Annotated in this window: 169 protein-coding genes and 8 pseudogenes (1 of these 177 cut by a window edge); 61 read left to right on the top strand and 116 right to left on the bottom strand. The window is 62.2% G+C overall.

Annotated features, from left to right (window positions below; genetic code table 11):
- The first annotated feature begins 215 nt into the window (after positions 1–215).
- Positions 216–1,112 (top strand): hypothetical protein, encoded by an 897-nt coding sequence (locus tag PSH81_RS11055; protein WP_305392524.1) that lies wholly within the window; start codon positions 216–218, stop codon positions 1,110–1,112.
- Between the two features lie 330 nt (positions 1,113–1,442).
- On the opposite strand, the pseudogene PSH81_RS11050 reads toward PSH81_RS11055, so the two are convergent.
- The 3 genes and pseudogenes from PSH81_RS11050 to PSH81_RS11040 all read right to left on the bottom strand — a co-directional run.
- Positions 1,443–1,541, bottom strand: a pseudogene (locus tag PSH81_RS11050) (MurR/RpiR family transcriptional regulator); the annotation flags it as partial.
- 84 nt (positions 1,542–1,625) lie between these two features.
- On the bottom strand, positions 1,626–2,525 hold the full coding sequence (locus PSH81_RS11045; RefSeq protein WP_305392523.1) for a hypothetical protein: 900 nt from the start codon (positions 2,523–2,525) through the stop codon (positions 1,626–1,628).
- A 282-nt stretch (positions 2,526–2,807) separates the two neighbouring features.
- Positions 2,808–4,259, bottom strand: a complete 1,452-nt coding sequence (locus tag PSH81_RS11040; RefSeq protein WP_305392522.1) for a PLP-dependent aminotransferase family protein — start codon at positions 4,257–4,259, stop codon at positions 2,808–2,810.
- Between the two features lie 92 nt (positions 4,260–4,351).
- On the opposite strand from PSH81_RS11040, the gene PSH81_RS11035 reads away from it, so the two are divergent.
- The gene (locus PSH81_RS11035; protein ID WP_305392521.1) at positions 4,352–5,575 is read left to right on the top strand and encodes a multidrug effflux MFS transporter; all 1,224 of its coding nucleotides are present in this window, start codon (positions 4,352–4,354) and stop codon (positions 5,573–5,575) included.
- A gap of 99 nt (positions 5,576–5,674) precedes the next feature.
- Here the strand turns inward: PSH81_RS11035 and PSH81_RS11030 are convergent, their stop codons facing one another.
- Positions 5,675–6,559, bottom strand: coding sequence for a hypothetical protein (locus PSH81_RS11030; protein ID WP_226457180.1), 885 nt, complete (start codon positions 6,557–6,559; stop codon positions 5,675–5,677).
- A 412-nt stretch (positions 6,560–6,971) separates the two neighbouring features.
- Here PSH81_RS11030 and PSH81_RS11025 point away from each other — a divergent pair, with 412 nt between their 5' ends.
- Both PSH81_RS11025 and PSH81_RS11020 read left to right on the top strand, forming a co-directional pair.
- Entirely contained in the window at positions 6,972–7,655 is a 684-nt protein-coding gene (locus PSH81_RS11025; RefSeq protein WP_010564812.1) for a response regulator transcription factor, read from the top strand.
- Positions 7,633–9,024, top strand: a complete 1,392-nt coding sequence (locus PSH81_RS11020) for a HAMP domain-containing sensor histidine kinase (protein WP_226457179.1) — start codon at positions 7,633–7,635, stop codon at positions 9,022–9,024. The genes PSH81_RS11025 and PSH81_RS11020 overlap by 23 nt, the downstream gene beginning before the upstream one ends.
- Positions 9,025–9,099: 75 nt before the next feature.
- Here PSH81_RS11020 and PSH81_RS11015 read toward each other — a convergent pair whose 3' ends face one another.
- The gene (locus PSH81_RS11015; RefSeq protein WP_305392520.1) at positions 9,100–9,510 is read right to left on the bottom strand and encodes an SRPBCC family protein; all 411 of its coding nucleotides are present in this window, start codon (positions 9,508–9,510) and stop codon (positions 9,100–9,102) included.
- A 365-nt stretch (positions 9,511–9,875) separates the two neighbouring features.
- Here PSH81_RS11015 and PSH81_RS11010 point away from each other — a divergent pair, with 365 nt between their 5' ends.
- Positions 9,876–11,132 (top strand): hypothetical protein, encoded by a 1,257-nt coding sequence (locus PSH81_RS11010; protein ID WP_226457177.1) that lies wholly within the window; start codon positions 9,876–9,878, stop codon positions 11,130–11,132.
- A 432-nt stretch (positions 11,133–11,564) separates the two neighbouring features.
- Here the strand turns inward: PSH81_RS11010 and PSH81_RS11005 are convergent, their stop codons facing one another.
- From PSH81_RS11005 to PSH81_RS10995, 3 genes are read right to left on the bottom strand one after another with little or no spacing between them, the layout of a single operon-like run.
- Complete coding sequence (locus PSH81_RS11005; protein ID WP_305392519.1) at positions 11,565–12,668, bottom strand: acetoin dehydrogenase dihydrolipoyllysine-residue acetyltransferase subunit; 1,104 nt, start codon at positions 12,666–12,668, stop codon at positions 11,565–11,567.
- Positions 12,665–13,684, bottom strand: a complete 1,020-nt coding sequence (locus PSH81_RS11000) for an alpha-ketoacid dehydrogenase subunit beta (RefSeq protein ID WP_226457175.1) — start codon at positions 13,682–13,684, stop codon at positions 12,665–12,667. The genes PSH81_RS11005 and PSH81_RS11000 overlap by 4 nt, the downstream gene beginning before the upstream one ends.
- 26 nt (positions 13,685–13,710) lie before the next feature.
- Positions 13,711–14,688, bottom strand: a complete 978-nt coding sequence (locus PSH81_RS10995; RefSeq protein ID WP_305392518.1) for a thiamine pyrophosphate-dependent dehydrogenase E1 component subunit alpha — start codon at positions 14,686–14,688, stop codon at positions 13,711–13,713.
- Between the two features lie 299 nt (positions 14,689–14,987).
- On the opposite strand from PSH81_RS10995, the gene PSH81_RS10990 reads away from it, so the two are divergent.
- The gene (locus tag PSH81_RS10990) at positions 14,988–16,838 is read left to right on the top strand and encodes a sigma-54-dependent Fis family transcriptional regulator (RefSeq protein WP_305392517.1); all 1,851 of its coding nucleotides are present in this window, start codon (positions 14,988–14,990) and stop codon (positions 16,836–16,838) included.
- A gap of 67 nt (positions 16,839–16,905) precedes the next feature.
- On the opposite strand, the gene PSH81_RS10985 is transcribed toward PSH81_RS10990, so the two are convergent.
- On the bottom strand, positions 16,906–17,685 hold the full coding sequence (locus PSH81_RS10985; protein WP_192299759.1) for an acetoin reductase: 780 nt from the start codon (positions 17,683–17,685) through the stop codon (positions 16,906–16,908).
- A 193-nt stretch (positions 17,686–17,878) separates the two neighbouring features.
- Here PSH81_RS10985 and PSH81_RS10980 point away from each other — a divergent pair, with 193 nt between their 5' ends.
- The gene (locus tag PSH81_RS10980) at positions 17,879–20,029 is read left to right on the top strand and encodes a TonB-dependent siderophore receptor (RefSeq protein ID WP_305392516.1); all 2,151 of its coding nucleotides are present in this window, start codon (positions 17,879–17,881) and stop codon (positions 20,027–20,029) included.
- A gap of 18 nt (positions 20,030–20,047) precedes the next feature.
- Here PSH81_RS10980 and PSH81_RS10975 read toward each other — a convergent pair whose 3' ends face one another.
- Complete coding sequence (locus tag PSH81_RS10975; protein ID WP_192299761.1) at positions 20,048–21,493, bottom strand: mechanosensitive ion channel family protein; 1,446 nt, start codon at positions 21,491–21,493, stop codon at positions 20,048–20,050.
- A gap of 283 nt (positions 21,494–21,776) precedes the next feature.
- On the opposite strand from PSH81_RS10975, the gene PSH81_RS10970 reads away from it, so the two are divergent.
- From PSH81_RS10970 to solA, 4 genes are read left to right on the top strand one after another with little or no spacing between them, the layout of a single operon-like run.
- Positions 21,777–22,694: a pyrroline-5-carboxylate reductase gene (locus tag PSH81_RS10970; RefSeq protein WP_305392515.1), complete on the top strand. Its 918-nt coding sequence runs from the start codon at positions 21,777–21,779 to the stop codon at positions 22,692–22,694.
- A 2-nt stretch (positions 22,695–22,696) separates the two neighbouring features.
- Positions 22,697–23,560 carry a methyltransferase gene (locus PSH81_RS10965; protein ID WP_305392514.1) on the top strand — a complete coding sequence of 288 codons (864 nt, stop codon included), beginning with the start codon at positions 22,697–22,699 and terminating at the stop codon, positions 23,558–23,560.
- The gene (locus PSH81_RS10960) at positions 23,557–24,468 is read left to right on the top strand and encodes an EamA family transporter (RefSeq protein WP_305392513.1); all 912 of its coding nucleotides are present in this window, start codon (positions 23,557–23,559) and stop codon (positions 24,466–24,468) included. Before PSH81_RS10965 ends, PSH81_RS10960 begins: the two co-directional genes overlap by 4 nt.
- A 5-nt stretch (positions 24,469–24,473) precedes the next feature.
- Entirely contained in the window at positions 24,474–25,622 is a 1,149-nt protein-coding gene (gene solA, locus PSH81_RS10955; RefSeq protein ID WP_305392767.1) for an N-methyl-L-tryptophan oxidase, read from the top strand.
- A 75-nt stretch (positions 25,623–25,697) separates the two neighbouring features.
- Here solA and PSH81_RS10950 read toward each other — a convergent pair whose 3' ends face one another.
- Positions 25,698–26,558: a pirin family protein gene (locus tag PSH81_RS10950; protein WP_305392512.1), complete on the bottom strand. Its 861-nt coding sequence runs from the start codon at positions 26,556–26,558 to the stop codon at positions 25,698–25,700.
- A gap of 194 nt (positions 26,559–26,752) precedes the next feature.
- On the opposite strand from PSH81_RS10950, the gene PSH81_RS10945 reads away from it, so the two are divergent.
- The 6 genes from PSH81_RS10945 (at position 26,753) to PSH81_RS10920 (ending at position 38,008) form a co-directional block, all read left to right on the top strand.
- The gene (locus PSH81_RS10945; RefSeq protein WP_226457169.1) at positions 26,753–27,859 is read left to right on the top strand and encodes an efflux RND transporter periplasmic adaptor subunit; all 1,107 of its coding nucleotides are present in this window, start codon (positions 26,753–26,755) and stop codon (positions 27,857–27,859) included.
- Between the two features lie 2 nt (positions 27,860–27,861).
- Complete coding sequence (locus tag PSH81_RS10940; RefSeq protein WP_305392511.1) at positions 27,862–30,945, top strand: efflux RND transporter permease subunit; 3,084 nt, start codon at positions 27,862–27,864, stop codon at positions 30,943–30,945.
- Between the two features lie 134 nt (positions 30,946–31,079).
- The gene (locus PSH81_RS10935) at positions 31,080–35,750 is read left to right on the top strand and encodes an RHS repeat-associated core domain-containing protein (RefSeq protein WP_305392766.1); all 4,671 of its coding nucleotides are present in this window, start codon (positions 31,080–31,082) and stop codon (positions 35,748–35,750) included.
- A 1-nt stretch (position 35,751) separates the two neighbouring features.
- Positions 35,752–36,066, top strand: a complete 315-nt coding sequence (locus PSH81_RS10930) for a hypothetical protein (protein WP_305392510.1) — start codon at positions 35,752–35,754, stop codon at positions 36,064–36,066.
- Between the two features lie 183 nt (positions 36,067–36,249).
- On the top strand, positions 36,250–36,672 hold the full coding sequence (locus tag PSH81_RS10925) for a hypothetical protein (RefSeq protein ID WP_305392509.1): 423 nt from the start codon (positions 36,250–36,252) through the stop codon (positions 36,670–36,672).
- Positions 36,673–37,624: 952 nt separating this feature from the next.
- Positions 37,625–38,008 (top strand): hypothetical protein, encoded by a 384-nt coding sequence (locus tag PSH81_RS10920; RefSeq protein ID WP_226457844.1) that lies wholly within the window; start codon positions 37,625–37,627, stop codon positions 38,006–38,008.
- A gap of 110 nt (positions 38,009–38,118) precedes the next feature.
- Here PSH81_RS10920 and PSH81_RS10915 read toward each other — a convergent pair.
- Positions 38,119–38,517 (bottom strand): annotated as a pseudogene (locus PSH81_RS10915) (GDP-mannose pyrophosphatase); the annotation flags it as partial.
- On the opposite strand from PSH81_RS10915, the pseudogene PSH81_RS10910 reads away from it, so the two are divergent.
- The 3 genes and pseudogenes from PSH81_RS10910 to PSH81_RS10900 all read left to right on the top strand — a co-directional run.
- Positions 38,509–39,460: pseudogene (locus PSH81_RS10910) on the top strand (RHS repeat domain-containing protein); the annotation flags it as partial. The pseudogenes PSH81_RS10915 and PSH81_RS10910 sit on opposite strands and share 9 nt — an antisense overlap.
- A 142-nt stretch (positions 39,461–39,602) precedes the next feature.
- On the top strand, positions 39,603–39,974 hold the full coding sequence (locus PSH81_RS10905) for a hypothetical protein (protein ID WP_305392508.1): 372 nt from the start codon (positions 39,603–39,605) through the stop codon (positions 39,972–39,974).
- Positions 39,975–39,999: 25 nt separating this feature from the next.
- Complete coding sequence (locus tag PSH81_RS10900) at positions 40,000–40,398, top strand: hypothetical protein (RefSeq protein WP_305392507.1); 399 nt, start codon at positions 40,000–40,002, stop codon at positions 40,396–40,398.
- A 139-nt stretch (positions 40,399–40,537) separates the two neighbouring features.
- Here the strand turns inward: PSH81_RS10900 and PSH81_RS10895 are convergent, their stop codons facing one another.
- Together PSH81_RS10895 and PSH81_RS10890 are read right to left on the bottom strand one after the other, a co-directional pair.
- Positions 40,538–41,596 carry a diguanylate cyclase gene (locus PSH81_RS10895; RefSeq protein WP_305392506.1) on the bottom strand — a complete coding sequence of 353 codons (1,059 nt, stop codon included), beginning with the start codon at positions 41,594–41,596 and terminating at the stop codon, positions 40,538–40,540.
- Positions 41,597–41,678: 82 nt separating this feature from the next.
- Positions 41,679–42,311 (bottom strand): LysE family translocator, encoded by a 633-nt coding sequence (locus PSH81_RS10890; protein WP_192301151.1) that lies wholly within the window; start codon positions 42,309–42,311, stop codon positions 41,679–41,681.
- Between the two features lie 124 nt (positions 42,312–42,435).
- Between PSH81_RS10890 and PSH81_RS10885 the strand changes: the two genes are divergently transcribed.
- Positions 42,436–43,851: a PLP-dependent aminotransferase family protein gene (locus tag PSH81_RS10885; protein ID WP_305392505.1), complete on the top strand. Its 1,416-nt coding sequence runs from the start codon at positions 42,436–42,438 to the stop codon at positions 43,849–43,851.
- A 4-nt stretch (positions 43,852–43,855) separates the two neighbouring features.
- Here PSH81_RS10885 and PSH81_RS10880 read toward each other — a convergent pair whose 3' ends face one another.
- The 5 genes from PSH81_RS10880 to PSH81_RS10860 form a co-directional block, all read right to left on the bottom strand.
- Positions 43,856–44,521 carry a methionine ABC transporter permease gene (locus PSH81_RS10880; RefSeq protein WP_226457822.1) on the bottom strand — a complete coding sequence of 222 codons (666 nt, stop codon included), beginning with the start codon at positions 44,519–44,521 and terminating at the stop codon, positions 43,856–43,858.
- Entirely contained in the window at positions 44,518–45,264 is a 747-nt protein-coding gene (locus PSH81_RS10875) for a methionine ABC transporter ATP-binding protein (RefSeq protein WP_226457823.1), read from the bottom strand. Before PSH81_RS10875 ends, PSH81_RS10880 begins: the two co-directional genes overlap by 4 nt.
- A complete protein-coding gene (locus tag PSH81_RS10870; protein ID WP_192301147.1) occupies positions 45,261–46,055 on the bottom strand; it encodes a MetQ/NlpA family ABC transporter substrate-binding protein in 795 nt (264 codons plus the stop codon). The genes PSH81_RS10875 and PSH81_RS10870 overlap by 4 nt, the downstream gene beginning before the upstream one ends.
- Positions 46,056–46,070: 15 nt before the next feature.
- Entirely contained in the window at positions 46,071–47,108 is a 1,038-nt protein-coding gene (locus tag PSH81_RS10865; protein ID WP_192301146.1) for an isopenicillin N synthase family oxygenase, read from the bottom strand.
- 134 nt (positions 47,109–47,242) lie between these two features.
- Positions 47,243–47,713: an Lrp/AsnC family transcriptional regulator gene (locus PSH81_RS10860; protein WP_192301145.1), complete on the bottom strand. Its 471-nt coding sequence runs from the start codon at positions 47,711–47,713 to the stop codon at positions 47,243–47,245.
- 124 nt (positions 47,714–47,837) lie between these two features.
- Between PSH81_RS10860 and PSH81_RS10855 the strand changes: the two genes are divergently transcribed.
- Together PSH81_RS10855 and PSH81_RS10850 are read left to right on the top strand one after the other, a co-directional pair.
- Positions 47,838–49,082 (top strand): methionine gamma-lyase, encoded by a 1,245-nt coding sequence (locus tag PSH81_RS10855; RefSeq protein ID WP_192301144.1) that lies wholly within the window; start codon positions 47,838–47,840, stop codon positions 49,080–49,082.
- 219 nt (positions 49,083–49,301) lie between these two features.
- Positions 49,302–49,973 carry a helix-turn-helix transcriptional regulator gene (locus tag PSH81_RS10850; RefSeq protein ID WP_305392504.1) on the top strand — a complete coding sequence of 224 codons (672 nt, stop codon included), beginning with the start codon at positions 49,302–49,304 and terminating at the stop codon, positions 49,971–49,973.
- A gap of 148 nt (positions 49,974–50,121) precedes the next feature.
- On the opposite strand, the gene PSH81_RS10845 is transcribed toward PSH81_RS10850, so the two are convergent.
- The 8 genes from PSH81_RS10845 to PSH81_RS10810 all read right to left on the bottom strand — a co-directional run bounded on the left by PSH81_RS10845 (position 50,122) and on the right by PSH81_RS10810 (position 59,322).
- Positions 50,122–50,433 carry a hypothetical protein gene (locus PSH81_RS10845; RefSeq protein WP_305392814.1) on the bottom strand — a complete coding sequence of 104 codons (312 nt, stop codon included), beginning with the start codon at positions 50,431–50,433 and terminating at the stop codon, positions 50,122–50,124.
- A 204-nt stretch (positions 50,434–50,637) separates the two neighbouring features.
- Positions 50,638–51,717, bottom strand: coding sequence for an OmpA family protein (locus PSH81_RS10840; RefSeq protein ID WP_305392503.1), 1,080 nt, complete (start codon positions 51,715–51,717; stop codon positions 50,638–50,640).
- Positions 51,718–51,727: 10 nt separating this feature from the next.
- Positions 51,728–52,165 (bottom strand): type VI secretion system baseplate subunit TssE, encoded by a 438-nt coding sequence (gene tssE, locus PSH81_RS10835; RefSeq protein WP_226457793.1) that lies wholly within the window; start codon positions 52,163–52,165, stop codon positions 51,728–51,730.
- Positions 52,166–52,168: 3 nt separating this feature from the next.
- The gene (gene tssJ / locus PSH81_RS10830) at positions 52,169–52,696 is read right to left on the bottom strand and encodes a type VI secretion system lipoprotein TssJ (RefSeq protein ID WP_305392502.1); all 528 of its coding nucleotides are present in this window, start codon (positions 52,694–52,696) and stop codon (positions 52,169–52,171) included.
- Positions 52,677–53,765 carry a type VI secretion system baseplate subunit TssG gene (tssG, locus tag PSH81_RS10825; RefSeq protein ID WP_305392501.1) on the bottom strand — a complete coding sequence of 363 codons (1,089 nt, stop codon included), beginning with the start codon at positions 53,763–53,765 and terminating at the stop codon, positions 52,677–52,679. Before tssG ends, tssJ begins: the two co-directional genes overlap by 20 nt.
- Positions 53,729–55,498, bottom strand: a complete 1,770-nt coding sequence (gene tssF, locus PSH81_RS10820) for a type VI secretion system baseplate subunit TssF (protein WP_305392500.1) — start codon at positions 55,496–55,498, stop codon at positions 53,729–53,731. Before tssF ends, tssG begins: the two co-directional genes overlap by 37 nt.
- Positions 55,499–55,522: 24 nt before the next feature.
- Positions 55,523–57,097: a type VI secretion system protein TssA gene (gene tssA, locus PSH81_RS10815; RefSeq protein ID WP_305392499.1), complete on the bottom strand. Its 1,575-nt coding sequence runs from the start codon at positions 57,095–57,097 to the stop codon at positions 55,523–55,525.
- Positions 57,094–59,322, bottom strand: coding sequence for an ImcF-related family protein (locus tag PSH81_RS10810; protein ID WP_305392498.1), 2,229 nt, complete (start codon positions 59,320–59,322; stop codon positions 57,094–57,096). Before PSH81_RS10810 ends, tssA begins: the two co-directional genes overlap by 4 nt.
- Before the next feature lie 696 nt (positions 59,323–60,018).
- On the opposite strand from PSH81_RS10810, the gene PSH81_RS10805 reads away from it, so the two are divergent.
- Positions 60,019–60,249 (top strand): hypothetical protein, encoded by a 231-nt coding sequence (locus PSH81_RS10805; RefSeq protein WP_305392497.1) that lies wholly within the window; start codon positions 60,019–60,021, stop codon positions 60,247–60,249.
- 171 nt (positions 60,250–60,420) lie between these two features.
- Here PSH81_RS10805 and PSH81_RS10800 read toward each other — a convergent pair whose 3' ends face one another.
- From PSH81_RS10800 to PSH81_RS10735, 14 genes are all read right to left on the bottom strand, one after another.
- Positions 60,421–61,518 carry a hypothetical protein gene (locus tag PSH81_RS10800; protein ID WP_305392496.1) on the bottom strand — a complete coding sequence of 366 codons (1,098 nt, stop codon included), beginning with the start codon at positions 61,516–61,518 and terminating at the stop codon, positions 60,421–60,423.
- 23 nt (positions 61,519–61,541) lie between these two features.
- Positions 61,542–61,805 carry a PAAR domain-containing protein gene (locus PSH81_RS10795; RefSeq protein ID WP_305392495.1) on the bottom strand — a complete coding sequence of 88 codons (264 nt, stop codon included), beginning with the start codon at positions 61,803–61,805 and terminating at the stop codon, positions 61,542–61,544.
- Positions 61,806–61,877: 72 nt separating this feature from the next.
- On the bottom strand, positions 61,878–62,657 hold the full coding sequence (locus PSH81_RS10790; RefSeq protein WP_305392494.1) for a hypothetical protein: 780 nt from the start codon (positions 62,655–62,657) through the stop codon (positions 61,878–61,880).
- Between the two features lie 51 nt (positions 62,658–62,708).
- Positions 62,709–63,500, bottom strand: a complete 792-nt coding sequence (locus tag PSH81_RS10785; protein WP_305392493.1) for a hypothetical protein — start codon at positions 63,498–63,500, stop codon at positions 62,709–62,711.
- A complete protein-coding gene (locus PSH81_RS10780; RefSeq protein WP_305392492.1) occupies positions 63,497–66,139 on the bottom strand; it encodes a hypothetical protein in 2,643 nt (880 codons plus the stop codon). The genes PSH81_RS10785 and PSH81_RS10780 overlap by 4 nt, the downstream gene beginning before the upstream one ends.
- 31 nt (positions 66,140–66,170) lie before the next feature.
- Entirely contained in the window at positions 66,171–68,528 is a 2,358-nt protein-coding gene (locus PSH81_RS10775) for a type VI secretion system Vgr family protein (protein ID WP_305392491.1), read from the bottom strand.
- Position 68,529: 1 nt separating this feature from the next.
- The gene (gene tssH / locus PSH81_RS10770; protein ID WP_305392490.1) at positions 68,530–71,160 is read right to left on the bottom strand and encodes a type VI secretion system ATPase TssH; all 2,631 of its coding nucleotides are present in this window, start codon (positions 71,158–71,160) and stop codon (positions 68,530–68,532) included.
- A 122-nt stretch (positions 71,161–71,282) separates the two neighbouring features.
- Positions 71,283–71,774 carry an Hcp family type VI secretion system effector gene (locus PSH81_RS10765; RefSeq protein ID WP_192301128.1) on the bottom strand — a complete coding sequence of 164 codons (492 nt, stop codon included), beginning with the start codon at positions 71,772–71,774 and terminating at the stop codon, positions 71,283–71,285.
- A gap of 22 nt (positions 71,775–71,796) precedes the next feature.
- Positions 71,797–73,512: an OmpA family protein gene (locus tag PSH81_RS10760; RefSeq protein ID WP_305392489.1), complete on the bottom strand. Its 1,716-nt coding sequence runs from the start codon at positions 73,510–73,512 to the stop codon at positions 71,797–71,799.
- 7 nt (positions 73,513–73,519) lie between these two features.
- Positions 73,520–74,197: a type VI secretion system protein TssL, short form gene (gene tssL, locus PSH81_RS10755; protein ID WP_305392488.1), complete on the bottom strand. Its 678-nt coding sequence runs from the start codon at positions 74,195–74,197 to the stop codon at positions 73,520–73,522.
- Positions 74,194–75,537: a type VI secretion system baseplate subunit TssK gene (gene tssK, locus PSH81_RS10750; protein ID WP_305392487.1), complete on the bottom strand. Its 1,344-nt coding sequence runs from the start codon at positions 75,535–75,537 to the stop codon at positions 74,194–74,196. Before tssK ends, tssL begins: the two co-directional genes overlap by 4 nt.
- A 23-nt stretch (positions 75,538–75,560) precedes the next feature.
- The gene (tssC, locus tag PSH81_RS10745) at positions 75,561–77,099 is read right to left on the bottom strand and encodes a type VI secretion system contractile sheath large subunit (protein ID WP_305392486.1); all 1,539 of its coding nucleotides are present in this window, start codon (positions 77,097–77,099) and stop codon (positions 75,561–75,563) included.
- Positions 77,100–77,130: 31 nt separating this feature from the next.
- Positions 77,131–77,631 (bottom strand): type VI secretion system contractile sheath small subunit, encoded by a 501-nt coding sequence (gene tssB, locus PSH81_RS10740; protein ID WP_192301156.1) that lies wholly within the window; start codon positions 77,629–77,631, stop codon positions 77,131–77,133.
- Between the two features lie 451 nt (positions 77,632–78,082).
- Entirely contained in the window at positions 78,083–79,714 is a 1,632-nt protein-coding gene (locus tag PSH81_RS10735; RefSeq protein ID WP_305392485.1) for a PvdJ/PvdD/PvdP-like protein, read from the bottom strand.
- Positions 79,715–79,856: 142 nt separating this feature from the next.
- Here PSH81_RS10735 and pvdM point away from each other — a divergent pair, with 142 nt between their 5' ends.
- From pvdM to PSH81_RS10720, 3 genes are read left to right on the top strand one after another with little or no spacing between them, the layout of a single operon-like run.
- Positions 79,857–81,206 (top strand): pyoverdine-tailoring dipeptidase-like protein PvdM, encoded by a 1,350-nt coding sequence (gene pvdM / locus PSH81_RS10730; protein ID WP_226457789.1) that lies wholly within the window; start codon positions 79,857–79,859, stop codon positions 81,204–81,206.
- An 18-nt stretch (positions 81,207–81,224) separates the two neighbouring features.
- Positions 81,225–82,493 carry an aminotransferase class V-fold PLP-dependent enzyme gene (locus PSH81_RS10725; RefSeq protein WP_305392484.1) on the top strand — a complete coding sequence of 423 codons (1,269 nt, stop codon included), beginning with the start codon at positions 81,225–81,227 and terminating at the stop codon, positions 82,491–82,493.
- Positions 82,494–82,524: 31 nt separating this feature from the next.
- Positions 82,525–83,397 (top strand): formylglycine-generating enzyme family protein, encoded by an 873-nt coding sequence (locus PSH81_RS10720; RefSeq protein ID WP_192301120.1) that lies wholly within the window; start codon positions 82,525–82,527, stop codon positions 83,395–83,397.
- A gap of 139 nt (positions 83,398–83,536) precedes the next feature.
- Here PSH81_RS10720 and PSH81_RS10715 read toward each other — a convergent pair whose 3' ends face one another.
- A complete protein-coding gene (locus tag PSH81_RS10715) occupies positions 83,537–84,361 on the bottom strand; it encodes a N(5)-hydroxyornithine transformylase PvdF (RefSeq protein ID WP_226457787.1) in 825 nt (274 codons plus the stop codon).
- A 199-nt stretch (positions 84,362–84,560) separates the two neighbouring features.
- Here PSH81_RS10715 and PSH81_RS10710 point away from each other — a divergent pair, with 199 nt between their 5' ends.
- Entirely contained in the window at positions 84,561–86,213 is a 1,653-nt protein-coding gene (locus PSH81_RS10710; protein WP_305392483.1) for a cyclic peptide export ABC transporter, read from the top strand.
- Positions 86,214–86,322: 109 nt separating this feature from the next.
- The gene (locus tag PSH81_RS10705; RefSeq protein ID WP_226457786.1) at positions 86,323–88,734 is read left to right on the top strand and encodes a TonB-dependent siderophore receptor; all 2,412 of its coding nucleotides are present in this window, start codon (positions 86,323–86,325) and stop codon (positions 88,732–88,734) included.
- Between the two features lie 431 nt (positions 88,735–89,165).
- Here the strand turns inward: PSH81_RS10705 and PSH81_RS10700 are convergent, their stop codons facing one another.
- The 3 genes from PSH81_RS10700 to PSH81_RS10690 all read right to left on the bottom strand — a co-directional run bounded on the left by PSH81_RS10700 (position 89,166) and on the right by PSH81_RS10690 (position 115,124).
- Positions 89,166–102,725, bottom strand: a complete 13,560-nt coding sequence (locus PSH81_RS10700) for a non-ribosomal peptide synthase/polyketide synthase (protein WP_305392482.1) — start codon at positions 102,723–102,725, stop codon at positions 89,166–89,168.
- A gap of 3 nt (positions 102,726–102,728) precedes the next feature.
- Positions 102,729–113,654 carry a non-ribosomal peptide synthase/polyketide synthase gene (locus tag PSH81_RS10695; RefSeq protein WP_305392481.1) on the bottom strand — a complete coding sequence of 3,642 codons (10,926 nt, stop codon included), beginning with the start codon at positions 113,652–113,654 and terminating at the stop codon, positions 102,729–102,731.
- Positions 113,655–113,951: 297 nt separating this feature from the next.
- Positions 113,952–115,124 (bottom strand): MFS transporter, encoded by a 1,173-nt coding sequence (locus PSH81_RS10690; protein WP_305392480.1) that lies wholly within the window; start codon positions 115,122–115,124, stop codon positions 113,952–113,954.
- Between the two features lie 141 nt (positions 115,125–115,265).
- Between PSH81_RS10690 and PSH81_RS10685 the strand changes: the two genes are divergently transcribed.
- Complete coding sequence (locus PSH81_RS10685) at positions 115,266–115,853, top strand: TetR/AcrR family transcriptional regulator (RefSeq protein ID WP_192301076.1); 588 nt, start codon at positions 115,266–115,268, stop codon at positions 115,851–115,853.
- Here the strand turns inward: PSH81_RS10685 and PSH81_RS10680 are convergent.
- The 5 genes from PSH81_RS10680 to PSH81_RS10660 form a co-directional block, all read right to left on the bottom strand.
- Positions 115,837–117,192, bottom strand: a complete 1,356-nt coding sequence (locus PSH81_RS10680; protein ID WP_305392479.1) for an MATE family efflux transporter — start codon at positions 117,190–117,192, stop codon at positions 115,837–115,839. The two genes, PSH81_RS10685 and PSH81_RS10680, sit on opposite strands and share 17 nt — an antisense overlap.
- A gap of 425 nt (positions 117,193–117,617) precedes the next feature.
- Positions 117,618–118,718 (bottom strand): hypothetical protein, encoded by a 1,101-nt coding sequence (locus PSH81_RS10675; protein WP_305392478.1) that lies wholly within the window; start codon positions 118,716–118,718, stop codon positions 117,618–117,620.
- A 213-nt stretch (positions 118,719–118,931) separates the two neighbouring features.
- Positions 118,932–119,741, bottom strand: coding sequence for an ammonia-dependent NAD(+) synthetase (gene nadE, locus PSH81_RS10670; protein ID WP_305392477.1), 810 nt, complete (start codon positions 119,739–119,741; stop codon positions 118,932–118,934).
- A gap of 1 nt (position 119,742) precedes the next feature.
- Positions 119,743–120,960 carry a nicotinate phosphoribosyltransferase gene (gene pncB / locus PSH81_RS10665; protein ID WP_305392476.1) on the bottom strand — a complete coding sequence of 406 codons (1,218 nt, stop codon included), beginning with the start codon at positions 120,958–120,960 and terminating at the stop codon, positions 119,743–119,745.
- An 11-nt stretch (positions 120,961–120,971) separates the two neighbouring features.
- Complete coding sequence (locus PSH81_RS10660) at positions 120,972–121,619, bottom strand: nicotinamidase (protein ID WP_305392475.1); 648 nt, start codon at positions 121,617–121,619, stop codon at positions 120,972–120,974.
- Between the two features lie 146 nt (positions 121,620–121,765).
- On the opposite strand from PSH81_RS10660, the gene PSH81_RS10655 reads away from it, so the two are divergent.
- Positions 121,766–122,458 carry an NUDIX hydrolase gene (locus PSH81_RS10655; RefSeq protein ID WP_305392474.1) on the top strand — a complete coding sequence of 231 codons (693 nt, stop codon included), beginning with the start codon at positions 121,766–121,768 and terminating at the stop codon, positions 122,456–122,458.
- Between the two features lie 146 nt (positions 122,459–122,604).
- Here the strand turns inward: PSH81_RS10655 and PSH81_RS10650 are convergent, their stop codons facing one another.
- Together PSH81_RS10650 and PSH81_RS10645 are read right to left on the bottom strand one after the other, a co-directional pair.
- The gene (locus PSH81_RS10650) at positions 122,605–123,378 is read right to left on the bottom strand and encodes an L-iditol 2-dehydrogenase (RefSeq protein ID WP_226457409.1); all 774 of its coding nucleotides are present in this window, start codon (positions 123,376–123,378) and stop codon (positions 122,605–122,607) included.
- A 17-nt stretch (positions 123,379–123,395) separates the two neighbouring features.
- Positions 123,396–124,655: a sugar ABC transporter substrate-binding protein gene (locus tag PSH81_RS10645; RefSeq protein WP_305392764.1), complete on the bottom strand. Its 1,260-nt coding sequence runs from the start codon at positions 124,653–124,655 to the stop codon at positions 123,396–123,398.
- Positions 124,656–124,917: 262 nt separating this feature from the next.
- Between PSH81_RS10645 and PSH81_RS10640 the strand changes: the two genes are divergently transcribed.
- The 3 genes from PSH81_RS10640 to PSH81_RS10630 all read left to right on the top strand — a co-directional run bounded on the left by PSH81_RS10640 (position 124,918) and on the right by PSH81_RS10630 (position 127,996).
- A complete protein-coding gene (locus tag PSH81_RS10640) occupies positions 124,918–125,856 on the top strand; it encodes an AraC family transcriptional regulator (protein ID WP_305392473.1) in 939 nt (312 codons plus the stop codon).
- Between the two features lie 155 nt (positions 125,857–126,011).
- Positions 126,012–126,959 (top strand): nucleoside-specific channel-forming protein Tsx, encoded by a 948-nt coding sequence (locus PSH81_RS10635; RefSeq protein WP_305392472.1) that lies wholly within the window; start codon positions 126,012–126,014, stop codon positions 126,957–126,959.
- Between the two features lie 14 nt (positions 126,960–126,973).
- Entirely contained in the window at positions 126,974–127,996 is a 1,023-nt protein-coding gene (locus PSH81_RS10630) for a purine nucleoside permease (RefSeq protein ID WP_226457406.1), read from the top strand.
- Between the two features lie 50 nt (positions 127,997–128,046).
- Here PSH81_RS10630 and PSH81_RS10625 read toward each other — a convergent pair whose 3' ends face one another.
- The 5 genes from PSH81_RS10625 to PSH81_RS10605 form a co-directional block, all read right to left on the bottom strand.
- A complete protein-coding gene (locus PSH81_RS10625; protein ID WP_226457405.1) occupies positions 128,047–129,006 on the bottom strand; it encodes a zinc-binding alcohol dehydrogenase family protein in 960 nt (319 codons plus the stop codon).
- Positions 129,007–129,036: 30 nt separating this feature from the next.
- Entirely contained in the window at positions 129,037–129,210 is a 174-nt protein-coding gene (locus PSH81_RS10620; protein WP_192301089.1) for a DUF1427 family protein, read from the bottom strand.
- Between the two features lie 88 nt (positions 129,211–129,298).
- The gene (locus PSH81_RS10615; protein WP_370694892.1) at positions 129,299–130,063 is read right to left on the bottom strand and encodes a helix-turn-helix transcriptional regulator; all 765 of its coding nucleotides are present in this window, start codon (positions 130,061–130,063) and stop codon (positions 129,299–129,301) included.
- A 360-nt stretch (positions 130,064–130,423) separates the two neighbouring features.
- On the bottom strand, positions 130,424–130,879 hold the full coding sequence (locus PSH81_RS10610; protein ID WP_305392471.1) for a DMT family transporter: 456 nt from the start codon (positions 130,877–130,879) through the stop codon (positions 130,424–130,426).
- Between the two features lie 4 nt (positions 130,880–130,883).
- Entirely contained in the window at positions 130,884–131,372 is a 489-nt protein-coding gene (locus tag PSH81_RS10605) for a DMT family transporter (protein WP_192301092.1), read from the bottom strand.
- A 121-nt stretch (positions 131,373–131,493) separates the two neighbouring features.
- On the opposite strand from PSH81_RS10605, the gene PSH81_RS10600 reads away from it, so the two are divergent.
- Positions 131,494–132,423 carry a LysR family transcriptional regulator gene (locus PSH81_RS10600; RefSeq protein WP_305392470.1) on the top strand — a complete coding sequence of 310 codons (930 nt, stop codon included), beginning with the start codon at positions 131,494–131,496 and terminating at the stop codon, positions 132,421–132,423.
- Position 132,424: 1 nt separating this feature from the next.
- Here the strand turns inward: PSH81_RS10600 and PSH81_RS10595 are convergent, their stop codons facing one another.
- The 3 genes from PSH81_RS10595 to PSH81_RS10585 all read right to left on the bottom strand — a co-directional run bounded on the left by PSH81_RS10595 (position 132,425) and on the right by PSH81_RS10585 (position 136,204).
- The gene (locus tag PSH81_RS10595; protein ID WP_192301094.1) at positions 132,425–133,744 is read right to left on the bottom strand and encodes an Nramp family divalent metal transporter; all 1,320 of its coding nucleotides are present in this window, start codon (positions 133,742–133,744) and stop codon (positions 132,425–132,427) included.
- Between the two features lie 38 nt (positions 133,745–133,782).
- Positions 133,783–135,339 carry a DUF726 domain-containing protein gene (locus PSH81_RS10590; protein WP_305392469.1) on the bottom strand — a complete coding sequence of 519 codons (1,557 nt, stop codon included), beginning with the start codon at positions 135,337–135,339 and terminating at the stop codon, positions 133,783–133,785.
- 82 nt (positions 135,340–135,421) lie between these two features.
- Positions 135,422–136,204: a helix-turn-helix transcriptional regulator gene (locus PSH81_RS10585; RefSeq protein WP_226457402.1), complete on the bottom strand. Its 783-nt coding sequence runs from the start codon at positions 136,202–136,204 to the stop codon at positions 135,422–135,424.
- 103 nt (positions 136,205–136,307) lie between these two features.
- Here PSH81_RS10585 and PSH81_RS10580 point away from each other — a divergent pair, with 103 nt between their 5' ends.
- Entirely contained in the window at positions 136,308–137,201 is an 894-nt protein-coding gene (locus PSH81_RS10580) for an EamA family transporter (RefSeq protein ID WP_226457401.1), read from the top strand.
- Here PSH81_RS10580 and PSH81_RS10575 read toward each other — a convergent pair.
- A pseudogene (locus tag PSH81_RS10575) lies at positions 137,195–137,377 on the bottom strand (XRE family transcriptional regulator); the annotation flags it as partial. The gene PSH81_RS10580 and the pseudogene PSH81_RS10575 overlap by 7 nt on opposite strands.
- Before the next feature lie 104 nt (positions 137,378–137,481).
- Here PSH81_RS10575 and PSH81_RS10570 point away from each other — a divergent pair.
- Together PSH81_RS10570 and PSH81_RS10565 are read left to right on the top strand one after the other, a co-directional pair.
- Positions 137,482–139,290, top strand: a complete 1,809-nt coding sequence (locus PSH81_RS10570) for a monovalent cation:proton antiporter-2 (CPA2) family protein (protein WP_226457400.1) — start codon at positions 137,482–137,484, stop codon at positions 139,288–139,290.
- A 72-nt stretch (positions 139,291–139,362) separates the two neighbouring features.
- Positions 139,363–139,917, top strand: coding sequence for a hypothetical protein (locus PSH81_RS10565; RefSeq protein ID WP_305392468.1), 555 nt, complete (start codon positions 139,363–139,365; stop codon positions 139,915–139,917).
- A gap of 62 nt (positions 139,918–139,979) precedes the next feature.
- On the opposite strand, the gene PSH81_RS10560 is transcribed toward PSH81_RS10565, so the two are convergent.
- From PSH81_RS10560 to gspG, 22 genes and pseudogenes are all read right to left on the bottom strand, one after another.
- A complete protein-coding gene (locus PSH81_RS10560) occupies positions 139,980–140,699 on the bottom strand; it encodes an alpha/beta hydrolase (RefSeq protein ID WP_305392467.1) in 720 nt (239 codons plus the stop codon).
- An 11-nt stretch (positions 140,700–140,710) separates the two neighbouring features.
- Positions 140,711–141,466, bottom strand: a complete 756-nt coding sequence (gene cobF, locus PSH81_RS10555; protein WP_305392466.1) for a precorrin-6A synthase (deacetylating) — start codon at positions 141,464–141,466, stop codon at positions 140,711–140,713.
- Positions 141,467–141,511: 45 nt separating this feature from the next.
- Positions 141,512–142,066 carry a histidine phosphatase family protein gene (locus PSH81_RS10550; protein ID WP_226457397.1) on the bottom strand — a complete coding sequence of 185 codons (555 nt, stop codon included), beginning with the start codon at positions 142,064–142,066 and terminating at the stop codon, positions 141,512–141,514.
- Positions 142,067–142,159: 93 nt separating this feature from the next.
- Positions 142,160–143,149 carry a LysR family transcriptional regulator gene (locus PSH81_RS10545; RefSeq protein WP_305392465.1) on the bottom strand — a complete coding sequence of 330 codons (990 nt, stop codon included), beginning with the start codon at positions 143,147–143,149 and terminating at the stop codon, positions 142,160–142,162.
- Positions 143,150–143,200: 51 nt separating this feature from the next.
- Positions 143,201–144,142, bottom strand: coding sequence for a peptidylprolyl isomerase (locus tag PSH81_RS10540; RefSeq protein ID WP_305392464.1), 942 nt, complete (start codon positions 144,140–144,142; stop codon positions 143,201–143,203).
- Positions 144,139–144,606 (bottom strand): YbjN domain-containing protein, encoded by a 468-nt coding sequence (locus PSH81_RS10535; RefSeq protein WP_305392463.1) that lies wholly within the window; start codon positions 144,604–144,606, stop codon positions 144,139–144,141. Before PSH81_RS10535 ends, PSH81_RS10540 begins: the two co-directional genes overlap by 4 nt.
- A 20-nt stretch (positions 144,607–144,626) precedes the next feature.
- Positions 144,627–145,253, bottom strand: coding sequence for a DNA repair protein (locus PSH81_RS10530; protein WP_226457394.1), 627 nt, complete (start codon positions 145,251–145,253; stop codon positions 144,627–144,629).
- A gap of 19 nt (positions 145,254–145,272) precedes the next feature.
- A complete protein-coding gene (locus tag PSH81_RS10525) occupies positions 145,273–146,973 on the bottom strand; it encodes a putative porin (RefSeq protein WP_226457393.1) in 1,701 nt (566 codons plus the stop codon).
- Between the two features lie 42 nt (positions 146,974–147,015).
- Entirely contained in the window at positions 147,016–147,720 is a 705-nt protein-coding gene (locus tag PSH81_RS10520) for an energy transducer TonB (protein ID WP_192301108.1), read from the bottom strand.
- 3 nt (positions 147,721–147,723) lie between these two features.
- On the bottom strand, positions 147,724–148,149 hold the full coding sequence (locus PSH81_RS10515) for a biopolymer transporter ExbD (protein ID WP_065905942.1): 426 nt from the start codon (positions 148,147–148,149) through the stop codon (positions 147,724–147,726).
- A gap of 11 nt (positions 148,150–148,160) precedes the next feature.
- A complete protein-coding gene (locus tag PSH81_RS10510) occupies positions 148,161–149,960 on the bottom strand; it encodes a DUF2341 domain-containing protein (protein WP_305392462.1) in 1,800 nt (599 codons plus the stop codon).
- A 24-nt stretch (positions 149,961–149,984) separates the two neighbouring features.
- Positions 149,985–151,568 carry a ShlB/FhaC/HecB family hemolysin secretion/activation protein gene (locus tag PSH81_RS10505; RefSeq protein ID WP_305392461.1) on the bottom strand — a complete coding sequence of 528 codons (1,584 nt, stop codon included), beginning with the start codon at positions 151,566–151,568 and terminating at the stop codon, positions 149,985–149,987.
- 265 nt (positions 151,569–151,833) lie between these two features.
- Positions 151,834–151,930, bottom strand: a pseudogene (locus PSH81_RS27525) (transposase); the annotation flags it as partial.
- A gap of 686 nt (positions 151,931–152,616) precedes the next feature.
- Complete coding sequence (locus PSH81_RS10495) at positions 152,617–165,186, bottom strand: filamentous haemagglutinin family protein (RefSeq protein WP_305392460.1); 12,570 nt, start codon at positions 165,184–165,186, stop codon at positions 152,617–152,619.
- A gap of 182 nt (positions 165,187–165,368) precedes the next feature.
- The gene (locus PSH81_RS10490) at positions 165,369–166,544 is read right to left on the bottom strand and encodes a substrate-binding domain-containing protein (protein WP_226457388.1); all 1,176 of its coding nucleotides are present in this window, start codon (positions 166,542–166,544) and stop codon (positions 165,369–165,371) included.
- A 473-nt stretch (positions 166,545–167,017) separates the two neighbouring features.
- Positions 167,018–168,226 (bottom strand): type II secretion system inner membrane protein GspF, encoded by a 1,209-nt coding sequence (gspF, locus tag PSH81_RS10485; RefSeq protein ID WP_192301113.1) that lies wholly within the window; start codon positions 168,224–168,226, stop codon positions 167,018–167,020.
- Positions 168,226–169,644: a type II secretion system ATPase GspE gene (gene gspE, locus PSH81_RS10480; protein ID WP_192301114.1), complete on the bottom strand. Its 1,419-nt coding sequence runs from the start codon at positions 169,642–169,644 to the stop codon at positions 168,226–168,228. The genes gspF and gspE overlap by 1 nt, the downstream gene beginning before the upstream one ends.
- 442 nt (positions 169,645–170,086) lie before the next feature.
- Positions 170,087–172,378: a type II secretion system secretin GspD gene (gspD, locus tag PSH81_RS10475; protein ID WP_305392459.1), complete on the bottom strand. Its 2,292-nt coding sequence runs from the start codon at positions 172,376–172,378 to the stop codon at positions 170,087–170,089.
- A complete protein-coding gene (gene gspM / locus PSH81_RS10470; RefSeq protein ID WP_305392458.1) occupies positions 172,375–172,878 on the bottom strand; it encodes a type II secretion system protein GspM in 504 nt (167 codons plus the stop codon). Before gspM ends, gspD begins: the two co-directional genes overlap by 4 nt.
- Positions 172,871–173,917: a type II secretion system protein GspL gene (gspL, locus tag PSH81_RS10465; protein ID WP_305392457.1), complete on the bottom strand. Its 1,047-nt coding sequence runs from the start codon at positions 173,915–173,917 to the stop codon at positions 172,871–172,873. The genes gspM and gspL overlap by 8 nt, the downstream gene beginning before the upstream one ends.
- Positions 173,914–174,783, bottom strand: a complete 870-nt coding sequence (gene gspK, locus PSH81_RS10460) for a type II secretion system minor pseudopilin GspK (RefSeq protein WP_305392456.1) — start codon at positions 174,781–174,783, stop codon at positions 173,914–173,916. Before gspK ends, gspL begins: the two co-directional genes overlap by 4 nt.
- 8 nt (positions 174,784–174,791) lie before the next feature.
- A complete protein-coding gene (gene gspG, locus PSH81_RS10455; RefSeq protein ID WP_226457383.1) occupies positions 174,792–175,241 on the bottom strand; it encodes a type II secretion system major pseudopilin GspG in 450 nt (149 codons plus the stop codon).
- 149 nt (positions 175,242–175,390) lie between these two features.
- Between gspG and gspI the strand changes: the two genes are divergently transcribed.
- On the top strand, positions 175,391–175,756 hold the full coding sequence (gene gspI, locus PSH81_RS10450; protein WP_192300938.1) for a type II secretion system minor pseudopilin GspI: 366 nt from the start codon (positions 175,391–175,393) through the stop codon (positions 175,754–175,756).
- On the opposite strand, the gene PSH81_RS10445 is transcribed toward gspI, so the two are convergent.
- Complete coding sequence (locus PSH81_RS10445; RefSeq protein ID WP_226457382.1) at positions 175,743–176,174, bottom strand: type II secretion system protein N; 432 nt, start codon at positions 176,172–176,174, stop codon at positions 175,743–175,745. The two genes, gspI and PSH81_RS10445, sit on opposite strands and share 14 nt — an antisense overlap.
- A gap of 91 nt (positions 176,175–176,265) precedes the next feature.
- Between PSH81_RS10445 and gspH the strand changes: the two genes are divergently transcribed.
- A complete protein-coding gene (gene gspH, locus PSH81_RS10440; protein WP_305392455.1) occupies positions 176,266–176,718 on the top strand; it encodes a type II secretion system minor pseudopilin GspH in 453 nt (150 codons plus the stop codon).
- On the top strand, positions 176,715–177,347 hold the full coding sequence (locus tag PSH81_RS10435; RefSeq protein ID WP_305392454.1) for a type II secretion system protein GspJ: 633 nt from the start codon (positions 176,715–176,717) through the stop codon (positions 177,345–177,347). The genes gspH and PSH81_RS10435 overlap by 4 nt, the downstream gene beginning before the upstream one ends.
- A gap of 6 nt (positions 177,348–177,353) precedes the next feature.
- Here PSH81_RS10435 and PSH81_RS10430 read toward each other — a convergent pair whose 3' ends face one another.
- From PSH81_RS10430 to PSH81_RS10420, 3 genes are read right to left on the bottom strand one after another with little or no spacing between them, the layout of a single operon-like run.
- The gene (locus PSH81_RS10430) at positions 177,354–178,280 is read right to left on the bottom strand and encodes a FecR family protein (RefSeq protein WP_305392453.1); all 927 of its coding nucleotides are present in this window, start codon (positions 178,278–178,280) and stop codon (positions 177,354–177,356) included.
- A gap of 37 nt (positions 178,281–178,317) precedes the next feature.
- Positions 178,318–178,863, bottom strand: a complete 546-nt coding sequence (locus PSH81_RS10425; protein WP_192300946.1) for an RNA polymerase sigma factor — start codon at positions 178,861–178,863, stop codon at positions 178,318–178,320.
- The gene (locus tag PSH81_RS10420) at positions 178,860–179,486 is read right to left on the bottom strand and encodes a secretin and TonB N-terminal domain-containing protein (RefSeq protein WP_305392763.1); all 627 of its coding nucleotides are present in this window, start codon (positions 179,484–179,486) and stop codon (positions 178,860–178,862) included. The genes PSH81_RS10425 and PSH81_RS10420 overlap by 4 nt, the downstream gene beginning before the upstream one ends.
- Positions 179,487–179,702: 216 nt before the next feature.
- Here PSH81_RS10420 and PSH81_RS10415 point away from each other — a divergent pair, with 216 nt between their 5' ends.
- Positions 179,703–180,014 carry a hypothetical protein gene (locus tag PSH81_RS10415; RefSeq protein WP_305392452.1) on the top strand — a complete coding sequence of 104 codons (312 nt, stop codon included), beginning with the start codon at positions 179,703–179,705 and terminating at the stop codon, positions 180,012–180,014.
- Between the two features lie 156 nt (positions 180,015–180,170).
- Positions 180,171–180,280, top strand: a pseudogene (locus PSH81_RS27520) (manganese efflux pump); the annotation flags it as partial.
- 74 nt (positions 180,281–180,354) lie between these two features.
- On the opposite strand, the gene PSH81_RS10405 reads toward PSH81_RS27520, so the two are convergent.
- Positions 180,355–181,422 carry an NAD(P)-dependent alcohol dehydrogenase gene (locus tag PSH81_RS10405; RefSeq protein WP_226457379.1) on the bottom strand — a complete coding sequence of 356 codons (1,068 nt, stop codon included), beginning with the start codon at positions 181,420–181,422 and terminating at the stop codon, positions 180,355–180,357.
- A 147-nt stretch (positions 181,423–181,569) separates the two neighbouring features.
- On the opposite strand from PSH81_RS10405, the gene PSH81_RS10400 reads away from it, so the two are divergent.
- Complete coding sequence (locus PSH81_RS10400; protein ID WP_192300930.1) at positions 181,570–182,388, top strand: alpha/beta fold hydrolase; 819 nt, start codon at positions 181,570–181,572, stop codon at positions 182,386–182,388.
- 59 nt (positions 182,389–182,447) lie between these two features.
- Here the strand turns inward: PSH81_RS10400 and PSH81_RS10395 are convergent, their stop codons facing one another.
- Both PSH81_RS10395 and PSH81_RS10390 read right to left on the bottom strand, forming a co-directional pair.
- Positions 182,448–182,843 (bottom strand): DoxX family protein, encoded by a 396-nt coding sequence (locus PSH81_RS10395; RefSeq protein ID WP_305392451.1) that lies wholly within the window; start codon positions 182,841–182,843, stop codon positions 182,448–182,450.
- Between the two features lie 83 nt (positions 182,844–182,926).
- On the bottom strand, positions 182,927–183,802 hold the full coding sequence (locus PSH81_RS10390; RefSeq protein WP_192300928.1) for a LysR family transcriptional regulator: 876 nt from the start codon (positions 183,800–183,802) through the stop codon (positions 182,927–182,929).
- Between the two features lie 112 nt (positions 183,803–183,914).
- On the opposite strand from PSH81_RS10390, the gene PSH81_RS10385 reads away from it, so the two are divergent.
- Together PSH81_RS10385 and PSH81_RS10380 are read left to right on the top strand one after the other, a co-directional pair.
- Entirely contained in the window at positions 183,915–185,147 is a 1,233-nt protein-coding gene (locus PSH81_RS10385) for a YbfB/YjiJ family MFS transporter (RefSeq protein WP_305392450.1), read from the top strand.
- Complete coding sequence (locus tag PSH81_RS10380; protein ID WP_305392449.1) at positions 185,144–186,130, top strand: NAD(P)H-quinone oxidoreductase; 987 nt, start codon at positions 185,144–185,146, stop codon at positions 186,128–186,130. The genes PSH81_RS10385 and PSH81_RS10380 overlap by 4 nt, the downstream gene beginning before the upstream one ends.
- Positions 186,131–186,299: 169 nt before the next feature.
- Here the strand turns inward: PSH81_RS10380 and PSH81_RS10375 are convergent, their stop codons facing one another.
- Together PSH81_RS10375 and PSH81_RS10370 are read right to left on the bottom strand one after the other, a co-directional pair.
- A complete protein-coding gene (locus PSH81_RS10375) occupies positions 186,300–187,421 on the bottom strand; it encodes an alkene reductase (protein WP_226457375.1) in 1,122 nt (373 codons plus the stop codon).
- 79 nt (positions 187,422–187,500) lie between these two features.
- Positions 187,501–188,178 (bottom strand): type 1 glutamine amidotransferase domain-containing protein, encoded by a 678-nt coding sequence (locus PSH81_RS10370; protein WP_192300924.1) that lies wholly within the window; start codon positions 188,176–188,178, stop codon positions 187,501–187,503.
- Positions 188,179–188,335: 157 nt separating this feature from the next.
- Here PSH81_RS10370 and PSH81_RS10365 point away from each other — a divergent pair, with 157 nt between their 5' ends.
- On the top strand, positions 188,336–189,280 hold the full coding sequence (locus tag PSH81_RS10365; RefSeq protein ID WP_226457373.1) for a GlxA family transcriptional regulator: 945 nt from the start codon (positions 188,336–188,338) through the stop codon (positions 189,278–189,280).
- Here PSH81_RS10365 and PSH81_RS10360 read toward each other — a convergent pair.
- Positions 189,258–189,764 (bottom strand): GNAT family N-acetyltransferase, encoded by a 507-nt coding sequence (locus PSH81_RS10360; RefSeq protein ID WP_192300922.1) that lies wholly within the window; start codon positions 189,762–189,764, stop codon positions 189,258–189,260. The genes PSH81_RS10365 and PSH81_RS10360 overlap by 23 nt on opposite strands.
- Before the next feature lie 178 nt (positions 189,765–189,942).
- On the opposite strand from PSH81_RS10360, the gene PSH81_RS10355 reads away from it, so the two are divergent.
- Positions 189,943–190,815, top strand: a complete 873-nt coding sequence (locus PSH81_RS10355; protein ID WP_226457372.1) for an undecaprenyl-diphosphate phosphatase — start codon at positions 189,943–189,945, stop codon at positions 190,813–190,815.
- Between the two features lie 150 nt (positions 190,816–190,965).
- Here PSH81_RS10355 and PSH81_RS10350 read toward each other — a convergent pair whose 3' ends face one another.
- The 5 genes from PSH81_RS10350 to PSH81_RS10330 all read right to left on the bottom strand — a co-directional run bounded on the left by PSH81_RS10350 (position 190,966) and on the right by PSH81_RS10330 (position 195,530).
- Positions 190,966–191,928 carry a Dyp-type peroxidase gene (locus PSH81_RS10350; protein ID WP_226457371.1) on the bottom strand — a complete coding sequence of 321 codons (963 nt, stop codon included), beginning with the start codon at positions 191,926–191,928 and terminating at the stop codon, positions 190,966–190,968.
- Between the two features lie 50 nt (positions 191,929–191,978).
- Positions 191,979–192,797 (bottom strand): sugar phosphate isomerase/epimerase, encoded by an 819-nt coding sequence (locus PSH81_RS10345; RefSeq protein ID WP_226457370.1) that lies wholly within the window; start codon positions 192,795–192,797, stop codon positions 191,979–191,981.
- A 1-nt stretch (position 192,798) separates the two neighbouring features.
- Entirely contained in the window at positions 192,799–193,998 is a 1,200-nt protein-coding gene (locus tag PSH81_RS10340; protein ID WP_305392448.1) for an NAD(P)/FAD-dependent oxidoreductase, read from the bottom strand.
- A gap of 2 nt (positions 193,999–194,000) precedes the next feature.
- Positions 194,001–194,321 (bottom strand): MocE family 2Fe-2S type ferredoxin, encoded by a 321-nt coding sequence (locus PSH81_RS10335; protein WP_017735293.1) that lies wholly within the window; start codon positions 194,319–194,321, stop codon positions 194,001–194,003.
- Positions 194,322–194,396: 75 nt separating this feature from the next.
- Positions 194,397–195,530, bottom strand: coding sequence for a fatty acid desaturase family protein (locus tag PSH81_RS10330; RefSeq protein ID WP_225595723.1), 1,134 nt, complete (start codon positions 195,528–195,530; stop codon positions 194,397–194,399).
- A 161-nt stretch (positions 195,531–195,691) separates the two neighbouring features.
- Here PSH81_RS10330 and PSH81_RS10325 point away from each other — a divergent pair, with 161 nt between their 5' ends.
- Entirely contained in the window at positions 195,692–196,741 is a 1,050-nt protein-coding gene (locus tag PSH81_RS10325; protein WP_226457367.1) for a LacI family DNA-binding transcriptional regulator, read from the top strand.
- 24 nt (positions 196,742–196,765) lie between these two features.
- On the opposite strand, the gene PSH81_RS10320 is transcribed toward PSH81_RS10325, so the two are convergent.
- On the bottom strand, positions 196,766–198,727 hold the full coding sequence (locus PSH81_RS10320) for a sigma-54-dependent Fis family transcriptional regulator (protein ID WP_305392447.1): 1,962 nt from the start codon (positions 198,725–198,727) through the stop codon (positions 196,766–196,768).
- A gap of 186 nt (positions 198,728–198,913) precedes the next feature.
- Between PSH81_RS10320 and PSH81_RS10315 the strand changes: the two genes are divergently transcribed.
- The 3 genes from PSH81_RS10315 to PSH81_RS10305 are packed head-to-tail and all read left to right on the top strand — an operon-like array spanning position 198,914 to position 201,640.
- Positions 198,914–199,918: a Gfo/Idh/MocA family oxidoreductase gene (locus PSH81_RS10315; protein WP_305392446.1), complete on the top strand. Its 1,005-nt coding sequence runs from the start codon at positions 198,914–198,916 to the stop codon at positions 199,916–199,918.
- Complete coding sequence (locus tag PSH81_RS10310; RefSeq protein ID WP_192300914.1) at positions 199,915–200,694, top strand: TIM barrel protein; 780 nt, start codon at positions 199,915–199,917, stop codon at positions 200,692–200,694. The genes PSH81_RS10315 and PSH81_RS10310 overlap by 4 nt, the downstream gene beginning before the upstream one ends.
- Before the next feature lie 19 nt (positions 200,695–200,713).
- Complete coding sequence (locus tag PSH81_RS10305; RefSeq protein ID WP_192300913.1) at positions 200,714–201,640, top strand: sugar ABC transporter substrate-binding protein; 927 nt, start codon at positions 200,714–200,716, stop codon at positions 201,638–201,640.
- A gap of 142 nt (positions 201,641–201,782) precedes the next feature.
- Here PSH81_RS10305 and yghU read toward each other — a convergent pair whose 3' ends face one another.
- Positions 201,783–202,616, bottom strand: coding sequence for a glutathione-dependent disulfide-bond oxidoreductase (yghU, locus tag PSH81_RS10300; protein WP_305392445.1), 834 nt, complete (start codon positions 202,614–202,616; stop codon positions 201,783–201,785).
- Positions 202,617–202,748: 132 nt separating this feature from the next.
- Between yghU and PSH81_RS10295 the strand changes: the two genes are divergently transcribed.
- On the top strand, positions 202,749–203,345 hold the full coding sequence (locus PSH81_RS10295) for a glutathione S-transferase family protein (protein ID WP_226457364.1): 597 nt from the start codon (positions 202,749–202,751) through the stop codon (positions 203,343–203,345).
- A gap of 152 nt (positions 203,346–203,497) precedes the next feature.
- Here PSH81_RS10295 and PSH81_RS10290 read toward each other — a convergent pair whose 3' ends face one another.
- Positions 203,498–204,265 (bottom strand): SDR family NAD(P)-dependent oxidoreductase, encoded by a 768-nt coding sequence (locus PSH81_RS10290; RefSeq protein WP_226457363.1) that lies wholly within the window; start codon positions 204,263–204,265, stop codon positions 203,498–203,500.
- Positions 204,266–204,402: 137 nt separating this feature from the next.
- Here PSH81_RS10290 and PSH81_RS10285 point away from each other — a divergent pair, with 137 nt between their 5' ends.
- Positions 204,403–205,551 carry an aldose epimerase family protein gene (locus tag PSH81_RS10285; RefSeq protein ID WP_305392444.1) on the top strand — a complete coding sequence of 383 codons (1,149 nt, stop codon included), beginning with the start codon at positions 204,403–204,405 and terminating at the stop codon, positions 205,549–205,551.
- A gap of 116 nt (positions 205,552–205,667) precedes the next feature.
- Here PSH81_RS10285 and araH read toward each other — a convergent pair whose 3' ends face one another.
- From araH to PSH81_RS10250, 7 genes are all read right to left on the bottom strand, one after another.
- Complete coding sequence (gene araH / locus PSH81_RS10280; protein ID WP_305392443.1) at positions 205,668–206,636, bottom strand: L-arabinose ABC transporter permease AraH; 969 nt, start codon at positions 206,634–206,636, stop codon at positions 205,668–205,670.
- A gap of 9 nt (positions 206,637–206,645) precedes the next feature.
- On the bottom strand, positions 206,646–208,148 hold the full coding sequence (gene araG / locus PSH81_RS10275) for an L-arabinose ABC transporter ATP-binding protein AraG (protein WP_305392442.1): 1,503 nt from the start codon (positions 208,146–208,148) through the stop codon (positions 206,646–206,648).
- Positions 208,145–209,149, bottom strand: a complete 1,005-nt coding sequence (locus tag PSH81_RS10270) for a substrate-binding domain-containing protein (protein ID WP_305392441.1) — start codon at positions 209,147–209,149, stop codon at positions 208,145–208,147. The genes araG and PSH81_RS10270 overlap by 4 nt, the downstream gene beginning before the upstream one ends.
- Positions 209,150–209,233: 84 nt before the next feature.
- Entirely contained in the window at positions 209,234–210,097 is an 864-nt protein-coding gene (locus PSH81_RS10265) for an SMP-30/gluconolactonase/LRE family protein (protein WP_192300905.1), read from the bottom strand.
- Between the two features lie 38 nt (positions 210,098–210,135).
- Positions 210,136–211,716: an aldehyde dehydrogenase (NADP(+)) gene (locus tag PSH81_RS10260; protein WP_305392440.1), complete on the bottom strand. Its 1,581-nt coding sequence runs from the start codon at positions 211,714–211,716 to the stop codon at positions 210,136–210,138.
- Positions 211,717–211,726: 10 nt separating this feature from the next.
- Complete coding sequence (gene araD1, locus PSH81_RS10255; RefSeq protein ID WP_305392439.1) at positions 211,727–212,716, bottom strand: AraD1 family protein; 990 nt, start codon at positions 212,714–212,716, stop codon at positions 211,727–211,729.
- Positions 212,717–212,732: 16 nt separating this feature from the next.
- Positions 212,733–214,055 (bottom strand): MFS transporter, encoded by a 1,323-nt coding sequence (locus PSH81_RS10250; protein ID WP_192300902.1) that lies wholly within the window; start codon positions 214,053–214,055, stop codon positions 212,733–212,735.
- A 192-nt stretch (positions 214,056–214,247) separates the two neighbouring features.
- Between PSH81_RS10250 and PSH81_RS10245 the strand changes: the two genes are divergently transcribed.
- The gene (locus PSH81_RS10245) at positions 214,248–215,984 is read left to right on the top strand and encodes an IlvD/Edd family dehydratase (protein ID WP_192300901.1); all 1,737 of its coding nucleotides are present in this window, start codon (positions 214,248–214,250) and stop codon (positions 215,982–215,984) included.
- 48 nt (positions 215,985–216,032) lie between these two features.
- Complete coding sequence (locus PSH81_RS10240; RefSeq protein ID WP_017739605.1) at positions 216,033–216,755, top strand: FadR/GntR family transcriptional regulator; 723 nt, start codon at positions 216,033–216,035, stop codon at positions 216,753–216,755.
- 130 nt (positions 216,756–216,885) lie between these two features.
- Here PSH81_RS10240 and PSH81_RS10235 read toward each other — a convergent pair whose 3' ends face one another.
- The 3 genes from PSH81_RS10235 to PSH81_RS10225 all read right to left on the bottom strand — a co-directional run bounded on the left by PSH81_RS10235 (position 216,886) and on the right by PSH81_RS10225 (position 221,813).
- On the bottom strand, positions 216,886–218,247 hold the full coding sequence (locus PSH81_RS10235; RefSeq protein WP_305392438.1) for a hypothetical protein: 1,362 nt from the start codon (positions 218,245–218,247) through the stop codon (positions 216,886–216,888).
- Between the two features lie 127 nt (positions 218,248–218,374).
- Entirely contained in the window at positions 218,375–220,510 is a 2,136-nt protein-coding gene (locus PSH81_RS10230; RefSeq protein ID WP_305392437.1) for a TonB-dependent siderophore receptor, read from the bottom strand.
- A gap of 211 nt (positions 220,511–220,721) precedes the next feature.
- Positions 220,722–221,813 carry an NADH:flavin oxidoreductase/NADH oxidase gene (locus tag PSH81_RS10225; protein WP_192300898.1) on the bottom strand — a complete coding sequence of 364 codons (1,092 nt, stop codon included), beginning with the start codon at positions 221,811–221,813 and terminating at the stop codon, positions 220,722–220,724.
- An 80-nt stretch (positions 221,814–221,893) separates the two neighbouring features.
- Here PSH81_RS10225 and PSH81_RS10220 point away from each other — a divergent pair, with 80 nt between their 5' ends.
- The 5 genes and pseudogenes from PSH81_RS10220 to PSH81_RS10205 all read left to right on the top strand — a co-directional run bounded on the left by PSH81_RS10220 (position 221,894) and on the right by PSH81_RS10205 (position 226,182).
- Entirely contained in the window at positions 221,894–222,205 is a 312-nt protein-coding gene (locus tag PSH81_RS10220; RefSeq protein ID WP_305392436.1) for a helix-turn-helix transcriptional regulator, read from the top strand.
- An 85-nt stretch (positions 222,206–222,290) separates the two neighbouring features.
- Positions 222,291–223,181, top strand: coding sequence for a bestrophin family protein (locus PSH81_RS10215; protein ID WP_226457796.1), 891 nt, complete (start codon positions 222,291–222,293; stop codon positions 223,179–223,181).
- 42 nt (positions 223,182–223,223) lie between these two features.
- Positions 223,224–224,363: pseudogene (locus tag PSH81_RS27515) on the top strand (cache domain-containing protein); the annotation flags it as partial.
- Between the two features lie 372 nt (positions 224,364–224,735).
- Positions 224,736–225,272: pseudogene (locus PSH81_RS27510) on the top strand (methyl-accepting chemotaxis protein); the annotation flags it as partial.
- 94 nt (positions 225,273–225,366) lie between these two features.
- Entirely contained in the window at positions 225,367–226,182 is an 816-nt protein-coding gene (locus PSH81_RS10205) for a DeoR/GlpR family DNA-binding transcription regulator (RefSeq protein ID WP_192300894.1), read from the top strand.
- A gap of 39 nt (positions 226,183–226,221) precedes the next feature.
- Here the strand turns inward: PSH81_RS10205 and otnI are convergent, their stop codons facing one another.
- The 5 genes from otnI to ltnD all read right to left on the bottom strand — a co-directional run.
- A complete protein-coding gene (gene otnI, locus PSH81_RS10200) occupies positions 226,222–226,995 on the bottom strand; it encodes a 2-oxo-tetronate isomerase (RefSeq protein ID WP_226455991.1) in 774 nt (257 codons plus the stop codon).
- Positions 226,996–227,010: 15 nt separating this feature from the next.
- A complete protein-coding gene (locus tag PSH81_RS10195) occupies positions 227,011–228,471 on the bottom strand; it encodes an SLC13 family permease (RefSeq protein WP_226455992.1) in 1,461 nt (486 codons plus the stop codon).
- A gap of 91 nt (positions 228,472–228,562) precedes the next feature.
- Entirely contained in the window at positions 228,563–229,207 is a 645-nt protein-coding gene (locus tag PSH81_RS10190; protein WP_226455993.1) for an aldolase, read from the bottom strand.
- On the bottom strand, positions 229,204–230,496 hold the full coding sequence (gene otnK / locus PSH81_RS10185) for a 3-oxo-tetronate kinase (RefSeq protein WP_192300890.1): 1,293 nt from the start codon (positions 230,494–230,496) through the stop codon (positions 229,204–229,206). The genes PSH81_RS10190 and otnK overlap by 4 nt, the downstream gene beginning before the upstream one ends.
- Positions 230,497–230,506: 10 nt before the next feature.
- On the bottom strand, positions 230,507–230,686 hold the end of the coding sequence (gene ltnD / locus PSH81_RS10180; RefSeq protein WP_305392435.1) for an L-threonate dehydrogenase. The gene runs 726 nt beyond the window's last position; 180 of the gene's 906 nt are visible here — the last part of the coding sequence; its start codon lies beyond the right edge, outside the window — the gene reads right to left on this strand; it ends in the stop codon at positions 230,507–230,509.

Raw genomic sequence — 230,686 nt, 5'->3', positions numbered from 1 at the left:
GGCGGCGCTCGGCGTGATCATACGGTTCTACCCAAAAAAACCGGGCTGAATGATACGCGAACTTGCATGCAGGGTGGCTTATAACTGGCGCTCGAGATAACCGATAGGTTTATACCTGTCAATGTTGACAGTGTCTTTTGGTTTTCTTTGTGGGGTATCGTTGATCTGACGTGTGGACGACACATCATTGTTTAACCTGATAGAGGACGTATGAGATGACGCAGTCAACGAACCAAAAGGGAGGACAGACAATAGGTCTAGTCACCGCGGACGTTCACAGCCCCAATAGTATTCCGCCTTATTTCAAGTTTAAATCGGGTGCGGAAGTGAGCATGTATCGTGACAATGGAAATATAAACATATTTGTTATTGAGCGCTTTTCAAGCGGTCACTTGGAGTCCCATAGTATTTACATTGAGGTTCCCGATATGCTGCCCGGCGGACAGGCCACTTATGACCTTTCAAACTCCACCGACGTCAGGGCGCGTTACGCTGCTAATCGGGGTGGGGTGTATAAAACATTTAGGTTCGAAGAGGGCACGTTGAGCGTTGCACTTGATCCAAGCGACACTTTAAACGGTAATTTTCAGGGTGTGGCTCGTTGGAATGAGGAACACGCTGTTTTTACCTTTGGCCAGATAAGTCTAAAGGGTTTTATCACGCCTGATTCAGCGTTCGGTTATCAAGGCGCCGCTCTTCTTGGTACAGGCACTATGCACGGCAGCGTGGGAGGTGGCCCCTTCCCTCATCCCACCTTTACGGCCACTGACGTTGAACTGAAGTACTGGCCGGAAACTTCTTTGCCTGAAAACAAGGCGCGGTGGACCATAACCGGGCAATGGAAAAATGCCTCCTTTCCCCACGCAGTGAATTCTATCGCTATTAAACTCGACGCTGATCAAACTGGCAGTTCGTTTGATTTATCTCCCAATGACAAGGTATATGTTTCTTACCTTAACTGGAGCAATTCATACTATGGCCAAAGTTCCAGTGGAATGCTCAATTTTGTCACGCGCCCCGAAACCGGCACAGCGGAAGGCACGGTTGACTGCACATTAAGCGGGGCTGGCTATCCGGATTTTTCGGTAAAATTCACGTTTAAAATTTCATAAGGCCAGTTTGATACTTTTACCGATCACCCCGAGTTATCCTTCATGGCAGTAAGTCTGCAATGGGGTGGGCTCCTCGGTCCTATAATAGTTGATGATCATGGCCGTTTTTCAATGGGGCTGCGTCGGATTGTTGTGCGCTAGCAATTGCGGGGGACGCGGCCGTTTGACTTTTCGGAACCTGCTCAGATGGTTGGTCATTACTACGTTAAGCGCGATGTTTAAGGATGGCCCAGGTTGGGGTCAGGTTTCAATGCGACCCAGGTATACCGGATTTATGAGCCTGGCTTTCCTACGAAAATTCAAAGCCAGACGTTTATTGATTGAGGACGATCAATTCTCGAATCCCACCTGCTCGTGAATCTCATCCACCTTCAATTCCAAGCGGTACGCCACCGCCATAAACAACGCCTGGCACAAACACAACGTCGCATGAACAAGTTGGGTTTGATGATTAATTCAACGGGAGACGACCTCCCGGCATCCTTAAGCACCGCTGCCATAAAAACCAAATGACTACCGGACTAAGAATTCTGCAATCACTTGATAATCAGTGGCGGCATTCCCACGCATGCGGCAATCGAAGGAACCTCGAGCTTCCCCCGTTCCAGGGAGAGCACTGAATCTCAAAACACCCGTGTACGCCGAACCAATAAGGGGCTGGCTGTGAATGGTATAACTGACACTCGCTTTGTCATCACTGGATAAATCGTATTCGGGATCGTCCTGACCCTCAACGAGTGTGATAACGATGACGCGCGTGACAGCGGGTTGCCCGGCAACCCAAAACCCGCGAACTAGCCAGTAGGCCGGCTGAGAACCCCACTGGGGCACGTAAATCCGCTCCACATCAGTGGCTATAAAATCAGAGACACTATCCGGGCCTCCATCGATAAAACCCGCTATGTACCCTTCTCTGACGACTGATCCAGACGGAGTCATTCTACTCGACGGCACTGCTTCAAAACCTTTCAGATCCAAGTCGCCAGCTGTGATCGTTACCTCATTGCCCAATCCTGAGTAGGCCTTGCCGGAAAACGTCGCCGTCAAATGATCACCGCTACTGGCAAGCGAAACCGTCATCGTTCCGGAGGCGAACGTGTGGGGTTTACTGGATTGATGGTTATTGACTGTGTAGGTGGAAAAAATCTCAGACGGGTTTGAAAAATCAAACGTTACATTAGTTTCCCCGGGATTTAAGTCGCGAAACCTAAACGTCAAAAAATGACCCGTCATACCAATATGCGAAAGGCTTTGCCGAACACTTATATAAATTCTTCCATCACGCCTCCACATCCGTGTATTAGTACCATCATCTTTAAACTTATAGGTGGGAGGCAAAATTTCAATATTGTGTATATCCGCCTCTGCCGTTCCGATGGTTTGATTATTCGTCACACTCGCTGAATGAGTCATCTGCGCCTCCGTTACCGCCAGTAAGTTACCTTTGTGTAGGGGACATCACCCTACGGCTCATGCTAGTAGCCCCCCGTAAAACGTGTCTACTGTGAAACCTGACAGGTATTACAGCGGCACATCAGGTGTACGCTGCTGGAATGAAAAATTGCGCAGCTGATCGAGAATCCGTGCGCGAACCCAGTAGATCACCGGTACCGGGATCAAGCTCAGCGATGCGCCATGGCGTAGGGCCAGGGCCTGATAGGTATGACAATTTGAATGTCGTTAACATCCCGCCAATCACGGCGCGCAAGCTGGTCCAAGTGAATCTTGACCCCCTCTTAACAGTTGAGCTAACGCATCGCCGTGAAAACGGATCTGCGCCAGCGTCAACGCGGTGTAGCCGATGATCACCGCTGGTGGCAATGCCGCTTCATGACAGAACTTGCCCAGCGGTTGCAGTGTTAAACCCGCCTCGGCGGCACGTGTGCAAAACACGCCCTCCTGCACACCCGTGGGCAACCACAACACAAAGTGCAACCCTGCCTGCTGGCCGCTGACCGTACAATGCTCCACCAGGCACGCGAGCAGCGCATCGCGCCGCGCCTGATACGCCTGGCGTGAAGCACGCAAATGCCGCACAAAGGCGCCGCTGCGCAGAAACTCCACCAACCCTAACTGATCCGTGGCCCCCACCGAATGCCCGGTGAGTTGCAACGTGCGCAGCAGCGAGCGGCGCAGTCGCTTGGGCACCACCATGAAGCCGACCCGCAACCCAGGGAACAGGTTCTTGTTGAAGCTGCCGCAGTAGATCACCCGGTCGCCACTGTCCAGGGACTTGAGTGCCGCCAGCGGCGCGGCGTTGTAGTTGTATTCGCTGTCGTAGTCATCTTCGACCACCCAGGCATCGGCGCGGGCGGCCCAGTCCAGCAGGGCCAGGCGCCGCGAGACTGACAGGGTCATGCCCAGCGGCGCCTGATGGGCAGGCGTGACGTAGGCCAGGCGTGCCGTATCAGGGAGTTGGTCGGTGTCGAGACCGTCGTTGGTAACGGGAATGCCGTGGACATACGCGCCCGCCAGACCGAACAAGCGTCGCGCCGGCGGATAACCGGGGTCTTCCACACACGCGGTGTCACCCGGTTTGAGCACGGTGCGGGCAATCAGGTCGAGGGCATGGCGAATACCGCTGGTGACAACCACTTCATCCGCCTCGCACTGCATGCCGCGATAGCTGCGCAGGTAGGCGGCGATCTGTGCGCGCAATTCAGGCAGGCCAGCGGGATGGGCCGCTTCGAGCACGCCCGGGCCCGCCGTCAGCACGCCACGGGAAATGCAGCGGGCCCAGGCCTTCAAGTCAAACAGGCTGGCATCCGGGCGCCGGGCAACGAAGGGCACATGGCTTTGCACGCCGGCGTCCGGTTGATCGGGCACCGCCTCGCGGCGCGGCGCGGCACTCGTCACGGGGGCTGCAATAAATTGCTCCGGGATCACCGCACACACCCGCGTGCCAGAGCCGGCCAGCCGCTGCACATAGCCTTCGCTGTGCAGCCGATCAAATGCCGCTTCCAATGTGCCACGGGACACCAGCCAACGCTGCGCCAGGCTGCGGGTGGACGGCAAGCGGCTGCCGGCCGGCAACTGCCGATTGAGGATCGCCGCGCGCAGGGCGTCGTAGGCGCCCTGCTGTTTCCCGGTGTCCAGGCTGTCGGGGCGCGGCAGGTCCAGGGCAGGTGCAGCTTTTCCGCGGCTCATAGTGGTCCAGTCAGTTCAGCCGTAAGTGGCTCTCAGGATTAAACCACAATGCCGCTAGAGTTTTAGTCCTCCCCCTTGCGAAGAAACCTCCCATGACCCAACGCGCCCTTTCCACCAGCTTCTGGCTGGTGCTGCTGACGGTACTGATCGCCCTGCCGCGCATAACTCTGGACATGCACCTGCCTGCCCTGCCGGCCATGGCCGACTACTTCCACAGCAGCGACAGCCAACTGCAACTGACCTTGACCCTGTACACCCTCGGTTCGGCGATTTCCCTGCTGGTGGCCGGCCCGCTCACCGACCACTTCGGCCGCCGCCCGGTGCTGCTGGCGGGGCTGCTGCTGTATGTCGTCGCGACCGTGGCCTGTGCCCTGGCCGACAGCCTCACGGTGCTGATCATCGCCCGGCTGTTCCAGGCCCTCGGCGGTTGCTGCACCACGGTGATCGGCCGCGTGATCGTGCGTGACTACTTCGACCGCCACGAGCAGGCGCGTTTACTGGGGTTGATCTCCATGGCCATGGCCGTCTCGCCGATGGCCGCCCCGGTGCTGGGCAGCCTGATGCTGCCCTTCATCGATTGGCGCGGCTTGTTTGTGCTGCTGGCCGTGATTGGCGCCGTGCTGTGCCTGGTGGTGTATCGCCGCCTGCCCGAGACCCGTCCGCCAGCCGTCGCCGCCGCGCCGCCGAGCAATCTGTTGCGCATTTACAGCCAACTCCTGCGCGACCGATATTTCCTGCGCTATTCCCTGGCCATCGGCTGCGTGTACAGCACATATTTCCCGTTCATTGCAGAGTCATCGGCGTTGTTGCAGCGGGGCTACGGCCTGTCTGCCACGGCCTATGCCCTGGTGTTTGCGGCGACCATCAGCGGCTACATGCTCGGCGCGAACCTGTTTCGCCGGCTGGTGCTACGGTTCGAACCAGACCGGTTGATCGCAGGCGCCATCGCGTTGAATGTGCTGGGCAGCATGATGCTCGCGGCGGCGACCACCGTGTTGCCGGGCGAATGGCTGGCGATCGTGTCGCCGATGGTGGTGATAATGGTGTCGGTGGGGATGGTGATTCCAGCCTGTCAGCTGGCGGTGTTGCAGCCTTACGGCGCGATTGCCGGGACGGCGTCGGGATTGTTCTTTTTTACCCAGATGTTGTTGACGGCGGTGAGCAGTTGGGCGACGGGGATGTTGTCCGATGGTACATCCAAGCCCTTGGTGATCATGACCGCTTTGGCGAGTGCACTACTGGTGGTCAGTTGGCTGACCCTGCGCAAAACCCAATGTGGGAGCGGGCAAGCCCGCTCCCACATTTTGAGCGAGTAAGGCTCAGGATTAGTGCATGAAAATCGCAATCAGGATGATGACCGGGATAGGCACCCCGAGGAACCACAGCAGTAATGAGCGCATGATGTTCTCCTTGAATTAACGGACAAAGTGTTCGGTTTCGACGTACACCACGGCATCGCGACGGCGACCGCCGTAGGTGGCAGCGAAGCTGGCAAAGAACGCGCCGATCAGCAGGGCAATGAAGGTCCACAGCGACGTGTAGGCAGCGACTTTGGCGGCAGTATCAGCGGCCTGCTTGGCTTTGAGCTTGGCGTCCTCGACGGCTTTACGGGCATCGCCATACACCTTGTCGATACGCGCCTCGGCGTCCGCCTGGCTGAGGTTGGTGCGCTGGCTGATCAACTGGGCCAGGTAGGCACGGTCTTCGGCGGCGAGCTGGCCGTCGTTGCTCAGGGTGCGGGCGAAGATGCGCGCTACCACGCCGTGGGCCGCGTCATCGCTGACGGCAACCGGGCGGTTGTCGCGGAACAGGCTGTCGACGTAATAGCCGAAGTCGTCGCCCTTCACCGCCGTACCGACCGCCTGGGTCATGCCCGAGGCCACGCTGGCACCGGCTTTCACGCCACCGCCGACCACACTGCTGACGGAGCCGACGATCAAGGTTGCCGCCACCAGCGTGGCGACGGCCCAGGACAGGAAGCCATGGGCGGTATCGCGAAAGTACACCTCATCGCCATGCATATTGGCCCACTTCACCCGCAACCGGCCGGCGATGTAACCGCCCAGGCCCGACGCGACGATCTGGGTAAAGGCCAGCCAGATAATCGTGGAAATGCCCAGTCCCTTGGCACTGATACCGCTGTCGGCCCACGGCGATACCGCCGAAAAGCCCAGGCCGAAGCCCAGCAGTACGAGGATCAGGGACAAGGCCGCCGCAGCAGCGGCCCCGGCAAAGATCGCGCCCCAGGAAACCCCGGAGCGCGTGCTCGATTCTTGCAACGTGGATGAGGATGTGATCATTGTTGTTTTGCTCCCGGCAGGAAAAATGGTGTTACATGTCTCGGGAGGAACAGTGCAGGCGCCATGCCAGCCGCCTGAAAATCAAATACCTAATATATTCAACAAGTTAAATAACTTGAACTTCCTAGGACCATGCAACTTGCAAGAACAGCCTCCTCCGGGCAGGCGTTATGCAACCTCCAGCCGAACTCGGTCAGTGTGGGAGCGGGCTTGCTCGCGAATGCGGTCTTTCGGAAACAAGTGTGTTGGCTGGCAGACCGCTTTCGCGAGCAAGCCAGCTCCCACATTGACCAGCGCCAGCCAGTAAAAAACCTGTTGGTTGCGCCAACATGAAGTTTAATTTAGGAAGCGTTCAGGCATTTCTTGGCAAAATGTCCGCACTTCTAGTGTGAATCGCTCACCAGGTAATCCTATGACCCGCATTTTGACCATCGAGGATGACGCCGTAACAGCCCGCGAGATCGTTGCCGAGCTGAGTAGCCATGGACTGGACGTAGATTGGGTAGATAACGGCCGCGAAGGCCTGGTCCGCGCCGTGAGCGGCGATTACGACCTGATCACCCTCGACCGTATGCTCCCGGAGCTCGATGGCCTGGCCATCGTCACCACCCTGCGCACCATCGGGGTGTCGACGCCGATCCTGATGATCAGCGCCCTCTCCGACGTCGACGAGCGTGTGCGCGGCTTGCGCGCCGGCGGTGATGACTACCTGACCAAACCTTTCGCCTCCGATGAAATGGCCGCCCGCGTCGAGGTGCTGCTGCGACGCAAGAGCACGGTCAAGGAATTCGAAACCGCACTGCGCGTGGCCGACCTGGAACTGAACCTGATCAGCCGCGAAGCCAGCCGCGCCGACCAGCCGTTGAGCCTGCTGCCCACCGAATACAAGTTGCTCGAATTCCTGATGCGCAATACCGGGCAGATCCTCTCGCGGATGATGATTTTCGAGGAAGTCTGGGGCTATCACTTCGACCCCGGCACCAACCTGATCGACGTGCACATCGGCCGTCTGCGCAAGAAAATCGATCCACCGGGCCTCACGCCGCTGATCCGCACGGTACGAGGTTCCGGTTATGTCATTGCTGAACCCCTCTAAGGGCTGGCGCTCGTCCAGCAGCCGCTTGCTGGCGCTGTACAGCTCGCTGTTCGTGGCCTGGAGTTGCATCCTCATGGGGGTGCTGTATTACGAAGTGTCCGGTTACCTGAGCGACTTGTCGCGCCACTCGCTGATGCAACGCCAGCACCTGTTCCAGCGCTTCGACGGTGAGGAACTGGTGGAAGCGCTGACCACCAGCATGACCTTCGACATGAAGGGCGTGGACGCCTACGGCCTGTTCGACGAGCAATTCAACCCGCTCAGCGGCCCGATACGCGCCGTGCCGCCCGACCTGCCGCTGGACGGCAAGATCCACACCCTGGCCAACTGCGTCGACTCCAACGACCCCAAGTTGCCCAAGGACAGCTGCGACGCCGTCGCCACCCACACCGACGACGGCCGCTGGCTGGTGCTGGTGCGCGCCAATGGTTCGCTGTTTGGCGTGACCCGGATCATCTGGCATGCGCTGCTATGGGCGCTGTCGTTGACCATCATCCCCGGTGCCGCTGGCTGGCACCTGCTGCGCCGCCGCCCGTTGCGGCGCATTCGCGGCATTCAGGCCAGCGCCGAGGCCATCGTCGCCGGCGACCTGACCCACCGCCTGCCGCTGTCGAATCGGCGTGACGAACTGGACATGCTTGCCGCCATTGTCAACGCCATGCTCGATCGCATCGAAAAGCTGATGAACGAGGTCAAGGGCGTGTGCGACAACATCGCCCACGACCTGCGCACCCCGCTGACCCGCCTGCGTGCGCAGCTTTATCGCATCCGCCAAGAGGCCGAACAGGACTCCAACTACGCGGTAAAACTGGACGATGCGATCACGGAAACCGACACCCTGATGGCGCGCTTTCGCGGCTTGCTGCGCATCTCGGAGCTGGAAGACCACCAGCGCCGCTCGGGCTTCCTGGTGATGGACCCGCTGCCGCTGCTGCGCGAACTGCATGACTTCTACCTGCCGCTGGCCGAAGAAGGCGAGCTGCAACTGGTGCTCGATACGCCGGAGTCGCTGCCGTGGATCACCGGCGACCGTGCCCTGTTGTTCGAGGCCCTGGCCAACCTGCTGAGCAACTCGATCAAGTTCTCCCCGCCAGGCGGCGAAGTGATCTTGCGTGCGCTGAACGACGCCGGCAGCACCCGCATCGAAGTGCACGACTCCGGGCCCGGCATCCCGATTGCCGAACGCAACGCGGTGTTCCAGCGCTTCTATCGCGTGGATGAAAATGACCAGCAAGGCGGGTTTGGCTTGGGCTTGTCGATTGTCGCGGCGATCATCAACTTGCACGGGTTCAAGTTGGAAGTGGGCAGCAGTGAAAGCGGCGGTGCGCGGTTGGTGCTGGAGTGCCGGCAGCAGCTCATGCCCGAGTAACCCAGGCACCACAAAACCATGTGGGAGCGGGCTTGCCCGCTCCCACATTGGACTTGCAGCGCCAGCTAGATCAGGTCAGAAGTTCGCCCGCAGCGCCTCAACCCCACCCTTGTAGACACCGGCAAACAGCTCTTCCACCGCGGCATCCGTCACACCGTCCACCGGCGTGAACACACCCGACCAGGTGACTTTGGCCGACGCGTCAGTCAAGGCTTCAACCTGCAACGTCGCCAGGTAAGCACTGACCGGGAACGGCGATTGTTCGATGGTGTAGCTGTAGGTACGCCCGACGTTATCAAACGTCTGCATACGCTCCACGATCACGCCACCGTCGGCGGTCGTCAGGTGACGCAGACGCCCGCCTTCACTCGGCTCACTCTTGACGATCAACGGCAACCAGTCCGGCAGGCTGTTGAAGCCGCCGACCAATTGCCAGACCTGATCGGCCGATACAGGGATTTCAATCACAGAAGACGCTGTTGCCACGATAAATACTCCAGAAAATGGAAAACAATTCAGATCGCCATGCTGACGCCCCCACCGCCGTCGCCCCGCAACGCGGCACCGGTTGTCGCAAAAAAAGCCGTGAAGCAATGTACGCCACACGATCGGCGACTTCACCCACATTCGTCGCCCGCAGGATTGCAGGGCTGGCTCGCGGGTTTTCGAAGCGAACCTGTGGCGGTGGGTGGAGAGGTTCCGCCAGGCACTCACCGAGCCTTGTGGCAACTCGTCCTGTACCTGTCAGAAGTGACAGTTGTGCCGCCTTCGATCCGGGCGTTTACTGGCGTCGAAGGGACTGCGGGGTTTCCCCTCAGTAGATGATTCTTTCAGCCAGGGAAGGACGGATTATGCAACGCTCGTTCAGACAACGGATTCTACCGATGGTGTTGAGTGTTGGCGTAGTGATGTGCGGACACGGAGTGATCGCCAATGCAGCGACCTACGTCAGTTCAGGTCATGCCGCCGGAGTGCAATGCGAGACGGTTGGAGTCAACGACAGTGGGCAGATCGTGGGTGGCTGCAGTTCGACCACGCCCAGTGCCAACACCGGACCATGGTACTCGACAACACTGGGAGGCCCCCAGCAACAACTGGCACCATTGGCCACAGGAAAACCCTGCCAAGTATCCGCTATCGCTAACAATGGTTCGATAGTGGGCACCTGCGCGAGCAACGCCGGTATCTTCTACGCCGTTTTTTGGAACGCGGCTACGCCAGCCGCGCCCCCAATAGCTATGAACCCGCTGCCAGGAACCTTGCTGTTCCCGCTGTTGCGCCCGGCTGACAAACAAACGATGCCCACCGCACAAAATCAGAACGGCGTGGTTGTGGCGCGAAGCCTGAGCGCAAACGGAGCCCCAACGGTGGTGACCTACACCGCTGGCAGCGCAACACCAGAACGGGTGTCAGGCTGGGGCGACAATTGCGCGGGAGTTGATTTGACCGACACCTTATTCGATGGTCGCCCGCTTATTCTGTTGAATTGCCCAGGACCAGACGGGCCGCCCGTTATCAAGGTTGCTAAGTGGAGCGGTGGAGGATACAGCCTTCTTGTACCGGCATTACCGGCAGGAGCCACTTACTGCTTTGCCGTAGACATGAATAATCAGGGCCAATTCGTCGGTACCTGCGTGTTTCCGGGAACGGCCTCGAACACAGGGCAAACCGCATTCTGGAACACGCCAAGCAGCCCCCCTTCGCTCCTGACGATGCCGTTGAATGCACTGAACAACGCCGTGGCAATCAATGATCTTGGGCATGTATTGGCGTATGGCAAGGACCCGACTGGATTCGAGAAGCCTCTTTACTGGCCAGACCCTACGAACTCCTTCACCGTCCAGTCCATCCAACCGCTGCAAGGTAACAATCTGATCAGTGCCGCGGGTTTTGCCAACAACAACACCGTAGCCTTGAACTGCGTGAACGCCAGCCAATACGAGACCGGGTGCTTTTGGACTCCCTCGGGAGGAACCGTTGCTATACCGCCGGTGACGCCTGGGCTGACCAGCTATTTGAATAGCATTTCACCTTCGGGCACCTATGTAGTGGGATACGCGACCGATGCCGCGCTCAATTTCGATTCGGTAGGAGCTACGTTGCCATGAAGAGATTTATTCGCAGACGCAATTTGCGTGAGCTGTGCCTTGCAGCATCAATCTGCTTTGGAGGAGTAGCGTTATCGGTGCAGGGTGTGCCGCTTCACCCGGGATATTTCTGCGAATCGGCGTTCGAGAGAGATAACAGTCCTTTGCAAAGTGCGTTCAGATACATAGACCCCACCCCCTATCTGGACTGGTGCATAGCCGCAACCAATCCCTGTATGATTGCAGCCGCCTACGTCCAAGCAGCAAGACGAATCGAGGTTCATCTCACGCTGCCATCGTCCTGTATGCCATAAGGCTGACCAAGTGTCCTGATGCGCCCTCCACAATGTGGCATCTCAGCGCACCATCCCAGTGAACCCCTAAGGCGCCAAGGTTAAAACACGGTCAAAAACTGTGGGAGCTGGCTTGCCTGCTCCCACATTTAGAGTGTTGTCAGGCTTGGGATTTGAGGAAGGTCGCCATAAGCTGGTTCACCTGTTCAGCCGCCTCCAACTGCACCATATGCCCCTGCCCCGGCAGCACTTCCACCTGCGCCTCCAGCCCCTGTGCATGGCGCACCGGGATGATTGCATCATCACTGCCCCAGATCACCAGGCTCGATTGGCGACCGACCACATGGCGCAGGTCCAGCCGTTGCTGTCCCCCTTCAAACAGCGCCCCATTGAGCTGGCGCAACGCCTGATCCACCCCTTCCAAACGCTTGAACTTGAGCATGTCCTCCAGCATCTGCCGCGTCACCAGTGCGGGATCGCTGAACAGTTGAGTCAGTTGCGGCTTGAGGGCATTGCGATTGTTCGCCTCGGCAAAGCCTTGCAGATACTCACCATTGATGTCCGTGCCCAACCCAGCGCTGGCGATCAGCGCCAGCGAGGCAATGCGTGCGGGCGCGCGGTCGGCAACCGTCAGCGACACCAACCCGCCCATGGAATGCCCGGCCAGGTGCACGCGGTCCAACCGCAGATGATCGAGCAGGTCGAGCACGGCCTGGCTCAACTCCTCGGCGTCCCCTGTGTGCAACTGCTTGCCCGACTCTCCGTGCCCCGGTAAGTCCAGGGCGATCACCCGGCGCTCGGCGGCCAACGCCGGTTGGTTGAACAGCCAGTTGTTCAGGTCGCCGCCAAAACCGTGCACCAGCACCAGCGGCGTGCCGCCCTCGCCCAGGTCGAGATAACGCAGCAGGCGCCCGCCGATCTCGACCTTCTGCGCACTCGGCCCCGACGCTTCGGCCTCGGCCGCATTGGACACAAACCCGGCATTGAAGCTGTCGATCACCGCGTCGATCTCCGCTTCGCTGGCGTCACCGTCCACCACAATCCCCAGCAACGCGCCCACCGGCAAGGTCTCGTCGCTCAGCGCCAGGACCCGGCGCAACACGCCACTGAACGGCGCCTCGACGCTGCTGGAAATCTTGTCGGTCTCCACATCGAGCACTTCCTCGCCCTTCTCTACCCGGTCGCCGGGTTGCTTGAGCCAGACGTCGATACGCCCCTCGGTCATCGACAGCCCCCACTTGGGCATGGTCAAGGTATGGATCATGCGGCATTCCTCTTGTCGGCGATCTTCAGCACGGCGGCTTCGATCTTCGCGGCGTTGGGGATGTACAGGTCTTCCAGCGCATCGGAGAACGGCACCGGCGTGTGCGGCGCGGTGACCATTTCAATCGGCGCACGCAGGCAAGAAAACGCGCGCTGCGCCACCAACGCGCTGATATCGGTAGCGATGGAACAGCGTGGGTTGGACTCATCGATCACCACCAGTCGCCCGGTTTTTTCCACGCTTTCGAGGATGCTGTCTTCGTCCAACGGGCTGGTGGTGCGCAGGTCCAGCACTTCGCAGTCGATGCCCTGGCGCGCCAGGTTGGTCGCGGCTTCCAGGGCGACATGCAGCATGCGCCCGTAGGTCACCAGGGTGACATCCTTGCCTTCGCGTACAAAGTTGGCTTCGCCGAAGGGCACGGTGTAGAGCTCTTCCGGGACTTCACCTTGCAGGCTGTAGAGCATCTTGTGCTCAAGGAAGATCACCGGGTCGTTGTCGCGGATTGCCTGGATCAACATGCCCTTGGCGTCATACGGCGTGGCCGGGCACACCACCTTCAGGCCAGGGATGTGCGTCCACATCGAGGTGAGCATCTGCGAATGCTGGGCCGCCGCGCGCAGGCCGGCGCCGTACATGGCGCGGATCACCAGCGGCGTGGTGGTCTTGCCGCCGAACATGTAGCGGAATTTGGCCGCCTGGTTGAGCAGTTGGTCGAGGCAGCAACCGATAAAGTCAACGAACATCAATTCGCACACCGGACGCATGCCTCGGGTGGCGGCGCCGACCGCCATGCCAACGTAGCCGACCTCGGACAGCGGCGCGTCCAGCACGCGCTCGGGAAATTCCGGGTACAGGCCCTTGGTCACGCCGAGCACACCGCCCCAGGCGTCTTGTTCGCCGGGCGATCCGGTGCCACCGGAAACGTCCTGGCCGATGATGAACACGCTCTTGTCACGGCGCATTTCCTGGGCCAGGGCTTCGTTGATTGCCTGCTGATAGCTGATTTTGCGAGCCATAAGATTCTCTCCACGGATTATTGTTATTAGCGGTAGGCGACGTAGACATCACTGAGCAGGTCGGCGGCCTGGGGCTTGGGGTCGGACTTGGCGCGACGCACGGCGTCTTCGATCAGTTGCGCGACTTCGCCGTCGATGCGCTCCAATTGCGCTGCTTCCAGCCAGCCCTCGGCGGTGCAGCGTTGGCGGAACAGCGCCAGGCAGTCGGCGGTGTCGCGCAGGTTCTTCACTTCATCGGGGCCGCGATAGGTTTGCGCATCGCCTTCGAAGTGGCCGTAGAAGCGGCTCAGTTTCACTTCCACCAACGTTGGCCCCTCGCCCTTGCGCGCACGTTCGACGGCAACGCCGAGGGCGGCGTGCACGGCGAAAAAATCATTGCCATCGACAATCACCCCCGGCATGCCAAAGCCCACGGCACGCTCGGCGATGTCCTTGCACGCCACCGACCAACCAGAGCCGGTGGCCTCGGCATAACCGTTGTTTTCGGCAACGAACAGGCATGGCAACTTCATGATCGCGGCCAGGTTCATCGCTTCGAACACCGCGCCCTCGTTGGAGCCGCCGTCGCCAAAAAAGGCCACCGCCACGCCCTGGCTACCCTTGAGCTTGGACGCCAGCGCGGCACCGGCCGCCAGCGGCGCACCCGCGCCGACGATGCCGTTGGCGCCGAGCATGCCCTTCTCCTGGTCGGCAATGTGCATGGAGCCGCCCTTGCCGCCGCACACGCCGGTTTTCTTGCCGTAGATCTCGGCCATCATGCCGAACACGTCCACGCCCTTGGCGATGCAGTGACCGTGACCACGGTGGTTGGAGGCGATGCAATCTTCATCGTTGAGGTGGGCCATGACCCCGGCGGCACTGGCCTCCTGGCCGGCGTACAGGTGCACGAAACCGGGGATCTCGCCGGTGGCGAATTCCACGTGCAAGCGCTCTTCGAAATCACGGATGGTGCGCATCACGGTGTAGGCATGCAGCAATTGATCGGTGGACAGGTGAGTGGACATCTTGTTGTTCTCCAGGTTGTCTCGACACACAAAAGGCTGAGGGTATTCAGCTACAGGGCCTTCAGCACAGCCTGTGCCAAGGCGCGAAAAAACCTGGCAAAGCCTTGATCCAGAGCAGTTGTGGCGGTGCGGTAAGCCACCGCAGAATGAGACGGCAGATTGCACCGCGCAGCTCGCGTCTCAGGCTTGCTGAGACGCCGCGTCTCATCCCGGGCTGTTGGTCAGGCCGCGCTTGTCCGACCCGACGCATGCGCGCTTAATGGCGGGCATAACAACAAAGATCGAGAACCGGAGGCCTTATGCTCGCCGCGAACTCCAGGGAACACGTCGACTGCGTCAGTCGCGTGGTCCGCAATGCCGACCGCCTGCCCCAGGCGCCGGTGCCGTCGCTGATCTTCGATTCGTGGCGGCGCTCCATGGAACAACATCACCTCGACCCCGGTTCCTTGCAGGGGCCACGCATCCTCAGTGAACCCTTGCTCAAGGAATGCCGCGAGCGCGCCGAACTGTTCATGCGCATCGCCGCTGAAGCCGTCGGCCAACTGCACCACCGTGTGCGCCAGGCCGATTATTGCGTGATGCTCACCGACGCCCAGGGCCAGACCATCGACCACCGCGTGGACACTTCGATCCGCACCGACTGCCGCAAGGCCGGCCTGTACCTGGGCACCTGCTGGTCGGAAGCCGAAGAAGGCACCTGCGGCGTGGCCACGGTGCTGACCAGCAAGGCGGCGGTGACGGTGCACAAGCGCGATCACTTCCGCGCGGCCTTCATCGGCCTGACTTGCTCCGCCGCGCCGATCTTCGACCCCCAGGGCAACCTGCTCGGGGTCATGGACGCCTCGGCGCTGAAATCCCCGGATGACCGGCGCAGCCAGCACCTGGTGCGGCAGTTGGTGGCGCAAAGTGCCGAGGCCATCGAAAACGCCTTCTTCATGCACAGCGCCCGCGAGCATTGGGTGCTACAAGCCCACAGCACGCCGGGGTATGTGGACAGCCAGCCCGATCTGTTGCTGGCCTGGGACCGCGACGGGCGCCTGCACGCCTTGAACAGCAAGGCGCGCCAGGCGTTGCGGCGACGCTTTGGCCAAGTGCCGGAACATATCGGCGAGGTGTTTGACCTGGATGCATTGCGCGCCGTCAGCGAGCAATCAACCCAACAACTGCAGCTGCTGGGGGAACCGGGCGCGCTGCACGTTCGCATCAACGCGCCGCGGCGCAAACCGACACGGGCAGCGGTTGCCCCGCAGGTCGATGCGCGCGTGGAAGAACACCTGCGCCTGGCCGTACGGGTCAAGGACCGCAACCTGCCGGTGCTGGTGCAAGGCGAAACCGGCGCCGGCAAAGAGGTGTTCGCCCGCCAGTTGCATGAACGCAGCGCCCGGCGTCACGGGCCGTTCGTGGCGGTGAACTGCGCGGCGATTCCCGAGAACCTGATTGAAAGCGAGCTGTTTGGCTACGTCGCCGGGGCCTTCACCGGCGCATCCAGCAAGGGCATGCCGGGGCTGTTGGTGCAGGCCGACGGCGGCACCTTGTTCCTCGATGAAATCGGCGACATGCCCCTGGCGCTGCAAACGCGCCTGCTGCGGGTGATGGCCGAAGGCGAAGTGGCCCCACTGGGCGCGGCGAAAACCCGCGCGGTGGACATCCAGGTGATCTGCGCCAGCCACCGCGATCTGGCGGGGTTGGTGAGTGAGGGGCGCTTTCGTGAAGACCTGTACTTCCGCCTCGGCTGCGCGCGTTTCTGCCTGCCGCCCTTGCGTGAGCGTACCGACAAGCTGGCGTTGATCAATCGGTTGCTGGAGCAGCAAGCGCAGCCTGTGGGTATCGCCAGCACCGCGCTGGAGTTACTGCTGGGCTACGCCTGGCCGGGCAATGTGCGGCAACTGCGGCACGTGTTGGCGTATGCCTGCGCGGTGTGTGACGGCGACACGCTGCAAGTGACGGACCTGCCAGTGGAAGTGCGTGGGGAACAGGTGGCGGTGGGGGTTGAAGAAAGCGTCAGCCCGCAGCGCCAGTTGGTGCTCGATGCGTTGATCCGCCATCGCTGGAAGCCGCTGCCGACGGCGCAGGCGCTGGGGATCTCCAGGGCAACCCTGTATCGCCGAGTCAACCAGCTGGGTATCGACATGCCCAACAAAACCACCTGACACAATGGGATCAAAATGTGGGAGCTGGCTTGCCTGCTCCCACATTAGACCGAGCCCACCTAGAGGCTTAACGGTAGACCAGGCCGCCGTCGATCAATGGCGCCTGGCCGGTCATGTAATCCGCGTCCGGCCCAGCCAGGTAGGAGACCAACCCCGCGACATCCTCTGGCGTTTGCGCCCGGCCCAATGCAATGCCATCCACATACTTCTTGTACGTCGCCCCGACTTCGGCGCCAGTGATCTGCGCCATGCGCTTGTCGATCTCTACCCACATGTCCGTGCCCACTACGCCGGGGCAATACGCATTCACGGTAATCCCCGCGCTCGCCAGTTCCTTGGCCGCCGCCTGAGTCAGCGCACGCACCGCGAACTTGGTCGCCGAGTACACGCCCAGCAGCGCAAACCCTTCATGGCCTGCGATGGAACAGGCATTGATGATCTTGCCCTTTTGCTTGAGTGCCTTGAATTTCTTGCCGGCGGCCTGGATGCCCCACAGCACGCCCTGCACGTTGATGCCCAAGGTGCGCTCGACCTGCTCCGGGCTGACCTCCAGCAGCGAATCAATCTGCGCCACCCCAGCGTTGTTGACGATGATGTCAAAGCCTCCCAGGGTCTGGTGCGCGTGCTCCACCGCGGCCACCACTTGCTCAAGCTTGGACACGTCGGCGACGAATACCGACGCCTTGCGGCCCAGGCCCACGACTTCAGCGGCAACGGCTTCGAGCTTGGCGCCGTTGATGTCCACCAGGGCGATGTCGGCCCCGTCCTGTGCCAGGCGCAGGGCAATGGCCCGGCCGATGCCCTGCCCGGCGCCGGTGACCAGCGCAACTTTTCCAGCGATACCCATGACAATCTCCTGCAACAGTGAGAGAAGCCTTGTCTATCGCAGCTGTGCACGCCCGCTGTCGAGGTCCAGCTGGATCGGCGTGAGGGCTGAGACGGGTTGTCTCAAGCCGCGAATCATTCTCGAAGCCTTGTAAAAGTGTGCACTTATGCCTAGCTTATGCGCCCCCCGCCCCGCGCTTTAAGGCCCTGCCCCCATGGTTTTGCGTTTTCGTCCCGTCGTCACTTCACGTTTCGCCCTCGGCCTGCTGCTCAGTGGCGGCATCGGCAGCAGCCTCGCGGCCGAGCTGGAGCTGCCGGCGGTGAACGTTCTGGGCCAGGATGAAACCGGCTATCGCAGCGAAACCGCGTCGGTCAGCGGCTTCAGCGAAGCCGCTCTGCTCGATACGCCGGCGTCGATCGCGGTGATCAACGCGCAGTTGATCCAGGACCAGCAAGCACGCCTGCTCAGTGAGGTGTTGCGCAACGACGCGTCGGTGGGCGACAGCTACGCCCCCATCGGCTACTACGAAAACTTTGTGGTGCGCGGCTTCTCGCTGAACGCGGCGAGCAGCTACAAGATCAACGGGCGCACCATCACCGGCGAGCAGAACGTCGCCCTGGAAAACAAGCAGCAGGTCGAGGTGCTCAAGGGCCTGGCCGGTTTGCAGAGCGGCATTTCCGAGCCCAGCGGCGTGATCAACTACGTGACCAAGCGCCCGGAAGATGTGCGTTCGGTGACGGTGTCCACCGATGATCGCGGCAGCGGCTACATCGCCACCGACGTCGGCGGCTGGTTTGGCAGCGACAAGCAATTCGGCCTGCGTGCCAACGTCGCCCATGAAGACCTGCATTCCTATGTGGAACACGCCAATGGCCAGCGCGATTTCCTGTCCCTGGCCTTCGACTGGAACATCAGCCCCGACGCCGTGCTGCAACTGGACGCCGAATACCAGAACAAGCAACAGCGCTCGGTGCCGGGCTACCAGTTGCTCGGCGGCACTGAAGTGCCGAACGACGCCTCGCCGAAAAAACTGCTGGGGCACCAGAGCGGCTCGAAGCCGGTGGGGATCGATTCGCTGAACCTCAACGGCAAGTTCGAGTACCGCTTCAGTGATCAGTGGAAAGGCAACGTCAGCGCGGCGCGCAGCAAGGTGGTGATTGACGATTACAGCTCGTTTGCCTACGGCTGCTTCTACGTGACCGATTGCGGCACCGCAACCTTCGGCCCCACCGGCGACTACGACGTCTACGACTACCGCAGCCCCGACGACACCCGTCGTGACGACGAAGTGCAGGCGGCCATGACCGGGCTGTTCGACACCGCCAGCCTGGGCCATGAACTGACCTTCGGCACCAGCGCCTTTCGCCGGGTGATCGACAAGCGCAAGTCAGTGAACGAATACATCGGCAGCTCCAACATCAATGTGGATGCCCCGACCTTCACCCCCACCGACGTACCGCTGAACGACAAGCACCGGCGCCTCGACAGCCGCCAGTACGGCCTGTTCGTCACCGACCGCATTCGCCTGAACGAGCAATGGCAAACCATCCTCGGAGGCCGCGAAGTGCGCCTGGATGAAAAGGCGTTTGATGAGTTCGGCAACCAGCAACGCCACACCCAGACATACGAATTCCTGCCCCAGGCATCGTTGATCTACAAGCCGGTGGAAAACCTGTCGTTGTACACCAGCTACAGCAAGGGCCTGTCCCTGGGCGGTGAAGCGCCATGGACCACCATCAACGACGGCGAAACCCTGGCCCCCACCACCTCACGCCAGCTCGAAGCCGGGGTGAAATACGACTGGCGCCGCATCAGCTTCGCCGCCGCCGTGTTCCAGACCCGCCAGGCCTACCAGTACGCCAAGCCGGACGGCACGGGCGCGTTCAACTACGTGCAACAAGGCGAGCAGAAAAACACCGGGCTGGAGCTGTCGGCCAATGGCTGGGCCACCGAACGCCTGCAGATTTCCAGTAGCGTGGCGGCGATCCGTGCACGGGTCACCGGCAGCGGCACCCCGGCATACGAAGGCCATCAGGCGCTCAACGTGCCCAAGCTGCGCGCCAGCCTGTACGCCGACTACGCGCTGCCGTGGGTCAACGGCCTGGCGGTGCTCGGCGGCGTGCAGTACAGCGCGAAGAAGGCCGCCAACCGCGACGGCACGGTGGAAGTCGGCGATTACGCAGTGGTCAATGTGGGCAGCCGCTACACCACCAAGGTAGACGGCTATGAGACGGTGCTGCGCCTGAGCGTCGACAACCTGTTCGACAAGCGCTACTGGCGCGACGCAGGCGAGTACCTGGGCGATGACTACCTGTTCCAGGGTGCGCCACTGACCGCGCGCCTGAGTGCCACGGTGAACTTCTGATCGAACGCGAGCGCGGGCCTAGAGCCCGCGCTTTTTCAGCCACTGCAAGAAGCCCTTCTTCACCGGCACCACGGGTGTTTCCTGGGTCAGGGCCTGCGCCGCGTGCAGGCGGAAATCCAACAGCGCTTTCATCGCCTCGCTGATGTCATGCCGCGCATCCAGGCACGGCTTGAGGTATTCCTTCTCGATGCGGTACAGGGTGCAGAAGGTCTTCGCCGAAAAGTCCGCCAGCGCCGCCTGATCCGACAGGATTCCCGCCTCGCCAATCGCCTCGCCCGGCCCCATGCGCCCGGCTTCGAACTTGTGGCCGCCCTTGGTCAACATCACCGAGACCACGCCGGACTCGATGATGAACAGATGATCACTGACCTCCCCTGCCGCCAGAATCATCTCGCCGGTGCGATAGGTGTGCAGGGTCATGTTCTGACTGAAGGTGTCTTTTTCTTCCTGGCGCAGGGTCGAGAAAATCGACGAACGCTCCAACAGCGCCCGCGCCGCCGATGCAGTGGCTGGCGTGCTGCTTTCGGTGGCGGACAACAGGCTCACACCCGCCGATTGCAGGTGACGGAAAGCCAGGTCGTAAAGCTGGTTGCGTACCTCGCGCTTGAGGCTCATGGCCGGCACAAAGCCGCTGATTTCATACTCCACGCCCGCGCTGCCGCTGGTTTTGAACGCCACGCTGGGCGCCGGATTCGCCAGCAACGGTCGGCAGCCTTGCATCGCCCGCTCCAGGGCCTCAATCACCGTTTGCGGGCGTGCATGGGGGCTGACTTGCAGGCTGACCGCCAGGCCGAACATATCCGCCGGGCGCGAAAAGTTGATGATCTTGGCCTTGGCCGCCAGGGAATTGGGGATCACCGCCAGGCTGCCCTGGGAGGTTTGCAGGCGCGTGGCACGCCAATCGATGTCGGTGACACGGCCCTCGGTGCCGTCGATGGAGATCCAGTCATCCAGCTGGTAGGGCTTGGTGGTATTGAGCACGATCCCGGAAAACACGTCGCTCAAAGTACTTTGCAGCGCCAGGCCGACAATGATCGCCACCGCACCGGAGGTGGCCAGCACGCCCTTGACCGGCAGGTCGAGCACGTAGGCCAGAGCGGCGATGATCGCAATCAGGAAAATCACCGCGCCGAGCAGATCCTGCAACAACCGCCCGGTGTGACCGACCCGCTGCATCATCAACGCGCCAAGCAGCACCGTGAGCGTACGCGCCGCGAACAGCCACCAGCCGATCTGCAAGGCCGTCGCGGCCATGTGCAGTGCGGTGTTGTCGGCGTAGGGCGCAACCAGCATGGGGTTCATGCCATCGTTGAACAGCACGGCGCTGAACACCGCAAAAATCACCAGCCGCGCGGCGAGCTTCCAGTTGGCGAGGTCGGCGGAGATAAGACGCCAGACGGCGATGTCGATAAAGATCAGCCCCAGGGCACAGAGCATGGGGTGATCGGAGATAAATGAGGGCATCCAGGCGACTCCAGGGCGAATGGCGAGAAGATCGCATGAAATCGAGATGTGGGGTATAGCGCGGGGAAAAATGTGGGGCTAGGGTGCGACGTACCGACTTAGCCGTCCGATCATTGGACACTCAAGACTGCAAGCACATGATCGACTTATAAAAGGTCTCAGATTAGATACAGGAGCGATCTTTCGGAAAGTTCTGAAACTTGCTTCACTCTCGCAAACCTACCCAAACCGTCCAGCAAATAGTCATAGCCGTATCCGTTGCCAAAACTTAATTACACCAGAAATGGACTACACACCTTTAGGAAGCTCAAGGTTTGATGCCAGTCAAACTTTGGATGAATCTGAAAACATACAGGAGAGCAATACCCATCAGACAAACAGAGAACTCATGATGACCAAGACAACAATTGAGGTCACAATTATAGGCGCGGGCCATATGGGAAGCGCCATTGCACTTGGTTTGAAACGTTCAAGCCTTGACATATCGATAACGACTATTGACCCTGATGCTGCACGCAGGGATGAAATGACTAAAATGGGTGTCAATACAGTCGAAGGCCTGCCAAAACTTCTAAAGTCAGATTGTATAATCCTCGCAATTCCGCCTCAATCGTTCAAAGCGCTTTCAAAAAAAATATCGAAGCTTGAGAAAATTGACGGTGCAATAATATCAGTCATGGCCGGCATATCTACGCCCGAGCTCGCGGCCCAGCTCAATACAGTACAAGTCTGCAGAGCCATTCCGAACCTCGCATGCGCCATCAACCAAGGCTTGACCGCACTGACGTTCGCCCCTGAAGCAACAGAGAAAACCATCCGGCTGGCCGAGGTGATTTTTTCAAGCCTAGGGAAAGTCATGATGATAAAGGACGAAGCACTCATTGACTCCGCGACGGCTTTGATTGGCGGAGGCCCTGCATATATTTCCTATTTTGCGGCGGCCCTTATTGAGTATGCTGTTTTTGCCGGATTCAATAAAGAACAAGGTACCTCCATGACAATTCAGTCACTGCGGGGAACTACATCTCTTCTTGAAGCCAATCAATCACCACCAATGACACTTTGTGAAAAAGTCACAACACCTGAAGGAACAACAATGCAGGCGATAAATTTCTTTAACCATCAGAAACTTCGAGAAATTATTGTCTGCGGGTTAAAACAGGCTAGAGAGCGCTCAACAGCACTAGGCCAAGGAGACTGAAAATGCAAGGATTGATTGATCACGGAATAGCGAGCTACCACCTAACCCACGAACCCCCGAGCACATTGAAAAGCACATATAAATTATACTTCGGCCTAGGTCAATGTTTGATACTAACTGATACCCCCGACGTTTTCAAAGTAAGTTTGGCAGGTGTCAGACTGGGCCATTACCTGGTGCAGTCATTGAGCTCTGGAGCACTCAATAGCAGTTTTTTGGATATGGGTACGGGGAGTGGTGTTCATGCGTTATTGGTACGCCAACTTGGCAATAAAGACATCACGGCCAGCGACATTTCCGCGAGATCAATTGAACAGGCAAAAATCAACGAACACTTAAACTTCAAGGACAGTAAAATATCTTTTTTTGCAAGCGACCTTTTCGCCAACCTCCCTGAAAGAAAATACCAAACGATCGTATTCAACCCCCCCGGCTGGCGAACGCCCTCTCGCTCACTCGTTCAACGGTTGGAAACAAAAAATCAGACCGCACAATTGCCGATCCACGCGATGTTCTACGGTGACGCGGTCATCATGCGTTTCCTTGAAGATCTCCCGAGACATCTAGAGCCTACGGGAACAGCGATCGTCGGTCTCAACTCGCTGATAGGGATACGTGATGTATTAGAACGATACAACCGCAGACATAACAACAACCCGCCTCTACTGCACAAACTTGTTGAGCGCCACACACTCCCACTTAACCACTACTCGAATCAGTGGCAAACACTAAGTGAACACTTGAAAAAAGAATTCGAAAACTGGGAAAGGCAAAACAAGGCCGCGTACTCCATTGACAACAACGGAAATATCTTTTGGTCATATGAAATCATTCAATTTACTCATAACCCGAAACACCCATCATGAACTCGCCACAAGAAAACATTAATCGTCAAGTACTACCGATCACTCTATCGGTGCTCGCAAACCTCATCCTAGGATCATCATCACTTTACTGGCGAGCGCTTGGCGACGTAACCCCCACAACCTTAGTCGTTTACAGAATAATACTCTCCGCACTTGTCCTCAGTATTTGTATTTTAGTTTTTCGCCCCCCTCACCCGCTAAACATCTTGAGGCCAAGAACAGTTCTTCGACATTTCTTTGCGTCACTCTTCATTGCCGCAAACTGGGCCACATTTATCTGGTCATCTATCAATGGATATATTCTGGAAACGGGGCTTGGCTATTTACTGGCTCCTTTCATTTCAATCGCACTAGGCATCGTAATTTATCAAGAGCCGATCAGCACACAAAAAACAGCATCCCTCCTGACCACACTTGGCTGCATCGCACTATTTATTTCACTAACGGAAAATATAAACCACTCGACCTACCTATTGATAGCCATAACATGGGGACTTTATACATACATAAAAAAATCCACCCCACTAACCGCTGCAAATGGATTATTTATTGAAACCGTGCTTTTAACACTCTGCTTACCGCCAGCTTTTTTACTTTTCAATCTCACTATTCCATACCCCCACGAACTACCCCCACAGTCATCAAATATAATCTGGCTGGCTGGCGCTGTTTCCACAGTTCCCCTATTCATGTTTTCTTACGCGACTGGAAAAATACCACTTTCACTCACTGGCGCCCTGCAACTCACACTACCACTTACACTCATAACGATATCACTCACTTCCGAAAAACAAAACATGCCGACAACCTCCCTGATTACTCTAATCACGACAATAATTATTCTGGGGGCACTTATCACATACGACACAATAGCCTCCCGACAACCAAAAAAGAGGAGCCGCACGTGAAACACATGCTTGATTTAATCGTTGTGGGACTTGGAATAATGGGCGCAGCCACTCTGTGGAGAGCCGCGCCAAAATGCACTAGCGCTCTAGGCATTGACGCTTCTGGCCCCACACATCGTTACGGTTCCTCACAAGGGGGGTCAAGAATCTTCCGACGCGCTTACTGGGAGGGCGAAAAATACCTCCCGCTACTTAATCATGCCAACTTGCTTTGGCACGAACTAGAAAAGCAGATAGGGCACCAAATTCTATTTGATACAGGAGGAGTTTTCATTGGCCCGACCTCTAGCAGCGTCGTGGCCGGAAGTATAAAAACTGCAATTCAAGGAAATATTGAGCACGAGATCTGGACATCATCAACAGCTAGGGCGCGCTTACCTGCATTTGATTTTCGGAATAACATCCGTGTGGTATACGAGCCGGGTGCGTATGCGATTTCAGCTAGCGACGCTAGACTGGGAATGTTGAACGAAGCCGTAAGACAGGGCGCGATGATTGAATTTGGTGACAGCGTCGTAAAAATCGAAAATCATGATGCCGGCATACGAGTAACAACAAAAAACGGACGCACACATCATGCAAAATCGATAGTTTTAACTACGGGACCATGGATCACCAACAACTTTCTACCGGAGCTCAACAATCGCATTGAACCACGTCGAATTCCGGTTTATTGGTTCAAGCCAAACATGGGCTTTGAGAAGCTATTCTCTAAAGAACACTTCCCTGTCTTCCTCTATGAACGTAACGACGGAGCTATTCTCTACGGTGTCCCTTCTATCATCAGTAATGAGCCCGGTGTAAAAATCGGCTTTCACAATCGACAACAAGACCCAGCCATTCCTGACTGGAAGAATGTTCCAGTCCAGCAGCAGTATATAGCCGAGATCTCCGATATTGTTAAAACCCTATTCCCGAAACTTGAGCATTTGCCAGCACAAGCAAAGAACTGCTTCTATACAATGAGCCCGGATGAGTCTTTTCTGATCGAAAACTCTAAAACACTGACGGCAACTTATTTCGCATCTGCCTGCTCAGGACATGGATATAAATTCGCACCATCAATCGGCGATGCGTTGGCCAACATGGCTGTCGGCCAACAACCCTGTCTTTCTCTATCAGAGTTCTCATCCGATCGTTTCAACATCGCATAACTTTTGAACGCTGATTAAGGGGCTGCCCTTTTAGCATGGACTTGCCCACAACAGTTATGCGATAGGTTATCAGCCCTACATCCGCCCAAACCGACCCGAGTGGAAATCCTCAAACGCCTGATGAATTTCCTGCTCAGTATTCATCACAAACGGGCCATGCCCTACGATCGGTTCGTCAATCGGTTCTCCACTGAGCAACAACACCTTGGCATCGTCATTGGCCTCCAGGCTGATTTGGCGGCCATCGCGCTCAAACAATACCAACTGCCCCTGGCGTGCGACGTTTTCGCCGTTGACCAGCACCGTACCGCGCAGGATCACCAGCGCGCTGTTGCGCCCGACGTGCAGGTCCAGGGTCACTGGTTTACCTGCATTGAGGCGCAAGTCCCACACATCAATCGGCGTAAAGGTCCGCGCCGGGCCTTTGGCCCCGGCGAATTCCCCGGCGATCAAGCGCAGCTGCCCGGCGTCATCCGCCAATGGCAGCAGCGGAATATCCGTGTCGACGATGGTCTGGTAACCCGCGTCGGCCATTTTGTCCTTGGCGGGCAAGTTGACCCACAGTTGCACCATCTCCAGCGCGCCGCCTTTACGGGCGAAGGCTTCGGAGTGGAATTCTTCGTGGATGATGCCTTTGGCGGCCGTCATCCATTGCACATCGCCCGGGCCGATGATGCCGCCGGCGCCGGTGGAGTCGCGGTGTTCGACTTCGCCGTCGTAGACGATGGTCACGGTTTCGAAGCCGCGATGGGGGTGTTGGCCTACGCCGCGACGCTCAGTGGTCGGGGTGAAATCCACCGGGCCAGCGTGGTCCAGTAACAGGAATGGGCTGATGTGTTTGCCCAGGTTGTCGTAGGAAAACAGCGTGCGCACCGGAAAACCGTCGCCGACCCAATGGCCGCGTGGACTGGTGTAGATGCCGATGAGTTTTTTCATGGTGTTCCTCCAAAGTGGATACACCTTAAATCCGGTAGCAATTGAGCGCTAGACGGCAAAAACAACCTTTACTGTCCTACTGGCGGAACGATAACCCCACTTCCACAGAGGACTGGACCAATTAATATTTCGAGCATAATATTTGTCGAAATATTACGCCCGTAATTTACAGCGACAATCCCCCGGAGCCCGCCATGAACTCTCCTCCCCTGCGCCCTCTCACCGCCCTGGCCCTGCTGATCGTGCTCAGCGGCTGCAACAGCCAGGCCGACACTGCCGCCCAAGTTCCCCAGCCCCGTCCGGTGCTCGCGGCCAAAGTCGAAGCCGCCAGCACTCAGCAAAGCGCCTACACCGGCGTGGTTGCGGCGCGGACGGAAAGCGACCTGGGCTTCCGGGTCAGCGGCAAGGTCATCGAGCGCAAAGTCGATCCCGGCCAACACGTGTCCCGTGGCGACACCCTGCTGGTGCTGGACATCGGCGACTTCGATCTGGCCCTGCGCTCGGCCAGGAACCGCGTCAACGCCGCCCAGGCCCAACTGCGCCAACGCCGTGACGATGCCAACCGCTACCAGCGCCTGGCCACCACTGGCGCGGTGTCGCGGCAGATCTTCGACCAAGCGGCGACCAACCTGCGCGTCGCCGAAGCCGAGTTGGCGTCGGCCCAATCCGACGCCAGCCAGATCGAGAACCGCCGCACCTACTCCGTGCTCAAGGCCGATGGCGACGGCATCCTCACCGACGTGCGGGTCGACCGCGGCCAAGTGGTCGCCGAAGGTCAGATCGTCGCACGCCTGGCCCACGACGGCGCCCGTGAAGCCATCGTCAACCTGCCGGAAAACAGGCGTGACCAAGCCTCCCAGCGCGCCCTGGCGTTCCCCTTCGGCGCGCCAGACCAGGCGGTCACCGCCACCCTGCGCGAGCTGTCCGCGAGTGCCGACCCGGCCACCCGCACCTACCGCGCCCGCTACGTGCTGCATGGCACCGTCGATCGTTTCGCCCTCGGCTCGACGATCACCCTGCGCCTGCAAGGCAACGACCAGGCCGTGCAAACCCGCGTGCCCATCGGCGCCTTGCACGACGCCGGGCAAGGCACCGGCGTGTGGCTGATCGGCGCGGACGACAGCGTCAGCTTCGCCCCGGTCAACGTTGTCAGTCTCGGCCAGGAAGACGCCCTGCTCGACAGCGGCGTGGCCCCTGGCCAACTCATCGTCGCCCTCGGCGCCCACCTGCTGCACAGCGGTGATGCGGTGCGCCTGCTACCCGCCCAGGCACTGGCCCTCAACCACAAAAGGGACCACTGAGCATGCGCGGCATCAACCTCTCCGAACTGGCGGTCAAACACCGGGCCGTCACGCTGTTCCTGATCCTGGCGATTCTGGCCGCGGGGATCTTCTCGTTCGGCAAACTGGGTCGCGCCGAAGACCCGTCGTTTACCGTCAAGGTCATGACCATCACCGCCGCCTGGCCCGGCGCCACTGCCGCGGAAATGCAGGAACAAGTTGCCGACCGCCTGGAAAAACGCCTGCAGGAACTCGACTACTACGACCGCGTCGAGACCATCGCCCAGCCGGGCTTTGTGTCAATGCGCATGACCTTCAAAGAGTCCACCCGCCCCGGCGAGATCCAGGACCTCTTCTACCAAACCCGCAAAAAGCTCAGCGACGAAGCCGCGAAGCTGCCCAAGGGCGTGATCGGCCCGTTGTTCAACGACGAATATTCCGACGTGTACTTCGCCTTGTACGCACTGGAAGCCGAACACCTGCCCCACCGGCAACAGGTGCAAATGGCTGAAGAACTGCGCCAGGGTTTGCTCAATCTGCCGGGGGTGAAGAAGGTCAATATTCTCGGCGAACAAGCGCAGCGGGTATTTGTCGAGTTTTCCTACGAGCGCCTGGCAACCCTGGGCATCAAGCCGGATCAGATTTTTACCTCACTTGCCGCGCAAAACGCCGTGGCGCCGTCGGGGTTTGTCGAGACCGCCGGTGCGCGGGCCTACATCCGTATCGACGGCGCCTTCGACAGCCTGGCGCTGATCGAAAACGTGCCGCTGGAAGTCAACGGCCGCGTGCTGCGCATCGCCGATGTGGCCACCGTCAGCCGCGGCTACGAAGACCCGCCCAGCTACCGCATCCGCCACCAGGGTGACCCAGCGCTGATGCTCGGCGTGATCATGGAAAAACACTGGAACGGCCTGGAACTGGACAAGAGCCTCAAGGCCCAGGAAGCCAGAATCCAGGCAGACCTGCCCTTGGGCGTCAACTTCGCGAAAGTCTCCGACCAGGCAAAAAACATCAGCCTGGCGGTCAACGAATTCATGCTGAAATTCTTCGTCGCCCTGGCCGTGGTGATGCTGATCAGCCTGCTGGCGCTGGGCTTTCGCGTGGGTCTGGTGGTGGCCGCCGCGGTGCCGCTGACCCTGTCGGTGGTGTTTGTGATCATGCTGCTCACCGGCCGCGAATTTGATCGCATCACCCTTGGCGCGCTGATCATTTCCCTGGGCCTGCTGGTGGACGACGCGATCATCGCCATCGAAATGATGGTGGTGAAACTCGAAGAGGGCTTCGACCGGATCCACGCCGCAACCTTTGCCTGGAGCTCCACCGCCGCGCCGATGTTGACCGGTACATTGGTGACGATCATCGGCTTTCTGCCCGTGGGTTTTGCCCGCTCCGGCGCCGGGGAATACGCCGGCAACATCTTCTGGATCGTCGGTTTTGCATTGATTTCATCCTGGCTGGTGGCGGTGGTGTTCACCCCCTATCTGGGCGTGAAACTGCTGCCGAACATCACGCCGGTACCCGGCGGGCATGACGCCATTTATGCCGGACGTTATTACCAGCGGCTGCGCGATTTGGTCGAACGCTGCGTACGACATCGCTGGCTGGTCACTGGTCTGGTGGTGACGGCCTTTGTGTTGTGCGGGCTGGGCATGGGCGCGGTGAAAAAACAGTTCTTCCCCAACTCCGACCGCTCCGAACTGATCCTGGAGGTGTACATGCCCCCCGGCAGCGCATTCAAAAGCACTGAAGCGGTGGCCGCGCAGCTGGAAAAAGCCCTGTTGCAAGAACCGCAAACCCGCCTGGTCGACACTTACGTGGGCGGCGGTGCGCCAAGGTTCTTTCTGTCACTGAACCCGGAATTGCCTGACGCGGCATTTGCCAAGTTGATCGTACAGACGGCGGATTCCCACGCGCGCGATGCTTTGAAGCTACGCATGCGCGAGCGAATTGCGGCAGGCGAATTCCCTTCCGCCCGCGTTCGCGTGACGCAATTGCTGTTTGGCCCGCCGGTGCCGTTCCCGGTGGTGTTTCGTGTTTCCGGTCCCAACGTGGAGGTACTGCGCAGCGTGTCCGAAGACGTGCGCAAAGTCGTCGCGGCCAACAAGCTGACTAAAGACGCCTTCCTCGATTGGGGCGAGCGCAGCAGTGGCTACCGCCTGGTGCTCGATCAAGACCGTCTGCGCCTGCTGGGTTTCACCCCCAACGAGGTCAAGTCCCAGCTCAACGCCCTGCTCAGCGGCAACCCGATCACCGAAGTGCGCGAAGGAAACCGCACCGTGTCCGTGGTTGCCCGCGCCCAAGGCAGCCAGCGCGAAAACCTTGGCAACCTCAGCAACATGACGCTCACCAACAGCGCCGGCACCGCCGTGCCGCTGGCCCAGGTCGGGCATTTCCAGGCGGTGATGGAAGAGCCGATCCTCAAGCGCCGCAACCGCACCACCACTGTCGAAGTTCGCGCCGACATCATCGACGGCGTACAACCGCCCGACGTGGAAATGGCCGTTTACAAAGACCTGCAACCGTTGATCGCCCAACTGCCTGCCGGTTACCACATCGACATCGGTGGCCCGGTGGAAGAAAGCGCCAAGGCCAACGTCGCCCTGGCCGCACTGTTCCCGATCATGATCCTGCTGACCCTCACCGTGATCATGTTCCAGGTGCGCTCGTTCGGCGTGATGTTCATGGTCTTCGCCACCGCACCGCTGGGCTTGATTGGCGCGGTGCCGACCTTGTTGCTGTTCAACCAGCCGTTCGGGTTCAACGCGATTCTGGGGCTGATCGGGATTGGCGGGATCTTGATGCGTAACACGTTGATCTTCACCGACCAGATCCGCCAGAACCAGCAACACGGCATGGCGATCCGCGAGGCGATTGTCGAAGCCACGGTACGCCGTGCACGGCCAGTGATCCTCACCGCGCTGGCGGCGGCATTGGCGTTTATCCCACTGACGTTGTCGGTGTTCTGGTCGTCCCTGGCCTACGTGCTGATCGGCGGGGTGCTGGTGGGTACCCTGTTGACGCTGTTGTTCCTGCCAGCGCTGTGCAGCCTGGTGCTGGGGCGACAGAAGACGCCAGTTGTCGAAACGTCCCACGCTAGCGCCGGATAAGCTCTACTCCCCTGCCCTGAAATCCTCTGCAAAGTCCCTCGCCTGATTTCACAGTGCGAGGGATTGCAGATGGAGTTTCATGTTGTAAGGGCCGTTTCGTGAACCCGGCCATTGGCAGGCTGGCCCTGACCCCAATGGATGCGAAGACGGTCGATGTCGAGGCCGTCCTACACGATTTTCGCAAATGCCTGAACACCTTTGACGACTGGGCTGAAAGCTTCTGGAGCTTTTCGGCGCTGGAGGTCGAGCAGGTGTTCAAGGTCGGTGATGAAGTGGCGCTGGTTGCGCCAGTCAACCGCTCCATCATTCCCAGCAGCACCCTCGCCACATGCCAGGCCAACGGCACGTTGACCCTGGTGCACCTGTTCCAGAGCACACGGTTCGTACCCATCGGCAACACGCCGGTGATGCTGCAACGCGTTGATCCCAACGGCGGCCCACTGGGCGAGCCGATTCACAAGACCATCGGCCCCAGCGGCATCCTCGAAATCACCGAGTGTGAGCGCAACCAGCAGTATCGGCTCAGTTTCTACCCCAATATTTCCAAGGATCACCTCAAGGTGCTGTATGCGTCCTACCAGGACGTGATCCTCGACCTGGAAGCGCGCCTGCGCGAAGCGTGGGCCAACACATTCGAAGCCCAGTGGAAGGACTACACGGATGCCAGCCCGCTTGCACGCCGCCGGCTGGAAGAAACGGCGTTTCTGACTGGCATGGGCAAGGCGCTTTACAACCTGTGGGACAACATCCCACAGCTGTATGAGCTATTGGCCGACCTCAAGCCCAACAGCGAAAAACTGCTGCACTACCTCTCCCAAACCGAACTCGACGACCTGCTGGCACTGGGCCAAGACCGCATTGCCAAGGGTTTGCTGGTGCTCAGCGATGAACCGCTGCTGTTCATCTACCTGTCGGCGATGGTCAGTTGGATGCGCCTGCTGCCGCCGCAAGAGATGAGCGAACTGATGGGCGAAATCACCAGCGAGGTGCTCATCGCCCTGCTGCTGATCCGGGTCGCCGGTGTGATGGGCGTTGTGGTGCGCCTGGGTGTTCAGGTACTCGGGCACGTCAAGTCTGGCCGGGCGCGCCAGTGGCTGGAGTTTTTGGCCAAGCAGTTGGCAGGATCGAAGCTGGAGGCGCATGTCGAAGCAGCCAAACCGGTGTTGCTGGGCAGTCCCGCGACGCCGATTTCGGGGGTGCCGAGTGCGCAGTTGAAGGCCGGGACCGAGCTGGTTTCCAACCCGGTGACGGCGGTGCGGAGCAAGTCCAGGCAGCACACGACGTTGGTGCGGCAAGAACCTGTCGATGATGTGCCCGCCACGGGCAAGAACCCCAACGGCGATGCCGCTGCGGCTGCGGATAAAACCGCGACCCATGGCTGCCCGGTGTCGATGGTCACCGGCGAAGAGTTGCTGACCCTCACCGACGGTGTGCTGGACGGGGTGTTGTCGTTCGAATGGACGCGGCTGTATCGCACCAGTGCCGTGGAAATGGACTGCGGGCTGGGGTTTGGCTGGAGTCATGCGCTGGCCCACCGGCTGGTGGTTTCCGGTGATTCGGTGGTGTGGACCGATCATGAAAACCGCTCGACGCTGTTGCCCTTGCCGACGGCCTCTCGGCCCGCGATCACCAATAGCCTGGCCGAAGCGGCCATTTATTTGGGTCATTTACCTGGTGAATTGGTACTGGCCCAGGCCTCACGTTTCTACCACTTTCAAGACGGCTTGCTGACAGCCATCAGCGATGCGTATGACAACCGGCTGCGCATTTGCCGGGATGTGCTGGGGCGCATCGAGCGGCTGGACAACGGTGTCGGGCGTTCGCTGCTTTTGCGCTACGCCTCGCACCGCATTGTTGCGGTGGACTACCAGATTCAGCGCGCCGAGGGCGCTGGCCCCTACGTTTGGGCGACAGAGTACAGCGTCGTCTCCTACACCTATGACGACATCGGTCGGTTGGTTTCGGCGACCAACGCCGTAGGCGAAAGCGAGGTGTATCGCTACGACGACAACCACGTGATTGTTGAACGTGGCCTGGCCGGTGGGGCGAGTTTCTTCTGGGCGTGGGAACGTTCCGGCAAGGCGGCGCGCTGTGTCCGGCATTGGGCGAGCTTTTCCCAGATGGACACGCGCTATGCCTGGGACGACGACGGCCGCGTCACGCTGTTCAACGCCGATGGCAGCCAGGAGGTTTACGTCCACGACGGGCGTGCACGGCTGGTGCAGCGGGTCGATCCGGAGGGTGCAACTCACTACAAATCCTACGACGACAAAGGACGCCTGACAGTCGAGCAAGACCCGCTCGGCGCGGTGACGGCCTATCAATATGACGACGCCGGACGCCTGGTCGCGGTGTTTCCCGGGGATGATCAACCGACGTCCTACGAGCATGACAACGGCTTCGTACGGGTAGTCCGGCGTGGCGACGCGGTCTGGAAATACGAGCGTAACGATCAGGGCGATGTCACCCGCCGGACTGATCCTGACGGCCATGTCACGGACTACTGCTACAACCAACATGGGCAGCTGACGGGGGTTTGGTATCCCGATAACAGTTGCCATCGGCTGGTGTGGAACGAGCGTGGGCAGCGGGTTGAGGAACAGTTGCCGAATGACGGCATCAAGCGCTATCGCTATGACGACGTAGGCCGCCTGGTCTCCCGCGAGGATGAACATGGCGCGCTGACCGGGTATCAGTGGGACAGCGTGGGTCGGATGATTCGCGTGGTACTGCCGGACGGCGCCACCCGCGAATACAGCTACAACGCCTACGGAAAAGTCACCGCCGAGTGCGATGAACTGGGGCACGTCACCCGCTATGAATATGCGGATGGCCTGCACCTGATCAGCCGGCGGATCAACGCCGATGGCAGCCAGGTCAAGTACCGCTACGACAACACCCGGTTGCTGCTGACCTCGATTGAAAACGAAGCCGGTGAAACCTATGGGTTGCAGTACTACCCCAACGGCCTGATCCAGCAGGAAATCGGCTTTGACGGCCAGCGCACGACGTATGCCTACGACCTCAACGGCAACCTGCAAGAAAAGACCGAACACGGCGATGCCGGCAGCCAGCTAATCACCCGCTACGAGCGCGACTTCGCCGGGCGCCTCGTACGAAAAACCCTGCCCGACGGCAGTGTTGTGGATTACGCCTACGACCCCCAAGGCAACCTGCTTAGCGTCGACGACGGGCATTGGGCACTGGCCTACGAGTACGACGCACAAAACCGACTCACTGCCGAACACCAAGGCTGGGGCACCTTGCGCTATGCCTACGATGCCTGCGGCCACTTGCACCAACTGCGCCTGCCGGACAACAACCGGGTGGTGTTCAACCGTGCCAAGGGGGGACACCTCGCCACCGTCGAGTTGAATGGCGAAACCCTAACCTCACACCTGTTCAAATCCGGCCAGGAACGTCAACGCCAGCAAGGCCAACTGCTAAGTCACTACCACTACGACGACCAGCAACGGCTGCATGCCCACACCGTCACCCAACAGCAAAACCACCTCTACCGGCGGCAGTACGACTACGACAAATCCGGCAACCTGAACCGCGTCCTCGACACCCGCAAAGGCGAACACCACTACAGCTACGACCCACTCAATCGCCTCACCCGCGCCGACCATTCCCAGGACCACCAGGAACGTTTCGTACACGACCCGGCCGGCAACCTGCTCATGCAAAACCGCACCGGCCCGGACGTGGTGGCGGGCAATCGGTTGATGATCCAGGGGGATCGGCATTACGACTATGACGCGTTTGGCAACCTGATCCGTGAGCGTCGCGGCAAGGGGCAGCAGCTTGTCACCGAGTATCGCTACGACTGTCAGCATCGATTAATCAGCGTCACAGCCCCCAACGGGCAAAGCGCCAGCTACCGCTACGACCCCTTTGGCCGGCGCATCAGCAAAACCGTTGAAGGCGTCACGACGGAGTTCTTCTGGCAAGGCGACAAACTGATCGCCGAACACCATGCGGAGCGGCATCGCAGCTACCTCTACGAACCGGACAGCTTTCGCCCGCTGGCACTGCTGGAAGGTTTCGGCCCTAACGACACCAAACCCTACCATTACCAACTGGATCACCTTGGAACACCCCAGGAACTGACAAACCCCGACGGCGAAATCGTCTGGTCTGCGCACTACCGTGCCTACGGTGAAATAGCCCGTCTCGACGTGGGAACAATCGATAACCCGCTGCGTTTTCAAGGCCAATATTTCGATCGGGAAAGCGGGCTGCACTACAATCGGCATCGCTACTACAATCCGGATATTGGGCGTTATCTGACGCCGGACCCGGTGAAGTTGGCGGGTGGGATCAATGGGTATCGGTATGTGCCTAACCCTACGGGGTTGGTTGACCCACTGGGGTTGAGTACATGTCCGGGTGGAAAAAGGTGCACGCAATTACTCGGAGATGAAAATCCTGCACGACAACAAAAAGTCGATGAGGGTGCACCACCTCTACCGGCTGCACACCAACGGTTCCCAAGTGATCCGAATGATTTAACAACTGTCTTGGGCGTAGTCCCTAGAGTCTCCAAGACGAAGCACGATACTCAAAGAATGGAATGGAGACCCAACAGCGATACTCGAATAAGGTTTGAAAGCCATCCAGGAGATAAAGGCCCCTATGCGCCAAGACATCATGGAGAGCACTACCACATAGTACTCAAACCGAATAATTTGAGTTGGAAGCAGGCTGAAAAACAAAAACTGTTATTGAAGGTAAAACCCGAAAATTATGACCCCGAACACGGGACAGGCTTCTTGCCGGGCGAACGACACCCAGGAATCTGACATGACAAAATTCCCCGTCTCTGATGGAACAATTGAAAAAATAACCTGCAACCGAAATACCCTCTTGTTGGAGTTCACAGACTGGCAAGAAAAATCATGGCTGATAACTTTTGAAGGTCTCATCGCATTTCAAGGTGTGAGCGCTGTTGGCGCAGAAATATGCGATATGTACGAAGAGAAAACTTCGTTTCTTTCCAAAGAGGCAGAACGGCTGGAGCTAGGTGAGACAGGAATCAGCTACTGCTTCACATCAAGCAACGGTGGAGAGGTGATATTTATAGTGGTTGCTGGCGGCTACAGTGCTGTGGAGATTTAAACCTTCCTAGTCCCCAAAAACCTGTGGCGAGCGAGCTGGGTCGCGCAGCGGCCCCACCCCAGGCAACGCATTTTTTCAGTCAGGTCCGGGTCGTCCTTGTTGGGACCGCTTCGCAGCCCAGCGCGAGCAAGCTCGCTCACTACTACTATTGCCCGTCAGCCGATCACGAGTGGGTATTCCTCAATGAGCTATTTAGACGAAGAACTGATCGCAGACCTAAAAAAATCTAATATAAACTCCAGCACTCTCTCCAAAACTGAGCACTCTGCAATAATCAGGAAAATAAATGAACACATCCCTTTTACTGGAAGCCAAATTGCTTGGAGCTCCTTGGAAAACAGCATCAGTTTTGGATCAACCTCATCAAGCGCGGCGCTTTCTATGTTTGCCGACAAAATTAACGCAGTCGCCGACGGCGAACTTATATTTATCGGCGACTCAGTTTGTGACGATGCTTATTTAGTAAACGTTGAACACATAGACCAAACACTCAGGATTTTTTCTGAATCACCTCAACACACTTACATTTTGCAGAACTCATTAGCTTGGATTGCCTGCATCTCATTTGAAGGACACCTAGACTTCGCAAACACTATATGCCGCTGAAGAGCAGAACTCTCGCGGCTCGAGCAATGTAGTAGCCCTCCCTGGCTAGACGCCTGTACTTGGTGCACCCCATTGCCTGCCCGAGTCTACCGGGAGCTTATTGGTGATCAGAGCCGCCATATCACGGATCATATTCCATTACCGAAAATACAGCAGAATCAAGAACCCTTTGAAGACTATCAACGACTCACACACACTTCAAGAGATAGAAAATGAGCACCGTATATATAAACGAAATCGGAGTAAGACCTTGGGAAAGCATACAGCCAACCCAAGACACCCGTTTCACCACTACGACATTAATAGACCATGACTTTCAAAGCGTCTGGACGTCATGGTGCAACATAATGGAAAACCTTTCATCAGAATGGCCCTTCAAAAGAGAGTGGCGTTCATCAACGACTGCCACCTTCAACTCAAGAACCGAAGAATATCTATTCATAAAAAACGCAACAAAAACACTTTAAGCCGGAGACCTGTGCAAGAAAAACGAAAAAACCAACATCTATTCCACAATCAAAAACCGACCAAGCAACCCAAGAGAGATAGAAAACCTAGCATTTGAAGGTTCCCACGACGTACTTCTGCTAATTCAAAAAAACACTCATGAAATACATGAACTCTGGTCTCAAATGACAATATTTGAAAGTCAAATCACACCCGACAACATAAGCACATTCCTAGCGTCGTCGACTGACAACTTGCTATGTAGATTTTACGATTCAGAAACACATGCCGCCGCCCAGTTCATATACCAGGCAACGAAGAAAAATATAGTTATACTAGACACAATAGAAAGCTTATTTAAAAAAATAAACATCAAGGACGTTCACCACTACATAAACAGAACCCAAAAAATATAAATACTGCAAATACAATGCGGACCTTGCTATCCCAACCCAAAAAGCAACACTGCCAGCAAGACCGAAAAAATCCACTATCGAAAAACAAAATGAAAATACGTGTCACCGAAGTCCGCTCCATCAAGAACACTATCCATGTGAGCTTCCTCTCATCCGCTGGAAGTGGCACCGCCGCATGGATCGGCATTCAGCCCATAGCGGGCAAGGAATTGGATGTCGAGTTCGATCTGGATGAGCTTTTTTCCTGGGGGGAAAACCTCACAGCATCACCTCGCAAATCACCACATATCGCCATCATCAATGGCGCGACCCATATAACGGCTGAAATGGCCCAAAACACAGACGAAGAATGGGTGGCACTCAAACTAGAGGACTCATTAATCTTCATTGAACTAAGCGAACCAATCACTCAAAAATCGGGTTTTATTGAAATAAGAGTTACCCGTGCAAACCTATATCCAACAAATATCTGAGTACTATAACCTTCACCAACAAGCCCCCCCACAGCTTGAACTCACCAAAAAGCGCAATCCGTGGGGCAAGAAATCACCGATTCAAAGTCCGCCCATTCATCCGACTCCCCCCCCTCCTTCAACACCCGCAACTCCAGATGCTGCAACAACATAATCGTCTTCCCATCCACAATATCCCCACTCTGCACCATCCCCAGCGCCTGCTCAAACCCCAACTCCAGCACCTCAATATCCTCGCCCTCCGCCTCCAATCCACCGCCTGCCCCCACTTGATCGGCCGGTTGATACTCACCGAAAAAGAAGTGAATCCGCTCCGTCACCGACCCCGGGCTCATGAACGCCGCATAGATCTTCTCCACATGGCCGACGCGATACCCCGTCTCGTCCTCCGCCTCCAGGCGAATACGCTCTTCCGGGCTGGCGTTGTCCAGTAACCCGGCAGCGGCCTCGATCAGGTAGCCGTGGTAATCATTGACGTAGGTGGGCATGCGGTACTGGCGGATCAGCAACGGCTGCATGCCCACACTGTCACCCAACAGCAGAACCACCTCTACCGGCGGCAGTACGACTACGACAAATCCGGCAACCTGAACCGCGTCCTCGACACCCGCAAAGGCGAACACCACTACAGCTACGACCCACTCAATCGCCTCACCCGCGCCGACCATTCCCAGGACCACCAGGAACGTTTCGTACACGACCCGGCCGGCAACCTGCTCATGCAAAACCGCACCGGCCCGGACGTGGTGGCGGGCAATCGGTTGATGATCCAGGGGGATCGGCATTACGACTATGACGCGTTTGGCAACCTGATCCGTGAGCGTCGCGGCAAGGGGCAGCAGCTTGTCACCGAGTATCGCTACGACTGTCAGCATCGATTAATCAGCGTCACCACCGCCAACGGTCAAAGCGCCAGCTACCGCTACGACCCGTTTGGCCGACGCATCAGCAAAACCGTTGAAGGCGTGACGACGGAGTTCTTCTGGCAAGGCGACAAACTGATCGCCGAACACCACGCGGAACGGCATCGCAGCTACCTCTACGAACCGGACAGCTTTCGCCCGCTGGCACTGCTGGAAGGTTTCGGTCCCAACGACACCAAACCCTACCACTACCAACTGGACCACCTTGGAACACCCCAGGAACTGACAAACCCCGACGGCGAAATCGTCTGGTCTGCGCACTACCGCGCCTACGGTGAAATAGCCCGTCTCGACGTGGGAACAATCGATAACCCGCTGCGTTTTCAGGGCCAATATTTCGACGCAGAAAGCGGGCTGCACTACAACCGGCATCGCTACTACAATCCGGATATTGGGCGTTATCTGACGCCGGACCCGGTGAAGCTGGCGGGTGGGATTAATGGGTATCGGTATGTGCCCAATCCTACGGGGTGGGTGTATCCGTTAGGGCTAAGCAATTGCCCTGGTGACAATTGTAAGCCCAATGCTTCCGTTGCCGCTCCCAAGCCTAACGTTAATGAAGGTGAGCCCGCTTTACCTCAGCTGACGCGAACTGAGCGACGGGCGAAAATAGATGAACTAACAGAAAAAATGCAAAGAAAAAAGTTCTGGAATTTGAGACGAATTACAACATGCACACAGCAGAAAAACATAGTCCAGACATACCAAATCACACGTTGAGACAACGTTCTATCGACGGTACAAACCCAACAACTGGCGAACTCGAACGGATCAGCTCAAGCTCACAATTTAAAACTTGGAAAATGCAGCTTCACGCTATAAACAAGGCAATGGGAAGAATGAAGGATAGCTCAATATCACCAACAGGGTTTGATGCGCGCGGTAACCCCGTGGTAGTGGTCGAACTACCCGGTGCAGGAAGAGGCTACAAACCTAACAATAGAAATATAAACAACCCAACGTACGTGGAAAATATGGACAAAGCAGAGATCCGATTTGATAGAAACAACCAAACCCGACCATTTACAGCTTTTCCTAAGTGAGGATGCAATGCTGAAGTGCCCATTTATGGATGCGCCTTACATCCCAAATATCTCCCACGTTTTAGGAGCCTTATCGATATACGACCTTGAAAATACAATCGGCAGGGAGCTATGGAAGTACGACCAAAACAATGAAGAAGACAGAGAAAAAATAATAATTTCCTTTGTGCTTCGCGACCTTATGTACCTCTCTTACAGGCACCGATTTGTATTGATGTCCGCACTCAGGGATGCACTGAATGATCCAAATTTTGACTTCGCCAAAGAATTCGAAAGCGATCACGACAAGTACGAAACAATGGCCTGGGACGAAACCGAAATAGCCGACCCCCGAGGCTTCTTCGCCGACATCTACCGACTCGCCAACAAAGTCTGGAAAGATGACCTCCAAAAAGCCAGCCAAGAAGACCCATCAACCTGGTAAAACCACCAAACCCTGTAGTGAGCGAGCTTGCTCGCGCCGGGCCGCGCAGCGGCCCCACCCCAGGCAACGCGTTTTTCAATCAGGTCCGGGTCGTGCTTGTTGGGGCTGCTTCGCAGCCCGGCGCGAGCAAGCTCGCTCACTACAGGGACCGCAACCAACTTACTTGTACTGAGCTGACGCGATTACGCCCGCTGCTCTTGGCTTCGTACAACGCCAGGTCAGCATCACTCAGCCAACTGATTGAATCCGCGTGCGTCGATTGGTACGGCGCCAAGCCGATGCTCAAGCTGGCCCGCAATGTCGGGTCCTGCGCATAGGCCAGCGCGTTGAACCGATCACGCAAGGCGTCCATCACTTCCGTCGCAAGGTTGAGGGGCATGCCTGGCAGGATCACGCAGAATTCGTCGCCGCCGTAGCGCCCCGCCAGGTCAGTGGCGCGCAGGTTCTGGCGCAGGACTTTGCTCAGTTGGCGCAGGACGATGTCGCCGGTAACGTGGCCGTAGGTGTCGTTGATGGTCTTGAAGTGGTCGATGTCGATCAGCGCAATGGCGCCGCCGGTCTGGTTGCGGCGGCAGCGTTGGAATTCGATTTCCAGCTGGTCTTTCCAGGCGCCGTGGTTGAGCAGGCCGGACAGGCTGTCGGTACGGCTCAGGGCCAGCAGTTCGCGTTTGTGCCGGGCCAGGGTGGCGGCCTGGCGGTAGCAGATCCAGCCCAGTGCCATGGGGTAGAGCATCAGCAGCGGCAAGCAGGCGTAGAGTTGGGCCTGGGTCGTCACGCCGATGAACGCCGGGGTGAATAGCAGCAGCGCTGTGCCGATGCCGAGGCTTTGGGCGGCCCAACCAGCCAGCATGAAGCGTGCGCCGCCGATGGCGACATTGTTCATGGTCATCATTGACAGGCTGGTCACCGCTGGCAGCGGGTTGAAATGCATGGCACCGACCCAGAACCCGCCGCAAAAGGAGTCGATAAGCAAGTTGCGGCGTTCGCTGCCCAGGGCATGCTCGGCACGTCGCGAGAGCAGAAACGCCAGGTGCGGCCAGACGAAGGCGTTTACCAGCATCAGCGCCCATACCCACGGGTGCGGGTCCAGGGGGTACATCGCAAACGCCACGCACACAAAGCCGAGCGTCAGCCCCAGGGTGCGGGATTTATACAAGCGCGAAGCGAGCGGAAGTCCCTTTCCTCCGACGGCTGCCATGGTGAGGTGCAATCCTGAAGTATTGCTCGGAGTCTAACAGGGTAACGGCAAATCGCCACCACCCCTTATAAGCTCGCCGCAGTCAGTGGGAAAAGCCCCGCGCCAGCATCAATGCGACGCCCAGCAGCACCACGGCGGTGACCCGTTGCAGCAACACACGCCGCTTGGGGTTTTCGAGGACATGCTTGATGCGCTGCCCGAAGTAGCAATACAGGCAGCCACTGGCAAATTGCAGCAACAGGAAGGTCAGCCCGAGGATGGCGATGTCCGACGCCGAACTGTGCTCCCCTGCCCCGGCAAACTGTGGGAATACGGCGCTGAACATGATGATCGCCTTGGGGTTGGAAAACCCGGTCAGCAGGCCCTTGCCGAACAGACTGCGGGCACCTTCCACGGCGCCGGCCTTATCCAGCGACACGCCACTGCTGGTCCACTGTTTGTACGCCAGGTACAGGATATAGGCCACGCCGACCAACTGGATGCCCTGGGTAATCGCCACGTTGCCCTTGATCAGTTCCGAAAAGCCCACGGCAAAGATCAGGATCGAAATCAGGTACGACACGCTGGCGCCAAGCTGCGCCGGGAGTGATCGGCGCAGGCCGTCGCGCAGGCCCAGGCTCAACAGCAGCAGGGTCATGGGGCCGGGACTGAAGGTCAGGGTCGCGCAAAACAGCAGGAAATAGACAAACGAAGAAAGCGTCAATGCGCTGGTCATGGCGGTCAGCCCTGGAGGAGAAGGCTTGCAGTCTAGGCAAGCGGCGTTGCGCAGGGCAGGTAAAGTCAGGCCTAATCCGCCCGGACTTTACCGGTAAAATCACCAGCAAAGATAAGGAAGCTGCATGTTGGTATCCGCCATCGCTTTTGTGCCGGGCACGCCCAAAGTGCAACAGATCGTCGAGACGTTCAGCCAGGCTATCGCGAACGGTGAATGGGCACCGGGCAGCCCGTTGCCGTCGGTGCGCGAGCTGAGCCAGACCCTGGGCGTCAGCAAGTTCACCCTCAATGAAGCGCTCGATCGCCTGCGCGGACGCAACCTGCTGACCTCCCGTCAAGGCCGTGGCTATTTCGTCGCGGTGGACAGCACCCGCCCCGCCTCGTCGACCTGGGTCGAGTTGCTGCCCCAGGACCTGCTCAGCGTGCTGCGCCGTCCCCTGGCTACGGTCTATGGCGAACTGCGCCCCGGCGGCGGCCACTTGCCAGAAGCCTGGCTGGACACCGAGGCCATCCGCCAGACCCTGCGCAGCGTGGTGCGTGCACCGGCGTTGCGCATCGCCGGGATGGGCACCCCGGCCGGGCTGTTACCGTTGCGCCAGGCCTTGCAGCAAAAGCTCCACGGTGAAGGCGTGTCGGTGCCGGTGGAGCAAATCATCACCACGCCCAACACTGTGCAAGGCCTGGACATGCTCATGCGCCTGCTCGCACGCCCTGGCGACACGGTGCTGCTGGACGCGCCGTGCTACTTCAACTTCCACGCCAACCTGGCACTGCATGGGGTCAAGGTGCTGACAATCGAACGGCGCCCCGACGGCTTCGACTTCAGCGCCCTCGAACAGCTGCTGGCCGAACACCGCCCCAGCCTGTACCTGACCACCAGCGTGCTGCACAACCCCACCGGCCACTCCTTCAGCCCGAGCCAGGCGTTCCGGCTGTTGCAACTGACCCGGCAGTACCACTGCCATATCGTCGAGGATGATCTCTACGGCGACCTGCATCCCAACCCGCCACCGCACCTGGCCGCACTGGCCGGGCTGGAGCAGGTCACCTACCTGTCGGGGTTTTCCAAGATCCTCAGCGCCAACACGCGCGTCAGCTATGTGGTGGCGGCGCCGCAACTGGCGGCCAACCTGACCAATATGAAGTTGATGAGCGGCGGCGTAACGTCCGAACTGTTCGAGCAGGTGGTGTACCGCATGCTCAGCGAAGGCAGTTACGCCAAGCATCGCAAGCGCATGCAACAACGCTTGATCGAGGCCGGTGCGCGGGTCGAGCAATGGCTCAAGCGCTGCGGTTGCGAACTGCCGACGCCGTATGAAGGCGGGATGTTTATCTGGGCGCACCTGCCACCGGGCGTCAACGGCGAACTGCTGGCCCAGGACGCGTTGAAACAGGGCATGGTGCTGGCGCCAGGCACCTTGTTCGGTTACGACCCCACGCGCCGCGACTCGATGCGCTTCAACGTGGCCCACAGCGATGAACCCCAGGCGCAGCAGGTATTCGAGGCCTTGCTGCTCAAGGCTTCACCGGCGCATCAGTGACGGCTCAGCGACGATGGGCCAGTGAGCGCACGCAGCGGTCCCCCAGGCTTTGCACGCCCTGCACCAGCAGCACCAGCACAACCACCGTGACCACCATGATCTGGTTGTTGAAGCGCTGATAACCGTAGCGAATCGCCAAGTCCCCCAGCCCGCCGCCGCCGATCACCCCGGCCATCGACGAAAAACCGATCAGCATCACCAGGGTCAACGTCACGCCGGCCACCAGCGCCGGCAAGGCTTCGGGCAATAACACCTTGAAAATCACATGGCGGATGTCACCCCCCATGGCCACGATGGCTTCGATGCGGCCCTTGTCCACTTCGTCCAACGCGGTTTCGACGATGCGTGCAAAAAACGGAAAGGCCCCAATAGTGATAGGCACCACCGCCGCCGTGCTGCCCAAGGTCGTGCCGACGATCAGCCGTGTCAGCGGGATCAACGCAATCAGCATCACCACGAACGGCAACGAGCGCCCGAGGTTGATCACCGCGCCCAGCGCACGATTGAGGCGCGGCAACGGCAGCAGGCCATCGCGACGGCTGATAAACAGCAATACGCCCAGGGGCAGGCCGATCAACAAGGTAAACAACCCGGCCAATAGCACCATGTACAGGGTTTCGCCGGTGGCATTGAGCAGCAATTGCAGGATGTCATTCCAATCGGTCTTCATACCGCCCTCGCCACTTGCAGGCTCGGCGCCAGCGAACGACCAAGGCGCGACGCGGGGTCGGCCTGCAGTTGCAGCAGCGTGCCGCTTTCCACGACGCGGCCATCGGCCAGGGACACCGCGCTGTCGCAGATCGCCTTGACCACCTCCAGCTCATGGGTAATGAGCACGATGGTCACGCCAAGTTGCCGATTGATGTCACGCAGCAACTCAAGGATCGATGCGGTGGTTTCCGGGTCCAGGGCGCTGGTGGCCTCGTCCGACAACAGATACGCCGGGCGCGCCGCCAATGCACGGGCAATGCCGACGCGCTGTTTCTGCCCGCCGGAGAGCTGCGAAGGAAACGCCTGGGCCTTGTCGCTCAAACCCACCAACGCCAACAACTCGGCGACCCGCGCCGCGCGCTCGGGCTTGGGCACATTGCCGATCTCCAGCGGCACCGCGACGTTATCCGCGACGTTGCGCGAATGCAGCAGGTTGAAGCCCTGGAAGATCATGCCGATGCGCTGGCGTTGCGCACGCAGCGCCTTGCCCGTGAGTTGGGTGAGGTCTTGGCCATCCATCAGGATGCGCCCGGCGCTCGGCCGTTCCAACAGGTTCAGGCAACGCAGCAAGGTGCTCTTGCCCGCGCCGCTGCGCCCGACGATACCGAAGATCGAACCGTCGGCAATCTGCAACGACACGTTATCCAGCGCCGCCGGCTGGCCGTCGGCGTAGGTTTTGCTGACGCCGTCGACAACGATCATTCGGCCGCCACCGGGATCACCGAACCGGCGTATTTCTCGGTAATGAACTTGGCCACCTGGGGCGAACGCAAGTCCTTGGCCAACTGCTCGATGCGCGGGTCTTTGGCCAGTTTCGGCGTAGTCACCAGGATGTTGGCGTAGGGGTTGCCCTTGGCCGCTTCCAGGCCCAGCGCGTCCTTGGCCGGTTCCAGGCCGGCTTCAAGGGCGAAGTTGCCGTTGATCACCGCCAGGTCCACATCGTCCAGCGCACGGGGGATTTGCGGTGATTCGATCTCCAGGATCTTCAGGTGCTTGGGGTTCTCGGCGATGTCTTTCGGCGTGGCCTGGTCCTTGGCCGCATCGTTGAAACCCGGTTTGAGCTTGATCAGGCCATTGGCTTGCAGCAGGTACAGCGCGCGGCTGAGGTTGGTGACGTTGTTCGGCACGGCGACGGTGCCCTTGTCCGGCACTTGAGCGAAGCTGTTGTGACGCCGCGAATAAATGCCCAACGGCTCGATATGCACAGTGGCCGCGACGCTGAATTTCTGGCCGAGCGCCTGCTCCTGGGAATTGAGGTACGGCAAGTGCTGGAAGTAATTGGCGTCCACATCACCGTGGGCGAGCAGCTCGTTGGAGTTCACGCCGCTGGGAATCTCGATGATCTTGAGGTTCAGGCCCGGGTCGAGTTTCTGCACATATTCGAGGATCTGCGCATGGGGAATCGGGTCGGCGGCAACACGCAAGGCATCGGCGGCCGACACGCTGAATGAAGCGAGCAACACTGCCAGGGAAAGCGCGGTTTTTTTCAACATGGGGTGATCTCCTGATCAGGCGGACAGTGCTTGGGGCAGCGTGGCATCGGTATAAAAACGTTGGGCGACGTCGGGGTGCGAGCGCAGGCGGCCTTTGAGGTAGTTCCAACCGACGTCGCGCAGCAACGGGTTACGCGGGTCGCTTTCGGGGCCATGGGCGTCGCGCAGCAGTTCGGGCGCCAACTGGTACACCGGCACCACTGCGTCCAGTTGCGCGCCGAGGAAAAACGCCAGGGACAAACGCTCGCTGCCCAGCGGCGGCGAGACCACCCGGTGCACGGTGGCACGCAGGTAGCCGTTGCTTGCCAGTTCGAGCAATTCGCCGATGTTCACCACCAGGGTGTCGGGGCGCGGCGACGCGTCGATCCAACGGCCCTCTTCCACTTCCACCTGCAAGCCGGCTTGCTGGTCTTGCAGCAGGAAGCTGAGGAACCCCGAGTCTTTGTGCGCGCCGACGCCTTGGCGACTTTGCTGTGCATGGCGGCCGGGGTAGCGGATCAGCTTGATGTGTTCGTTGGGTTTGTCGCCGTACAGCGCGTCAAAGGCGTTTTCCGGCAGGGACAGGGCCTGGGCGAAGGCACGCAACAGGCGCAAGGCCATCTGGGTCATCGCCTGCTGCCAGCCGAGCACCAGTGGTTTGAGCTCAGGCAACGCCGCCGGCCATTGATTGGGGCCTTGCAGCCGGGCCCAAGCGGCCGGGTGTTGCGCCACGCTCAAGGGCTCGCGCTCGGCACCGACATCGAACTGTTCGCGCAGGTCCGGCTGGCCACGGGTGATCTCCGAGGCGGCACGGTTGTAGCCGCGAAAATGTGGCGAGTTGAGCATGCCGACGGCGAGTTTGTCGGCCTCGGGCAAGGCAAAAAATGCCCGCGCCTGCTGCTGCACCTCGGCCAGCAGCGCCGCGTCGATGCCATGGCCGGTGAGGTAGAAAAAACCGATATGCCGCGCGGCAAACCGCAGCTCATCGAGGAACTGCTGACGCTGCTGCGGGCCTGCGTCGAGCTGCGACAAGTCGAGCAACGGCAAGGTGGTGATTGACTGAAGCTGGGACATCGGCGGCTCACTCCATGAACGTCTATGGTGGGAGCAACCAATCTAAATGATCTTAAAAAACCTCAATAAATAACTTTTTAGAATTAGCTTAGGCTGCCCCGCCCTATCGCCTCGATACGGGGTTGGTATGTGCGTTATTGGGGCAAGGGAATCACCCGCAACGGCCGCACCGACTTGTAGGAAAAGCTCGAATAGATCTCTTTGACACACGGCAGCGTCTGCAACACTTCCCGTGCAAATTCGCCAAACGACTCAAGGTCCTTGGCCACCACTTCCAGCAAAAAGTCATAGCGCCCCGAGACGTTATGACACGCGACGATCTCCGGGATCGCCAGCAGCCGCTGCTCGAATGCACGGGCGATTTCCTGGGTATGGCTCTCCATCATGATGCTCACGAACGCCGTCACCCCATAGCCCAGCGCTTTGGGCGAGAGGATCGCCTGGTAGCCGCTGATCACCCCGCTCTCCTCCAGGTTGCGCACCCGCCGCCAGCACGGCGAAGTGGTCAGGGAAACACGCTCGGCCAACTCGGCCACGGTGAGGCGGGCGTTACCTTGCAGCGCGTTTAACAGGGCTTTGTCGGTGCGATCCAGACTCACAGGCATAATGTGCCCCTATTCCTTATTTTTATCGGTTTTTCATGCCTTGAGGCGGTGTTTTGGCAGCAAACTTTGCAACGTTCATCTGCGGTTATGAGCATAGCATTGTAGGAAATAAGGAGCGCCCGACATGAACAATAAACACAATGCATTCGGCTTTTCGACCCGCGCCATCCATCACGGTTATGACCCCAAGGACCACCACGGCGCGCTCGTGCCGCCGATCTATCTGTCCGCCACCTTCGCCTTTCCTACCGCCGAATACGGGGCTGCGTGTTTTGCCGGTGAAGCCAACGGCCACTTCTATACGCGCATTTCCAACCCCACACTGGCGTTGCTCGAAGCGCGCATGGCCACCCTGGAAAACGGCGAGGCCGCCGTGGCGTTCAGTTCCGGCATGGGCGCGATTGCCGCCACGTTCTGGACCCTACTGCGCCCCGGCGATGAAGTGCTCGTCAGCCAGACTCTGTACGGTTGCACCTTTGCGCTGTTGCACCACGGCATCGGCGAATTCGGCATCAAGGTGCGCCATGTCGACCTCACCGATCTCGCCGCCGTGCGCGCCGCAATCACCCCCGCCACGCGCATGATTTATTGCGAAACCCCGGCCAACCCCACCCTGCAACTGGTGGACATCGCCGCCGTGGCCGCCCTCGCCCATACGCAACCGAATATCACCGTGGTGGTCGATAACACCTACTGCACGCCCTATCTGCAAAGGCCGCTGGAACTGGGCGCGGATGTGGTGGTGCATTCGGCCACCAAGTACCTCAGCGGGCACGGCGACATCACCGCCGGTATCGCCGTAAGCAGCCTCGCCCTGGCGCAACGCATCCGCTTGCAAGGGCTCAAGGACCTGACCGGCGCAGTGATGTCACCGCAGGATGCGGCGCTGCTGATGCGCGGCCTCAAGACCCTGGCCCTGCGCATGGACCGTCATTGCGCCAACGCCCAGGCCGTCGCCGAAGCCCTGGACGCCCACCCGGCCGTGCAGTGGGTGACTTACCCAGGGTTGCGATCCTTCCCACAGTACGAGTTGGCGCAGCGCCAGATGAAACTGTCCGGCGGCATGATCGCCTTCGAACTCAAGGGCGGCATCGACAGCGGTCGGCGCTTCATGAATGCACTCAAGCTGTTCACCCGTGCGGTCAGCCTGGGCGACGCCGAATCACTGGCCCAACACCCGGCCAGCATGACCCATTCCACCTACACCCCGGAACAGCGTGCACACCACGGCATCAGCGAAGGTCTGGTGCGTTTATCGGTGGGCCTGGAAGACATCGCCGACCTACTGGCGGATGTGCAGCAGGCCCTGGCCAAATGCACGCGGGCTGCGCCGCGTCATACGGCAACGGTTGAGCATGCGCTGAAATAAACCGTAGCTCGTTTCCTTAACGGTGGTCGGAAGGGTCCGACTACCGTTATGCGGTTTTAATCTGGATTAATCCGGATTGGATCCCCTTCCCGGCGCCAGGCTGTACTAGCATACGTCTCGGCGGGAAACGCTCTCACTGTGGGGTATTCGCACTAGCATTCGTTGATTCCCGCCGCGTCATGGCTGAATACCTGCACTCGAAACTCATGGACGAAGCAGATGAACTCACACCTGTTCCCACATATAGGCAAGGTCATCGCCAGCACCGGCAGTCGCCATTTCCCACGCATGCTGCATGACCTGATCCTCACCCAACTGGCAGTGGACGCCACCCATATCAGCCAATTGCGAGCGAGCTCCGACGGCCACACCCGTCGCACCATCAGCCCGGTCTACACCGATTCGGTGGCGACCATGGGCGAAGAACAACCGGCCGCGCAAATGCACCTCACCCGTCACAAGGACGACGTGCGCTACGTGCTCTCGGTGTACCGCTCGCACCAGTCGGCCAACTTCTCCGCCCAGGAGCGCAGCATGCTGCAGGACTTTTCCACCCTGCTGCTGCCCATGGTGGAAAAGCACATCGCCGCGATCCAGCCGTGCCGCCTGGACAACGATGGGACGGCGCCGCAAAACCAAGGCCTCGAAACCCTGCGCCGACGCATCGAAGAGCGCCTGGTGCAATCGGGGCTGACCCTGTCCAAACGTGAACTGGAAGTGTGCGTTGGCCTGCTGGCCGGGCGTACCGCACCGGAGTTGGCCGAGCAGTTGGCGTTGAAGGTCAACACGATTGAGAGCTACCTCAAGCGCGCGTCGATCAAGCTGGGGATCAGTGGACGACATTCGTTGTTGCGGTGGATGTACTCAACAGAGCAAACCACGGATGTCTGAGCCAACACAGTTCTAAATATGAGAGCGGGCTTGTGTGGGAGCGGGCTTGCTCGCGAAAGCAGTGTGTCAGTCACTGAATATGCAGACTGATTCACCGCATTCGCGAGCAAGCCCGCTCCCACAGTTGATCTTTATCATCCAAAAGAGATCAGTCCCGCGCCAACGCCTCAATCGGGTCCAGCCGCGCCACATTCCTCGCCGGCACAAAGCCGAACACAATCCCGATCAACGTCGAACAGGCAAACGCTGTGACGATCGAGCCCAGGGCGTACGACAGCAGCGAAATCACCGCGATCAACGACAGCAGCAACGCCAGGGAGCGCGGTTCGTGCGCGATCAACTGATCCCACAACACGTCGTCCAGTGCCTCGTCATCGCCGAGGATAATCAGGTCGCCTTCTTCCAGTTGCAGACGGATCGCATGGGTGGAAATCGCTGCCAGTAATTCGCTGAACTGCATGGGAGGTAACCTGCCTGATACGTCACGGTTGAGGAGAAAGTCCGTTTTCAGCTGCCGCTTGGCTCGGGTGGTGCCGGTTAAAAAATGCGGACGCAGCCGCACGCCTGGAGGGGCGTCCGGTAGGGCTGGAAAATTAAGGGATTTGACCGATGGGGGGGGTGACATGGGAAGCGCGGACAAGTCGCATTCAGGCTGCGGCGCGGGTTATTCCTGCGCCCGTGCGGGCTCCTCACACGCGCCCACCTGCGGCACCAGTTGAATGTCCACGCGCCGATTGGCGCTGCGCCCGGCCTCGGTTTGGTTGCTGGCAATCGGTTGGCTGGCGGCCAGCCCCTGCACGGCAAAGCAGCTGTCGGCGAGGTCGCCCATGCGTTGCATCCAATCGCGCACGGCGCTGGCGCGGGCGTGGGACAGAGCCAGGTTGTGCTCGACGGTGCCACTCGCATCGGTGTGCCCGGCGATGACGATCAGCCAGCCCGGCTGGGCCTTGATGCCCACCAAGGCGTTGATCAGGACTTTGGTCGAACCGGGCTTGAGGGTTGAACTGCCGGGGTCGAACAGCGCCAGGCTGTCCAGCCGGATCGGCTCGGGCAGGGACGGCTTGTCACTGTCTGCCCCGCTGAGCCACAGCCCGGTGACCATGGCCGTCGCCAGCACCCCGGCGCCCAGCCACAACCCCCGGCGCGGCTTGCGCATTGGCAGGGCTGGCGGCGGCAGGATCACCACGGGGGCTGGCCACGCCGGGGCCATTGCGCTTGGCAGCCGTTGCGGCTCCAAGCGCTGGCTCAACTGGCCGACCTGCTGGCGTAGCGACTCCAACGTCAATAACGGCCCGCCAAGCAGCGGCAGCAGACGTGCCTGCAAACGCGCCAATTCAACGTCCAACTGCAGCAGCACGCTCACGCTTGGCGACACCCCCGCGAGGCTGCGCACCAACCGTTGCAGTTGCTCGCACAACCACTCCAGCAAGGTCTGGCGCACCATCACCATCGGCGGCCACAAGCGCGACCACTCGCCCACCAACGCCGTGAGCAGCACCACGCCCTGGACGATGCCCTCCAGCCCGTGGCGCTGGCCGCGAGCCAAGGTGTAGAAACACGCACTGTTGAGCTCCACGCCATTGCTCTGGAACAGCGCCAGACAGCCCTGCTCCACCCTCGCCCAGTCCACATCCGGGCGGGCAGGATGGCCGAGCTTGGCCATCTCGGCGTGCACGGCGGTGAATTCGGCCAGGTGCCGCGGGTCGCCACCGACCTGGATATGCGTTTCAAACACTGCGCTCATGGGGTGCTCCTTATCGCTCTGGGGCGGCGCCCGGTTTCAACGCCCGCAGCGTGACGTCGCCCGTGGGTGCCAGGGTGGTGCCTACGCTCACGCGCTGCCCATCCTTCAATTGCAGCTCCAGGGCGTACTCAAGGTGCCCGGGCAGCGCCTGGGGCAACAGCTCGATGGCGATTGCCGCCAGGCGCGGTTCATAAGTGAGCAAGGTGTCGCCCATGATCCCGATCAGGCTGTGGGCTGTGGCGGGCAGGCCTTGCAGGATCAGGCCCATGTCCGGCAGGCCGTAGTCGGGCAAATGGCTGAGGGCACCGGCGCGACTGTTGAGGATGCGCTGCAGGTTGTCCAGGACTGACAGGGTGTGCTGGTGTGCTTCGCTGACCTGATGCAGCGGCAACTCACCGGCAAAGTTCTGCAGCAGCAATTCGTACAACGACGGGTTGGATTCGCCCATGGTTCAGTCCTTTGCCAACGGACGCAGGCGCAAGCGGTTGTCTCCCAACTCGATGACCCGCACCCGCTCGGGGTCCAGTTCATCGCGAGCCAAGGTCAGGCGCCAGCTGTTGGCGCGGGTATCCGGGCTGCGGAACAAGGCCGCCACGCTGACGAACCGCGCGTCCTTGTGCAGGGGCACACTGAGCGGTGCGCCCTCCTCGGGTTTCACCACCAGGGTGTGTTTGTCCAGCAATGCGCCGGCCAGCAGTTGCTCGTCATCGCCCAGCAAGCCTTCGTAGGTCGCCCGCGCTACAGCGGTGTCGTCACGCAACTGGTACACGCGCACCAGGGTCGGCAGCGACAGCGCATTCATGTCGGCGGTGTCGGTATTCAGGGCTGCGCGCGCGCTGAAATCCAGGTGCAGGGTTTTCACCTGCTTGTAGAAAATCGCCTGGGCGGCGGACGCCGTGCCGTCCGCCACGGTCTGGGCCAGGCCACACCCGGCGAGGGGCAGCGCCAGCATCACAAGGCTAAAAAGGGTACGCGACATGCTGTGTCTCCCGGTTGCAAGGGTTTATCGACAGGCCTTGATAGCGGCCCAAGTTGATCGTCAGGCGTTGCTGCGGTTGGGCGTCGCCGCCGGGCACCAACACGGCGGTCATGCCCAAGCGCAGCGGCGCGCGACCCAGTACTGGCGTCGGCAGGCTGCGCAGCGGCAGGGTCAATTGCAGCTTCGCGGTGCAGCGCCACCCCAGGTAGACGCGCAGGAGCACCAGCAGATCGCTGTGCAACTGCCCGCCGGGCAGCCAGTCGCGGGCTTGCTGTGGGTCTTCGGTATACAGCGCCAGGCGCAGTTGGCTGCTGGCATCACGGGCGACCGGCCCCAACGGCGCCTGTTGTGCCAGGCGCATCGGGCGCCGCGTGCACAGGCGCGCTGGCTGCGCGAGCACGATGTACTGCGGCCAATGCGCGGTGACTTGCGCCAGGGTGTTGGGGGCCAGCAACTTGACCAATGCGCCGATGCCTTCGGCATTGCGCGTGGGCAGACGCATCACGCTGAGCAAGGCCAGAAAACGCGAAACCGGCGTACCGATCTGCGCAGCGGTGCCCGGAATGCCCAGGCCGACCAGGCCCAGCAGGCACTGCGAAGTGGCATCGGCGCCGCCCGCTTCAAACGTGGCCGGGTAGGAATACTTGCGCCAGATCCGATAGAACTGGGTGAAGATCCGGTGGTTGAAAATATCCAGGAAGGCTTGCAGCGCTTCATGCCCTTCACGGCGTTGCGCGATGTCATCCAGGTAGGCGCTGGGCAGGGGCGAATCCACCCCGTATAACCCGAGCAAACGGGTGCGTACCGTGGCCGGGCGCTCGGGGTGCTCGCCCGCGCTTTCAATCGCCCGCAGTTCGCCCCCCGGAAACCCCATGCCGGGGTCGGGCCGAAAGCGCACGACGTCATCGCCCGGGTGCGCAGTGCTGCCCAAGGGCGGGTGGCCGGGCAACACCTGTTCCAGCAGTTGGCAGAAGCGATACAGGTTGGCCTCGGCCACCGGCGCTGCCATGGCCTCCAGTAAACCGCTGGCGGTCAGCCGGGAATACGCTGATTGTGGTTCTCGTTCCATCGCAGGCACTTTCCAGTCGGTTGCAGGACCAGCGTGAGCTGGGTGTACAGATGCACATCAGCGTAGAGGGCAAAAAAACGGTTGAGCATCTCGCCAAACAGGCTGATGTCGCCCTCCCCTGAAAAGCCGCGGGCATCCAGGACGATTTCGATGTCCACGCCACGCAGCAGCAAGCCCTTGTCAAAACGCTGGACCAGGTGATGGCTGACTTCGACAATCGCGGCCAGGCGCCGGCGGTTCAGCTCGCTGCCCGTCCAGTCATACAGCGCCAGGGTGCCGCGCAGCACTTCGGCGTTATCGAGCATTGGCAGGAAATTCGAGCCCAGGTGACTGAGCACCCGCCAGTGAAAGCGGTCGCGGCTCGGCGGGTAGCAGGGCAAGGTCGGCGCGCACAGGTTGCGCACACGCAAGCCGACCTGGGTGGACTGCACCACACTGTCGAGAGAGGTGCTTTGCAGGGCCTTGCGCGGCAACTGGCCGTGGGTGCCGGTCAGGCGCAGCGACAGGCTTTTGTGTTCGAGCAGGCGGTCCTTGTCGAAGCCCTCGCCGCCGAGGATCAGCCAGGTGTCGTGCAGGCCATTGGGCGCGCGCTTGAGCCGTGTATGGAAATACCGCTCCGGCGCATCGGCGCGCAGCATGCCGCCCTTGTGACGAAAGCTGGTGAACGGCACGTAATCCTGGCGCTCGGCGTTTTCCGAGACAGTGACCTGGTCCACCGAGTAGATCTCCATATGCCCGTCCTGCAAGCGCATCGGCCGCAGCAGGTAGTCGGTTTGCAGGGGCGCCAGGGTCAACGGGTCGGCTTCCAGCGCAAACAGATTGATCACCGGCACGGCGTGCAGCCGGATGTGTTCGCTGTTCAAGTCGAACGTGTGCGGCCAAGGCTCGCGCAGTACCACATCAAGTTCGAACCAGGCGGTGCCGGGTGTGATCTGCAATTGCTCCAGGCCACACAGGGTCACGAACATGAATTTCTCGCGAAAGGCGAAATACTCCAGCAGCAACTGGTAGCCGCTGAAGGCGCTATCGCCTTTGGGCCATAGCCGGTCCTCATCGGCAAAGCCCTTGGCACTGAAATGCGCTGCCAGCGGCTGGCGTTCGGCCTGGCCTGGCCAGCGCAGGTACAGGGCCTGGACGTTGAGGGTCAGCGCCTGATGCAACGCACTGGCCAGGGGTGCATCGGCATTCAGGTACAACGGCAGGCGGCTCAGGTCGATCTGGCTCCAGTCGGCCTGCGGCCCGCAGGCGAAACGCAGGCGCAGGCGCGAGCGACCGTCGGTTTCGTAGCCGCGCCCCAGCGCTGTCAGGGCCAGCGGCCGCAGGGTCAGGTCCTGGGTGGTGGTGAAACCACACCGGGTGCGTTGTGGCCCGATCGGTTGCGACAACACTTCGAAGCCTTGGGCGATCTGCTCGCTGCGTTTCATCTGTTCGAGTTCAGGCGCCAGTTCGACCACCGACAACGATGGAATCGTACGCAAGTAATGCGGCCACAACAGGCTGACCAGCCCTTCGGTCAGCTCCGGCAAATCGTCGTCGAGTTTTTCCCGCAGGCGTCCCATCAAGAACGCGAAGCCTTCGAACAGGCGCTCCACATAAGGGTCCTGCGCGCCTGGCTTGTCCAGGTTGAGTTGGGCAGCGCGGTCGGGAAACGCGTCGGCGAACTCCTTGCCGGCTTCGCGCAGGTAGCGCATTTCGGCGTCGAAGTAGCGCAATGTCAGATTGTCCATGTCCATAACTATCATCCTGATTGTTGAGGTTCAGCCACACAGCACGGCAGCGCGTACCGGATCGATGGCCACCAGCGCCGCCTGCAAGGCCTCCATCCTGCGGGCCAGGGTGGGTTTGTCGGCGTCGTTGCGCTGGGCTTTGGTTCGCAGCAATTTGAGCAGGCGCGCCTTGACCTCGAAATGCAGGTCGGGCTCCCACTCGGCCAGGGCCTGACGTTGCGCGGTGGCATCCAGTTCGCCCAGCAGGTGGATGGCCAGCTCGCCCTTGCCATGCTGTTCGGCGACACGCGCCATCAACAGGCGCAACAGCCAGCGCTGACGCCCGGTGTGGATGCCTGGGCGCGCCGCCAGCCAGGCCAGGGCCTGGTCCACGCCGTCGCTGTCGGCCTGGGCCAGTGCTTCGCTTTCCAGGGGCAGGATGTCGTCGGGGTCCGTCGTGGGCGCGGCGGACGCAACCGGAATCCAGGTCTGGGGGCGATTGCCACTGACGTGCTGGGCGATCCACTCACGGGTGGTCTCATCGGCGAACGGGCTGCCGTCGTTCCAGCGCAGTTCTTCCAGCCCCGGCAGGCGCTCAAGGAACATGCCCAGGTCGCGCTTGGCAATATCAGCCCAGCCATCCTGCGGCGCCGGTTGCCGACTCAGGGCCTGGTACAGGTACCACTGCAGGTCGAGCCAGAAATGGTTCACGCCCTCGGCGTAAATCCGCTCGACCTGATCGAGCAGCTCGGTCCAGCCCTGTTGCAGGTACAGGCGCTTGAGCTGGGCGCGGTAGTCCGCACGCGGCGGCGCCAGGCGCGTGTTGCCATTGATCTCTTGCGGCGGCGCCTGATGCACCGTGTCCCAGCGCAGACTTTTCATCAGGCGGTGGGCGGCCAGCCAGCCCTGGGGTTGCTCGCGCAGGTAAACGGCCAGTGCACGGCCGCTGTCCAGCAGGTCGCGCCCGGATCTTATGACTGGCGCGGGCAGTGCAGGCGACGTCGGGCTGGCGCTGTTCTGCGGCACCAGTGCATCCATGCCGCCGGACTGCGCGAGCCTGGCGCTCAACGCGTCATACAACGGGCCCAGCAGCGGCCGCTGCGCCTGCGGCCACGCCGTCACGCCCCGCTCCAGCCAGGCCAATGCTGCGGCGGTACGGCTGGCTTCGGCCTTGACCACTTCCGGGTACAGCAACAGCAGGTCCAGCACCTTGCCACTGGCCAACCATTCCAATGCCAGCTTGCGGCTGTTGGGCCTGGCGGGCAGCAGCGTGGCGCCGAAGCGTTCCACCAGGGCCGCGAGCAAACACAGGCCGTCGGCCAGGCCGGCTTCGCCGTCTTTGTGCAGGCGTGCCCATAAGTAATAGGTGGCCACGCGCAGGTCCTTGCAGCGATGGAGCAACAGGTTCTGCGCCAGCTCGGCGACCTGTTCGGCATCGGCCCCCGACAGTTTGTTGACCTCTTCGCGCATGCGTTGGAAGTCGTCGTGATAGGCCGGGTCTTCGCCGACGCTGGATGCAGCGCTGATGGGCAACAGCCAGGGTTGCCAGTGGCTCATCTGTGCACTGGCGAAGGAAGGTGCATCACCTCCTCCCAGGCAGCGATCGATCAAGGTTCGCAGGCTCATGGCAAGCTCCCGTTTTGCGCATACGGCGTGTCGATCCCGCGCTCGCCGAGAAAAATCTGCCGGGGCAATTTGAACCCCCTCAGTTTGAGCAGCGCCAATGGTCCGGCCTCCAGTTCGGTGCGCAGATGCCAAACCAGATTCAAGCCATCCGGCGCCTTGAGCACCACGCGGTAGCGGCTGTCGGCATCGTCCAGCGGCGTGACCTGGGCCTTCTCCAGCAGGCGCAGCAGGCCCCAGGTCCCGGGGAAGTCACCGAACAAGCGTTCGCCACTGTGCACGCTGGTCCAGCTCAGGCTCGCACCGGGATAATCGCTACGCCCCGGCCAGTTGAAGCGCTGCCAGCTCTCCTTCTGGTTGAAGTAATCATGGCGTTCGCCATCGAGAATGAAGCGGGTTTGCACCACATCGCGCACCGGTTTGCCTTGCAGTTCAAAGCGCAGGCCCATGCCGCCGTCGGTGTACAGCACGTCGGCCAGATCGCTGAGTTGGTTGATTGCGCTGAGGAACTGCGGGTTGAAGCGCAAGCCCTGACTGTGGCGTGGGTCGGCCAGCCAGCGATTGCCCTCCTTGCGCAGCACGCCGCTCAATTGTTGCTGCAAGAAGCGTTCGATACGTCCGGAGTCGGCGCGGATCATCTGTCCGAGCATGGGCAAGGAGGCGTCGCTGGCGCTGGCCGCAAACGGGTAACGACTGGCGAAGGCGCTGTCCCAATGGTTGACGATCGAACGCTGCCACTGGCTGTTGAGCCCGGCTGCCGAGGGTTGCAGCACGCGCTGCCAGGCGTGCTCCAGCGGCTGCACAAATAACGTCTGCGCCACGCCGCCCCATTCTGCGCCAAGACTGGCGGCCAGCAGGCTGCCGTAGGACTGGGTGTCGGTGAGGTCGATACTGCGGCCTTGAAACACACTCTGCGCCAAGGTCTGGGTCATTTCCAGCGGGTCGGGCGCGGTGCTGACTTGCTGCAATGTCAGGCGCACCCGGGTCACGCGGGTGAGGAATGTTTGCAGGCTCAGGCCGTCATCGTTGCGTTTGTCGAGCAGCGCCAGGAGCGGCCCGAAGGTCGCGTCCAGCGGGCTGCCGGGCACATCGGCCAACTGATCGATCAACGGCGCCTTGTCCTGCCCGATCAGCTTTTGCGCAGACTTCACCAATGAGTCCGCCAGGGCTGGCGTCCGCGCCCCCGCCTGCCCCTGGTAAGCGAGGGTGTTCATCAACGCAATCAGCGGCGATTGGCGTACATCGCTGATCAGCGTCAACTGGTCGATCACCTCATCCAGACTGCCCGCAGCCTGCCAGCGCAGACTGTTGAGCATGCCCAGCCAGGCGCTGGCGTAGTCCTGGAAGTAACGCTCGGTGAGGCGCTCGCGCAGTTGATCCGGGCTCAGCCGGGAATCGAGGTCCGTCGGTTTGTCGCTGAGCACCCAGTCGATTTCCTCACGCCGTGCCTCGGCAATCCGCTCGATGGCTTGGCGCACCTGCCCCTCCCAGGCCTGCCGGGTGAAGACCCCGGGCACGCTGGCATCGGTGGCAAACAGCGCGAAGGCATCGGTGTCGCCAACCAGTTGGTGCAGGCCCAGATCGGGATAGTGATTGGCGGCATCATCGAGGACTTGCTGATAGAGGCTCGCCTCGGCGTTGCGCTGGCCCAGTTGCAGCAGCAGAAGCTGGCGGACTTGCGCCACCAGGCGGGGGTCGAGCGGAATGCGCCAGGAGGGGTTGGCGGATAAGTGTTCAGCGTAGAACTGACGCAGGTTGGGGGGGATGCCTGCGCGAGCGGGTTCCAGTTCGTTGAGGGTTTTGAGCAGGAGGGCGGCATCGGCTTTTTCCGGACGCGCCATCATCAGGTAAGCCTTGAGTTGGGCGTAAGCCCCGGCTGTCCGCTGCGGGTTGTCCGGAGCCAGTTTGAGCAACGCCGAGAGCTGCTGGTGCAGGATGGCGGCTGCGGGGTCGCGGATCAGACGGTTGTTCGCTTCGACGTAGTGGGGCCAGAGGGTTGCCAGCAGTGATTGATTTTGATTGAGGCCGAAACGTTGATACCAAGGCGTGCCGTGAACGGCGCGGTAATCCAGGCGGGCCAGCTCGTCGACCAGCTCGTTGAGGGCCAACAGTTGGGCGTCGCCTTGGGGCGTGGTTTGCAGGGCGTGGAGAACGGTTTGGACGCGGCTGATCTGGGTGCGGTTTTGGCTGAAAGACAGGAGCAGGCCTGCGGTCCACAGTAGGGTCATGGATAGCGCCAGGGTGTAGGCGATTCGGGGCGCGCTCCAGCCAAGGCGACGCGGCGCGGGTTTGTCGTTGACGATGCCTTGCCAGGCTGGGGGGACGGGCCAGATGTGTTTGGGGCAGTTTTCGACGGGTTGGATGGGTGGGCTGAACCATAGGCCGCGCAGTGGTATGCCGTGGGGACGCCTGCCTAGTAGCGGTGCAAGTGTTTGGCGCCAACGGGTAATCCCTTCCGAGTGCAGGTCGCGGGAGAGGCGTAGTAGGAAGTCGTGGTTTAGATCAGCGTGTATGTTGGATAGGCCGATGTGACGCAGGGGCACCAGCAAAGTCTCCAAACAGCCCTGCATCACGTGGCCATCAAGTCGTGTCGGCAACAGACAACCCACGGGTTGCAAGTTGTGCGCTCCCTGAGGCCAGTGGCTGTTGCAAACCTGCCAAAAATGCAACGGTAACTGCCAACTCAGGCTTTGAGCCAATTGCTGCAATTGGCTTGTACCTGTGCTCATCAAGGCGTCATCAACACAACGCACCTGGTCCAGTGCCCAGATGACCCCGTCCAATGCGCGCCAGCGGCTCAGCCCTACCCATTGCAAAGCGAACGACTTGCTCAGCTCTGCTTGAGCACGGCCGCCCCATAACAGGACGGTATCCCGGCCTTCCAGCCAACGTTGCGCGCCAAGATTGGGAGCAACAGCCTCAATATGCTCAGGCTCACCCACCACCAACATCAGGCGCACCTTTCGACGCCAGAAAAAACCATAACGATCATGCAAATGCTTTTTCAACAAATCGACACACTGCGCCTGCTGAATATCACGAGGCTCAGTGACAACACCTTCGGACATGTCGTCTGGCGCCTGTCGCTGGTAAGCCGAACGCCCCAACTGATGACCCAGAAAATGGTAGGCCACCAAGAACGCCATCAAGAGTAAAGTCGTAGCCGACATCAACCACAAACCGATGATTTGCCCAACACTGCCGGGCCGTATCCCGACTAATTCGGGATAACGCCAAAGCAATATGCCCAGTGCCGCACCGACCAATAGCAGCGCGGACAATAGAACGACTAACCAAACAATCCGTCGAAATTGCATCCGAAATTCCTACTTCGAAAATGATTCCATGGGTGTCAAAACCATGCACCAGAGCCCATGCGCTCCATTGCCGTCACCACTAAAGATGAACTGCGATCCGACACCGCACTCGATAGCCTGGGTGGCTAAGGCAATCGCCAGCCAAGGTGATGCTCTGCCTGGGTTACCCTGTGAGGCATCCAAGTCGTTAAATCTTTTCTTGTGCATTGCCGGAATCGGCACTTTGTCCAATACCGCAAGCAACTGCGAACCTGCCTCGGTATCAACTCCCACTCGCCAGATCTGCTCGACGGGTTGCGCATCCAACGGCGCCCATTCCAGTGCCTGGCGTGCGGCATAAAGCAAAGCATCGTCATTTGCCTCACGCGCCTGTTCCGGGCGATGCAGACAGGCTTTGTAAGGCAACGCCTGATGCGCCCTGCTATTTGCGAACAATGTCCCGGTCGCCACTTCAGCCTTGCCTTCCGGCTGTGCCGGCATGAACTGAACCGTTACCACCAAGAGCAACGCCTGATCAGCAATGCGATGGTCCAGCCAATAGTCCAAGGCATCCAGGCCGCCACTCTGAACAGGAACCACCGACTGCCGAATTCCGCAGAGGCTCCACGCTTGTCGCCATGCTTGTCGCGACACAGCCTCCGGCAGAGCACTCTCTGTTTCGAACAATACGGCCAATGGCGTATTTCCAGGCACCTGTTCCAGCACCTGTACAAGGTCAGCAAGTACTTGCGTCAGTACTCTCTGTAGCCTCAGCCCAGGGGCTTCTTCGGTACTACCCGCGATCCAGTGATGGTTCGCCGCCAACACCCGTAGAACACGCCGACCGCGCCGGAGTTTGTGAACAAGATCCTCTTCGCGGGCCATATCCCAACCATCGGCAACTTGCTGTTGCCACAGGTACAACAAGGCACGTCCAAACCCCAAAAGACACCAACCAAACAGTGGAATACCCACCGCCAGCCCCAGAAAACCAATCGGGTTCTGACGCAGTAGTTGAGCGCCGAATAAAAACACCCCACCCACACCCAGCAAGAGCAGAAACAGCGGTAAACCTGCAAACCACCACCCTTTCCCCGGCCGAACGGGTCTGGAAGCTTGAGCAGGCACTTGATCCAACCTGACAGGCATGACTAACGCGCACTCACGGCAGGCAGTGACGAAATCAACGCGCAGCCACAAGCACACCGATGCCCATCGAAGGCGACCGGAAGACCATGGTCACGGAATGCGGGATGCCCCTCGGCAATAACCGTTTGACCATGACCAGGAGTTGGGCAACTTACGAGATCGCCTTGGCGTGCCGCGCCTATGCCCCTGAAAATCATCGTGGTAGAGCCTGATAGAACTGTGCCGCCGCTGGTTGTTTTATCGCCGATGCGGATGATGTTTTTCATGGAAACTTCCGACCAGTAGAAATTAAAGACTTGACTAAACCAACAATGACCAGCAGCAATCGCGCTGGCAACTTAGCGTTTGCTGAAAGTCGCTGACTTGCATTGCATCCATCGCTTGATTTCCTTTCCTCCCCCCAAATACAAAATCTTGCACCAGCCTGCCGTTGAATCTTCAAGCATCACTTCATCGCCGCTTATCAAATACATGCCCTTCGGGTCTTGCTCGGAAGGCTCTACACCTCCTCTATATAGGAATGTTTTTTCTTTAACCACACCAACCACCGGGGAAGACGCAGATAAAAAATCAAACAGTGGAGAGCGCACAACGCCAACCACTGCACTTCTTTCCTTATAGGGATATATATAACCACTTCTCCCATGCGCACCAAGCAAGTCCCCCCCCAGACTAAAAAACCGAGAAAGCTTTTCATCTTTAACAAGTCGACCGACTTGAACCCTCATCACAGCCACATCGTAAATATCACTGGCAACATCCCAGGACTTTGGTGGTTCTACACTATGAATCACAAACAACACTTTCCCGCCTACATCGCCAACAGAAAGCGAAAACACATCATTAATCCTGCCCTTTGTCCCTGCATACGGAAACTCATAAACAAGCATCGCCCCCTCAGATTTAGATACTGAGTAAGCCGCAATACCGTCAGGGTCACGCGACAGCTGCTCTTGTTTTTCCTTTGGTATTTCCACGTATACAAAGCACGCAACAACTCCGTCAAGTTCGACTGGTCGATAAGCCCGCCCACCGCCAACTTCATCACATGAGCGCTCATGCGCAAGTGCCGGCAACATAAAAACATAGAAAAAAACAAAAATCAGATACTTAACCATTTTTATACTCGCCTCTATACCAACCCCGACACTTTAATTTCACAGTATAAATCAACCAAAATCACACCCACCAACATCGCTGCACCTCAACCACCCCTCAGGGTCGGAATCTTTTGAAAACCTAAATTCAACCCATTCCTCCCCGCCCACACTCTCAACATTCAAAAAAGTAACTTTATCTCCCGCCATCAGATATTTTTCGGTTGGCCCTGCAGCCTCTGGCGAGGAAAAAACCCATGCCCTTAGAGACTTCACTTCAGCGACAAATGGAGCTCTAGCCTCGACACTCATATCATCGGACACTAAGAAGGTAGAAAATGAACCATCACGCCTGTGCGCTCTGCGCGTCACCTCACCACACCCTAAACAGCTATCCGAGAGTTCAATCAAAAACCTCCCACCTCGAAAAAAGTAAACATCCTCAATCCACACCGCACCATTCTTATAAGAACTCACAACGCGACCACTTTCCACCCTGTAATTGCATAGATCACCCCCAGAAAAAAGCAACTCATCTAGAGACCTATTACGTTCTATGTAAGTCAATACTTTGTAGCACGCATTAGCGCCGCGCCCTTCCAAACGAAAAAACACCTCTGCCACACCATCACCAGTTATATCTTCAACATACACATCCTCATACATCTCAAAAACGTCGCGCATAAATTGTTGTGATGGAGACACCGCGAACGTTTCTCCCTTCACGGAAACCGACAACAAGAGTGGCACACGACTAATTACGCTAATGACAGGCGACTCTGCCTGCCCATAGCTTACACATGAAAAAACACAAAAAAGTACGACCCCAAACACCCTCAACACATACGTCGTAACCTGCATCATGAAAGTCCCCATTCTTTCCGAATTTCCTCATATATTTTCATACGCTCATGCAGACCATTGTCACCGCCATTCACTGCGCGAGTTACTAGCTGAACGTTGCCAGGCTCATGATCTACCAAAACGTTAATATCGCCCCGCGCGTCATATTTCCTAGTGACAGCTCCGCTAAACCGCCAATACCAGCACGAAACGTCTATCGCATTAAACATATTGGAAGCTAGCGCTTCCGGATCCACTACAAAGTCTACCTTCCGGTAGTTAGAGTAAGAGGTGTAGTTATTTTTCCATGTCAGCTGAATCAAGCCCCTACCCTTATATTTCGGACCATCACCAACCTTTGTATTACCGTTAGCCACTGCACTCGAATGCCTTCCAGGGTCATACTGCACGCCGGAACCAAATTCAACTGTCGTCTCGAAGGCCGCAGACTCATGAAAACATTGCGAAACAAAGTGCGCCTGTTGATGTGGCGTTATGATCCCGTACCGCTCAAGTGCATCATTCAGCTCACCAACAAACCGGGACTTATCATAGTTATATATTTGCGGATACTTTACTTTGAACATTTCAGCAAATGCGCGGCCTGCGCCTTTCCCGGTGAACCAGCCACCCGATTTACCAGTTATCTTCTCTAATAGTTCTACTGTGATTTTATGTTTGCTTGTATAGAACTTCCCCACCAACCCCAGCGGATGCAAGTGATAAACCTGCCCATGCCCTGGCAGCCCAACCCCAACCGCCACTTCATCCCACCAACTCATCGCGTTGATCCGTCTCTTCTCCGCCACCCAATTCAGCTGCGGTGTCGAGCCGTTATGCCCCAATATCTCGTCCAACCCATCCCACTTACTTGGGGCATGACGCCACTCGCTTTCATAAAAGATGATCAGTTGCGCCAATGACTGCGCATGGGCCGGTAACGCCATCGCGGACTGCAACTCTTCGGCGCTCATGCTCCCATCGCGGTTGCGGTCGATGAGGTCGTAGAGCCGCGTCTTGAGCGGGCCGGTATCCGCCATGTCCGCCAAGGCGCCGTGGTGTTCGATTTGCTCTGCACTTAAACGGTTGGCCGCACGCAAGAAGGAGGCAAGGGCCTGGCGCGGCGTGTCGTAGTTGAAGATCACCTCAAAGCCATCCCATGACCAGGGACTGACCCAAGGAGTGACGCCGACTTCTTCGCAAACCCAACCGTCGAGCAGGTTACCGTCTGCGTCGTGAAGCAGGCCTTCCAGCCGATACCAGTTGCAGGCCTTGCGACCCGGCATCGCCGCTACCTGGATTTTTTTCTCAGAGGGAAACCCGTCGAGCAGGCTTTTGGGCACCCACAAATCAGCATCGCTGGGGGTGTTGGCCGCGTTCAGAGACGGTGGTTGTGTTGCACTGAAGTACGCTTGATGCGCCACCACGGCAGTGTCCTTGGCAAGTTTCAGCCAGGTTTTGCTGCTCGCCGGCAGTCGCCCCGCCCAGGCGCGGCAATCCTCGATGAAGGTTTCCACGTCATCGCCACTGAACACTTCCAGATGCAGTTTTTCTTCCGGGTAATCAGCAGTGCAGTCTTGATATAGGCCGATGTGACCGATCAAGTCGGCGGCCTTGATCGCGATGGGCGGTTGGAGGACAACGATGCGATCCGCTACCGGCTCGCGCTCGCCTTCCAGAGAGTCGGCGTGAACATACTGGTTTACGCGCTCCAATTTACGGAAGGCACCTTCACCGCTGACACAGACTTCCGTGCCCTGGGGCAAGCGCATAAGGACGTCGCTATTGGCACTCGCTGCGGCGCGGACATTCAGTGCACTGGCCCCGATCCGATACACGTCCTCGCCAAACGCGACCAGATATTCATAGGCCACATAACCTTGCAGGCGACCGTCGGCATCTTTCAACACGTCAGGGCCATCGGTGCCCTCCACCTTACGGTATTCCCCTTCCCCGCTGACCGTCACTTCCATGCCCCGAGGCAACAGGGCCAGGGCTTTGCCACGTCGCCTCTGGCCGAACACGCTCAGACCCTGCTGACCGGGATAATCGGGGTGGGTATCGCTTGCCGTGGCCTTGACCCGACGCGTTTGCGCCTCGGGCCAGAATCCCGGCCGTACGATGGCCGGATCCGCCTGGTACACCGCCCAGTCGCGCAAATGCATGTACAGGCTGTAGAACACCAGGCTTGGCGGGGTGTCTGGGCTGCCCTCGATTTTGGGCGCCTCAAGACGGTGGCGCACCAACACGAAGTTGCGTGAAAACGGCTTTTTCACCGTCAGTTGTTCAAAGAAGTAGGTCGTGCTGGGCGAGTGCTGATCGATGCGATAAGCCACCACTTCACCATCGGCCAGGCAATGCACGCCGGATTGATCCAGAGTCCCCGCAGTGCCACCGTCGAAATGCACGCCACCGTGCCACAGGCCATTGCGTCCCACGGGGTAGTAACCTGCTGCAGCCTTGGCCATTTGGGTCAGTTGCAGAAGCGGATGAGCTTTGTCCTTGAAGGGATGGCTCCAGTTCTTCAGTGGTAACGGTGTTGGCGCAGGCGCAGTTGAATGAGCAGAGCGGCTCTGCGCCGTGGGCGAGTCGGGCAAGTAGATCGGCGTGTGTCGAGCGGGAATGAAGAGCTCGAAAAACCGAGAAAACAAGTTGGCCATGGCGTAGTTCACTCCTGGTTTCGCAAGGGGATCAGCCAGAGAAACCCGTAAGCCCAGAGGGCACGGATTTATGCTCGGTCAGTTGAGGGGGCTGTGGCATTTCCAGCGACTGCCGGGAGGGCTCCAGGAATTGGAAATCTGCAGCCTTGATATTGAAGTCACCTTGGGTGCCAGCTTCGATCCCGCTTTGATTCAGGGTGATGTAACTACCACCTGCATTCAGGCTGATTTTCTTTTTCGCGACGATGCGGATTTCATCTTCAGCACTGATGATTTCCAAGCCATTGCGCGCCATCAGTTCCAACGTGTCGTTCTGTGCCTGAATACGCACAGGGCCGGCGTTGGCGATCAACTTGATCCCCAACTTGCGCACAAACAGACTGACGCCCTGCCCCACACCGATAAACAAGCGCTTGACCACACTGACATCCGCCTCAGCCCCGGCGTTGATCATCACGTTGCCCTGCGCAGCCAGTTGCAGGTGCTCCCCGCTGCTCAGGGCAATGCCCTGGGGAGCGCTGAGTAGAAGCACGGACGACTTGAGTCGTTCCAGGTCTTGCTTGAGTAAAGTCAACTGCGCCTGCACGTCCGCCGGATCGGCATTCGCCGCCAGAGCGTCAGTGGAGAGCGCGTCCAACTGCTCACTCGCTTGCTCCAAGCGGGCCATCGCCGCGCCCATTTCAAGCTGCTGCCCCTGCGCCTTACCCTGCTCATCCGCACTGATAAACACCCCCTTCCCACCCCGGATCGCGCCCCACCCATCCGTGCGCAACTCGAACCCTTCACCACGCTGTTGCCTGTGCGCATCCACCAGATGCCCCAGGTTCAACTGGCTCTTGCCGCTGTGTTCCGTGCTCAGCTTGATGTGCTCCTGCCCCCGCGTGTCGTCCATGCGCAGTTTGTTATTGGCCGGTGTGCGTAGCACGTTGCGTTTGTAGTTGCGCAGGGTCACGTGGTCGACGTGCTGGCTGTCGTGCAGGGCGTGGGCGATGTAGGGGCGGTCCGGGTCGCCTTGTTCGAAGGCGATGGCCACTTCGGTGCCGGGAATCAATGGCAGGTGCAGGCCGTGGGTGTCGCCTGCGTAGGGCCGGGCCAGTCGCAGCCACAGGCTTTCTTCGCCGGGTTTCCAGGTGTCGCGGTCGAACAGGAAGTTGACGCGGTAGCGGCCTTCCATGTCGATGTGGCCGTAAGGGTCGTGGGCCTGGGGGCTGGTGACGCGGGCCGGGACGGTGCCGGCGATTTGCGGTTTGGCGTGTGGGGCCGGGCGAAAGCACAGGGTTTCTGAATAGGGGATGGCCTCGAAGGCGGCTTCGAAGCTGCGGTCGCGCGCGGCCTGGGTGGTCAGGCGGGTGATGACTGCGCCGGTTTGGAATGCCTGGGGTGCGCCGCCGCTGATCCTGAGGACCTGGCCCGGCGCCAGGGTGGCGCTGCTGCTAAGGCCGCTCAGGCGGGTCTGCTGGTTCAGGTACTGCTCGTGGCGCAGGCGTGCGAAGAAGTAGCCGCTTTCGCATGGCAGGTCTTCGTCTTGATCGAGGCGGTTGCCGAGGACGCTGTAGGGTTCGGCGTAGTGGTAGGCATCGCCGTAGGCCCCGCCGCGGCTCTGCTCGATCCCGCCGTTCAGGTGGGCGCTGGCGTCGCGGTGGTGGTAGGCGCGTACGCTGACCTGTTGCTCGACGACCTGGTGGCTCGATTGCAAAGCCCATACGCCGTCCTGCCCGCTGCTGCCGAGCCCGGATTGCGGGCGGTATGGCAGTTCGACGTCGAATTGGTAACCGCGCTGGCTATCGAAAAACTCGACGACCTCTAGGCGCAGGCGTTCGTCGCTGGTGAAGCGATACCAGATGCCCACTTCGGCGAGCAGCCGGCTGATGAAAGCCAGGTCGCTTTCGCCGTATTGCATGACCTGTTCGCGCCGGGGGTAGTCGCGCTTGAGGGTGAACAGGAAGTCCTGGCCTTCGAAAGCGTGGCGGCAGCGCAGGATGTGTTCGACGATCTCGGGCACGGATTGGTGCTGGTAGATACGCAACTGTCGGCCACGTTCAAGCAGGGCCAGACGCGGTTGCAGGGTGATTGCATAGGTGGCCTGGTCGTTGGAGCCGGATTGGCGGGCGAAGGTGGTGACGACGCCGTGCAGGGTGCGCAGGGGTTTGATTTTGGGTGGCGACAAGCTCAGCAGCGGCAGTTTTTGTGGTGGGGCGTGCAGGCTGAAACTGGCTTGATGGCCGAGGATGGAGTCGGCGGCGAGGTCGAGGTCGGGGCTGGTGAATTCGATGCGGTACTTGAACGGCTGGCTCAGGCCCTCCTCTCCTGCAAAGGCCAGAACCTCAAGCGGCGCGGCAACATTGTTGACCCGTAATGTGTGTCGACTGTGATCAAAGAAGACACTCATCTCACGCCTCCATGATTGCGGTTTGCGGCGCAGCATCGTCGTCCGTGAAACTCAGGCAGATGCCCTGCTCTTCACTGAACTCAAGACTCACGCACTGGCACCGCTGCTGCGCCGCGCGCCGCTCCAGCAGTTGCTGGCTGAGAACAGGCAGGATTTGTTCGTTGAGCAGGCTGTCTATGTTGCGCGCGCCCATGTCCGGTAACAGGCAGGCGGCAACCAGGGCGTCGTGGAGTGAGTCGCCCAACCGGCAGTCGAGGCCATAGTGGAAACGCAACCGCTTGGCCACTTGGGCCAGTTTGAGCGCGACGATGCGCTTGAGTGCGTCGGCTTGCAGCGGTCGATAGATCAACGTCTGGAACCGTGCAAGCAAGGCCGGCTGGAAGTGTTCGCGCAGGATGGGCCGCAGTTGTTCGTGCAGCAGGCTGTCGGGGGCGTCGGGCTGGGCCTGCAAGCAGTCGTACAGCAGGTCGCTGCCGAGATTGGAGGTCATGAGGATGACGGTGTTGCGAAAGTCGATCTCGCGCCCTTCACCGTCTCGCATGAATCCACGATCAAACACTTGGTAAAACAGATTGAGCACGTCGCTGTGCGCCTTTTCGACCTCGTCCAACAGCACAACACTGTAGGGCCGCTGCCGCACGGCTTCGGTCAGCACACCGCCCTTGCCATAGCCGACGTAACCGGGCGGCGAGCCTTTGAGCTGGCTGACGGTGTGGGCTTCCTGGTACTCGGAAAAGTTCAGGGTGATCAGTGATTTTTCGCCGCCGAACAGGCTGTCTGCGAGGGCCAGGGCGGTCTCGGTCTTACCCACGCCGCTGGTGCCCACCAGCAGGAACACTCCCAGCGGTGCATGCTCGTTGGTCAGGCCGGTCTTGGCCGCGCGCAGCCGTTGTGCCAATGCGCTCAGCGCCGGAGCCTGGCCGATCACCCGCTGCCCCAACTGCTGCTCCAGCGCCAACAGGCTGCGGTGTTCGTCCTTGAGCAAGCTGCCCAGCGGAACGCCGGTCCAATCGGCAATCACGTGGGCCACGCTGCGTACGTCGACATCCAGTGACAGCAGCGGCTGCTCGCTTTGAATGGCATGGAGTTCCCGTTGTAGCCGTGCGCAGGTGCCCGGTTGTGGTGGCTGCATCCGGCGCGCACTCATCAGTTGTTCGGCCAACTGACGCTCTTGCCGGTATTGCTGCTCCAGTGCGCTTTGCTCGCGCTGCAAATCCGCGGATTGCACGTCGATCAGCCCCAGGCGCTCGCCAACGTCGCCGCCGCTGAGGGCCTGGTCTTGCTCCAATGCCTGACGCTCCAGTTCCAGCGCCGCTTGCCGCGCCTTCAGCCGGACCAGCGCTTGCGGCTCACAATCCAGGCTCATGCGCACGCGGGCACTGGCGGTGTCGAGCAGGTCGACCGCTTTGTCCGGCAGTTGGCGCCCGGTCAGGTAACGCCGTGACAGGCTGACTGCGGCTTGCACCGCCGCGTCCTGGATATGCACGCCATGGTGAGTGGCGTAGCGCGATTTCAGGCCGCGCAGCATCAGGCCGGCATTGGCGTCGTCCGGCTCGTCGACCTTGACCATTTGAAAACGTCTTTCGAGGGCCGCATCGCGCTCGAAGTACTGTTTGTACTCACTCCAGGTGGTCGCGGCGATGGTGCGCAACTCGCCACGGGCCAACGCGGGTTTAAGCAGGTTGGCGGCGTCGGCAGCGCCGGCCTGGTTGCCGGCGCCGATCAGGGTGTGGGCCTCGTCGATGAACAGCAGCACCGGGCTGTCGGCTTGTTGCACGGCATCGATCAGGCTTTTCAGGCGTTGCTCGAACTCGCCCTTGACGCCCGCACCCGCCTGCAACAAACCCAGGTCAAGAGTGCGTACGCAGACTGACTTGAGGCTGTCAGGCACCCGCCCCTGGGCAATGCTCAATGCCAGGCCTTCCACCAAGGCCGTTTTGCCGACGCCAGGCTCGCCCACCAGCAGCGGATTGTTTTTACGCCGACGGCTGAGGATGTCGATGACCTGGCGGATTTCATCGTCACGGCCAAACACCGGGTCGATCTCTCCTTGTGCGGCCTTGGCGGTGAGGTCTCTGGTGAACCTGTCCAACGTTGCCGACCGGGCATCATCACCCTTCGGTTCAATGGACTGCGGTTCGACAGTCTCTTGCAGCGCCGGACGCTCTTCGGAGACCTGGTCCAACAGCCCCATCAACCGCTGCAACTGTGCCTCACCGAGACTGAGCAATGGCCAGGCGGCTTCGCAGGCCAACAGGCCGGGCGTCTCCATCAGCGCGCCCAACAGATGCACCGAGCGCAGGCTGTCGTTGTTGTCGTCGAGCGAGGCGCGTAACCAGGCCTGCCTGATCAATTGCTGCAAGGGCGCGGACAACTGCGGCTTGCCCTGCACGCTGCGTGGCAGGCCGTCGAGGTGTTCAAGCAGGCCGTACCACAGTGCCTCCAGATTCCATTCGTAACGCCGCGCGATGACCGTGAGGTCGCCCTCCCCCTGGCCCAGCAGCTTGAGCAGCCAGTGTTCAATGGTGATTTGCGCGTGGCCGCTGCCCTGGCACAGGGACGCGGCCGCACTCAACGCCTGCGCGCAGAAAGGGTTGAGTCGACGAAGCAAACGGGTGGAGTTCTGGGCCATACGCAATACATCCTCGCCAAAGGGGCTGGGTCGTCAGGTTGAAACGCGATGTGTTTGGCTGAGCGCCCGCGAGCGGACGCTCAACCCAGCACACCGGCAAATCGCCTGGTGGTGCAGGTACATCACGCGCTCTGGCGTTCGCTCCAGGCATCGGAGTGGATGATGTTGCCGTCCTTGTAGGTCCAGGTGACCTTCTCGTAGCGCAGCTCAATCTGCTCCAAATGGTTGTGTTTCTCTTTGCTGGGGTCTTTGACGTCGTGCATTTTTGGCGCGACCTTCACCACCTTGACGTTCTCCAGCTTGGTGATGAAGTACTCGACTTCCTGCCCCGCATCGTCGATGCGATACCACTTGAACTCGGCGCTCTTGAGGGTTTGCCCGGTGGTGACAGCCTTATAGAGATACGGGCTGGAGGCATCGATTTCCTTGGAAAACAGGAATGGGGTGTGCACCCGCGTACCGGTCAACTTGCCGGTATTGTTGTCGGTCGGGATGTACAGGCTGTGGTCCTGGGCGACCACCTCGATGCTGCCTTCGCGCTTTTGCACGTCCACCGAGCCTTTGATCTCTGCGCCACCGTCGTCTTGAAGCCAGAGGTAAACGGGAATTGCCATGTGAAGCTCCTTTTCTTGGACATTAAACGTCGCGATGTGCGACGGGAGGTTGCCCGTCAGGTCCTGGAACAGCGCGTGAACACGCCCCTGCCTCAGGCACCAGACGGATGTCGACACGACGATTGGCTGCGCGCCCTTCTACCGTGTCGTTGCTTGCAATCGGTTGGCTGGCACCGAACCCCTGCACCGCGAAGCAGTTGTCGGGGATTGCGCTCATCTGCTGTATCCAGCCATGCACGGCAGCGGCCCGGGCGTAGGACAGCCGGCGGTTTTTCTCGGCGTCGCCGGTGGCATCGGTATGCCCCGCGATCACAATCAACTGGCCAGGCTGTGCCTGGATGCCGGCCAGCGCACGGATCAGCACCTTGGTCGAGCCCGGCTTGAGTCGGGCGCTGCCGCTGGCAAACAGCGAAAGACTGTCCAACCGCACCACACCCGCCGGTCCCGTGGGCAAAACCGTCGGTGGCGGCTCGACATGGGCGGCCAACACGGCGAGTAACGGGGCACGCAGATGCTCGCCGCGATACAGGCCCAGTCCCAAGGCCAGCGGTGCACCCTGTCGGTAGTAGGTATCCAGCCGTTGGGCGGCCTGGCGCAGTGCAGTGACGGCGTCTTCGTGCAGCAGGAACGCACGCTGTTCTCGGTGCGTCGGCGGCGGAATCGAGGTATAGCGACGCAGGTCATCACTGACCTGGCGCAGCAACAAGGTGTTCTGCCAGGCTGAGCTGGCCAGCGCGACCGCGCTGGCAGCTACCCACAACCACAAGGCCACGACGCTTGCCCGTTGCCGCGGGGTACGCGACGGATGGCGCTTGAGCACACCAAGCAACGCATCTGGAAAAGGTAATGTCGCCGTCGCATCGATCACGCGGCCATCGACCAACGCCACCTTGTGAGCAAGCCATTGACCCCACAGGTTGCCCTCCACCGCCCGGGGCAGCACCGAGACCATTTTGAACGCGCACACGCTGGCGACATCCGTGTCGTGATGAACGAGACAAGGCAACACCTTGTCCTGCAGCCAACCGGCGACACTCCCCAACTGAACGCAAGCGTGCAACCGTGCGGACTGCTCAGGCAGGTCGGCGGCTTGATGCTGCCACTCACTCAGCGTGGCGCACTGGTCTATATCGCGGACATAAGCCTCGGCCTTGCCGCCTTCCCAACTGAACCACGGCTCGGCGCCCTGCACGGTTTGCAGGTAACTCACCAGCAGCAATGGCAGCGCGATACCTCGCTTGCGTGCCAGGGTGGCCTGGTAACCGAGGGCTCGCACTCGACCGAGCAGCGCCGAGCTGTCGCTGTGTGCACCGGGGTTCACGACAAACATCACGCACAGCTGGGCGCCCCAGCCGGGCCGCAGAGCCAGGATGCCGTCGCAGATCAGCGGCAGTTGCCCAAGGCTGGGTACCCGCACGTAACAACCCGAGGGAGTCTCCCGCAGGCTCAACTGCTCAACGCACACCGGGCCAAAAAGCGCATCGAGGCCATCACCACAGACCAGTACCACCGGATGCCGGAAGGACGCCGCCGGCAAGGCGACGTTGCCACCCAGCTTCACCGATTCGCGCAACACGCATGCCCGGCGGTTCACGGCCACCCATGCCAACCCGATACCGCACAGCCCTAGGACAAGCCCGGCCGCCCGCACCCAGACGGTGAGTGGAATGATCGCCAGCAACGCAAGGAGCAGCCCTCCTGCCCACAGCACCAGCAGTCGATGAGAGGAGATCGTCATCGGGCCCTCACGCTTGATCAGGCAGGAGCAACGCAACCGCATCGCTCAACAGTTGATCCAACCCCCACCACGTTGCGGCCAGTACCACGGTGGCGGCCAGCACATGCATCAGCGGCGACTGCAACCAGCCCAAGCCCGAGATGGCGCCGCTACGCGCCTGGGTGACAAGGCTCTGGTTGAGCCTCAAGGGCGGCACATGGGCGTTGAGCGCGTGCAGCAAGCGTTGACGCTCAGGGTCGTTCAGGTCGCGGTAACGACCTTGAAAACCCAACATCAGCACGCGATGGAACACCGTCAGGACCTGCCGGTCCGGTGCCGGTTCGCGTAACACTGCCTGCATGTCCTCGTACAGGAACTCGCCAGCCTGATGGTGGTTGAAAAACTTGGCCTGAAGGGGTTTTGCCCACGCGGCCTGATCGTTCTTACTCCCATACGTCAGCACCGTCTCATCCAGCAACGCGCATTGCGCATGGGAGATGTAATCGACTGCGCGCTTCGTCATGCCCGCCGACGCAAGCCGCTGTCGAACCTGCTCGACCTGCGCGACACATACTCCCCACAACTCCGGCAGGCCCTCGGATGCAACGCCCTGACGCAACTCAACCACCAGCAGGTAGGTGTCCTGCAGCAGCTCATCAACGTCCGCAGGTGGGGTGTCGTGACCGTTTGAATTGATCTGGTTCATGCGCGCAGCACCGCAAACAGTTCGAGCCTGACGTCGACCAATGTGCTTGGGACGTAGAACGCACAGACTCCTGCGTCCAGTACCGCCTGGCCCTTGGGATGGCTGAAATCAAGCACGAAATACTGGTTTTCCAGGCGCAGCGGAATCGCTGCCGGCACATGGCTGAGGGCCCGCAATGGCACGCCGTCGAGCGCCGCGTTGATCAGGTAGTCGACCGCGTCCGGCGTGCCCACCTTGCAGAGCTGCGCAAACTGATCCTGCAACTGCGCCGCGGACAGACGGCTGCGCACCGACAGATAGAAATCCGCACCGTCACGCTCACGCAGGCGGGGATCATGCAGTTGCACCTGCCAACGATTGGCGCCCTGTGCCTCCAACTCCAGGGCAACGACCCGCGATGGCAGGCTGGCTTCCAGCAACAGCGAAATAGTGTTCATCAGCGGTGCGAACACCGCTTCCAGGTTGCCGTGTTGATACGCGGGCACTTTGTCGATTTCGTGTTCCAATGAGAACGTCAACAGGCTGCCGGCGAGTTTGATCAGTTCCTGGTAGACCTGTTCGGGATGACGCGCCGGAAAACTCCGCAGATCGGCCAGGACCGGTTGGTAGGTGTTCAACGCATTGAGCAACCAGAACAGCGAGACATCGGCCACGGCAAAATCGGCCATGCGCTGATTGCTCTCGCGCCGCATGCCCATGAGCCGTTGCCGCTTGGCCGCCAATTGGGTCAACAGGTTATCCAACTGGCTCAACAAACCCGGATGCGCTGCAAAGCTGAGCAGCGGCGGCACGTAGACCGGGTCAAGGCTCCAGGCACCCTGCCCGTCACGGACCAGCCGCGCAACGGGACAGGTCACGTAGTCCGCGTTGTCGTCACTGTGCAAACGCAGGCTCAGCGCGTGCTCCAGCACCGCGATGGATTGCCGTTCATCGCTGTAGACATCCTGGACCTCGCGCCAGTCCTGGCGATAACGGATCGGCCGGTCGCTGTTGCCGCCGTCAAACAGACAGTTGTTGCCATTGGCCTGCTCCAGCGGCAATGCCACATGCACCAGCGTAGCTTGGACCTCATCGGCCAAGCCCAAGGCAGGTGGCAGGCGGTCGACGCAATCGGTGTCGATCCACGTCCCGTCGGGTAGGCATACACACAACTGGGTGGCCTTGAGTTTGCCCAGGCGCAAGGCTTCCAAATCAAACCCGACGGCCTGGACGCCCCAAGGGTGCGCCAGGCTCAGATGAGCGAGCTGTACGTTGGCCCAGGCCTCCCAACGCGTTTGTTGCTGGAATTGCTGCGCCGACAGCAATACGCCGCAAGCCCACAGAGGGCGATCGATCTTCATGGCATCGTTTCCCTACGATTGACTCAAGCCTTGGCCTTGGGCATTTGCGAAACCAGCGACAAGTTCACATCCATGCCCTCCACCTGGAAATGCGGCACGGCGTACAACTTGACGCGGAAGAAGCCCGGGTTGTCTTCGATGTCTTCCACCGTCACCTTCGCATCGCGCAGCGGGTGTGAAGCCTGCAAGTCATCGCCAGGGTCGGTCATTTCAGTCACGAGCCCGCCAATCCACTTGTTGAGCTCCAGTTCCAGCAAGCGCCGGTCTTTGGTAGTGCCGATGTTTTCGCGCTGGATCAACTTCAGGTAATGGGCGATGCGTGACAGTAGAAAGATGTAGGGCAGGCGCGCGTTGATACGACTGTTCGCCGTGGCATCCGGGGTGTCGTAGAGGGCAGGTTTCTGCGCGGAGTTGGCGGAGAAGAAACACGCATAGTCGCGATTCTTGTAGTAGGAAAGTGGGATGAAACCGAGGTTGGCAAATTCGAATTCGCGGGTTTCCGGGATCATGACTTCCGAGGGAATCTTCACCTGGTTGCCAGTGCCCAGGTCGTACAAGTGGATGGGTAACTCGGTCACCGCACCACCGGACTGCGGTCCACGGATCTGCACACACCAGCCATTGGCGATAAAGCTCTTGACCATATTGGCGGCAAACGCGAAGGAGGCGTTGGTCCACAAATACTTGTGGTGGTCCGGGCCTTTGACGCTTTCGATGTAATTGAAACTGCGCACGGGAAGGGTGTCGGGACCATAGGGCAGACGCCCCAGCACACGCGGCATCGTCAGGCCGATGTAGCGCGCATCGTCACTGTCCCGGAACGACTTCCACTTGATGTATTCGGCGCGGTCGAAGTAGTTGCCGATGTCCTTGATCGCGGCCACTTCCTCCATGGATGCCTTGCCAAAGAATGCAGGCCCGACGGAACCCACAAACGGCATGTGGGCAGCCGCGGCCACTTTGGAAATGTTACGCAACAGGGCAATGTCCTGTGGGCTGCGGTCGAACTCGTAACTGGAGATAGCGGCAGCGATTGGCTCACCGCCGGGGGTGTCGTATTCCTGGGTGTAGGTATGCAGGTAGAGACCGCTCTGGGCGATTTCCGGCGCGTCTTCAAAATCCTGCACCAGATGGTCTTTGCTGATGTCCAGCAGCTCGATACGCACGTTTTGGCGGAAATCCGTCTGGTCGATCAGCGATTTCACCCCACGCCAGGTCGACTCGACGCGCTGGAAGTCCGGGTGGTGCATGATCGCATCCAGTTGACGGCTTATCTGCCGATCCAACGAGGCGATATGCTCATCCAACAGCACCTTATCCAGGCGTTCGACCTTATGGGCTGACTGTTTCAATAACTGCAGGAACACATTGACCGCGGCGGTAACCCGCTCATCGGCAGACACATCGGAAAGTGCCTCGGTATTTTGAAACACCTCGAGCCCGCCTAACTCCGCCACGGGACTCAAGTTAATTTTGCTGAACAGTGTGGCGTAGACTCCACTGTTGTTTTCCGACAGTACGGTGCTGCCATGGGATTGCGAACCGGATTGTTCTACGGACATGCTCAAAACTCCTTTTTCAAATCCATGGACATCAATTAGTTTTAGGCGCCAACGCGGCCAATTCGGTACGAAGTTCAGCGCTTAACGCGTCGTCCTTGAGAATGCGCTCCAACTCATGTCGGAAGGTCGCGTTATCCAGCAAGTTGGATTTGAGATCGCGCAACAGATTGCGCATGGCCAGAAGTGCACGTAACTGCGGGACTTGCCGCGCAACCTGCTCCGGTTCGAAATCCTTCAGGCGTTGGAAGCTCAACTCGACAGTGGTGTCGCATGCGTCATCCGGCAAGGTGTTTTCCACCACCAGTTTCAGCCCCGGCGAGAACTCGCCGAGAACACTGTCAAAGTTGTTTTTATTGATATTGATCTTGCCCCGCTCCGAGAGTGGGCGTTGTTCCTTGCCGTTACTGTAGTCCCCCATCACCATTAACTTCAGGGGCAACTCGACTTTTTTCTGGGCGCCGCCGGTATGCAAGTCCAGTTTGATATTGACCCGCGCCTTGGGCACTTCATTCTGAAAACTATCTAGCGTCATAACTTCATCCCTTGCTGTATGGCAAAATAATAACCGGCCATCACTGGCGCGCTCTGTCGCCGCAAGAATGAAGTATCCCAGACATTTTTTACCAGCCCCCGAACTATGCGCGGGAACTTTCCACAAAGCTTTGAGGATGCATCCTACAAACCGCACAGATAAACTCTATTTCAACTTTTTATTTATTCATAAACAAAAAAATATGAAACAGCTGTCAGAAGAAGAGTAAATCCAGGGAAAACCCAAAACAAACCGATGAGGCAAGACCTATACAGACAGAGTGTTCCTAGCGTTAGAAATCACAACGCCTACAAACGCGAGAAAACCCAAGGCGAGGCATTCGATGAGAAGAACGCTTAAAAAGCGAGGCACGACTCACACCGCAACCGGCACATTAGCGTCCGGCTGCGGTCGGTTGAAATCGTAATAGTTGTAATAGGGTAAGTCGGGATCAGGCCTCCCGACTTTTCACCTTCAGATGCCGCGCGTACCAGGGCCGCTTTGGCACCCGCTTGAACAATCCCTTCAGCGCGTCATCTTCTGCACCGAAAGTAATGCGCAATGCCAGCTTCATGGTCTCCGGGTCCATCTCCATCGACCGCCCCATCTGCAACCCCGGTGTGGTGCTGCAGCCGTGGGTGTCCGGGCCCAGCCAAGGGTCGCCGACTTCTACCCAACGCCCCTGGGCAAACCACGCTACGCCGTTGACCTCAAGCCGGCTGACCTCACCCGGATTGAAGCGCTCATGGGCACGGAACCAGTCCTCGATACGGTCGTCGATCCAGCCATGAAAATGCCAGAACACCGGGTTTACATGGGATGAGAACGGGTCGCCCAGAAAGTCGTTTTCCGCGGCATACCACCGCGCGGCGAAGTCCGAGGGATCGCGGGCGAAGGGCACCGGGCCACCGTTGGAGGGGTCGCGAGGCACGGAGGCCCAGCGCATGTGCAGCCAGTCGTGCAGCCCCAATTCCATCTCGGAACCGAGCTGGCCCAGGGTCAACTTGGCCAGGTAGCGCGGGTCGCGGTATTGGGACTCCCACACTTGAAAGTTGCTGTGGTAAGTCTCGGCCGCCTTGATGTCGCTGACCCACTGGGTGTAGTCAGGGTCATCCGGCGCCGACCAGGTGGGCGGCAAGGCAAAGCCATCGTGGTTGTCGAAGTAACGCACGAAACCCAGCCGATCACGCTCCAGTGCAGGCTGCGGTGCGGGGAATTCGGGCCACGAAGGCAAGTCTTGCATCGAACGCGCGGTGCCGAGCATATGGCGATGCATGAAGAAGAAATCGATCCCCGAACCGTTGCGGTCCTTGTGTTTGCCGCGCGCATCGCGCTCCTGGCCGCGGGGGCCGGGTTGCCAACCGATGCCGCGCAGGGCATCGCGCTTTTCTTCGGAGAGTTTGTGCCATTGGTCACGGGTCGCGTGCCAGAGCTGGTGGAATAACCGGTGTTCGGCGCTGATCAGCCAGGCCAGCAGGGTCGGATTGAGGCCGATGCGCTCGCGGGCTTCGGGAAACAGTTGCTTGTGCGCGATAAACCGGTTGTCGCGTTCGGTCAAGGCCAGGGGACGATCGAGGTTGAGAATCTGCCCACTGAGGGTGCCGCTGCCGGCGTTGCCAAACACGCCCCAGACTTCGTCGAGGGTCATTTTGAATTCGTAGGCGGGCACGCCACCGGGCGCGTCGCGGTCGATCAGGCGCCAGTAGAGCGTGGCGCCCTCCCCCGGCAGCAGGTCGCCGAGGACACGGTAACGCGGTTCGCCGGTGGCGCGCAGGTTGGCTGCGGTGTCGAGGTAGCCACGCAGGCCACGACCCCGTGGGGCGATGTCGAGCAACAGTTCCAGGCCCTGTAGCGGCAGGCCTTTGAGACCCGCGTCGCGACCTTCCAGGCGCAGGCTCCAAACACCGCGCAGGCTGTTCGCCAGGTGCTGGCCGGCAGTGTCGGCCAAGTCCACCGTGGCTTCGCCGGGAGTGATCGGGAATTCTTCTTCACGCGTCAGCTCGCGATGGGCATAGAAGGCCGCTGGCACAGCCGCGCCGGTCAGCGCCAGGCCTGCGATGAACCCACGTCGAGAGATCGTCATTGTCTACCTTAGGAAACGGCTTAATCAGAGCTAGAACGTTTGCAGGCCGGGGAAATTTACCGCACTTGGCGCACCGCCTAAATTTCTGCGTCCAGCGCTCGTCCTTCCTTGATAGCAAAGGCCTCAACTGACTGAGATGGCAATGACAAAACCACGTTCGAAAAAGGCGCTGTATATCGGCCTGCCACTGGCACTGGCCATCGGCGCCGCAGCCGGTTTCCTGGCCTGGGATCACTGGTTCAGGGGCAATGCGGGTTACCCGCTGGCAGTGATCAAGCAGGCCAATGAAATGCAGGATCGCCTGTTGTCGTTCGACAGCCATATCACCGTGCCCCTGGATTTTGGCGGTGTCGGCAGCGAGGCCGACAAGGACGGCAGCGGCCAGTTCGACCTGGCCAAGGCTGCCCGCGGACGCTTGTCGGGAGCGGCGCTGACGATTTTCGGCTGGCCGGAGATCTGGAACGGCGCCAACGCCCCGCACAAACCCACCGACGGTTTTGTCGAAGAAGCGCGCCACGAGCAGGAGGTGCGCTACAAAATCATCTCTGGCATGGTCCGCGACTTTCCCAACCAAGTGGGCATTGCCTACACCCCGGACGATTTCCGGCGCCTGCATGGCGAAGGCAAATTCGCGATCTTTATCAGCATGCTCAACGCCTACCCCCTGGGCAATGACCTGAATCAGCTGGACCTGTGGGCCGCACGTGGCATGCGCATGTTCGGCTTCAGCTATATCGGCAACAACGCGTGGTCCGACTCATCGCGCCCACTGCCGTTTTTCAATGACTCCACCGACGCCCTCGAAGGCCTGTCGCCGATTGGCCAGCAAGCCGTGCACCGCCTCAACGACCTGGGGGTGATCATCGACGTGTCGCAGATGTCGACCAAGGCGCTGGAGCAGGTGGCACAGCTGAGCCGCACGCCAATGGTCGCGTCCCACTCGGCGCCGCGAGCGTCGGTGGATATCGCGCGCAACCTCAGCGACAAGGAACTGCAACTGATCAAGAACAGCGGCGGCGTGGTGCAAGTCGTCGGGTTCTCGGCGTACCTGCGACCGCTGAGCCAGCCGACCCAGGACAAGCTCAACAGCCTGCGCGCACGTTTTGATCTGCCACCGCTGCCAAACCTCGCCATGGCGCTGATGCCCGGCGACGCAATCATCGCCGCCTGGCCCGAGCAGAAATTCGGCCAGTACGCCCAGGGCCTGTACGGCATTCTTGAGGAAGAACCCAAGGCCAGCCTCAAGGATTGGGGCGACGCCATCGACTACACGGTACGCAAGATCGGCATTGATCACGTCGGCATCTCGTCGGACTTCAACGACGGCGGCGGCATCGACGGCTGGGAGAACGTCGGCGAGGTGCGCAACGTCACCGCCGAGCTGATCCAGCGGGGCTACTCCGAAGCTGACATTGCCAAGCTGTGGGGTGGCAACTTCCTGCGCGTGTGGGACCAGGTACAAAAAGCCGCCAAGCCCTTGGCCAATCGCTAATCACCTAGAAGCACGTCCATGACCGACCGCCGTACATTTCTCAAGCAGGCCGGGCTATTCGCCGCCAGCCTGTCGCTGCTGCCCGAGGCGCTGGCCGTCACTGCCGCGCCTGCGGCGAAACATCCATGGACGGATCTCAAGCAACTGTTCAACCAGGACCCGAACTACCTGCACTTCTCCAACTTCCTCGTGGCGTCACACCCCAAACCGGTGCGCGACGCCATCGAGCGCTACCGCCTGCAGATCGACCGCAACCCCGGCCTGGCGATGGACTGGGGCCTGGAAGAAACCTGGAAGCGCGAAGGCCAGGTGCGCGAATGGGCCGGTCGTTATTTGCAGGCCGCACCCGCGCAGATCGCCCTTACCGGCAGCACGTCCGAGGGCCTGGCGATGATCTATGGCGGCATCCAGCTGCGCGCCGACCAAGAGATCCTCACCACCGTGCACGAGCATTACGCGACCCAGAACGTGCTGGATTTTCGCGTGCGCAAGCAAGGTACCCAGGTGCGCCGGTTCAAGCTGTTCGAGCACGCCAACCGCCTCTCGGCGGACGAAGTGCTCGGCAATATCCAGCGCAATATCCGCCCCAATACCCGCGTGCTGGGCATGACCTGGGTGCAGTCCGGCAGCGGCGTGAAGCTGCCCATCGGCGAGATCGGCCAACTGGTGACTGAACACAACCGCCACCGCGACGACCACGACCGCATTCTCTACGTGGTCGATGGCGTGCATGGCTTTGGCGTGGAAAACCTCGACTTCCCGGACATGCACTGCGACTTCTTTATCGCCGGCACCCACAAATGGATGTTCGGCCCGCGCGGTACCGGACTGGTCTGCGCCCGCGAGAGCGAAAACAAGTACATCACGCCGATGGTGCCGACCTTTTCCGAAGACACCAACTTCGCCACCACCATGACCCCTGGTGGCTTCCACGCATTCGAACACCGCTGGGCGGCGGATGAAGCCTTCAAGCTGCACCTGCAACTGGGCAAGGCGCAGGTACAGGCGCGTATCCATGCGCTCAATACCGAGCTTAAAGACCAACTGCTGAGCCTCCCGCAGATCGAACTGGTCACGCCGCGCAGCGCCGAACTGTCGGCTGGCTTCACCTTCTTCCGGGTCAAGGGCCAGGACAGCAGCGACATCGCCGACTACATGATGAAACAGCGTGTTGTCATCGATGCGGTGGACCGCGATGCCGGTCCGGTGATCCGCACCGCGCCCGGGCTGCTCAATTCCTCCGACGAGATCCAGCGTTTCATGGCCCTGCTGAGCCCACGGCTGTGACGTGCATTTTTCCTTTTGACCAGAGGCCCTCATGATGCGATCCCGATTCAACCCCCTGGCCGCCCTGACCCTGGCGGCCGCCTGCGGCGCCCTGCTGCCAGGCCTGGCCCAGGCTGCCACGCCGCAGCCGGGCAAAGTGTTCAAGGACTGCAAGGACTGCCCGGAAATGGTGGTGCTGCCCGCGGGCACGTTCACCATGGGCACGCCCGAGGATGAAGTCGGCCGCGAGCCTGACGAAGGCCCGATGCACACTGTGACCTTCGCCAAGCCCTTCGCCATGAGCCGCTTCCACATCACCGCCAGCGAGTGGGACAGCTACGTGCGCCAGACCGGGGTAAAAATCGCTGACGGCGACACCCGCCCCGGCCGCGAATGCATCGCCAGCAAACCGCGCTACCCGCAGGGCCCACGCCAACCGGCGGTATGCATGGACATGGACGACATCCAGAGGTACGTGAGCTGGCTGTCGAAAAAGACCGGCCAGCAGTACCACATGGTCAGCGAAGCCCAACGCGAATACGCCGCGCGGGCCGGCACCAAGGGGCCCTTCCCGTTCCCGTTTGACGAGGGCAAGGGTTACAGCATCGCCGGGCACGCCAACACCTACGGCCCGGCGGATGGCTACAGCTATTCCTCGCCGGTGGGCAGCTACGCGCCGAATGGGTTTGGCATGTATGACATGCACGGCAATGTCTACGAGCGGGTTGCCGACTGCTACCACGAGAACTACGCAGGTGCGCCGTCCGATGGCAGCGCCTGGACAGAACAGACCTGCGAGGCCTACGTCATTCGCGGCAATGATTGGGGCGAGGCGCCCGTGTTTTCGCGCTCGGGCAACCGCAACAATATCTACCCGCAGACGCGGGGGGACTGGATTGGTTTTCGGGTAGTGCGCGAACTCTGAAGCACTGAAGATTCAAATGTGTGCAGGCTTGTGTGGGAGCGGGCTTGCTCGCGAAAGCGATGTGTCAGTCACTATTTCCGGTGAATGACACACCGCTTTCGCGAGCAAGCCCGCTCCCACATTTTGAACTGTGCCCGCTTCAGATTTTTGCCAACAGCTCCAACCCTTCATGCAACGCCGGGAACAGGCTGTTGTTGAAGTTGTTCCAACGCAGCTCAAGGATGGTGTCCTCAGGCGAAATCTCGGTCTTCAAGACGTCGTGAAACACCTCCCCCGAATCAATGCCGTTATCCACGTAATGAAACGATGCGCCGGTCAGGTACAGCGGCTCCGACGGCGTGGTGGCCTTTGTCGCCCAATCCGTCACCGTCAGCCCGCGCGCGCCGTACAACGCATTCCACGTGGCATACGCGCCGCGGCGCTCGTACGGCGATTCGATGCGGGTAATACCGGGGTGAATGTTCATGATGCGCCGCGCAAATGGCGCACCCGGTCGCACCAGCTCATCCAGGATCACCAGCAAGCCATCGAGCACCACGATGTCAGCCTTCAATTCCACCAGCGTGTCATGCAAGCGCCGTTCGAAATCCTGCTTGCCGGCGATGTGTTCGGCGCTGCCCCGTGGCAAGCGGCGATAGGTGGACGGCACACTCAACAACAAGTCATTGACCAGCCGGCCCTGCACCCGCAGGTCCGCCGGGTACAGCCACTGGCGGCCAGGCTGGTAGGCAAAGCCGTAGTCCTTGACCAGTTGCTGGTCCCGCGGGTTCTGTTCGTCATCGTCGTACACCACGCCCACCAGGTTGTAGGCCTCGCCCAGCGGGGTGTCGTTCAACGAACCCACCAGAAACTCCAGCACCGATTTCATGTAGCGCTCGTGGTCCTTGTAGGCCACCGGCTGCCCGGCCTTGTCGGCGGCAGCATTTCTCAGGGACCACACGTACACCAGATTCTTCTTCGACATTGTTTCGCTCTCGCTGGATGGACTGCGCGCTGCGTGTTTACGCGTGCGCCTACATCACAAGAACGAACCAGCCCGCCGCCAATTTATCTGCCGCCGGCACCACCGGGCACATCGCGCTAAATACTCGCCACCACGCTTCGTTTGTCATGGGTAAGGGTCTGTGTGCCCAGCCCCTCTATTCACTCTCCGGGAAGTATTTATGACCGACCCCAAGCGCGGCGCCTTCAATGGTCTGCTCGCATTGCTCAGACCTTTTCGTACCCTGGTGACGGTGTCCGTCGCCCTGGGCATGGCAGGTGGCCTGGCCATCACCTTTTTGCTGGCCACCATCAACAACGCCCTGCACTCCTCCACCGGCATGACCCAAGGCGTGGTACTGACCTTTGCCGCCCTGTGCGTGCTGGCCCTGACCAGTTCGATCGTGTCCGACATCGGCACCAACTATGTCGGCCAACGCATCATCGCCGCGTTGCGCAAGGAACTGGGCGAGAAAGTGCTGTCGGCGCCGATCGAACAGATCGAGCGTTACCGCTCCCACCGCCTGATCCCGGTACTGACCCACGACGTCGACACCATCAGCGATTTCTCCTTTGCCTTCACCCCGCTGGCCATCGCCACCACCGTGACCCTGGGTTGCCTGGGCTACCTGGCGTACCTGTCGGTGCCGATGTTCCTGCTGATGATCGTCGCCATCGCCATCGGTTGCAGCGTGCAGTTCATCGCCGGCGCCAAGGGCATTCGCGGCTTTGACGAGGCCCGTGACCTCGAAGACGAACTGCAACGCTACTATTCGGCAATCGCCTCGGGCGCCAAGGAGCTGCGCATCCACCGGCCACGGCGCTATCGCATGAACACCCATCGCATCCAGGAAACCGCCGACCAGATCAGCGACATCCAGGTGCGCTCGGTGAACATCTATATCGTCGCCAAGACCTTCGGCTCGATGCTGTTCTTCGTGGTCATCGGCCTGGCCCTGGCGATGCAGGCCTACAGCCCCAATCCGGACCCGGCGGTGATCACCGGTTTCGTACTGGTGCTGCTGTACATGAAAGGCCCGCTGGAGCACGTGGTGGGTTACCTGCCGATCATCGGCAAGGCGCGTATCGCGTTTGCGCGCATCAGCGAACTGGCCGAGCGGTTCTCATCCCCCGAGCCGCACTTGTTGATGGACGCCAGCGAGGCGCCCCACCCGGTGGTCACCAGCCTGGAATTGCGCGACGTGAGCTACAGCCCGCCGCCGGTGGAAGGCAGCCAGCCGTTCCACCTGGGGCCGATCAACCTGAGCATCAAGCAGGGCGACATCGTGTTTATCGTCGGCGAAAACGGCTGCGGCAAGACCACCCTGATCAAGCTGTTGCTGGGTCTGTACCCACCCCAGTCCGGAGAAATCCGCCTCAACGGCGACACCGTCACCGACCCGGTGCGCGATGACTATCGCCAGTTGTTCACCACCGTATTTGCCGACTATTACCTGTTCGATGACCTGGTACAGGGCAGCGCCACGCAGTCGCTGGACAGCGCGACCAAGTACCTCGAGCGCCTGGAGATTGCGCACAAGGTCAGCGTCAAGGACGGCGTGTTCAGCACCACCGACCTGTCCACCGGCCAGCGCAAGCGCCTGGCCCTGGTCAACGCCTGGCTCGAAGAGCGCCCGGTGCTGGTGTTCGACGAATGGGCCGCCGACCAGGACCCGGTCTTTCGCAAGATTTTCTATACCGAGCTGCTGCCGGACCTCAAGCGCCTGGGCAAGACCATCATCGTGATCAGCCACGACGACCGCTATTTCGACATCGCCGACCAGTTGGTGCGCCTGCGTGCGGGCAAGGTCGTGCATGAATTGGAACCGGCATGAAAAAAACTTTCCGGTTTTTTCAAGTAGGAACGTCTCACTAGTGGTAATGAGAACCAGACTCAATAAACATCTATAATCTGCCCACTAAAACATAGAAGAGAAAGTATTCATGTCAGTACGACTCGGTCTGAGCCCCCTGAGCAAAGCGCTATCGATGCGACGGGCACTGAACTTCAACCTGTTGCCCGGCGCGCTGGCGCTGGCCGTGTCGCTGCCGATTGCCGGCTATGTACAGGCACAGGAACTTGAGATCGACGTGCCGGCCCAGTCCCTGGGTAGCGCACTGCAAGCGTTCGGCCGCCAGTCCAACCTGCAAGTGCTGTACAGCCCGACGGATGTGGAAGGCAAGCGCAGCAACGCCGTCAAAGGCAAATTCGACCCGGACCGCGCCCTCAGCACCCTGCTCAAAGGCACCGGCGTCGGGTATGGCCTGCAAGGCAACACCATCAGTATCAGCAGCCACGCAGGTTCCGGCCTGGAACTGGGCGCGACCCAAGTGACGGCCAACCAACTCGGCACGGTGACCGAAGGCACCGGTTCCTACACCCCGGGCACCATCGCCACCGCCACGCGCCTGGTGCTGACGCCACGGGAAACGCCGCAATCGATCTCGGTGGTCACGCGCCAGGCCATGGATGACTTCGGCCTGAACTCGATTGACGACGTGATGCGCCACACCCCCGGCATTACCGTGTCGACCTATGACAGTGAGCGTACCAACTATTTCTCGCGCGGCTTTTCCATCAATACCTTCCAATACGACGGTATTCCAACCCTGCGCGACGCCCAATACTCGGCTGGCCAGACGCTGACCGACATGGCCATCTATGACCGCATAGAAGTGCTCAAGGGCGCTACCGGTTTGTTGACCGGGGCTGGCGGTGTAGGCGGCACGCTCAATTTGATCCGCAAGAAGCCGACGTCCGAGTTCCAAGGTAGCGTCGAATTGGGCGCCGGGTCTTGGGACAACTACCGCTCCCAGATCGACGTAAGCGGCCCGCTGACTGAAACTGGAAATATTCGTGGTCGAGCGGTTGCGTCATATCAAGACAAGCACTCGTTCCTCGACCACTACTCGCGCAAGACCAGTGTTTTCTACGGAATTCTTGAAGCCGACCTGGACGAGGACACCCTGCTGACCGTAGGCGCCGACTACCAGGACAGCGACCCGAAAGGTTCCAGTTGGACCGGCAGCCGCATGATCTTCGACGCAGAAGGCAAGGAGCTGGACTTGCCACGCTCGTTCAACAACGGCCCGAAATGGGGTTCGTGGGCGCAGTACAGCCGTACAGCCTTCGCCACTCTGGAACATAGCTTCGCCAATGGCTGGGTCGCCAAAGGCCAATACAACCACCAGATCAACGGCTACCATGCACCGCTAGGCGCCCTCTCTCAGGACTCCGGCAACCAGAGCTCGCTGTTTGCAAAAAAACACACTGGCGAAACCACCGGAGACAGCCTTGACGCCTACGCCACGGGGCCTTTTGAACTGTTTGGTCGTGAGCACGAGTTGGTGGTGGGCCAATCCATTTCGACCAGCAAATGGACGGGCAAGAGCTACAACGCCGTCTTTGCTCCCGGCACCAACTCTGCTGACTTCTATAACTGGGACGGCGACATTCCGGAGCCAGAGTGGGTTCAATATCGCAAACTCGACCAGAGCACTCGCCAGACCGGCACTTACCTCACCAGCCGCTTCAGCCTGACCGACGAAATGCACCTGCTGCTCGGCGCGCGCCTGGCCAACTACGAAGTCACCGGCACCAGCAAGTCCAAGGAGAGCGGTAAAGTCGTGCCTTATGCCGGCCTGACATACGACCTCAACGATAACTTTACCGCCTACACCAGCTTCACTGAGATCTTCCAGCCGCAGACCGACTACTTCGACCGCGAAGACAAAATGCTTGAGCCGGACGAAGGTAAGAACTACGAGATCGGCCTCAAGGGTGAATTCTTCAATGGACGTTTGAATTCCAGCCTCGCGTATTTCGAAGTCCACGAAGAAAACCGTCCGGAACTCGACAGCGAGCACAACTCAGTTCCCGGCAACGATACGGCCTACTACGGCATCAAATCCAAGACCAAGGGCTACGAAGCAGAAATCTCCGGCGAAATCGCCACCGGCTGGCAGTTGCAGGCGGGCTACACCCACAAGGTTGCCCGCGACGACAGCGGCGTGAAGGTTTCCACCTGGGAACCGGAAGACCAGGTCAACTTCTACACCACCTACAAACTCACCGGCCCGCTGGACAAGCTCACCATCGGCGGTGGCGCACGCTGGCAGAGCGAAGGTTGGAAGTCGATCCGCAACTCCGGCCTGCGCCGCTCCGAAGTCCTCACCCAAGACCCGTACTGGCTGGTGGACCTGATGGCGCGCTACCAGATCACCAAGAACCTGTCGGCTACCCTCAACGTCAACAACGTGTTCGACAAGAACTACTACACCAACATTGGTTTCTATGACTCCGCCTACCCTGGCGACCCGCGCAACATGATGGTCACCACCCGCTACAACTTCTAAACCCGGCGCCAAAACAAAAGCCCCGCATCGCGAGATACGGGGCTTTTTTTGTCACCCTGAAATTGCAATCCGTAGTGAGCGGGCTTGCCCCGCGCCGGGGGGGGCGAAGCCGCCCCAACCCCAGGCACCTGGGTCTGTCTGAAACACCGCGCAGGACCGTTTTGGGGTGGCTTCGCCACCCAGCGCGGGCAAGCCCGCTCACTACAATGACGGTTTATGTCAGAGCCGCCGCCAAGGCCCCGCATCGCGAGATACGGGGCTTTTTTTTGTCACCCTGAAATTGCAATCTGTAGTGAGCGGGCTTGCCCCGCGCCGGGGGGCGAAGCCGCCCCAAACCCAGACACCTGGGTCTGTCTGAAACACCGCGCAGGACCGTTTTGGGGCGGCTTCGCCACCCAGCGCGGGGCAAGCCCGCTCACTACAATGACGGTTTATGCCAGGGCCGCCACCAGGCTTTTGATGAACTCAGCGTTATCAACAATCCGATGGTGAGTCGTGTCGATCACCACCGAGCGCTCGATCCCCGCCTGCCCAATCACCTCGCGCAAACCACTTTCGATCAGCGCCTGGTGCATCCCCGCCTCGCTACGTGCCGCCCACCAGCAACTGACCGGCGCCTTGATCGCGCGGAAGTCGGTGGCCTGCAAACGCTCATCGAGGATCTGCTTGATCGCCCACGAACGCTCGGTTTCACCGCCACTTTGCAGTTCGGCCTTGAGCGCCTGGAAGCTGGCGCCCAGCGTCGCATCCGCCCAATCGCACAGGTGCTGCCACTGTTGCTCCTCATTGCAATGAGCCTGCTGCGCCTGGCGCCATTGCGCCTGGACCTGCCCGGCATGCGCGGGGAACATCACCTCCAACATCTGCGCCCGGCGTTCAACCGCACTCAGTTGCGGCTGCGACGGTGCAGCGCCCTGCTCCCAGAACGCGGTAAACCGTGCCGGCGGTGGCGCGTCGATCCAGCCGACAAACTCCACCGTGCGCCCGGCCTGCTCCAGCAGGTACGTCACTTCCATCGCCAGGTTCCCACCCAGCGACCAGCCCGCCAGTCTGAAGGCGCCCTGAGGCTGCGCGCTCAACAGTTGCTGGGCGTAGTCCTCGACCATCTGCGTCCAACCCGGCACTGCACCGTCCTCTGCCACCAGCGCCCGGCAAATAATCCCGAACACCGGCCGCTGTTCACGCAATGCCAAAGCAATTGGCTTGTAGCAATGCACCGAGCCGAAACTTGGGTGGAACAAGTACAGCGGCGTGCCTTGGGTCTGGCTGTTGAGCGGCACAATCAATGAACTTGGTGCATCACCCTCGATACAACGGGCTTGCCCGGCCACCGTGGGGTTGAGCATCAACTGATTGACGGCCAGCACCGCGCCGCAGAGCCGATTGATCCGCTCCTTGAGCATCAGCACCAACAACGAATGGCCGCCCAATTCAAAGAAATTGTCGTGCAAACCAACGCGCTCAACCTCGAGCACCTCGGCCCAAATCGACGCAATCTGCTGCTGCAACGCCGTTTGCGGCGCAGCGAATTCACCCCCCCGGCCATGGGCATCCGGCTTGGGCAGCGCCTTGCGGTCCAGCTTGCCGTTGGGGCTCAGCGGCATCTGCTCGAGCACCACCCACTGCGCCGGCACCATGTAATCCGGCAAGTGCCGGGCCAGGTGCGCGCTGACGTGCGCACGCCACTCCGCGTCGGCCGCGTGCAGCACCACATAGCCCACCAGCTGTTTGCTATCGATCACCAGCACCGTGGCTTCGCGCACCAACGGATGCTCCAGCAGGCGCGCTTCGATTTCACCCAACTCAATACGCAGGCCGCGCAACTTGACCTGATGATCGAGGCGCCCGAGGTACTCAATCACCCCGTCGGCACGTTGGCGAACGCGGTCGCCGGTGCGGTACAAGCGTGCGCCGCGCTGGAATGGGCACGGCACGAAGCGCTCGGCCGTCAAGGCCGGACGCCGGTGATAACTGCGCGCCAGGCCTTCACCGCCCAGGTACAACTCACCGGCAACCCCGACCGGCACCGGCAGCAACTGCGCATCCAGCACATGGGTACGCAGGTTGGCGATGGGTTCACCGATCGGCACGGTATCGCTGCCTTCATCGGTGCAAGTCCAATGCGTCACGTCAATCGCCGCTTCCGTCGGGCCATACAGGTTATACAGCCCGGCCTGAGGCAACTTGGCAAAGACCTGCTGCTGGGCATCCACCGGCAGCGCTTCGCCACTGCACACAATGCGTTGCAGGCTATGACAGGTCGATACCGCCGGGTCTTGCAGGAACGCCTGCAACATTGACGGCACAAAGTGCAGCGTAGTGACCTGCTCGGCGTTGATCAGGCTGACCAGCCTGGCCGGATCGCGATGATCACCCGGCGCTGCCACCACCAGGCGTGCGCCAGTCATCAACGGCCAGAAGAACTCCCACACCGACACGTCAAAACTGAACGGGGTCTTTTGCAGCACCGTGTCTCGCGCATCCAGACCATAGGCCTGCTGCATCCAGCACAGGCGGTTGGTCAGTGCCGAATGTCGGTTGCCTGCGCCTTTGGGCTGGCCGGTGGAACCGGAGGTATAGATCACATAGGCGAGGTTTTCCGGATCGATAGCGATGCCTGGGTTGTGCTCGCCATACCCTTCGAACCACGACTCACCCAGCACCACGCTGTGCAACCCTGCTGGAATCGGCAGTTGTTCCAACACGTGCGCCTGGGTCAACAGCAGTGTCACGCCGCTGTCTTCAAGCATGTAGGCCAGGCGTTCGCGTGGATATTCCGGGTCAAGCGGCACATAGGCACCGCCCGCCTTGAAGATCGCCAGCAAGCCGACGACCATTTCGATGGAGCGCTCCACTGCCACGCCGACCAGCACGTCAGGGCCCACACCGGCTCTGATCAAACGATGGGCCAGGCGGTTGGCGCGACGGTTCAGCTCAGCGTAGCTCAGGCGTATTTCAGCAAATGCCAAGGCTGGCGCATCCGGCGTGCGTGCGGCCTGTTCTTCGATCAGCTGGTGCACACCGCGTTGCAGCGGGTAAACCTGGGCGGTGGCGTTCCAGTCGTGGACCACTGACTGCTGCTCGAGCGCATCCAGCAACGGTAACTGGCCGATGCGCTGTTGCCCATCACCGGCCATGCCTTCCAGCAGATTCAGCCAGTGCCGCGCCATGCGGGCCGGCGTGGCGGCGTCGAACAAGTCGCTGGCGTAGATCAGCGAAGCCAATAGCGCATCGCTCGACTCCTGGGTGCTCAGGCTCAGGTCGAACTGTGCGGTGCGGGTTTGCCATTCCAGGCCACTGACGTGCAGGCCCGGCAGTTGTTGCGCCGGCTCTGAGGTCTCGGTCTGGTGGTTGAACATCACCTGGAACAACGGGTTGAAACTCAGGTTACGCTCAGGGTGCAACGCTTCGACTAACTGTTCGAACGGCAAATCCTGGTGCGCCTGGGCTTCCAGCGCCCGTTGCTTGACCTGTTGCAGCAGCTGGCTGACGGTCAGTTGGCCGTCGATGTCGGCCTTGAGCACCTGGGTGTTGACGAAGAAGCCGATCAGCCGCTCGGTTTCCTCACGGTTACGGTTGGCAATCGGCACGCCGACGCGGATGTCCGACTGGCCGCTGTAGCGGTGCAACAGGGTCTGGAACGAGGCGAGCAGCAACATGAACAGCGTGACTTCTTCACGCTGCGCCACTTGCCGCAACGCCGCCAGCAAGCGCGGCGGCACACTGATGTCCAGGCTCGCACCGCGATGGCTTTGCAGGGTTGGGCGGCCGTGGTCCAGCGGCAGCTCCAGCACTGGTTGCTCGCCACCCAGGCGCTCGCGCCAGTAGTCGAGCTGGCGATGTTTTTCGCCGGCATCCATCCAGTCGCGCTGCCAGCTCGCGTAATCGGCGTATTGCAGCGCCAGTTCAGGCAGTTGCAGGTCCTGGCCGCGGCTGTAGGCCGCATACAGTTGCACCAGCTCATCGACCATCACCTGCATCGACCCGCCATCAGAGACAATGTGGTGCTGCACCAACACCAACACATGCTCGTCCTCGGCCAGGCGCAGCAGGTTGACGCGCATCAGCGGGCCGCGTTGCAGGTCAAACGGCTCGGCGATCAGTGCTTCGACCAGGGCCAGCACGTCACCCTCATCGACATCACGACACGAGATCTCGACCTCGGCATGCGCCGCAATCACCTGTACCGCGCGCTCGCCGTCCTGTTGCACATGGGTGCGCAGGCTTTCATGGCGGGCGACCAGGGTGTCGAAACTGCGCTGCAACGCAGCCGTGTCGAGGCGCCCCTTCAGGCGCAGGGTGCCGGGGATATGGTAAGCGGCGCTGTGTGGGTCCAGTTGCCAGAGGAACCACTGGCGCTCCTGGGCATACGACAACGGCAACGGTTGCTCACGCCCTACCGCCACCATCGGCGGCGCCAGTGGCTGTGTGTTCACGGCATCGGCCAGCACGCTGGCGACAAACCCTTGCAGGCGTGGCTGCTCGAACAGGCTGCGCAGCGGCACCTCACGCCCGAGCAGGTTACGCAGGCGTGAGATCACTTGCATCGCCAGCAACGAATGACCGCCCATCTCGAAGAAGTGGTCGTTCAGGCCGACGCGCTCGGCGCCGAGAATCTCGGCCCAGATCGCCGCGATGTGCTGCTCAAGCTCAGTAACCGGCGCTACCCAATCCTGTTGCGCCTGGCTGGTGTCCGGCTTGGGCAGGGCCTGGCGGTCCAGCTTGCCGTTCGGGTTGAGCGGCATGCGCTCGAGGAAGATCAGGTGCGCGGGCACCATGTAGTCCGGCAGTTGCTCGCGCAGCAGCGTTTTCAGGGCTTCAGCGTCCTGCTCGGCAGCGACCAGATAAGCCACCAGTTGATTGTCAGCCGCCAGCACCAGGGTTTCGCGCACACCGTCCTGCGCCAGCAACAGGGCTTCGATTTCCCCCAACTCGATACGGAAACCACGGATTTTCACCTGATGGTCCACACGGCCGACGTATTCGATTACACCATCGGCGCGATAACGCGCCAGGTCGCCGGTGCGGTACAGGCGGTCGCCGCCGAAGGGATCGGGGACGAAACGTTCAGCAGTCAGCAACGGCCGATTCAAGTAAGCACGGGCCAGGCCGCATTGGCTGCCGATGTACAACTCACCGACGGCGCCCAACGGTGCCAGATTCAAATCGCGATCCAACACGTACAGCGCACGCCCCGGCAACGAACGGCCAATCGGGCTGGCGGTGGCGCCGATGGTTTCTTCACCACGGGTGCAGTCCAGCACGCTCGACACCACCGTGGCCTCGGTCGGGCCGTAGGTATTCAACAAACGTACGTGGCCAAGGCCAGCCTTGAGCCACTGCGCCGGGCCGTCCAACGGCATCGCTTCGCCGCCGATATGGATCTGGCGCAACGCCCCATAAGAGCGCGGCCCCGCCGCCAGGCAATCGAGCAGGAACAGGTTCCAGTACGCCGTCGGCAAGTCCGCCAGGGTGATGCCTTGGCGGATGATCTCCGCGTACAGGCGGCCGCTGTCCCACAGCTCGGCACCGCGCAGAACCACAGTCGCGCCGTGGGTCAGCGCCGGGTAGAGCTGCTCGACGAAACCGTCGAAGTTCAGGGTGGCGAATTGCAGGACGCGATCGTCCTCGCTCAACCGCGAATAGCCGGCCGCAATCCCGGAAAACTCGGTCAACGCCGCATGGTTGATCGCCACGCCTTTAGGCTTGCCGGTGGAGCCCGAGGTGTAGATCACGTAGGCCAGGTTCTGCGGTTCAACTGCTACCTGCGGATTACCTTCGGCACACTGGTCCAGCGCCACCCGATCAATCGCAACGCTGCGCAGCCCTGCGGGCAACGGCATTGGTACGTGGGATTGGGTCAGCACCAGGCTCACGCCGCTGTCTTCCAACATGTGCAGCAGGCGTTCGCGCGGGTATTGCGGGTCCAGCGGCACGTAGGCGCCGCCCGCCTTGAGGGTCGCCAACAGGCTGACCACCATGGCGAACGAACGCTCCACCGCGACACCGACCAGGACCTCGGGGCCGACCCCCTCAGCGATCAGGTAATGCGCCAGCTGGTTAGCCTGGCGATTGAGCTCGGCGTAAGTCAGCGTCTGCTCATCCAGGCACAGGGCAATGGCGTCGGGACGGCGTTGCGCTTGCCGCTCGAACAGCCCGTGCACACCCAACGGGCTTTGGAATGCAGCAGCGCCGTTGTTCCATTGCACTTGCTCGACCCCGGCCAGCAGCGGCAACTCGCAGACACGTCTGTGCGCATCGGCGGCCACTGCGTGCAACAAGTGCTGCCAGTGCTGGGCCATGCGCGCGATGGTCGCGTCGGTAAACAGGTCGGTGGCGTAGGTCAGCGTGGCAAACAGGCCATCGGCCGAGGCTTGGGTGTCCAGGCTCAAGTCGAAATGCGCCGGATGGTTATTGGACTCCAGCCCTTCCAGGCGCAGGCCCGGCAGTTGTTCGCCACGCTGCACACGCAGCTCGGACTGGTGGTTGAACATCACCTGGAACAGCGGGTTGTGGCTCAGGCTGCGTTCCGGTTGCAGCGCTTCCACCAACTGTTCGAACGGCAGGTCCTGATGCGCCTGGGCTTCCAGCGCACGGCGCTTGGTCTGTTGCAGCACCTGGGCAAAGCTCATTTGCCCGTCGATTTCAGCCTTGAGCACCTGGGTGTTGACGAAGAAGCCAATAAGACGCTCGGTTTCCACGCGGTTGCGGTTGGCAATCGGCACGCCGATGCGGATGTCCGACTGGCCGCTGTAGCGGTGCAACAGGGTCTGGAACGAGGCCAGCAACAGCATGAACAGCGTCACGCCTTCGCGTTGTGCCAAGGCCTTGAGGCCGGCGACCACATTCGCCTCCAGCGCCACATCCAGGCGTGCGCCGCGATAGCTCTGCACGGCCGGGCGTGGATGGTCCAGGGGCAACTCCAGCACCGGTTGCTCCGCGCCCAGCAGTTCGCGCCAGTAACTCAGCTGGCGCTGCTTTTCACCGGCGTCCATCCAGGCACGCTGCCACAGCGCGTAATCGGCGTATTGCAGTGGCATGGCGGGCAACTGCACGTCATGGCCCTGGCTATAGGCGGCATACAGTTGCACCAACTCATCGACCATCACCTGCATCGACCAGCCGTCCGAGACGATATGGTGCTGCACCAGCACCAGCACATGTTCCTGCGCGCTCAGTTGCAACAGCTTGACCCGCAGCAGCGGGCCCTGGCGCAGATCGAACGGGCGGGCGATTTCGGCTTCCACCAGCGCCTGCACCTGCTCGGCAGTCGGGTTATCGAGTGCCAGACTGTCGATGTGCAGGGTGGCCACCGGCAGCACGCGTTGCAGGGTGCGCTCGCCGGCGCTGACAAACACGGTGCGCAAGGTTTCATGACGGGCCAGCAGGCTGTCGAAGCTGCGTTGCAACGCCGAGCGGTCCAGCTCACCCGTCAGGCGCAAGGCATTAGGTACGTGATAGGCCGCGCTTTCAGGCTCCAACTGCCACAGGAACCACTGGCGTTCCTGGGCGTAAGACAGGCTCAGCGGTTGATCACGGTCCACGGCCAGCATCGCTGGAGCCAACGGCGCTTCATCGCTTTGCAGGGCCTGCAAGGCCAACACGAAACCTTCCAGTTGCGGTTGTTCGAACAGCGTACGCAGGGCGATTTCCCGCGCCAGCAGTTGGCGCACCCGCGAGATCACCTGCATCGCCAGCAGCGAATGCCCGCCCAGCTCGAAGAAGTGATCGGTCAGGCCGACGCGCTCGGCGCCGAGCACATCGGCCCAGATCGCGGCGACTTGTTGCTGCAACGCGGTGACCGGTTCAACCCATATGCCCTGGGACTGCGCGGCGTCAGGTTGCGGCAAGCCCTTGCGGTCGAGTTTGCCGTTGGGGGTCAGGGGCATTTTGGCAAGGAACATGAAGTGCGCGGGCACCATGTAATCCGGCAGGTGGGTTTTCAGGGCGCGGCGCAGGGTTTCGCGGAACTCGGTTTCGTTGGCCAGCGGCGCATCAGCGGGCACGACGTAGGCCACCAGTTGCTTGCCGGTCGGGCTGTCTTGCGCGACGACGACGGTCTCGCCCACGCTGTCCTGTTCCCGCAGGCACGCTTCGATTTCCCCCAGTTCGATACGGAAGCCGCGGATTTTCACTTGGTGGTCGACGCGACCGAGGTAATCCACCACGCCGTCCGGGCGGCCACGGGTCAGGTCGCCACTGCGGTACACACGGCTGCCGGGTTTGCCGAACGGGTCCGGCACGAAGCGTTCGGCGGTGAGCGCTGGGCGTTCCAGGTAGCCCCGCGCAACGCCCTCGCCGCCCAGGTACAGCTCACCGGCCACGCCGATGGGTTGCAGGTTGAGTTGGGCATCCAATACGTAGCCACTGCGATTGCCCAGCAAGGTGCCAATCGGTGCGTAGACGGCGCCGCATGGATCGCCACGACGGGCCTTCCACAACAACGGTGTGACCACGGTTTCCGTCGGGCCATAACCATTGAACAGGTACGTCGGTTTCAGTGCACGCCAAGCCAGGTCGTAGCTGGCCTGCGCCACCGCATCCCCGCCAAAGCAGTAGACCCGCACCGCCGGTGGATTGCCGTCGCGCTCGGCATGTTCGGCCAGCTGTTGCAGGTACACCGGCGGGAACACCGCCATGGTCACGTTGTGGCGATGCATCTGCGCGTAGGTGTATTCCGGCAGCCACAAGCTGTCATCGCGGATCAGCACGCTGGCGCCGTTGATCAACGGGTGCATCCAGCCTTCGTGGGAGCCGTCGAAGGCGAAGGACATGAAGTGCAGTTCGCAATCGGCCGGACCGGTTTCGTAGCGCTCGCCAGTGGCGATGATGTGCGCCACCAATGGACCGTGGGAAACCGCCACGCCCTTGGGCATGCCGGTGGAGCCGGAGGTGTAGATCACGTAGGCAAGGTTGTCGCCGTCCAACGCCACCTCTGGCGCGGTCTCGGCATAGTCCTCGGTGCGATCGATCGCCAGCACCTCAAGGCCCTCGGCAATCGGCAGTTGCGGCACCGCACGGCTGTGGGTCAGCAGCAATTGCGCGCGGCTGTCTTGCATCATGTACAGCAGGCGATCACGCGGGTATTCGATGTCCAGCGGCACGTACACGCCGCCGGCTTTCATCACGCCGAGGAACGCCACCAGGCTTTCGGCACTGCGCGGCATGGCAATCGCCACTCGCACTTCGGGGCCGACGCCACGGGCGATCAGCGCGTGGGCCAGGCGGTTGGCCTGGCGATCCAGCTCGCCGTAGCTGAGGGTTTGCGTGTCGAACTTGACCGCCACCGCCTGCGGGTTTTCACGGGCGCGGTCGGCGAACAGTTCATGCACCAGACGAGCGCTTGAGAAGCCGGACTCACTGCGGTCCCACAGTTGCAGGATGTGCTGTTGCTCATCGGCATCCAGCAGGTTCAACTGCCCGATGTTCTGCTGCTGATCGGTAACCATCGCTTGCAGCAGGTTCTGCCAATGCCGCGCCATGCGCTCGATGGTGCTGGCTTCAAACAGATCGGTGCTGTAACCCAGGGATGCCCACAGGCCGTCGCGGCTGTCATGGGTGTCCAGGTCGAGGTCGAAGTGCGCGGTGCGCCGCTCCCAGGCCAGGTTTTCAATGCTCAGGTGCGCCAGCGCCAGCGGTTCACGCGGCCCGTCGGTCTGGTAGTTGAACATCACCTGGAACAGCGGGTTGAGGCTCAGGCTGCGCTCCGGTTGCAGCGCTTGCACCAGTTGTTCGAACGGCAGGTCCTGGTGGGCCTGGGCGTCCAGCGCCCGTTGCTTGACCTGCTGCAGCAGTTGGGCGACGGTGGTTTGCCCGTCGATGTCGGCCTTGAGCACCTGGGTGTTGACGAAGAAGCCGATCAGGCGCTCGGTCTCGACCCGGTTGCGGTTGGCGATGGGCACGCCGACACGGATGTCCTGCTGGCCGCTGTAGCGGTGCAACAGAGTCTGGAACGACGCCAGCAAGAGCATGAACATCGTCACGCCTTCGCGCTGCGCCAAGGCTTTCAGGTCTGCCGCCAGCGCCGCCGGCAACGGCACGTCGAGACGCGCACCGCGATGGCTTTGCTGGGCGGGGCGCTGGTGATCGAACGGCAATTCCAGCACCGGCTGCTCACCGCCCAGCAGGTCGCGCCAGTAGCTCAACTGGCGCTGTCTTTCGCCGGCTTCCATCCAGTCGCGTTGCCACAGCGCATAGTCGGCGTACTGGATCGGCATGGCCGGCAGTTGCGGCACATCACCGCGGCTGTAGGCGCTGTAGAGCTGCACCAGTTCATCGACCATCACCGCCATCGACGCGCCATCGGAGACGATATGGTGCTGCACCAACACCAGTACATGCTCATCGGCCGCCAGGCGCAGCAAGGTCACGCGCAACAGCGGGCCCTGTTGCAGGTTGAACGGGCGTGAGATTTCGGCGGCGACCCGCGCATGCAGGTCAGCCTCGTCGATGTCGGCCAGCTCGATGGGGAGCGCGACCTGAGTACCGATCACCTGCACCGCGCCCTCGCCTTCCTGCTGCACATAGGTGCGCAGGCTTTCGTGGCGCGCGATCAAGCTGTTGAAACTGCGCTGCAAGGCCTCACAGTCCAACTGGCCGGTCAGGCGCAAGGCACTGGGAATATGGTAAGCGGCGCTGTGTGGGTCCAGTTGCCAGAGGAACCACTGGCGTTCCTGGGCGTAAGACAACAGCAGCGGTTGCAGGCGATTGCGCGCTACCAGCGGTGGCGCCTGTTCGCGGCCTTCCAGCGCCTGCACTGCCGCCGCGAAACCGGCCAGCCTTGGTTGTTCGAACACCAGTTTCAACGGTACTTCCTGCGCCAGGACCTGACGCAGGCGCGAGACCACTTGCATCACCAGCAACGAATGACCGCCCATCTCGAAGAAGTGGTCGTTCAGGCCGACGCGCTCGGCGCCGAGAATCTCGGCCCAGATCGCCGCGATGTGTTGCTCCAGTTCAGTGACCGGCGCAACCCAATCCTGTTGCGCCTGGCTGGCGTCCGGCTTGGGCAGGGCCTGGCGGTCCAGCTTGCCGTTCGGGTTGAGCGGCATGCGCTCGAGGAAGATCAGGTGCGCGGGCACCATGTAGTCCGGCAGTTGCTCGCGCAGCAGCGCTTTCAGGGCTTCAGCGTCCTGTTCGGCAGCAACCAGATAAGCCACCAGTTGATTGTCAGCCGCCAGCACCAGGGTTTCGCGCACACCGTCCTGCGCCAGCAACAGGGCTTCGATTTCCCCCAGTTCGATACGGAAACCACGGATTTTCACCTGATGGTCCACACGGCCGACGTATTCGATCACGCCATCGGCGCGATAACGCGCCAGGTCGCCGGTGCGGTACAGGCGGTCGCCGCCGAAAGGATCGGGGACGAAACGTTCAGCAGTCAGCAACGGCCGATTCAAGTAAGCACGGGCCAGGCCGCATTGGCTGCCGATGTACAGCTCGCCGACGGCGCCCAACGGTGCCAGGTTGAGGTCACGGTCCAACACGTACAGCGCACGCCCCGGCAACGAACGGCCAATCGGGCTGGCGGTGGCGCCGATGGTTTCTTCACCACGGGTGCAGTCCAGCACGCTCGACACCACCGTGGCCTCGGTCGGGCCGTAGGTATTCAACAAACGTACGTGGCCAAGGCCAGCCTTGAGCCACTGCGCCGGGCCGTCCAACGGCATCGCTTCGCCGCCGATATGGATCTGGCGCAACGCCCCATAAGAGCGCGGCCCCGCCGCCAGGCAATCGAGCAGGAACAGGTTCCAGTACGCCGTCGGCAAGTCCGCCAGGGTGATGCCTTGGCGGATGATCTCCGCGTACAGGCGGCCGCTGTCCCACAGCTCGGCACCGCGCAGAACCACGGTCGCGCCGTGGGTCAGCGCCGGGTAGAGCTGCTCGACGAAACCGTCGAAGTTCAGGGTGGCGAATTGCAGGACGCGATCGTCCTCGCTCAACCGCGAATAGCCGGCCGCAATCCCGGAAAACTCGGTCAATGCCGCATGGTTGATCGCCACGCCTTTAGGCTTGCCGGTGGAGCCCGAGGTGTAGATCACGTAGGCCAGGTTCTGCGGGTCGACCGGCACCTGCGGATTGCTCTCGGCACAGCGCTGCAACGCGTCCTTGGCGCTGTCGATGTCGAGCCTCGCCACCTCGGCGGGCAACGGCAATGGCTGGGCGGATTGGCACACCACCAAACGCACATGGCTGTCTTCGAGCATGTGCAGCAGGCGGTCGCGCGGGTATTGCGGGTCCAGCGGCACGTAGGCGCCGCCCGCCTTGAGGATCGCCAACAGGCTGACCACCATGGCGAACGAACGCTCCACTGCCACGCCGACCATCACTTCCGGCCCGACGCCCTGGCCGATCAGGTAGTGGGCCAAGCGGTTGGCCTCACGGTTCAACTCGGCATAGGTCAGCGTTTGCTCATCCAGGCACAGGGCAATGGCGTCGGGACGTCGTTGCGCTTGCACCTCGAACAGGCCGTGCACACCCAGCGGGCTTTCGAAAGCTGCGCCACCGTTGTTCCAATCGTTCAGCAAGTCGCGCTGCTCGCCGTCGGCCAGCAACGTCAGTTGCGCCAGGCGGCTGCCCGCGCTGGCAACCATCGCGTGCAGCACGGTTTGCCAATGCTGCGCCATGCGCGCCACGGTGGCGGCTGCGAACAGGTCGGTGGCAAAGGTCCACGATGCCCACAAGCCCTGGTCGGTTTCTTCGGTGTCCAGGCTCAAGTCGAACTGCGCACTCTCGCTTGCCCACTCCAGGGAGGTCACGCCCAGCCCCGACAGTTGCTGCTCGCCCACGGCTGTGCGAGTTTGCGCCTGGTGGTTGAACATCACTTGGAACAGCGGGTTGTGACTCAGGCTGCGTTCCGGTTGCAGCGCTTCCACCAGTTGTTCGAACGGCAGGTCCTGGTGACTCTGGGCCTGCAACGTGCGCTCTTTGACCTGGGCCAGTAGTTGGCGGAAGGTCATCTGACCGTCGAGGTCGGCCTTGAGCACCTGGGTGTTGACGAAAAAGCCGATCAGGCGTTCGGTCTCAGCGCGGTTGCGGTTGGCAGTCGGCACGCCGATGCGGATGTCCGACTGGCCGCTGTAGCGGTACAGCAGGGTCTGGAACGACGCCAGCAACAGCATGAACAGAGTCACGCCTTCGCGCTGCGCCAAAGCCTTGAGCCCGGCGACCAGTGCAGGTTCCAGCGCCACATCCTGACGCGCGCCGCGATAACTCTGGCGCGCCGGGCGTGGGTGATCGAACGGCAACTCCAGCACCGGCTGGCTGCCACCGAGTTGTTCACGCCAGTAACTGAGCTGGCGCTCCTTCTCCCCCGCTTCCATCCAGCGGCGCTGCCACAGCGCGTAGTCGGCATATTGGATCGGCAGTGCCGCCAACTGGCAGTCCTGGCCGTTGCTGTAGGCGGCGTAGAGCTGCATCAGCTCTTGCACCATCACGCCCATCGACCAGCCGTCGGAGACGATATGGTGCTGCACCAACACCAGCACATGCTCGTCTTCGCCCAAGTTGAGCAGGTTTACGCGCAACAAGGCACCGTGCTGCAAATCGAAGGGCTCGGCGATGAGTGCCTGCACCCGCGCTTGCAACCCGTCTTCGGTAACCGTGCTTTCAATGATATCGACGACGGCGTGGGCCAGCACCACCTGGGAGCGGTTGTCACCCTCCAGATGCAGGCGCGTGCGCAGGCTTTCATGGCGTTCGAGCAGGCGATCAAAGCTGCGCTGCAAGGCGCTTTTATCCAGGCGCCCGCTCAGGCGCAGCACGCCGGGGATGTGATAGGCGGCGCTGTCCGGGTCCAGTTGCCAGAGGAACCATTGACGTTCCTGGGCGTAGGACAGCGGCAGTGGTTGACCGGCCTCGCGGGCCGGGGCAATCGGCAGTTGCCCGAAGCTCATGCCGCGGGTTTGCAAACGTTGGTAGAACTGCTGGCGTTGTTCCAGAGGCAGGCGAAGAAAGCGCGACACCAGGTCGATGTTAGGGTTGGAAAGCATGGTTCAAATCGCCTCTAGTTCGCTCAAAAAGTCACGAAGATCATCAAAGTCTTCCGCGCTGCCGGCACGGAAGGTGGCGGCGGCCTGGACGTAGGCGCGCAGCGTTTCGGTCTGGAACACCTCCACCAGCGGCACTTCCAGGCCCAGCTCGGCCTGGACCCGCGAGGTGATCTGGATGGCCAGTAACGAGTGGCCGCCGACCTCAAAGAAGTTGTCGTTCAAGCCCACTTGTTCCAGGCGCAGGACGTCGGCCCAGATGGCGGCGATCTGCTGCTCCAGCTCGGTTTCGGGGGCCACGTAGCTTTGCTGCAACTGGCTCGCGTCCGGTTCGGGCAGGCCCTTGCGGTCGAGTTTGCCGTTGGGGGTCAAGGGCATTTGCGCGAGGAACATGAAGTGCGCGGGCACCATGTAATCCGGCAGGCGGGCTTTCAGGGCGCGGCGCAGGGTGTCGCGGAACTCGGTTTCGCTGGCCAGGGCGGCATCAGCCGGGACGACGTAGGCCACCAGTTGCTTGCCGGTCGGGCCGTCCTGGGCCACCACTACGGTTTCGCCCACGCTGTCCTGTTCCCGCAGGCGCGCTTCGATTTCACCCAGTTCGATGCGAAAACCTCGGATTTTCACTTGATGGTCGACACGACCGAGGTAATCCACCACGCCGTCCGGGCGGCCACGGGTCAGGTCGCCACTGCGGTACACACGGCTGCCGGGTTTGCCGAACGGGTCCGGTACGAAGCGTTCGGCGGTCAGCGCCGGGCGCTCCAGATAGCCGCGGGCCACGCCCTCGCCGCCCAGGTACAACTCGCCGGCGACGCCGATGGGTTGCAGATTGAGCTGGGCGTCCAGCACGTAGCCGCTGCGGTTGCCCAACAGTGTGCCGATGGGTGCATAGACGGCACCGCAAGGGTCGCCTTTGCGCGCTTTCCACAACAGCGGTGTGACCACGGTTTCAGTCGGCCCGTAGCCGTTGAACAAATAAGTCGGCTTGAGCGCACGCCAGGCCAGGTCGTAGCTGGCCTGCGCCACTGCATCCCCGCCAAAGCAGTAGACCCGCACCGCCGGTGGATTGCCGTCGCGCTCGGCATGTTCGGCCAGCTGTTGCAGGTACACCGGCGGGAACACCGCCATGGTCACGTTGTGGCGATGCATCTGCGCGTAGGTGTAGTCCGGCAGCCACAGGCTGTCATCGCGGATCAGCACGCTGGCGCCGTTGATCAACGGGTGCATCCAGCCTTCGTGGGAGCCGTCGAAGGCGAAGGACATGAAGTGCAGTTCGCAATCGGCCGGACCGGTTTCGTAGCGCTCGCCAGTGGCGATGATGTGCGCCACCAATGGACCGTGGGAAACCGCCACGCCCTTGGGCATGCCGGTGGAGCCGGAGGTGTAGATCACGTAGGCAAGGTTGTCGCCGTCTAACGCCACCTCTGGCGCGGTCTCGGCATAGTCCTCGGTGCGATCGATTGCCAGCACCTCTAGGCCCTCGGCAATCGGCAGTTGCGGCACCGCACGGCTGTGGGTCAGCAGCAATTGCGCGCGGCTGTCTTGCATCATGTACAGCAGGCGATCACGCGGGTATTCGATGTCCAGCGGCACGTACACGCCGCCGGACTTCATCACGCCGAGGAACGCCACCAGGCTTTCGGCACTGCGCGGCATGGCAATCGCCACCCGCACTTCGGGGCCGACGCCACGGGCGATCAGCGCGTGGGCCAGGCGGTTGGCCTGGCGATCCAGCTCGCCGTAGCTGAGGGTTTGCGTGTCGAACTTGACCGCCACCGCCTGCGGGTTTTCACGGGCGCGGTCGGCGAACAGTTCATGCACCAGACGAGCGCTTGAGAAGCCGGACTCACTGCGGTCCCACAGTTGCAGGATGTGCTGTTGCTCATCGGCATCCAGCAGGTTCAACTGCCCGATGTTCTGCTGCTGATCGGCAACCATTGCTTGCAGCAGGTTCTGCCAATGCCGCGCCATGCGCTCGATGGTGCTGGCTTCAAACAGATCGGTGGCGTAACTCAAGGACGCTAGCAGGTGCGTCTGGGACTCTTCGATGTCCAGCGTCAGGTCGAACTGGGCGACCGCTTCATCCCAACCGACCGGGCTGATCGTCAACTCGCCCAGGCGCCGCAAGTGCTCGCCCGCGAGGCTGATGTGGTGGTTGAACGCCACTTGGAACAGCGGGCTCAGGCTCAGGCTGCGCTCCGGCTGCAGGGCTTGCACCAGTTGTTCGAACGGCAGGTCCTGGTGGGCCTGGGCTTCAAGGGCGCGCTGTTTGACCTGGGCGAGCAGTTCACGAACGCTGGTGTGCCCGTCGATCTCGGCCTTGAGCACCTGGGTGTTGACGAAGAAGCCGATCAGGCGCTCGGTCTCGACCCGGTTGCGGTTGGCGATGGGCACGCCGACACGGATGTCCTGCTGGCCGCTGTAGCGATGCAGCAGCACTTGGTAGGACGCCAGCAACAACATGAACAGCGTCACGCCTTCGCGTTGGGCCAGGGCCTTGAGACTGTCGAGCAGCGCCGCCGGCAACGGCACATTGAGCCGCGCACCGCGATGGGTCGGCACGGCCGGGCGCTGGTGGTCGAACGGCAGCTCGAGCACCGGCTGTTCGCCGCCGAGCCGTTCACGCCAGTAATCGAGCTGGCGGGCGTTCTCTCCCGCTTCCATCCATTGGCGCTGCCAGGCGGCGTAGTCGGCGTACTGGATCGCCAGCGCCGGCAGTTGCAGGGTTTGCCCCTGGCTGTAGGCGGCGTAGAGCTGGACCAGTTCGTCGACCAGCACGTGCATCGACCAGCCATCGGAGATGATGTGGTGCTGCACCAGCACCAACACATGCTCATCGGCTGACAGGCGCAGCAGGCTGACGCGCAGCAGCGGGCCCTGGCGCAGGTCGAACGGCTGGGTGATACAGGCTTCGACCAAGGCTTTCAGGCGCGTTTCATCGGCATCGACGACGCGCAGAGCGATGCGCGTTTCGGGGCTGATCACTTGTACCGTGCGCTCGGCGTCCTGCTGCAAGTGAGTGCGCAGGCTATCGTGGCGCGCCGCCAGGGTGTCGAAGGCGCGCTGCAGGGCCACCTGATCCAGCGGGCCCTTGAGGCGCAGGGCGCTGGGCACGTGATAGGCCGCGCTGTGGGGGTCGAGTTGCCAGAGGAACCACTGGCGTTCCTGGGCATAGGACAGGGCCAGCGGCCGCTCGCGTTCAACGCGTTGGATCGGCTTGTCTTCAACCCGCACGTCGGTCAGTGCGCGGACAAAATCCCCCAGCACCGGCTGATCGAACAGCGCCTTCAAGCCCACATCCAGCCCCAGGCCGTGGCGGATGCGCGAGACAGCCTGGGTCGCCAGCAGAGAATGCCCTCCCAGTTCGAAGAACTGATCGTTCAGGCCAACCCGCGCCACCCCGAGCACCTCGGCCCAGATCATGGCGACCTGTTGCTCCAGCTCCGTGTGCGGCGCGAGGTATTCACGCGCTTGCACCTCAACGTTCGGCAGAGCCTTGCGGTCCAGCTTGCCATTGGGGCTCAACGGCATGCGCTCAAGCGACAACCATTGCGCCGGGACCATATAGTCCGGCAGGTGCTCGGCCAAATGGGCGCCGAGCACTTCACGCCAATCCTCGGCGGCGGCATGCAGCACCACGTAGGCCACCAGAGACTGGCCGTCGACCGCCAGCACGGCGCTCTCGCGCACCGCGGTGTGTTCCAGCAGGCGCGCTTCGATCTCCCCCAACTCGATGCGTTGGCCACGCAGCTTGACTTGATGGTCGATGCGCCCGGCGTATTCAATCACGCCGTCGTCGCGATAGCGCGCCAGGTCGCCGGTGCGGTACAGGCGTTCCCCGCTGATGAAAGGATGGGCGATAAAACGCTCGGCGGTCAGCGCCGGGCGGCGGTGATAACCGCGGGCCAGGCCGACGCCGCCAAGGTACAACTCGCCCAGCACGCCCACCGGCACCGGCTCGAAGTTGTTGTCGAGGATGTAGCACCCGAGGTTGGCAATGGGACGGCCAATCGGCACGGCATCGCGGCCTTCGTCGATGCAGGTCCAGTGGGTCACGTCGATGGCCGCTTCGGTCGGGCCGTACAGGTTGTAGAGCCCGGCCTGCGGCAGCTTGGCGAAGACTTGCTGCTGGGCGTCCACCGGCAGCGCTTCACCGCTGCACACGATGCGGTGCAAGGTGTGACAGGTGGCAACGCTCGGTTCCTGCAAAAATGCCTGCAACATCGACGGCACAAAGTGCAGTGTGGTGATGTGCTCGGCGTTGATCAGGCTGACCAGCCTGGCCGGATCGCGATGATCACCGGGCGCGGCGACCACCAGGCGCGCGCCGGTCATCAGCGGCCAGAAGAATTCCCACACCGACACGTCGAAACTGAATGGGGTCTTTTGCAGCACGCTGTCGCTGACGTCCAGCGCGTAGGCTTGCTGCATCCAGTGCAGGCGGTTGGCAAGTGCCGAGTGGCGGTTGCCGGCACCTTTGGGTTGGCCGGTGGAGCCAGAGGTGTAGATCACGTAGGCGAGGTTGTCGCCGTCCAGCGCGATGCCGGGGTTGGCTTCGCTGTAGCCCTCGAACGTTGAATCGCCCAGCACCACGCGTTGTAAACCCTCGGGAATCGGCAGTTGCGCCACTAGATGCGCCTGGGTCAGCAGCAGTTTCACGCCGCTGTCGTCGAGCATGTAGGCCAGGCGTTCGCGTGGGTATTCCGGGTCCAGCGGCACGTAGGCGCCGCCGGCCTTGAGCACGGCGAGCAGGCCGACGACCATTTCAACCGAACGTTCCACCGCGAGGCCGACCAGCACATCCGGGCCGACACCGGCTTCGATCAAGCGGTGCGCCAGGCGGTTGGCGCGGCGGTTCAGTTCGGCGTAGGTCAGGCGCTGCTGCGCAAACACCAGTGCCGGGGCATCCGGTGTGAGGGCCGCTTGATCCTCGATCAGTTGATGCACGCAACGCTGCAACGGGTAGTCGCGGGCGGTGGCGTTCCAGTCGTGGAGCACCTGTTGGCGGACGGTGTCGGTCAGCGCCGGCAGATCCCCCAGGCGTTGCGGCGTGGCCTGGCTCAAGCCGTGCAGCAGGTGTTGGAAAGACTCGGCCAACTGGCGGATTTCGCCAGCGCCGAACAGTTGCCGATCAAAGCTGAATTCGAATTCAAGGACCGCACCCGCGCCCAACAGCACGGTAAGCGGATAATGCGTCTGCTCCAGGTTTTGCACATTGCTGAACCCAAGCCCGGCGGGCGCACCGTGGGCCAACGCCGCGGACACCGGATAGTTTTCCACCACCAACAGGGTGTCGAACAACGCCGCACCACCCGCCCCCGCCCAGCGCTGGATGTCGAACAGGGGCGTGTGTTCATGTTCACGCAGGCTCAGGTTGAGCGCCTGCAGCTGTTGCAACCAGTCGGCGACCCACAGCTGCGGGCTCGGCGTAGCGATGACCGGCAAGGTGTTGATGAACAGGCCGACCTGTTGCTCTACCCCCGGCAAACCGGCCGGGCGCCCGGAAACGGTGGCACCAAAGGCCACGGTGTCCTGGCCGGTGTGGCGTTGCAGCAACAGCAGCCAGGCCGCTTGCACCAGGGTGTTGAGGGTGACTTTGTGCGCTTGGGCGAAGGCTTTCAGTTGCGCGGTCTGCGCCGGGCTCAGGGCCAGATGCTCACTGCCCTTGGCCGCTGCGGGCGCTGTCGAGACCCCACGCGCCAGTTGCGTCGGGGTGTGCAGCGCGGCCAGTTGGTCTTTCCAGAACGCTTCGCTGAGGGCCCCATCCTGCGCCTGCAACCAGCCGATGTAATCGCGGTAGTGCCCATGAAGCGCGGGCAATGGCTGGCCGGCGTAGTGCTGCAAGACTTCGCCGAACAACTGCGCACGGCTCCAGCCATCCAGCAGGATATGGTGGTTGGTGTAGATCAGATGGAAGCGGCCGGGGCCGGTACGCACCAGTTTCAGGCTGAGCAGCGGCGCCTGTTCCAGCACGAAACCCTCGGCGCGGGTCGCCTCGCTCAGTTCGTCCAGCGCGGCTGGCTGATCGGCGCGCGCCTGCCAGTCGTACTCGATGAACGGCAAGCCCACCTCGCGGTACACCGCTTGCAGGGGCTGGGTTTGCGCGTCCTGCCAGACAAAGCCGGTGCGCAGCATGTCATGCCGGGCCAGCACCTGTTGCCACGCCTGCTGGAAGCGCGGCACGTCCAGGCCCACAAGGTCGGCGCGCAGCTGACTGACGTAGATGTCGTCCTGGCCTTGTTGATACAGGCTGTGGAACAGCATGCCCTGCTGCATCGGCGACAATGGGTAGAGGTCTTGCACGCCCCGGGTGGGCAGCGCCAGCTCGTCCAGTTGCGGCTGGGTCAGGCGCGCCAGGGGCACATCGGCCGGGGTCAGGCCGCCGTGTTGCGGGTCGACGCAATGGGCAATCAACGCCAGCAGTTCCTGCCGGTAGTCGTCCGCCAGGCGCTGGATGGTCGAGCGCTGGAACATCTCGCGGCTGAAGCCCCAGTTCAGGCTCAGTTCACCGCCGTAGACCTGGCCTTCCAGGGTCAGCCAGTTGGCCAGCGGCGCTTCGTCGTCCTGGGCCTGGCCGCTGCCTTGCGTGGCCGGGACGAACAGCGCGGACTCGTCGAACTGGCGGTCGAACTGCCCCAGGTAGTTGAAGGTAATTCGCGGTGCCGCAAGGCCTGCCAGGGCTTCGCGCGACTCCACAGTGCCCAGATAGCGCAGCAGGCCATAGCCCAGGCCCTTGTCAGGCACGGCGCGCAGTTGCTCCTTGACCGACTTGATCGCGCTCGACAGCTCGCCTTCGGCCTGCAAGCGCACCGGGAACAGGCTGGTGAACCAGCCGACGGTGCGGGTCAGGTCAACGCCGTCGAACAGGTCTTCGCGGCCATGGCCTTCGAGTTGGATCAACGCGGCGTGCTGGCCGCTCCAACGCCCGACTACCCGCGCCAGCGCGGTCAGCAGCAGATCATTGACCTGGGTGCGATAGGCCGCCGGGGCGTCTTGCAGCAGTTGGCGGGTGTGTTCGCTGCTGAGACGGATTTCGAGCTTGTCGCCCAGGCGCTGTTGCAGGCCGCCCTGGGGGTTGTCGCACGGCAGCTCGGCATCGACCGTTTGCGCCTGCCAATACGCCAGTTGCGCGTCGAGGTGGTGTGCATGGGCCTGCAACCGCTGCGCCCAGGTCTGATAGGCGCTGGTTTTTGCCGGCAAGGCGGCTTGGCGGTAAGCCTGTTGCAGGTCTTCCAGCAGGACGCGCCACGACACCCCATCGATCACCAGGTGATGCACCACCAGCAGCAGGCGCTGGGTGCCATCGGCCAGCGTGACCAGCGCGGCGCGCAACAGCGGGCCATGTTGCAGGTCGAGGCTGCGTTGGGCGTCATTGCACAGGGCGGTGAGTTCAGCCTCGGTGTGCGCGTGACGTTGCCACAACGGCGCATCCGTCACGGGCTCGGCGTGGGCCTGCTGCCAAGCATCGGCCTGCTGGGTGAAGCGCAGGCGCAAGGCGTCGTGATGGTTGATCACCTGGATCAACGCCGCGCCAAGACGCGCAGGCTCCAAGGCCTCGCGCGGGGTCAGCAGCAGCGACTGGTTCCAATGCTGGCGCACCGGGATCGCCTGGGCGAAAAAGGCTTGCTGCACCGGGGTCAGGATCACATCGCCACTGACCGGACCTTGATCAATAAGCGTGGCCTGCTCGAAGCTCGCCACCAGCGCAAGCGTGCGCACGCTCTGGTACTGGAACAGGTCGCGCGGGCTGAAGCGCAGCCCCGCCTGCCTGGCGCGGCTGACCACTTGGATGGAGATGATCGAGTCGCCGCCGAGCTCGAAAAAATTGTCGTCCAGGCCGACCTGTTCGACGCCCAGCACATCAACCCAGATCGCCGCCAACGCCATTTGCAGGGAGGTTTGCGGGGCGCTGTAAGCCTGTTGCGGCGCGGTGTCCGGCAGCGGCAGCGCCTTGCGGTCGAGTTTGCCGTTGGCGGTCACCGGCAGTTTGGCCAGGGCCACGAAGTGGGTTGGCACCATGTATTCCGGCAGGCTGCCGAGCAGCCAGGCCTTGAGGTCGACGGGCTCGTCGTGTGCGTGGACGAGATAGGCGACCAATTGTTTGCCGCCCTGCACCAGCACCACCGCCTCGCGCACGGCGGGGTGCTGCATCAGGCGTGTCTCGATTTCACCGAGCTCAATACGCAAGCCACGCAGCTTGACCTGATGATCGAGGCGACCGAGGTATTCGATCACGCCGTCGGCGCGTTGGCGCACGCGGTCGCCAGTGCGGTACAGGCGCTCGCCGTCGGCGAACGGGCTCGGCACAAAGCGTTCGGCGGTCAACGCCGGGCGCCGGTGATAACTGCGCGCCAGGCCGGTGCCGCCCAGGTACAGCTCGCCGGACACGCCCGCCGGCACCGGATTGAGCTGGGCGTCGAGCACGTAGGTGGCGAGGTTGGCGATAGGCCGGCCGATGGGCACGCTGTCGGCGCCTTCATCGATGCAGGTCCAGTGGGTCACATCGATGGCGGCCTCGGTGGGACCGTACAGGTTGTAGAGCGCGGCCTGCGGCAGTTTGGCGAAGACCTGGGTTTGCGCATCCAGCGGCAAGGCTTCGCCACTGCACACGATGCGCTTGAGGCTGGCGCAGGCATGCACGCCCGGCTCGTGGATAAACGCCTGCAGCATCGAGGGCACAAAGTGCAACGTGGTGATGCCATGGCGGCCAATGGTCTCGATCAGCCGCGCCGGCTCGCGATGTTCGCCAGGGGCGGCGACCACCAGGCGCGCACCGGTCATCAGCGGCCAGAAGAACTCCCACACCGAGACGTCAAAGCTGAACGGGGTTTTCTGCAAGACCGCATCGCTGCCATCCAGTGCGTAGGCCTGCTGCATCCAGCACAGGCGGTTGACCAAAGCACGATGGCTGTTGCCGGCGCCCTTGGGCTTGCCGGTGGAGCCGGAGGTGTAGATCACGTAGGCGAGGTTGAGCGCCTGGACCTGCACCGCAGGGGATGCCGTGCTGTAGCCATCGAGTGCGCTGGCCGCCTGATCCAGGGCGATCACCTGCAGGCCCTCGGCCGGCAGTTGCGCGAGCAGGCGCTGCTGGCTGAGCAGCAGCGTGATGCCGCTGTCTTCGATCATGTAGGCCAGGCGTTCCCGGGGGTATTCCGGGTCCAGCGGGACGTAGGCGCCACCGGCCTTGAGAATCGCCAGCAGGCCGATGACCATTTCGATGGAGCGCTCAACGCAGATGCCCACCAGCACATCCGGGCCGACACCGCGTTCGCGCAACAGGTTGGCCAGTTGATTGGCGCGGGCGTCGAGTTGGGCGTAGGTCAGGCGGTTGTCGCCAAACACCAGCGCCGGTGCGTGCGGCGTGCGCTGCACCTGGTCTTCGATCAATTGATGAATGCCGCGCTCGGTCGGATAGGCCTCGGCGGTGTGGTTCCAGGCGTGGACCAACACCTGCTGGTCCTGCGCCGCGAGCATCGGCAACTCGCCGATGCGTTGCTGGCCATCGGCAATCATGGCGCGTAACAGGCTGATCCAGTGTTCGGCCATGCGCGCGATGGAGGGCGCGTCGAACAGGTCGTTGGCGTAGGTCAATGCGGCATGCAGGGTGCCGGATTTTTCGTAGGTATCGAGGGTCAGGTCGAACTGGGTGGTGCGGCCTTGCCACTCCACCAATGCCAGCTCCAGGCCCGAGGCGGTGCTGATGCTCGCGATGTCCGCCACCATCGGTTGGTGGTTGTACATCACCTGGAACAGCGGCGTGTGACTGAGGCTGCGCTCGACCTTGAGGGCTTCCACCAGGCGCTCGAAGGGCAGTTCCTGATGATCCTGGGCGCCCAGCGCGTGTTCCTTGATGGCTTGCAGCAACTCGCCGACGCGGGTTTGCCCGCTGAGTTCGGTGCGCAGCACCTGGGTGTTGACGAAGAAACCGATCAACCCTTCGACTTCGCTGCGGTTGCGGTTGGCGATAGGCACGCCGATGCGGATGTCGCCCTGGCCGGTGTAGCGATGCAGCAGCACGTTGAAGGCGCCCAGCAGCAACATGAACAGCGTGACGTTGTGCTGTTGCGCGCAACCGCGCAGTTGCGCGGCGAGCGTCGGTTCGATCGCAAAGTTATGCCGTGTGCCCTGGTAGCTGGGCATGGCCGGGCGCGGGCGGTCGGTGGGCAGTTCCAGCACCGGATGTTCATCGCCCAGGCGTGCCTGCCAGTACTCAAGCTGACGCGCCTGCTCCCCGGCTTCCAGCCAGCGGCGTTGCCACAGGGCGTAGTCGCTGTACTGGATCGGCAGTGGCGGCAGTTGCGGCGCTTCGTTGCGTTCATGGGCGTCGTAGAAACGGATGAATTCGTCGATCAGCACGTTCATCGACCAGCCGTCGGAGACGATGTGGTGCAAGGTCAGCAACAGCACATGCTCCTGCGCGTCGAGCTTGAGCAGTTGCACGCGCAGCAGCGGACCGTGCTCCAGGTCGAACGGCAGCAGTGATTGACGGGTCGCGGCGGCATTGACGGCCGGCTCGCGCTCGGCAGCGTCCAGGGCGCTCAAGTCGAGCTGCTCAATGACCAGCGAGGTCGGCGTGGCGATTTGCAGCAGTTGCTCATCGGCGCCGCGCTGGAACACCGTGCGCAACGTTTCATGCCGCACCACCAGGCTGGCGAACGCCTGCTCCAGGGCGCCGAGGTTCAGCGCGCCCTTGAGCCGCACCGCGCCTGGCAGGTTGTAGGCGCCGCTGGCCGGGTCCAACTGCCATAGAAACCACATGCGCTGCTGCGCGTAGGACAGCGCCTGACGATCCCCCGCCTCCACCCCTGCCGGAATCGGAAACCGGGAAAAATCCACGCCTTCTTTCTGCAAGGCTTGCAGGAACAGTTGGCGTTTTTCCAGGGGCAACCCGATAAACCGGCGAGCAAGTTTCAAGGAGTCTTCAGCGTTCATTTCTTGGAGTCCGGAGCAATAGGCGGGAAGCACAAAGGCACGTCGTCCCTATAAAACGAACCGGAGAGGGAAAAATTAGCGCGGGGTAAAAGGCGTGCTACCGAGTGTCATCAACGAACTGAAACACTAGGTTCGGCGCCAGATCATCGAACAATTGAAATCAGAAGACCTGATTCAGTGAACAACCGACTGAAACACAACGGCTACATTGGCTCCATCGAAGATGACCTGACACGCCAGGCATTGAACGAGTTTTTACAACATCACTGCGCACAGCCGCTCCCAACGATTGGCTGATCAGCCCAATCGCCGATACCCAAGCACCGCTGACCCCGCCACCACTGCCCCCGCCACCAACGCCACCCAGAATCCGCTGGTGGCGCCAAAGTGGTCGATCATCCAGCCGGAGCTGGCGGCACCGATGGCCACGCCGATGCTCAGGCCGGTGATCAGCCAGGTCATGCCTTCGGTCAGGCGGCTGGGTGAGACGATGCGCTCCACCAGGGCCATGGACACGATCAGGGTTGGCGCGAAGAACAGGCCGGAAATAAAGATCGTCACCGCCAGCCCCGGGATGTTGGTCACCAGCAACAGCGGCAAGGTGGTCAACGCCGTGGCCACGCCGCAATACAGGAACTGCCGGGGCAGCGGCGCCTTGAGCTTGAGCGTGCCAAAGACCAACCCGGCGAGGCACGAGCCGATGGCGTACACCGACAACACAATGCTCGCCGCCGCCGGCTGGCCCTGGTGCTGGGCGAAGGCCACGCTGACCACGTCCACCACGCCGACGATCACGCCCATGGCCAGCAGCAGGATCATCAGGATCAGCACGGATGGCGACGCGATCAACCAGCCGCTGTGGTGGTCGTGGTGCACATGCACGGGCGGTTCGGTTTCACGCTGCAACACAAAGGTGGTGACGCCCACCGCCAGCAACAGGGCGGCGACCAGCGGCCCGGCCTCCGGGAACAGCACTACGCTCAAGCCCACCGAAATCGGCGGGCCGATGATAAAGCACACCTCATCCAGCACCGATTCCAGGGCAAACGCGGTTTGCAGTTTGGGTTGCCCACGGTACAACTCGGTCCAGCGCGCCCGCACCATGGCGGACATGTTCGGCATGCAACCGGCCAGGGCGGCGAACAGGAACAACGTCCAGCCCGGCGCCTGCAATCGGGTACACAGCAGCACCATCAACAAGCCACCGCCGCCGATCAACGCGGCGATGGGCAGCACCCGGCCCTGGCCATAACGGTCCACCAACCGTGAAACCTGCGGTGCACAAAATGCCGTGGCCAACGCAAACACCGCCGCCACCGAGCCCGCCAGGCCATAGCCGCCATGCACTTGGGCGAGCATGGTGATCAGGCCGATGCCGGTCATCGACACCGGCATGCGCGCAAGCATGCCGGCCAGCACAAAAGCCCGCGCGCCTGGCACCTGGAATAACGCGGCATAGGGGTTTGCCATCTCTTCTTGACCTCTTCTTCTGCGCCTTGGGGTTTGCCATTTGAAGCGATCAAGGCAAAATACATACGATACGTATGTGACGAATCATGCTTAACATACGCACCGTATGTCAATCACTCACTTGCCCATAACGAGCCCCCCATGAGCCGAGCCCGTGCTGAAATGATCGAAGACACCCGCGCCCGGCTGATCGCCAGCGCGCGCCAGGCGTTTGCCACTCAAGGGTACGCCAACACCTCGATGGACGACTTTACCGCCCGCGCCGGTCTGACCCGCGGTGCCTTGTACCATCACTTCGGTGACAAGAAAGGTCTATTGGCTGCCGTGGTGGCGCAACTCGACAGCGAGATGGATGCGCGTTTGCAGCACATCACCGACCAGGCCCTGGACCCCTGGGTGGGCTTCTGTGAGCGCTGCCGGACGTATCTGGGCATGGCCCAGGACAGCGAGATCCAGCGCATCGTGTTGCAGGATGCCCCTGCCGTGCTGGGAGACACCGGCTCCCAGCAACACTGCGTGGCATCGCTGCGCCAACTGCTGGAAGGCTTGATGCAAGCCGGGGTGATCCACCCGGCCCCGAGCCAGGCATTGGCTCAGTTGATCAACGGCAGCCTGGTCAGCACCGCGCTGTGGATTGCCCGGAATGAACACCCGGACGCGCGGCTACAAGAAGGCTTGCTCGGTTTGGAGCTGCTGCTGGGCGGCCTTAAACTCACACCAACCGCGTGATCTGCTTGTGTCGCCATACCAGGCGGTAATACGTGACCTGCAACCCGAGCATCGCCAGGTAAGTCACCGGAAACGCCATCCACACGCCTTCCAGGCCGAAGTGCGCGTTGAACAGATAGGCCATCGGCAGCTCCACGCAGAGCACGCAGAAGATCGAGATCGCCACCGGCATCAGCACCACCCCGCTGGCCCGCATGATGCCGCCGACCACGGCCTGGAAGCCAAACACCAGGATGCTCCACAGCATGATATGCAGCAGGTGCTCGGCACTCACCCGCGCCGCGTCCTCGGTGATGAACAGGCCAAGCAACCAGTGCGACAGCAAGTAACCCAGCACGATCAAGCCACCAGTGAGGCAAGTATTGATCAGCAGCCCGGTGCGCAGGATCGGCCCGATACGCTCCAGCCGCCCCGCGCCAATCGCCTGGGCGCCGAGGATCGATGCAGTGATGGCAATCGACAGCGCCGGAAACTGTACGTAGTTGACGATCTGCGTCACCGCGCCATAGGCCGCGGTGGCCTGGGAGCCATGGCTGTTAACCAGGGCAAGGATGACCAATTCCGACAGCGACAACACCACCATCTGCAAGCCAGTGGGCAAACCGATGCGCAGGACTTTACCGAGGATCACGCGGTCCAGGCGCAGGGCCGCCAGCAGTTCACGGTCGGGGGCCATCACATGATTTTTATGGCGCAGGCGCAGGATCAGAAACAGCATGGCCGAAGCGTTACCCACCAGCCCGGCATACACCGCGCTCTGGATACCCATGGGCGGCAGGCCGATCCAGCCCCGGATCAGCGCCGGGGTCAGCAGCAGCCCGACCAGGGTCGAGACCATCAGCGCCAGCAAAGGTGACACCGTATCGCTGACACCGCGCAGCAGTTGGGTGTAGAGGATGAACACCAGCAGCAGCGGCATGATCAGCATCATCATCTGCGCATAGCCGACCGCATCGTCCAACACGTCAACCGGCGTGCCCAACGCCTGCAACGCCGGACGCGCAAACAAGCTGCCGAGCACCGCCGCGATCACCCCCACCAATGCGCCCAGGGTCAGGGTCGCGCCGGTGATCACCTTGACCAGCCCTGTCTCCTGCGCGCCCCACGCCTGGCCGATCAGCACCGAGGCGCCCGCCCCCAGGCCGATGACCAGGGCGATAAAGAAAAACACGATGGGAAACATCCCCGACACCGCCGCCAGCGCCTGGGTGCCGAGCATCTGCCCGACGTAGATGCCGTTGAGCGTGCCGGAAAAACTTTGCAGGAAGTTGGATAGCACCATCGGCGCCAGGAAGATCAGGTAGATCTGCCATAGCGGGCGTTGCATAGGGTTTTGCATGAAAAACGGAGCCTCGTGACACAAGCGCGATGCGAGCTTATACCGCAAATGGATCCAATCCAGTAACGAGGAATGCAGAACGCCGCAGCTTGCCGCCCTTCATCTGCCATGGTCAGGATGAAACGCTCCACCTCTACCAACAGTGCCGCCGCCTGCGCAGCCTCGCTAAAGCTCGACAGCCACGGGAGATTGGCAGTGCCTGGGCAATCTCCAGCCGAACACTCACGATCCATCAACACCAATCACCTGTGGGAGCGGGCTTGCTCGCGAAAACGGTGTATCAGTCAGCGGTTGCACCAGCTGACAGACCGCTTTCGCGAGCAAGCCCGCTACTACGCCCTAAAACGATGATCGGTCCGGGTTCCCGATAACAGCAGCGATGAGCCGGGCCACCGACTCATCGCTGTGCCTCAACCCGCTGACGATCAGCTTTTACCGAGCATGTGGTTGAGGTTGTCGATATCGAAGCGTTGGTCTTCTGCGCCCGGCTTGCCACTCTCCACTTTGATACCGATGTCCAGGTCTCGTAGCAGGCCTGGACGTTTGAGAAGCTCAGCAGCCAATTGGCGGGCTTCCTGACTGAACGTACGATTGGACGGGATAAGCCCTGCCGCTTCCTTCAACTCATTGACGTTGACGTACTTATCGTTGGCGCCAGCGGTGAATTGCCTGAAGTTGTCTTTAACGCCTTGCAGCAGGTCGTGATCACCCATATTGCGATACTTGTCCGACGAGAACTGCAAATTGCCCCTGGAGAAAGCGCCGTCCATTACGCCCATGCTGCTTTGATCAAGCTCCTTGAACAAGCCACCCCGCTCCAGCAGTTCATTGGCCAGATCTACCTCCTTCTGCGTGGCGGGCTGGCCATCCAGGCGATAACCGCTGGCAACGGCACTGAGGGACTTGTCGGTGATCATGCCCGGAGAATTCGGATCTTCAAAGGCACTGAAACGCGCCAGTATCTTGTTGCAGAACTCCTCCTTTGAGTCATTGGCATACGGACGATTCCCGGAATCTTGGGCCGGGCCGTTCCACTGGCTGCGATTGGCGTACTGGCCGTCCAAAGCCGGCAGTTGCGGGGAGGCTTGAAGGGCCAAGCGAAAGTTGAATTGACCGTCGGGCCGCTGCTGCAAGCCACTGCAGTGGTACTTGGGCGCTTCACGCAGCATTGGAGCTTCCCGTTGATCAAAATGCATGATCATAGCGTCCGCATCGCCCCGGCTGACTTGATTACTCAGCAGTTGGCTCACTTCAGGACGGCTGAGGAGCTCTCGGGCGAGGGAGGTCATCCGGTTGACGTAGTTATCCCCCATCGGCTGGCGGCCGGCCGCCCACTCAAGGTTTGGACGCGTGACAAAGTCGCTGCCGAACCTGCGGAAGTGATCGAAGTTGTGGGCGAACTCACGGGCCACTGATGAGTTGGGCACGTTCATATAGATGCTGGTAAGCGCAATTCCGGGCTGCTCACTACGCTGGATAAAACCGCCATTGAAAAGCGATTCCTGATGAAGACTTAAATGGTACATGGCACAACCTCAAATAGTGGAATCGATAACTGCCGACCCCCACTCGTTGGCGCGCACAGGATCGACCTCCTCTCTGTGGCAACTGGCTGTCGAATGGTTCCTGCAAGCACCCATGAGCTTGCCGATACCTCTCGGTTAACTTTCCTCGCTCCCCGCACGTTGCTTTCGCCGACAAATAACGACCTATCGCCATGAAACCTGCAAACTCCAGCGTCAGATCGGGGTAATTGGCAGTGCGCGCTTGTGAGCCGTCTTCATGTAAGCACCCTGCAGTATCCCCCTCACCCGCTCGCTCACCGGCTCGCCCATCAGGTACGCATCGATTTCCTCGTAGGTGCACCCGTAGGCGTGCTCATCCAACTTGCCAGGCACCAGCTCTTCAAGGTCAGCCGTGGGCTGTTTGTGCACCAGCCTGGCCGGTGCGCCAAGCGCCGTGGCCAGCAGGCGCACCTGGGTTTTGGTCAAGCCCGACAGTGGCGCCAGGTCGCACGCGCCGTCGCCGAATTTGGTGAAAAACCCCATCAACGCTTCGGCACCGTGGTCGGTGCCGACCACCAGGCCGTTGTGCAGGTTGGCCACGGCGTACTGCGCAATCATCCGTGCGCGCGCCTTGACGTTGCCTTTGATGAAGTCGATGTGGGCGGCGCTGGGTTCAGTGGCGCTCAGGCTGGCCATCAGGCCATCGACGCTGGCGGCGATGTTCAGGGTATCGACCTGGTCCGCAGTGATAAACGCCAGTGAGGCCTGGGCATCGGCTTCATCCGCCTGGCTTTTGTAAGGCAGGCGCATGGCAATAAAGCGTGCGTCGTAGTGCTCGGCGCGTAATTGCTCCACCGCCAGTTGGCACAGGCGGCCGGCAGTCAGGGAGTCAACACCACCGCTGATGCCCAGCACCAGGGCTTGGCAGCCGGACTGGCGCAAGGTGGTCTTGATGAAGTCGATGCGTCGTTGGATTTCCCCGGGCTCGCCACCCGCCACCAAGCGCCGATTGATGTTGAGTTCCTGCGCAATACGCTCTTGCATGTCACACCTCCACGCTACCTACGTTGAACACCTGTGCCGCGTACTGCAAAAACGAGGCGTCTTCGCAGACATTCTTGATCGGGTCATCGGAGAACTTCACCACTGGCTCGCCGTGCACCCGCACCAGTTTCATCACGATGCTCAGCGGTTCGACGCCTTCTACATCACACGCCAAGCTGGTGCCCATGCCGAAACCGAACCTGGCCTTGCCACGCACGTGGCGCAGGATCGGCAGGCATTTTTCGAAATTCAGGCCGTCGGAGAACATCAGGTCCTTGGTCATCGGGTCGATGCCCAGTTGTTTGTAGCGGGCCAATACTTTGTCGGCCCAGGCGATGGGGTCACCGGAGTCCTGGCGCAGGCCGTCGTAGAGCTTGGCGAAGTACAGGTCGAAGTCCTTGAGGAAAAAATCGGTGCTGATGCAGTCGGTCAAGGCAATGCCGAGGCGGCCACGGTACTCACGCACCCAGTTCTCCAACGCCGCATTCTGGCTCTCACGCAGGCGCCCCAGTTGCTGGTGCACCATCAGCCATTGGTGGGCCATGGTGCCGATCAGCGGCAAGTCGAATTCATAGGCCAGGTGCGCGTTGCTGGTGCCAACGAACTGGCCGGGGAAGTCGCGGCGCATGATGTCGACCACTTCGCGCTGGGCCTTGAACGACAGGCGCCGGCGGGTGGAGAAATCAGACACGCGCAGGTCGGCCAGTTCGTCGCGGCTGAGGTTTTTCTCCAGCCAGTCAAACTTCTGGTAGAGCTTGCGGGTGACGTCTTCGAGGCTCACGTCGGGGTACTTGTCGCGGTTGCGCAACTCGCTGACCAGCGCCAGCACCGGCTGTTCGAACATGATGCAGTGCAGCATCGGGCCGACCACGCGGATGTTCAGTTGGCCATCGACTTCACTGACATGGATATAGCGCAGGTTGAAACGGAACAGGCCGAGGAAACGCTCGTAATCCGGGGTGAGGTATTCGCGAAAACGCGGGTTGAACAGAAACCGCAACTCGCCTTCACGCATCTGCAGGCCAGCGAGTTTTTCCAGTTCGTCGCGCAGTTGCGGGATCAAGTGGCCGAGCTTTTCCTTGGAACGCACGATGAAGTTGTATTCCACATCGACGTTGGGGTGCTGGTGCAACACGGCCTGCATCATGGTGAAGGTGTAGTAGTCGGTATCGAGCAATCCCTGGATCACCGGGGATTCGTAGTCGTAGGCACTTTCCATGGTGGTTCTCCTTAACGCCTGGCCATCGCGGCCAGTTCTTCGCGGGTGCTGCTAATTACGGCACCGGCCTTGAGCAGATCGTTGACCGCCTGCACACCGCCCTCTTCGCTGATGCCTCGGCAGGCGGGCAGGTGCAGGACCACTTCCAGGCCGGCCTTGAGCAGTTGCAACGCGGTGGTCTTGACGCAGTAGTCCAGGGCCAGGCCGCCGACGAGCACGCGGCTCACGCCGTGGGCTTTGAGGTACTCGATGACGCCAGTGGACAGTTTGTCGTGCAGGTCATGAAAGCAGGCGCCGTAGGGGTGCAGGTCGGGTTCGACGCCTTTCCAGATGAAGTAGTCGTAGTCATACGGGGTGGGCAACTCGTCGAGCAAGGTGAAGCCTTCGGTGCCGGGTACGCAGTGGCTGACCCAGGTCACATCGGCATGGGCCAGGCCGGTGGGTTGCAGCATCTCGCTGTGTTGCGCCACCACCCACGGGGCGTGCGGGGTATGCGCATCCTTGCTGCCGACACGATGGCCGGCGAGGCTGGCCATGAAGTTGAGCTCGGCGCCGATCTGGTCGCCGCCGGCCACCGGCAGTTCGTTGGGGCACAGCGGCGTGAAGCTCTTCTGGGCATCGACGTCGAATGAAGCAATGGCGGTTTTCGCGAGGGTCATGGCGGTTCTCCTGTGGCCTGGAAACAAAAGTACACGTCATGTACTTTCATTGCAAGAAACATTTGTTTATCTATGCTGGACTCAGTACATGACATATCTGTTCGATCCGTTAGACTGTGCCCCGCCACTGTTCATAAGGATGTTCCATGTCACTCAGCGCCTACCTGCATACCATCGACCTGTGCGTGTTGTACTACTGCCGCGCCTCCGGTGAATTGAAGCTGCTGCTCAACAGGCGCGAAGCCGAACCGTTCGCCGGGCATTGGGCACTACCGGGTGTGGTGGTGAATGGCGGCGTGCAGGACCTGAGCCTCAACGATGCGCTAGAGCGGTTGCGCGCCAGTGACAAGGTGGGTTTTGAGCTGGCCTGGAGCGAACAGGTGGGCACCGTGGGGGATGCGTTCCGCGACCCGCGTTGCTGGTCGTCGTCCACCTACTACCTGGCGATCGTTGCGCAGGCGGTGGAATTGGGCGCGCATCAGGCCTGGTTTGGCCTGGATGCCGTCGCCGAGGGCGGCCTCAAGCTGCCGTTCGACCACAACCTGATCGTCGCGGCAGTGCAGGAACGGCTGTTGTCGAAGTCGTTGTACAGCAGCCTGCCGTTGATGTTCCTGGGCGACGAGTTCAGCGCACCGGAGGCGACCACGATATTCTCCGTGGTGCTGGCGCGGCCGGTGTTGAAGACCAGTATTCGCCAGCGCCTGATGAAGCTGACGGAGGCAGGGTATTTGCAGGAAACGGGGCGCAAGAAGCAGGGTGAAGGAGGAAGACCGCAGGCGACGATGGAAGTGTTGAAGCCAGGAGAGATCTACTTTTTCGACCGTAGCTTTGCGGACTGACGCGTTCTGCCGAACAACACAGCTCAACTGTGGGAGCGGGCTTGCCCGCGAAGGCGGTGACTCAGTCAACATCCCCAGCGACTGACACTCTGCCTTCGCGAGCAAGCGCCCCCCTACACAAGCCCTTCCCACACCCCGGTACGACGCTAATTCATCCAGTTGCCGCCGTCGACGTTGTAGGTCTGGGCCACCACATAGTCAGCGTCCTTTGATGCCAGGAACACCGCCATCCCGGTCAAATCCTGCGCCGTGCCCATCCGCCCAAACGGCACCTCTGCCCCCACCCGCCGCTTCTTCTCCCCCGGCGCCAGACCTTCATGCCGGGCGAACAGCGCATCCACCCCGTCCCAATGCTCGCCGTCCACGACCCCCGGCGCGATGGCATTGACGTTGATGCCCTGCTTGATCAGGTTCAACCCCGCCGACTGCGTGAGGCTGATCACCGCGGCCTTGGTCGCGCAGTACACCGCCACCAACGGCTCGCCACGGCGTCCGGCCTGGCTGGCCATGTTGATGATCTTGCCACCGTGGCCCTGGCGGACCATCTGCCGCGCTGCCGCCTGCAAGGTGAACAGCGTGCCGGCGACATTGATCGAGAACAGTCGCTCGTAGCTAGCGCGGCTGATGTCGACAATGGGCGCCAGGTCGAACAACGCGGCGTTGTTGATCAGAATATCCAGCTTGCCGGCCTCGGCCACCACGGCGGCAATCGCGTCGTCGATGGAGGTCTGGTTGGTGACATCCATTTCAACGGCATAGGCGTGTGGACCCAGCTCGGCGGCGGTCGCTTGCGCCTGTTGCAGGTTTATATCAGCGATGGCCACGCGGGCGCCCTCCGCGATATAGGCCTGGGCAAAGGCGCGGCCGATGCCGCGCGCCGAGCCGGTGATCAGCGCGCTTTTACCTTCCAGTCGTTTCATGGCTGCTCCTGTCAAAGTCATTTCGGATAACCCGCACGTTTCATCTCGCGTTCGGTGGTGGACTGGGCCTGAAGCAGCGCCTGGTCCACCGACATGCCGCCGGTCAGCGCCGCCGAGAACAGCTTGCCGACCGAGGTGCCGATGGCCTGGAACTCGGGGATGGTCACGTATTGGATGCCCACGTACGGCACCGGCTTGGCCGACGGGTGCGCGGGGTCGGCATGCTTCATCATTTCCAGGGTCACCTGGGCGAACGGCGCGGCCTTCAAGTAGGCGTCGTTGTAGGTGGACTGGCGGGTGCCTGGCGGGACGTTGGTGATGCCTTCTTTATCGGCGACCAATTGGACGTAGTCCTTGGAGGTGGCCCAGGTGATAAACGCTTTCGCCGCGTCCTTGTGCTTGGAAGTGGCCGGGATCGCCAGGGACCAGGCGTACAGCCACGAGGAGCCCTTGTCGGTGACTTCGGTCGGCGCGGCGGCGAAGCCTGTGCGGTCGGCGACCTTGCTTTGGCTCTTGTCGGTGGTGAAGGAGCCGGCGACGCTGGCGTCGACCCAGATCGCGCATTTGCCGCTGTTGAACAGTGCCAGGGTTTCGTTGAAACCGTTGCTGGACCCCCCCGGCGGGCCGTATTGCTTGAGGTTGTTGACGTAGAAATTGGCCGCCGCGGTCCACTCGGGGCTGGTCAGTTCGGGCTTCCACTGCTCATCGAACCAGCGCGCGCCGAAGGCATTGGCCATGGTGCTCAGCAGCGCGATGTTCTCGCCCCAACCGGCCTTGCCGCGCAGGCACAGGCCGTACTGATCCTTGTCCTTGGCAGTGAGCTTGGCGGCGAATTCGCCAAGCTGGGTCCAGGTCGGATGCGCGGGCATGCTCAGGCCAGCCTGCTCGAACAGGTCGGTACGGTAGTAGGTGACGGTGCTTTCGCCGTAGAACGGCAAGGCGTAAAGGGTGTTGTTGACCGACAGGCCCTGGCGCACCGAGGGGAAGATGTCGTCGGCGTCATAGCCGGCCGGCAGCCCGGTCAGCGGTTCCAGCCAGTGTTTGGCGCCCCACAGCGGGGTTTCGTAGGTGCCGATGGTCAGCACATCGAACTGCCCGCCCTGGGTCGCAATATCGGTGGTAAGGCGCTGGCGCAGCACGTTTTCTTCGAGCACTACCCAATTGAGCTTGATGTCCGGGTGCTGCGCTTCGAACACCTTGGACAGACGCTGCATGCGGATCATGTCGCTGTTGTTGACCGTGGCGATGGTCACGGTATCGGCGGCGTGACTGGCCATGGCCGAGGCCAGGCCGGACAGCAGGAACAATGCTTGCGTAAGCTTGAGCATGGCGGTTTCCACCTGTTGTTTTTGTTGTTGAGGGCCGATTACAGCAGCTTGGCCAAGCCCCCACAAACCCATGGCGGACGCGCGAGTGGTACTTTTTTAACCGTCACTCGCGGGTTAAAAAAGTATCAGTCCCGGGCAAAAACAGGGGTAGCGCGGCCACGCTCGAGGCGCGTATTTTGGAGCGATTCCAAGAATCATAAGAAGCCCCGCCATGCCTGCCAGCCGCGCCCAGCTGTTCGAGCACCGCCCCGCCGAACGTGAAGTGATCCTGCCCGAACCGGACCACTGCTTTCGCTGGTTCGAACACGACTACCCCTATGACCTGGCGCGCTGGAACCATCACCCCGAATTTGAAATCCACCTGATCCGCCAGGGCAGCGGCAAGTTGGTTGCGGGCGACTATATCGGTGCATTCAGCGCCGGCCATGTCGCCCTGATCGGCCCCGACCTGCCCCACGACTGGATTGGCGAACTGGCCCCCGGCGAACACCTGCACGGTCGCGATGTGGTGCTGCAGTTCGACGGCACCGCGCTCCTCGCCCTGCGCAAGACCCTACCGGAACTCGGCGACTTGCAGCCGCTGTTCGAGCACGCCCGACGCGGCCTGCAATTTCACGGCGACACCGCGCTGCGTGCGGCAGCCTTGATGGAAGACATCGGCCGCGCCCAGGGCCTGCAGCGGCTGATCCTGTTCCTGCAACTGCTCGACACCCTCAAGCACGCCCCGGCGCAGCACGTCCAGGCACTGGCCAGCCCGTGCTACGCGCCGACCCTGGATGCACGCAGCGCCGAGCGCATCAACAAGGCCTTCGATTACCTGATGCGCGAACTCACAGGTGACGTGCGCCTGTCGGAGATCGCCGCGCAACTGGAGATGAGCGAGCCGGGCTTCTCGCGCTTCTTCAAGCGCAACACCGGCCACGGTTTTATCGACCTGATGCGCAAGTTCCGCGTGCAACGCGCCTGCCGGTTGTTGCTGCAAAGCGAGATGTCGGTGGCGGCAATCTGCTTTGAAGTGGGCTACGCCAATCTGTCCAATTTCAACCGGCACTTTCGCATCGAGATGCAGCAGACGCCGAGCGAATACCGCCGGGAAACCGCGATGCATCTGTTCAATCGCCTCGACACAATGACACCCAGTCAATTCTGACCAAAAGGTCGATTAATCACGCTTTTTCCCTGCTTATTCAAGCCAATAGACAAAGTTGGTACAGCCTGTGCAAACGTTTGCGGGACGAACTTGCCAGCCAAGTTCACCACGACCCGAAGAATTGGGTTCAAACCGCGTACGAATAGGGATTTTCAATGCATTCCACTTCAAGGCACCCCTGCGCCCTTGGTGTTTCCCTGCTACTGGCTGTCGTTACGGGAGTACTCAGCGCACCCATTTTGGCGCAGGAAAACCCCGTCGATGACTCAGCACAGGGCGAAACCCTGAGCCCGGAAGCCAGCCCGACGAAAAAAGGCGCTTACCTGTCAGACTGGTTCAATCAGGACCTGACACTTATCGGCAGCAAAGACATCAGCTTCGGCCCCAAGCCGTCCGACGACATCTACCTGGAATACGAGTACTTCGGCCGCAAGGGGCCGTTCGAGCTGTATGGCTACATCGACGTGCCCAAGATCCTCGGCATCGGTAACAGCAATGACAAAGGCGCGTGGGACCATGGCTCGCCAGTGTTCATGGAGCACGAGCCGCGCATCTCCATCGACTACCTGGCGGGCCGCAGCCTGGCCATCGGGCCGTTCAAGGAATGGTATGTGGCGTTCGACTGGATCTACGACCACGGCAGCAACCAGGCCAACCGCGCCAACACGCTGTACAGCGGCCTGGGCACCGAAATCGAGACTCACTCGCGGGTCAACCTGTCGGCGAATTTCTACGGGCGTTATCAGTGGGAAAACTATGGTGCCAGCAATGAATACTCGTGGGACGGCTACCGTGCGCAAATGAAATACATCGTGCCCATCAGCAGCTTCGACAACGGTGCCTCGCTGACCTACATCGGCTTTACCAACTACGATTTCGGCTCGGACCTGCACAAGGACAACCCGGCGCGCACCGCCAATTCCCTGGTGGCAACCAACGTGCTGCTGTACTCGTTCACCCACCTGCGCTTCACCCTGGTCGGTCGCTACTTTCACAACGGCGGCAACTGGGAGGACGGCAGCGAGTTGAATTTTGGCGAAGGCAACTTCCGCGCCCGTTCGGACGGCTGGGGTTACTACGCCGGCGTCGGTTATCAATTCTGATCAAGGAGCTTTGGATGAAACTGTTTACCCGTCTCTCGCTGGCCGTCGGCCTGGCCCTGCTATCCCCTGTGGTGTTGGCGGATGCGCCTATCAAGCCCAAGGTGATGCTGATCACCATGTTCGCCCCCGAGGCACAGACCTGGATCGATCGCCTGGAACTCAAGCAGGAAGTCCGCGTACCGGGCCTTTCTGCCGAATACCCGGTAATCCGCTGCAACACCCAGGACGTCTGCCTGCTGGTGACCGGCATGGGCCAGACCAATGCCGCCGCGTCGACCCTGGCGCTGGCCTTGTCGCCCAAGTTCGACTTGCGCCAGAGCTACTTCCTGATCGCCGGGATCGCCGGCATCAGCCCCAAGCATGGCACCATCGGCACTGCGGCCTGGGCTCACTATCTGGTGGAGTTCGGCACGCAGTGGGAACTGGACTCGCGGGACGCGCCAAAGGATTGGCCGACCGGTTACATCGGCATCAACACCAAAGGCCCGAACGAAAAGCCGCCGCTGGACTACAAGACCGAAGTGTTTGAGCTCAACCCCAAGTTGCAGGCCAAGGCGTTTGCCCTGTCGCACCAGGTTAAGTTGAGCGAAAGCAAGGAATCCGCTGCCTGGCGCAAACACTACCCGGCCGCCCCGGCCAATCAACCGCCGCAGGTCACGCGCTGCGACACCCTGGCGGGCAATACCTGGTTCTCCGGCACACGCCTGAGTGAACGCGCCGAAGTCTGGACCAAGCTGCTCACCGACAACAAAGGCGAGTACTGCACCACCCAGCAGGAGGACAACTCCACCTATGAAGCACTGCTGCGCGCCAGCCGCGAAGGGTTAGTGGATATTCAACGCTTGGCGGTGGTACGAGCGGGGTCGGACTTCGACCGGCCTTATCCGGGCTACAGCGAAGTGGACAACCTGCTGAAGTACGCGGACCAGGGTGGGTTCGTGCCGGCGCTGGAGAACCTGTATCGCACGGGTAACCCGCTGGTACAGGCGATCCTCAAGAACTGGTCGGCGTGGGAAAACGGCGTTCCCGAGGCCTGATAGGGATCAAGCTGTGGGAGGGGGCTCGCCCCTCCCTCATTTGAATGGCATTAAGGCAAGAAGATGATCTTGTCTGCACTGCCGCTGTTCACTTCCTCATAGCTCACCAAACCATCGGCCAACGCCACTTCCCGCAACCCCGTCGGCAGCGGCAGCGACCCCTCATCAAAAAACCGCCCGAACTGCTCCAGCATCCGCGCGCATTGCTCGCAGTTGTAGAGCAACGAATTGATCCCCACCACCGACCCGCCCTTGCGGTACAAGGCCAGGGCTGGCAGTTGCACATGACCGTCCAGCGGCGCGGCGATGATCGCGATACGGCCAAACGGCGCCAGACCGGCCACGGCCGCCGGCAGCCAGAAGCCAGTGGTGTCGAAGATCACATCGGCACCGCCGGTGAACACGCGGTTGACCTGTGCACCCAAGTCCTCCGGCTGCCCCAGGGCAATCGTGTCTACCCCCTGCCCTTGCAATGCCTCAACCTGCTCCGGGCGCCGTACCGCCGCCAGCACCTGGGCGCCACGGATTTTCGCCAGGGCCAAGGCCGCACCGCCGACGGCGCCATTGGCACCAATCACCAGCAAGCGCGTGCCTTTGCCCACACCGCTGCGCTCCAGGGCATCCCAGGCGGTAGTGTAGGGAACACCAAGGCTGGCGGCTTGGGCGAAGCTCAGATGGCTGGGCTTGCGGGCCACGCCGTTGGCCGCCACCTTCAGGTATTCGGCATGAGAACCGTCGGCAAAAAAACCGAGGTCGCGACCGGTGCCCCAGACTTCCTGGCCAAGCAACGCCTGCGGACCTTCGACGACAACGCCAGCGAAGTCACGTCCGGGAATGCGCGGCAACGTGGTGTAAGGGAAACGCCCAAGCAGGTTTTTCACATCGCTGGGGTTCAAGCCTGCCGCCTTGATCTGCACCAGCACTTCATCGGCGCCCGGCACCGGGGTGGCGACGTCGACGAAGCGCAGGGCGTTGAGGTCGCCGGTAGCGGAAAATTGCAGTGCTTTCATGACCAATATCCATCGCAGGGAAAAGGGAAATCAGGACCACCAACCGCTGACCAGCTGCCGACCCAGGGGCCAGAGCTTTTCGCCGAGCAACATGCCCATCAAACCCACCAGGGCGATGGCCGGCGGCGCGGGCGAGCGGAAGTCCAAGGCGCCGTAGATCACGCCGACAAACAGGCCGATGGCGAGAGAAATGAGGTAGTTCATGGGGTGGCGCCTTGTAGGTTGATGGGCTCAGTCTAGAGCCCGCCCTCCTCACGCATCGGCCAAGTGCTTCAGGATTTCGGCCAATTCCTCAGCCGACATAGTGCGACGGCGCCACACCGAGTGCGCGGCGGAACATGTCGCTGAAACTGCTTGGCGAGTAACCCAGAGCGCGCGCGATACTGCTCACCGATTGGCCCTGGATCAACTCCGCGACCGCCGTGGCCAGTTGCACCTGGCGACGCCATTCGGCGAAGCCCATGCCCAGGTGGCTTTGGAACAACCGCGACAAGGTACGCACGCTGGCCCCGGCGGCTGCGGCGTGTTGTTCGAAGGAGATGTCCAGGGATGGTGCGACCATCACCGCCTGGCACGCATTGCTTAGACGACGGTCGGCGTCCATCGGCATGGCGATGCGGATTGGCGAGCGCCGCGCCCGTTGCAATTCCAGCAACGCCAGACGCACCACCGCGTCGTAGTAGCCGGCATCACCGCTGTCGCCCTCGTCCACCAAGGTCACGATCAGTTCGCGCAGCAGCCCGCCGACCTCGATCACCTGCACCTGGCTGTCCAGCGTCGCTGCCAATGCGGGGCGCAGGTAGATATTGCGCATCTGCAACTCCGACACCACGCGAATCCCATGCTCCACCCCCGGCGGCAACCAGACAGCACGCTGGGGCGGCACCACCAGGGCTTCGCGCGGGGTTTCGACCCACATCACGCCGCTCATGGCGTAGAGCAATTGACCCCAGTCATGGCTATGGGGCTCCACATACAACCCACGCGGATAGGTGCGTGCCAGGGGCTGCACGGGAACGGCATGATCACTGAGGTCGGGGGGTGCGGCCAGGGCCATGGGGAGCACATCAGTCAGGAGTGAGTGCTCATGGTAATCAGCGACGCTCGACAATCCGAGCTATTTTCCGATGTGGGAACGGGATTGTGTGGGTGTGGGAGATTCTATGGTTGCGGCGCAACCTCTCTACCAGCAGTGCCGCCGCCTTCGCAGCCTCGCTAAAGCTCGACAGCTCCCACTGGGGATTGGCAGTGCCTGGGCGATCTCTAGCCGAACACTCACTATCCATCAACACCAATCACCTGTGGGAGCGGGCTTGCCCGCGAAAGCGGTGGTTCAGCCAACACCTCTACCAGCAATGCCACCGCCTTCTCAGCCTCGCTAAAGCTCAACAGTTGCTCCCACATTTCTTTGACCACATCAGTCGGCCTGGCGAGTATTGCTGCGATACATGAACACCAATGCCAGTGCCAGACAGACCATCGCCACAATCCGGTTCCCGGATAACTCAATCGCCGGGTTGCCCAGCCAGCCGAAGTTGTCGATCAACATGCCCATGCCCAATTGACCGACGATCACGGCCACCGTCGCCACGGCGGTGCCGACCACAGGCACCGCGCCGACCATCACCAACATGTACACCACGCCGAACAAGGCGCCGGTCAGTTGCCATTTCGGCACGTCCAGCAAGCTGACGGCCTGGGCGGGCTCGAAGAAGAAAATCAGCAGCGCCGTGCTGAGCGCACCGACGGCAAAGGTCAGCAAGCTGCTGCGCAACACGCCGACCGTCTGGCCCAGGCGCCCGTTGATCGCGGCCTGCACACTCAATACCGCACCGGCGGCAATGACCAGTACCAACAATAGAATCAGATTCATCGCCTTACCCTCGTGCAATCAGAACAAGTGCCACCACAATCAACGCCAGGGCTATCCAGCGCTCGCCGTTGACCCGCTTGCGCGCGGTGCCGAACCAACCGAAATGGTCGATCAGCACGCTCTTGCCGACCTGCCCGGACAAAATCGCGACCATGGTCATCGCGATGCCGATATGCGGCGTAGCCAGGGTCAACACCACCACGTACATCGGCCCGAGGAACCCGCCGATCAATTGCCAGCGCGGCAGGTCGGCCAGCGCCGGGCCCTTTTGCGGGCCGCTGAACAACAAGAGCACGTACAAGATCGCCGAACCAACGCCAAAGATGCTCAACGTCGCCCACAAATGCCCGACTTGCTGGCCCAGCGGCCCGAGCAAGCCTGCCTCCACCGACAGGCCCATGCCCGCCAGGATCACCAACGGCAGCAACAACAGCCGCAGAAGGTTATGTTTCGGACGGGCCGACGCCACACCCTCGATAGAACTTGCCTGCATACATCACCTGCGTTTCAAGAAAGGAACCATGGCGCGCATTATCCGGTGGCCGTGCTATGCAATAAATGGGAGCATGCCGACAACACCTTTGCGCAAAACGCACAGCACGGAGTCATGATGCATGGGTTTGAATGAATTGAGTTTCAAGGCGCTGCGCCTGTTCGTCGCGGTGCTCGACCACGGCAGCTTTTCCGAAGTGGCCCGCCGGGAAAGCCTGGCACCCTCCTCCATTTCCCGGCAGATCCAGCTGATGGAGCACGCCCTGGGCCAGCAGTTACTTTACCGCCACACCCGAGCGGTCAGCCCGACCGAGGCCGGGCGCCTGCTCGGGCATCATGCGCGACTGTTGCTGGAACAACTGGAAACCGCCGGCCAGGCCCTGCAGGAACAGGAGAGCGAACCCAGCGGCCTGGTACGTATCAACGCACCGATGGTGTTCGGCCAGCGCCACCTGTCACCGTGGCTCGGCGAACTGTGCCGACGCTATCCCAAGCTGCAACTGGACATCCAGCAGACCGACACCTACGTCGACCCGCTGCAAGACGGCACCGACCTGCTGTTTCGCATCGGCGTGCTCAACAACTCAGGCATGCAGGCGCGCATCTTCGCCCCGCAGCGCTTTCGCATCGCCGCCAGCCCCGCCTACCTGGCCCGACACGGCACACCGCAGCACCCCGACGAACTCGTCCACCACCAATGCCTGGCCTACAAAGGCATCACCGGCCAACAACGCTGGTTCTTCCGCCGCGCCGGCAGCGACTGGACGCCCTACAGCGTCAAGGGCCCGATCACCGGCAACCACGCCGACACTCTCACCCACGCCGCCGAACAAGGCCTTGGGCTGGTCGTGTTCCCCTCCTGGCTGATCGGCGAAGGCTTGCGCGCCGGCACCTTGCAGGCGGTGCTGAGCGAATACGAAGTGGCGACCACACTGGAGCCGCAGCAGATCGCCGCACTATGGCCGGGGAGCCGGCGGTTGTCGCTGAAGGTGCGCACGGTGATTGATTACTTTGTGGAGTGTTTTGGGACCGTGCCGTATTGGGATCGATGATTTAAAACAGCCACTGCCCAATCAACCACGCATTCGCCCCGCTGATCACGGTAAACAGAAACCACGCCAACACCCGCGTCGGCAGCCGGTTCACAAACGGCCCCATTAGCTGCTTGTCTCCGGTCATGCGGATCAGCGGGAACAACGCAAACGGCAATTGCAGGCTGAGCACCACCTGGCTGAGGATCAACAGCTTGCCGATGGCCGCATCGCCCATCAGCCACACGCCGAGGAACGCCGGGATCAGCGCCAGGCCGCGGGTGATCAGGCGGCGTTGCCAGCAGGGAATGCGCAGGTTGAGGTAACCCTCCATGATCACCTGCCCGGCAATGGTGCCGGTGAACGTCGAGCTTTGCCCCGACGCCAGCAAGGCGATGCCGAACAGAATGCTGGCAAACGCGCCGCCCACCAATGGGTCGAGCAGATGGTAGGCGTCCTGGATCTCGACCACATCGGTGTGGCCACTCTTGTAGAACGCGGCGGCGGCGAGGGTCAGGATCGCGGCATTGACCAGCAAGGCCAGGGCCAGCGAGCCGATGGTGTCGATGCGCGCCAGTTTGACCGCGTCCTGTTTGCTGGCGAGGTCCTTGCCGATCAGACGGGTCTGCACGATCGAGGTGTGCAGGTAGAGGTTATGCGGCATGACCGTCGCGCCGAGAATACCGATGGCCAGGTACAACGGCGCAGCGTCGCTGATCGCCGAGAGTGACGGCGTAAAGCCGCTGAACACATCCGGCCAATACGGTTTGATCAGCACCAGTTCGATAAAGAAACACACGCCGATGGTCGCCACCAGCGCCAGCATGATCGCTTCCAGGCGCCGGAAGCCTCGGTTCTGCAGGGCCAGGATCAGCAGCGTATCGAAGGCGGTGATGACAATGCCGGTGGTCAGCGACACCCCCAGCAGCAAGTGAAACGCCAGGGCGCAGCCGAGCACTTCGGCCAGGTCGGTGGCAATGATGGAGATTTCCGCCAGCGCCCACTGGGTGCGGGCAGAGCGCCGGCTGTAGCGCTCGCGGCACAGTTGCGCGAGGTCCTTGCCAGTGGCGATGCCCAGCCGCGAGCACAAGCACTGCACCGCCATCCCCGCCAGGCTGGCCAGCAGCACCACGAACAACAGGCTGTAGCCGTAACGTGAACCGGCCTCGATGGCCGTGGCCCAGTTGCCGGGGTCCATATAGCCGATGGAGATCAACAGGCCGGGGCCGGCGAACATCAGCATGCGCTTGAAGAACGAAGCCTTGGGGTCGACGGCAACGGAGCCGGCCACTTCCGGCGGGCAGAACGGGGCGGTGGCAATTTTCGGCAGGCTGAATTTCACACGGTATCCCAGGCAAACACACTAGACAGGCGCGCAGCTTAGCAGTCGGACGCGACCGTGCGCATTACCGTGTCCCTGGGCAGGTCAAACGCTTCCACGACTTGCACCACCAGGTCCATTTCCTGGTTCAGCGCCTCGCGCTCCATGCGCTGACGGATCACGCCGACCACCAGCACCGCCAAGGTGGTAATCGAATAGGCCGGGCCGGAAAATGCACGCACCCCGCTCACCAGCAACATCGCGGCCGCCAACGCCTGGCCCACCAGCGGAATCGCCGTGGCCGCACCGCGCCGCAGGATGAAACCGGTGAGCCCGGCCAGCGCCGTGCCACTCAACGCCGTGGTCGCCGAGCGGCCCATGTCGAAACGATTGAACAAGCCCTGCTCTTTTTGCGCCGCGGCCTTGAGTTCGGCGTCGAAGGCTTGCCGGTCAGCGCTGTTGAGTTTGCCCTTGTATTGTTCGATGAGCTGCTGCGCGACCTGTGCCTCGATGTCCGCCAACGCCACGGTTGCAACCGGCTGATCAAACTTGATCCCCAGCCGTTGCGCGACATCCTCGGCGATCTGTCGATACCCCACGCCATGGCCACGGGCCAGGTTCATAAAGCTGTCGCCGCCCATGCGTTGCAGCTCGATGGCCAGTTTCAGCGGCTCGCGCACGCTGGCATCAATCGACGCGCTGCGTTTTTGCGCCATCAGTTCGGCAAGGAACTTCAACTCATCCGGCCGCGCCTGCACCAGTGCCGGGAACAGTTCGGCGTCCTCTTCGGCAAAGCGCACCTCGCTGCTGCGCTGGTCGGCGCGGATCATGCCGCGCCGTTCCTGCAACAGGTCGGTGTATTGCACCACCGTTTTAAGCTGCGGCCAGTAGGCGGCGTGATCGAAAGTTGCCAGGTGCACATTGGTGACCTTGGGCTTGAGGGCGGGCGTGAGCGGGATGGCATAACGACCGATGCAGCGCTCGTTGTCCGGCTTGATCGCCAGTGCCCAATCCTTGCTGGAATGGCAGTTGATCAGCCGGCCCTGCAGCGGCGCCGAGACTTGATCCCATGGGCTCGACGTACAGATCGCCCCGCCCATCAGCAGCAAGTGATTCAACGGCAGTTCACGAGCCACCTCAGGGCTGGCCAACAGGCTTTTGACCAGAATCCGCGCGCCGAGGGAATGCCCGATCAGGTTGATGCGCCGCACCGGCAGGGCCTCGGCGTGCAGAAAGTTGGCCAGTTCAGGCAACAGGGTCTGGGCGACTTCGTCGACACGCGCCTCAACACTTTTGTAATGGTCGAGAAAATACGCAATCGCCTTGCCCACCCCCACGGTAGCGGCGCCCAGGCCACCGCCGCCGAGCATCGCAGCGATCACCTCCTTGAACGGCGCGAACAGGTTTTCCAGAAAATGCCCGGCCGGCCAGAACAGCATCACATTGGTCGAGCCTTCGATACTCGCCAGTTGCGCCTTGAAATTACCCAGTTGCTGACGGTTGAAGAAGGCCGAATAACCGTGAACGTAGAGATTGAGCACATCCCCCTGGGGCTCGCCACACAACACAAAGGTGGGCTTGCGGGTGCGGTGCATTTCATCCCACTGGTGCTGCATGGGCCGGTGACTCCTGGTGACGATGGACGGCGATAGTAACAAAGCGTGGCCGGCGCAACGGTGAATCCTGACCGATGAACGATCAGAACAACGCCGCCGCCCTTGATTTGGCCAGGTAGCGCGCCGGCGCCTCCCCCACGTTGCGCCGGAACACCGAGGTAAATGCGCTGGAGCTGCTGAAGCCCAATGCCAGCGCCACGTCGGTAATCGAGGCACCGTGGCTGAGCCGCGCGGTGGCTTCCAGCAGGCACACCTGCTGGCGCCAGGCCACGAAGGTCATGCCAGTGTGTTCAAGGAACTGACGGGTAAAGGTGCGCCGGCTCATGCTTGACCATTCGGCCATGGTGTCGAGGGCGATGGTCTGCGTGGGCGCGTCCAGGAAGCGCTGGCAGGCGCGGGCGAGCCGAGGCTCTAACGGCAGCGGCGCGCTGAGGGGCAGCTCTGGCATGGCACCGATTTCATCCACCAGCAACGTCAGCACGCAATGCTGCCTGACACTGGGCCCCGCCGCCGGATCAATCGCCAGTGCCGCCTCCAGCAAATGGCGCAGCAGCGGCGACACCTCGAACACCTGGCAATGCCCCTGCAAACCTGCGCGCCGGGCAGCGGCGTCAGAGAGATAGGTGTTGAGCATGACCACATCGCCACGCATGTGCATTTCATGGGGCACGCCGCCGGGCACCCAGATCGCCCGCTGCGGCGGCACCACCCAATTGCCAAGGTCGGTAAACATCTTCATCGCCCCCGTGGACGCATAGGCGAACTGGCCACGGCTGTGGGCGTGGCGCGCAAACACGGTGCCCGAGGCATATTCGTGCAGCGTCACTACGGCTTCGGGGTCATCGTGGGTGAAGGTCGGGATCATGGCCCGATTTTGTCAAAACATGACCTGGCATAGCAAGCGGGCCATGAGAACGCCGCCTACCATCGTTGCCTTTGGACACGCCAGCCAGCTCAAGGGAACGACCATGCTCAAGAAACACCTGGCACTTGCCATCCTCGTCACTCTGGTCTGGGGTTTGAACTTTCCCATTACCAAGCTTGGCCTGCGCGGTATCGACCCCTTCGTACTCACCGGCATCCGCTTCGCCCTCGCCGCCTTGCCGCTGGTGTTCTTCATCCGACGCCCCGCCGTGCACTTCGCCTATGTAGCGGCTTACGGGGTGATTTTCGGCTTGGGCATGTGGGGCGTGATCAACTACGGCATCCAGATAGGCGTGAGCCCCGGCATCGCTTCGCTGATCATCCAGCTCAGCGTGTTCTTCACCCTCGGCTGGGGCGTGGTGCTGTTCAACGAAACCCTGCGTGACGCCCAACTGGTCGGCGCCGGGCTGACTTTGCTCGGCCTGGCGGGCATTGTCGTCACCCAGGAGGGTAGCCACGCGGTGCTGGGGGTCATGCTGATCGTACTCAGCGCACTGGCGTGGAGCGTGGGCAACGTGATCATCAAACGCTCAGGGGTGAAGGAAATCTTCGCGTTCATGGTCTGGGCCAGCCTGTTTCCACCGATCCCGCTGTTCCTGATGGCCTGGTGGATGCACGGCAACGCTGCGTTCGAAAGCCTGCCCGCCCACCTGGACGCCACGGCCATCGGCTCGATCCTGTTCCAGGTCTACCTGGCCACGCACTTTGCCTACTGGGGCTGGAACTCATTGCTCAAGGCGTACCCGGTATCGACGGTGGCACCGCTGTCGCTGCTGATCCCGGTGTTTGGGATCGCCAGTTCGATGCTGATCATTGGGGAGCGGGTTTCCTGGCTGGAGCTGGTTTCGATGGCTGTCATTCTGGTGGGGTTGGGGGTGGGGTTGTATCGCTGGCCGGTGAAACGCAAACCCGGCACAGGGCCGGGTAGCCTTCAATAGGCAAAGTTATCGATCTTGACCTGGCCGTCTGGAAACGTCGCGATAATCTCCAAGTCGCCGCCCATCGCACGGATGTAGTCTCGCAATGTACTGATGTACATGTCGGTGCGGCGCTCCATCTTGGAGACCGCCGCCTGATTGATATTCAATAGTTTGGCCAGGCTCTCCTGGCTCAAGGACACGCCACATGCATCACTCACCGCAAAAACACAATTCTCGAAATGTAAAAAGCGCTCTAATACGCTCCTGTTGATTCGCTCTAAAGATCCTGGAGTTCCCAATGCCCCATGAAGGCAACCTGTTACAAGCAGCGGTGGTGTTCCTGCTCGCCGCCGTATTGACCGTGCCCCTGGCCAAGCGCCTGCAATTGGGCGCGGTGCTGGGCTACCTGTTCGCTGGCGTGATCATCGGTCCGTCAGTCCTCGGGTTGGTGGGTAACCCGCAAAGCGTCGCGCAATTTTCCGAGTTGGGCGTGGTGTTGCTGCTGTTCATCATCGGCCTGGAACTGTCGCCCAAGCGTCTGTGGGTGATGCGCAAGGCGGTGTTCGGCGTCGGCCTGGCCCAGGTGTTGCTCACCGGCCTGGTGATGGGCGCTGTAGCCTTGTGGCTGTTTGGCCAGTCGTGGAACAGCGCGATCGTGCTGGGCCTGGGCCTGGCGTTGTCGTCCACCGCCTTCGGCCTGCAAAGCCTGGCCGAACGCAAGGAACTGAACCAGCCCCATGGGCGCCTGGCCTTTGCCATTCTGCTGTTCCAGGACATCGCAGCCATCCCGTTGATCGCCATGGTGCCGTTGCTGGCCGGCAGCGATCATCCGACCACTGAGGCCCAGGGCTTGCAGCATGTGTTGCAGATCCTCGGCAGTATCGCCGTGGTGATCATCGGCGGGCGCTACCTGTTGCGGCCGGTGTTTCGCGTGGTGGCCAAGACCGGCCTGCGCGAAGTGTCCACCGCCACCGCCCTGCTGGTGGTCATCGGCACCGCATGGTTGATGGAACTGGTGGGCGTGTCGATGGCCCTCGGCGCCTTCCTCGCCGGGCTGCTGCTGGCGGATTCGGAATACCGTCACGAACTCGAATCCCAGATCGAGCCGTTCAAGGGCCTGCTGCTGGGGCTGTTCTTCATCAGCGTGGGCATGGGCGCCAACCTCAGCTTGCTGCTCAGCAGCCCACTGCTGGTGATCGGCCTGACCCTGCTGCTGATCGGCCTGAAATTACCCCTGCTCTACGCCGTCGGCCGCCTGGTGGGCGACCTCAACCGCGAAAGCGCCCTGCGCCTGGGCGTGGTGTTGGCGGCAGGCGGTGAATTTGCCTTCGTGGTGTTCAAGATCGGTCGCGACCAGGGCCTGTTCGAACCTCATCTCTACGATGTACTGGTGCTGACCATCACCCTCTCGATGGCGGTCACCCCGTTGCTGCTGTTGGTCTGCCCGAAGCTGTTCAAGCCCAAGGTCAAGCCGGTGGAAGTGCCCGAGGAATACCGCACCATCGAGAGCGATGCGCCTCGCGTGGTGATCGCCGGCATGGGGCGGATGGGCCAGATCGTCGCGCGGATCCTGCGCGCGCAAAACATCTCGTTCATCGCCCTCGACACCTCGGTGGAAACCATCGAGCTGACCCGCAGCTTCGGCGGCATGCCGGTGTTCTACGGCGACCCGCAACGCCCCGAGATCCTGCACGCGGCCAAGGTCGACCAGGCGGAGTTCTTCGTGATCGCCATGGACGACCCGGAAATCAACATCAAGACCGCCGAACTGGTACGCAACCTCTACCCGCACATGAAGATCATCGCCCGTGCGCGTAACCGCCAGCACGTGCACCGCCTGGTGGACCTCGACGCCTCACCAGTGCGCGAGACCTTCTACTCCAGCCTGGAAATGAGCCGCCGCACCCTGGTCGGCCTCGGCTTGACCCAGGCCCAGGCGGATGCGCGCATCACCCGCTTCAAGAACCACGACCTGCAAGTACTGGCCGCGCAGCACGCGGTGTACGACGACGCGGCCAAGGTCATGCAGACCGCCCAGGAAGCCCGGGCGGAACTGGCGCGATTGTTTGAGATGGACCGGCTCGAAGAAGAGTCCGACAAGGTGTAAGGCCCAGGGCGAACGAGATTGCGATTTTTCTGACAGAATGTGCCGCAATTTCGTTCACCCCTGGAGCGCTTCATGGCCACTTTCACCAAGACCGCCGCCTTGCTGGCCCTCGCGCTTGCCGCCGGCAGCGTGTTCGCCGCCAGCAAGCCGACCACGCAGACCATCTCCACCCTGGGTGGCAAGTTCACCTTCAACCTGCCCAAGGCCTACGCGGCCGACACCCTGCCGGTCAGCAAGGCCGAAGATGCCAGCGCCGCCACTCAAGGCACGCTATACGCCAACCAGACCACGAAAAGTGTGGTGATCGTCGCCGAAACGGTACGGACCGACGGGGTGAACGTCGAGGATAACGACGCACAGTTCCTCGACGGTGCAGTGGCCGGCTTCGTCAAGGATCAGAGCGCTGCCCTGCCGGACTTCAAGAAACAGAGCGAGAAAAAACTGACCTTCAAGGGCCTGGGCCTGCGCCAGGTGGACAGCACCGCGACACAGGGCGGTGGCAAGACGCTGAACAGCACATTCCTGGGGGGATCGGGCAACCACATGCTGGTGATCCAGGCGATTTCGCGAGGCGATGACGCCAAGGGCCATGCCGAGCTGGTGAAGCAGATCACGGGCGGCAAATAACCCGACCCGCCAAGCAACACCAAACCAAATGTGGGGCCCCGCCCCACATTTTTTGACCGTGCTCACTTCAAGCTGTTTTCCAGCCAGGCCTTCAAATCCTGCACTTCAGCCTCGCTGATGGTATGCGGCATGCCCATATACCCATGAAACTCCGGCTTCAACCCCACCCCCACCAACGCCTCATTCGCCCTCGTCGCCGACGCATACGCCAGCGCCTGGTCCAGCGTGCCGTGGCCAATGAAGATCGCCAGCCCGCTCAATGCCGCATCCGGCTTGAGCTCAGCCTTGAGCACTGGCAACACACTGCCACTCAACGCCGCAATCCCACGCACCAACGTCGGCTTACGCAACCCCACCTCGTAGGACATGATTGCGCCCTGGCTGAACCCCACCAGAAACACCCGGTCGCTGCGGGTGTGGTACTTGGCGGTGGCCTGGGTCACAAAGTCTTCGATCAACCTGGCGCTGCGTTGCAAATCGGCGGTCTCGCCGTCGTAATCGCCATCCCCGGGTTTCTTCGCAAACCAGCGATAGCCACGCGCATCCACCGGCATCGGCGCCCGTGCCGACAGGTAGGTCCAAGTGGATGGCAGTGCGTCCTTGAGGCCAAACAGGTCCTCTTCGTTGCTGCCAAACCCATGCAGGAAAATCACCAGCGGCGCGTTACGCGCATCAGCCTGGGTCTGTTCCAGGTACGCCAGCGGTAAATCGGTGTGTAGCGTATCGTCGGCATGAACGGCGCCGGCCACCAGGGTCAGCGCGAGGGCAAACAACTTGAGCATGGGGCGATACCTCAGGGTTTGCGCAACAGATAAGTGTCCATGATCCAGCCATTGGCCAGGCGTGCCGCCTTGCGCACCCGCTCGATTTCTTCGGCGACTTCAGCGACTTTGCCGCTGATCAGGATCTCATCCGGCGTGCCCAGGTAGGCCCCCCAGTAAATGTCCAGGTCCTGATCAGCCACGGTGCGGTAGGAGTCTTGCGCATCGAGCATCACCACCAAGGTGTCCGCATCACTCGCCTGCCCTGCCGCCAACCGGCGCCCGGTAGTGATCTCGATGGAGCGGCCAATACGGTTCAGCGGCACTTTGTGTTGCGCCGCCAGGGCCTGCACGCTGGTGATGCCGGGGATCACTTCGAATTCAAACTCACTGCGCCCGCTGGCCAGGATCGCTTGCAGGATGCGAATGGTGCTGTCGTACAGCGCCGGGTCGCCCCAGGCCAGGAAGGCACCGACTTCTCCGTCGGCCATTTCCTCGTTGATCATGCGCTCAAAGGTTTGCTGCTTGTCGCGGTTCAGATCCTCCACGGCGGTGGTGTAGTCAATTTCACCGCGCACGCGTTCGGGGCAATCGGCCTCGACAAAGCGGTAGCCGGGCTCGGTGATGTAGGTCTCGCAGATCTCGCGGCGCAGGTCGATCAACTTGTCTTTGCTCTGGCCCTTGTCCATCAGGAAAAACACGTCGGTGCGATTGAGCGCCTTCACGGCCTGCATCGTGATGTAGTCAGGGTTGCCGGCGCCAATGCCGATGATCAGGATGCGTTTCATGGGTTGCTCTCATTGCGGGGCGTGGATTTTGCCATGTTCGGCGGTTCAGGCGTGAGTTTCCAGGCGCAGGCGCCAGACCGTATTGAAGCGCAGCTCCGTGCTGGACAGCGGCTCGACGTCGATCCGGTAGAACATCGCCACCGGAAGCTGCAGGGCGTAGAGCATCGCCGCGCGAATCACCAAGGGGTGGGTGACGGCGACGATATGGCCGGGGTGCGCTTCAAGGGCCTGCATCCACTGCGCGACCCGTGCACAGACCTGATCCACCGATTCGCCACCGTGGGGCGCACTGGCGCTGTCGGCCAGCCACGCGTTCAACTCATCGATCGCCAGCTGGCTGATGTCCTGGCCTTTCCACTGGCCGAAATCGCCATCGCGCAAGGCCTCTTCAAGCAGCGCATCGCTGCCGAACAACCCCGCGGTCTGCCGAGTGCGTGCTTCCGGCCCGCACAGCAGGCGGCGGCTGGGCTTGTAACGCGCGGCCAGCGACAGCGCCGCGCCTTGCCAATCCATCGCCACCGCTTCGTCAGCGCAGAAGCGCCCGCGTTTTTGCAGGGGCGTGACGGCATGACAGATCAGGGTCAAACGGGTGGCTTGCACGGGCTTCGCTCCGACAGAGACAGGTCGGCAAGCCTCGCGCACTTATCCCTCAAGCGCAACGCCCTTGAACGGGCTTACCCCAATGCCAGTCGCTCAAGCAGTCCCGAGGGCAAACCACTCGCGCCGCCCCTCGAACGTGCTTACGATCAACTCCACAATCACCTGCACCGCCTGCGCATCCCGCACCTGGGCGTTCACCGCCAGCCATACCTGGCGCTGCATGCTGTCGTCCAGCAACCCCGGCAACGCCACCAGCCCTCGGTCGAAGCTGCCCATGTAGTGTGGCAGCAAGCCGATGCACGCGCCGCAGCGGATCATTTCCAGCATCAGCGAGTAGGCCTGCACCTGCACCACGGCGGCGCGGCGTTGTTCCACCACGTGGTTCCAGGGGTGCAAGGCCTCGACCTGCACGTCGGGCTGCCACTGCACCAACATGTAGTCGTCGAGGTCGTCGACGCTGTCCGGGCGCGTGGTCAGGCGTGAGTAGCGCTTGGCGATGTGCGGCAGGTAATGCAGGCGCGCCAGGGACTGCGGCGGTTCAGTGGGGAAACTCGGGCCGCACGCCGGGCCGTCGGTGTCGGACAACCACAGCACCACGTCCACATCCACCGCTTGCAGCGACAGCTGGCTGTCGATGGAGATGATCTCCAGGCGCACGCTGGCATTACGGCGCAGCAAGGCAATCAGGTCGCGGCCGAGGATGTCGTGCAGGATCGGTTCGGCCACGGCCAGGCGGATCAGCGGCTGCTCCACCACCGGCAGGCGCCGTTCATGGGCCAGGGCGACCAGTTGTGCCTGCAATTGCTGGCCATCACGACTGAGTACCAAGCCGTTGCCCTGATACGTGAACAGCGCATGCCGCACCTGTTCTTCGAGCTGCGCCAGGCGTTTGCGCAACAACGTCGATTTGATATTCAGGCTGCGCGCCGCCTGCATGAAACAACCGCAGCGCGCACTCACCAGGAAGTAGCGCGCCACCTCCGGGTCGATCTCGCCGGCCAAGGCCTGCCAAGTGCGGTGTGGCTCATTCACGGCGCGCCAGGGGGCGGGCGATTGGACGCCGGACGGTTCTAGAAATGCCATGGGAGACTCCCTGTCTTGTTGGTCTGTGCATCCAATGCGGGTGGTCGCGCGTTACTCCAACACCTTGTTCAACTCGGCGCCATCAATGCTCAAGGTCGCGGTGTTGAGTATGCCTTCCAGGTACGCCTTGGCGATCTGCTCCTGGCGTTGGCTGCGCAAGGCTTCGGTGAGCCGTTCACGCAGTTCATCCAGGGTCGCGGTGCGCGCCGGTTGCTGGCCGGTGAGCTTGAGCACATGGAACCCGGCCGGGCTCTGCACCACCTCCGACACCGCGCCGACCTTGAGCCGCGCCACCGCCTCGCGTACCTGGGGCACCAACTGCTGCAACGGTTGCATGCCCGAATCGCCGCCGCGCTGGGCGGTGTTCGGGTCCTGGGAATATTGCGTGGCCAGCGCGGCGAAATCTGCCGGCGCGGCCTGGGCCCTGCGACTCAGTTCCTGGGCCTGGCGGCGGACCGCGTCGGCGGACTGCGGGTCGTTCACCGCGAGGAAAATCTGACTCACCCGATACAGCGGCGGCGTCACCCACTGTGCCTTGCCGGCGTCGTAGGCCTGTTGCAACTCAGCCGCACTGGGATAGTCGGCAGGCACCTGGCTGACCGACAGCATGTAGTCGCGAAACACAATCTGCTCGGCGGCGGCACGGGTCTGCTGCTCCACCTCCGGGCGCTGGCGCCAGCCCTGGGCGTCGGCCTGTTCAAGCACGGCTTTTTGCGCCAGGCGCGAGCGCAGCCACGTCTCCAGCGCGCCACGGTTGCCGCGCAATTGCTCGCGGGACTCGGCCGGCAGGCTCGCCAGCACGCTTTTCATTTCCGCCAGGTCGATCTGCTGGTTGCCCAGGCGCGCCACCGCCGGGCCGCTCGCCGGCGTCGCGGCTACCGGCGCCGGCTGTTGCGCCGCCACCGGGTCGCTGCCCGGCCGCAAGCTCAAGCCCACAGCCACCACCAGCAGGGCCAGCGCACCGGCGCCGACCATCAGGGTTGGCTTTTTCACAATACGCTCGCCTCTTCGCCCACCACCTGCGCGGCGGCCTGCAACTGCGCCGCCTGCTGGCTGTACTCACGCAGGTAGACGATGAACTCCTGCAACAGGCGGTCCCACAGTTCCAGCTGGCTGCGCAAATGCGTGACGCCCACACCGGCCACTACCACGTCCATTTCCATCAGCAAAAATTCACCTTGCACCGACAACCGCGCAAAGCGCCGCGAGGCGTTCCACACCTCGGCCAGGCCTTGCGGCAATTGGCCCTGGATGCGCAGCGCGCAGCTGTAGGTGAAGTCCACATAACTGCCCTGCTCCGCCGCCGGGTTGCCGAAGCGCACGGCAAAGCCGATGCCCTGGCTGGCGCTGAGCAGTTGCACGATACCGTTCTGTTCGCTCGGGTTGACCCGGTAACCGGCGTCCTGCAACAGCTCGGTGAGACTCTGGATGGTCACGCTATCAATCAATTCGTTCATGCTGATCTCTTCCCTGTCTATCAATGATTGGCGGTTGCCTGGGGCGCATCGAAACGGCTCTTGTACAGATCGTCGCCAAAGCCTTGGGCCAGTTCCTCGAACTTGACCCGCGCGCTGCTGGCGAAGGGCTGGCGGATGCTCATCACCTCAGCCACATCGATCTTTTCGTAGGCCGCCAGCAACTGCTGGGCCACCCCGTACATCTGTTGATTTTTGACTGAACATTGCTGCACTTGTGTGTCACGTTCGCTCAATTGCGCCTGCAAGCGGGCGCGTTCGGCCTCCTTGCCCTTGGCGAGCACCAGCAGTTCCTCATAGGCCTTCTTGAATTTGCCGATCTGCTCGTTGCTTGCCGCCACCTGGGCTTGCGCCTGGTTGTGCAGGCTCTGTTGCTGGCCGGCCATCTGTTCGGCCACGCCACGGGTCTTTTCCAGCTCGGCGGTCAATTGCTTGATTTGCGCCTGGGCCTGCTTGGCCTGGGCTTCGGCGGCGATGCGCGCGGCACTGGCCTGGGCCTGCTCGCTTTGCAGCGCCTGCAACTGCTGGGTAGTGCTGCGCAGTTGAGTGCGCAGGCGCTCTTCCATGCCTTCGGCGCAAGCGCCGCTGGCGATGAACAACAACAGCAGCCCGCAGATTCGCGTGTTCATGTGGCATCTCCTGTGCGCCTCAGAAGCGCGTGTTGAGTTCCAGTTGCATCACATCGACTTCGAACGGCGCGCCATATACCTCGGAAGCACTCAACCAACGCGCACTGGCGTAGACGTTCTTTTCCAGCCCGTAGTTGGCGCCAATGAAGTAACCCTTGGCGTTGGTGCCGCCCAGGTGAAACGAGGAATCATTGAAGCCGTCGGGCAAGGCATCCGGCTGGATGTACTTGTAGCCGGCCAACACGTTCCAGTCGCCACGCTTGCGCATCTCCAGTGCACTGCCGAGGGTGAACGAGACCATCAGCGCATTGCCGCCACTTTCAAACTGACCGTTGCTGTTGATGTTGTTGACGATCTGGCCTTCGCCGCGCTTGAGCATCTCGCCCTTGTCGTAGGCCAGGTTGTGGATGAAGTTGGCCTGGCTGCGCAGCTTGAAGTCGCTCGGCAGCTCGCTGTCCCACACCGCATTGAGGTCGAGCACATTGAACTTGGACGCCAGCCCCACGTACTGCGGGTTCGGCGTCTTCGCCGGGTCGGCCGGGTTGGGCGTGATGTCGCGCAGCAGGAACACGCTGTTGCCCTTCTGCATAAAGGCCACGCGCGTGCCGTCGGTGTCGCAACCGGCGGCACCGGCCCACGGCGTGCACGGGCTGGAGCGCTGCCCTTCGATGTCCTGGAACTGGTAGTAGGCGCCCGCCAGCTTGAGGCTGTTGCTGCGGTTGATCTTCCAGTCCGCACCGATCTGCGCGCCGAACAGCCACTTGGTCTCGCTGTCCTCCTTGTCGATGCCGTTGCTGCTGGCGGCATCCGCGGTGTATTCCACCGGGAACGCCCCCACGGTGCCGAACAAACCCCACTCGCTGTTGAGCTTGTGGTTGAAGATCGCCGCCACGCCGTCAAAGTTGAGGTCGTTGGAATACATCATGTCGGTGGAGTAGAACGGGTTGCCGATACGCCCGGCGGTCAGCGCCATGGAGTCGCTGGCCTTCCAGGTCAGGTAGCCCTGGTCGAGCCAGATGTCCTTCTTGCCAAAGCCGCCGCCGAGAGTCTGGGTGGTCGACACCGGGTTGTTGTCGGAACCGGTGCCGATGCGGATACCGGCGGTCCACTCCGGTGACAGCACCGCCTTCATGCCCAGGCGTGCGCGCAGGCGGAACAGGTTCTCGCGGTCCTTGGTGGTGTTGAGCAGCGGCGGGAACTTGGTGTTGGAGTCCTTGTTCACGTCATACGGGCCGGTGTCATTGAGTTTGGCGTAGTCGACGATCTGGTTGCTGTTGTTGCCGGAGAAGTAACGCGACTCGTCACGCAGGCGGATGTCGCCGTCAAAGCTGATGCGCGAGACCCAGTCCGGGAACGTGTTGGGCTGTGCCCAGTTTTCCTGCTTGGCAGTGGCCATGACTTCGGCCTTGACCTGATCGCGGATCTGATCGCGCACCGCTTGCGGCACGTACTGCACACGCACGTCCCCCGGCGCGGCGGCGGGACCGGCGGCCACCACCGGCGCGGCGTTGGCCTGGCGCGCCTGCTGGGCTTCTCTTTCAGCCTGGGCGATCAGCCCGTTGGCCGTGTCCTGGGTCAATACCCCCTGCTGCACCAACAGGCGGATCAGGTTGACGGTGACGTTTTCCGAGGGGGCGACCGGGGCTGCCGTCGCCTGGCCGACCAGGGTCGCGATGACCATGCCAACCGCCAGGGTCAGTCGATTCACGGGGGAAATCATGTGTACGCAACTCCTGTAAAAAACCGTAGAAAAGGGGTTCGATCAATCCGGCCGCCGGCCCTTGAAGGACAGGCGTACCGGCATCTTCACTGCGTCCGGAACACGTTGCGGCACGTGGGAGGCACGCAACGCCGCCAGCACCTGTGCATCGATTTCGGCATCACCGCTGGACTTGACCAGCTCGGCCCGCGTGACCTGCCCGTCACCGCGCAGCCACAAATCGGCCTGCACTGCATAGGCGCGATTGCGCAACTGCGGGTCATCGCGCAGCAAGCGCTGGAACACACCGGCCAGGTACTGCTTGTAGGTCCCCGCACCCAGGCCGCCGCCACCGGAACCGGCCATGCCGCCGCCCTTGCCGGCGCCGATGTTGAAGCCGTCATTACCCGACTGCGCATCACCGTCGATCTGCATCGGGTTGGCCAGATCATCGGCCGGCGACGGTGGTGCTTCGTCCGCTGGCTTGACCTCTTGCGGCTCAGGCGTCGGCACCGGCTCGGGGATTTTTTCTTCGACCTGGGGCTCGGGCTCCTTGGGTTTTTCCGGCGGCGGTGGTGGCGGTGGCGGCAACGGAATAATCGTCGGGATCTTTGGCGCTTCACGGCGCACGCCGCTCATGTCATTGGCCCACTGCCACAAAAACCAGGCCGCAACCGCGCCCAGCAAGAGGCCTGCGCCCCACTTCAGCGGGCGCAGCGGCGGCTTGTTTTTCACCGGCAACGGCGGCATCGGGATCTGTGCGGTCATGGCTCAGCCCTGGCTCGGTTTGCCGGTGACCAGCCCGACCTGGGACAGCTCCAGCCGTCGCAGCAAGTCGAGCACCTCGATCACCTTCTGGTACTGCACCAAGGCGTCACCGCGCACGATCACCGGGAAATCCGGGTTCAGCGCTTTCTCGATGCGCAGGCGCTCTTCCAGCTCGCCGAGGGTCACCGGGTAGGCGTCGAGGAACACCTGGCCGCCGTCGTTGACGGAGATGGCCTTGGTCTTGGCCTCCGACAGCGACACCGAGGCGCTGGCCTTGGGCAAGTGGATCTGGATCCCCGAGACCTGGGCGGTGGCGGTGAGGATAAACATCACCAGCACCACCATCAGCACGTCCACCAGGGGCGTGATGTTGATACTGTCGACGGCGGCATCGTCGTCATCGTCGTGGGAGGCGTTTACGGAAGCCATGCTGATACTCCTCAGGCCGGTACGGCGGCGTGCTGCTCGCGGCGATGCGCGGCTTCACTGGACTGGCTTTCGCCGTGCATCTCCGCCAGGCGGGTGATGAACTCGTCGACGAACACCCGCATATCGGCGCTGACTTCCTTGTTGCGTGTGATCAGGCGGTTGTAGCCAAACAGCGCCGGGATCGCGACGAACAGGCCCATGGCCGTGGCCAGCAAGGCGGCCGCCATCCCCGGCGCAATCGCGTTGATGTTCACGTCACCGGCCATGGCCGTGCCGAGGAACACCACCATGATCCCCAGCACGGTGCCGAGCAGGCCGATGTACGGGCCGCCGGCGATGGCGTTGGACAGGGTCGAGAGCTTGGCGCTGAGCGCCTGGTTTTCGCGGGTACGCACACCGTCCATGGAACAGCGGATCGCTTCGATGGTCGCCGCCGAGACTGACGAGGTGTCAGCGCCCTGGGCGCGGCGCGTACGGATTTCCTTCACCGCCACCAGGTACAGGCGCCACAGCGAGGAATGCTGCAGACGCTCGGCCAACTGCGCGTCGTCGGCATACATCTCCAGACGCGTGCCGATCTGCGCGAAGTGCTCGCGGAACACTTCGTTGGCCGCGCTGAGACGGCTGACCTGGCGGTTCTTGCGCAGCATGATGACCCACGACTGGAACATCATCGCCACCAGCACCAGGATGATCACCCAGGCGTCCACCGGCACGGCGTTGAGCAAAAAGCCCAGGCTGCCGAAACCAAAACCGGACTGTTCTTCATCGACGCCGTATGCCACCAGTTTCGACTCGGCGCCCTGGGCGCTGGCGTCGGCCAGCAGCAACGTGGCCGGGCGTGCGACCTTGGACAGGCGCAGCTCGTCGATGGCCCCGGCAAACGGCTGGTGAGTGCTGGCGGCGTCCGGCAGGTCGCCACCAATCGCCAGTGGCGAGTTGAACGCAGGCACGGCCACGGCCAGGGTCGCGGTTTCGCGGCCATTCACATACAACGCGACTTTTTCACCCTCGGCGGTGAACGCCAGGTGCTGCCATTGGCCGGGGTTCAGCGCTTGGCTCGACACGGCGCGCTGGCCGTCGACGTCCACAAACGGCGTGCCCTGGTTCAAGCCCAGCAACAGGCTGTGCGCACCCTCGCGACGGGCGAAGACGATTTGCTCGCCGCTGGCCTGATCCAGGCGCAACCAGGCGCTGAAAGTGAACGCCGCGCCGGCGGCGTGTTGCAGCGACGGGCTGGCCGGCAACAGCAGCGGCTGGCCGCCGAACTGCAAGGCGCGGCCGATCACGCCGTCGATGCTCGCGCCGGTGGCGTTCAGCGCGGTGTTGGCATAGGCCGTGGTGTCACGGGCCGGGGTGCCGTTGGCATCGTCGAAGTGGTAGAGCGCGGTGTAGTTGGGGTCGAACGCCAGTTGGCCGTTGCTGGTAGCCGCAGCTTTCTGGTTGCCGTAGTACATCCACAGGTCCTGGCGCTGGCCGCCTTCAACCTTGGGCACATCGACCCAGATCAGGGCCATGCCCATCAGCGGGTCGAAGCTCTCGATCTGGTGGTTGAGCACGGTCTTGTCGTCGGCGCTGACAAAGCGCAGGTCGGCGCCGTCGTCCTTCACCCCGTCAAAGGTGAAGTTGCCGGTGTGCAGGCGCACCAGCAGCGCGGTGCGGCCCAGGGCCTGGCTGATCGCGGCGCCTTGGGCGGTGGTGTCCACGGAAATCTGTTTGCGGTAGTGCCAGTCGTCTTGCCACCAGGCATGGGCAGTGGCCGGGAGCGCGAAGCCCAGGCAGATCAACAGGCTCAGGAATAGGCGTTGCATGGGTGGAGTCTCCGGAAGAAAAAGTCAGAAAGTCGCCTGCACACTGAAGTGCAGTCGCGAGTCCTGTTTCTGGGTGTTCGGTCCATCGAGCAGCGGGTAGCCCCAATCCAGGCTGCCGGACAACCATTTGCTCAAACTGGCGCGGGTGCCGAGGCCGACGCTGGCCAGGCTGTATTCGTCTTCTTGCTCGGGCATCGGGTCGTGCAGACGCAGGCGTGCGCCTTCGGCAAACGCGTAGAAGCGCCAGTCCTTGACGTAGCTGCCGACGTACTTGGCCAGGGACGGCGTGCGCAGCTCCTGGGAGAGCAAGTAGCCCTCGTCCCCAGTGCGCTCCGCCGCCAGATAACCGCGCACCGAGGTGGCGCCGCCGGCCGAATATTGCTCGTTCGACACCAGCGGCCCCGAGGCCAGCTGGAACGCGGCCTTGGACGCCGACTGCCAATCGCCAGTGAAGGTGTAGGTGTAATTCAGGTCGCCCTTGAGCACGGCGAAACTGGGGCTGGCTTTGTAGCGCTTGTGGTCGAACGCTTCGGCATCGCTGCCATAGCCGAAGAACGCGCGGGTGCCCACCACCAGGTTCAAACCCAGGCCGAGCTGGGATTGCTCGGTGTAGCGATAGCCGTTGTAGCCGAGGGTGAACGGCGCGTACTTGAGCGGCACCTGGTCGCTGCTGGCGCCGAATTTCATTTCTTCGTCGAAGTCTTTGAAGTCGATACCCACCGACAACGAATTGGCCCAGACGCCAGCGCTCGGAAAGCTGTAGATCGCCGACACGCCATAGGAATGCCCCTTGCCCAGCACGTTGCTGCCGCCGAGGGTGGCGATATTGCTATCGGACTGGTAGCCGGAGAACTGCAACGCCCAGCGATCATCCAGCGGCGCAGTGTAGGAGCCCGACCAGACCTTGGCGTTGGCGCTGTCCTGGGGCGCGGTGAAGTAGGTCAGGGAAATCGCGTGGCCCAGTTGCCAGAGGTTGTCGTAACTCAGGGTGGCGACCGAACGCAGCTTTTCGGTGTCGGCGCTGTAGTCGTTGTTCAGGCCGATGCTGGCGTGCCAGGGATTCTGGTCTTCCACCTGCAAGTCCACATCCATGGTGCCCGGGCGCTGGCCCTCGCGTACCAGTGGCGTGACCTGACGCCCGACGCCACGGTTCAGCCCGGCGAGCTGGGTTTGCACGGTGGCGAAGTCCGGCACCGCACCTTCCTTGAGCGCCGACACTTCGTCGCGGATTTCCACTGGCGAGTAATGCTTGGCACCGACCACGCGTACGCGGCCGATCTTGGTTTCGCTGACTTGCAGGTAGACGATGCCGTCATCGACCTTCTGCTCCGGCAGCTCGACAAACACCGACTGGTAGCCCCGTGCCTGGTAGATCTTTTGCAGCGCGTCGCGGGCGCCTTCGATGTCGCCCAAGGTTTTTTGCGGGCCGAGAAACGGGTACACCGCCTCTTCAATCGCCGCCGCATCGAGCACGGTGTTGCCGCGCACGAAGTACTCATTGACGTCGACCCGGCGTGCTGCGCCCTCCTCCTCGGCCTGCGCAGGCTGGGCCTGGGCCCACAGCGTCAGGCAGCACAGCGCCAGCGTTGACTTGAACAGATGCTCCACACCGCCCCCTAACTTTCCAAGTTTTTGCACCGTCGCCGTTTGCACGGCGTTTGGCCTGCTCAATTGCTGGTTGTCGAAAGATGGCTGTGCCGGGCCAGCCAGGTGTGCAGCAAGGCGAAATTCAGCGAGAACTCCGGCATGTGCAGCAAGGCGCCACAAAACACGTCACCGATGATGGTCTGGATCAACTGCACCGCCCGCGGGTTGCCCAGCACGCTGGCGATGTCCCGTTGCAGGACGTGAATGCCCCACACCTTCTGGTTCAGGTCGAGGCCGACGAACCAACGGAACAGCAGGTTGTAATTGAGCTGCTCGTGCAGTTGCTGCTCGCTGGGCACCGAATACAGCAGTTGCAACAGGAGGATGTGCACCACGGTGTGCGGCGCAATCAGCATGCCCGGCTCGGGCTGGAGCCAGTCGCGATGGCTGTCGAGCACCTCATCGATCTGCGGGCGCAGCAACACCAGCGAATGCCCTGCCGGGATAAAGCTGGACACTTCCTTCAAGGCGCCCTGCCAATCGTCCTGGGAGACGATCCACACCCACGGCGCGCCATAGCGGTACACCGAAACCGGCTTCTTGCGCGCGGCTTCGACGATCTTCGACAGGCGCTGATCGAGCTCCTGCATGCCGACTTTCGAGTAACGTTCCATAGTTCCCATTGCCCCACTCCTGGCGTCCTGCTGACGGCTTCGACAACGACTTTTGATCGTATCCAGCGCGTTACATAGGACAGACAGGCGCGGGTGGGAGCTACCGAACTTTTGTCATGAAAGCTTCATTTTGGATTGATTCGCAGGCAATTTCCGGGACCGGGCACGGCAGGACATGTGTGCATGGGTTCTGTGGGAGCGGGCTTGCTCGCGAATGCGGTGTATCAGTTGATGCATGTGCTGACTGACCCACCGCATTCGCGAGCAAGCCCGCTCCCACACAAGCCCGCTCCCACATCTGGATCTGCGCCCACCCTCTTGCTTCACATCGCCCACAAAAAAACGGGGCGATCAGTGATCGCCCCAAAGGTACATCGAGAGGTCCTTCAAAAAGTCTACAAACTGATCTGCTTGCGCTCCTCATCCGTCAAGCGCGCCCGTGCCTGGTCGCTCAGGGGGCCGGCGCCCAGCACCTGCACGGGGCTGTTGGGGTTGTAGCCGCTGGTTTTCGGCGCGTCTTCGGGGCCGCGTTCTACCGGCTCGGTGCCAAAGCTCAGCACCTCCACGGTGACGATGGACGGCCGCCCTTGCTTGGCCGCCGCCTGCTGGCTGCGCGCCGCCTCTTGCGCCGCCTGGGACGCCGCCGCTCCGGCCGCGCTGGCCGAACTCATGGCGCCGGTGTTGACCGCCGCCGCCACCGGCACCCCGGACGACTTGCCCTGGGTCTGGATGTTCGCCGCGTTCACCACGCGCAACGCGGCGATGTTGACGTTGCCCGACACCCGAATGCCCGCCTCGCCCGCATCGATGGTGCCCAGCGGTGCGATCAGGTCGATGTCCCCCGCCGGTATTTCCGGGATCGGGTTGAGCGTGGCGATCCCCGCGCCGGTACTCGGCACGGACGGCGACAGGCTGACGTTACCCCAGTTGTCATAGACACGCTTGGGCGGCGTGTACACCACGGTGGTCTTGGAACCGCGCCCGGCGTTGATGTCGCCTTCGGCGGTCCAGCCCATGATCGAGCCACCAAAAGTGGTCATGATGCGGCTCTGGCCGAGCAGGATGCTGCCCATGGAATACAGCTGGATATCGCCAGCACCCTGGGTGATCACCCCCGCCGTGGACGGTGGCGCCTCGCCTTCGATACCGAAGGTCTGGCTGCCGCCCGGGGTGAGCATCTGGATCGCGCCACCGAAGTTGGTGTGCACGCCCGAACTGCCGAACAGGGTGATGTCGCCCTTGTAGGTGATCGGGTTGCCGGCCACGTCCTTGTCCGGGAACAGCGCGGCGATGGCGGCACGCCCACGCAGGTAGCTGCCCTGGCGCACGCTGCCATCGGTGTTGTACTCGCGGCCGGCGGCCTTGAGTTCGGCGAAGTACACGTCACGGGCGAACACCCGTTGTTGCTCCGCAGGCAGCGCCTTGTAATAGGCCAACGCCTGCGTGCTATCGCCGACAAAACCGAAGCGCTCGGCGAGCCAGGTGACCAACTCGTTTTCGTAGGTCTTGGCCACCTTGGCGCCCTGGATCGACTCGCCGGCTTGCGCCAGGTTGACGGGGTTCATGTAGGGCTCGACGAAACGCAGGTAATCCGGGCCCTTGGGGCCGACACCGGCTTGCATCACGATGCTTGCGCCAGGGCGGTTGTCGCCCGCCACCACCGCCCCCAGGCTGGTCACGCTGACCTCGCCGCCGTTGGCCGCCGCTCGCCCGGACATCAGGATATTGCCGCCCGCCGTCACCTCCAGCAGACCAGGACCGGCGACCTGGAAGTTGCTGTAGAGAATGTCGCGGCCGGCGGAGACGATGGAAATATCGTTGGGGTTGTTGTGGATGAACAGGTTGCCGGTTTGCAGCTCCGAGTCCGGTCCCACGGTGTTGTTGAACGCGCTGCCGCTGCTGACGATGTCGCGCCCGGCCATCATCCGCACCGCGCCGTTGCCCTCGTACCAGACCTGCCCCGCGTTGCGCGTTCCAGCTGTGGTGGAGAAGGTAATCACCCTGCCGCTGCTGACGCCTATCAGGTCACCGCTCAACGCGTAGAAGCGCGCCGGAGCACTCGGCACATACCCCGCCGCAGAGGCCGTCGGGGCACCAAAGGTGAACAAGGGACGCGGGATAGTACTGACAAAGCTACCCCCCGACACCAGGCCGCTGCTGTCGGAGATATTGTGGCTATCGGCGTCTGTCTGGCCGTTGATCGTGCCGACGAATGCCGGCCGCCAAGGGGTGGCCATGATGCCGGGGTCGGCCGCAGACGGCGTGACGAACATGCCGCCCGCGTAAATCGAATCGCTGGCCAGGAACTGCAACTCGCCATTGGCGCCTGGGGCGAGCAGAAGATTAGCGATGTAGCCAGTATCAATCGAGGATTCTCGCACCGCTCGTCCATAGTAGAGACTGCCACCGGCGGCGGTTGCTCGAAGGATCGAGGGATACACGATTGCCAGATCAGAAGGAGTGCCGCTGACATTCGGCGTCACATTGCCGCCAGCCGAAAAAAGATCAATCGCGGTGTGATCCGTCCATAACGTGAACCAGCTGTCCCCTACACCCCGCTCGGCTCCCCGTGTAAACGCGGACTTGTTCGCCACCGAGCCCCGGCCCGGGTCGAGCACATTCTGCACCACCAGATCGCCCGCCGCCGCCAGGTTGAACGTGGCGTCACCCGGCACCAGGGTAATTGCGCCCAACGGCAAGCCACGGGTGGCCTTTAACGGATCGTATGCGCGCGTTTCGCCAGGGCTGTGCTGGGTGGTCGTGCTGCCGTAAGTCAGATTGATACCGCCCACCGCGCCGCTTTGCACCTGTGCATTGCCACGCACGTTGACCAGTACCCCGTTGCGCAAATCCGTCGTCTGCACACCAACCGGGTTGAGCGTACCGCCGACACGCAACCGCAAGTCGCCCCCGCCGTTCAGCACCAGGCTGCCGTCGTTGGCCATCCGGCCGGTGCTGCCCACCGCCAATACCAGGCCTTGGGTACGCGGGTTCAAACCGGGATCGAGCGCGCTGTTGGTCCGGCTGTCCAGCAACCCGGCGTTACCGCGCACGTTGACATCCAGGTCACCGCCGCCAAGGGTGCCAAAGCCGGTGAAGCCGAGCATCTGATCGACCGAAGGGGTGCTGGCATAGGTGCCGAAGTTGATCCACCAGGCCGTGGGTTGGGCCTGCCCGCCGGTGGCCACATCGGCGCTGCCTTGACGCCACAACCAGTTGCCGACGCTGGCGGAATCGTAGCCACGGTCCTTGGGATCAGGCCGCCCGGCGATGCCCTCGGAGATACCGGTGATATTGCCCGTCAGGTTCCCGCCGACGTTCAGCGTGAGGTTGCCGCCGGCATCGGGATACCAGGCGCGGTACAGGCTGTCGGCAGAACCATTGACAAACTTTTCGTAGGCGCTGGCAGGATCGGCCAGGACGGTGTTAGTGCGGCCCAGGGTCCGCGCTTGATTGTAGGGATCGCCCGCCTGGGTCGCGACGGAGGACGTGCCTGCGGTATAGACCCCATAAAGTGAGTCCATGCTCAGGTCGCCAGCAGTCAACAGCTCCAGGTCGCCCGTGCCGGTACGCAGCACGCTGAAGCGGGTACTGGATGGCGCGGCAACCTTGCTGCTGGGCAGGTAGCAATACGTGGGTGAGTTGGCACAGAACTGTTCGATGGTGCCGACGTTGAGTTGGTCCAGCAGGCTTTGCTGAATCACGTCGCCCTTGGACACATGGATACCCATCGCCGCCAGTTCCTGCGCGGCGGACTCGGTCCAGAGCTGGTTGACCTTGACCACGCAATAGGCGCCGTAGTTGGCACAGAAATTCTCGATCGTACCCATCCCGACCATATCAACGATGGCCTGGTCAATCGGGTCGCCTTCGACCACGGTGATCCCGTTGAGCGCAAGGTCGATGACCGCGTAAGCGGTCCAGGTCTGGGCCCCCTTGAGCGGTACATCCTTGGCGAACATGCCGTAGTGACTGTCAGCCAGGTGCAGGTCGCCGCCCCGTGGATGGGCTTGCAGGATACGGCTGTCCGCCGCGTCGGTGTCGGCGCCCGCCACCAGACGCAGTGACCAGGATTGCGACCCCTCGGCCAGCATCGGCGCAATGGCCCACAGCTTGCCCTGACGCCCCGCCACTTCCGGACGCAGTTGGACCGATTCAACCCCGTCGGGCAGCTTGATGTTGGTACCGGCCGGGATCAACGCCCCGCGTGGCAAGGCGCGACTACCGTCGAGCAGAACGACACTGGTGGAGAGCGTGCCCTGATGCACCTGCGGCAGTGGCACACCTTTGGGCCAGAGCATGTTGCGCAAGGCCGTGCCCTGGCTCAGCAGCGTGCCGGCGTCCAGCTGGGTGCCCGGTTGCAGCGTGGTGGCCTCGCCGAGCAACGTGCCGGCGGCATACACCACATTGCCCGACGCATCCCGTACTGCCGCCGCCAATACCGTACCGGCAGGCAATACCAGCGCCTGATCCAACACCGCTGTCGTCGGCAAGCGCGTGCCGGCCGCGACCGTCAGGCCCTTGATCGGCAGGTCGTAGTTCAACGTACTGCCCGCCGGGAACGCCGTGCCATCGGCCAGGGTCACGCCGTTGCCCGGCACGACGATATCGCCGCCGCTGAAGTCTTTGCCGGGCAACAATACCCAGCCCTTGTCATCCACGGTTTCCGGCGGCGGTGCAAAGCCATCGTTGATGCTGCCGTAAACGCTCAGGTCGCCGCCCGCGCGCAGGGTCAGGCTGCCCGCTTCACCGGAACCGTACACCGAGGTCTGCCGGGTGTGCGGGTTGAGGCTGGCGTAGCGATAGCCGGACAGGTCCAGGTCGCCCTGTACCACCAGGTCACCGTCCGGGGTGCTGCTGACGATTTGCACCCCTGGGCGCAGATGGAACGTATCGGCATACGTGCTGTTGTTGAGCCCGGCGAGCTTGTTGTTGAGCAAGTCCGAGTTGAGCAAGGCCGCGTTGATAAACGCCGTGCTCAGTGCGTGCTTGCCATCCAGGTAAGCCTGGTCGATCTGCTGATAAGGTCGCCCGCTGGCCGTCGGGTCGTTGATCACGGGCGCATCGTCGTATGTGGCCATGCCGTTGAGCGTGATCGAGCGTGCGCCCTGGATTGCCAGGCGGCCACGGGCGTCGATGTCGATGTCGTTGCTGCTGCCATCGGCATTGATCAGCCGTGGCGCGTTCAATTCAAGGCTGCCACGCGCGAGCCCGTCGTTGTGGGTCGAACCGGCGGTGCCGTGACGCAGGTCGATGCGCACGCCATCGGCGAGGGTCAAGCGCCCGTCGCCGGAGCCGAGCACCACCATGGCACGGTTCGGCGAGTCGATGATCTTGCCGTAGCTGTCCACCCGCAGTTTGCTGCCGTGGGCATCCAGCACGGCACTGCCGTCCAGGCTCAAGCCGTGCTTGCCGGCCAGGTTGATGCTGCCCACGCGTTCACCGCTGGCATCCACCAGGCCAGTGACACGCAGGCTGCCGTTGTCTACCGAGACGCTGATGTTGCCGGCCTTGAGGCCGTTGCCGATGGTCAAGTTGCCTTGCTTGAGTTGGAAGCTGCGCGCGCCGAACACCTGGCCGATGTTGAGGCGGCTGTTGAGGTCGGCAAACTGCTGGTCCAGCACACCGCTGCTGCCCAGGCGCTGGGCCTGGATCTGCACGCTGCCCGCCAGATAAGGCATCAAGGTGCCGCCCGCGTCGTAGTAGCCGCTGCTGCTGCCCAGGAGCGTGCCTTGCAGGTCGACGATCCCGCCCGCCGCATCCAGCGCCACGGCCCGCAGCGTGCCCGCCTGGTTGTACTGGGCCGACAGGTCGATGGTCGAGCCTGCCGCTTGATGGATATTGCCGGTGCGGCTGTCGAGGGTGACGTCGCCGCCCCAGCCGTACTTGGTCACATCGTTGAAGGTGATCGCACGCCCGGCGACATCAATCAACGCCGCGTCCGTCAACTGCACATCACCCCGCGCTGCAAGGCTGACCTTGCCGCTCGGCAGCACCACGGCGCCCGCCAGACGAATGCTGTCGCCGTTCAAGGACAATTCGGCACCCTGCCCCTCGGCCTTGCCGCGTGCCCCGGCAGACGCCGCCACATCAATCGCGCCACCGGCAGTGATGCGGTTGACTGAGCCAGCGGCACCGGTCATCAGCGGCGTGAGGATATTCAGGTTACCGCCTGTGTAGGTGAAACCCTTCACCGCGTCATAGGCACCCTGCTGTTGATAGACCGACAGGCTGCCCTTGTGGTTGGCGGTGATGCGTTCACTGGCGTTCAGATTGACGTTGGCAAAGCCCAGCGCCAGGCGGTCGAAGTTCAGGGTCGTGCTCGGCTGGGCAAAGCTGCCGTAACCGAATTCGATGCGGTCGGCGTTGATGTCCAGGCGCCCGCTGCCGGTGCCCGCGCCGCCGCTGACCACGGCACCCGCCGGGTTGGTCGCGCCTTGCCAGATCAGGTTGGCGGTGTGGATGCTGGCCACATCGTTGGCACCGCCGGCGCCATAGATCGCCGGCGTGGAGATCATCAGGTTGCTCAACCGCGATTTGCCGGTCAGGGGGTCATAAGTATCCAGCGAGGTGCTGCCGTAGAAATTGAAGCTGTCACGGGCCGAGAGTTGCAGGGTCTCCAGGGCCGGCGCGCCGAACTGGGTATCGCCCTGCAGCAGACGGTCAAGCAGTGCCTGGGACAACGTGAGGCCTGCCGGCCGTTGATTCGCGGCTTCTGCGGCGGCGAGCGCAGCGGCGCTGCCAAGGTTGATCGCACTGACCCCCAGGTTGAGGTGACGCGTGCCGTAGCGCACTTGATCGCCCAGTGCAAACGAGGCGTCGGTCAAAGCGACGATACTGCCTTCGGAATACAGCCCGGTCTGCCCACTGCAAGGGCTGGTGCTACAGGTGCCGATGCTGATGCCCCCACTAACCTCGCCACCAATGCCCGGCGCCGCGATCACATTGAGCAGGCCGTTGGACACCGCCAGCATGTTGGTGACCTTGTAGATAAAACCGTCACGGGCGTCGTAGCCCGCGTTGCCTCGGCCGATAGTGTTGATCGAAGCGCCCTGCTCAACGACGATCGAGCCGGTTTGACTGACCAGGAACACTTCAGGCGCAGCCAACGTCGCGCCTTCACGCAGCACAATGTTGCTGCGGGCGCCGTTCACCCCATCCACCAACGTGATGAAGTTGCCAGACTGGCCATACGTGACGCTGGTCATGCCCCCGACGACCAGGCGCGATGCCCCCAGTGCATTGAGGCTGTCAGCCCGCAAGGTGATCCCTGCAAAACCCTGGGTCGCCGCCCGATCTGCGCCCACTACTTCAATGCCACCACGGGTCGTGTCGACTACCGTTACCGTACCGCCATAACCCTCCTGCGCTGCACCGAAGCGGCCAATACCCTGGAATGAAAATGCATCCGCACCACCACCGGTGCGCAAGGCCAGTTTCAAGGTCTTGGCATCCACCTCAAGCATGGGGCGTGGCACGCCGATTTTTGCCGCGTCCGCCCTGGCGAACTGCGCATAGCTGGTTTCGTTGTACTGGGAATAGCGGCGCAGTGTATCGGCCGACGTCAGGATCAATTGACTGGCAACGTTGTCGCTGATTCCGGTATTGGCAATCGACAAGCGCCCGGCCGTGCTCCACGAACCGTTGCGCATCAATTGGGTCGCGCCATCGCCGCCCAAGCCAGCCAAACCGTTCATTTCAACGCGATAGGCCCCGGGCAGTAACGCGTAGGTCGATGGCATCAGCGTGTAAGTTCCGGCGGGCAGCCCCGGTATACCGGCGCCGATCGTGACTTGCTGGCCAACCAACGGCGTGACCGCCCCAGCCTCCCCCGCCACAGGCGCGGCAACGGGCTGCACCCCCGGCACAATCGCGTAGATCGGGTTGGTGGACAGGCCCGGCAGGCTGAACCCACCGTTGGCGCCCACTTGCACCAGCGGGTTGTAGCGCGCATCGGTGGAGCCGCCGCGCCCGGACACAAACCCGGCACCCAGCAATTCGCCGCCGCCGGACAGGTCCACGGTGGCATCGGGCAGCACGGCGACGGTCTTGCCGCCCAGGATCACGCCAATCCCCAGATCCTGACCGCTGGCACTGAGCCCGCCTTGCCCGACAAACACCACTTGCTTGCCGTTATAGCGGTAGACCTGGCCGTCCACCGTGCCGCCAAACGGCATCACCAGGCCCTTGCCACTCGCCGACGTGAGGCTGCCCGGCAGCAACTGCACGCGCTCGCTGCCCGTGCTGCCAATATCGATCAGCCCCAGCGGAGCGCGTACCACGCCCCCCTGGATAATGTTTGCGGCACCCAGTTGCAGGTGGCCGAACACCGAATAAGGCAGCGGTGCATCGGTGCTGCCGACACGGCCGATGGTCAACGTGCGCAAGGGGTCAAAATCCAGGCCAAGGGCAACGGTGGATGAATCGCCCAAATAGCCGGCGACGATACGCGCACCGACTTCGGTGGCCGGGTAGAGTTGCGCAGCGCGCAGAGTCATGTCGCCTTGGGTCAGCAACTGCGTGTTGATACCGGCGACGATAGCGTTTTCAACGCTACCCGCCAGGAAGCGCAAGTCGCCCTGACTGGTGAGGTTCACCTGATCAAAACCGCGCCGCTCAACCGTGATCAGGCTGGCGTCGGCCTGGTACAGGCTGCCCTTCATGCCAAACACCACGTTGTCGCGCACATCAATCAGATCGCCACCAGCATTGAACTGCGCCGCCGTGGCGAGCTGAGACGGCTTGCCCAGGTTGATGGTCGGGCGCACGTTCGGGTCCAGGGTCTGCGTCGTCAGACCGGCCAGCAACAGATACGGCGCCGACAGGTTGATCCGTGAACCAGCGGCGGCACCTTCACTGAGGTTATACGCGGCGCTGAACAGGCGCAGGCTCTGCCCCATGGCGATGTTCACGTCGCCATCGAAGCTCATCAGGCCATTGCTCATCAGCGCCAGGTTGTCAAAACCACCCGCGCTGATTTGGTCCGCTCCGAGCCGCGCATGCCCATAGACCAGGCTGTCGGCGGCGGCCTCGGCGGTGTCCGCCAGATTCAGGGGCTGGTGGGTCTGGCTGATGATCAACTCGCGGCCGTTGAGTACCCGGTTACTGGCGTACTGCTTGAGGTAGTTCGGGCTCTGCAACGCGACGACCAGGCTACCACCCGCCGCCCCCACGCCACCGGCGCGGGCGACAAAACTGCCATCCAGGTACAGGCCGTTGTTGGAGGCCAGGCTGATGGTGCCGCCGTTGCTGGCGACCTGCACCGTGCCCTGCCCCGCTACATTCAGTGTGGCCTGGGTGCCGGACGCTTCCAGGCGCGCCCCGTCACGCACCACCACAAACAGGTCGCTGGCGCTGGCGACGCCGGTGGTCAGGTCAAGATCGCCACCGATGCGGATCTTGCCACCGGCGTCCACCACGCCGTAGCGGCGCCCTTGGTTGTCCACGGCGCTGACGGCGCGGGCCGACACATCGACCACGGCCTGTTCACCCAGCCAGATCGAGCGGCCATGCCCTTCGGCATTCGCCTGCAACAGCACCTGCGGGGTCACCGCCAGGCCGCCCAGGCTGACGTTGCCGCCCCAGGCGTTGAGTGTACCGTTGAGGGTCAACTGGCCAACGCTGCGCAGGTTGATGGCCTGGCGCGGGTCGACGTTGATCACTGCACCCTGGCCAACGGTCAGGGCCGTGGTCGCCAGTTTGTCAGCCGTGATGTACGGGTTGCCGGCGGTCAGGTTCAAGCTGGCGCCGCGCCGTGGGGTCAGCACGCCTTTGACGGCGTCCGGCTGATACAACTCGGGCAGCCAGCGCGCCATGGCGCTGGCGGGGTCACTGCCACTGGGCGCGGTACTCGCCTGGTCACCCAGGTGCAAGACCGGCACCGTCACGTCAACCTGGGTGCCGTCGGCGACGAGCAGCCCTTCATTGCCAGTGATGTCGTAGGCCGAAAAGCCCTTGTTGAAAAAGTCCCCGGCCAATTGCAACGTGCCGGTGGCGAGGGGATCGGCACTTTCGCCAATCAACACCTTCTGGCTCTGCAAGGCCAGGGTGCCACCGCCACTCACACCGTAACCGCGCACCTCGCCCTGGAGGCTCAACGCGCCCAGGGCGCTCAGGGTGGCGCTGCCGCCTTTGCCAGCGTTGACACTGCGATCGACGCCAAGTGTGGCCCCGGAGGACACCTCCACCAGGCTGCCCGCACCAAGGCTCACATCGCCGCTGCTGCGCAGCGAGACCTTGCCGCCGTTCACGTACGCCACACCGTTGCCGCCACCGGCAGGGTCCAGCAGCAGATTGTTCCAGCGCCCCGAGGCGTCCAGCTTGACGCCCTCGGCCACGTCGATCTGCCCGCTGCCCGCCAGGATCACGTCGGCCACGGCGTTGTTGCCGTTGAGATTGACCTGGTTGAGCACGTTGCCCAGATTCAGGCTGCCGCCGTGGGCAGTCAGGTTTGCGTTCACCTCGACACGCGGTGCGTAGAGGGTGATGTCGCCGCCATCGGCGACGTTGAGTGCGCCATTGACGGCGATGCCCTGCTTGGCACCGAGCTTGATCGCGCCCAGCTGGAAGCCATTGAGTTGATCGGCGTCCAGCACCACCGCGCCTTGACGCTCGGCGGGCAATGCCGTGCTCAAGTCCATACCGGCGGCGATCTTTTGCGCGGACTGCTCGATCAGCACCTGCTCCGCCATCGGCGTCAGACCATAACGCAGGGTGCCGGTGGTTTTGTCATAGATCGGCGTGTATTGCCCGATGATCAACTGCGCCCGCTGGGCCAGCGCTTTCTGGGATTGCTGATAACCGTCAAGGTTGAGCGCCGGTGCCCGGGTCTGGCGATCACCCTGGAACACGTCGCTGAGAATCTGGCCTTCCAACACCGCGCCTGACGTGCCGATCACCAGCTTGCCGGCATCGCGGCCCACGGTGTAACCGGACTCCTGGCGGCTTTGCTGGGCGATCAGGGGGTTGTAGTAGTAATCGGTCTGGCCCCAGCGCGCACTGGTGTCTTCAAAACCCTTGTAGACGCCGGAGTAGAGAATGTCGCCCGGTGCCTTCGACAGCTCGTACAAACGCCCGTCCGGCCCCTTGAGCCAGGTCAGGCGGATCTTGCCGGCCTGCACATCCACGGTGCCGCCCGACAGGTTGATCTGCGCGCCCTGCTGGGTCACCACGTCCTTGCCGGTAAATGTCACAGTGCCGCCCTGGGCCATCCACTCGCCCACCGAGTGGCCCTGGGTGCCGAGGTAGCCACCGACTTCGAGCAAGCCGCCCGCGGTGTACCAGCGATCCGTCGTATAGCCGTTGGTGCCGGCCGGGACAAACACCAGCTCACGCAGGTCGACCCACACGTCGTTGTTGATCAGTTGCCCGCCATCGCGGTTGACCACCGCATCGCGCTGCTCGTTGCCCTGCACGTTGATCTTGATGTTGTTGGCTTCCATCGCCACCTTGACGCCGACCGCGCCCGACACATCGATCTTCGCGCCGTCGCGCACCAGGCTGCGTTGCCCGGCGCTGACGGCGACCTGCCCGCCAGTGGCGAGGGTGATCGAGCCGTTCTGGAAGTCCACCGTGCCGCCGCTGACGATCTCGACCCGTGATTGGTCGCTGCGGTCGGCCACGGCGCTGAGGTGATTGAACTGCCCGTTGATCAGGTTGGCGGCCAGGCCATCGAACTTGCTCAGGCCGTTGGCCTGCTGGCTGTTGAGCGCGGTGCTGGCGCTGGCATCCAGCAGGATCGCGGTAGTGCTGCCTTCGCCCAGGGTGACACTGCCAGTGGTGTCAGTGGCCGCGTTGAGCAAGTGGATAGTCCCGCGCGTATCCACCGAGGTGCTGGCCAGGGCCACGCCGTTCTGCGCGACCTGGTGGCCGGTCAGGGTGATGTCGCCGGTGGAGGCCATGATCAGGCCGTTGTTGCTGACCTTGCCCGCCGTGCTGCCAGCGTTGAGGCCAGCCGCCACTTCGTTGCCACGGGTGGTGGAACGCTCGTTGCCGGCGGTGCCGACACCTTTGCGGATGTAAAAGCTGTCACCCGCCGCCAGGGTGGTCTGGCCCTTGGCGGTGATGATCGTACCGGCGTTGTCCACCTCGGAACCAAGCAGCAAGGCATAGCCGCCGGCATCGGTGGACGTGGCGGCGTTGTGGGTCTGGATCACTGCGCCGCGCTGGACTTCAACCTTGCCGGCCGCATCGGTAAACGTCGGCTGGGTGCCGTTGGCATCGACGTAAATGCCGCGCTGGGTGAACTGCTCATCGGTGATGTTCGCCGCCGCCGCCACCAGGTTGCGCACATTGACCTGGCTGGTGCCGCTGAACACCACGCCGTTGCGGTTCATGATCATGACCGTGCCGGCGCCGTTGATCTGGCCCTGGATTTCACTCGGGCGCGCATTCGGATCATTGACGCGGTTGAGCAGCGCCCAGTTGGACTGCTGCTGGAAGTCCACCGTGGTGTTGCGCCCGACGTTGAACGTCTCCCAGTTGAGGATCGCCTTGTCGGCGGTCTGCTCGATGTTCACCGTGGTCTTGCCGCCGGCCTGGGTCTGGGTCGGGCCCTTGGCGTTGGTCCAGCCCTGGGTCAGGCTGTTGTCGACCTGCAAACCGCCCTTGCCCAAGCCATCGGGAATCGTCGACACCTGCCCCAATGCCGCCTGCCGCCCGGCCGCTTGCGCCGCCTGCTGCGCGGCAATCGCCGCGACGCTGGTGTTCAGCGTGCTGATCGAACGCGCCAACTGCTGATTGGCCCGCGCCTGCTGGTTCAAGGTCGGAATGCCCGACACCTGCCCACTGGTACGCGCCGCCGTGGCCGCCTGGGACGCGCCCTTATCGGCAAACCAGCCGGAACTGAACGCCGACGCCGCCTGGGCGTTGCCCGCCACCATCAACAAGGCAATGGCCTGCGCCAGGGGCTTGAGCAACAACACGGGCTGGGCTTTGCGGTGAACCGTTGGTTTGCAGCGGACCATCTGGATCTTCCTTCTTTGTAGTTGCCCAGGGGCAAGACATGCTCACGTATGAGGGTTAGGCGGTTGGCGAGGGGCGCGACTGAACTTCTGTCATGCAAAGTTCATAAAGGGCTGCTAACGCAAAAAAAATCAGCAACGGCACAGGCCGTTGCTGATCGGTGTTGCGGGTCGTTGAAGCGGGGTTACAGCGGACGACCGATGCCGTTGCACACGTTGGACTTGCCGATGCTCAGGGCGCTGGTGGCGGTCAGGAAGTTATCGTTGATCGCGGTTTTCCAGGAGTCTGGCAGAGGCACGAAGCGGTTGTTGCGGATCGCGGTATCGTTGCTGCCGAACGCGCTGAGGTTGTAGTGACGGGTGAAGAAGTTGCGGACCTGGGTGGTCTGGTCAGCGTTGGCGTAGCACTGGCTGAAGATCACGTTGGTGAAGCCCAGGATTGGGTAGCCCGAAGTCGGGTAGGCGACGACGCTTGGGTCGGTAGTGCTGGCAGCGGCGGCGAAGGTTGGAACCCAGGCGTTCTGGTTGGCGACGTTGGTGCCAGTCGGAACCGGTACAAGGGCGATGGCGGCAGATACGTTGGCAGGTGCTGGGGAAACGCCGTTGACCTTGGCAACCTTGGTCGCGTCATCCAGACCGGCCAGAGTGGTGGCCGCGTAGTCCGGGCTCATGTAGGTGATGGCACCGTCGGTGGAGTTCAACAGAGTCATTACCGCTTGGCTGCCCGAGGCAGAAACGGAACCGGCTGGAACCTTCTTGGTCACGTTGCCGTAGCTCTGGGCAAAGTTAGTGGTCACAGCGAATGCCTCGGTCTCGGCGCACTTGGCGTTGAGGAAGCGCGTGAACAGTTCGGTGGTGCCGCTCGCTTCGCTGCGGTAAACAACCTTGATCGTGCCGGTACGGCCCGAACCCGCGATCTGGCTCCAGTCGGTCAGACGGCCGGAGAACACGCCGCACAGTTGGTTGACACTCAGGTCAACGGCAGCAGTCCCTGCCTTGTTGAACGGAATGGCCACCGAAGTCGCCACCGAAGGTACCTGGATCAGCTTGCCCCACGCGGCTTCATGACCGTTCTTGTAATTGAGCAGTTCATCGACCGTCAGCTTGGAGTCGCTGCCAGCCCAGTGCACGTTCTTGGTGCCGGTGCCGAATTGGCTGTAGTCGTTGTTGAGGAACGCCGCTTTGCCTTTGCCGCTGCCAACGCCGATGTAAGGGGCAAAGCCGGTGGTGAGTACGCCAGCAGTCTGGTACAGCGGCTGAGGCAGAGTGGCGCCGCCGCCGTTTACGTCTGCGAATGCAGCTTGTGCCGAGCACAGTGCAGCGAGGGTCATTGATACCGCGAGAACGTTGCGCTTAAACATGAAGAAGCTCCTTTCGTCGTGTTTGTACGTTTGGGGTAGATGGCTCTTGCATGACGCCATGGCTTCGGTCCCAAGCCGTCGTGCGGGGGTGGCCAGGGGTGAAAACCATGGGAGAGAAATTCGCAGTTTCCGATGACGGTTGTAGGAAAAAACCTCGGGAGGAACGCCTTGATTTTTAAAAAGATTCTCGGGTGTTTTGGTCATGATTTTGAGCGGTTTGGGCGCAGGTGACAGCGAGGTTTCAGCGAGTGGGGCTGGAGGCCGTATAGACCTTGGGATGTGACGGAATGAGGAACCCGAGGTAGAACGGGAGCACGATAAATGTGCTGAACACACATAACCCATGTGGGAGCGGGCTTGCTCGCGAATCCGGTGGATCAGTCAATGAATTCATATCTGACCCACCGCATTCGCGAGCAAGCCCGCTCCCACACCAGCACGCTCCCGCATGTGGATTGGGTTTCGCCAGTAGGTCAGGTGACGAGTTGGTTGATCTCGATAATTGGCAGCAACACCGCCATGACAATGACGAGTACGACGGCGCCCATCACCACAATCATCAGCGGCTCCAGCAACGCGGTCATGCCCATCGCCCGCCGTTCAATATCCCGCGACAGCGTCTGCGCCGCACGCTCCAGCATCGGCGGCAGCGAGCCGGTCTTTTCGCCGCTGGCGATCAGGTGGATCAGCACCGGCGGAAACACCTTCTCCACCGCCAGCGCCGGGGCCAGGTTGACGCCTTCGCGCACTTTGGCGGTGGCCTCGCAGACGCACCGGTCGAGGCGGTCGTTGGACAGGGTCTGGCGCGCCGCTTCCAGGGCGCGCAACAGCGGCACGCCGGCACCGCCGAGGATCGCCAGGGTCGAAGCGAAGCGCGCGGTGTTGAGGCCCAGCACAAACCGCCCGATCAACGGCAAGCGCAGCACCCGGCTGTGCCAATTCAGGCGTGCCACGGGATTGCGCAAATACAGGCGCCAGCTCCAGAAACCAGCGACGATCCCGGCAAAACACAGCCAGCCCCAGGCGCGGATAAAGTCGCTGGCGTTGAGCATCGCCAAGGTCAGCCCCGGCAAATCCTGGCGCGCCTGGGAAAATGCGCTGACCACCTGGGGCACCACGTAGCTGAGCAAAAAAATCACGATACCGATGGACACCAGCCCCACCACGCCAGGGTAGATAAACGCCGTAAGGATCTTGCCGCGCAGGTTGTTGCGCTCCTCGATGTAGTCGGCGAGGCGCTCCATCACCTGGGCCAGGTCGCCGGACTCCTCCCCCGCCGCGATCAGCGCGCGGTAGATCGAGGGGAAGTCCCGTGGCCGCGCAGCCAAGGCATCCGCCAGGCGCATGCCGCCACGCACATCGGCACGCACTGCGCTGAGGGTCTGGGCGATGTGTTTTTTCTCGGCCTGCTCCACCGTTGCGCTCAACGCCGCTTCCAACGGCAGGCTGGCACCCAGCAGGCTTGCCAGTTGGCGCGTGGCCCAGGCCAGGTCGTTGTCCGAGAGCTTGGGGGTGAACAGGCTGCTGCCGGCGACCTGCTGGTTGCTCTCCAGCTGCACCAGCAACGCGGTCAAACCGCGCCCGCGCAAGTTGGCAAATGCGGCGCTCTGGCTGTCGGCCTCCACATGCCCGGTCTCGACGTTGCCGCTGGCATCGGCGGCCTCGAAGCGATAGCGATTCATCAGGCGTCCCGTGTCACGCGCAGGATTTCTTCAGGCGCGGTGGCGCCGCTGCGCACCCAGCGCTCGCCGTCTTCACGCATGCTGAACATGCCGGCGCGGCGGGCGGCCAGGCGCAGGTCCTGCTCGCCGGCGCCCTGGTGGATCAGGCTACGCACGTCGTCATCGACGCAGAACAACTCGTGGATACCGGTGCGGCCGCTGTAGCCGACCTGATTGCACTGCGCACAGCCCACCGGGCGCCAGGTACCGGGCGCGGCCGGATCTTCCTGCTTGCAGTGCGGGCACAGGCGACGCACCAGGCGCTGGGCCAACACGCCCAACAACGACGAAGCCAACAGAAACGGCTCGACGCCCATGTCGATCAGCCGGTTGACCGCCGACACCGCATCGTTGGTGTGCAGGGTCGCCAGCACCAGGTGACCGGTCAGCGAGGCCTGCACGGCAATTTGCGCGGTCTCCAGGTCGCGGATCTCGCCAATCATGATGATGTCCGGGTCCTGGCGCAGGATTGCGCGCAGGGCGAGGCCGAAGGTCATGTCGATCTTGGCGTTGACCTGAATCTGGCTGATACCCGGCAGGTCGTATTCCACCGGGTCTTCCACGGTGAGGATATTGCTGGTACTCGCATCCAGTCGCGCCAGCGCCGCATACAGGCTGGTGGTCTTGCCGCTGCCGGTCGGCCCGGTGACCAGCACGATGCCGTGGGGCTGGCGGATCAGCGTGTCGAGGCGCGCCAACAGCTGCGGTTCCATGCCCAGGGTCTCCAATTGCAGGCGCCCGGCCTGCTTGTCCAGGAGCCGCATCACCACCCGCTCGCCATGCCCGGTGGGCACCGTCGACACGCGAATATCAATCGGCCGCCCGGCCACCCGCAGTGCGATGCGGCCGTCCTGGGGCAGGCGTTTTTCGGCAATGTCGAGCTGGGCCATGATCTTGATCCGCGACACCAGCGCGCCGTGCAACGCCTTGCGCGGTGACACCACATCACGCAGGGTGCCATCGACGCGGTAGCGCACCACCGAGTGGGTTTCATAGGGCTCGATATGAATATCGCTGGCCTCGTCGCGGGCGGCCTGGGTCAGCAAGGCGTTGATCATGCGGATCACCGGCGCGCCGTCCTGGGTGTCGAGCAGGTCGGTGACTTCGGGCATGTCTTGCATCAGGCGGTCCAGATCCACCTCGTTTTCTGCCGCGCCGACCACGGCGGCGGCGCTGCCGGTGTCGGCGTAGGCGCTGGTGAGCAGGCCGTCGAGTTCGTCGTCGCGCACTTGTTCGATGGGGGATTGGCCGAATTGGCGGTGGACTTCGCTGATGGACCAGCCGGGGGTTGAGGGGCATACCGTCAGGAGCAGGCCTTCGGCGTTAGTGCGCAGGAGGATGCGTTGGGATTTGGCCCAGGCGTAGGGGAGTAGGCTCATGTTGTTGGCCCTGTTTGTCGGTGTACATATCCGTTTTTTGGGCAACGGCGGCTTATGGTTCCGCTCTTACAGCGGCTCACTTTTGAAAAGCGCAAAAGTAAGCAAAACGCTCTTGCCCCACCACTCGGCACTTCGCCTAGGCTCGGTGTGCCCATAATCCATGTCGAATTCCGGCCAGCGTGTTTAACGGGGCGCCTAAGATCAAAATCAAGAGCCAGAGCACAGTTCCATCTGAATACATGGAGATCCAAATGTGGGAGCGGGCTTGCTCGCGAATGCGGTGTGTCAGTCAACTCATTCATTGGCTGATCCACCGCATTCGCGAGCAAGCCCGCTCCCACAGTTTTGACCCAGTTCATCCCGCCCATTTCGGTCGGCTCTAAGGCCGCCGCGCTCTGGCTTTTGATCTGGGATCGCCCCGTAAAACCACGCTGGCCGAAGATCACTGCGGCACCGCCCGAATCACCGCCCGCGGCCGCTGCTGCCCGCCCGGGATCGCCTTCTCCACCGACGGTAACTGCGGCGCCTGCACATCCGGCATCGCCCAACTATGCTCCGGCTGCAACCCACCCTGTGCCCGACGCATGAATTCATAGCGGTTCAGCGTGATACTGCGCCCCGCGCCACTGTCACGAATGATGTAAGGCCGCAAAAACACCATCAGGTTGGTCTTGTTCACACTGCGCTTTTCATTGCGAAACAGCGCACCCAACCCGGGAATATCCGACAACCACGGCACCGCATCATTGCTCTGGCTGTAGCCATCCTGCAGCAACCCGCCAAGCACCATGATCTGCCCGTCATCCAACAGGATGCTGGTATCGATCGCCCGCTTGTTGGTCACGGTGCCCGCCTCCACCGAGGCCCGCGAGTCGACGCTGCTGACTTCCTGGTAGATGTCCAGCTTGACCGTGCCACCTTCGGAAATCTGCGGCCGCACATTCAGCTTGAGCCCGACTTCTTCACGCTGCACGGTCTGGAACGGGTTGTTGCTGGTGCCGCCACCGCCGGTCACATAGCTGCCGGTGACAAACGGGATGGTCTGGCCGACAAAGATGCTTGCCGCTTCGTTGTCCAGGGTCAGCAGGTTCGGCGTCGACAGCACGTTGGTGCCGCCCTTGCTCTTCAAGGCGCGGGCCAGGACCTTGAGGTCGAGCACCTTGCCGATGCCGGGGATGTCCACGCTGCCGTTGACCAGGCCGATGTTCAGGCCCTTGGGCAACACGTCGATGCTGGTCTTGCTGGTGGGCGTGGCGTTCACACCGCTGCCGCCCAGGTTGACCCCGCCAAAACCGCCCTTGCCCCCCAGGTTGCCGGCCTGCCACTGCACCCCGAACTCGCTGGCATCGTCTTCGCCGACCTCAACGATCAGGCTTTCGATCACCACCTGGGCGCGACGCTGGTCGAGCATGTCGATGACTTCGCGCAGGTTGCGGTACAGCGGGTCCGGGGCGGAAATCAGCAAGGTGTTGGTGGTGGCGTCGGCCTGGATGGTCACACCGCCGGCACTGAAGGCGGTGTCTTGATCCTTCGTAGTCCCGGTGCCGCTGGTTTGTTTGTCCTGGGCATAGCTGGACTGCACGCCACTGCCAGCGGGCGTGCCGCTGCCGTTTTGCGCGGCGCCGCCCTGGGTGTTCTGGCCATTGCCACCCATGGCACTGAGCTTGCCCCGCGCTTCGTCGCTGACGCCGGACTCGCTCTCGCCGGTCAACAACCCACGCAGCGACTGGGCCAGCTTGCCCGCCTGGGCATTGCGCAGGTACACCACGTGCATATTGCTCGGGTTGCTCTGGGCATTGTCGAGCTTATAGATCAGGTTGCGCGCCAGCTCGGTGCGCTCGGGGCTACCGGAACGGATGATGATCGAGTTGGAGCGCGGGTCGCCGACCACGTTGATCTTCTGGGTCTGGTCGGCGCCTTGGGTGTCGAGCAGTTCGGCGACCATCGCGGCGATGTCCACGGCGATGCCGTTCTGCACTTTCACCACGTCGGTATCGATGGCGCTGGGGGTGTCGATGCCGTTGATGATCTGCGCCACGCGCGCGAGGTTTTCGGCGTAGTCGGTAATGACAATGCTGTTGTTGCCGGGGTAGGCGTTGATCGGGTTGTTCGGCGACACGATGGGGCGCAGCACCGGGATCAGGTTCACCGCGTTTTCGTACTGCAAGCGGAAGGTGCGGGTCTGCATGCCACTGCTGCCGGCGCTGTAGATCGGCCCGCCGAGTAATTTGGCATCGGCTTCGGGCACCACCTGGGCGACGCCGCCCACGTCCACCACGCTGAAGCCCTGCATGCGCAGCGCCGCCAGCAGCATGTCGTAGGCCTGGTGCGCCGGCACCTGGCCTTCGCTGACCAGGGTCAGGTTGCCCTTTACCCGGGGGTCCACCAGGAACTGCTGGCCGGTGGCACGGGACAAGGCGCGCACCACCGCCTGGATGTCGGCGTCGACAAAATTGAGCTGCACCGGCTGGTCACCCAGTGGGTTGCGTGCCTTGAGCACCGCCGGGGCATGACCACGGGCGCTGCTGGTGATCGGATGTTGCACGGCGGGCTTGGGCGCCAGTTCGCGCTGGCGCTCCAACGCGCTGTCGCCGCCGCTGCGCCGGGTGTCGGCCAGGGGCTGGCCGAGTTCGCTGTCCACCAGCAACGGCTTGGTCGATGGGCTGTTGCATGCACTCAGGGCCAGCAACAGCAACGGCGCGGCCAAACGGAAAGGGGGGACTGACCACTTCATGAAGCTTCCTTAGCGCCAAGCGCCTGATCCATGCGAACGGTCCCGGACACAGTGCCGGCCGAGTTGTCGAGGGCGTCCGGGGCACGCTGTAAGCGCGCCGCGGACACCTCCAGGGAAAACGAACGGGGGCTGCCCAACAGCCAGTCCACCACGGCGTCGGCCGGGGCGTTGTCGAAGGTCAGTTGCCAGCCGCCGGGGGCCTGCGCCTGCAAGTGGTAATGACCTTGCAGACCCGCGCTGTCGAGGGCCTGGCGCAGCGCCGCTTCATCGGCCTGGCGTGGCGCGGCGACGCCTTGCAACAACACCTGCAAGGCTTCGGCCTGGGCGCGCAGCTTGGGGGTTTCGACCTGCCAGTAAGCGATCTTTTTCAACGCTGGCTGGACCAGCACCAGCCAGGTCAACAGGCTCGCCAGCACCAGCCCGGCGCCACTCAGCAAGCGTTTTTCGCGCAGGGCCAGGCCGCTCCAGAACACACGCCATCGAGCCTTCCACTTATTCATCGCTGGCTCCCGCTACGGCCGGGCCGATGCTCCAGCCGTGTTCTTCGCGAGTCGCGGCAAACCCGGCCTGGGCCAAGGCGGCCTGCCACTCGGCCTGGGCTACCGGGTTGCGGGTGTCGGCGAGCAATTGCAGGTGCAGGCGGCCCTGTTCAAAGGTCAGGCGCTCGACGCTGGCGACCATAAATGGCAGGTTGCTGCCCGCCAGTTGCAGCAGGCTGGAAAAGCGCTGGCCAGCATCGGCACCCGCGCCGCTCTGGCGCGCCGCCAATTGCTGGCGCGCCTGCTGCAACGGGTTGAGCACCACCGGCAATTCGGGAAACGCCTGGCGCACCTGTTGGCTCATCAACCCCTTGAGCCGCTGGCCTGCGTCGGCCTGGCGCGCCGCGTAAAGGTTGAGGCCCAAGGTCCAGATCGCGACAGCCAGCGCGACACACGCCAGCGCCCTGCCCCAGCCGCCGCTCGGCGTATGACTGAGGCCTGCGTGCAAGCCCCAGCCGGGCACGGCGCCGCTCCAGCGTTGCGCGGCGTCCACCAGCGGCCTATCCAACGGTGGCTGGCCCAACGGGTGCACCGCGCCTTGTTGCAGGCTGTCACGTGTCAGCAGGTAGCCTTCGTCCAGCGCCGCCGTGCCGACCGGCAAGGCATAGGGCGCCGGGTACAGGCCGCGCAGTTTCAGTTGCAATTGGGCCAGGCGCTCCAACCCGGCCTTGGGCAGCCACGCCACCTGCACACCGCCGTCGCTGTCACGCGGGCCGTGGGCCACGTGCATCTGTTCCACCGCACCGAGGATCAACGCCTGTGCGGCGCAGGCCACGGCGGCGGCGGTTTTCGCCGCGGGCAGTGGTGGCAATTCCAGGCGGGTGAGCAGGCTGTCACGAGGATGCAGAAAGCACTCCAGCGCCTGTCGACGATTGCGCAATTCGGCCAGGCTGGCGTAGCCCTCATCAATCACCACGCCACGCTCAAGCGAGGCGAATTTGACCTGGCTGTCGGCGCTCAATTGCTCCAGTGGCGGCAAGCCAATGCGCAGGCGCTTCATACGCCCACCCGCGACCAGATCACTTGCGGTTGGCGGTCTTCGGGGCGGTGCAGCAACGCATCGATCGTGACCCGGCGTTGCTCACGCCGCGCCTGGCCCTGCACGCGAAACCACTCACTGGTAATCCCCACCAGCACCGATTCCACAGCGACCTGTGGCAAGTGCAGGCGGTTGACGAAATCCCCACGGTTGATAAACCAGCGCCCGCTGTCGCGCTCGGCCACCAGCCCCTGGGCCTGGGCCAGGCTCAGTTGCGGCACCACTGCACTGAGCACTTCGGCGCTGGCGGTATTGCCGTTGACCCAGGTCTGGCCGGGCAGCACGCTGATATACGCCTGCAAGCGGCGCAACAGTTGTGGATCGAGCCCTTCGATTGCGCTCAACTCGTCCAGGCTGCGCAGCATCGGGTATTTGGCCGGTACTTCATACGAGCCGATCACCCGCTGGCTGATGCGCCGGCTCACGGCAGGGTCGACGCCCAGCGTGCGGCACAGGCGTTCAAAGCCCTGCAACTGCTCGGTATCCACCTGCTGACGATTGACCAGGTTGCGCAGGTTGAACTTGCCCTGCTCGTCGTCGATGCGCCCTTCGAACACGCCGCCCTGCACCCGTGCCCACGGCTGGTCGAGACGGGTCAGCACATCCTTTTGCCGCGCCTCCCAGAGCATCTGCCGGCTGCGCTCCAGGCTGCCCTGCAACAGCCATGTGCCCTGCAGGCGCAACTGGTCGGCCTCCAGGCTGCGGGTGAACACGGTCTGGCGGGTGAGCATGGCGCCGGCCAGCACCGCTACCACCGCGGCGATCAGCAACGCGCTGATAATCGCCATGCCGCGCTGCTTCGCCGCTGTGGGCGAATGCCGTTTCATGGCGCGCCTTACAACTGCCAGGAGCCGATGTCGGCGTTCACGCCGTCGCCATCCGGTTGGCCATCGGCGCCGAGGGAGAACACGTCGATCTCGCCGTTGGCGCCCGGGTTGAGGTAGTGGTACGGATGGCCCCAGGGGTCGTTGGGCAAGCGGTCGAGGTAGGCGCGCCAGCTGCCGTTTTTCGCATCGGCCGGGCGCTCCACCAACACGTTGAGACCCTGGTTCATGCTCGGGTAGGTGCCGTGGTCGAGGCGATAGAGTTTCAGCGCCTGCATCAACCCGCCGATGTCCTGCTTGGCGGCTGTGGCGCGCGCCTGGTCCGGGCGGTCGAGCACCTTGGGCACCACCATCGCTGCGAGGATGCCAAGGATGACCACCACCACCATGATCTCGATCAACGTGAAGCCACGCTGGCTGCGACGGCTCTGCATCGGGGACTTCAGGGGCGCGATTTCCATCTCGACATTCCTTGGCTTGAGTGCATTTCGAGGCCGCAGTGTTGCAAGAACACATGTCAGTCGTATTGAAAATCCTCGGGAGTTTCGGTCGCCAATCGGTCAACTCGCGGCGTTAGTCTGCGGGCCTGTTTCCCCGGTTTGAGAGCGCCATGCACGGCCGTCGCAACGAGAGCGGTTTTACCCTGATTGAAGTGCTGGTGGCGCTGGCGATCATTGCCGTGGCCATGGCTGCCGCCGTGCGCGTGGCCGGCTTGATGACCCAGAGCAACGGCCTGCTGCGCGACAAGTCCATGGCGTTGCTGGCGGCGCAGAGTCGCCTGGCGGAGCTGCGCCTGGAAGGCGGGCTGCGCAGCGGCAAGAAGACGTTCGAGTGCGATCAGGGCCGCCTGAAGCTGCGCTGCGAACAAACCATCAACGCCGATGGCCGACTGTTTCAGGTCGCGGTACGAGTGCTTGATGCCAGCCGCGAAGCACCGCCGCTGGCGTGGTTGCAGACGCAGGTCATGGCCGAGTGAGGCGCGGCAACGCGGGGCCGTCCGGCAGCTTTTCGAGGTGGACGCGAACCTTCTCGCCCGCACGTTCGATCTCCACGGCATCGCCCTCGATGGCCGTCAACCGCACGCCGGGGCTGAGGCGTTCACCCAGTAAAAAGCTGCGCGGCGGGCCGTCGTTGAGGCTGAGGATCGCCACCGCACCACGGGCCCCGGCAAGCACGCCGGTGACTTTGACCTGGGGCGTCGTCGCCACATTGGAAAACCACTGCAACGCCGGATTATCGCTGCGGGCGGCCAGCGCCTGGGGTGTGGCCGGTGGCGTGCTGGATTCGGCGGATGTGAGCAGCAGCGGCGCCCAGATGGCGACACCAGCCAACGCCGCCAACACGCCCAGGGCCTGCACGCCATGGGCGGGTGAAACACGAAGGGGAAATGCCATGGGGGACCTCCTGTTTGTCCGTGGCCTCAGCCTACAGGCCAATTCGCACTTTTTTATTTCACAACCTCGCCAGTTCTCCAGGTGCCGACCGATGAAACAGCAAGGCTTCACCCTGATCGAACTGATGGTGGTGCTGGTGATCATCGGCATCGCCAGCGCCGCCATCAGCCTGACCATCAAGCCCGACCCGCTGCAGCGGCTGCGCAAAGACGCCGAGCGCCTCAGCCAACTGCTGCAAATCGCCCAGGCCGAAGCCCGCGCCGACGGGCGGCCGATCACCTGGCGCGCGGATGCCAAGGGTTATCGCTTCAACCGGCGCAGCGATGATGGCGTGGGCGTGGACGCGTTCCAGGGCGACAGCTCATTGCGCCCGCGCCTGTGGGACAGCACACCGATGCAGATCAACATCGAGCCGCGACAAACCCTGGTACTCAACGCCGAATGGATCAACCCACCCCTGCGCGTAGTGCTGTCGGACGGGCAACACAGCCTCAGCCTGCAACGCGACCCCGCCGGCCTGCTGCGCGTGGTGAGCCAGCCATGAATAAGCCCGCTCACTACAAAGGCAATTTGTCGGTTCATGCAGTGCAACGGGGCTTCACCCTGATCGAAGTGATGGTGGCGATCATGCTGATGGCGCTGGTCAGTGTGATCGCCTGGCGCGGGCTCGACAGCGTCACCCGTGCCGACCAGCACTTGCAGGCCAGCACTGAACAGACCGAGGCGCTGCTGCGGGCGCTGAACCAGATGCAACGCGACCTCAGCCTGCGCGCCAGCGTCGAACTGACCGCGCCCGAGGCGCCAAAAGCCGAGGGGCTGGCCGCGGTGACTGTGCGCAGCTCCGACAGCAAGGGCTTTCGTCTGGAGGTGATCCGCAGCGCACCGGCGTTGGGGGACGGCCTGCAACGCGTGCGCTGGTGGCTCAAGGGTGACGCGCTGTACCGCGCCGCCGCACCGGCACGGGATCGCTTCCCGCTGCCGGCGGCAGTGGATGGGGTGATGGTGCTGGCGGGCGTCAGTGACTTGCAGGTGCGGGTGTGGGAGCAGGACAAGGGCTGGCGGCAGTTGAGCGGCAATCGGCGGGACGACCCATTGGGGCTGGAGATCAGCCTGGTACGCCAGACGCCCCAGGGGGTTGAGCGCTATCGGCAGGTGGTGGGGCCGCTGAAGTAAGGCGGCTCAGCTCAACAACACCACGCCACCCGGCAGTTCCGTGCACTTGGCGCCGTACGCATCGCGAATCAACAAGGCCACCCCGGCCAGTTGCTGCAAGCTGAAGCGGGCCTGCACGCGACGCTGGCCCAGCTGCTTGTTGAGCAGCACCAGCATGCCCGGCCGGTAGCGGTTGATCTCGTCCACCACCGTGGCCAGCGTGGCGTTGTTGAACACCAGCACCTGCTCGCGCCAAGCCACCACAGCCTGGGTATCCACCGCCACCACAGCACCGATACCCCCTGCGCCATAGGTCAATTGCCGGCCGCTGCCCAGGCTGACGCTGTTGCCGCCCACGTCCACCGACAGCGAGCCTTCGATGCAGGTGACGCACACCGTCTGGTCAGTGTTGCGCACATTGAACCGCGCCTGGGCCGCACTCACCCAACCGGCGCCGGCCTGGACCTTGAGCGGCTGCGCCAGGTGGGCGACCACTTCGACTTCGCCTTCGAGCAATTCAATGCCCGGCCCGATACGGCTGATGCGTGTCTGCGTGTTGAGCTCCAGGCTCACGCCGTCGCTCAACAGCACTTGGCGCTGCTCGCCGACTTCGGTGCGATAGTCCGCCGTGAGCCCGGCAAAGCCGCCCGGCGTCCCCACCCGCACCATCACCACGGCGGCCGAAGCGGCAATCGCGCCACCGAGGAATGCACGGCGGCCGAAGCGACGCGGCTGCGTCGCCTGCTCAAGGGCCGGGCCGAGTTGCTGCCACAGCACTTTGGCCTGCTCGAACGCCTGGGCATGTTCCGGGCTCTGCTCGCGCCAGGCCTGCAAGGCCTTGGCATCGGCCACGGTGGCGCGGCCCGAGGTCAGCAGGAGCAGCCAGTCGCGGGCTTCGTCATGCAGGGGGCTGGCGGATGTTTCCCGGGCGGTGGAGAGGCTAAAAATGTTCAAGCGCGCACATACTCACGGTTTTATCAGGGACTCGACACTAAGACGGTTTTCCGGCCCCGGGACCGAACCGCTGAATCACTTTTCTTTCCAGACGCTTGGCGCAATGGCCAAGGGCGGCCTTGATTTCCTTCTCGACCATGCGCGTGGAGATGCCGAAACGCTGGGAAATTTCCAGGTGCGGCGCTTCTTCCAGGCGGGCGGCGATCAGGATTTTGCGCCGGCGGGCCGGCAGCTCGTAGAGCGCCTTGACCAGGGACTGGATCTCACGCTGGCCCCCCACCACCCGCGACGGGTCCTGGGCTTCGTCGGCGGTTTGCAGCAACTCTTCGACCTCGCTGCCGGTGAGCAGCCGGGCGTCGGCCTGGCGGCGGTCGGCGGCGATGTTCAGGGCCATGCGGTACAAGTAGGCGTTGGGTTGCGCAAGGTTCGGCGGCATGTCCATGCGGTCGACCCGCAGGTAGGTTTCGTGCAGCACGTCGTTGGCCAGGTCCTCCGAACCCAGGCGCTTGCGCAAACGCACCTTGAAGTCTTCATAGGACGCCAGGAACAAGCTGACCATCGTGCTGTGCCCGGTATTTTTCATCCGCCCGAGGCTCCCTTCGCTGCTGTGCATTCCATGCGTGTTCCTGTTGTGTCGGGCATCAAAAGTAAAGTCACCGGCTGGCGCAGCGAGCTGGGCGCCGGGCGTTCGACCCGCGCCGCACCCAGGTTGCGCACCAGTGCTTCATCGCGTTGTGCTTCGCCGGTGGAGCTGACCAGCCGGCTGTATTGGATCACCCCGTTCGGGCTGACCCACACCTGGACCAACGCCCGGAAACTGCCAGGCCGGGTCAGCGGCGAACGGCACAGGCTGGCCTCGATGGCTTGCTGCAAGGCGGTGGCATAGCTGTTGTTGATCCGCGCTGCATTACGCCGCGCGGGGGTGTGACTGACCTCGGGCACCTGCAAGGTGAACGCGTCACTGCGCGCATAACGCGCCATCAGGCCACTCCCGGTGAGCAACATCGCCAGTGCCTCCTGCGCCGTGAAGCGCCCATGCACGCCGATGGAACGCCGACCCCGGGTGAGTTCGCGATCAACCAGCACCGCCATGCCGGTAGCGCGGCTGTAGGCTTGCAGGGCGTGTTCCAAGTCTTGGGGCGGCAGGTCCAGCAGCAACGCTGGCTCTGCCTGTGCGGACGCCGCCCCCGTCAGCAGCAACAGCAGGACCCAGGCGCAAACGGCGCGCCTCCAGCCCCCCTGTTCACCTCCCGCTCTGCATCGCTGCACGGCCGACGTGTCCTCGAAAACCGTCATCCTGAGGCCAGTTTATGAACCTGATGTTACGGTGATAGCAAAAAAAACATCACGGTGACGACAAGCCCGCTGCATTACACTTTCAAACCTAACCGGCCCACCCCTCGGGCCTGCCAGGAGGCCCCGATGAAGCTAGTCCCGACCCTCGCCAGCCTGCTGCTGTGCACCGCCCTGCCCCTGCTCGCCCATGCCGACAACGCGGCACGCACCTGCACCGAGGTGTCGGTGGATGGTTACAAGGCGCCCGACTATGGCTGCCTGAGCCAACAGATGGGCGGTGACACAGACGCGACCAGGGCGGCGAAGAAAAACCGCGAGGCGCAACAGATCCCGATCGAAAAACGCCCGCCGAACGCGGTGGGTCTGGCCACCCCGGCCGCCACGGGCGTGCGCATGGGCAATACCTTCGGCAACTCGGTCAAGCCGCAACGGCCTTGAGCCTTTTGACGAAATAATCATCTTTGCCTGCCTATGATCGCCCCCCTCGTTGGGGAGTAACCGTGTCCACCGACGCCTTCGCGGCGGCCTGATCTTTGGTGTGATTGAAGCCATCACACCGATGATCGGCTGGGCCATCGGCCATGCCGCCACGCGCTGGGTCGAAAGCTGGGCACCGTGGTGGGCAAGCGTGCGGAGATGGTTGGCGGGGTGTGGTGTTGATGCTGGTGGGTGCGACGATTCTGTATGAGCACTTGTCGGTCTAAGCAACAGCGCTGAGCAAACATGTGGAAGCCCGCTCCCACATTAAGCCCGCTTCCACCTGGGACTTACGGTGTTACTAGGCAGCGTTGCGCTCTTTTTTCAGGCTGTCCATATCGATCACAAAGCGGTATTTCACATCGCCCTTGAGCATCCGTTCATACGCCTCATTGATGCCCTGGATGTCGATCATCTCCACATCCGAGACAATCCCATGCCTGGCACAGAAATCCAGCATGTCCTGGGTCTCTTGGATCCCGCCGATCAACGAGCCCGCCAGGCTGCGGCGCTTGAAGATCAGGTTGAACACCGACGGCGACGGGTGCGGGCTGTCCGGCGCGCCGACCAGGGTCATGGTGCCGTCACGCTTGAGCAGGTTGAGGAAGGCATCGAGGTCGTGGGGCGCGGCGACGGTGTTGAGGATGAAGTCCAGGCTGTTGGCGACCTTGGCCATCTCGTCCGCGTTCTTTGACACCACCACCTGGTCGGCGCCCAGGCGCAGGCCGTCTTCGCGTTTGTTTGGCGAGGTGGTGAACAAGGTCACGTGGGCGCCCATGGCGTGGGCGATCTTTACCGCCATGTGGCCCAGGCCGCCGAGGCCGACCACGCCGACCTTCTTGCCGGGGCCGACCTTCCAGTGGTGCAGCGGCGAATAGGTGGTAATGCCGGCGCACAGCAGCGGCGCCACGGCCGCCAGGTTGGAATCGTCGTGGGAGATGCGCAGCACAAACTTCTCCTTGACCACGATGCTGTCGGAGTAGCCGCCAAACGTGTTTTCGCCACCAAATACCGGGCCGTTGTAGGTGCCGGTGAAGCCGTTCTCGCAGTACTGCTCTTCGCCCTCGGCGCACGACGCGCAGTGTTGACAGCTGTCGACCATACAACCGACACCGGCGAGGTCGCCGACCTTGAAGTGCTTCACGCTAGCGCCCACCGCCGTGACGCGGCCGACGATTTCATGGCCCGGCACCGACGGGTACAGGGTGTTGTTCCATTCGTTGCGCGCGGTGTGCAGGTCGGAGTGGCAGACGCCGCAATAGAGGATGTCGATCTGCACATCCTCGGCCCCCGGCGCGCGGCGTTCGAAGGTGTAGGGCTTGAGGGCATCCTTGGCGTTCTGCGCGGCGTAGCTGTAAGTCTTGGCCATTTCGTTCACCTGTGTGATCGGACAGTGGAAGTCAGTGGACCAGCATAGACGCTGAACCGTTCAACCGAGCACACCCGTACAAGCCCTTTGTCCGGTTTCACGCAATAGTGAACTACAGTTCTCTTCCCACCCACCCAGGAGTTTTCCATGAGCACATTCGTTGCCAAAGACGGCACCCAGATCTACTTCAAGGATTGGGGCAGCGGCCAGCCCGTGTTGTTCAGCCACGGTTGGCCGCTGGATGCGGACATGTGGGAATACCAGATGGAGTACCTGAGCAGTCGCGGCTACCGCACCATCGCCTTCGACCGCCGTGGCTTTGGCCGCTCGGACCAGCCCTGGACCGGCAATGACTACGACACCTTTGCCGACGACATCGCGCAGTTGATCGAACACTTGGACCTCACAGACGTGACCCTGGTCGGCTTCTCCATGGGCGGCGGCGACGTGTCGCGCTACATCGCCCGCCATGGCAGCGCCCGTGTGGCCGGCCTGGTGCTGCTGGGCGCGGTGACGCCGATCTTCGGCCAGCAAGCGGATTACCCCCAAGGCGTGCCGCTTGATGTATTTGCCGGGTTCAAGGCCGAGTTGCTCAAGGACCGTGCGCAATTCATCAGTGATTTCAACACGCCGTTCTATGGCCTCAACAAGGGCCAGGTAGTCTCCAACGGCGTGCTGACCCAGACCTTGCAGATCGCGCTGATGGCGTCGCTCAAGTCGACCGTGGATTGCGTCACCGCCTTCTCCGAAACAGACTTCCGCCCGGACATGGCCAAGATCGACGTACCGACCTTGGTGATCCACGGTGACGGCGACCAGATCGTGCCGTTCGAAACCACCGGCAAAGTGGCCGCCGAACTGATCAAGGGTGCCGAGCTGAAAGTCTACAAAGACGCGCCCCACGGCTTTGCCGCGACCCACGCCCAGCAGTTGAACGAAGACCTGCTGGCCTTCCTCCAGCGCTGAACCTGGGTCAACAGCCTACCTGTGGCAAGGAAGCTTGCTCCCTCGCCACAGGCAATGCGCTACGTGTTGACTGCCTGGCGTTGGCCCAACGCCAGGCGCCCCGGCCCGCTGATCAGCAACGTGATGAAGATGATCAGCAACAACCAGCCAAACTGCGCCTCGAACAGCGTCCACTCGGGATGCACCACCAGCAACGCGATCAACAGCACCGCAAGAATCGGCAGGCACGCCAGCCGCACCAGCACCCCGGCAATGATCAGCAACGGGCACAGCACCTCGGCAAAAATCGCCAAGGCCAGGGTGATAGGCGCACCGAGGTTGAACGGGTCTTCGATCAGCTTCAACTGCTCGCTGTAGTTGAGCAACTTGGGCAGGCCATGCACCCACAGCAAAAACAACGCCCCGCTGGCCCGCAGGAACAACAGCCCCAGATCCTGATACTTTGATTCGTGCATATGCGCTCCGGTGTGAGTTGACCTTCTGTCGCGGTCGATTCTGTCGACAGGCGCGCGCGCACGCTTGCAAGCCTGTGCTGACCTCACTCCCCCGTGCCGGCAAACGCCGCGACGATTTCATCGATCACCACCCGCACCCGTGCGGTGTGGCGCAGATCGGCGTGGGTCACCAGCCATACGTCGTAGGGCGTCGGTCGCGTGCGCTGCGGCCACAGGCGCACCAGGCCGTCGCGCTCACCGCTGGCCACCGGGATTTCACCGATGCCGATGCCGGCGGCAATCGACCGGCGCACCAGCAGGCTGGAACTCAAGGCGGCGACAATGCGCCCACGGCCCAGCGGCTCGGACACCAGCGTCAGGTCCTTCTGGTGTTGCAGATAGGGTTGATAGACCACCAGATCGTGGCCGTCGAACAGGCTGCCGGGCTCGGGCACACCGTGACGCTCGACGTAGCCTTGGGAGGCAAACAAGCCCACCGGCCAACGGGCGATGCGCCGGGCGATCAGGTCGGGGTTGTCCGGGCGCGTGTTGCGCACCGCGATGTCGGCTTCCCGCTTGGCCAGGCTGAGGATCTGGGTGGACGCGTCCAATTGCACGCGTACGTCGGGGTGTTTGTCGTGCAAACAGGCGATGGCCGGGATCAGGAAGTCGATGGCCAGGGAGTCGGTGGTGCTGACCCGCACAGTGCCGGTCAGGCGCTCATCCAGGCCCTGGATCTGGCGTTGCAGATCAAGGGCCGAGCGTTCCATTTTTTCCACCGAGAGCAAGGCCGCCTCGCCAACGGCGGTCAGTGCGTAGCCCTCGGAGGTGCGCAGGAACAGCGTCGCGCCCAGGGATTTTTCCAGGGCATTGACGCGCCGGCCAACGGTCGCCTGGTCCACCCCCAGCACCCGCGCCGCCCCGCGCAGCGTGGATTCGCGGCAAACCGCGAGGAATACCCGTGCATCGTCCCAATTCATGCGTTTCTCCAGTGCTGCATATATGCATCAGTATGAAGCTTAATCGCAGCATTATTGCATCTATAATCCTGGCTATGCTGGGCGCCAGAGAAAAATACCCAGGACCGCCCCCATGCATGACCTCCACGCTTGTGCTCGTCGCTCGATCTGGCTGCCGATCTTCGCCGGCCTGTGTGCCAGCCTGGTCAGTATTGGCCTGGCACGTTTCGCCTACACGCCACTGATCCCAAGCCTGATCCAGGCCCACTGGTTCAGCGCCAGCGATGTGGTGTACCTCGGCGCCGCCAACCTGGTGGGCTATTTGATCGGTGCGCTGATCGGCCGGCCCCTCGCCCAACGGACCTCCAACACCACCGCGTTGCGCCTGATGATGGTCGCGGTGACCCTGGCGTTCTTTGCCTGCGGCTTTCCGTTGTCGGTGGCCTGGTTCTTCGGCTGGCGCCTGCTGTCGGGGGTGGCCGGTGGCGCGATCATGGTGCTGGTGGCGGCGACGGTACTGCCCCATGTCCCGGCAGCGCGGCGGGGCTTGGCAAGCGGTGCGATCTTCCTCGGGATCGGCCTGGGGATTGCCGGTTCAGGCACCCTCGTGCCGCCGCTGTTGCGCCTGGGCCTGCAGCAGACCTGGTTCGGCCTCGGCCTGTTGGCATTGGTGCTGACCGCCGCAAGCTGGTTGGCATGGCCCCACGGCACGCAGCAGGACCCCGCACCACCGGCACACGCGCCGCTACCCACCCCCGCCGGTGTGTACCTGTTGTTTGCCCAATACGCCTTTATGGCGGCGGGCCTGGTGCCGGCCATGGTGTTCCTGGTGGACTACGTGGCCCGTGGCCTGGGGGATGGCCCGCAGGTCGGCGCGATGATCTGGGTGATGTACGGGCTGGGCTCGATTATCGGGCCGGTCACCTATGGGTACCTGGCTGACAAACTCGGGGCCCGCGCCAGCATTCGCCTGGTCCTGGTGGTGCAGGCGCTGGCCGTCGGGCTATTGCCCTTCGCCAGCTCGTTCACCGCCCTGGCGCTGTTGGCGGTGATCCTTGGCTCGTTCCCACCAGGCATCGTGCCGCTGGCCTTGGCGCGGGTGCATGAATTGCTGCCCGACCATCACCAGCAACAGCTCGCCTGGAGCCGTGCAACGGTGTCGTTCGCGACATTCCAGGCGCTGAGCGGGTTTGCCTATTCAGCCTTGTTCAACAGCAGCGGCGGCGACCATGGGTTGTTGTTCATGATTGCAGCCGGGGCGATCGTGGTCGCGCTGATGCTGGAACTGGGTATGTTGCAACTGAACCGCCGACCGTTCGCTACGGTCCCAACCCATACGCTTACCGCTACAGGACTTGCAAAATGACCCTGCCTACCGACATGACCCTGATTGAAATCACCACTCCCGGCGGCCCCGAAGTGCTCAAGCCACGCCAGGTCCCCGTGCCCACCCCGGGCGCCGGCGAAATCCTGATTCGCGTGCACGCCGCCGGGGTCAACCGCCCCGACGCCTTGCAACGCGCGGGCAAGTACCCGATGAAGCCCGGCATGAGCCTGATTCCCGGCCTGGAAGTGGCGGGTGAAGTGGTGGCACTGGGCGACGGGGTCAGCGCCTTCGCCCTCGGCGACAAGGTTTGCGCCCTGACCAACGGCGGCGGCTATGCGCAATATTGCGCGGTGCCTGCCGGCCAGGCGTTGCCGATTCCCGAGGGCCTGTCGTGGCTTCAAGCCGCCGCGATCCCGGAAACCTTCTTTACCGTGTGGGCCAACCTGTTTGGCATCGGTGGCGCGCACAAGGGTCAGCGCGTGCTGATCCATGGCGGCACCAGCGGCATCGGCACCACCGCGCTGATGTTGTGCCGCGAATTCGGCATCCAGGCATTTGCCACCGCCGGCAGCGCCGAGAAATGTGCGGTCATCCGCGACCTGGGCGCCGAGGCGATCAATTATCGTGAGCAGGACTTCGCCGAAGTGATCGGTGCCCAAGGCGTGAATGTGATCCTCGACATCATGGGCGCCTCGTACCTCAACACCAATCTCAAGGCCTTGAGCATGGATGGCCGCCTGGTGATGCTGGGCTTTCTCGGCGGCACCAAGGCCAATGACGTGGACTTGCTGACCATCCTCGGCAAACGCGCGATTGTGACCGGCTCACTGCTGCGCACGCGGACTGCGGATGAAAAAGCCGCCATCGCCGCACAACTGCGCGAACACGTGTGGCCGGCGCTGTCAGCCGGGCGTTGCCTGCCGATGATCGATCAGGTGTTTGAGTACACCGACGCCGACAAGGCCCATGCGCGGATGGAAGGTGGGGAGCATATCGGCAAGATTGTATTGCGGGTGATCTGAACCAGCACAAATCCAATGTGAAAAGCAGGCTTGTGTGGGAGCGGGCTTGTGTGGGAGCGGGCTTGCTCGCGAAGACGGTGTATCAGACACAAATACTTTGACTGAACCACCGCTTTCGCGAGCAAGCCCGCTCCCACATTTGATTTGCTGTGTATTGAAGGCCGCCGTTTTAACGGTAAGTCGGGTAATCGATATAGCCCTGCTCCGACCCCCCGTACATGCCTTCGACCCGCAGCGGGTTCAGCGGCCAGCCATTGAACAGGCGTTGCGGCAGGTCCGGGTTGGCAATGAATGGGCGGCCAAACGCGATCAGGTCCGCCAGCCCCGCTTGCACCAGTTTCTCGCCACGCTCGGCGGTATAGCGTCCGGCGTAGATAATGCGGCCGCTGAAGCTGTCACGCAGCGCACGCCGGAAGCTTTCCGGCAATTGAGGTGCGTCGTCCCAATCCGCCTCGGCAATGGAAACGTAGGCGATGCCCGCCGCTTCGAGCATTTTGACGGCTTCGATGTAAGTGTGATGTGGGTCTTCTTCCACCAGGCCGATGTACACGCGGTCCTGGTCGGTGCCACTGAACAACGGCGAAAAACGCACGCCCAGTCGATCCGCCCCGACCGCATCGCTGACCGCCGCGACAATCTCGCGCAGGAAACGCAGGCGGTTATCCAGCGAACCACCGTATTCGTCATCGCGCTGATTGGAATGGGCCGAAATGAACTGGTTGACCAGGTAACCATTGGCCGAATGAATCTCCACCCCATCGAACCCCGCCGCCATCGCGTTGCGCGCGGCCTCGGCATACAAGCCGACCAGGTCCTTGACCTCTTGCGTATCCAACGCACGCGGTACTGGCGGTTGCACCAGTTCACCAGCGCCCGGCGCGGTTTCGATGAACGCCTTGACCTGTTTCGGCTGGATCGCCGACGGCGCCACCGGAGCTGCGCCGCCTGGCTGCAACGCGTGATGGGAGACGCGCCCCACATGCCACAGCTGAGCAAAGATCACCCCGCCGTCAGCATGCACGGCGTCGGTGACGGTGCGCCAGCCATCGACCTGCGCCGCGTTGTAGATCCCCGGCGTCCACGCATACCCCTGGCCACGGGGCTCGATCTGCGTGCCCTCGCTGACCATGAAGCCGGCCGACGCACGCTGGCGGTAATACTCGGCCATCAAGGCGGTGGCGATGTCACCGGGTTGGGCGCTGCGCTGGCGGGTCAACGGCGGCAGCACAATGCGGTTGCCCAGTGTGTGCCGACCCAGTTGCAGTGGGGTGTTGAGAATATTGTCTGTCATGTGCGGTTTTCCAAATCCTGGACGAGCAAAAGCCTTGGCGACTCCTCGGGAGCCGCCAATCAAAAGGTAATGAATGAACTTACGCGGTGAGTTTCAGCAGCGCCTTGGCCACATCGCTGGAGCTGCCCGGGTTCTGCCCGGTGACCAGCAAACCATCGACGATCACAAAGGATTGCCAGTCGGCGCCCTTCTCGTACTTGCCGCCGAGTTTCTTGAATTCGTCTTCAACCAGGAACGGCACCACATCGGTCAATTCCACCGCGGCTTCTTCCGAGTTGGAGAAGCCGGTGACGCGACGCCCCTTGATCAGCGGCTCACCGTTGACTGCCTTGACGTGACGCAGCACACCCGGTGCGTGGCAGACGAAACCAATCGGCTTGCCGGCGCGTTCGAAGGACTCGATCAGCGCGATTGACACCGGCGACTCCGCCAGGTCCCACAACGGACCGTGGCCGCCTGGGTAGAACACCGTGTCGAAATCGGTGGCGTTGACCGCATCCAGCTTCAACGTATTGGCCAAGGCCTGCTGCGCGGCCGGGTCGGCGGCGAAGCGGTGGGTCTGTTCGGTCTGGAAGTCCGGCAGGTCGCTGACCGGGTCCAGCGGTGGTTGCCCGCCGGCCGGGGATGCCAGTACCACCTCGGCACCGGCGTCCTTGAACGCGTAATAGGGTGCCGCAAACTCTTCGAGCCAGAAGCCGGTCTTGCGGCCGGTGTCTCCCAACTGATCGTGAGAGGTCAAAACCATCAATACTTTCATTGTCGAGTGCCTCGGGATGAGTGTGGGTTGAAGCTTAGGAGCCTGGGTTGCACGGCACAACGTCATATCCGCAAGGTTTTCGGACATGCACGGTGGCGGTTGCCGTTTGCCCGCCGCGCGCGGACAATTCCACCTCCCCTGCCCTTGGAGAGATGCGATGCACAGCGTGGCGCTGCTGGTTTACCCGAATTTTGAGTGCCTGAGCCTCAGTGTCGGCTCGGTGTTCGAGTGCGCGAACCTGCTACGTGGCGAGCCGGCCTACGAGTTTCACCTGGTGTCGGAGCGAGGCGGCGCGGTGATGACCTCCCAGGGGTTCTCGGTGAACACCACGCCGATCCGCGCCGAAGGCTATGACACACTGATCGTCGGCGGCTACATGGAGTTCCGCCTGCCGGAGGCCAACCTGCTGGAATTGGTCAAGGCCGCTGCCGTCCAATCGCGGCGTGTTGCATCGCTGTGCATGGGCATTTTCGTGTTGGCCGACGCCGGCCTGCTGGAAGGCAAGCGCACCACCACCCATTGGATTCACGCCCCGGCATTTCGCAAGCGCTACCCGCAGATTCAATTGGAAGAAGACCGCTTGTTCGTGATCGACGGCCAGATCTGGACCGGCGCCGGCATGAGCGCCGGCGTGGACATGGCCCTGGCCATGGTCGAGAACGACCTGGGCAGCGACCTCGCGCGGCGCATCGCCCGCAAACTGGTGATCGCCCAGCGGCGCGGCAGCGAACAGTCGCAGCTGTCGGCCCTGCTGGAGCTGGACCCCAAGTCAGACCGCGTGCAACTGGCCCTGGCCTATGCCCGCGAAAACCTGACCCATGATCTGTCGGTGGACGCCTTGGCCGATGTCGCACGGCTCAGCCCACGCCAGTTCAGCCGGGTGTTTCGTGAAGAAACCGGCCAGACCCCGGCCAAAGCCATCGAATCGCTGCGGGTGGAAGCCGCGCGGACGCTGATGGAGACCAGCCGCCACCCGGTGGAAGTGGTCGCCCGCGAAACCGGCTTCGGTGATCGCGAACGCATGCGCCAGGCCTTCCTGCGCGCCTTCGGCCAGCCGCCGCAGGCAATGCAGCAAGCGTTTAATGCAGCGCCACCCGCGTGATCAGGTAGTTCACCAACTGCGGTTCGTCATCCAGTTCAAGCAGTTGCACCGGGCGCGGCAGGTTATCCAGCACCGTGCGCCAGAACGCCTGGGACACTTCGTCCTGGTCATAAAAACGCACCAGCCAGTTGGATGCGCCACTGCACAGCACCTGGGTGGCGATAGCGCGCCCGATGCCTTTGCGCCGGTAGCGCTTGAGGATAAACAGGTCAGCCAGTTCCAGCGCATCAATGCCGGGCAACTCGCTGCCTTCGATCAGCAGGAAGCCGGCGATAAAACCATCCACCAACAACAGGTTGGCGCTCCACTGCGGGTCTTGCCAGTAGCGCGCCAGGTGTTCGTCATGGATGTAGAAACGGCCGTCCCCTTCGACATCTTCCTGTTCCCAGTCCGACGACTCATAGGCGTAGTACTGGTAGAGATTGCGGATCAGCTCGGCGGCTTCGGGGCCGGTCTGGATCAGTTCGACGGTGGTTTCGGACATGGGGCTCTCGGTGAAAAAATGCAGGGCGCCATTGTTCACAAAACCTTCGCGCAGGCCAATACATTGTCCAACCTTTCTGTTTGCTGAACCGATTGCGGATTTACCCTGCCCTGGCCAAATTCCTGAAACATTTAGAATAGACTTCGCGCAAATCCCCCTTTTCTCAAGGACACGCACCGTGACCAACGTCTGTTCCGCCGGCCTGGATGTGGGCTTTGCCTCCCTGGACTACTTGCAGATCTTCATCCTGGGCGTGATCCAGGGCATTACCGAGCTGCTGCCGGTGTCGTCCACCGCCCACATGCGCGTGGTCCCCGCCCTGCTCGGCTGGCAGGACCCAGGCTCGGCGTTTTCGGCGGCAATGCAGTTGGCGGCGCTGGCGGCGGTGGTCAGCTATTTCTGGCGCGACGTGCGCCAAGTCACCACCGGCAGCATCGGCGCAGTGCGTCGGGGCGACTACAACGACCGCTGGTTCAAGCTGGCCGTGGCGATTGTGCTGGCGACGATTCCCATCGGGATTGCCGGGTTGGCGCTGTCTTCGACCTTGAACGCATGCAACTCGCCGTTGCGTGGGTTGATGGTGATCGGCATTTCCTGCGTGGTCATGGCGGTGCTGCTGGCCGTCGCGGAAGTACGCGCACGCCACACCCGGGAGATGGGTGAGATGCGCCTGCGCGATGCGTTGATCGTCGGCATTGCGCAGATTGGGGCTTTGATTCCGGGGGTATCGCGCTCGGGTTCCACCCTCACCGCCGCACTGTTCCTCAACTTCAAGCGTGAAGAAGCGGCGCGTTTCTCCTTTCTGCTGGGCCTGCCGGCCATTGCCCTCGCCGGGTTGAAGGAGCTGTGGGTACTGCTGCGCGCCGACTTGCCCGCGCATGCCTGGCCGCATCTGTTGTTTGGCCTGGTGGTGGCGAGCGTCTCGGCGTTTTTTGCGATCTGGGGGCTGATGAAGTTTTTGGAGCGGTTCTCAACCTGGCCGTTTGTGATCTACCGGGCGTTGTTGGGGGTATTTCTGATTGTGGCCGTGAGCACTGGGCTGTTGAGCTAACCCAATTGCGAAAGCACATGAAATCTAATGTGGGAGCGCGCTTGCTCGCGAAAGCGGTGGATCAGTCAACCTATTCAGCGACTGGCACACCGTCTTCGCGAGCAAGCCCGCTCCCACAAAAGCCCGCTCCCACAGTTGGACTGAGTTGTTTTAGAGGCCGCCGCTTCGCTCGGCCAATTCTTCCAGCAGGTCAGCCGACGGCACAAAAAACAACCCACCCGTCACCGCCGTACTGAAATCCAGCAAGCGGTCATAGTTGCCTACCGGCCGCCCGACAAACATATTCTCCAGCATCAATTCCAGCGGCTGCGGCGAGCGCGCGTAGCCGATGAAATAGGTGCCGAACTCCCCCGCCCCAGGCCGCCCAAAGGGCATGTTGTCGCGCAGGATCTTCACCTCATTGCCGTCCTCGTCGGTAATCACCGTCAGCGCACTGTGGGCGTTGCTAGGCTTGGCCTGGTCATCCAACTCGATATCCGCCAGCTTGGTGCGCCCGATCACCTTCTCCTGGGCCTCCACCGTCAGGCCGTTCCAGGCGTTCATGTTGTGCAGGTACTTCTGCACCAGCACGTAGCTGCCACCGCGGAATTCGCTGTCCTCATCACCGACAAGGGTGAAGCCTTCGGCCTTGCGCCCCACCGGGTTCTCGGTGCCGTCGACAAAGCCGATGATGCTGCGCATATCGAAGTAGCGGAAACCCTGGACCTCATCCACCACCTTGACGCTATCCCCCAGCGCCGCCATCAACTGGGTGGCCAGTTCGAAACACAGGTCCATCTGCTCGGCGCGGATATGCAGCAGGATATCCCCCGGCGTCGCGACGGCCATGCGCCCTTGCACCCCAAACTCGCGAAACGGATGCAGCGCCGCCGGGCGTGGCGCACCGAACAGCCGGTCCCAGGCATCCGAGCCAAACCCGCAGACACAGGTGAGATTGCCGTCCGGCACGCGCTTGCCCACCGAGCGCACCAACCCGGCGATGTCGGCGCACCAGGCGCGCACCGTATCGACATTGCCGGGCGTCAAGGTAGCGACCATGAAAATTGCGCTGCGGGTGATCGGGTGGCACACCGACTGCGGTTCCAGAGGTGGCAAAACAGAGGATGGGGTCATGGTGAACGTCCAGACTAAAGGGCGAGATTAAACTCGCGCAGATTAGCAGATCATTTCTGACAGTTGCGCCACACTTCGCGGATCAACGCTTGCAGCTTCAAGGCCTCGCTCCAGCGATCACTGATCTCGCGACCGTCTGCGCCGGTGATGGCATACGGCGGCGGGCCCAGCTCGCAGGTGAAGGACAGGCTGTGCGGCGTGTCGGGCCGCGCCAGCCAGTCTTCGATCCCGTAGCGCCACCACTCGGTGAAGCGCTGCACCCAGGCTTGGTGCTGGGGAAAGTCCAGCGAAACCTGCACCTGTTCACTGCTCGCCACACGCCCATGAAACCCCCAACTATGGCGCAGGATCGTGCGGATCTGTTCATCGTCTTCCACGGCACCCGGCTCCGGCAGTTCGCGCCCGACCACGTAGTGGGACAGGTCGGCCAGCAGTTGCAAATCCGGCATTTGCGCGAGCAGATCGAGGGTGAAGTGCAGGTCGTTGGTCAGCCGATAACGGTGGGTTTCCAGCAGCACCGGAAAGTCCACCTGCTCGGCCAGACGCTGCCAGCCTTCAACCAAGCGTGCCGCCTCGGACTGCGTACGCGGGCGCACGTCGGCCTGCAAAGTGAGATGGTGACAGCCGTAGCGGCTGATCACATCCAGTGCGGCGGCCAGGTCATCCACCGATTGCGGGAACAGTTGGCCCTCGATCTGCAAGCCCCTGGCCGCGGCGGCGGCGTGCAGGCGGGCGACATCGGCGGGCTTCCAGTAGTGGTCGGTGATGCCGTCGAAACCCGCAGCTTTGATGCGGTCCAGTTGCACTTCCAGAGGGCCGGGCTCGGTTTGCATCGCCCACAGGGATTGGAATACCAGGAATTGGCGCATCTCAGCCTCGCAGCAACTGTTTGAGGGATACTTCGGGGTCGGCCAGGCTGGCCGTGTCGAGCGCGATACGCGCGCCGATCAGGCGTTCGCAGAGCTTGATGTCCTTGGCCGCGCCGTTGCCGGGCGCCCAACCGCAAGCGCCTTGCATGCGGGACTCGGCGTCCAGGTAGAACAGCAACAGCGCGCCGCCGGGCAATGGCCGAGTGACCACAGTCGGCGTCATCACGCCCACGGTGAGCAAGCCCCAATCGTATTGGTCGGACCAGAAACCGGGCAGCGCATCGAAAGGCAACTGGCGCCCGAGCAGATTCAACGCCGCATGCCGCCCCTGGGCTTCGGCATTGCGCCAGGTTTCCTGGCGCTGGTACAGGCCGTCGAGGCGGAACTCACACACATCGCCCGCCGCATAGATATGCGCCGCGCTGGTGCGCAACTGCGCATCGACACGAATGCCCTGCCCCACTTCCAGCCCGGCCGCCGCCGCGAGTTCGATGTTCGGCTGCATGCCGATACCCACCACCACCAGGTCGCACGGCAACAACTGCCCATCGACCAACTGCACGGCATCGGCCTGGATCGATTCCAGTGCCACGTTCAAGCGCACATCCACCCCGTGCTGGCGATGCAACGCCAACAGCGCCGCCGAGATCACCGGCGGCAATACCCGCCCCGCCAGGCGCGGCCCGGCTTCCAGCAGCGTCACCTCGCAGCCCAGGCCACGGGCGGTCGCCGCCACTTCCAGGCCGATAAACCCGCCACCGACCACCACCAGCCGTGTGCCGGGCCGCAGCGCGCTGCGCAAGGCCAAGGCTTCATCGTGGGTGCGCAGGTACAACACGTTGGCCTGTGCCTGGGGCAAACGCCGCGCCCGGCCGCCGGTGGCCAGCAACAGGCCGGCGTAGGCCAGCCACCGGCCGTCGGCGAGTTGCAGGCGCTGTTGCTCGGGCTGCAAATGAGTCACCGGGTTGGCGGCGATATGTTCGATGTTCAACGCGGCCAACCGCTCGCGGTCGCACAGGCTGTAGCCGGCCAGGTCCACGCAGCCTTGCAGCAACCCCTTGGACAGCGGCGGCCGTTCGTAGGGCAGGTGCGGTTCATCGCCGATCAGGATCAGGCGTCCGGTGTAGCCTTCTTCGCGCAGGGTCAGCGCCGCACGGCCGCCGGCATGGCCGGCGCCGACGATGATCAAGGGTGCGTTCATCGTCACACCGTGACGGCGAGCAACACCCGCCCCGCTTCGACCCGTACCGGGTAGGTCTTGAGGTTGACGCACACCGGCGCGCCCATGGCTTTGCCGGTACGGTAATCAAAGCGTCCGTTGTGCTTGGGGCATTCGATCACGTGGTCCATCACCAGGCCGTCGGCGAGGTGGATTTTCTCGTGGGTGCACAGGCCGGCCGTGGCAAAAAATTCATTCTCGGCCGAGCGATACACCGCGTAGGTGTGTGCGCCATGGTCGAAGCGCAGCACGTCTTCTTCGTCAATTTCGCCCACGGCGCAGACGTCGATCCATTGATCGTTCATGGTAGTTCCTCGTGGTGAACGAGCTTGTTGTAGTGAGCGCGCTTGCTCGCGCAGAGCTGCGAAGCGGCCCCAGGATCAGCTATCGGGATTTGTCTGAAAAAACGCGGGGGCGTCATTGGGGCTGCTTCGCAGCCCAGCGCGAGCAAGCTCGCTCACTACAACAGGCGCGCCGGGAATCGGGCGTTGGATGAAGTAGGTGGGGTCGCTGCGTTGCTTCCAGATCGTCGGCAGGATTTCCTTGTAGGCCTCGAAAAGGTTGGCGTACGGCGGCGGGCAGTCACCGCGGATCTCTGCGTGCAGTTGCTCGAGGGCGTGGTACGGCACCATCGGGTACATGTGGTGTTCGAGGTGGTAGTTCATGTCCATGTAGATAAAGCGCAGCACAGGGTTCATGTAGATGGTGCGGCAATTGCTGCGGTGGTCGAGCACATCTTCGGCGAGGCCCACGTGTTGGGTCAGGCCGAACAGGTAGCCGAGCCAGGCACCGTAGATGCTCGGCAAACCGATCAGCATCAGCGGCAACCAGCTGTGCAGGTACAGCGCGGTGCCGATGACCACCGCGTAGATCGCCAGCCAGACACGGGCGGCGCGGAATACCTTGGGCCACTCGGACTCAGGAATGAAGTCGGCCTCCTGGGCACTCATCTTGCCGGCGGCGTGACGCGCCACGCCGCTGAAGGTTTTCCAGGCCAGGGGCAGGTTGAACAGGCTCAGGCACATCATCAGAAAGCTCGGCGGGCGCGGCTCGACGATCTCCGGGTCGCGGCCGACGACGATGGTGTCGGTGTGGTGCCGCGCATGGCTCCAGCGCCACACGTGGGGCTCGAAGATGCACATGAAGCTGGCGACCTGGTAGAGCACGTCGTTCATCCAGCGGGTCTTGAACGCGGTGCCGTGGCCGGTCTCGTGCCAACGCGGGTTGGACGCCGTGCCGTAGAGCACGCCATACACCATGAAGAACGGCACGCAGGCCCAGGAGCCCCAGAACCAGTAGCCGCCAAAGCCACTGGCAAACAGCGCGACGAACCACAGGGCGGTGTCGCGCAAGGCCGGGCCGTCGCGGCGTTGCATCAGTTCTTTCATGCGTTTACGGGAAATCGGTGATTGATACCAGCTGGCCGAGACCAGGCCTTTTTCAGCGGCGCGGGCGGCTTCGGGGCCAGTGAGGCTGTAGTCGCGCCGGGCGGTGTGAGCGGTGTGTTCAGGCATTGTTATTGTTCTCCGCAAGCGTGGGGTTCAGGTGCCTTGCCAAACCCACGATAGAGAAGCGCTAAATCGCCCTCAAGGCCTTGAATCCATTCCCTATCAAGCTATCATCCAGGCCCAGCGGGGCTTGATAGTTTTCTATCAAGACGCATCAAGGGCTTGCCATGAACAACCATAAACGCCCAACCATTGCCACCGTGGCCGCCCAGGCGGGCCTCAGCGTGGCCACCGTCGACCGGGTCTTGAATGCGCGTGCGCCGGTCAATCCCGATACCGCCGAGCAGGTGTTCCAGGCGGCCGAAGCCGTAGGCTATTTCGCCGCGCGGCTGATCGGCCAGCGCATTCGCGAACGGCGGCCGACCTACCGTTTCGGCATCCTGCTGCTGGCCACCGCCCAGGCGTTCTACGCCACCCTGGCGCAGTCGATTGCCGAGGCGGCGCAGCAACACGCCGGGGCCAACCTGACCTGCCAGTTCGAGTACATCGTCGAGCGCACACCGAGCGTGATCGCTGCGCAGATCGAACAACTCGCGGTGCAGTGCGACGGCCTTGCCGTGGTCAGCTTCGCCCATCCACTGATCAATGCCACGTTGGCGCAGATCCGCGCCGCCGGCGTGCCGGTGGTGGCGCTGCTATCGGACATCCACGAACAAGCCCTTGAGCCCTACGTGGGCCAGGACAACCACGTGGTCGGCCGCACCATGGGCTGGTTGCTCGCGCGCACCTGCGGCGCCCGCAAAGGCAGCGTCGGGATCTTGCTCGGCGGCCACCGTTTCCTCGGCCACCAGGCCCGCGTCGAAGGCCTGCACAGCTACCTTGCCGAACACGCGCCGGGGCTCAAGCCGTTGGAGCCGCTGATCAACCTGGACAACTGCGACATCACCGAAGAGGCCACCCTCGACCTGATCACCCGCCACACCGACCTGCGCGGCCTGTGCGTGGTGGGCGGCGGTGGCGACGGCATCATCAGCGCCCTTGCGCAACTGCCCAAGCGCCCGGCGCTGTGCTGCATCTTGCAGGAGTCCACCGAGCTGTCGCGCCAGGCGTTGAGGCAGGGGTTGATCGATGTGGCGATGGACTCGCAACCAAAGCTGACGGCCACGGCGCTGGTGCAATTGATGGTGGAGTTGCAGACCGCCGAGGCGTTCGATCCGGTGCGGCATCGAGTGCACATACCGCCGCAGATTGTCACCTCGGAAAACATCTGCACCTGACACACAGTTTGATCGGTGCGAGGCTCAATGATTGCGAAAATCCGCGGCATTCAGGCCGAACCGGCTCATCTTGTTGTACAGCCCGCCCCGCGACACATTGAGTTGCCGCGCCGCCAGGCGGATGTTGCCGCCGGTGCTCTGCAGCGCGGCGACGATGGCGTGCATCTCGAAGCTGCTCAGTTGCTGGGCAGGTGGCGGCTCGGGCAATCGCATGGGCGTGCGCGGGCGGGTGTCCAGGGGCAAATCAATCGGCTGGATCAACTCGCCCATGGCCAGGTTGGTCGCGCGCTCGATGCTGTTTTCCAGCTCCCGCACATTGCCCGGCCAGCTGTAGGCCGTGAGCAACGCCAGCGCATCCGGCGCAAACCCCTGCACCGATTTACGCAATGAGCGAGCACAGCGCGTGAGGAAATGCCGTGCCAGCAAGGGAATGTCTTCGCGGCGCATGCGCAACGGCGGCACGGTCAGGTTCAACACGTTGAGGCGGTAGTAAAGGTCTTCGCGAAATGCGCCTTCGGCCACCGCCTGGCTGAGGTTGCGGTGGGTCGCGGCGATGATGCGCACGTCGACCTGCCGCGAATTTTTCGCGCCGACACGGGTGACTTCGCCCTCCTGCAATACCCGCAACAGGCTGACCTGGGCATCGAAGGACATGTCACCAATCTCATCCAGAAAAATCGTGCCGCCATCCGCCAACTCGAACTTGCCCGCCGAACCGCCCCTCGTCGCGCCGGTGAATGCCCCTTCGACATGCCCGAACAGTTCGCTTTGCACCAGGTCACGAGGGATCGCGCCGCAGTTGACCGCTACGAACGGGCCGTTGTGGCGCTCGCTCGCGTTGTGGATCGCCTGGGCGAACAGCTCCTTGCCGGTGCCGCTTTCACCGAGGATCAGGGTGGTGGCGTCACTGCGACTGGCGATGCGCCCCAGGTGCAGCGCGTCCTGGATCGCCCGCGAGCTGCCCTGGATGGTGTCGAAGGTGTAGCGGGCCTGGGTGCTGATGATGCGCCGGGTGATTTCGCGGATACGCCGGTTCTCGCGCAGCGACACGATCACCCCGCCCTGCTCCAGCGGGCACACCGAGACCAGGCAGGCGAGCTGGCTGCGGTCGTGCAGGTGGAAGGTGCAGTCGAGGTCGCGCACCGGCTCACCCAGGGAGTCGCTCAATTCACTGTGGCCCAGGTGCTGGAACGGGCGGCCGATCAGCTCCAGGCCGACCCCGAACAATTGCCGGGCATAACGGTTGAGCGCCTTGATGCAGCCGCGTTCATCCAGCACCACCAGGCCTTCGTTGAGCACTTCGAGGACGGTTTGCTGTTCTTCCAGCAGCGCTTGCAGGGCCATCTGCCGCGACACGGCTTCGGCCGCCGCTTGCACGGTGCCCAGGGTGTGGAAGTGAAACCAGCCGGGCTCGGCGGTGAGGGTCAGCATGGCCAGGGTCGTGCCCTGGGCATTCTTGATCGGCGCGGCAGCGCAGTGCATGCGCCGCTCGCGCAGGCCGCTGGCGAAATTTTCTTCGGCCAGCACGTACACCAGACGATCCTCGGCCAGGGCCAGGCCGGTGCAGTTGGTGCCTTGCACCGACTCCAGCAGGCGGCTGCCCACCGGGGTGATGTCCAACCCGCAGAAATACAGAGTGGTGCCGTCGGCGTCGGTGAGGTTGATGTGCCCACGCGGGTTGTAGGCCAACAGGCCGTGCATGACTTGCGCGGCGGCGGTGATCAGCACGCGGTGGGCAGCCAATGTGGCGGCCAGGGCGTCGGCGCCGACAAAACGATAGCTGGCGTCCGCCGGGTCGATCCCCGCCGCGACGCTGCGCCGCCATGAATCCCAGATCACCTGCCGTACCGCCGCCGGGCGTGCGCCTTCGCCGCCCTGGCAAGCGCGCCACGCCTGCTCCAGCGCCGCGACGGGGCCATCGTTCAGCGCGGCGGGCCCCAGGGCGGTGAGGTAATCGAGGTCTTGCACGCTGAACGTCATGCTCATGGGGAGGGGTCCGTGTTCATAATTTCGACATGTCAGTATAGGCATGTCATTTAAATCAACACATTTTGTTTATTAGTAATAATTAATCGTTAACTATCAACACGTTACAAATTGGCACAAGCTTTGCTCTTACCTCCTTGCCGATCAGGACCGTCCTGAGGCCAACAATAAAAAAGGGGTAATTGCATGACTACACAGAACATCCGCCTGGGCTTGATCGGTGCCGGCCGCATGGGCAGCTTCCACGGCCTGACCGCCGCACGGCACATCCCCGGCGCCAGCCTGGTGGCGATTGCCGATCCGACGCCGGGCCAAGCCGCCCGCCTCGCCGCCGAGCTGGGCGTGGCCAAGGTCTACACCGACCCGCAACAACTGCTCGACGACCCGGACATCGACGGCGTACTCATCGCCGCCCCCGCCCGCAGCCACGCCGAACTGGTGATCAGCGCCGCCCGCGCCGGCAAGGGAATCTTCTGCGAAAAACCCATGGCCATCACCCTCGATGAAGCCGACCGCGCCATCGCCGCCGCGGCCGATGCCCGTGTGCCGTTGCAGGTTGGCTTCAACCGGCGCTTCGCCAAGAGTTTTCGCACCGCCCACCTCGATGTCGTCGCCGGCCGTATCGGCACCCCGCAGTTGCTGCGCTCGCTGACCCGCGACCCGGCGCTGAACAACCCAGCGGCCTCGCCGCAATGGGTGATCTTCCTCGAAACCTTGATCCATGACTTCGACACCCTGCGCTACCTCAACCCTGGCGCCGAAGCCGTGCAAGTGCACGTGATGGCCGACGCGTTGATCGCGCCTGAGTACAAGAGCAAAGGCTTTCTTGACACCGCCGTGGTCACGATCCGCTTCGACAACGGTGCGATTGCCACCGCCGAAGCCAACTTCCAGGCCGTGTATGGCTACGACGTGCGCGGCGAAGTGTTCGGCAGCGCGGGCATGCTGACCATGGGCGGCGTCAACGAGTCCGACCTGGTGCGTTACCTGGCCCAGGGTATCCAGGCCGATACCCAACGCCTGGACACCGACCTGCTGCGCGACGCCTATATTGCCGAGCTCAACCACTTCGCCGATTGCCTGCGCAGCGGCGCCAAACCCCTGGCCAGCGGTGAAGATGCCCGCGCCGCCCTGGCGATTGCGCGGGCGTGTATCGAGTCGTTCCAGCAAGGCCAGGCGGTGGCGGTATGAGCCCGTTCAAACTGGCGATCAGTGCCGAGATGGTGTTTCTCGAACTGCCCTTCATCGAGCGCGTAAAGCGCATCCATGCACTGGGCTTCAGTGCCGAGATCTGGAACTGGACCGACAAGGACATCAGCGCCCTGGCCGCCACCGGCGCCGACTTCACCTCGATGACCGGCTACATCAGCGGCACCCTCACCGACCCCGACGGCATCCGCCGATTGCTCGACAGCGCCCGCGAATCCCTTGGCGTTGCCGAACGTTTGAAGTGCCCGAGCCTCAACCTGCACGGCACCGGCCTGGGTGACGGCGGCCTGCCCGTGCAGCCGGTCAGCCACACCAGCGGGCGCATGTGGTTGAGCGCCTGCAAGACCCTGGAAAAAATCGCCCGCCTGGGCGAAGACGCCGGCCGCGTGTTTCTGCTGGAAAACCTCAACACCGCGGTCGACCACCCCGGCACGCCGTTCGCCCGCGCCGAGGACACCCTGGCGCTGATCGAGGCGGTGGGCAGCCCGCACCTGAAGCTGAACCTGGACCTGTACCACGCGCAGATCGGCGAAGGAAACCTGATCGAGCTGATCCAGCGCGCCGGCAGCGCGATCGGCGAAATCCAGGTCGCCGACGTACCGGGGCGCAAGGAGCCCGGCACTGGTGAAATCCACTACCCTGCGATTGCCAGGGCCTTGCATGCCATGGGCTACCGCGGCGTGGTCGGCCTCGAAGGCTGGGCCAGCGGCGACAGCGAGCTGGCCTTGGAGCGATTCCGCCAAGCGTTCACCCTATAACAATAAAAGGAACCCCCCTATGAACCGCTACTCGTTGATTGTTGCCTCGCTGTTGCTGCTGGTCAGCCCCTGGTCATTCGCCGATTACCGCATCGGCGTGAGCATTGCCCGGGTCGACGACAACTTCATGACCTACGTGCGCAACGGCCTGGAAACGGCCGCCAGGCAACAGGGCGTGCAGATCCAGTTCGAAGACGCCCAGGGTGATGTGGTGCGCCAGCTCAATCAGGTCGAAGGCTTCCTGAACCAGAACGTCGACGCAGTGATTGTGCTGCCGGTGGACACCTCCGCCACCGCCAACATGACCCGCGCCGCCGTGGCCGCCCACAAGCCGCTGGTGTACGTCAACCGCCACCCGGATGAGCGCAGCCTGCCCAAGGGCGTGGTCACCGTGGCCTCCAACGACATCGAGGCCGGACAGTTGCAGATGCGCTTTCTCGCCGAGAAACTGGGCGGCAAGGGCAATGTGGCGATCATCATGGGCGACCTCGCCCAGAACGCGACCCACGACCGCACCGAAGGCGCCAGGCAGGTGCTCAAGGACTATCCCGGGATTAAGGTGGTGGAGCAGCAGAGCGCCGAATGGCAACGCAACAAGGGCATGGACCTGACCAGCAACTGGCTGCTGGCGGGGACGCAGTTCGATGCGATTGTCGCCAACAACGACGAAATGGCGATCGGCGCCGGGATGGCGTTGCAGCAGGCGGGGAAAGCCAAGGGCGAAGTGGCGATTGTGGGGATCGATGGCTTGCCGGATGGCTTGGCGGCGGTGAAGCGTGGGTTGTTGGCGGCGTCAGTGTTCCAGGACCCAAAAGCCCAGGCAGCCAAAGCCGTGGAGTCGGCGATCAGGATGATCAAGGGTGAAGCGATTGAGTCAGAGGTGTGGGTGCCGTTTGAGCTGATCAAGCCCGAGCAGGTCGCGATCTACGAGCAACGCTACCAATAGATTGATATGTGCAGATCCAACTGTGGGAGCGGGCTTGCTCGCGAAGACGGCGTGCCAGTCAGTGGATTTGTCGACTGATACACCGCATTCGCGAGCAAGCCCGCTCCCACACACAAGCCCGCGCCCACCTTTTACAACTGCGTCAATCCAGATCGCTGGCGTCATGGCGCTCGGCCAGTTGCTCATGCGGCTCACCGGAAATCCGGTTCACCCTACGCCCACGCTGCACCGCCGGCCGTGCATCAATCGCATCGGCCCAACGTTGCACATGCTTGTATTCATGCACCGACAAAAACTCCGCCGCACCGTACAAACGGCCTTTGACCAAACCACCGTACCAAGGCCAGATCGCAATATCGGCGATGGTGTATTCATCTCCGGCAATGTACTCGCTGACTGCCAGGCGCTGGTCCAGCACGTCGAGTTGACGCTTGGTTTCCATGGCGAAGCGGTTGATCGCGTATTCCATCTTGCTCGGCGCATACGCATAAAAATGCCCGAACCCACCGCCCAGGTAAGGCGCGCTGCCCATCTGCCAGAACAACCACGACAGGCACTCCGCCCGGGCCGCCGGTTCAGTGGGGAAGAACGCACCGAACTTCTCGGCCAGGTATTGCAGGATCGCGCCGGACTCGAACACACGAATCGGCGTGGCGCCGCTGCGGTCCTGCAAGGCCGGGATCTTGGAGTTCGGGTTGAGGCCGACAAACCCGCTGCCGAACTGGTCGCCGTCACCGATCTTGATCAGCCAGGCGTCGTATTCCGCACCGCTGTGCCCCAGGGCCAGCAGCTCTTCGAGCAGGATCGTGACCTTCTGCCCGTTGGGCGTGGCCAGGGAATACAACTGCAGCGGGTGTTTGCCCACCGGCAGTTGTTTCTCATGGGTAGCACCGGCGATGGGCCGGTTGATGCTGGCGAAGGTGCCGCCGTTTTCGGTGTCCCAGGTCCATACTTTCGGGGGTACGTAGTCGGTCATGCTGACTGCTCCATAGGCGTTTACGATCAACGAATTCGTAGGCCATCTTACCCATTGACGTCCGATATTGCGCAGGCCTATCGCCTGCCCTTACTCTCTTGGGCCAATGACGTTGTGAGCAATGGAGGCTTCATGAAATTGATCGGCATGCTGGACTCGCCCTACGTACGCCGCGTGGCCATTTCCCTGGAGTTGTATGGGGTGGCATTCGAGCATCAATCGCTGTCGGTGTTCAGCACCTTCAACGAATTCTCCCAGATCAACCCGGTGGTCAAGGCCCCAACCCTGGTGCTGGACGATGGCACGGTGTTGATGGATTCGAGCCTGATCCTGGATTACCTGGAAAACCTGGCCCCGGCCGACAAAAAGCTGCTGCCCCAGGCCCCAAAGGCACGCGCCCATGACTTGCAAGTGCTGGGCCTGGCGCTGGCGGCCTGCGAGAAGAGCGTGCAGATCGTCTATGAACACAACCTGCGCCCCGCCGAGAAGTTGCACGCGCCATGGCTGGAGCGGGTCACGGGGCAATTGCTCGCGGCGTATTCGTTGCTGGACAAGCACGTGGCCGACAGTGACGCGCTGAACCAAGCCAGCCTTACGGCTGCGGTGGCGTGGTCGTTCAGCCAGTACACCGTGGCGTCGGTGGTCGATGCCCAGGCATTCCCCAACCTGCAACGCCTGGCAGAGCGACTGGAGCAACACCCTGCCTTCAAGAAATACCCCATCGAATAAACACCCCCTACCCACCTGTAGGAGTGAGTTTGTGTAGGAGCGGGCTTGCTCGCGAAGGGGGAGTGTCAGTTACTGGATTTACCGACTGGTACACCGCCTTCGCGAGCAAGCCCGCTCCCACATGAGTGCTTTGTTGACTGGAAGATTGAAGATCAGACCCACCCACCATCCACGATAAAGTTCTGCGCCGAACACATCGCCGACGCATCCGAGGCCAGAAACAACGCCATGTCGGCGATATGTTCCGGCAGCACGCTGCCCGGCAGGCATTGGCTGCGGCTGATCAGTGCCTTGGCGTCATCATCGACCCACATCGCCAGTTGTTTCTCGGTCATCACCCAACCCGGCACCAAGGTGTTCACGCGGATCTGGCTCGGCCCCAGCTCTCGCGCCAACGCACGGGTCATGCCGTGGGCGGCAGCCTTGCTGGCGGCGTACACGGGGTAGCCGGCCGAGGCCATCATCCAGCCGACCGAACCGAGGTTGATGATCGCCCCGCCACCCGCGCCTTTCATCATCGGCACTACGGCCTTGGCGGCGAAGAAAGCGTGCTTGAGGTTCACCGAGATGAGCCGGTCGAAGGTGTCCGAGTCGACCTCTTCCAGGGTGTGCCGCACGTCATTGGCGGCATTGTTCACCAGCACGGTGATCGGCCCCAGGGAGTGTTCGAAACGCGCGATGGCGGCCTTATAGGCGATCTCATCAGTGATGTCGCACTGCACGAATTCCACCGTATGCCCCCGTGAGCTCAACAACGCCGCCAGGCGTTCGCCCTGGCTTTGGGCGCGGTCCACAAAGCCGACCTTGGCACCCTGGGCGGCAAACGCGCGCACCATGAATTCACCAATGCCCGAGGCGCCGCCGGAAATCAGCACGGTCTTGCCTTCAAGGTCGGGGTAAACGGCGTGTGTGGTGGTCATAAAATGCTGCCTCGTCTAATTAGTCTTATTTTATTTTGCAAAAACCTGTTTAAAGGCTATAAATTCGCTGTCCAACAGACAAAATATCGCACATTAGTAGAACTATTCCACTCAAAACAACAAAAGGAAGTTCGACCATGAAGCACCCTCGATACCTGCTTTCGGGCCTGGCCATGTCCATGCTGATCGCCAGTGGCGGCACCCAGGCGGCAGGCCTGAGCAGCGAGCACAAACCCTTCGGTAAAACCAACGACGGCACCGCCGTCGAACAGTACATCCTGCGCAACAGCCATGGCATGCAAGCCACGGTGATCACCTACGGCGGCGTGTTGCAGGCGCTCAAGGTGCCGGACAAACACGGCAAGGTCGAAGACGTGGTGCTCGGCTTCGACGATGTGCAGGGCTACCAGGCCGGCACGGCGTTTTTCGGCGCGACCATCGGGCGCTTCGGCAATCGCCTGGCCGGCGGCGCGTTTGAACTCGACGGCAAGCGCTACCAAGTGCCGCTCAACGACGGCCCCAACGCGTTGCACGGCGGCGCCCAGGGCTTTGACAAACATGTTTGGACCGCCACGCCAATCAAGGCCAAGGACTCGGTGGGCGTGACCCTCACCTACCTGTCCAAGGACGGCGAGATGGGCTTCCCCGGCAACCTCAAGACCGAAGTCACCTACCGCCTCAACGACAACAACGAACTGCACATCGATTACAAGGCCACCACCGACAAACCCACGGTGCTCAACCTGACCAACCACAGCTACTTCAACCTGGCCGGCGCGGGTAATGGCGACATTCTCAAGCAGGTCGCCACCCTGCACGCCAGCCATTACACGCCGGTGAATGCCACCCTGATCCCGACCGGCGAACTGGCGCCCGTCAAGGGCACGCCGATGGACTTCCTCACGCCGACGCCGATTGGGCAGCGCATCAAGGACGATCACCCGCAGCTCAAGTTTGCCGAGCCCAAGAGCGGTGGGTTTGATTTCAACTGGGCGCTGGATAGCAAGGGCGACGTGAAAAAACTGGCGGCCGAAGTGCGTGATCCTGAGTCGGGACGGCGCTTGCAGCTGTTTACCACGGAGCCCGGGGTGCAGTTTTATACCAGCAACTTCCTCGATGGTTCGGTGAAGGGTAAAGCCGGCAAGACGTATCTGCATTGGAGTGGGTTTACGTTGGAGACCCAGCATTTTCCGGATGCGCCCAACCAGCCGAACTTTGCATCCACCCGCCTGAACCCAGGCCAGACCTACACCCAGAACACCATTTTCAGATTCACCGCGGACTAAAACTGTGGGAGCGGGCTTGCTCGCGAATGCGGTGTGTCAGTCAACACATTTGAATCTGATACACCGCATTCGCGAGCAAGCCCGCTCCCACATTTGGTTCCTCACATGGCTTGGAGTCAGCGTTGTTTCATGCGGTCGATGACCACCGCCAAGAGCAGGATCGAGCCACGGATGACGTACTGGTAGAACGTGTCGATGTTCTTCAGGTTCATCGCATTCTCGATGATCGCCAAAATCAACACGCCCGCAATCACATGCCGAATCATGCCAATCCCACCACTCAACGACACCCCGCCCAGCACGCAGGCCGAGATCACGGTCAGCTCGAAGCCCTGGCCAATCATCGGCTGGCCAGAGGTCATGCGTGACGCCAGGATCACCCCGGCCAGCGCGCCGATCAGGCCGTGCACGGCGAAGATCAGGATCTTGGTGCGATCCACGTTCACCCCGGCCAGCAGCGCGGCCTCCGGGTTGCCGCCAATGGCCATGGTGTTGCGCCCGTAGGTGGTGTAGTTGAGCAGCCAGCCGAAGAACAGGAAACACAGGATGGTGATCAGGATCGGCACTGGCACGCCCAGCAACTGGCCGTTGCCGAACACGAAGAACTGTTCCTGGGACACGCCCACCGCCTTGCCGTTGGCAAAGATGTAGGCCAGGCCGCGCACGATCTGCATGGTCGCCAAGGTGGTGATCAGCGCGTTGACCCGCAACTTGGCGATGACGATGCCGTTGATCAGCCCGACAACCAGGCCCATCAGCAATGCCGCGCCGATGCCGAGCAACACGCTGTCGGTATCGCGCATCACGATGGCCGCGACCACCCCGGCACAGGCAATTACCGAGCCCACCGACAGGTCGAAGTGCCCGGACGCCAGGCAGAACAGCATGGTGCAGGCGGCGATGCCCACGGTGGAAATCGCCAGGCCCAGGCCGCGCATGTTCAGCGGTGAAAGGAAGTTGTCGATAAGCAAGGCGCACAGCAAAAAGATGCTCACCGCCGCCAGCAGCATCGCCCAGTTGTCGAGCAGTGCGCGCACATCCAGGGGTTTGCGTGCCGTGGGCAGCGTGTTGTGTTGAGTGGTCATGGTTCTCTCTCAGTTCGCCAGGCTGCGCGGCAGGGCCAGTTGCAGCAGGTTGGATTCAGTGGCGTGCGCGCGGGTTTGTTCGCCGCGCAGCGCGCCTTCGCACAGCACCAGGATGCGGTCGCTGATGCCCATCACTTCCATCAGGTCGCTGGACACCACGATCACCGCAATGCCCTGGGCTGCGAGGTTATGGATGATCTGGTAGATCTCGGCCTTGGCGCCGATATCGATGCCGCGGGTGGGTTCGTCAAGCAGCAGCACCTTCATCGGCATCGACAGCCAGCGGCCGAGAATGGCCTTCTGCTGGTTGCCGCCGGAGAGGTACATGATCTTCTGCTCGGCATTCGGCGTCTTGACCTTCATCGCCTTGATCTGGTGCTCGGCGTTGCCCTTTTCCCAGCCGTCACGCAACAACCAGCCGAACGCCGAATGGGCGCCACGGGCGCTGATGTTGATGTTCTCGGCGACGCTGGACAGCGGGATGATGCCTTCCTTTTTGCGGTCTTCCGGGCACAGCAGCACCCCGGCGGCGATGGCATCGCGCGGTGAGCGCAGTTGCAGCGGCGCGCCGCACAGCTCCAGGCGACCGGCGCTGGTGCGCTCTAAACCGCTGAGCAGGCGCAACAGTTCGGTGCGCCCTGCCCCGACCAGGCCGAACAGCCCGAGAATCTCGCCCTTGCGCACGTCAAAGCTGATCGGCTCACGCAAGCCGGGGCCTTGTAAACCGTCGACCTTCAACGCCACTTCGCCGTGGTCACGCGGGCGGTAATCGTAGATGTCCTGGATGTCGCGCCCGACCATGCACGTCACCAACTGGTCATGGGTCAGCGCGCTCATGTCGTCGAAGGTGCGCACGAAGCGGCCGTCCTTGAACACCGTCACCGCGTTGCAGATGCGGAACACTTCTTCCATGCGGTGCGACACGTAGAGCACCACTTTGCCCTCGTCGCGCAGGCGCGTGATGATCGCCATCAAGCGGTCGATCTCCCGCGCCGACAGGCTGCTGGTGGGTTCGTCAAACGCGATCACATGCGCGCCACGGGACAGCGCCTTGGCGATTTCCACCAGTTGGCGCTGGCCCAGGGACAGGCGGCCGAGCTTTTCGGCCGGGTCGATTTCATCCGCCAGGCCCTTGAGGCAAGCGAGGGCCTGCTGGCGCAGCAAGCCCCGATTGACCACGCCGAACCGCGACGGCAAATGCCCGAGAAACAGGTTTTCGGCGACGGTCATTTCCGGCACCAGGTGCAGTTCCTGGTGGATCACCGCCACGCCGTTGGCGATGCTGTCGGCGGCGCATTTGAAGGCCATGGTCTGCGCGCCGATCTGCACTGTGCCGCTGCTTGGGATGTAGGCGCCGCCAAGGATTTTCAGCAGCGTCGACTTGCCCGCGCCGTTCTCGCCCATCAGGGCGTGCACCTGCCCGGGGTGGGCGGTAAAGCTGATGCCATCCAGCGCCTTGACCCCGGGAAAGGTCTTGCCGATGCCGTCAAAGCGCAGGGCCGCAGCGGTCATTGCCACAACCCGATTTTGGTCAGTTCTTCCTTGAAGTTGTCGCGGGTGATCAGCGTCACTTCATCCATGGCGGTGTACTTCGCCGGTTCCGTGCCCTTGGTGACCCAGTCGAACATCATTTTCGCGGTGTTGTAGCCCTCGATATGCGGGCTCGGCAGCATAGAACCGAAGAAACCACTGTCAGGCTTTTTCAGCTCGCCGATGGCGTCGGTGCCGTTGATACCGATGCCGATCACGTTGGCCGCCTTGAAGCCGGCGCTTTCGGTGGCGCGCACGCCGCCAAGCACGGTGTTGTCGTTCATGCCGCCGATGATCAGGTTTTTCGCGCCACTGGGCAGCTTGACCAGGGCCGAGTTGGTCGCGTCCATGCTACCGGGGACGTCGAGGGTCTTGGCCGCCGTGAACAGGATGTGCTCCTTGGGCATGCCGGCCTCTTCCAGGGATTTGACCGAGCCGTCGGTGCGTTTCTTGCCGGTGTCGAGTTCGTTGAAGGTGTTGATCACCGCGTAGGTGTCTTTCCAGTCCCAGCCACGTTTTTTCGCTTCGGCCGCCATGGCCGCGCCCTGTTTCTGGCCAACTTCGAAGGCCGCCATGCCCAGGTACGGCACGTCTTCCATAAAGGCGCCCTTGGCATCGACGAAGCGATCATCCACGGCAATGACTTTGAGGCCGTTGGCCTTGGCCTTGGCGACGATGGCCGGGCCGAGGGACACATCCGGCGGGCAGATCACAAAGCCCTTGGCGCCGTTGGCCGCGAGGCTGTCGATGGCCGAAAGGGTTTTCTCGCCATCGGGCACGGCGATCTTGATCACGGTAAACCCATGGTCCTTGCCGGCTTTTTCGGCGAAGGCCCATTCGGTCTGGAACCACGGTTCTTCAGCCTGCTTGACCAGAAAGCCGATCTTCACTTCTTCAGCGGCCAGCAACAGCCCACTCAAGCTCATGGCCGAGACCGCTACGGCGGCGGCGCACAGGGAACGGATACCACGACGACGATTCATAGGGTGACTCCTTGTTGTTGTTTTTAGGTAGAACGGTTCTTGTGGCGAGGGCGCTTGCTCCTCGCCACAGTTCAGGCTCGCTCGTTATCCGGCGAAACGCGTGCAAGGCTTTCCGGGTACATCCACTTCCATTGCCAGCACGGCACCGTCCAACGGGTGATCCAAAGGGCTGGCGGCACTGGTGATATACAGGGTGGTAAGGTCCGGCCCACCAAACACACAACTGGTGGGACGGCTGACAGGCAGTTCAATGATGCGGTCCACCTCCCCATCTGGCGCGATACGCAGCAGGCAACTGCCATCCCAGCGCGCATTCCACAGGTAGCCTTCAACGTCCATCGCCGAGCCGTCCGGCACGCCACGTGCGTGGGCGCCGAACCACGCCTGCGCGGGGTCGAGCTGGCCGTCCGGCCGGATTGCAAACTGGTACAGCGTGCGGTCCATGCTGTCGCCGAAGTGCACCAGGCTGGCATCCTCGTTCCACAGCAGGGTGTTGGGGATGCCCAAGCCGCCGAGCAACGGCGTGACCTGCGCATCGGCATCGATACGAAACAGGCCGCCGGAACGGCGCGTAATCGGCAGGTCTTCACCCTGTTCGCCGATGTTGTTCTGCATGGTGCCCAGCCACAGGCGCCCCCGGGCATCGCAGCGCGCCTCATTGCTGCGGTTGCCCGGCTGCGGGTCGGCGACGCACAACAACGTCAGGGCTTCGGTGACCAGATCCAGGCGATACACACCACTGCTCAACGTCACCAACGCATCGCCGCGCTCACACGGGATGAACGCCGAGACATGCTCGGGCAACTGCCACACCTGCAACTGCCCGCCCATCAGGCGCAGCGCCTGCTTGCCGGCGATATTGACCCAGTACAGCGCCTGGGTGGGCACGTCCCAGAACGGACTCTCCCCCAGTTGCGCACGGTGTGCGGTAACGGCGTGAAACGACATGTTGCCTCCTGGATTGTTGTTGTTCTCAGGTCTGCGTCTTACAGCGGGTCACGCGATGGCGTGCCATCCACCAACCGCTGGATACGCAACGGGTTGGCGTTTTTCAACGCGTCGGGCAGCAGGCTATCAGGGTAGTTCTGGAAGCACACGGGGCGCAGGAAGCGGTCGATGGCCAGGGTGCCGACCGAGGTGCCACGGGCATCGGACGTTGCCGGGTACGGGCCGCCATGTACCATCGAGTCGCAGACTTCGACGCCGGTGGGGTAACCGTTGAGCAGGATGCGCCCGACTTTCTGTTCCAGCAGCGGCGTGAGTTCGGCGAACTGTTGCAGGTCATTCGGTTCGCCAATGAGGGTCGCGGTGAGCTGACCATGCAGGCCGTGCAAAGCGGCACTGAGCTGAGCCTGATCAGCCACTTCGACAAACACCGTGGTGGGGCCGAAGACTTCTTCCTGCAACACTTCATCGCCGTCGATCAACAGGCGCACATCAGCCTTGAACAGCTGCGGCTGCGCCTGATTGCCCGCCTGCGGGTTGCCCGCCAGATGCTCGATGCCGGGGTGTGCGAGGAGTTTTTCCAGGCCCTTGCCATAACTGCCCAGGGTGCCGGCGTTGAGCATGGTTTGTGCCGGTTGATCGCCGATCAATTGCGCCACTTGTTGGGTGAACGCGGTGAAGGCTGGCGAGGCGATGCCGATCACCAAGCCAGGGTTGGTGCAGAACTGGCCGCAGCCCTGCACCACCGAGGCGGTCAGGTCGCGGGCGATGCTTTCGGCGCGGGCTTTGAGCGCCTCGGGCAGCACGAGCACCGGGTTGATGCTCGACATCTCGGCAAACACCGGGATCGGTTGCGGCCGCGCCGCCGCCATGTCGCACAACGCACGCCCGCCCTTGAGCGAGCCGGTAAAGCCCACGGCCTGGATCGCCGGGTGCTTGACCAGCGCCTCGCCGACGCCCGCGCCAAAGATCATGTTGAACACACCGGCCGGCATGCCGGTGGCTTCGGCGGCGCGGATAATCGCGTCTGCCACGCGCTCGGCGGTCGCCATGTGCCCGCTGTGGGCCTTGAACACTACCGGGCAGCCTGCGGCCAGCGCAGCCGCGGTATCACCGCCGGCCGTGGAAAACGCCAGGGGAAAGTTGCTCGCACCAAACACCGCGACCGGGCCCAGGCCGATGCGGTATTGACGCAGGTCCGGGCGCGGCAGTGGCTGGCGCTCCGGCAACGCCTTGTCGATGCGTGCGCCGTAGAAATCACCGCGCCGCAGCACACTGGCGAACAGGCGCATCTGGCCGCTGGTGCGCCCGCGCTCGCCTTTGATGCGGGCAGCGGGCAGCGCGGTTTCGCGGCAGACCAGCTCGACAAAATCATCGCCCAACGCATCCAGCTCATCGGCGATCGCATCGAGGAACTGCGCACGCCGCGCCGCGCTCAATCCACGGTAGGCCGGGTAGGCCTGCGCGGCGGCCTTGGCGGCGGCGTCAACTTCCTGCGCGGTGGCCTGGTAAAAATCCTGGGGCAAGGCTTCGCCGGTGCTGGCGTCGACGCTCTTGAGTGTGACGCTGCCGTTGGCGCTGCGCTGGCCGCCGATGTAGTTGTGGCCGAGAAACTGGGACATGAGGGGCTCCTTAAAGGGTGAGGACGTGGCCGGGTTCGAATGCCGCATCGCTGCTGCCGACGCTATTGACCAACGGCGCGCCGAATTCGGCCTGGCTGATCTCGAACACATCCCCCGGTTGGGTACGTATACCGTCGGCGAATGACAACGTGGCGGTGCCGAAGAAGTGGACGTGCACATCGCCCGGCGTGAGGAACTGGCGGTACTTGAAGTGGTGGTATTCGAGGTTTTCCAGGCTGTGGCACATGTTGGCCTCGCCGCTGAGGAACTCGTTCTGCCAGATCACTTCACCGTTGCGCAGGATGCGACTGCTGCCCGACAAATGCGCGGGCAGCTCGCCGATGCGCAGCTCGGGGCCGTAGCTGCAACTGCGCAGTTTGGAATGGGCCAGGTACAGGTAGTTCTTGCGCTCCATCACGTGGTCGGAGAACTCGTTGCCCACCGCGAAGCCGACGCGATAAGGCCGGCTGTCCGGGCCGATGACGTAGAGGCCGCCGATTTCCGGCTCTTCACCGGCGTCTTCGGCAAAGGGTGGCACCGGGAACGCGGCGCCGGGGCGCACGACAATGCTGCCGTCACCCTTGTAGAACCACTCCGGTTGCACACCCGCCTGGCCGGCCGCGGGTTTGCCGCCCTCCACGCCCCATTTGAAGATGCGCATGGTGTCGGTCAGGGCGGTGTCGTCACCGGCCTGGTGCATCTTGTCGCGGGCCGAGGCGCTGCCCAGGTGGGTCAGGCCGGTGCCGCTGATAAGCATGTGAGCGGGGTCGGGGTGATCCAGCGGTGGCAGAATTTTCAGCGCGGCGAGCAATGCCGCGTAATCGTGGCTGACGCCCAGGCCCAGGCTGTTCACGTGTTGCGCCAGGCCGACGCCGGCTTCGATGGCGGCCAGGGCCAATTCCCGCACGCTGCGGGCGCCCTGCACTTCGCGCAATTGCGCGCCCTGCACCACGCCGACCCGACGCTCACTGTTGTGCACTTCAAACTGAACTAAACGCATGCCTTTTCTCCTTGAATCAAGTACGTGTGGCGCCACGGGCGCTGGCGGCAAATTGGTCGGCGGGCAGCACGTGCTTGCGTTCCAGCAGGCGGTAGACCACGCCGGTCAGCAGCAGGCCGAACACCATCACAGCGGACAGGAAGTACAGGCCCGAAGCGAGGTTGCCGGTGTATTCCTTGAGCGCACCGATCACGAACGGGCCGATATAGCCGCCGAGGTTGCCCACCGAGTTGATCAACGCAATGCCCGCCGCCGCGCTGGCCCCCGCAAAGAAGCGCCCCGGCAAGGTCCAGAACACTGCCGTGCAGGAAAACATCGCGAATGCCGCCAGGCACAGCGCGGCCATTTGCAGCACCGGCACACTGAGCGAGGCACTGAAGAACAACCCGATGGCACCCAGTACGTAGAGCACCGCAAGGTGGCCGTAGCGGTCGTTCAAGCGGTCGGAACTGCGCGGGATAATCAGCAGGCCGATAATGCCGAAGAGGTAAGGCACGGCGGAGATGAAACCCGTGGTGAGGTCGCTGCCGCCGAACTGCTTGATCAGAGTCGGCAGCCACAGGCCCAGCCCGTAGATGCTCAGGGTCACCGGCAGGTAGAACAGCGCCAGCAGCAACACGCGTTTGTCTTTCAAGGCATGCAGCGGGTTGCCGTGGCGGGTCTGGCCGTAGGTTTGCAGGTCTTTGTTCAATTCGCCGGTAAGCCAGGCCTTCTCGTCGGCGCTCATCCAGCTGACCTGCTTGGGCCCGTCCGGCAGGAAGCGCAGCACCGGCCAGGTCAACAGGATCGCCGGGGTGCCGATGACGATGAACAGCCACTGCCAGCCGTGCAGGCCGAGGATGCCGTCCATGCCCAGCAAACCACCGGACACCGGGCCGGTGATCATCATTGCGATGGGCTGGGAGAGGATGAACAACCCGAGGATCTTGCCGCGATGGCGCACCGGGAACCACTGGGTGATGTAGTACAGAACGCCAGGGAAGAACCCCGCCTCCGCCGCGCCGAGCAGAAAGCGCATCACATAGAAGCTGTGCGGGCCCTGCACAAAGGCCATGCCGATGGTGATCGTGCCCCAGGTGATCATGATCCGCGCAAACCAGCGCCGTGCGCCGAAGCGGTCGAGCATCAGGTTGCTGGGGATCTCGAACAGGAAGTAGCCAATAAAGAACAGCCCCGCGCCCAGGCCATAGGCGGCGTCGCCGATGCCGACGTCGGCGCCCATGTGCAACTTGGCGAAGCCCACGGCGGAACGGTCCACGTAGGCGATCAGGTACAGCAGGATCAGGAAGGGAATCAGTTTCAGCGTGATGCGCCGAATAAGCCGCAGTTCCTGGCTCATGGGTCGATCTCCGGATTGTTGTTTTTATAGAAGCTCGGGGGACGCCTCTCGCGAAAATCCGCCAGGGTCATACCTCAGTTGAGAAAGACTATATAGTAGGACTATTTGCAAAACAACTCTTCCAAAGCAGCGATTTTGCGCTTATGTTTAAGCACGCATAGAACATATAGTCATACAATAAGAGAATCGATCATGTCTGATAAAAAGCCCGGCCTACGCTCCGCCCAGTGGTTTGGTACTGCCGACAAGAACGGCTTCATGTACCGCAGCTGGATGAAGAACCAGGGCATTGCCGACCATCAGTTCCATGGCAAACCGATCATCGGCATCTGTAATACGTGGTCGGAGTTGACCCCGTGCAACGCGCATTTCCGCCAGATCGCCGAGCACGTCAAACGCGGCGTGATCGAGGCCGGTGGCTTCCCGGTGGAATTCCCGGTGTTCTCCAATGGCGAATCCAACCTGCGCCCTACCGCCATGCTCACGCGCAACCTGGCGAGCATGGACGTGGAGGAAGCGATTCGCGGCAACCCGATTGACGGCGTGGTGCTGCTGACCGGCTGCGACAAGACCACCCCCGCCCTGCTGATGGGCGCCGCCAGTTGCGACGTGCCAGCCATCGTGGTCACCGGCGGGCCAATGCTCAACGGCAAGCACAAGGGCCAGGACATCGGTTCGGGCACAGTGGTCTGGCAGCTCAGCGAACAGGTCAAGGCCGGCACGATTACCCTGGACGATTTCCTCGCGGCCGAGGGCGGCATGTCGCGTTCGGCGGGCACCTGCAACACCATGGGCACCGCCTCGACCATGGCCTGCATGGCCGAGGCGCTGGGTACTTCCCTGCCCCACAACGCGGCGATTCCAGCGGTGGATGCGCGACGTTATGTGTTGGCGCACATGTCTGGCATGCGTGCGGTGGAGATGGTGCGTGAAGACTTGAAGCTGTCGAAGATCCTCACCAAAGAGGCGTTTGAAAACGCGATCCGCGTGAACGCGGCCATCGGCGGTTCGACCAACGCGGTGATTCACCTCAAAGCCATCGCCGGACGCATCGGCGTCGAACTCGACCTGGACGACTGGACCCGCATGGGCCGCGGCATGCCGACCATCGTCGACTTGCAGCCGTCGGGGCGCTTCCTGATGGAAGAGTTCTACTACGCCGGCGGCCTGCCCGCCGTGTTGCGCCGCCTCGGTGAAGCCAACCTGATCCCGCATCCGAATGCGCTGACCGTGAACGGCAAGTCCCTCGGCGAGAACACCAAGGACTCACCGATCTACGGCAGGGATGAAGTGATCCGCACGCTCGACAACCCGATCCGCGCCGACGGCGGCATTTGCGTCTTGCGCGGCAACCTGGCGCCGCTGGGTGCGGTGCTCAAGCCGTCGGCCGCCAGCCCGGAACTGATGCAGCATCGCGGCCGTGCGGTGGTGTTCGAGAACTTCGACATGTACAAGGCACGCATCAACGACCCGGAACTGGACGTGGATGCCAACTCGATTCTGGTCATGAAGAACTGCGGGCCGAAGGGGTACCCGGGCATGGCCGAGGTGGGCAACATGGGCTTGCCGGCCAAGCTGCTGGCACAGGGCGTGACGGACATGGTGCGGATTTCCGACGCGCGCATGAGCGGCACCGCGTACGGCACCGTGGTCTTGCACGTGGCGCCGGAAGCGGCGGCTGGCGGGCCGTTGGCCACGGTGCAGGAAGGTGACTGGATCGAGCTGGACTGCGCCAACGGCCGCCTGCACCTGGACATCCCCGACGCCGAACTGGCGGCGCGCATGGCCGATCTTGCACCGCCGCAGAAGCTGATCGTCGGCGGCTATCGCCAGCTGTACATCGACCATGTGCTGCAGGCGGACCAGGGTTGCGACTTTGACTTCCTGGTGGGCTGCCGAGGGGCGGAAGTCCCCCGGCATTCCCACTAATTGGGATGCTATGATGCGGCGTCTTTAAGCCAGAGCCTCCCCGTCGTTATGGATCACCAGCCGCCCAAGCCGCGCAAGAGCATGCATGCCCAGATCGTTCAGGACTTGGGCATGCACATCGTTTCCGGGCGCTTCAAGCCCGAAGAAAAGCTGCCCCTGGAGGCCACGCTCTGCGAGGAGTACAAGGTCAGCCGCTCGGTGTTGCGCGAGGCGACGCGGGTGCTCAGCGCCAAGGGCCTGGTGTATTCCAAGCCACGGGTCGGCGCGGTGGTACGGCCACGCTTGAAATGGCACCTGCTCGACCCGGACGTGCTGTCCTGGTTGATGCAGTCCACGCCCCACAGCGAATTCTTCAACACCCTGGCCGGTGTGCGGCGCATCCTCGAACCGGAAATCGCCGCCATGGCCGCGACCACGGCTACCGACGAAGACATCGCCACCATCGAAAAAGCCTACCTGGGCATGGAAACCGCGAAGACCCACGAGGAGCTGCTACAGGCCGACCTGGACTTCCACCGCGCCATCGCCGACGCCACGCGCAACGACCTGCTGGCCTACATGTGCAACATGCTGTCGTTGCCGCTGCGCGAATCGATCAACATCACCAACCGCCGCCCCGACATCCAGGGCCTGAGCCTGCCCCGGCACAAGGCGATCCTCACCGCGATCCAGAACCGCGACGCACTGGGTGCGCGGCATGCCTCTCTGGTGCAACTGGACGACACACGCGTAGCGCTGGACACCGTCATGAACGTCCTCACCCCCCTGTAGTGAGCAGGCTTGCCCGCGCTGGGTGGCGAAGCCGCCCCAAACGGTGCGCCGCGGTGTTTCAGAAAAACCGGGGGGCTGGATTTGGGGCGGCTTCGCCGCCCGGCGCGGGCAAGCCCGCTCACTACGGGGTTTAGTGCAAGCGGTAGGTGTTGAGGACGGTGTCGGCGCCGTAATCCTGCTGGCTCCAGATCACCCGGTCGCTTTTCCCCTCAAACCCGCGCACGCCCATGTAGCCGTCCAACGCCAGGCGTTTCCAGGACTGGCCCCAGTCCTGGGAATAGAACACCGCGTCGGCCGAGATGTTCGCCTCACTCCACCAATACAGCCAACGCGGCGGACGGTGGCCGCTGTAGGTGTTGACCAGCAGGCTGTTGCGTCCTACCCACAGCCCGAACGCCCGGGTCTTGGCGGGCAGTGGGGAGAACACGTTGGGTAACTCGCCCAGGGGTTTCCAGGCCAGGCTGCCCGTGTCCAGCTCGGCGACCAGCGTGCGACCGCTGGAGCCCTGGTCGATCAGCCCGATCACACGACCGGCGCCGTTGTCGGCCAGTTCGGAGATATACAGGCCGTTGTCCCGCTGCAGGTTCTCCACTTGCCACTGCCCAGCCACGCGTTGCACCTGCACACGGGTGGTGACGCTGAACGCCAGGTTATCGCTCTTGCCATCGGGATGGCTGGCCCAATAACGCTGGGACACCCAGATAAACGCACGCTGCGGGCTGACTTGCAGGACGTGGGTGAGTTGGTCGACCGAGTCGCGCCACTCCTGGATGTCCGGATGCTGGCTGCGCACGTAGTCGGCGGTCACTGCCAGCGGCTCTGTCACCGTGATCGGCGTGCTGTGGGCACCGCCATCGGCGGAGTAAAACACCCCGGACAGCGGCTCGATGTCGTCGGCCCAGCGCCAGGCCCAGACCTCGTCCTTGCCGTAGAAGTACGGCGTGATCGTGGTGGCCGCACCGCTCACGTCTGGGAAAAACCCGTCACGCAGCCACGCCCAGCTTTTGCCCTGGTCATCGCTGCGAAACACCACGTTCTGGGCGCCCCCATCGTCGGCCCGATAAATGTCCGTCAACAGCACAACCCTTGCACCTTCTGCACTCGTCACCAGGCACGCCGTGCCACTGACCTGTGCTACCGGCTTGAACACGCCGTCGGCATCCAAGCGCGCGATTACGCTGGTTTGGGACGTGTCCCGTGGTTTGCCGGCAACCAACCCATTCAGGTCGATGCGCTCGGCCGACGGCGCCAGCTGTTCATATTCATTTTCCACGCGCCCCACCAGCCACGTGCCCTGGGCGGTCACCACCACCCCGGTGCAGTCCTTGGCGACCGCCCGTGGCCGCACGCCGGGCAAGGTGCCGAGGGTCTGTTGAGCGGGGCTGGCGCCGCCGATTTGCTGGGTGGCGCTGATGAGAATCCAGCAGTACCAGAGCGCCAGGACGACCACCAGCGTGAAAAGCACACGGGCTATCAGGGTTGAACGAGGCATGAGATGTCCATATCCGGGAAAATGGACATGCTTTTCTCATCGAATGGGGGTGGACGTAAATGCTTATCGGCGGGGATTTGTCAGGGGTGTGACGCGGCTTGCAATTGGCTGCAAGCCGCGCGGGGTTTTACAGGGTGTAGGCGATGCCGACCTGGACGGTGCGGGGGGCACCGGGGTAGGCGTAGATATTACCGAACGCACCTTCTTCAAACTCGCGATTGAACAGGTTTTTCACGTCGAGGTTCAGGCGTACTTTGTCGTTGACCTTGTAGTAGCCAAGCAGGTCGACGACGGTGTAGGCATCCATGGCGAACGAGGTGTTTGCCGTCTGGCCTGCGCGCTCATCCACGTATTTGGCACCTGCACCCAGGCCAAGGCCCTTCAGCGTGCCGTCCTGGAACTCGTACACGTTGAGCAGGCTGAAGCTGTTGCGCGGGATGTTCATCAGGCGGGTGCCGGAGCGGAGCGTGGTGTCCTTGGTGACTTCGGCGTCTACATAGGCATAGCCGCCGATGACCCGCCATTGCGGCGTAAGGTTGCCCGCCACGTTGAGATCGAAACCACGGCTGCGCACCTGGCCTGCGGCAACGCTGAAGGCCGAATCCACCGGGTCGGTGGCGAGGACGTTTTTCTTCTCGATCTGATAGATCGCGGCATCGACGCTCAGCTGGCGATCCAGTGCTTCCCACTTCACACCCATCTCATAGGACTTGCCCTTCTCCGGCTCGAACCCGCCACCGACGCGGGCCGCGCCGGTGTTTGGCTTGAACGAACGCGCAGCGTCGGCGTAGATCGCTACGGTGTCGGTGAGGTCGTAGGTCACACCCACGCGCGGAGTGACCGCGTTGTCCGCGGCGCTCCAGGGTTTGACACCGCTCACATAGCTTTCGTAGTCATGTTCGAAGCGCTCGAAACGCGCGCCGGCCAGCACTTTCAGGCGCTCGGTGAGCGCAACCTGGTCCTGCACGAATGCGGCGTAAGTCTTGAGGTTTTCCTTGTCATGGGTCGGTGTGCGGGTGAGCGGCGGACGTGCCTGGCCGTAGACCGGATCGAAGATGTCGATGGGGTAAGTGCCAGCCGCCGCACTGGAGCGCTGGATGATCGATTTGTAGTCGTAGTTTTCAAATTCGACACCGGTCAGCAAGGTGTGCTCGAAACCGCCTGCGGAGAAATGCCCGGTGAGGTTGAGCTGGGTGTCTTTGTCGGTCCATTCCAGCTTGCGGTAGTTGAAGTTGCGTTGCAGGGTGCGACCGTCGGCGTTCAGGCTGGCGGGACCGTTGGCCTCAATAGCATTGCCCTGCAACGTCCCATCCAACCACTGGAATCCACCGCCCAAGGTCCAGTTCTCATTCAGCAGATGCTCAAAGCGCAACTGCGCCATGCTGTTGTCGTTGTGCAGCTTGCCCACATCCTTGTCGCCCCAGAACGTATCGCGGGACGCGGTGCCTTTTTGATTGGCGAAGCGCGTCAGGCCACGGTCCAGCGGGTGGTTGTTGCGCATGAAGTCGCCTTCGAAGATCACCTTGGTGTCGTCGCTGGCCTGCCAGGTGATCACTGGCGTCACGCCGTAGCGCTCGGTTTCCACATGATCACGAAAGGTCTCGCCGCCCTCGCCCACCACGTTCAGGCGATAGGCCAGGCGGCCTTCGTCATCCAGCGGGCCGGAGGCGTCGAGGGTGCCGCGCTTCATGCCTTGGTCATTCAGTTGGCTGCCCAGGGTCACGGTGCGCTCGGGCAGTGGTTGCTTGGACACCACGTTGAATGTGCCGCCTGGGTCGCCACGGCCGTAAAGCATAGTGGCCGGGCCGCGCAGTACTTCGAGGCGTTCGATGGTGTTGGCGTCCGGCATGTTCGGGTAGCCACGGTTGATCGGGAACCCGTTGCGGTAGAACTCGCCAGTGGTGAAACCGCGCACAGTGAAGGTAGTGAGGCCCTGGCCGCCGAAGTTGTTGGCACGGCCGACGCCGCCGGCGTAGTCCAGCGCGTCTTGCAGGCGGGTGGCGCCGATGTCTTCGACGGCATCCTTGGTCACTACGCTGATGGATTGCGGGGTTTCATGGATCGAGGTGTCGGTGCGCGTCGCACTGGCGGAACGTGTGGCGAGGTATCCCTTGACCGGGCCTTGGGCGGTCTCGTAGTCCGCGGTGCCGGTGATGGAGGTGGCTTGCAACTCCACGCTGGCTTTGTCGGTCGGGGCGACTTCTGCCCAGGTGAAGGGGGAAAACGCCTGAAGCACACAAATGGAAACCAGGGTACGACGCATGAATGATGAACCTAGTGAATGAGCCAAATGGAGCGGCATAGCTGCCAGATTTTCGCGGCGCGATGCTATACCAATCGTAGACCAATTGATATGCGTTCTCATTCACTATTTTTCGGGTAACCACTTTGTATCGGCTTGACGCGAAGCAACGGTGGGAGGGAGCAAGCCCCTCCCACCGTTGGATTTTTTCCAGCCTTGGCGTTATCGCCAATCAGCGATAGCGCTCCAACCAATGCGCGTAAGGCGCCGGCAAGGTCCACGACGCCTTCTCCACGCCCAGTTCCTTGGCCGCAAAGTACGCCCAATGCGGATCAGCCAAATGGGCACGGCCGACCGAAACCAGGTCCAGATGCCCGGCCTGCAAGGCTTCTTCCGCCAGATGCGGCGTGCCAAACCCCCACGCCGAAGTCACCGGGATACCGGCTTCGCGGCGCACGCGCTCGGCAATCGGACCCATGAATGCCGGGCCCCACGGGATATGGGTGTCCGGGATGGTAAAGCCGACGCTGACGCTCAACAGGTCCAGGCCACCGGCCTTGAAACGACGGGCCAGTTCGATGGATTCGGTGAGGGTCTGCTCGTCACGGCCGTCGTATTCGAGCACACCGAAACGCGCGGTCAGCGGCAGGTTTTCCGGCCAGACTTCGCGCACGGCGGCCAGGGTTTCCAGAAGGAAGCGGCTGCGGTTGTCAAAGCTGCCACCGTAGGCGTCGGTGCGCTGGTTGGAGTGTTCGGAGAAGAAACTCTGGCCCAGGTAGCCGTGGGCGAAGTGCAGCTCGATCCATTCAAAACCGGCGTCGCGGGCACGGCGGGCGGCGTCGACGAAGTCCTGGCGTACGCGGGCGATGTCGTCCAGGGTCATGGCGCGAGGCACTTGTGGCAGGTTGGCACCAAAGGCAATCGCCGACGGCGCGATGGTTTCCCACGCGCGGGCGTCGGAAGCGGGCATATGGTCATCGCCTTCCCACGGGCGGTTGGCACTGGCCTTGCGCCCGGCGTGGCCGATCTGGATGCCCGGCACCGAGCCGGCAGCCTTGATCGCCTTGACCATCGGCACAAACGCGGCCGCATGGGCATCGCTCCAGATCCCCGCGCAACCCGGGGTAATACGGCCTTCCGGCGCCACGGCGGTGGCCTCGACCACCACCAGCCCTGCCCCACCACGGGCCATGCTGGCCAGGTGCACGTGGTGCCAGTCGTTGACGATGCCGTCATCGGCCATGTACTGGCACATCGGCGGGATGGCGATGCGGTTGCGCAGGGTGACGTCTTTGAGTTTGAACGGTTCGAACAAGGCGGCCATGGGACGACTCCAGCAAGGGGGTGGTTGATTCGATAGTTCGATGGTAATCGAACTATAGTATTCAGCGATAGCCCCCTGTTATGATTCGTTTCATGCGAGCCTTCAAACACCCCCTTGTCCAAGACCTCACCCTCGAACGCGTGCTCTACGCGCTGAGCGACCCGGTGCGCCTGGAAATCGTGCGTTGCCTGGCCGGTGTTGCCGAAGCCAGCTGTGGCGAACTGGATGGCGGGCGGCCCAAGTCGAGCATGTCCCACCACTTTCGTGTGTTGCGCGATGCCGGGCTGGTGCAGACGCGCAATGTGGGGACCACGCACATGAACTCATTGCGCGGCGATGAGCTGGAAACCCGCTTCCCGGGCTTGCTCGCCAGCATCCTCGCCCAGCAATAAGAAACGTTTCAGCAGCGAACCTTTCCCCCCTACCCCGCGTCCGAGCTAAGGCACTGTTGCCCACCGCTCGTCGCGAGGTCGTCGTTTGAAAGCCGCCATCATCAAGAAATACCGCCTGATCATCAAAACCATGGGCTACGTCGGTTGGGCCCTGTTCTGGCTGTTGCTGTGGGACGTCGCCGTCACCGTGGACTTCATGCTGTTCCTCACCTACAAGATCAACCTGCCGCTGATGCCCTTGACCCTGCTCGGCTCGGCGCTGGTGGTGCTGATCAGTTTTCGCAACAGCAGCGCCTATAACCGTTGGTGGGAAGCGCGCACGCTGTGGGGGGCGATGGTCAATAATTCGCGCAGCTTTGCGCGCCAGGTGCTGACGCTGCTGGATGACCCGGACGACGAAGTGAACCCGGTCAAGGCCACCCTGCTGCGTCGGCATGTGGCCTATGTGAATTGCCTGGCCGCGCACCTCAAGGGCCAGCCGTGCCCTGACGAGGTCCGTGCGTTTATCCCCGCCGATGAGTTTGCCCGCAGCGGCGCCACCAACAATTTTGCCAACGACATCCTTACCGGTTCGGCGACGTTGCTCGCCAGGGAGTACAAGGCCGGCCACCTCGACAGCATCCGCCTGGCGCGGCTGGAATCGACCCTGGTGGACCTGTCCAACGCCCAGGGCGGCATGGAGCGCATCGCCAACACCCCACTGCCCTACCCCTACGTGTACTTCCCGCGCCTTTTCATTTCACTGTTCTGCCTGATCGTGCCTGTGGGCCTGGTGGAATCCCTCGGCTGGTTCACCCCGCTGGCCTCCACGGTAGTGGGCTTCATGCTGCTGGCCATCGAGCGTATCGGCACCGACCTGCAAAGCCCGTTCTACTCCAGCGAACACCAGATCCAGATGGACACCATCTGCGAAACCATTGAAAAAAACCTGCAATCGATGCAGCGCGATGCACTGGGTGGCGAGCGTATCGGCTAAACGCTGCCCAAAGCCTAAAGTGCGTGCCCTGCTGGTCGATATATGGGGGGTACGCATGGGCAATCCCCCCTAAAAACAACACATGCGACGCTCTTCGCTGCTTTTCTCCGCCTTGCCAACTCTAATAAGTACCCTGCGGGAGATGTCATGAATATCAAACACAAGCTGACCTGGGCGTTTGCGACCATCGCATGCGTGCCGGTGATCCTGGTGGCCGTGCTGGTGGTACTGAACCTGCGGGATGCGGCCGTGGCCAACTTCCTCGACAGCAGTAGCCGCGAGATCCGCCAGATCGACAATGGCATGAAGCAATTCTTCGACGGCATCAGCCAGAACGTTGAATATGTGGCCAAGGACCCGCGCGTTGTCGCGGCCAAAGACCTCAAGAGCTACGCCGGTGCCGACGCCGCGCAAATCCCCCTGACCCAAACGAATAAAGAGCTGCTGGCGATTTTCGACCAGTTCGCCAAAAGCCATCCCAGCACCGCCTACCTGTCCCTCGGCCTCGCCGACGGCGGTTACGCCAGCTACCCCGACGACACCAAGCTGAACAATTACGACCCACGCGTGCGCCCTTGGTATAAAGCCGCCATCGCCGCACCGGGCACTACCGTGCGTACCGGGGCGTACTACTGGGCGCCGGACGATGTGGTGCTGATCGGCACCGTGCACACCGTTGCCGACGCCACCGGCAACATCCTCGGCGTGGTTGGCCTGGACGTGTCGCTCAAGCAACTCACCGAACTGGTGCGCAACATCAAACTGGGCGACAGCGGTTACCTGATGCTGGTGGAAGGCAACGGCAACGTGCTGGTAGACCCCAGCGATGCCAAGCACAACTTCAAGCCCCTGGCCGACCTCGGCCCGCAATACGCCGAACTGGCCAAGCGCACTGACGGCGCGACCCAGATCGAGATCGACGGCGTGCCGTACATGGTCAACGTGGTCAGCTCCAAAGACCTGGGCTGGCGCTTCATCGGCCTGATCAAGCGCGACGAGGTGATGGCCGGCGCCTCCAGCCTGACCTGGCTGATCGCCGCCATCGCCGCCGCGCTGGCCGTGGTGTTCGCCCTCGTCGGTGCGAGTTTCGCCAGCATGATCGTGCGGCCGATCCGCGGCGTGGCCGATGGCCTGCAGGAAATCGCCGAAGGTGAAGGCGACCTGACGCGCAAACTCAGCGTGCAAGGCAAGGACGAAACCGCGACCCTGGCCGGCTGGTTCAACCAGTTCCTCGGCGCGATTGCGCAGTTGGTGCAGCGTATCGGCAGTGCGTCCAACGACCTGCAAAGCGCCGCCGCCGACACCAGCGACGTCGCCAACAACATGAACCAGGCCGCCGGCCGCCAGCGCGAAGCCGTGGAACTGGTCAGCACCGCGTTCAACGAGATGGTCGCCACTTCCAACGAAGTCGCACGCTCGTGCAGCGCCGCCGCCACCAGTGCCGATGAGGGCTACCGCGACGTACACAACGGCCAGCAGCACATCGGCGAAGCCACCGGCAGCGTACTCAAGCTCAGCGAAGACCTGCAAAAGTCGACCCAGACCATGCAGTTGCTGGAGCAGGACAGCCAGAACATCAACACCATCCTCGACACCATCCGTTCGATTGCCGAACAGACCAACCTGCTCGCGCTCAACGCCGCCATCGAAGCCGCGCGCGCCGGCGACCAAGGTCGCGGCTTTGCGGTGGTGGCCGACGAAGTGCGCGCCCTCGCCCGCCGCACCGCCGATTCCACCGGCGAGATCGACAGCCTGCTGGGCAACCTCGCCCGGCGCACCCAGGAAGTCACCTTGCAGATGCAGGGCAGCCTGCTGGTCTCGCAGACCAGCGTGGATCGCATCCAGCAGGCCCGCGACAGCTTTGACAAGATTCTGGGCTCGGTGGACTCGATCCGCGACCAGAACACCCAGATCGCTACCGCCGCCGAAGAACAGCACCAGGTGGCCGAAGAGATCAACCGGCACATCGCGCAGATTCATGCCGATGCGCAACTGGTTGAAGGCTTCGCCCACTCGGCGCAGGCCGGTTCAGGCCGGCTTACGGATATTTCGGGGCAGCTCAAGGGGTTGGTGGGCCGGTTCAAATACTAGATAACCTCAGCCTGGGTTCGCCTGCAGGGAGCAGGCGAACGCTGCGTGTATTCGCTACTATGTGCACCAGCCCCCAGACCGACCCGGAACGCCAATGCCCAACCCCAAGGACACTGCTGCCGACAGCAGCACCCCGATGATTCCCGAGCAGCGTCGCGAGCAAATCCTGCGGCAGTTGCGCAAGCATCAGGTGATGAGCGTGCACCAGCTGATGGAGATGTTCGACTGCTCGCACATGACCGTGCGCCGCGACATCGCGCTGCTGGAGCAGGAAGGCCGGGCCTATTCGGTCACCGGAGGGGTGCGTATCGCCAGCCAGTTGCACAGCGAGCCGAGCCATCAGTCCAAGGCCGTGGTGGAACTGCCGCAGAAACAGGCCATGGCGCGCCTGGCCGCGCGTTTGCTGCACGCGGACATGACGGTGTACCTGGATGCGGGTACCAGCACCCTGGAGATCGTGCCCTATATCAAGGCGCTGTCGGGGATGACGGTGGTGACCAACGACTTCGGCATTGTGCAGGCCTTGATGGATGCGCAGCAGGTGACCGTCATCCACACCGGCGGGCAGCTGGACCATGACAACCATTCTTCGGTCGGCGGGCTGGCGGTGGCGACCTTGCGTCAGGTGGTCACCGACATCGCGTTCATGTCTACCAGCTCCTGGGACCTGCACCGTGGCATCACCACCCCCTCGGCGCTGAAGGTCGAGGTCAAGCAAGTGGCCATGCAATCGGCGGCGCAGGTGGTGCTGGTGGCAAGCAGTTCCAAGTACGGCACCTTCAGCATGTACCGGATTGCCGGGTTGGAACCGTTCGACGTGATCATCAGCGACGACGCGCTCGCCCCGGCGGCGGCGGACGGCATCCGCAAGCGCGGCATCGAGCTGATGCTGCCAACCCAGCCAAACTGATAAAACCCGTAGTGAGCGGGCTTGCCGAACGCGGGTCCGTTACAGATCACGCAACCATTGCAGGCCCGTCGAGGTGTCGCCCCTTGGCCGGTACTCGCAGCCAACCCAGCCGGTGTAGCCCAACTGGTCCATCAGGCCGAACAGGTAGCCGTAGTTCAACTCGCCCGAGTCCGGCTCATGGCGGTCCGGTACGCCGGCGATCTGGATATGGCCGATGCCGTTGAAATCACGACGCAGCTTGGTCGCCACATCCCCCTCGACAATCTGGCAGTGGTAGCAGTCGAACTGCACTTTGAGGTTGCTCGCCCCCACTTCACGGCAGATGGCCTGGGCCTGGTCCTGGCGGTTGAGGAAGAACCCCGGCATGTCGCGGGTGTTGATCGGCTCCAGCAACACCGTCACCCCGACCCGGGCCGCTGCGGCGCTGGCGTAGGCGAGGTTTTCCAGGTACACGGCGTGGTGGCGCTGGCGCAGGCTTTCCGACGGCAACAGGCCGGCCATCACGTGGATGCGGTCGTTGCCGAGCACGGCGGCGTATTCCAGCGCGCGGTCGAAGCCCAGGCGAAACTCGGCCTCGCGCCCCGGCAGCGTGGCGATGCCGCGCTCCCCCGCCGCCCAGTCACCCGGCGGTGCATTGAACAGGGCCTGGACCAAACCGTTGTCGCTCAGGCGCTGCTTGAGCTCGGCCGCGCTGTAGTCGTAGGGAAACAGGTATTCCACCGCATCAAACCCATCGGCTTTCGCCGCGGCGAACCGCTGGAGAAAGTCGTGTTGCGGATACAGCATGCTCAGGTTGGCAGCAAAGCGAGGCATGGGAACTCCTGGAAGTCAGACAAAAGGCCAGATCATTAGGGTAATCAAGAACCCCAAGGTGCCGAGCAAGGTGGTGATCACCGTCCACGTGCGCAGACCGTCCGCCACGTTGAGCCCGGCGAGCTTGGTGAAAATCCAGTAGCCGGCGTCGTTGATATGCGACATCGCCAGCCCGCCACCGCCCATGGCCAGGCACAGCAGCGCCAGGTGGTTGGGCGTGAGGTTGAGGGTGACGATCAACGGGCTGATGATCCCGGCCGTGGTCACCAGCGCCACAGTCGTGGAACCCTGCACCGCACGCAGCAGCATGGTCAACAAAAAGCCCAGGGCCAGCACCGGCAAGCCGGTGGTACGCAGCATGTCGGAGACTACCGCGCCGATGCCGGTGTCCACCAGCACCTTGCCGAACACACCACCGGCACCGGCAATGAGGATCACCATGGCCACGCCCGGCAACGCCGAACCAATCACATCCGACACCTGGCTGCGGCTCCAGCCACGGCGCGAGCCCAGTAGCCAGGCGCACAGCAAGGTGTCGATCAGCAGCGCGACCAGCGGCGCGCCGAGCACCGTCATCACTCCACGCAAGGTCGACTCGACCGGCAACAGCGAAGTCGCCAGGGTACCCAACAGGATCAACACAATCGGCAGCAGGATCAGGCTGACAATCAAGCCAAAACCCGGTGCAGGCGCCGCCGGCAGCTTGGCGGCGATGGCGCTGGTGGATTCTTCCAGGCCCATGTGGGACTCGGCCACGGCCGCTTGTTGTACGGCCTGCTGGCCGCCATTGTTCCAGGCCTGCAAGTCGGCGTTGGTCACGTGCGGGCCGTAGACTTCGGCGCGGATGTCGTCGGTCATCGGGTAGAAGCGGCGGGTCATGCGCCCCGCCACGCGATAACCGATGTAGCACAGCAATGCGGTCATCGGCAGGCCGAACATCAGCACCCGCCCCAGGTCCGCCCCCAGTTGGCTGGCGGCCGCCACGGCACCCGGATGGGGTGGCAGGAACGCATGCACGGTCAGCAATGCCGCACACATCGGCAGCGCAAAAATCAGCAGCGGTTTGCGGGCGCGGCGAGCCACGCCATAGGCCAGCGGCATCAGGATGATCACCCCGACTTCAAAGAACACCGGCACGCCGATGATGAACCCGGCAATGGTCAGCGCCAGCGGCGTGCGGCTGTTGCCGAAGCGCTCGATCAGCGATTTGGCCAGGGCCTCGGCGCCGCCGGAGAGTTCGATGATGCGCCCGATCATCGCGCCCAGGGCAATGATGATCGCGATATGGCCAAGGGTCTTGCCCATGCCGCCTTCAATGGTCGCGACCAGGTCGGCGGGTTTCACCCCGGCAACCAGGGCCACCACGATACTCACCAGCATCAGCGCGACAAACGGCTGGAATTTGTACTTGAGGACCAGAAACAGCAACAGCGCGATACCCGCACCGGCGGTCAACATCAAAATCAGTGGGCTCATTCGAAAATGTCCTGTTGTTATTGTTTTTTACGCAAGCCGGGGCCGTCGAGTCCCTGACCAGGGCCTCGGGGCAACGCGTGCAATGTTGGGGTTACCAGTGCGCGCCGAACGTCTCGCGCAGTTCATCCAGTGCAGCCTGGTCCAGCGGCGCGGGCCGTGGGTTGCTCATCAACCAGAGCCGCGCGGTTTCTTCCAGTTCTTCCAGGGCGTAGCTGGCCTTGGCCACCGAGCTTTCCCAGACCACCGGCCCGAGGCGTTCGAGCATCACACCGCGCACGCTGTTGGCCAGTTGTGCAACTTGCTCGGCAACCATTGGGGAGCCGGGGCGCTGGTAGCCGATCAAGGGAATGTGCCCGACCTTCATCACCTGATACGGCGTGAGCGGCGGCAAGATGTCGTCCGCGCGCCACACCCCGGCCAGGGTCAGCGCCACCAGATGGGTCGAATGGGTATGCACCACACCGCCCACCGAAGGGTTGCGGTCGTACACCTGGCGATGCAGGGCCAGGGTCTTGGACGGCTTTTCACCGCTGACCCACTCGCCTTTCAGGTTGACCTTGGCGATGGCGGCCGGGGTCAGGCGCCCGAGGCAGATATCCGTCGGCGTAATCAGCCAGCCATCGTCGAGGCGCGCGCTGATATTGCCGGCACTGCCCACGGTGTAGCCGCGCTGATAAAGGCTGCGGCCAACCTCGCAGATTTCGTCGCGCTGGGCCTGTTCGTCGATGCCGCTCATTGCGCACCTCCGGCCAGTTGCGCGAGGGCCTTGGCGAAGAAATCGCGCCCGCCGAAGTTGCCCGATTTCAACGCCAGCGCCAACGGCTCGGCACCACCGCTGAGGGTAGCCGGCACGCCCGGATCGATCTGCGCGCCGATCTGCAACAGGTTGACGCCCAGCGCCTTGACCACCGCGCCGGAGGTTTCGCCGCCGGCGATCACAAAGCGCCGCACGCCACTTGCGCGCAGGCCGCTGGCGATCTCGCCCAGCGCGTCCTCCACCAGGGCTCCGGCGCGTTCGACGCCCAATTGTTGTTGCACCGCCTTGACCTCGGCCGGGGTGCTGGTGGCGTAGATCAACACGGTATGCGCGCTGTCGCGGGCAAACGCCAGGGCCTGGGCCACCACCGGTTCACCGGCCGCCAGGGCCAGCGGATCGATGCGCAACGCCGGGCGCCCGGCTTCCTGCCAGGCTGCCACCTGGCCCAGGGTCGCTACCGATGCACTGCCCGCCAACACCACTTCGCCGCCGCTGACCGAGGGCAACGTGGCGACATCGAAGTCACGCAATTTGCCGGCGCGGCGGAAATTGTCCGGCAGGCCCAATGCCAGGCCCGAGCCGCCGGTCAGCAACGGCAAGTCCGCGCAGGCACTGCCCAGGGTGTAGAGGTCGCGGTCCGACAGCGCATCGGCGATGGCGATGCCCACGCCTTGCGCACGCAGTTCGGCGATCTTGGCGCGGGTCGCCTCGACCCCGGCGCCAATCGCGTCGTAACGCAGCAGGCCGACCGGCAGCTGGGTCTGGCTTTGCAGCACACGCACCAGATTGGCGTCGCCCATCGGCGTCAACGGATGATGCTGCATGCCGGACTCGCTGAGCAGTTGGTCCTGCACAAACAAGTGGCCACGGAAAATCGTCCGACCGTTTTCCGGAAACGCCGGGCACGCCAGGGTGAAGTCGCTGCCCAGGGCCTTGAGCAAGGCCTCGCTGACCTGGCCGATATTGCCCGCGGCGGTGGAATCGAAGGTGGAACAGTACTTGAAGAAAATCTGCTCGCAGCCCTGTGCGCGCAGCCAGTCCAGTGCGGCCAGGGATTCAGCAACCGCCTCGGCTGCCGGGGTGGTGCGCGACTTTAGGGCGATGACAATTGCATCCGCATCCAGCCCGGCCGCGACTTCGCGACTGGGGATGCCGATACTCTGCACCGTGCGCATGCCACCGCGCACGAGCATGTTGGCAAGGTCGGTGGCGCCGGTGAAATCGTCGGCGATGCAGCCCAGCAATGGGCGCGCGTTGGCAGTCGTCATGACGCGTTCCTTAAACAGAGTCGGGCTTGGCGGTCGGCAGGTCGATGCCGGGGAAAATCTTGATCACCGCCGAGTCGTCCTCGCGGCCGAAACCGGCACTGGAGGCCTGCATGAACATCTGATGTGCGGTGGCCGACAGCGGCAGCGGGAATTTGCTCGCGCGGGCGGTATCCAGCACCAGGCCAAGGTC

The sequence above is a fragment of the Pseudomonas sp. FP2335 genome (genome assembly GCF_030687535.1).
Classification (GTDB): Bacteria; Pseudomonadota; Gammaproteobacteria; order Pseudomonadales; family Pseudomonadaceae; genus Aquipseudomonas.
Note: the sequence above shows the minus strand (reverse complement) of the source record. Positions and strands in the feature narration are given on the sequence as shown.

Coding starts and splice junctions, on each gene's coding strand:
- PSH81_RS11055 (WP_305392524.1), top strand. CDS start 216: ATGACGCAGTCAACGAACCAAAAGGGAGGACAGACAATAGGTCTAGTC.
- PSH81_RS11045 (WP_305392523.1), bottom strand. CDS start 2,525: ATGACTCATTCAGCGAGTGTGACGAATAATCAAACCATCGGAACGGCA.
- PSH81_RS11040 (WP_305392522.1), bottom strand. CDS start 4,259: ATGAGCCGCGGAAAAGCTGCACCTGCCCTGGACCTGCCGCGCCCCGAC.
- PSH81_RS11035 (WP_305392521.1), top strand. CDS start 4,352: ATGACCCAACGCGCCCTTTCCACCAGCTTCTGGCTGGTGCTGCTGACG.
- PSH81_RS11030 (WP_226457180.1), bottom strand. CDS start 6,559: ATGATCACATCCTCATCCACGTTGCAAGAATCGAGCACGCGCTCCGGG.
- PSH81_RS11025 (WP_010564812.1), top strand. CDS start 6,972: ATGACCCGCATTTTGACCATCGAGGATGACGCCGTAACAGCCCGCGAG.
- PSH81_RS11020 (WP_226457179.1), top strand. CDS start 7,633: ATGTCATTGCTGAACCCCTCTAAGGGCTGGCGCTCGTCCAGCAGCCGC.
- PSH81_RS11010 (WP_226457177.1), top strand. CDS start 9,876: ATGCAACGCTCGTTCAGACAACGGATTCTACCGATGGTGTTGAGTGTT.
- PSH81_RS11005 (WP_305392519.1), bottom strand. CDS start 12,668: ATGATCCATACCTTGACCATGCCCAAGTGGGGGCTGTCGATGACCGAG.
- PSH81_RS11000 (WP_226457175.1), bottom strand. CDS start 13,684: ATGGCTCGCAAAATCAGCTATCAGCAGGCAATCAACGAAGCCCTGGCC.
- PSH81_RS10995 (WP_305392518.1), bottom strand. CDS start 14,688: ATGTCCACTCACCTGTCCACCGATCAATTGCTGCATGCCTACACCGTG.
- PSH81_RS10990 (WP_305392517.1), top strand. CDS start 14,988: ATGCTCGCCGCGAACTCCAGGGAACACGTCGACTGCGTCAGTCGCGTG.
- PSH81_RS10985 (WP_192299759.1), bottom strand. CDS start 17,685: ATGGGTATCGCTGGAAAAGTTGCGCTGGTCACCGGCGCCGGGCAGGGC.
- PSH81_RS10980 (WP_305392516.1), top strand. CDS start 17,879: ATGGTTTTGCGTTTTCGTCCCGTCGTCACTTCACGTTTCGCCCTCGGC.
- PSH81_RS10975 (WP_192299761.1), bottom strand. CDS start 21,493: ATGCCCTCATTTATCTCCGATCACCCCATGCTCTGTGCCCTGGGGCTG.
- PSH81_RS10970 (WP_305392515.1), top strand. CDS start 21,777: ATGGACTACACACCTTTAGGAAGCTCAAGGTTTGATGCCAGTCAAACT.
- PSH81_RS10965 (WP_305392514.1), top strand. CDS start 22,697: ATGCAAGGATTGATTGATCACGGAATAGCGAGCTACCACCTAACCCAC.
- PSH81_RS10960 (WP_305392513.1), top strand. CDS start 23,557: ATGAACTCGCCACAAGAAAACATTAATCGTCAAGTACTACCGATCACT.
- solA (WP_305392767.1), top strand. CDS start 24,474: ATGCTTGATTTAATCGTTGTGGGACTTGGAATAATGGGCGCAGCCACT.
- PSH81_RS10950 (WP_305392512.1), bottom strand. CDS start 26,558: ATGAAAAAACTCATCGGCATCTACACCAGTCCACGCGGCCATTGGGTC.
- PSH81_RS10945 (WP_226457169.1), top strand. CDS start 26,753: ATGAACTCTCCTCCCCTGCGCCCTCTCACCGCCCTGGCCCTGCTGATC.
- PSH81_RS10940 (WP_305392511.1), top strand. CDS start 27,862: ATGCGCGGCATCAACCTCTCCGAACTGGCGGTCAAACACCGGGCCGTC.
- PSH81_RS10935 (WP_305392766.1), top strand. CDS start 31,080: ATGGATGCGAAGACGGTCGATGTCGAGGCCGTCCTACACGATTTTCGC.
- PSH81_RS10930 (WP_305392510.1), top strand. CDS start 35,752: ATGACAAAATTCCCCGTCTCTGATGGAACAATTGAAAAAATAACCTGC.
- PSH81_RS10925 (WP_305392509.1), top strand. CDS start 36,250: ATGAGCTATTTAGACGAAGAACTGATCGCAGACCTAAAAAAATCTAAT.
- PSH81_RS10920 (WP_226457844.1), top strand. CDS start 37,625: ATGAAAATACGTGTCACCGAAGTCCGCTCCATCAAGAACACTATCCAT.
- PSH81_RS10905 (WP_305392508.1), top strand. CDS start 39,603: ATGCACACAGCAGAAAAACATAGTCCAGACATACCAAATCACACGTTG.
- PSH81_RS10900 (WP_305392507.1), top strand. CDS start 40,000: ATGGATGCGCCTTACATCCCAAATATCTCCCACGTTTTAGGAGCCTTA.
- PSH81_RS10895 (WP_305392506.1), bottom strand. CDS start 41,596: ATGGCAGCCGTCGGAGGAAAGGGACTTCCGCTCGCTTCGCGCTTGTAT.
- PSH81_RS10890 (WP_192301151.1), bottom strand. CDS start 42,311: ATGACCAGCGCATTGACGCTTTCTTCGTTTGTCTATTTCCTGCTGTTT.
- PSH81_RS10885 (WP_305392505.1), top strand. CDS start 42,436: ATGTTGGTATCCGCCATCGCTTTTGTGCCGGGCACGCCCAAAGTGCAA.
- PSH81_RS10880 (WP_226457822.1), bottom strand. CDS start 44,521: ATGAAGACCGATTGGAATGACATCCTGCAATTGCTGCTCAATGCCACC.
- PSH81_RS10875 (WP_226457823.1), bottom strand. CDS start 45,264: ATGATCGTTGTCGACGGCGTCAGCAAAACCTACGCCGACGGCCAGCCG.
- PSH81_RS10870 (WP_192301147.1), bottom strand. CDS start 46,055: ATGTTGAAAAAAACCGCGCTTTCCCTGGCAGTGTTGCTCGCTTCATTC.
- PSH81_RS10865 (WP_192301146.1), bottom strand. CDS start 47,108: ATGTCCCAGCTTCAGTCAATCACCACCTTGCCGTTGCTCGACTTGTCG.
- PSH81_RS10860 (WP_192301145.1), bottom strand. CDS start 47,713: ATGCCTGTGAGTCTGGATCGCACCGACAAAGCCCTGTTAAACGCGCTG.
- PSH81_RS10855 (WP_192301144.1), top strand. CDS start 47,838: ATGAACAATAAACACAATGCATTCGGCTTTTCGACCCGCGCCATCCAT.
- PSH81_RS10850 (WP_305392504.1), top strand. CDS start 49,302: ATGAACTCACACCTGTTCCCACATATAGGCAAGGTCATCGCCAGCACC.
- PSH81_RS10845 (WP_305392814.1), bottom strand. CDS start 50,433: ATGCAGTTCAGCGAATTACTGGCAGCGATTTCCACCCATGCGATCCGT.
- PSH81_RS10840 (WP_305392503.1), bottom strand. CDS start 51,717: ATGAGCGCAGTGTTTGAAACGCATATCCAGGTCGGTGGCGACCCGCGG.
- tssE (WP_226457793.1), bottom strand. CDS start 52,165: ATGGGCGAATCCAACCCGTCGTTGTACGAATTGCTGCTGCAGAACTTT.
- tssJ (WP_305392502.1), bottom strand. CDS start 52,696: ATGTCGCGTACCCTTTTTAGCCTTGTGATGCTGGCGCTGCCCCTCGCC.
- tssG (WP_305392501.1), bottom strand. CDS start 53,765: ATGGAACGAGAACCACAATCAGCGTATTCCCGGCTGACCGCCAGCGGT.
- tssF (WP_305392500.1), bottom strand. CDS start 55,498: ATGGACATGGACAATCTGACATTGCGCTACTTCGACGCCGAAATGCGC.
- tssA (WP_305392499.1), bottom strand. CDS start 57,097: ATGAGCCTGCGAACCTTGATCGATCGCTGCCTGGGAGGAGGTGATGCA.
- PSH81_RS10810 (WP_305392498.1), bottom strand. CDS start 59,322: ATGACCCTACTGTGGACCGCAGGCCTGCTCCTGTCTTTCAGCCAAAAC.
- PSH81_RS10805 (WP_305392497.1), top strand. CDS start 60,019: ATGCTCAGGCTCACCCACCACCAACATCAGGCGCACCTTTCGACGCCA.
- PSH81_RS10795 (WP_305392495.1), bottom strand. CDS start 61,805: ATGAAAAACATCATCCGCATCGGCGATAAAACAACCAGCGGCGGCACA.
- PSH81_RS10790 (WP_305392494.1), bottom strand. CDS start 62,657: ATGGTTAAGTATCTGATTTTTGTTTTTTTCTATGTTTTTATGTTGCCG.
- PSH81_RS10785 (WP_305392493.1), bottom strand. CDS start 63,500: ATGATGCAGGTTACGACGTATGTGTTGAGGGTGTTTGGGGTCGTACTT.
- PSH81_RS10780 (WP_305392492.1), bottom strand. CDS start 66,139: ATGGCCAACTTGTTTTCTCGGTTTTTCGAGCTCTTCATTCCCGCTCGA.
- PSH81_RS10775 (WP_305392491.1), bottom strand. CDS start 68,528: ATGAGTGTCTTCTTTGATCACAGTCGACACACATTACGGGTCAACAAT.
- tssH (WP_305392490.1), bottom strand. CDS start 71,160: ATGGCCCAGAACTCCACCCGTTTGCTTCGTCGACTCAACCCTTTCTGC.
- PSH81_RS10765 (WP_192301128.1), bottom strand. CDS start 71,774: ATGGCAATTCCCGTTTACCTCTGGCTTCAAGACGACGGTGGCGCAGAG.
- PSH81_RS10760 (WP_305392489.1), bottom strand. CDS start 73,512: ATGACGATCTCCTCTCATCGACTGCTGGTGCTGTGGGCAGGAGGGCTG.
- tssL (WP_305392488.1), bottom strand. CDS start 74,197: ATGAACCAGATCAATTCAAACGGTCACGACACCCCACCTGCGGACGTT.
- tssK (WP_305392487.1), bottom strand. CDS start 75,537: ATGAAGATCGATCGCCCTCTGTGGGCTTGCGGCGTATTGCTGTCGGCG.
- tssC (WP_305392486.1), bottom strand. CDS start 77,099: ATGTCCGTAGAACAATCCGGTTCGCAATCCCATGGCAGCACCGTACTG.
- tssB (WP_192301156.1), bottom strand. CDS start 77,631: ATGACGCTAGATAGTTTTCAGAATGAAGTGCCCAAGGCGCGGGTCAAT.
- PSH81_RS10735 (WP_305392485.1), bottom strand. CDS start 79,714: ATGACGATCTCTCGACGTGGGTTCATCGCAGGCCTGGCGCTGACCGGC.
- pvdM (WP_226457789.1), top strand. CDS start 79,857: ATGACAAAACCACGTTCGAAAAAGGCGCTGTATATCGGCCTGCCACTG.
- PSH81_RS10725 (WP_305392484.1), top strand. CDS start 81,225: ATGACCGACCGCCGTACATTTCTCAAGCAGGCCGGGCTATTCGCCGCC.
- PSH81_RS10720 (WP_192301120.1), top strand. CDS start 82,525: ATGATGCGATCCCGATTCAACCCCCTGGCCGCCCTGACCCTGGCGGCC.
- PSH81_RS10715 (WP_226457787.1), bottom strand. CDS start 84,361: ATGTCGAAGAAGAATCTGGTGTACGTGTGGTCCCTGAGAAATGCTGCC.
- PSH81_RS10710 (WP_305392483.1), top strand. CDS start 84,561: ATGACCGACCCCAAGCGCGGCGCCTTCAATGGTCTGCTCGCATTGCTC.
- PSH81_RS10705 (WP_226457786.1), top strand. CDS start 86,323: ATGTCAGTACGACTCGGTCTGAGCCCCCTGAGCAAAGCGCTATCGATG.
- PSH81_RS10700 (WP_305392482.1), bottom strand. CDS start 102,725: ATGCTTTCCAACCCTAACATCGACCTGGTGTCGCGCTTTCTTCGCCTG.
- PSH81_RS10695 (WP_305392481.1), bottom strand. CDS start 113,654: ATGAACGCTGAAGACTCCTTGAAACTTGCTCGCCGGTTTATCGGGTTG.
- PSH81_RS10690 (WP_305392480.1), bottom strand. CDS start 115,124: ATGGCAAACCCCTATGCCGCGTTATTCCAGGTGCCAGGCGCGCGGGCT.
- PSH81_RS10685 (WP_192301076.1), top strand. CDS start 115,266: ATGAGCCGAGCCCGTGCTGAAATGATCGAAGACACCCGCGCCCGGCTG.
- PSH81_RS10680 (WP_305392479.1), bottom strand. CDS start 117,192: ATGCAAAACCCTATGCAACGCCCGCTATGGCAGATCTACCTGATCTTC.
- PSH81_RS10675 (WP_305392478.1), bottom strand. CDS start 118,718: ATGTACCATTTAAGTCTTCATCAGGAATCGCTTTTCAATGGCGGTTTT.
- nadE (WP_305392477.1), bottom strand. CDS start 119,741: ATGCAAGAGCGTATTGCGCAGGAACTCAACATCAATCGGCGCTTGGTG.
- pncB (WP_305392476.1), bottom strand. CDS start 120,960: ATGGAAAGTGCCTACGACTACGAATCCCCGGTGATCCAGGGATTGCTC.
- PSH81_RS10660 (WP_305392475.1), bottom strand. CDS start 121,619: ATGACCCTCGCGAAAACCGCCATTGCTTCATTCGACGTCGATGCCCAG.
- PSH81_RS10655 (WP_305392474.1), top strand. CDS start 121,766: ATGTCACTCAGCGCCTACCTGCATACCATCGACCTGTGCGTGTTGTAC.
- PSH81_RS10650 (WP_226457409.1), bottom strand. CDS start 123,378: ATGAAACGACTGGAAGGTAAAAGCGCGCTGATCACCGGCTCGGCGCGC.
- PSH81_RS10645 (WP_305392764.1), bottom strand. CDS start 124,655: ATGGCCAGTCACGCCGCCGATACCGTGACCATCGCCACGGTCAACAAC.
- PSH81_RS10640 (WP_305392473.1), top strand. CDS start 124,918: ATGCCTGCCAGCCGCGCCCAGCTGTTCGAGCACCGCCCCGCCGAACGT.
- PSH81_RS10635 (WP_305392472.1), top strand. CDS start 126,012: ATGCATTCCACTTCAAGGCACCCCTGCGCCCTTGGTGTTTCCCTGCTA.
- PSH81_RS10630 (WP_226457406.1), top strand. CDS start 126,974: ATGAAACTGTTTACCCGTCTCTCGCTGGCCGTCGGCCTGGCCCTGCTA.
- PSH81_RS10625 (WP_226457405.1), bottom strand. CDS start 129,006: ATGAAAGCACTGCAATTTTCCGCTACCGGCGACCTCAACGCCCTGCGC.
- PSH81_RS10620 (WP_192301089.1), bottom strand. CDS start 129,210: ATGAACTACCTCATTTCTCTCGCCATCGGCCTGTTTGTCGGCGTGATC.
- PSH81_RS10615 (WP_370694892.1), bottom strand. CDS start 130,063: ATGGCCCTGGCCGCACCCCCCGACCTCAGTGATCATGCCGTTCCCGTG.
- PSH81_RS10610 (WP_305392471.1), bottom strand. CDS start 130,879: ATGAATCTGATTCTATTGTTGGTACTGGTCATTGCCGCCGGTGCGGTA.
- PSH81_RS10605 (WP_192301092.1), bottom strand. CDS start 131,372: ATGCAGGCAAGTTCTATCGAGGGTGTGGCGTCGGCCCGTCCGAAACAT.
- PSH81_RS10600 (WP_305392470.1), top strand. CDS start 131,494: ATGGGTTTGAATGAATTGAGTTTCAAGGCGCTGCGCCTGTTCGTCGCG.
- PSH81_RS10590 (WP_305392469.1), bottom strand. CDS start 135,339: ATGCAGCACCAGTGGGATGAAATGCACCGCACCCGCAAGCCCACCTTT.
- PSH81_RS10585 (WP_226457402.1), bottom strand. CDS start 136,204: ATGATCCCGACCTTCACCCACGATGACCCCGAAGCCGTAGTGACGCTG.
- PSH81_RS10580 (WP_226457401.1), top strand. CDS start 136,308: ATGCTCAAGAAACACCTGGCACTTGCCATCCTCGTCACTCTGGTCTGG.
- PSH81_RS10570 (WP_226457400.1), top strand. CDS start 137,482: ATGCCCCATGAAGGCAACCTGTTACAAGCAGCGGTGGTGTTCCTGCTC.
- PSH81_RS10565 (WP_305392468.1), top strand. CDS start 139,363: ATGGCCACTTTCACCAAGACCGCCGCCTTGCTGGCCCTCGCGCTTGCC.
- PSH81_RS10560 (WP_305392467.1), bottom strand. CDS start 140,699: ATGCTCAAGTTGTTTGCCCTCGCGCTGACCCTGGTGGCCGGCGCCGTT.
- cobF (WP_305392466.1), bottom strand. CDS start 141,466: ATGAAACGCATCCTGATCATCGGCATTGGCGCCGGCAACCCTGACTAC.
- PSH81_RS10545 (WP_305392465.1), bottom strand. CDS start 143,149: ATGGCATTTCTAGAACCGTCCGGCGTCCAATCGCCCGCCCCCTGGCGC.
- PSH81_RS10535 (WP_305392463.1), bottom strand. CDS start 144,606: ATGAACGAATTGATTGATAGCGTGACCATCCAGAGTCTCACCGAGCTG.
- PSH81_RS10530 (WP_226457394.1), bottom strand. CDS start 145,253: ATGAACACGCGAATCTGCGGGCTGCTGTTGTTGTTCATCGCCAGCGGC.
- PSH81_RS10525 (WP_226457393.1), bottom strand. CDS start 146,973: ATGATTTCCCCCGTGAATCGACTGACCCTGGCGGTTGGCATGGTCATC.
- PSH81_RS10520 (WP_192301108.1), bottom strand. CDS start 147,720: ATGACCGCACAGATCCCGATGCCGCCGTTGCCGGTGAAAAACAAGCCG.
- PSH81_RS10515 (WP_065905942.1), bottom strand. CDS start 148,149: ATGGCTTCCGTAAACGCCTCCCACGACGATGACGACGATGCCGCCGTC.
- PSH81_RS10510 (WP_305392462.1), bottom strand. CDS start 149,960: ATGCAACGCCTATTCCTGAGCCTGTTGATCTGCCTGGGCTTCGCGCTC.
- PSH81_RS10495 (WP_305392460.1), bottom strand. CDS start 165,186: ATGGTCCGCTGCAAACCAACGGTTCACCGCAAAGCCCAGCCCGTGTTG.
- PSH81_RS10490 (WP_226457388.1), bottom strand. CDS start 166,544: ATGTTTAAGCGCAACGTTCTCGCGGTATCAATGACCCTCGCTGCACTG.
- gspF (WP_192301113.1), bottom strand. CDS start 168,226: ATGAATCGCTATCGCTTCGAGGCCGCCGATGCCAGCGGCAACGTCGAG.
- gspE (WP_192301114.1), bottom strand. CDS start 169,644: ATGAGCCTACTCCCCTACGCCTGGGCCAAATCCCAACGCATCCTCCTG.
- gspD (WP_305392459.1), bottom strand. CDS start 172,378: ATGAAGTGGTCAGTCCCCCCTTTCCGTTTGGCCGCGCCGTTGCTGTTG.
- gspM (WP_305392458.1), bottom strand. CDS start 172,878: ATGAATAAGTGGAAGGCTCGATGGCGTGTGTTCTGGAGCGGCCTGGCC.
- gspL (WP_305392457.1), bottom strand. CDS start 173,917: ATGAAGCGCCTGCGCATTGGCTTGCCGCCACTGGAGCAATTGAGCGCC.
- gspK (WP_305392456.1), bottom strand. CDS start 174,783: ATGAAACGGCATTCGCCCACAGCGGCGAAGCAGCGCGGCATGGCGATT.
- gspG (WP_226457383.1), bottom strand. CDS start 175,241: ATGGAAATCGCGCCCCTGAAGTCCCCGATGCAGAGCCGTCGCAGCCAG.
- gspI (WP_192300938.1), top strand. CDS start 175,391: ATGCACGGCCGTCGCAACGAGAGCGGTTTTACCCTGATTGAAGTGCTG.
- PSH81_RS10445 (WP_226457382.1), bottom strand. CDS start 176,174: ATGGCATTTCCCCTTCGTGTTTCACCCGCCCATGGCGTGCAGGCCCTG.
- gspH (WP_305392455.1), top strand. CDS start 176,266: ATGAAACAGCAAGGCTTCACCCTGATCGAACTGATGGTGGTGCTGGTG.
- PSH81_RS10435 (WP_305392454.1), top strand. CDS start 176,715: ATGAATAAGCCCGCTCACTACAAAGGCAATTTGTCGGTTCATGCAGTG.
- PSH81_RS10425 (WP_192300946.1), bottom strand. CDS start 178,863: ATGAAAAATACCGGGCACAGCACGATGGTCAGCTTGTTCCTGGCGTCC.
- PSH81_RS10415 (WP_305392452.1), top strand. CDS start 179,703: ATGAAGCTAGTCCCGACCCTCGCCAGCCTGCTGCTGTGCACCGCCCTG.
- PSH81_RS10405 (WP_226457379.1), bottom strand. CDS start 181,422: ATGGCCAAGACTTACAGCTACGCCGCGCAGAACGCCAAGGATGCCCTC.
- PSH81_RS10400 (WP_192300930.1), top strand. CDS start 181,570: ATGAGCACATTCGTTGCCAAAGACGGCACCCAGATCTACTTCAAGGAT.
- PSH81_RS10395 (WP_305392451.1), bottom strand. CDS start 182,843: ATGCACGAATCAAAGTATCAGGATCTGGGGCTGTTGTTCCTGCGGGCC.
- PSH81_RS10390 (WP_192300928.1), bottom strand. CDS start 183,802: ATGAATTGGGACGATGCACGGGTATTCCTCGCGGTTTGCCGCGAATCC.
- PSH81_RS10385 (WP_305392450.1), top strand. CDS start 183,915: ATGCATGACCTCCACGCTTGTGCTCGTCGCTCGATCTGGCTGCCGATC.
- PSH81_RS10380 (WP_305392449.1), top strand. CDS start 185,144: ATGACCCTGCCTACCGACATGACCCTGATTGAAATCACCACTCCCGGC.
- PSH81_RS10375 (WP_226457375.1), bottom strand. CDS start 187,421: ATGACAGACAATATTCTCAACACCCCACTGCAACTGGGTCGGCACACA.
- PSH81_RS10370 (WP_192300924.1), bottom strand. CDS start 188,178: ATGAAAGTATTGATGGTTTTGACCTCTCACGATCAGTTGGGAGACACC.
- PSH81_RS10365 (WP_226457373.1), top strand. CDS start 188,336: ATGCACAGCGTGGCGCTGCTGGTTTACCCGAATTTTGAGTGCCTGAGC.
- PSH81_RS10360 (WP_192300922.1), bottom strand. CDS start 189,764: ATGTCCGAAACCACCGTCGAACTGATCCAGACCGGCCCCGAAGCCGCC.
- PSH81_RS10350 (WP_226457371.1), bottom strand. CDS start 191,928: ATGACCCCATCCTCTGTTTTGCCACCTCTGGAACCGCAGTCGGTGTGC.
- PSH81_RS10345 (WP_226457370.1), bottom strand. CDS start 192,797: ATGCGCCAATTCCTGGTATTCCAATCCCTGTGGGCGATGCAAACCGAG.
- PSH81_RS10340 (WP_305392448.1), bottom strand. CDS start 193,998: ATGAACGCACCCTTGATCATCGTCGGCGCCGGCCATGCCGGCGGCCGT.
- PSH81_RS10335 (WP_017735293.1), bottom strand. CDS start 194,321: ATGAACGATCAATGGATCGACGTCTGCGCCGTGGGCGAAATTGACGAA.
- PSH81_RS10330 (WP_225595723.1), bottom strand. CDS start 195,530: ATGCCTGAACACACCGCTCACACCGCCCGGCGCGACTACAGCCTCACT.
- PSH81_RS10325 (WP_226457367.1), top strand. CDS start 195,692: ATGAACAACCATAAACGCCCAACCATTGCCACCGTGGCCGCCCAGGCG.
- PSH81_RS10320 (WP_305392447.1), bottom strand. CDS start 198,727: ATGAGCATGACGTTCAGCGTGCAAGACCTCGATTACCTCACCGCCCTG.
- PSH81_RS10315 (WP_305392446.1), top strand. CDS start 198,914: ATGACTACACAGAACATCCGCCTGGGCTTGATCGGTGCCGGCCGCATG.
- PSH81_RS10310 (WP_192300914.1), top strand. CDS start 199,915: ATGAGCCCGTTCAAACTGGCGATCAGTGCCGAGATGGTGTTTCTCGAA.
- PSH81_RS10305 (WP_192300913.1), top strand. CDS start 200,714: ATGAACCGCTACTCGTTGATTGTTGCCTCGCTGTTGCTGCTGGTCAGC.
- yghU (WP_305392445.1), bottom strand. CDS start 202,616: ATGACCGACTACGTACCCCCGAAAGTATGGACCTGGGACACCGAAAAC.
- PSH81_RS10295 (WP_226457364.1), top strand. CDS start 202,749: ATGAAATTGATCGGCATGCTGGACTCGCCCTACGTACGCCGCGTGGCC.
- PSH81_RS10290 (WP_226457363.1), bottom strand. CDS start 204,265: ATGACCACCACACACGCCGTTTACCCCGACCTTGAAGGCAAGACCGTG.
- PSH81_RS10285 (WP_305392444.1), top strand. CDS start 204,403: ATGAAGCACCCTCGATACCTGCTTTCGGGCCTGGCCATGTCCATGCTG.
- araH (WP_305392443.1), bottom strand. CDS start 206,636: ATGACCACTCAACACAACACGCTGCCCACGGCACGCAAACCCCTGGAT.
- araG (WP_305392442.1), bottom strand. CDS start 208,148: ATGACCGCTGCGGCCCTGCGCTTTGACGGCATCGGCAAGACCTTTCCC.
- PSH81_RS10270 (WP_305392441.1), bottom strand. CDS start 209,149: ATGAATCGTCGTCGTGGTATCCGTTCCCTGTGCGCCGCCGCCGTAGCG.
- PSH81_RS10265 (WP_192300905.1), bottom strand. CDS start 210,097: ATGTCGTTTCACGCCGTTACCGCACACCGTGCGCAACTGGGGGAGAGT.
- PSH81_RS10260 (WP_305392440.1), bottom strand. CDS start 211,716: ATGTCCCAGTTTCTCGGCCACAACTACATCGGCGGCCAGCGCAGCGCC.
- araD1 (WP_305392439.1), bottom strand. CDS start 212,716: ATGCGTTTAGTTCAGTTTGAAGTGCACAACAGTGAGCGTCGGGTCGGC.
- PSH81_RS10250 (WP_192300902.1), bottom strand. CDS start 214,055: ATGAGCCAGGAACTGCGGCTTATTCGGCGCATCACGCTGAAACTGATT.
- PSH81_RS10245 (WP_192300901.1), top strand. CDS start 214,248: ATGTCTGATAAAAAGCCCGGCCTACGCTCCGCCCAGTGGTTTGGTACT.
- PSH81_RS10240 (WP_017739605.1), top strand. CDS start 216,033: ATGGATCACCAGCCGCCCAAGCCGCGCAAGAGCATGCATGCCCAGATC.
- PSH81_RS10235 (WP_305392438.1), bottom strand. CDS start 218,247: ATGCCTCGTTCAACCCTGATAGCCCGTGTGCTTTTCACGCTGGTGGTC.
- PSH81_RS10230 (WP_305392437.1), bottom strand. CDS start 220,510: ATGCGTCGTACCCTGGTTTCCATTTGTGTGCTTCAGGCGTTTTCCCCC.
- PSH81_RS10225 (WP_192300898.1), bottom strand. CDS start 221,813: ATGGCCGCCTTGTTCGAACCGTTCAAACTCAAAGACGTCACCCTGCGC.
- PSH81_RS10220 (WP_305392436.1), top strand. CDS start 221,894: ATGATTCGTTTCATGCGAGCCTTCAAACACCCCCTTGTCCAAGACCTC.
- PSH81_RS10205 (WP_192300894.1), top strand. CDS start 225,367: ATGCCCAACCCCAAGGACACTGCTGCCGACAGCAGCACCCCGATGATT.
- otnI (WP_226455991.1), bottom strand. CDS start 226,995: ATGCCTCGCTTTGCTGCCAACCTGAGCATGCTGTATCCGCAACACGAC.
- PSH81_RS10195 (WP_226455992.1), bottom strand. CDS start 228,471: ATGAGCCCACTGATTTTGATGTTGACCGCCGGTGCGGGTATCGCGCTG.
- PSH81_RS10190 (WP_226455993.1), bottom strand. CDS start 229,207: ATGAGCGGCATCGACGAACAGGCCCAGCGCGACGAAATCTGCGAGGTT.
- otnK (WP_192300890.1), bottom strand. CDS start 230,496: ATGACGACTGCCAACGCGCGCCCATTGCTGGGCTGCATCGCCGACGAT.